The following is a 226956-nucleotide window of genomic DNA, read 5'->3' on the forward strand; positions in this document are numbered from 1 at the left end:
AGGTCCGGGCGGCCACCCGGACCTTGGCTCAATCGCTCTAATCCCACGAAATCTCTCTCGTGTAGATACAAGGTGGCGTCGCGAAGCGGCGACGGAGTGGGGGAAGGCGCTCATGAAACCCGTAGCCGTCGCAAAACGGGCACTACCCAGCGAGCCAGAAAACTCAGGCAAGGTGACAACCAGGCCGAAGCGCTGCTTTGGCTTGAGTTAAAGGCCCGCAAGCTTGGCGGCTACAAGTTCACGCGACAGTTCTCTATCGGACCATACTACGCGGACTTCGCTTGCCGCAAAAATTGGCTTGTCGTGGAAGTCGACGGACACCAACACGCCGGCAGCTCATATGACCGCCGCCGCGACGATTTCATGCGTGCCCAGGGCTATTCGATCCTGCGTGTTTGGAACCATGACGTCCTGAAACATCGTACTCCGGCCTGTGAAACCATCCTCGCCGCGCTTGATGGCAGCCTGGCCGAGAACACGGCCGCATCCGATCTCCGCTTTGTTTTCACACCCCGCTCACCCGATTCAATCTCTTCAAACACGGACCTATCCAGATGAAATCACACGTAAAAGCGGTTGTCATCGGCGGCGGCGTCGTCGGCTGCTCGGTTCTCTACCACCTGGCCAAAGCCGGCTGGACCGACATCATGCTGATCGAGCGCTCTGAACTCACATCCGGCTCGTCCTGGCACGCGGCGGGCGGCTTCCACACGCTGAACGGCGACCCCAACGTCGCCAAGCTGCAGGCCTATACGGTGCAGCTCTACAAGGAGATCGAGGAGATATCCGGCCAGTCCTGCTCGCTGCATTTGACCGGCGGCGTGATGATGGCCGATACGCCCGAGCGCATGGACTTCCTGCGCCTTGCCCACGCCAAGGGCCGCTATCTCGGCATGGACACAGAGCTGATCACCCCTTCCGAAGCCAAGGCGATGTTCCCGCTGATGGACGAGACCAATTTCGTCGGCGCCATGTGGGATCCGGTCGAAGGCCATCTCGACCCGTCCGGCACCACCATCGCCTATTCAAAGGCGGCGAAAAAACTCGGCGCCGAGATCGTGCTGCGCAACCGCGTCGTGGAATTGACGCAGGAGGTCGACGGCACCTGGAATGTCGTCACCGAACAGGGCACGGTGAAGGCCGAGCATGTCGTCAACTGCGGCGGCCTGTGGGCGCGCGAGATCGGCCGCATGGTCGGCGTCGAACTGCCGGTTCTGGCCATGGAACATATGTATCTGCTGACCGAGCCGATGCCGGAGGTCGAGGAATTCAACAAGTCGACCGGCCGCGAAATGATCGGCGTGCTCGACTTCAAGGGCGAGATCTACACCCGCCAGGAGCGCAACGGCATCCTGCTCGGCACCTACGAGAAGGCCTGCAAGCCGTGGTCGCCGGTCAACACGCCATGGGATTTCGGCCACGAATTGCTGCCGCCGGACCTCGACCGCATCGCGCCGTCGCTGGAAATAGGCTTCAAGCATTTCCCCGGCATCGAGAAGGCCGGCATCAAGCAGATCATCAACGGCCCCTTCACCTTCGCGCTGGACGGCAACCCGCTGGTCGGCCCGGTGCAGGGCCTGACCAATTTCTGGTGCGCCTGCGCCGTGATGGCCGGCTTCAGCCAAGGCGGCGGCGTCGGTCTGGCGCTGTCGAACTGGATGGTGCATGGCGATCCTGGCTTCGATGTCTGGGGCATGGATGTTACACGCTTCGGTGAATGGGCCGGCCTGCGCTACACCAACGCCAAGGTGCGGGAAAACTATTCGCGCCGCTTCTCCATCCGCTTCCCCAATGAGGAACTGCCGGCGGCACGTCCGGCGCAGACGACGCCGCTCTACGACACGATGCTGGCCAACAACGCCGTCATGGGCGACAGCTGGGGCCTCGAAACCCCGCTCTGGTTCGCACCTGAAGGCAAGGAACCCAGGGATATCGTCTCCTTCCATCGCTCCAACGATTTTGGGCCGATCGGCGAGGAAGTGCGCGCCACGCGTGAGCGCGTCGGCGTCACCGAGATCGCCAATTTTGCCAAATACGAAGTCTCGGGACCCGCGGCCGAGGATTTCCTCAACCGGCTGATGACCAACCGCATGCCGAAGACCCGCCGCATCGTGCTGACGCCGATGCTCAACGAGTTCGGCAAGCTGATCGGCGACTTCACCATCGCCAAGGCGGCAGAAGACCGCTTCATGATCTGGGGCTCTTCGGCGGCGCAGAAATACCACATGCGCTGGTTCGAGAAGCACCTGCCGAAGGACGGAACGGTGCGCATCCACCGCTTCGACCAGACGCTGGTCGGCCTGTCGATCGCCGGACCGAAATCACGGGACCTGCTGCAGAAACTGGTCGATGTCGACGTCTCGACAAAAGCCTTCCGTTTCATGGATTTCCGCGAGATGGCTGTTGGCGGGGCGCCCTGCATGGTCAACCGCATCACCTACACCGGCGACCTCGGCTATGAAATCTGGATGGCGCCGGCCTACGAGCGCCTGGTTTACAAAGCGATCAAGGACGCCGGGGAGGAGTTCGGCCTCGTCGATTTCGGCATGCGCGCTCTGCTCTCCATGCGCCTCGAAAAGAACTTTCCGACCTGGTTCCGCGAGTTGCGGCCGATCTATGGACCGTTCGAAGGCGCGATGGACCGCTTCATCAAGCTCGAGAAGAACGACTTCATCGGCCGCGAGGCCGCCGCCAAGGAACAGGCCGAGGGGCCAAAGCTGCGCCGCGTCTCCTTCATCGTCGATGCCGCCGACGCCGATGTCATGGGCGACGAGCCGATCTGGGCCAAGGTCAGCAAGGACTACGGCACGGTGGAAAAGCCGCATGGCTATGGCGCGCCGCGCTTCGACAAGGGCGGCAAGGAAATACGTGGCTCCAAGGCTGCCGAAGGCGCATCCGCCGTGCGCGGCATCGTCGACGGCGACTGGCGCGTGGTCGGCTGGGTCACGTCGGGCGGCTATGCGCATTATGTGCAGAAGTCGATGGCGCAGGGCTATATCCCCGCAGCGCTTGCCGAGGACGAAAGTGCCGGGCTGTTCGAGATCGAGATCCTCGGTCACCGGCGCCCGGCCCGCATCAATGTCGAAGCGCCCTTCGATCCGAGCGGCGAGAAGATGCGGACCTGAGGTTCGACGATGGACAGCGCGGGGCCGAAGGGCAGCTTTGGCCGCCACCGCAAGATCATGCCGTTCGAGCCGGGCTCGATCGAAGCTTTGCGCGACGCCTCCCGCCAGAAGGCGGGTTCGCTCAACCAGCATGTGCTGGGCTATGGCCCGCAGGCCGAGGCTGAGTGGGCGGCGGCAGGCATTGCCGCGCCCGACCTGGCGGCGATGCGAAAATACCGGCTGGAGCGTATCCGCGCCGAGCTGAAGCGGCGCGGCTATGCCGGCGCCCTGCTCTACGACCCCGTCAACATCCGCTACGCCACCGACAGCACCAACATGCAGCTTTGGGTGGCGCACAATCCGACGCGGCATTGCTTTGTCGCCACTGAAGGCCCGGTGGTGCTGTTCGATTATTTTTCCTGCGAGCACCTGTCCGACCATTCCGGCGTCGTCAACGAGGTGCGGCCGGCGGTGTCGTGGATGTATCTCTATGGCGGTGAGTTGACCGAGCAAAAGGTCCGCCGTTGGGCCGCCGGAATAGCCGATTTGGTCAGGGAATATGGTAGCGGCAACAGCCGCATCGCCGTCGACCACATCAATCCCGAAGGCGTCGAGGAGCTGGCTCGCCTCGGCATTTCCATCGGCAATGGCGAAGCCGTGATGGAGAACGCGCGGCTGATCAAATCGCCGGACGAAATCCTCGCCATGCGCCGGGCGATTGTCGCTTGCGAAGCGGCGATGGGCGAGATGGAACAGGCGCTAAAGCCGGGCATTTCCGAGAACGAGCTATGGGCGGAATTGCATCGTGGCAACATCGCGCGCGGCGGCGAGTGGATCGAGACGCGACTGCTGACGTCAGGCCCGCGCACCAATCCGTGGTTCCAGGAATGCTCTTCGCGAAAGATCGAGGCTGGCGATCTCGTCGCCTTCGACACCGACCTGATCGGCCCCTACGGCTTCTGCGCCGACCTGTCGCGCACCTGGCTGTGCGGCGATGCAAACCCGTCGAATGAACAGCGCGCCCTGTTCCGCATCGCCGCCGACCAGATCGAACACAACACGGCTCTGATGCAGCCAGGCATCTCGTTTCGCGACCTCGTCGAAGCCTCGGCGGTGCCGCCCGGTGACTGCTTCCCGACGCGCTACGGCGTGCTCTATCACGGCGTCGGTCTGGCCGATGAATACCCGACCTTGCCGCATGCCAGCGACTGGACATCGGACACGCCGGACGGCGTGCTGGAACCTGGCATGGTGCTGTGCGTGGAAAGCTATATCGGCCGGCTTGGCGGGCGCGAAGGCGTCAAGCTCGAAGAGCAGATCCTGATCACCGAGACCGGCAACGAACAGCTCTCAACCTACCCGCTGGATACGAGGCTGCTCGGATAGTCCGGCAAGCGCTTCTCGCATTGCCCTGACTGTCTTTTCCGGTGTTGCCCTCGCCGTGATGAACGGCAGGCCTTTGCGCCGTCCGGTCCAGCCGACGATCGCGACTTTCCGCGCTGCTGGCTCGAAGCGCTGCGCCAGCGCCCAGCTTTCGCAGTCGATCGCTGCAACATCGGCCCTGCCCTCGGCAATGGCGACGATTGAAGCGCGGTGACCGCCGCTCTCGCTACGCGACGAAAAGATGTCCAAGCCCTCGTCGGCCGCTCGCAGGTCGCGCGTCAGCGCAATGATGCCCGACATGGAATCGAGGCTGTTGAAGGTGAAGCGCTTGCCGCGGATCAGATCGAGCGGGATGAGAGCGCTGCCATCCGCAGGCGATCGAACTTCCGGTCCCTCGCCTATCCGCATCACCAGAGCGCTCGAATAGAGCTCGCCCTGCCCGCCTTCATAGGCGTCATAGCTCGGCTGGCCGACCACCTGCACATGCCTGGACAGGCCAAGTTCCATCGGCCCCCAGCAGGTCTGCGCGAACAGCAGCAACGGATGCAGCCACAATCCATGGAAATCGAGTTCATCCGGCGGCAATGTCGCGGGATCGGGTGCGATCAATGCACCGGCAGCATCGCGAATTCCGCCCGGCACCGGCGGCAGGTCGCCATTGCGCCGCACGATGGCTTCCGGCGCGTCGATCCCCTTTTGCCGAAACGCATCGCGCAGCAGCACCCATTGCGCGTCGACCTCATCGCGCACTTCGGGCCAATCATACATCGGCAACGCCGCAACCAATTCACTCATGCCGATATCAAATCATCATGTCTGGAAAAAGGATCGCGAAAACGCGGCGTCCAATCAGAATTGGCCGACACGGATTCCGGGTAGGCCGGAATTATTCCTTGGGCGGCTCGGCGGGAACCGGCGCACTGCCGAGCCCGCTGATGCTGCGCGCCCTGATGCGCGGCTTGAAGGCCCTGCCCGGCTCAGGCGCACGCCGCAGCACCGGGTGCACGATCGGCTCTTTCGCCTTGAACGCATAGGCTTTGACCAGCGCGAAATAATTCGGATAGGCATAGCCATTGTTCATCCGCAGCCATTCCTCACGGCGGTCGCGAAACAGCTTGGGCAGCTTGTACCAGGCCACGGTCGGGGTCTTGTGATGGACGAAATGCAGATTGTTGTTGAGGAACAGGAACGACAGCGGCGAGCGCTCGACGATCACCGTACGGCCTTCCGGATGGTCCGACCATTGATGCTCGGCGAACGTACGGATCGAGATCAGCGACTGGCCGAGCCAGACCGGCACCAGAATGTAAAGCCACAGCGGGATGCCGAAGCCGAACTGAACGATCGGCAGCACGACGGCCAGGCCGATCGCATGCAGCAGCCAAGCCTTGCGGATCGGCTTGTCGCCGGCGATCACCTGCTTGGCATCGTCGATGAAGAAGCCGACGCAGGACAGCCACGGGCCGAGCACGAAGCGGCCTGCCATGGTGTTGTTGATCTTGAGCAGGAATTTCATCGTCGGCGGCAGCTCGTCATGCTGCCAGAGCGCCTGATAATAGCTTTCCGGATCGTCCAGCGGGTCGGTCAGCCGCTCGTCGGCATGGTGACGCAGATGAATGGTCTTGAAGCGGCGGAACGGCCAGACCAGACCGATCGGCAGAAACACGAAGGCTTCGTTGACCCGCGCGTTGCGCGTCGGATGCCCGTGCAGCACTTCGTGCATGATCGACGACTGCAATGCGGCGGTGAAGGCGAGGACGGCGAGCGCCAGGACGGGATAGGAAGGCCAGAGCAGGAAACCGGTGGCGAGCCATGTTGCGTAGCAGAAGAAGGCGAGTACCACGGTTGGCCACTCAATGGCCCGTACGCTGTGTCGCCTGATGCTCTTGCTCGTCATGCTATCGACCACTGCCCCTCAGTCGCCGGAATCCCAATTGATTCCTGACAGCATTGTGTCAGGAGAAATGATTCCACTCAACGAGACAAAGTGCACAAACTGTTGCGATTGCGCATTTTTGACCGCATATGTTATACATTGTAAACAGACTTAGGGATTCATTTACGCCTGACGCCGCCCTCGGAGCGGTTCCGGCGCAAATTTTTCCTCAATCCAGGTGGAGCACGGACATGGACAAGCGCGACCTGTCGACGATCTTCCGCGAGCGACTGAAAATGCTCTTGACACGCTCCGACCTGAACCAGTCGGCCTTCGCAACCGCGGTCGGCATCGACCGCTCGGCGCTGTCGCAACTGCTGTCGGGCGCCTCGACGCGCCTGCCCCGCGCCGAAACACTGCTCAACATCGCCGCCGAGTTCAAGGTGTCGCTCGATTGGCTCCTCGGCCTCAGCCAGGACGAAGGTCTCACCGGCGAAATCCGCGAAAGCCTGGAGATCGAAGAGGCACCGGATGGTTTCGACCGCACGCTGTTGGCCAAATGGCATGCCGAGGCGGCAGGCACCAAGATCCGCTACGTGCCTGCCGGCATTCCCGATCTTCTGCGCACCGAAGCGCTGGTCGACTACGAAGCCGGCATCGCCAACAAGAGCCGCCTGGCGCAGGCCGGCGAAACGCAATACCGCATCGACTACAACAGGCGGCCTGAGACCGACATGGAAGTCTGCATGCCGCGCCACACGCTGGAGATATTTGCCCGCGGGCTGGGTGTCTGGGACCGTTTCCCCGAAGCCGACCGGCGCGCCCAGCTGCTGCACATGGCGACGCTGCTCGACGACCTCTACCCGACCTTCCGGCTGTTTCTCTATGACGGGCGGATGCGCTATTCGATCCCCTACACCATCTTCGGACCCTATCGCGCCGCCATCTATGTCGGCGACATGTATCTGGTGCTCAACGCCACTCAGCCGATCCAGACGCTGATCCAGCACTTCGACAATCTGATCCGGGCCGCCGACATCAATGCGCACGAGGCGTCCGGCTTCGCGCACAGACTGGCCGGCATGTCATTCTCAACAGGCACTGCCTGATCTTCGGCAACAATGATCCTTTGGACGGAAACCGGCCTCCGCATTGGTGGCCGCGTTGCCGCCATTCCATTGACTACACATAAAGACTTCTTTATATCCTTATTCGACTTCGAAACATGAAAGCCAATCCGATGACGACCACCAACCCGATCGATGCTCTGCTGGCCGAAAAGGGCGTGCTGCTGGCCGATGGCGCCACCGGCACAAACCTGTTCGCCATGGGGCTGGAGGCCGGCGAGGCGCCCGAGCTGCTCAACGAGACGGCGCCCGACACCATCACCAGCCTGCATCAGAATTTCGTCGATGCCGGGGCCGACATCATCCTCACCAACTCGTTCGGCGGCACCCGCCACCGGCTGAAGCTGCATCATGCGCAGGACCGTGTGCATGCGCTGAACAAGCGCGCCGCCGAGATCGCCCGTGCTGTCGCCGACAAGGCCGGCCGCAAGGTGATCGTCGCCGGTTCGGTCGGACCGACCGGCGAATTGCTGGTGCCGCTCGGCGCCATGACCTATGACGAGGCGGTCGACGCCTTCGCCGAGCAGATCGAGGGTCTCAAGGAAGGCGGCGCCGAAGTCGCCTGGATCGAGACGATGTCTGCTCCCGACGAGATCCGCGCCGCCGCCGAGGCTGCCATCCGCGTCGGCCTGCCTTACACCTATACCGGTTCCTTCGACACCGCCGGCCGCACCATGATGGGCCTGCTACCCAGGGATATCCACGGCGTCACCGACGGGCTGTCGCAGGCGCCGCTCGGTGTCGGCGCCAATTGCGGCGTCGGCGCGTCCGACATCCTGGCCTCGCTGCTCGACATGACCGAGGCGAAGCCGGAGGCAACGGTGATCGTCAAGGGCAATTGCGGCATTCCCGAATTCCGCGGCACCGAAATCCATTATTCCGGCACACCCGAACTGATGGCCGACTATGTCAGGCTCGCCGTCGATAGCGGCGCCAAAATTATCGGCGGCTGCTGCGGCACCTCGTTCCAGCACCTTGCCGCCATGCGCAAGGCGCTCGACGCGCACACCAAGGCGGATCGTCCGACGGTTGCCGCGATCGTCGAGCGCATCGGTCCGATGCGCAACAAGGTGGCGACGGAAAATACCGCCGAGACCAGCGAAGCCCGCCGCGAGCGCCGCCGCAGCCGGGCCTGAGCTTATCGGTTTCGATTATTCGCTATTGTCGGCGTAGCTCGACTGCGCCGACTTGAAGTCGACCACATTGTCGCTGTGCATCGTCATCAGCGCGCCGGATGAAACCGGATCGGTTATCTGCTCCAGCATGATGCGGAAGCGGTCATTGGTCAGCGCCGACATGGCGGTGTGGCGCGCCTGCGCGACATCGTCACTGATACGCCTGGATTCCGATGATGGGGCCGATGAAACCGCCGAAGCATCTCTTGCCGGCGGTGTCGAGTTGGCGATAGTCCTGATCTGCAATTTCGGCTCCCTCAAGCCCGGTACACCTGTCCTGCGTAACAAGCAGGGGGTTGCGATCCGCTACCGGAAATGCCGCGCAATTTAACGACCTGGAGATTCTCCGAAAAAAGGCCGGCAAGGGAATGAACCCCTCGCCGGCATGCCTCACCCGCCCGCGGTCGGTTTCCCCTGTCAGAACGATCCCATCTGAAAGAAACCGGCCGTCATCACCACTACCGATTACCGCCCAGCGCCGAGGCAAGGCGCACAAGCGAGAGGAACTCGGACCTGTACCCAAACGGGTCGGCTCCTCGAGCGGCAGTGGCGATCTCCATGATCTTGTCGTAACCGAACTTCGCGGTCGCATCCTCGTCGCGCAGCTTCTGGCCGAAGGCGGCGACCGCGACGGAGAAGCGCTGGTCGGTGCTGGCCTGGTCGAAAGACGAGATCTCGTTGGCCGAGGTCACCGGCGTGGTGATCAGCTTCGAGACGTCTTCATTCGGCAGCTTGTAGCGGATCTTGACGAAGGCATATTCGTCCGCATTGGCAACGCCGCCATTGTCCACCGACGCCTGGCCATAACGCAGCGCATCGATCTGTTCGCCGCCGCTGCCCTTTGGCGTGATTTCATAGATCGCGGTGACGGAATGGCCCGAGCCGATATCGCCGGCATCGACGCGGTCATTGTTGAAATCCTCGCGGTTCAAGGCGCGGGTCTCGTAGCCGATCAGGCGATATTCCGAGACCTTGTTCGGATTGAACTCGACCTGGATCTTGACGTCCTTGGCGATGGTGAACAGCGTCGACGATGCATCTTCGACCAGCACCTTCTCGGCTTCGGCCAGCGTGTCGATATAGGCGGCGGTGCCGTTGCCGTTCTGGGCGATGGTCTGCATCATCTGGTCGTTCAGATTGCCGCGGCCGAAGCCGAACACCGACAGGAAGACACCGGTCTTGCGCTCTTTTTCGATCAGCCGCTTCAGATCGTCGTCGTCGCTCTGGCCGACATTGAAGTCGCCGTCGGTGGCGAGCATCACCCGGTTGACGCCGTCCTTGACGAAGGATTTCTGCGCCAGCCTGTAGGCTTCCTTGATGCCCGCCTCGCCGGCCGTGCTGCCGCCGGGCGTCAGATTGTCGATGGCACTGAGGATCTTGTCCTTTTGGGACGCCTTGGTCGGCTCCAGGACCGTGCCGGCGTCACCCGCATAGGTTACGATCGAGATCGTGTCGTCGGCCTTCAGCTTGCTGACCAGCAGCCGAAAAGCCGATTTGAGCAGCGGCAGCTTGTCCGGCTCGTCCATCGAGCCCGAGACATCGATCAGGAAGACCAGATTGGCCTTCGGCTGCTCGGTCGGCTTGACGTCAAAACCCTTGATGGCGACATGCATCAGCCTGGTATGCGTGTTCCACGGCGTCGGCATGACGCTGACGGTCGAGTTGAATGGTGTCGAGGCCGACTCCGGACCCTTCCAGTCATAGGGGAAGTAGTTGATCATCTCCTCGACGCGAACAGTATCGACCTGCGGCAGGGTGCCCTGCTTCAGCGAGCTGCGCACGAAGGAATAGGAGGCTGTGTCGACGTCGATCGAGAAGGTCGAGACCGGATCCTCGAGTGCCGCATGCACCGGATTGGTCTTGAAATCCTCGATGCGGTCGCGGTTTTCCGGTTGCGGCTGCATCTGGTCGGCCGGCAAGGTCGACGGCTGCTGCGGCGCCATCAGCTTGGACTCGGCCGGCATGCGGGCCCGCGACGTACTGGGCGCACTTACGGCGCCATCCAATGCGAATTCGCCTGTCGGTGCCGGTGGCGCAGGCTCGGCCAGCACACCGCGCTCCAGTGCATTCTGTTGTGCCGCGCCGGAAGCAACGGTCGATTCGGATTTCTGCGGCGAGGCCGGCGCCACAAGCGCATCGGCCGCGTCGCGGCTTTCCACATCGGCGTCGGCCTTCTTGTCTTTCTCCAGCTCGCTGCGAGCCGGCTTCGGCTCGGCGGTCGTCGGCTTCACCGTCGCCGGCTTGTCGGCCAGCGTCTCGGTGATTTTCTCGTCGCCGCCGAATTTCGGCGGCTGTTCCCTCAGCATATCGAAGGTGGCGTATCCGGCGATCGGCAGGGCGACGAGCCCGGCAAGAACCGGCGTGGCAATGAGTTTCTTTTGCATGATCTCGCTCCGGAGCTTTTGTGCTCGCTCTGTGAGACGAAGCCCGCCAACCGATCCTTGGGTAACGGCAGAAATATTTTCCTGATCGTATGCGCGCAGGGCGGCTTCGAAAGCACGTGCCTTGGCATCCTTGGCGGGCGCCGGCGCTGCTATATCGCGCAGTCTGTTGAGTTCGTTGTCGTCAACCATGGTCACACTTCCCCGGCCGCGCGCATCAGCGTCTTCAGCCGTTTCTTCGCTTCATGGATGTGCCAGGAAACCGTCGTCTCCGAGATTGTCATCGCCTCGGCCGCGGCCGCATGGCTCAACCCTTCGCCATAGACCAGCAAAACTGCGTCGCGCTGCTTGTCCGGCAATCGCCGGACGGCCGCCCATAACGCTTCGGCAGGGTCTTCCGGTTCGACCGACGCCTCGCTCGAGATCAGTGCATGGACGCCATAGGCCTCGGTCTTGACGGTCTCGCGGGCGGACTTTCGCATCACGTCGCGCGCGGCGTTCATCGTCACGGAATAGAGCCATGTGGTGAAGGCGCCGCCGCCGCGATAGTCGCGGATCGCTTTGCCCAGCCTGACGCAGACTTCCTGGGCGATGTCTTCGGCATCGGCCTTCCTGCCGCACCAGCGATAGGCGGCGCGATAGACGAAGTCATAGTGCCTTTCCAGCAATGTGCTGAAGGCCCTCCTGTCTCCGCCCTTCGCCCGCCCGATCAGTTCGGCGTCGGAGGCTTCGCTCTCATCCAGCATCATTGCCATCATTTGCCTGTTGGACGAAGGCTAATGGCTAATCCTTGGGGCAATGGAAAGATTTTTTTGGAAACCGCCGGATCGGGACCGCCAACACCCCCGCTTGACATATCCATATCTCGAGAGTTATACGTAAATCAATAGCCACAGGGTTATCGATCGCGGATGACGAACGCTCACGATGTCCTCTTCAGAACGCTCTCCGATCCGACGCGTCGCGCGATCTTCGAGCGCCTGTGCCGGCAAGGCGAGCAGACGGTCGGCGCCCTGACGGCTCAGTCGGGGGTCTCTCAACCTGCGGTGTCGAAGCATCTCGGCGTGCTCAAGCAGGCCGGGCTGGTGCGCGATCGCCATCAAGGACGGCAGACCCATTATAGCGTCCAACTGGCAGCACTTTCCCCACTGACCGACTGGACGAACCAGATGAACGCGTTCTGGCAGAGCCGGTTCGACGATCTCGAAAATTTGCTCAAAAGAATGGACCAATGACCAACATTGCGACCGAAACGCGCTCTGTCATCGTCGAACGTGAGATCCCCTATCCGCCGGAAAAAATCTGGCGCGCGCTGACCCAACCGCATCTGATCGAGGAATGGCTGATGAAGAACGACTTCAAGCCGGTCGTGGACCACCGTTTCAAGCTGCGGAAGGAACCGCAACCTGACGTAAGCATCGTTGTGGACTGTCAGGTAACAGCCGTCGAGTTGAACAAGACACTGTCCTACACCTGGCAGGCCTATGGCCTTGAGAGTGTCGTCACCTGGACCCTCGTGCCGACCAGTACAGGCACCCGGTTGCGTATGGAACAGTCCGGCTTCCGGCCGGATCAGGAGCAGGCGTATCGGGGCGCGACGAGCGGGTGGCGGCAGTACTTTGCAAATCTGAGTCAGGTCCTGGCGCGGATAGATTGAAACCCGCAGGTGCGGATCGGTGGTCCGCACCGGCTGTTTTGACAGGAGGATCTATTGGACTGGAACAAGTGGGTTCGGCAAATGCATCGCTGGCTGTCGATCATCTTTGCGCTGACCGTCATCGCCAACTTCGCCACCATGGCATTCAGGCAGCCTCCCGCCTGGGTGGTCTACTCGCCGCTCCTGCCGCTCCTCCTGCTGCTGCTCAGCGGCCTGTACATGTTCGTGCTGCCCTATGCCGCCAAGGGACGCGGCGTGCAGCGTGCCGGCGGATAGGAGCGGGGCAGAGTGGCCAGGACGCAGGGACAATCGACCGAGGCCAAGGCTGCGCCAGTGCTGCTCTCCGGCGGCAACCCGCAAATCGCCAAGGGCGACGGCGACGCCCCGGTGCAGGCCTATATCGCTGCGATGCCGGACTGGAAGCGCGGCCTGGGCGAGCGCCTCGACGCGCTCATCGTGGGCAACGTGCCTGACGTCCGCAAGGCCGTGCGATGGAACTCACCCTTCTACGGCATCGAAGGCCAGGGCTGGTTCGCGAGTTTTTATGTCTTCACCCACTATGTGAAGATGACCTTTTTCAGTGGCATCTCATTGCAACCGATCCCACCAGGCGGCACGGCCAAGAGCAAGGATGTGCGCTGGATCGACATCCGCGAAGACCGGTTCGACGAGGCGCAAATGGCGGAATGGATCAAGCAGGCCGCCGCCCTGCCCGGCTGGACCCCGTAGCGGCCACAGACGCATGAATACGACAGAGGAGAAGAGCGATGAAGATCAAGCTGACCAGCGTGTATGTGGACAACCAGGAAAACGCACTGCGCTTCTACACCGACGTGCTGGGCTTCACCAAGAAGGCCGATTTCAGCAACGGGCCCTATCGCTGGCTGACAGTGACCTCGGCTGAAGAGCCTGATGGAACCGAACTGCAGCTCGCGCTCAACGACAACCCGGCCGCCAAGGCCTATCAGGAAGCCATCTTCCAGCAGGGTCAGCCTGCGGTCATGTTCTTCACCGACGACGTCAGGGGCGACTACGAGCGCATCAAGGCGAAGGGTGGCGCGTTCACCATGCCGCCGACCGAGGTGACCGGTTCAACCATCGCCCAGCTGAACGACAGCTGCGGCAACCTCGTTCAGATTACCCAACTGGCGCGCTGGTGACAGGCAGCGGTTGAACGCGTCGACGCACAGGAGACACCAAATGACCCCCTCGCAACAGATCGACCAGCTGATCGCCGGTCTCTCGGACTGGCGCGGCGAGACGCTCGCCGACATCCGCAAGACCATCCTTGCAGCCGACCCGGACATCATCGAGGAGTGGAAGTGGATGGGCAGCCCGGTATGGTGCCTCGACGGCAACATCGTGGTCGGCAACGCCCACAAGGACAAGGTGAAGCTGACCTTTTCCCATGGCGCCAGCCTGCCGGATCCCGACAGGCTGTTCAACAATGGTTTTGGCGGCAAGGTGTGGCGGGCTATCGATGTGTTCAAGGGCGACACGCTCAATGAGAGCGCTTTGAAAGAGCTCGTCCGTGCCGCCATCGATTACAACAAGGCCAAAAAGAAGAAAAAGGCGCCGGCAGCTACTGGGGCGAAGCCACGGAAGTAAGTCTATGCTGCCTGGCCTGCCACCCAGCCCGACGACCATGCCCACTGGAAATTATAACCGCCCAGCCAACCCGTGACATCGACGACTTCGCCGATGAAAAACAGGCCCGGCACGGATTTCGCCTGCATCGTCTTCTGGTCCAGCCCGTTGGTGTCGACCCCGCCCAGTGTCACTTCGGCGGTGCGGTAGCCCTCAGAACCGGCAGGCTTGATGCGCCAGTCATTGACTGCGGCAGCTATGGTTTTGATCTGGGCGTCCGCAAGATCGGCGAGGTTGCCGTCGATGCCGGTTCGTTCGGCGATCGACTGCGCCAGCCGCTTCGGCAGGTGATTTGCCAGCACGGTCTGCACCGCCTGCCGCCCATTACCGCGCTTGGCACTACGAATGAGGTCCGCCACATCAACTCCCGGCAGCATGGCGATGCGGATTTCGTCGCCCTCGCGCCAATAGGACGAGATCTGCAGGATGGATGGTCCGCTGACGCCGCGATGCGTGAACAGCATCGCTTCGGAGAACTGCGTCTTGCCGCAGGCGACTTCCGCGTCGACGGCGTTGCCGGCCAGCGGCGCCAGCCGTTCGAGCGTGTTTGCGTCGAAGGTCAGCGGCACCAGCGCCGGCCGCGTTTCGACGATGGCAAGCCCAAACCGTTCGGCAAGCTCGTAGCCGAAACCGGTCGCCCCCATATTGGGGATCGACTTGCCGCCGCAGGCCACGACCAGAGACTGGCACCTAATCGTGCCCGTGGAGAGAGTGAGCACAAACCCCTCCACGGTTTTGCGGACATCCTCAACGCTGGTCGACAGCACCAGTTCGGCGCCCTTGTCCTGCATTTCCGAGACCAGCATGTCGATGATCTGGCGTGCGGAGCCGTCGCAGAACAACTGCCCAAGCGTCTTTTCGTGATAGGCGATGCGGTGGCGTTCGACGAGGGCGATGAAATCGCGTTGCGTATAGCGGCTGAGCGCCGAAATGCAGAAATGCGGATTGCCCGACAGAAAATTCTTCGGGCTGGCATGGATGTTGGTGAAATTGCACCGGCCCCCGCCGGAGATGCGGATCTTCTCGCCAGGCGCCGCCGCATGATCGAGGATCAGCACAGAACGGCCGCGCTTGGCCGCCTCCACGGCGCACATCATTCCGGCGGCACCCGCGCCGATGATCACGACATCATAGGATTGCATCAGGCTGTTCGTTCCCGCTCGGCCCACTCATCCGGCGCAGCGCATTTGTGCTGCCTGATACCGCGAACGGGGCGGACAGCCAACAGGCAAGAACAGCCAATCAAAGGCTCAGATCAGCGTCTCTGCGAACAACGTCGTCAAGCGCTTCCAGTGGCGTTCCGCGCCCGCGGCATTGAAAACGCTGTGATCGGGCACGCACCAGCCATGCGCCATGCCGGCATAGTTCTCGATGACATGATCTACTTCCGCAACCCTGAGCGCCTCGACCAGCCGCGCCGACTGTTCCGGCGGGAAACTCCTGTCGACGCCGGATGTGCCGACATAGACGCGCGCCTTGATCGAGGCTGCCTTGCGATGCGGGCTGTCGGCGGCGTCGCTGGCGAGATTGCCGCCATGGAAGCTTGCGGCCGCTTTTATCCGTTCGGGATAGGTTGCAGCCGCATTCAATGATCGACCGCCGCCCATGCAATAGCCGATGGTGCCGATCGGCCCGGTAATGCCCTCGGCAGCAAGCGCATCGAGGAACGCACCGCTGTCGCTGATGGTCATGTCCTGCGTCGTGCCGGTGACCAGCGCCATCAGCGGGATTTTGGTCTTTTCCTCGGCGAAGGCGGTCTTGGCGTCGAACGGCCCGTAGGGTGCATTGCGGTAGAACAGGTCGGGCACCAGCACCGCATAGCCTTCATTCGCCAGCCGCTCGGCCATACTGTCGAGCGCCGGCCGCGGACCAAAGGCGTCCTGATAGAGAATGACGCCGGCCTTGGCAGGAGATGCGTTTGCCGAGCGGAAAAGCCCGGCATTGGCAACACCATCCCTGGTCTTGATCTGAAGGTCGTGTTTCGTCATCGCTCGCTCCGTTCGACAGATGCGCGATACATATTCGCGCAAGCCTATACGGCAAGGCGCTCCCTGAGCATGGCAGTCAAAATTTCGTGCGGGATTGCGTGACGCTATTGCTCGCCTTCTCGCACCGTCCGCGCACCGACATGCAGCGCGCGGCCGGCACCGAGCCCCATAATGGCTACACCAAGCCCGAGCGCGACGAACAGGAACGCCGTTCCCGAAAAACTGCCGGTCCAGTCGCGGATCAGGCCCACCAGCAGCGGGCCGAATGCCGCCAACACATAGCCGACGCCTTGCGCCATGCCTGAAAGATGCGCGGCGACATGCGAATCCGGCGAACGCAGCACGATTAGGCCCATGGCAGCCGCGATCAGGCCGCCCTGCCCGATGCCTTGCAGGATCGCCCAGAACAGCACGGTCGAGGTCGGTGCGAACAGAATGCCGAGGAGCGCGATCACCGCCGTGGCAACGAGCGCCACATTGATGCCGCGCTGGTCTTTCAGCCGCATCGCGAAGGACGGCACGGCGAGGCAGGTGATGACCTGCGCCATGACAGAGACCGAAACCATGGCGCCGGCGGTGGCCGCATCGAAGCCACGCTCGCGCAGGATCGGCGCCAGCCAACCGAAGATGCAATAGGCAAGTGCCGACTGCAGGCCCATGAACAGCGTCACCTGCCAAGCCAGGCGATCGCGCCAGAGACCAACGAAGCGAAAGCCCCGATGACTGACCTGCCGACGGCTGCCCAGCGCCTGCGGAATCCAGATCAAAAGCACGACCAGTGTAGGCACCGCCCAGGCAGCAAGTGCCCCGGACCACGAACCGGTGACAAAATGCTCGATCGGCAGTGTGAAGCCGGCGGCCGCCGCCGAGCCGGCACAGAGCGCCATGGTGTAGAGCCCGGTCATGACGGCGGCCTTGTCGGCGAAATCTCGCTTCACCAGGCCCGGCAGCAGCACATTGCCGATGGCAATGGCGCCGCCGGCAAGGAAGGTGGCGACAAACAGCAGGGGAACCGTACCGAACCAGCGCAGGCCGGTTCCCAGCACCAGCAAGGTGAGCGCCCCGAGCAAAGTGCGCTCGGCTCCATAGCGCTGGGCAAGTCTTGGCGCGAAGGGCGCGAACAGACCCAGGCACAGAACGGGCAGCGTCGTCAGCAGGCTGGCGCCCGTCGTCGACAGTCCGGTTGCCTGCATCACCTCGGGCAGCAGTACCGACAGGCTGGAAAACAGCGGCCGCAGGCTGAAGGCGATCAGCACAAGGCTCGCGCCAAGCACGATGCGCGCCGCACGGCTGCGCAGTTCAGACGGCTGCGGCGCGGGCAGGCTGTCGGCCTCGGCATCGATGAGTTCCAGACCCTCGATGGCGGCGGATTGCGCCGTCGGGTCAGGCTGACGAAAACTCTGGTTCATTGCGAAAGCAGTCTTTCAAGTTGGGCAAGCACCGGCGCCATGAAGGCGCGAACGGCGGCAACGGCGCGCTCGGGATTGCTCGCGGCAATGGCGTCGACGATTGCCGCATGCGCCTGGTGGTCCGGTTCGGGCAGATCGCCGTCGATGGTGCCATGGATGGTCTCGGTGATGGCGGCGGTGAAGAAGTCGTAGAGCTCCATCATCGCTTTGTTGCCGGACGCCGCGACAACCGATTTGTGGAAAGCGAGATCGCGCCGGATGAAGGCATCGCTTCCGCCGCCCGCGACGGTGCCGCGTTCGGCAAGCAGTTGCCGCATCGTCTCAAGATCGGCTGGCGTGTGGCGCATGGCGGCGAGCCGTGCCGCCTCCAGGTCGAGCGCCGCCCGCGCCTCCCACTGATCGCGCAGGCCGGTGCGCTTGACCCGGTCGAGCGCGGCAGAGGCATCGACGGTAGAGCGCACATATGTGCCCGAGCCCTGGCGCGTATCCAGCAATCCTTGCGAGACCAGCACCCGCACCGCCTCGCGCACCGTGCCGCGGCTGACCGACAGAAGGTCGGTCAGGGCTGCCTCATTGGGAATGCGCTCGCCGACGCCCCAGCGGCCGCTGACGATCTCCGCACGCAGGCTGCTGGTGGCGCTGTCGGTGAGATTGGTTCTGGTGGCGGGTTGCATAGGCCTATTCATAAGTCATCAGATGACTTGATGAATAGGCCTGCTTCTAGCTGCCGTCAAGATGCTCATCGAAGCCAACGAGCACCATGCAATGGGAACGGATCAGCTGGTGGCTCGTGCGAAGCTCGCCATGTGAAAGGCCTGGACCTCCGGCGGATAGCGATACCCCGTGCCATAGGGGCACGCATTGCGATCGAGGCAACCGCCGCTGCGGCAGGGTTCGCCATTCGCTCCCCCCACATGCGCCAGGCAGGATTGATAAGCGAATCCTTGCACGGAATAGGCGTCGACCGGGCAGGATTTCAGGCAGGGTTTCTCGGCGCAGCTATCGCAAAGGTGGGGCGCTGCCTCGGCAACTTGAACTGGAATTTCGTCGTCAAACAGCAGCGCACCGCGGTAGGCATGCCATAGCCCGTAGCGCGGATGCATGAGGATGCCGAGCGGCGACGGTTTCAGCCCCTCCGCCCGCATCGCCCATTGCTGGAACGGCAGATAGGGCTTGTCCGACGGAGAAATCGCCCGTGCGCCAAAATCCTGCGCCACGGCGCCGATCACTTCGCGCGACCATGTGTCGAGCGGATTGGCGATTGCCTGTGACTGTTGCTCCCACCAACGCAGGAAATGCGGCCAGGATGCCGCGCCCGCCTGCCCCACCAGCAGGGCGGCCGCTGCCGGCGCACCCGATGATCCCGTTGGCGGCGCATCGCTTGGCGTAAAATTGAAGCCGCCGCGAAGAACAAGGCCGTTGGCGAGAAGCGCCGCAGCAATGCGGTCAACGCTGCCGGCGGGCGTAATCATCCCTTCTTGTCCGGATCGGAGAACGCGCTCCGCCAGACTTCCTTGTGGATGATGTTGGCGACTTTAGCCCCGCCTGACTCGGGCTCCTTTCAAGTGAAGGCGTCGGGCATCGACCCCTTCTTCTTGGCGATGAAGTCCTTCAACGCTTCGTCGATGCTCGGATCGAGATGCGGCGCCTCATAGCTTTCCAGCCAGCGGCGGGCGAGTTCGTTGGCGCGCTGCGGCGCGGTCTTCTCGCCTTCGGCCAGCCACTGCTCGTAGGAATTGTTGTCGGCGATGTTGGAGCGGTAGAAGGCGGTCTGGAAATTGGCCTGGGTGTGGTCGCAGCCGAGATAGTGGCTGCCCGGCCCGACCTGGCGGATGGCGTCCATCGCCTGGCCGTTTTCCGACAGGTCGACGCCTTCGGAGAATTTCTGCGTCATGCCGAGCTGGTCGATGTCCATCATGAACTTTTCGTAGCAGGAGGCCAGCCCGCCCTCGAGCCAGCCGGCCGAGTGCAGCACGAAATTGGTGCCGGCCAGGATGGTCGAGTTCAGCGTGTTGGCGCTTTCATAAGCCGCTTGTGCATCCGGAACCTTGGACGCGCAGAGCGAGCCGCCGGTGCGGAACGGCAGGCCGAGACGGCGCGCCAGTTGTGCGGCGCCATAGGAAACCAGCGACGGCTCCGGCGTGCCGAAGGTCGGCGCCCCCGACTGCATCGAGATCGACGAGGCGAAGGTACCGAACAGCACCGGTGCGCCTGGCCGGATGAGCTGCGTGAACGAGGCGCCGGCCAGCACTTCGGCCAGAACCTGCGTCAGCGTGCCGGCAACCGTCACCGGGCTCATCGCGCCGGCGAGGATGAACGGCGTGACGATGCAGGCCTGGTTGTGGCGCGCATAGACCTTCAGCGCGCCGAGCATGGTCTCGTCGAACACCATCGGCGAGTTGGCGTTGATCAGGCTGGTCAGCACCGTGTTGTTCTCGACGAAATCGTCGCCGAACACGATCTTGGCCATGGCGACGGTGTCCTCGGCGCGTTCCGGCGCGGTCACCGAGCCCATAAACGGCTTATCGGAATATTTGATGTGGCTGTAGATCATGTCGAGGTGGCGCTTGTTGACCGGCACATCGACCGGCTCGCATACCGTGCCGCCCGAATGGTGGATCGACGGCGCCATATAGGCGAGCTTAACGAAATTCTGGAAATCCTCGATCGTCGCGTAGCGCCTGACACCGTCGAGGTCACGCACGAAGGGCGGGCCATAGACCGGCGCGAACACGGTGGCATTGCCACCGATCTGCACCGAACGCTCGGAATTGCGGGCGTGCTGGGTGTAGACGGACGGTGCGGTCTTGAGCAGCGAACGGCACAGCCCCTTCGGGAAATGCACGCGCTCGCCCTTGACGTCGGCGCCGGCCTCTTTCCACAGTTGCAGCGCTTCTGCATCGTCGCGGAAGATGATGCCGATCTCCTCGAGCACCGTGTCGGTGTTCTTCTCGATCAGCGCCAGGCCTTCCTCGTCCAGCACCTCGTAAACGTTGATCTTGCGCTTGATGTAGGTGAGCTGCGTGCCCGGGCCTCCGCCCGAACGCGCGGCCCGCCGGGCAGCAGCCCCGCCGCTGGCGCCGCGCCCACGTCGCGCGTTTGACGCTTCCTGATCGACTGCCGCGTGTTCGCTCATGGTGTTCTTCCCTGAATCTGTTCTTGTCTGGAATCCATAGCGGCTGCTCTCGCCGCTTCTTGCCAGATCGTAGCCATGCACCCTATTCGAAACGGCCCGCCAGCGCCAACGCCTGTCGCAAAATCGACAAGAATTCCAAGAGAGTTACGGTCGCTTTCCTTTTGCGGGAAGTCGCAAATCAGCTATGGATACATGCCCTCAGCGGGTTAGGTATGAACGCGAAGATATGTGCCTTGCGACATGGTCGCGATGCCGGCAGGAGCTCGATACAAATGTCCGACGACGAGATCATCCTTTCCGAACTTTCCGACGACGAGTTGGTGCAGCAGATGCACGACGATCTCTATGACGGGCTGAAGGAAGAGATCGAAGAAGGCACCAACATCCTGCTCGAGCGCGGCTGGGCGCCTTACAAGGTGCTGACCGAGGCGCTGGTCGAAGGCATGCGCATCGTCGGCGAGGATTTTCGCGACGGCATCCTGTTCGTGCCGGAAGTGCTGCTTTCCGCCAATGCGATGAAGGCGGGCATGTTCATCCTGCGCCCGCTGCTCGCCGCCACCGGCGCGCCCAAGCAGGGCAAGATGGTCATCGGCACCGTCAAGGGCGACATCCACGATATCGGCAAGAACCTTGTCGGCATGATGATGGAGGGCGCTGGCTTCGACGTCATCGATCTCGGCATCAACAATGCGGTCGAGAAATATCTCGATGCGATCGAACAGCACCAGCCCGACATCATCGGCATGTCCGCACTGCTGACCACGACCATGCCCTATATGAAGGTCGTCATCGACACGATGAAGGAAAAGGGCATCCGCGACGATTATGTCGTGCTGGTCGGCGGCGCACCGCTGAACGAGGAATTCGGCAAGGCCGTCGGCGCCGATGCCTATTGCCGCGACGCGGCGGTGGCGGTCGAGACCGCCAAGGACTTCATGAAGCGCAAGCACAATGTGCGCGCTTCGGCCTGATTGGCCAATTCGGCCTGGACGACAGGAGAAGCCGCGCCCTTGCAGCGCGGCTTTTTTGTTACCAGATGATGAGGTGGCCGCGTGCGGATCAGGGCTTGGTGACGGTGTCCTCGACCGCCTTGGCCGTCGATTTGACATCCCTGCCGACGCCACGGACGGTGTTCGCGCAGGCCGCAAGGGCCAAGGCGCAGGCCAGGATGGCAATCGGCGTGATGCGCAGCAGTTTCATGGACGGTGTCTCCCTCAACAGATAAATTAGCGCCACAACAACGAAGGCCGCTCGACTGGTTCCATGGCCAAGACGCAAAAAACGAAACCGAATCAAGACGACAGGCTGCTCGTCATCGCCTGCGGGATGATTGCGCGCGAAGTTCTGGCCGTCAAGGAACAGCTCGGGCTGGATCACCTCGACCTGACCTGCCTGCCGGCGGAATTCCATTTCTACCCGGACCGCATCGCACCGGCCATGGACAAGGCGATCGAAAAAGCCAAGACGGAAGGCTACAGCAACATCTTCGTCGGCTATGCCGATTGCGGCACCGGCGGTCTGCTCGACCGCATCTGCGAGAAGCATGGCGTCGAGCGCATGGCCGGCCCGCATTGCTTCGCCTTCTACCAGAGCATGGAGGCCTATGCGAAAGTCGCAGACGACGACATGATGTCGTTCTACATGACCGACTTCCTCTGCCGGCAGTTCGACGCTTTCTTCATGAAACCGCTCGGCCTCGACAAGCACCCGGAGTTGATCAAGGACTATTTCGGCAATTACGAGAAGCTGATCTACCTCGCCCAGACCAACGATCCGGAACTCGACAAGATCGCCGAAAAAGCCGCCAGAATGCTCGGTCTCGTCTATGAACGCCGCGCCACCGGTTATGGCGACCTGACGGCCGGAATGGCGCAGGCGGCTGCACGCGCCTGAAGCAATTCTTGCCCCGCGATGACCCGAGCCTGGATGACAGGCCGCCGTGGACGGGTAAGGTGTGCGCCACAAGCAAACAGACTGCCAGCCATGGAAACGTACTGATGACCCCTCGCCTCTTGATAGCTGCACTCGGCCTCCTCTGTTTGGCCCTGCCCGCCCATGCCGACGGCGAGATACAGAAACTCATCACCCCGGCCGACAAGACGCGGCTCGACAAATATGGCGAGACCCGCAAGGCAGCCCTTGCCGAGGCGAAGACAGGCAACCCGGCCGAGGTCAAGCAACTCGATGCCCTGTTGGCAAAGCCGCTGGTGGCCTTTTCCGACAAGGACCTGACCGGCAACTGGCAGTGCCGCACCATCAAGGCCGGCGGACCTTTGCCGCTCGTCATCTATGGCTGGTTCAAGTGCAAGGTGACCGATGACGGTTCCGGCTGGCGGCTGGAGAAGATCAGCGGCTCGCAGCGCACCAGGGGCCGTTTCTTCGACGATGGCGAGAAACGCGCGATCTATCTCGGCTCCTTCTATGTCAACAGCGATCCGGCAAAGCCCTATGGCAGCGGTCCGCAAACCGACCAGGTCGGCTACGCCTTCCGCAACAGCGCCAAGGAATGGCGCATCGAATTTCCGGCGCCCTACTATGAATCGAAGCTCGATATCATCGAATTCAAGCGCTGACCGTGTATCGAACAGCTGATCACCAAGGATTAACCCGGACACCCTAGCATCCCGTCTATTGTCGAGAACGGTTGCTTGGAGGGGGCAAGATCCATGGCAGCATCAGAATCCAATACGCGTCCGATCGTGGTCGTCACCGGAGGCGGCCAGCATGTCTGGGCTATGATCAATGCGATCGCCGACCGCGTAGGTCCTGTCAGCGTCGTCCTCGAAACGCCTGAATCCAAAAAGCAATTGCTGCGTGGCCGGGCTCGCCGCCAAGGCTGGATCTCCGCCATCGGCCAGCTTGGCACGATGGTACTGAGCAGGTTGGGCAAGCGATTCCTGGCCGGCCATAGCGCGCGACTGATTGCCGAGGAGAAGCTGGAGGTTGAGCCGCGACCAGGCCAGGAGATCATCCAGGTAGCCTCGGCCAATGGGCTTGAGTGCCTGCAGGCGATCCAGAAGATCCGGCCAGGCGTTGTGCTGCTCAACGGTTGCCGACTTATCTCGGCTGAGATGCTGAGCAAAATGCCCTGCCCGGTGCTCAACTACCATGCGGGCATCACCCCGAAATATCGCGGCATGAATGGCGGCTATTGGGCTCTGGTATCAGGCGATGCGCAGAATTTCGGCACGACTGTCCACCTCGTCGACGCTGGCGTCGACACTGGTGGCGTGCTGAAGCAGGCGCGCGGCAGATCGAAAAAAGGCGACACCATCTCAAGTCACGCGCTACGCCAGACGGCGTTCTCGCGCGACATCTGCGTCGAGGCTGTCAGCGATGCACTGGCTGGAAAACTCACGACGATCGATCCCGGCCTGCCTTCGAAACTCTGGTATCATCCGACGATCTGGTTCTACGTCTGGACGGGCCTCAGAACTGGCATCTGGTAGCGCGTTTTTCGTCCTGGACGGCATACTGCGCGCCAGCGTTTCCGACGCGCTGGACCGGGCGCCGGCACACGCCGCAAACGAATAAACCCACCTTTCATTTTACGACATCGATATGCGTCGCTTTTGAATGCGCGCGCGTCGTCCCATAACAAGCGGCACCACTGCGCTTGCGGCAATGCTCGATAGTTCGAGGAGTGAGAATTCATGGCCGATCTGATCGTCGTCTACTGGCGCGACATCCCTGCCCAGGTGATCGTCAAGAAGGGCCGGCAGAACGCCAAGCGCGAACTGCCGCTGCGCTTTACCGAGGCGATCGACATGTGCGCCATGCGCACCGGCGCCGGCGGTACAGACGACTATCTGGCCGAATGGCGCAAAGCCGATCCCATTCCGGTCGGCGACGACCTCGAAGCCGAAGTCGAGAAGGCATTCAACGACATCGACACGAGATATGACCGCGAGCGGCTGGTCGCTCTGGTCAAGGCGGGCGGCAAAGAAAATGTCTGAAACCATTCCTGCCAAGGAGAGGCCGGCTGTTACCCAGGCCACTCTGGTCAAGAAGGCAGCGCCGAAATCCGACTACAAGCCGGCCGACGTATCGCCGCAGCGGCGCGTGCAGCGTTCCTTCGCGGTCAGATTATGGTCGGTGCGGCACTCGCGATTACTCGAATGGTTCTACGCCAAATTCGCCGACATGTTCCTGCTCCTCCATCCCTTATGGAAAGGCATAGGCTATGGCCGTGTCGAAGGGCCGATCAAATTTGTCGAGAAGCGCGTCAAGGGCTTCATGTTCGACTGCCGCATGTGCGGCCAGTGCATCTTGTCCTCGACAGGCATGTCTTGCCCGATGAACTGCCCCAAGCAATTGCGCAACGGCCCTTGCGGCGGTGTCCGCGCCAACGGCAATTGCGAGGTCGAGCCCGATATGCCCTGCGTCTGGGTCAAGGCCTGGGAAGGCTCGCAGAACATGGTGCACAGCGACAGGATCCTGACCGTGCAGAAGCCGGTCGACCAGTCGCTGCGTGAAACCTCGGCCTGGCTGCGGGTGACCGCGCAGGCGGCCACCGCGCGCGAAGCCGCCGCTGCCGCCAAGAATGAGGCGGCCAGCACCGGGGCGTCGGCATGATCGGCCGCCAGCGCGACGAAAACCCGGCCGGCATCCACCTGCCGCTCGAACCACTGCCCGGCCACACCTCGCGCGGTCGGCTGGAGCGCGTACTGCGGCGCGGCGAGTTCGCTGTGACGACGGAGCTCAACCCGCCCGACAGCGCCGATCCGGAAGACGTCTACAACAGGGCGAAAATCTTCGACGGCTGGGTCGACGCCATCAACGCCGTCGATGCATCGGGCGCCAACTGCCACATGTCCTCGGTCGGCATCTGCGCACTTTTGACCCGCATGGGCTATGCGCCGATCATGCAGATCGCCTGCCGCGACAAGAACCGCATCGCCATCCAGGGCGACGTGCTGGGCGGGGCTGCGATGGGCGTCGCCAACATGCTGTGCCTGACAGGTGACGGCGTCCAGGCCGGAGACCAGCCCGGCGCCAAGCCGGTGTTCGACCTCGACTGCATGTCGCTCCTGGAAACCTGCCGCATCATGCGCGACAACGGCAAGTTCCTGTCCGGCCGCAAGCTGACGACGCCGCCACAGCTTTTCCTGGGTGCTGCGATCAATCCGTTCGCGCCGCCGATCGACTTCCGCCCGCACCGGCTGGGCAAGAAGATCGCCGCCGGCGCGCAATTCGTACAGAGCCAATATTGCTTCGACGTGCCCATGTTCCGCACCTACATGCAAAAGGTGCGCGACCTCGGTTACACCGAAAAATGCTTCATCCTGGTTGGTGTCGGACCGCTCGCCTCGGCCAAGACGGCAAAGTGGATCCGCTCGAACGTGCCGGGCATCCATATTCCCGATTCCGTCATCAAGCGGCTGGAAGGCGCCCAGGACCAGAAAAAGGAAGGCAAGCAGCTCTGCATCGACATCATCAACGAGGTGAAGGAAATATCAGGTGTTTCCGGCGTTCACGTGATGGCCTACCGGCAAGAGGAATATGTCGCCGAGATCGTCGATGAATCGGGCGTGCTGAAGGGCCGCCAGCCATGGAAACGCGAGATCCGCCGCGACGACCAGATGGTCGCCGATCGGCTCGAGCACATACTGCACGACGATATTACCGAAACGCAGGTGGATATGGTGAAGACCGCGCACTGACGGCGCGGACGGCCACCCATTCGCTTGAACGAAACCAGACAACGATATAAAGAAATCTTTATATCACGGCGGAGAGAATTTATGACCCGTACCATCGTCGCTTCGGCGACACGAGAAATCATCATCGGCTTCGACCAGCCGTTCTGCGTGATCGGCGAACGCATCAACCCGACCGGCCGCAAGAAGCTGGCCGCCGAGATGATCGCGGGCAATTTCGAGACCGTCATCAGGGACGCATTGGAGCAGGCAGCCTGTGGCGCCACCATGCTCGACGTCAACGCCGGCGTCACCTCGGTCAATCCGAACGAGACCGAACCCGGCCTTTTGGTGCAGACGCTGGAGATCGTGCAAGGGCTGGTCGACCTGCCGCTGTCGATCGACAGTTCCGTCACCGCCGCGATCGAAGCCGCACTCAAGGTTGCCAAGGGCCGCCCGCTGGTCAACTCCGTCACCGGCGAGGAAGAAAAGCTCGAAGCCATCCTGCCGCTGGTCAAGAAGTACAACGTGCCTGTCGTCGCCATCTCCAACGACGAAACCGGCATTTCGATGGACCCGGACGTGCGTTTCGCCGTCGCCAAGAAGATCGTCGAGCGCTGCGCCGATTTCGGCATTCCGGCGCATGACGTCGTCGTCGACCCGCTGGTGATGCCGATCGGCGCGCTGGGCGATGCCGGCCGCCAGGTCTTCGCGCTGCTGCGTCGCCTGCGTGAAGAACTCAAGGTCAACACCACCTGCGGCCTGTCCAACATCTCTTTCGGCCTGCCGCATCGCCACGGCATCAACGCCGCCTTCATCCCGATGGTGATCGGCGCCGGCATGACCTCGGCCATCATGAACCCGGTGCGGCCGCAGGAAATGGAAGCCGTGCGCGGCGCCAATGTGCTGAACGGCACCGACGAGAACTGCACCAACTGGATCCGCACCTACAAGGATTACAAGCCGGCCGAAGGCGGCCAGGCCGTTGCCGCCCCGACGCAAGTCAATGCGCCGGGCGACGGCGCCGGCAATGGCGGCCGCCGCCGTGGCGGTCGTGAGGCCCGGATGGGCCGAGGATAAGCGCGCAATCGTGAATTCACCTGCAAACATCACCGACCCGCTCGTGCTGTTCATGCCGTCGGGCAAGCGCGGGCGGTTTCCTGTCGGCACCCCGGTGCTCGATGCCGCGCGCCAGCTCGGCGTCTATGTCGAAAGTGTGTGCGGCGGACGCGCCACTTGCGGGCGTTGCCAGATCGAAGTGCAGGAAGGCAATTTCGCCAAGCACAAGATCACCTCCTCCAACGACCACATCACGCCCAAGGGCGCCAAGGAAGAGCGCTATGAGCGCGTCCGCGGCCTACCCGAACGGCGTCGCCTCTCCTGCTCGGCACAAATCCTCGGCGACCTCGTCATCGACGTGCCGCAGGATACGGTCATCAACGCGCAGACCATCCGCAAGGATGCCGACACCAGGGTCATCGCCCGCGATGCGGCGATCCGCATGTGCTATGTCGAGATCGAAGAACCCGACATGCACAAGCCGCTTGGTGATCTCGACCGGCTGAAGATCGCGCTGATGCACGATTGGGGTTTGAAAAGCCTCGATTTCGATTTTTATCTGCTGCCGCAGGTGCAAGGCATCCTGCGCAAGGGCAACTGGACCGCGACCGCCGCCATCTACAAGGATGCCGACTCTGAGACAGCGCGCGTCGTAGCACTTTGGCCCGGCCTCAAGAACGAAGCCTATGGGCTGGCCTGCGACATCGGCTCGACCACCATCGCCATGCATCTGGTGTCGCTGCTGTCGGGCCGCGTCGCCGCCTCGTCGGGCACCTCGAACCCGCAGATCCGCTTCGGCGAGGATCTGATGAGCCGCGTCTCTTATGTGATGATGAACCCGGACGGCCGCGAGGGCATGACGGTCGCCGTGCGTGAGGCCATCTCGGGTCTCGTTGACAAGGTCTGCGCCGAAGGCAATGTCCAGCGCAACGACATCCTGGACAGCGTCTTCGTTGGCAATCCGATCATGCACCATCTGTTCCTCGGCATCGATCCGACCGAGCTTGGCGGTGCCCCCTTCGCGCTCGCCGTTTCGGGCGCGGTGCACATCAAGGCATCCGACATCGGCCTCAAGCTCAACCAGGGCGCCAGGCTCTATATGCTGCCTTGCATCGCCGGCCATGTCGGTGCGGATGCGGCGGCGGTGACGCTGTCGGAAGGCCCGCATCGCCAGGACGAGATGATGCTGATCGTCGATGTCGGCACCAATGCCGAGATCGTGCTCGGCAATCGCCAGCGGGTGGTTGCGGCCTCCTCGCCCACCGGCCCTGCCTTCGAGGGCGCCGAAATCTCCGGCGGCCAGCGAGCAGCGCCCGGCGCCATCGAGCGCGTGCGCATCGATCCCGATACGCTTGAACCGAAATACCGCGTCATCGGCTCTGAACTGTGGTCCGACGAGCCGGGCTTCCTGGAAAGCGTCCAGGCGACCGGCGTCACCGGCATCTGCGGCTCCGGCATCATCGAAGTGGTGGCGGAGATGTATCTCGCCGGCATCATTTCCGAGGACGGCGTCATCGACGGCGGGCTTTCGGCGCGCTCGCCACGCGTTACGGCCAACGGCCGCACCTTCTCCTATGTGCTGAAGGACGGCTCCGCCGCATTGACGGAAGATGGGCCGAAGATCACCATCACCCAGACCGATGTGCGCGCCATCCAGCTTGCCAAGGCAGCGCTTTATGCCGGCACCAAGCTGTTGATGGAAAAGCAGAACACCGAGCATGTCGACCGCATCCATTTCGCCGGCGCCTTCGGCTCCTTCATCGATCCGAAATACGCCATGGTGCTGGGCCTGATCCCGGATTGCGACCTCGACAAGGTCTCGGCGGTCGGCAACGCCGCCGGTGCCGGCGCGCGCATGGCGCTGCTCAATCGCGGCTACCGCCGCGAGATCGAGGACACGGTCAGCAAGATCGAGAAGATCGAGACGGCGCTGGAACCGAAATTCCAGGAGCATTTCGTCTACGCCATGGCGCTGCCCAACAAGGTCGATCCGTTCCCGAAACTGTCGGCAGCGGTGAAACTGCCGCCGCGCAAGACGGTCAGCGAGGATGGCGTTGCCGGCGACGCCGCTCCGCGCCGGCGTTCGCGCGAAGGCCACGAGGGGCGGAGGCGTGGACGGGAATAAGCGGCCCGCCCCCGCCAACACCTTTCGAAACTCATTTGCATGCAAATGTTTCCGGATCGTCTGATCCGGAAACCAAAACGCTGTTTTCGTGAAATTCGCCAGATACATGGCAGGCGCATTCAACCGGAATCGAACGGCAGGCAGGAAATATCTTTCAGCCGCTGCAACGCTCCAGGGGAGACAACGATGTCAATGCTCGAAAGCCTGAGCCGCTATGGCACCGCCATCAGACAAGCCCATGACCGCAGCAAGGCGCGGCGCCTGCTGAACAGCCTGCCGCCCGAAATCCAGAAGGACATCGGCTGGCCGGTGTCGCCGCGATCCAGTGAAAGGGCATCCCTCAGCAGCGCTATCTGGAGCGCCGCGCGCTGATGACCTTCGCCGACAAATGCAAATTGCTCGGCATGCGCCGGGGACCTCGCATGTCTCCGGCGACCACCAGCAACCGGCTGCGAGCCGCACTTTTATCGCGTCGCTGACGACTGCGGCGCGGATCAAACCGCCGTGTAGACGCGGGCGCAAATCTTGACATTTTCAGCCACGGCACAATCTTTCGATTTAGGGGGTTCTCTTAGTCGGCTTTGGCCGAAGTTCGTGTATTCGCATGCCAAGTTTGAAAAGCCATGTCGTGTCTTTTGTCTTGCGGCATAGCCGTAAGCAGGCATTTGCCAGTCCGGAAAATCTGCAGCGCTGGATCGCGGCCGCGCGCAAGACCGAGAACCACCGGCCGCCCGCCTCGCTACACCAGCGTCTCGACATCGAGATGCATACGGTCGATGGCTTCCCCGTATACGAAATCCCACCCAAGTCCGGCGAACAGAAGCGGATTCTCTACTTGCACGGCGGCGCCTATGTCTTTGAAATCACGCCCTATCATTGGCACCTGATTGCCGACATGGCGGATCGGTTGGGCTACGCAATCACGGTGCCGATCTATCCAATCGCCCCCGAACATGATTTCCACGCCATGTTCGGAATGGTTGGCGATGTTTACCGGCAGATGCTCGCCGAGACGGAGGCCGAGGACATCGTCTTCATGGGCGATTCCGCCGGCGGCAACATGGCTGTGGTGCTGACCATGATGGCCGCCGAAGAAGGACTGTCCCTGCCGTCACGGCATGTGCTCATTTCGCCGGGTCTCGACGTGTCGCTCACCAATCCCGCAGTGTTCGAGGCGGAACGCAACGACCCTTGGCTGGGCATAGCTGGCGGACGAGAGGCGATTCGTCTGTACAGTGCCGGCATCGATCCCAGCGACTGGCATATCAGCCCGGTCTATGGAGACCTGTCAGTGCTGCCAAGAACACTGCTTTTGACTGGCTCGCGCGATCTTTTGACGCCCGACAATCTGATCTTCGCGGAAAAAGCCCGCGCCGCCGGCGTTGAAATCGATCTTGTCTATGAGGAAGGCATGTTCCACGTCTGGCCGCTGATCGACATGCCGGAGGCCCGGCGCGCCCGCGAGCGCATCGTCGAATTTCTCGGGGAGAGCCGGATCGTGCAAGACACGAGAGTAAGGCCTGAACAGCGCCCCGCCGAAGCGGCGGAGTAGCTCTATATTGTCGTCCTTACCAGCCGGTCAGAACTTGCCGGTTTCCCGGAACACTTCGAAGGTCGCGCGGATGTGGTCGGCGACGGCCTTGACCGGCGCGCTGGCGTCCGGCGCCACCACCATCGCCAGATTGTAGGTGCCGATGTCGGGCATGCCGTCCTTCGGGCAGAGTTCGACCATGTCGTTGCCGAGAAACGACTTCGGCAGCGGCGCCACGGCGAGATCGGACATGATCGCGGCGCGCTGGCCGGCCGTGTGCGCGCTCATATAGGCGATGCGGTAGTTGCGGCCCTCGCGGCCAAGCGCATCGAGCGCTCCGGCGCGCCAGGCGCAGCCCTCTTCCCAAAGCGACACCGGCAAGGGCTCGCGCAGATGCGCGCAGCCACCCTTGGCGCCGGCCCAGACAATCGGCTCGGTCAGCAGCACCTCGGCGCCGAGCGCGCTGGTCTTGTAGGAATTGGTCAGCAGCGTGATGTCGAGCGCCCGGTCGTCCATGCGCCGGCGCAGATTGCTACTCTGGTCGATGGTGACGTCGACGGCGATCGACGGATGCGACTGCGCGAAACGCTTCAGCACATGCGGCAGCACGCGCTCGCCGTAATCGTCCGGCGAACCAAGCCGCACGACACCGACAATCTCGGGAATGATGAACTTCGACACCACCTCGCGGTTGATCGACAGCAGCCGGCGGGCATAGCCGAGCAGCATCTCGCCGTCCGTGGTCAGCGACACCGAGCGGGCGTCGCGCGCGAACACGGAGCGGCCGAGAATGTCCTCCAGCTTCTTGATCTGCATGGAGACGGCCGACGGCGTGCGAAAGACGGCATTGGCGGCGGTGGTGAAGCTGCCGGTCTCGGCAATCGCCACGAAAGTGCGCAAAACGTCGAGATCGAGCAGTGGCAGCGGATGATTGAGCGGGGCGTTCATGGCAACCGACCTTCAATTTTTCTGATACAAAACATCATTCCATTTCGTTTGATTGAACATCAGATTGGGAGGATAGTCAACTCCATCGAATGAGGCAGCTGCCACAAGCAGCCATGAAACGACCCCGACACAGACCTGCATTCGACACGAAATGAAGTTGAAACAAACCCGACGTAACCAACGCGCTGTCTGGCACCCGCCAGCCACCAAAGGAGAAAGAAATGTCTATCCTGTCGTCTCTTGGTCGCATCGCGACCGAATTCAGCGCGGCACGCGCCCGCTACCAGACCGAGCGCGCCATCCGTTCCTTGCCGATCGAACTGCAGAAGGATATCGGCTGGCCTGAGGCTTCCGACACCAAGACCGGTACTCGCAATGGCATCGGATCCTGGGCTGGAGCAAAGTAGATCGTGTGTACTATGTGCTGAAGGCCTGCCGCGCGAACCGCCCGGCAGGCCTTCTCTATTTTATTTGTATTCAAATGAGTTTTGGAGCCATGTCGCCAACGCATGACGCATATGAGAAAGCCGCATAGCAGCTCCTGTTTTCACTTAATGCCTTGTAAATGATCGTAAATTTTGGGCACCTTGCCCAAATCTATCGCAATCGATGTCGCATTTCATATCAAGCGGTTCGCTTTTGCGATTTAGTTTCTGCTTACACAAGCCTATATCAGCGCCAGCAAACGAGCTGCCCCACTCCATCAAGCGAAGGCGACCCGTCTGAGCAACCGAATGGAGATGATTATGAAGCTTTTTGCCCGCCTCTTTGCCCGCCGCGAAATGAACCTGACCACCGCTCTCGAGCGTCAGCGTCTCGCCAACACCATGCCCGGCCAGACTGGCGCCATGAATGCGGCGCGCCTCGGCTTCGTCGCCTGAAGATTTTCCAGGCAGCGCATCCCTGCCGCTGCTTTAAAATTGCAACGCCGCCTGGCTCCAGCCAGAGCGGCGTTTTTGTTCTGCGCACAGGCTGTACGCTGCCTGTCCCTTGAACAGTTCGTGCCACTTCCGGGCCCCGCTGCACGCCGATTGCCCATTTGCGACCCATGTCGCAAATTTAATCTTGTCGTAGCGGCGTAGCCGATTGACAGACATGGTTTTTCCTGATGTCGCTATGCTATTCGCGACATCCTGTTCGCGCCATGGCTGTGTGAGGTTCCCTTGAACGCCGTAAAGCATCCGATCAAGCGGTCGTTTGTATTCTTCCTTATTCCCGATTTCACCATGATCGCCTTTGCGACCGCGCTCGACCCGCTGCGCTCGGCCAATCGCATGCTCGGCTACGAGGCCTATCGCTGGCGCCTCGCCAGCATCGACGGCAAGCCGGTGCGCGCCTCGAACGGAGTCGAGTGCGCGGTCAACACGTCGCTCGAGGATGAACGCAAGAAGATGGCAGGCCCCGATCGGCCGAACATGGCCATCGTCTGCAGCGGCATCAATGTCGAGCGCTACCAAAACAAGTCCGCCTTCGCCTGGCTGCGCGAGGAATACAATCGCGGCGTCGCCGTTGGCGGCCTGTGCACCGGCGCGCATATCCTCGCCGCCGCCGGCCTGTTGTCCAACAAGCGCTGTGCCATCCACTGGGAGAACCTGCCGGGCTTTTCCGAGGCGTTCCCGAAGGCCAATGTCTTTGCCGACCTCTTCGAGATCGACCAGAACATCTACACCTGCGCCGGTGGCACCGCCGCACTCGACATGATGCTGAAGCTGATCGGCGACGACTTTGACGAGAACCTCGTCAACCGCGTCTGCGAGCAGGTGCTGACCGACCGCGTGCGCAGCCCCACCGACCGCCAGCGCCTGCCGCTGCGCGCCCGCCTCGGCGTCCAGAACTCGAAAGTGCTGACCATCATCGAGTTGATGGAAGGCAATCTGTCGGAGCCGCTGTCACTGATCGAGATCGCCGATCACGTCGACCTGTCGCGCCGCCAGATCGAGCGGCTGTTCCGCACCGAGATGGGGCGCTCCCCCGCCCGCTATTATCTCGAAATCCGGCTCGACCGCGCTCGGCACCTGCTGATCCAGTCCTCGATGCCAGTGGTCGAGGTGGCGGTCGCCTGCGGCTTCGTCTCGGCCTCGCATTTCTCCAAATGCTACCGCGAACTCTACGCCCGCTCGCCGCAGCAGGAGCGCGTCGACCGCAAGCAGCTGCTGGCCGCCTGAGCAGAGGTGTCACGTGAGTACGAGAACGACTCGACCCGAAAGGCTGGCCGACCGGCGCATCTTTCCTCTCGATGTCGAAAAATGGGTAGCGTTCAAGGCGGCTCTGGACGCCCCGAAACGTGATCTTCCTCGCCTCAAGCGTCTGTTGAGCGAGCCAAGTATCTTTCCAGATGATCAGGCTGTGTCGGTCTGACTACGCCTGCGCCGTGCGCATCGCCTCGACCCGAATATCCTCGGTCAGCCGCGCTTTCAGCGCCGAGAATTCCGGGCTGGTCTTCAGCGTGTAATGGCGCGGATGCGGCAGGTCGATGGCGACATCCGACTTGATGCGGCCGGGCCGCGCCGTCATCACGATGACGCGCGAGGCCATGAAGATCGCCTCCTCGATGTCATGGGTGACGAACAGCACCGTCTTTTGGCGCCGTTCCCAGATGCCGAGCAGCAGTTCCTGCATCAGACCGCGCGTCTGGTTGTCGAGCGCGCCGAACGGCTCATCCAGCAACAGGATCTCCGGATCGTTAGCCAGCGCCCGGGCGATCGCCGTGCGCTGTTGCATGCCGCCGGAGAGCTGCTTCGGCCAATGGTTCTCGAACCCTTTCAGGCCGACGAGATTGACGTAGGAAGCGACGACCCCGTCCCGCTCCTTTTCGGGCATTCCGCGTTCGCGCAAGCCGAAAGCGATGTTCTGCGCCACAGTCCGCCAGGGAAACAGCGTGTAGGACTGAAAGACCATGCCGCGATCCGGCCCCGGCCGGGTCACCGCCTTGCCGTCGAGCAGCACACGGCCCTCGCTCGGTGCTTCCAGGCCCGCGACAATCCTGAGCAGTGTCGACTTCCCGCAGCCGGACGGCCCCAGAATAGTGATGAAGTCGTTGGCGGCGACCGCCAGGTCGATCGGCATCAGCGCCTTGACCGGCTGACCGCCGCGCACGCCGGCAAAGGTGCGCGAAACGCCCTCGATGAGAAGCTTGTTCACGCCAGGCTCCACGGAAAGAGCCAGCGGTTGAAGGCCTTGAAGGCGAAGTCGGACAACAGCCCGATCAGTCCGATGACGATGATGCCGAAGATGATCTGACCCGTCGCCAGCCGCGACTGACTGTTGATGATCATGTAGCCGATGCCGGATGACGAGCCGATCAGTTCCGCGACGATGACATAGGTCCAGGCCCAGCCGAGCACCAGCCGCAGCGTCTCGGCGATCTCCGGCGCATTGGCCGGCATGATCACCCGGTTGACGATGCCGCTGTTGGTGGAACCCAGCGTGTAGGCGGCCTCGACCAGATCGCGTCGTGTGCCGCCAACTTTGACCGCGATGATGAGGACGATCTGGAACACCGAGCCGACGAAGATGACCAGCAGTTTTTCCAGCTCGCCGATGCCGGCCCACAAGATGAGCAGTGGGATGAATGCCGACGCAGGCAAGTAGCGGGCGAAGGAGACAAAAGGCTCCAGAAACGCCTCCACCGGCTTCCAGGCGCCCATCGCGATGCCAAGCGGCACCGCGACGACCGAGGCAAGCAGGAAGCCGCCGAAGACGCGCCAGATGGTGATCAGAACGTCGAGCCAGAAACGGTCTTCGACCAAAAGCCGCCAGCCATCCCGCAGCATCGACAGCGGATCGGCGAGGAAGATGCGGTTGACGTGGCCGCCTAGCGTGATCCAAGCCCAGAAGGCCACGAAAAGCACGAAGAAGGAAATGCCGAGCACGGTTCGGATGCCCGGCGAGACTGGATGCAAGGGGCGCATCGTCAAATCGTCGCCATTTTTAAATGGTCCCCATGCTCAAATCGCGCTTTGTCCAAGAGAAGGCGGCAGCGCTAGGCGCCGCCGCTTGATGGTCAAAGGCCGAACGATCAGTTCGAAACCGCGCTGGTGTCAGCCAACGTGGTGACGTCGGGCGCTTCCTTGATCAGTCCCATCTGCAGCAGCAGTTCGCCGGCGGTCTTGGAAAAATCCTGGAATTCCTTGGTGAAGAACTGTTTGTTCTCCGCCCGGTCGGCCCATTTCAGGTATTTCGCCGAATCCTCGAATTCCTTGGCCGACTGTTTCACGTCGGCACCCATGGTCTCGTAGGATTTCTGCGGATCGCTCTTGATCAGGTCGAGTGCATCAAAATAGCTGTCGGCCAGCGCCTTGGCGGCATCCGGATTGGTTTTCAGGAATTCGGGTGTGCAGCCCACCGTGTCGAGCACCATCGGGTAGTCGAGCGTCGTCGCCAGGATATGGCCCTGGTCCGACTTGTCGCGCACCGCCGAGATGAACGGCTCGTAGGTGACGGCGGCGTCGTTCTGCCCGGCGAGGAAAGCTTGCGCCGCCGCATCAGGCTCCAGATTGACGACGGTGACGTCCTTCGTCGACATGCCGTTCTTGTTCAGCACCCAGGCGAGCATGAAATAGGGCGACGTGCCCGGCGCCGATGACGCGACGTTCTTGCCCTTGAGATCGGCGACGGTCTTGATGTTGTTGCGGGCGACGATGCCGTCGGCGCCGTAGGATTTGTCGAGCTGGAAGATCTGCTTGGTGGTGACGCCGCTGGCGTTCCACACCAGCCAGGTCTCCACCGTGGTGGCCGCGCATTGCAGGTCGCCGCTGGCGATGGCGAGCGGCCGGCTCGCTTGCGGCACCTTTTTCAAGGTCACGTCGAGTCCGTGTTTCTCGAAGATGCCCGCCTGCTTCGCAAGCGTCAGCGGCGCGAAGCCTGTCCAGCCGCTGATGCCGATAGTGACCGAGGTGGCAGCCATCGCCGGTGCGGACAGGCCGGCGGCAAGTGTCAGAGTTGCGGTAAGAACGGCGATCCTGTTCATGTCGGTTCCCCTTTTGTTTTTGCTGGGGAATTGTCTCACAGACGCCAATCGGCTTGTCAATGAACAGCTTGGTGAGGCAACCGGCAGGCCCGGCTCTGCTGTCGGCCAATGGCTACCACCACCAGAAATCCATCGTGGCTAATCCAAAATGGCCTCAATAATCGTCGCAGGTGCACTCCGCCGACGATATACGGTCATTCCAGTCGCTGCCGCCGAAATCGCGGATCCGGCGCCGGATCTCGATCGAGCGGCCACCCATCCGGGAGTCCTCATAGGCAATGAGTGTGCAACCGCGGCGCACGATCACCGACGACACACGGTCGTTCCAGAACTGGCCGCCGCGAAAGTTCACGGAATCGTCGGGGCCCATACCGATGGACCGACCGCGAAAATTCGCGTGCTCGAACATCATGCAGGCGGGCTCATCATTGTATTGGGCGCTGGCGGCGTCGGCAAAAAGCACGGACGCGACAGCAGTCAGGATGGCTAGACGTTTCATCTGATGTTTCCTCGGTTTTTGCCGCGGCCCCTCCGACTGGATAGCGCGGTCCGGCCAATTTGCCAATGCTTCGGTCGCCTAGCGGCTGTCAAACATCCAGCTGCGGTTGCGCCACATTTTCTCGCCGACCAGGCAGTCGGTGGCGGGCTTGTCCTGCGCCAATACCATCGGCGGATGCGTGGCTTCTTCTGCCGCCCATTGCGGCGAGGCCGGGCCGGCGAGTTCCAGCACCAGCTTGCGACGGATGGCTTCGGGAAACTGCGTCCAGTCGTTGACCGGAATCATGAAGGCTCCGGGTCCGCCGATGACGCAGTCGCTGTAGTAGCGATCGAGATTGCTGACGTCGTAGGCGCCGGAAAAACCGCCTCGCGTCATCAGCGGCAGGCCGTTGATGACGATGCCTTGCTTGATCAGATCGTCGCGGGTCAGGTTGACCGGCGCGCCTTGATTGTTGGGGCCATCGCCCGAAATGTCGATGACCCGCTTCGTGCCCTGGTAGCCGCTTTCGGCGAACAGGTCATTGCCGAACTCCAGCGCTCCGGAGATCGAGGTGCGCCGCGCGCTGTTGGGCGGCTGAGCGGATAGTTGCGCAACCACCCGCTCGGCGTCGGTGCGGCTGGCGATCACCGTCCACGGCACGATGACGCGCTGCCAGTTGGTGCCGGCCCATTCGACATAGGTGACGGCGATCTTGCCATAAGCGCCATCGGCAATGGCCTGCAGCACATTGTCGTGCGTCAGTGCCGCGGCGTAGCCGTGACGCTGGATCTCGAGTTCGTCCGGAGACATCGACAGCGAGACATCGACGGCCAGCACCAGCTCGACATCGACGGGCTCGTCAGCTTGGGCCGCGGGCGTCAACCAGAGCGTCAGTGCGAACGCGGCGCAGCCTGAAAGGAAATGTCTTGCGCAGGCAAAAGCAGACATGCCGCGAAGGTAAGCGAAAACCGTCGGCTTAAAAAGAGAAAAGCCCGGCCGATGGCCAGGCTTTTGCCTTCATGCCCTTTGCGCCGGCTAGCAATCAGCTGCGCGGCTTCAAATTCTCCGGATCGTAGAGCGGCTTGTAGCCGACAGCCGCCACTTCGACCGGATATGTCTCACCGAAATACTCGATCGTGAGCTTGCGGCCTTCCTGGGCGTACGCCCACGGCAGATAGGCAAGACCGATATTCTTGCCGATGGTCGGGCCATAGGCCATCGAGGTGGTGAAGGACCGCCGGCCGAGTTCGTCGACCAGCGTCTCGCCGGTCTTCGGATCCATCACCGGCATGGTGCCGACGGGATAGCGGGCAACGCCTTTGGAATCGACATTCTCGGTCATCACCAGCGTGCACAGCATGGCCGGTTGGTGCTCGCGGGCGCGGTATTCGACGTGCTTCGCCTTGCCGCAGAAATCGTTCTCCTTGACCTTTGGACGAGCGAGATCCGCTTCGAGCAGATTGTACTCGGTCAGAAGGTCGGCGTTCTGCAGGCGCAGGCTCTTTTCCATGCGGCGCGTGTTGGCATAGGTCTCCACACCGAAAGGCATCACGCCGGTCGAGCGCAGCGCATCCCACACAGCGAGACCGTCCTCGTAGCGCATATGCAGTTCCCAGCCCTGCTCGCCGACATAGGAGATGCGGAAAGCGGTGACGTCCTTGCCGCCGATCCGGACCGGCTTGATCGCCGCGAATGGGAAGTTCTCAACAGAGAGCCCGTCCGGGTTTTCGACCACTTTCTGCAAGGTCGCCCGGGCGTTCGGCCCCCAGATGCCGATGGTCACATAGTTCTCGGTCACGTCGGTGATGGTGACGTCGAAACCTTTGTCCTGTGCCGTGCGGCGCATGTACTGGAAATCGCGCGGGCCAGCATCCGCGCCGTCGATCAAACGACAGCGGTCGGCCATGCGAATGACGGTAAAGTCGGCCCGCACCATGCCTTCCTCGTCGAGGAAGTGGGTGTAGATGCCCTTGCCGATGTTGTTGTCGCCGCCAATCTTGGCTGCGCACAACCATTCCAGCAGCGCGACATGGTCTGGACCTTCGATGTCGTACATGGCGAAATGCGACAGGTTGACGATGCCGCAATCCTCGCTCATGGCGAGATGTTCGGCATTGGAGACGCGCCAGAAATGGCGGTTGTCCCATTCGTTCTCACGCACCGGCACCCGGTTGCCGTATTTCTCCAGGAGATGCTCGTTGGCGGCATAGCCGTGGGCGCGCTCCCAGCCGCCGAGTTCCATGAAATAGCCGCCGAGTTCCTTCTCGCGTTCCCAGAACGGCGAGCGCCGGATATTGCGGGCCTTGGAGAACGGCTCGCGCGGATGTACCGCCGGATTGTAGACCTTCATCGCCGTCTCGGTGCAGCGGTCCCAGATGAACTGCTCCTTGGTCTGGTGCGGATAGAACCGTGCATAGTCGATGGCATGGTGATCGATTGCGGTGCGGCCGTCGGTCATCCAGTCGGCGATCAGCTTGCCCATGCCGGGACCATCCTTGACCCAGATGGCAACGGCATACCACAGACCCCGCACCTTCTGGCTTTCGCCCATCGACGGGCCGCCGTCCGCGGTTACCTGGAGAAGTCCATTGAACGAATGACTCTCATTATAGCCGAGTTCGCCGAGGATCGGCGTCAGTTCCATGGCGCGTTCGAGCGGCGCCAGGATCTGTTCCATGTCGAGATCGCGTTGCGACGGCGAAAGCCGCGCCTGGTCCTTCTCCAGCAGGTCGCGCGGGTGGCAAAGGCGCGGATTGGTCTCTTCGTAATAACCCCATTCGATCTGCCCGCCCTCGGCGGTCTTGGGATCACCGGTGTCGCGCATATAGGCCGAGTTGCCCTGGTCGCGCAGCAGCGGCCAGCCGATCTCCTTGCCGGTGCCGGCGAACTCGTTGTAGGGGCCGAAGAAGGTCAGCGGATGGTCGATCGGCATGACCGGCAGGTCTTCGCCGACCATTTCCGCTATCAGCCGGCCCCAAATCCCGGCGCAGACGACGACATAGTCGGCCTCGATGGTGCCGCGGTCCGTCACCACGCCTGATATGCGGCCGTCCTTGACGACCAGCGACCGGGCCGATGTGTTGGCGAAGGATTTGAGCTTGCCCGACGCTTCCGCCTGGTCGACCAGCTTGCCGGCGACCGTCTGCGAACGCGGGATGACCAGACCGGCATCGGGATCCCAAAGACCACCTTGAACAATCGCTTCTTCGATGAGCGGAAATTTTTCCTTGATCTCGGCCGGCTCGATCAGGCGGGCGCGCGTGCCAAACGCCTTGGCGGAGGCGATCTTGCGCTTGATTTCTTCCATTCGGCTGTCGTCGCCGACACGCGCGACCTCGAGGCCGCCGATACGCGCATAATGACCCATCTTCTCGTAGAAATCGATGGAGTAGAGCGTCGTCCAGCACGACAGGAAATCGTGGCTGGTGGTGTAGCAGAAGTCGGAGGCGTGCGCCGTCGAGCCGATATCGGTCGGGATGCCTGATTTGTCGATGCCGACAATGTCATCCCAGCCGCGTTCGATCAGGTGATGGGCGATCGATGCGCCGACAATACCGCCCAGGCCGACGATGACGACCCTCGCCTTTTTCGGAAACTCTGCCATTGCCCGCGACTCCAAAGTGATAAAGCGGGCGGACTATAGGGCGGAGCGGCAGGGCGATTGAAGCCTGTTTGCGACATTGGCAAAAAGCCGAGCGACCAGACGGCAGAATGCTTCACATCGGGCGCCTGGGGCGGTTCGCTTTTCGGTGGCTAACTCAGGCGAAGGCCCAGATGTCTTCGGCCTGGAAGCCGACCTGATAGCCTGATGTCTTCAGCTTGACCACGACCTGGCCGATCTCGGCGGCCGGCAGCGCGCCAACCTCGACCTTGATCATGCCGGGGCGGTAGCGCTTGAGGTCGAGCTGTTCGAAGACGATCCAGTCGGCGCCCTCGCAATCGATGAGGAAGGCATCGATATGGATGATGCCGTTGCGGTCGAGCAGCGTCTGCAAGGTCTCGGATGGCACCTCGATATCCCTGAGGTGCGGGGCGAACTTGTTGAAGTTGGCGTCGGCCTCGCCCCAGGCATTCTTGCCCGACATCAGATTGGTGTCGGTGACCGACGAACAGCCGATGAATTCGATGGGCAGTGTGCCGGACTCGAGCGCGGCGGCATCGAAGGTGTGGACGGTGATCGTCCCCTTGGCCTTTGTCACCGCCACCGGCTCGATGATGAACCGGCCGGTGTCGGGATAATTGGCGCGCAGCCGTTTCTGATTGTACGGGATCGGCTCGACCAGCATCGCGCGTGCGCCAGCTATGCGGTGCAGCCACGGCGTCACATCGTCGAACAGCGCGCCGTCGCAGGCGCCGACATTGACCATCTGGAACGGCCGCCCTGCCCCACCGAACCGCGCCTTCAGCGCCGCCTTGGCCAGGAACTTCGTGCCGCGCAGCGATGGTCCGCGGTCGAGAACGCCACTGGGAAGACCGAGCGACAGGGCAACGCGCGCCAGGCTGGATAGCGAACTCATGACTTGTCTCCAGGAATGATTTGCATGGCAGCGCGATTCTGACCGCGAGCCGCGGCCGCCCACAACGCCATGAGCGGCGTCGCCAGCAGCAGGAATGGCGGGATCAGATGCGGGAAATAGATGCGCGTGTCGTGGATCGGGAAGACGGTGAACTTCGCCAGCGCGCCGAGCACCAGTGCCGCAAACAGGATGCCGGCGCGGCGGTCGAGGCGGAAGCCGGCGCGGGCGGCGGCAAACCAGCCGGCCAGTGCCAGCACCGACACCCCGACCCAGCTGTTCAGGCTGACGGCACGCAGCAGCGAGGTGGCAAATGCCCTGAGATAGGCAACGATGGAGAATGGCGGCTCGAACCCGTCCATATTGTAATGCTGCTCTATGCTGGAGAACCACAGATGCGGCCACCAGCCGGGATGATGCGCCCAGTGCGAGATGGCAAAATAGGCAACGAGGGAAGCGGCAAAGCCGGCCAGCGCGCCCCACGATTTCTGCCGGAAGGCGACCAGCAGCACGGTAAAAACAGCAAGGAAAACGATGTTGTCCGGGCGCACCATGAAGGCGAGGAAGAGCAGGATCGCGGTCGCCATCTCGCGCCCGCGGACATAGGCATAGAGCCCGCCGAGCAGCAGCGCTGACGTGAGCAGATCCGGCGTCGAAGCGCGCGCCGCATCGCCGAAATCGGCCATGATCAGCACCGCGCCGACCACAGGCGCCAAGGCCAGTGCCCCCTCGGAGCGCAGCCACATCAGGGCGATCGCGCCGAACAGCAGAACCGAGACCACTGAGACCAGGCGCATCGCCTCGACCGGCGACATCACCGCGCTCATCGTCGACAGGACCTCGGCGTAGAGGAACTTGATCCGGTACATGCCGAGCAGCGAATGGAAATCGGCGGCATTCTCCGCCATGTGGCTGCGGAAGCCGCCACCATCGTCGGTCAGCGCCTTGTAGTCGCCTGCGGACACGCCCGATTTGACAGTGTTGTAGGCATAGTCATGCAGCGCCTGTGCATCGGGATAGGTGCCTTCCTCTGATATAGCGAGATAGGGCAGCATGTCCCAGTTGGCGTCGGGCATCACCCATGCCGTGAACGCTGTAAAAAGGATGTAGAGCGCGAAGGCCGCAGCGCCGATCGGTGCCGCCAGCCGCGCATAAGTCCCCTCGCCCCACGCCAGGCCGGCTCCGGTGAGCCGGTCGAGTGGGTTTTGTGGAGCGGGCGACTTGGTCAGCATCGTTGTACCCAGCGAACTCGCTTAACGAACCTGGCTTTTGACGAAATCCTTCACGATCGACACGATGCCGCGCGACAGCAGGCTGTCGAAGGCATCGACGAAGCGGTCGACATGCTCGCGCTGGCAGATCAACGGCGGCTCCAGCCGGATGACGTTTCGGTTGTACTCGGTGAAGGCGACCAGCACGTCGTAGTCGCGCAGCAGCAGCGCGCCGACGAAGCCCGACAGCGAGCCCTTCAGCTTGTCGTCGAGCACGCTGACGATCGGCCGCAGCACCATCGGCAAGGTCTGCGAGAAGTCGTGGAACTCCAGGCCGACCATAAACCCCTTGCCGCGCACATCCTTGATGATCTTGGGGTACTTTTCCCTGAGCGCCTGCAGGCGCTGCAGCAAATAGTCGCCGGTGACGGCGGCATTGTCGATCAGGCCCTCGTCGTAGAGCACGTTGAGCCCTTCGATCGAGGTGACGCAGGCCTCGCCCATTCCGCCGAAGGTCGCCATGGCATGGATCATCGCCGTTTTCGGCGTGCCATAGGCCTTCATGTAGACCTCGCGCCGCGCAATCATCGCGCCGACCGCCGCCTTGCCGGCGCCGAGCGACTTGGCCAGCGCCGTCACATCGGGAACGACGCCGTAATGTTCGAAGGCGTAGAAGCGGCCCGAACGGCCGTAGCCGCACTGAACTTCGTCGGCGACCCACAGCACGCCATACTGGTCGCACAACGCGCGCAGCTTCTGCCAGTACTCGGCAGGCGCCTGGATGATGCCGCCGCCGCCCTGGATGGTTTCCAGCACGATGACGCCGACCTCCGGGTCGGAACGGAACAGGCGCTCGACCGCCTCGATGTCGGCAAACGGGATGCGGACCGTGTTTTCGGCCACCTTGAAGTCGGCGCGGTAGAGCTGGCCGTCGGTGATGCCGAGCACGCCCTTGGTCTTGCCATGGAAGGAATTCTCGGCATAGACGACCTTCGGCCGCTTCGGACCGGCGGCGCGCTCGGCGAGCTTAACCGCCGCTTCCATCGCTTCCGAGCCGGACGAACCCAGAAACACCATGTCGAGATCGCCGGGCGAGCATTTGGCGATGTTGTGCGCAAGTGCCGCCGCATATTGCGACATGAAGGCGATGGCGATTTCCTGGCGCTTCTCCTCCTGGAATTTCTTGCGTGCTTCCAGGATGCGCGGATGGTTGTGGCCAAAGGCCAGCGAACCGAAGCCGCCGAAGAAGTCGAGGATCTTGCGGCCGTTCTGGTCGATGTAGAACATGCCTTCGGCACGCTCGATCTTGATCTTGTGGAAGCCGAGCAGCTTCATGAAGTGCAGCTGGCCGGGGTTGAGATGCGCCTTGAACAGGTCGGTCATCTCTGCGACGTCCATCGCCTTGGCCTGCTCGACACTGATCAGGTCGGGCTTGGCGATGGTGGCGGGCGACAGCGCCGGCGCACTGACCATGGTGCGCGCATTCGTCTGTTCGGGCTTGGCCATGACGGTCATTTCAATCTCCTGTCTGCACGCACGACCGCAATCGTGCGCAACGAAAGCTGTTTTGCGAGCCGCTATTCGGCGGGCACATGTGTGGTGGCGACCGCGAGACCGGCTTTCTTGGCGCGGTACTCGCTATAGGCGGCGATCAGCATGTCCTCGTCGCGATATTGCGGCGCCCAGCCGAGCTGACGCCCGGCCTTGGACACGTCGAGCACGCATTCCTCGTCGGCGATCAGATACTGTTCTGGGTCCATGATCGGCATGTTCATCAGGTCGAGCAGGTCCAGCGTGCGCTTGACCGCCCAACCCGGTGTCGGGATCAGGATCGATTTCGAGCCGGCATGCCTGATCAGATCGCCGAGCAGCTTCTTGACCGGCGGTGGATTGAGTGAGCCCAGATTATAGGCCTCGTTTGGCACGCCGGCCTTCCAGGCCGCGCGGGCGGCTTCGGCGCAGTCGAACACCGAGATGAACTGATAAGGGTTCCTGCCCGAACCGATCATCGGCACCGGAAAATTCCAGTCGATCAGCTTGAACAGTTTTTCGAGAATGCCGAGCCGGCCGGGACCGATGATCAGACGCGGGCGAAACAGCGAGATCGACATGCCGCGCTTGCGCCACTCGGCCGCCAGCTCCTCGGTCTTCTGCTTCGACCAGCCATATTCGCCCAGCGGCGCCACCGGGTGCTCCTCGGTCATAGGCTGCGTGACCGTGTGGCCGTAGATCATGTCGGTCGTATAGTGGACGAGTTTTGACGCACCGGCTCCGTCCATGGCCTGCATGATGTGCTCGGTGCCATGGAAATTTACAGGGAAGAAGAAGTCATGCCGCTTGGCGCGCACCTGGATCGGCGACAGCATCTTGGCCGACAAATTGTAGACCATGTCGTCGGCCTTCAGCCCAATCGCGGCGACCGAGGCCGGATCGGTGACGTCGCATTGGATAAAGCGGACGCTGCGGTAATGCGGCAGGTCGCTCTTGACGATGTCGGCGACGACAACCTCTTCACCATCGGCCACAAGCTTCGGGGCAAGATGGCGGCCGACGAAACCGTCACCGCCGAAAATCATATGTCTCATCGAACGATCTCGTTTGCTTGGATCTTGTCGGGCGTGATGGAAGCGGCCTGGTCCTCATGCCCTTGCCCACCCAAATCCCGGCCACTTTGCGCGATCAGCACCGTGCCGACGCAGATGAAGGCGATGCCGGCGATCCGCCAGCCATTAAGGTCCTCGCGGAAGACGAAATAAGCGAAGATGGCGACGGCAACATAGGCGAGGCTGAGGAACGGATAAGCGAAGGAGAGCTCGACCTTGGACAGCACATAGAGGTGCGAGGCCATCGAGATGACGAAGGTACACAGGCCAAGGAACACCCAGGGGCTGAAGACGATCTGCAGCAGCTTGACGAGCGGATTGACGCCCTCGAACGAGATCGGTCCGAGCGACATCATGCCTTGCTTCAGCATCAGCTGCGCCGCGGCATTGGTCATGACTGTAAAGAGAATGAAGACGATGTATTTCATGAGTTCCAAGCCACCCCTTCACGCTTCCTACTACAAACCCGCAAACATTTGGTGAAGCCCCAACATTGTTTTGAGTGAATCGCGCTATTAACCATCTGTTAACCAATAATTATTCGGATTTTATCTATTCGGCTGCCTCGACCGAGCCTCGCCGCACATCCAATTTCTTCGCAGTGCGCGCCCAGAAGTCGGACATGAAGGCGTGGTCGCGGAGCGCTTCCAGCCGCTGCCATTCGGGAAAGGACGAAGCGAAGATTTCGGCCCCCATGCGGGCGTCCTTGTACGGATTGACCGCGCCGCCGGCCTCGACCGTGATGCGGTCGAGCTCCCGCAGCAGTGTCAGCGTCGCGGCGCCCCTCATGGGGAAATCCAGTGTCAGCGTGTAGCCGGGACGCGGAAACGACAGCAGCGCCGGCGAGCGGATGGAGCCGAAGCGTTTCAGCACCGTGAGGAACGAGCCCTGCCCGGCTTGCCTTGCAGCCGCCAGCAATGCCGGCACGGCCTCGCGCGCCGTCGGTTCCGGCACCACGCTCTGGTGCTGGAACAGCCCTTTCGGCCCATAAAGCCGGTTCCAATCGCGCACGCCGTCGAGCGGGAAGAAGAAGCGCTGGTAGCCGGCCTGGCGCGGCACCGTTGCCCGGCTCTTCCTCCACCTGTAGGCAGCGTTGAAGGCGGTCAGGAACGGCCGGTTGAGCACGTTGAACGGCGGCTGGACCGGCACCGAGAAATTGCCGCCGGCGCGCGAAGCGGCATGCGAGCCGTGCTCGGCGTGATTGCCAGTGAGCAGCAGGCCGCGACCGCTGTTGCGACCGCCGGCAAGCTGGTCGATCCAGGCGACCGCATATTCGTTGGCCTGATCGGCCGCCGCGGCCAGGTCGAAGAATTCGCAGAGGTCACGAAACGGCGTCGCCCTTTCGACGATGTCGAGGGAATGCACCCGCATCAGCCGGATCGAGGCCGACAGAATGAGGCCGGTCAGCCCCATCCCGCCGATCGTCGCCGCAAACAGCCGCGCATTGTCTGTCGCCGAGCAGCGATGGGTCTTTCCATCGGACCTGAGCAGCGTGAAGCTCTCGACATGGCAGCCGAAGGTGCCGCGCCGGTGATGGTTCTTGCCATGCACGTCATTGGCGATAGCCCCGCCGAGCGTGACGAATTGCGTGCCTGGCACAACGGCGGGGAAGAAGCCGTAGGGGGCAGCGTGGGCGATGATGTCGGACAACAGCACGCCGGCATCCGCCTTGAGAACACCGGTTTCGGCGTTGAAGGCGTGGATCCGGTTCAGCGATCGCATATCGACGACCGCTCCGGCCCCGTTCTGGCAGGAATCGCCGTAGGAGCGGCCATTGCCATAGGCAAGCAGCGACGCCGGCTTGGCCTGACCGCCCTTCAGCAGCGCGATCGCCTCGTCGGCACCGATGGCGCGCGGCGCCGGCGGCGTGGCAAGGCCAAAGCTTGGGAAACGTCCGGCGGCCATGCCTACCAGCCCCCGATGACCAGCATCACCGCACCGATCAGCACCACGATCTGGCTGCGCCAGTCGCGGATGATGAAGACGACCGGATCGTCATGCATCTCGTTGCGGCGCGCCAGGATCCAGACGCGCATGGTAAGATAGAGCACGATCGGCGCCAGCGGCCAGATCAGCCATGGATGCGGATAGAGTTCCCGCACCGCGACACTGTCCATGTAGAGCGCCAGCACCAGCGCCGAGGAGAAGGCCGAGGCCATGCCGGCCTGGGCGACGATCTCCTGGTCTTCGGTGCGATAGCCGCGACCGGCAATGCGCTCGCCGGGGGGAATGGCGGTGGTGCGCAGTTCGACGAAGCGCTTCACCAGCGCCAGCGACAGGAAGAAGAAGATGGAGAAGGCCAGCAGCCAAAACGAGACGTCGACGCCGGTCGCCGCCGCGCCGGCCAGGACGCGGATCGTGTAGAGGCCGGCGAGCGTCAGCACATCGACCAGCAGCATGCGCTTGAACGACAGCGAATAGGCAGTGGTGACGACCATGTAGCCGCCGAGCACAGCCATGAATTCGGGCGACAGGAACAGCCCGGTGCCGATGCCGATCGCCAGAAGCACCGCGATCGCGCCAAGTCCGAACGGGATCGACAGCGCACCGCTGGCGAACGGCCTGTTGCGCTTGGTGAGGTGTTTGCGGTCGAGCGCGAGGTCGAAGAAATCATTGAGGATGTAGATGGCCGATGCCACCGCGCTGAACGAGACGAATGCCAGCAGGCATTCCCAGATCATGTCGGTGTTGAAATATTCATGCGAGAGCACCATCGGCACTGCGATCAGCGAATTCTTCAGCCACTGATGCACGCGCAGCATCTTGACGATGGTCCGCAAAGTCGGCTTCGGCGCCGGCACCGTCTCGGCGCCATGTGCCGCCTGCCAGCGCGCGGCATGGCGGTCGGGCGCGACGACGATCGCGTTGCGTGCGGCATCGAAGACCTGGAGGTCATGGCGGCTGTTGCCGGCGTAGTCGAAACCGCCATCGCCATAGGCTGCGATCAGCGAGGCGCGCTTCCTGCCCGAGGTGAGATTGGCGAGACCATCGGTGGCCAGCACCTGGTCGAAAATGCCGAGATGGGCCGCGATGGCGTCGGCGAACTTGCGCGGCGTACCGGTCGCCAGCACGATCTTGCGGCCCTCGGCGTGCTCGGTCCGGAGGCGGCAAAGCAGCACCTCGCGATAGGGCAGCGATGCCGGATCGATGTCGATGCGCTGCGCGATCGCCTGCTTCAGCCGCGCCGGCCCGCCGGCGATCCAGAACGGTACGAGGAAGATATAGAGCGGGTTCTTCTTGAGAAGGATGAACAGCCCTTCCCACAACAGGTCGGTTGCGATCAGCGTGCCGTCGAGATCGACCGCAAGCGGTATTGCGTTCCTGTCCGATCGCGCATCCATGTCCGTCCTGCCCTGCCCGCGTAGAGTTGCGCGCCGCTTTTCGGCGTCTTGAGGCTGGTATAGCGGGCGATGGCGTAGCGAACGTTAAAACGCACGGTTGCAGACGGCTGCCATGGCGGTATTTCCGGTGTCATTGTTAAACAACCGCTACCGGAAACGATAAAAGGCCGGGCAAATGCCCGGCCTCTACAATCGTGACGCCAAGATTACTTGATGCGGGCGACACCGCCCGAGATCTCGACCGTTTCCGAACCGGTCAGGGCTTCGAGATCGCCATTGGGCAAGGTGACGAAGCAGCCGTTCGGGCAGAACTCAACCGTTTCGCCACCGGCCAGCGCAAGGTCGGTCTTGCTGCCGCCCTCCGTTACGACCAGCGTGCGGGTCTCGGCGTCCTTGTTGACCGCGCTCGCGGCATGGACCGAGCCGATGGCGGCGACCAGGGCGACTGCAGCGACGAGAGACTTCCACATGGTGCAATATCGGTGTTCCCACCGCCTCTGTTGCATTTGGCAAGGCATTTTCGCCTTTGCATGGAGCTTATATGAGATGGAAGCTGAACCGCAACTGAATGCCCCATTCATGCCGCAATCGATTCCGGGCAGGATTGAGGTCGACGGAGTCCGAGCCTAGTCCGGGTCCGGCTTCTTGGTTTTGCGAGACTTGACCAGTCGCTTCTTCTCCGCCTCGGCTTCGGCCCTTATCTGCTCCTGTTCGGCGAAGTCGGCCTCGATCTTGTCGTCGTCCGTCGGCCAGGCCTTGGGCTTGTGGGCCTCGACCACGGCGCGCGGCGTCGAGGGTATCTCGATGTGTTCGCTGCTGAATTTTTCGAGGACGGCAAAACGGATATCGTTCTGCGCGATGTTGCCGTTCATCACGTCGGCCAGGAACACGCGGATTTCGAATTCCAGGGCGGCAGGGCCGAAATTGGAAAACAGCACGAAGGGTTCGGGGTTCTTCAGCACCATCGGGTGGCTGCGGGCGATCTCCAGCAGGACGGCATGAACCTGCTTGACGTCGCTGCCATAGGCGACGCCGACCTTGATGTCGACGCGGCCGAGCTTGTTGCGGTGCGTCCAGTTGCCGACGGCGTTGTTGATCAGGTTCGAATTGGGCAGGATCACCGATTGCCGCTGGAAGGTTTCGATCTCGGTGGCGCGCACGCTGATCTTCTTGACCGTGCCGCTGACGTCGCCGGCAACGATCCAGTCGCCCACCTTGAACGGCCGCTCGGCCAGAAGGATCAGGCCGGAAACGAAATTGGACACCACGTTCTGCAGGCCAAAGCCGATACCGAGGGAAAGAGCGCCGGCGACCAGTGCCAGGCTGGACAGGTCGATGCCCGCCGCCGAGATGCCGACCAGTGCCGCCAGCGCGACGCCGGCATAGCCGACCGCCAGCCTGATCGAGTTGCGCACGCCGGTATCGACCTTGCCACGCGCCATGACCGAGCCGTCGAGCCAGCCCTGGAACCAGCGCGTCAGGAAATAGCCTATGACGAAGACGACGATGCCGGAGAGGATGCCGGTGACCGAGATCGTCACCGAGCCGATGTTGATCCCGGTTGCGAGCTTGTAGGCCCAAGCCTGGATATCGCCGGGCTGGAAACCCCACATCAGCAGGATCAGCGGCAGGAACACCAGCACGATCATCACATTGATGGCAACGCTGACGACAAGCCCGAGCTGGTCGAGGGCCGTATCCTCGTAGCTGGAATTGGCCGACAGCCAGCGCCCGACGGAGGTGTTGGCGAAAGCACCCTCCTCGCCGATCGCCTGCGCCGACAGGAAGCCGATATAGGCGGTGATCAAGGCTGTGCCAGTGACGACGACCTGCAGCGAAACGAACAGCGCAAGGCCGATATAGCCGAGCAAGGCGGCGATGATGGTGAATAGGCCAAGGCCCAGCGACAGGTAGCGCAGCCATGCCGGCCAGGGCCGCCAGCTTCCGTCGCGCGCCTTGAACGGCCTCAGCATCGCCATCAGGATCAGGATGATGCCGACGATGATGGTGGCGACAAAACTGCGGGCGATGGTCAGCGACAGCGGCGAACCCATCTTGTCGTTGATCACCGATAGGAAGGTGTTGACGCTGATGACCACGGCCATGGCGGTGGCCAGGCGCACCAGCCAGCGCGCCGGCCCGGTTTCGACCGGGATCAGGCGCCAGTTCGGCAGCCGCGGTTCCAGCGCCGCATTGGTCAGCCGGTTGACGCAGAACACCACGCCGATGACGGTCGCCAGCGCGTTGAGGAAGAGCCCAATGTCGCCGCGCAACACATTGTAATAATTGAAAAAGAAAATCGTCGATCCAAGAAAGGCGGCAACCGCCAGCGTCGGCAGCAAGGTCGACCAGAAGGCCACCGAAAGGCGGCTGAGATAGGATGGGTCCTCATTGGTGGGGTCGGCTTCGAACACCCGCCCGAACAGGCGCCTGCCGCCGACCAGCAGCACCAGCGCCAGCCCGAGCGCCACGAAGGTTGCCGCCAGGATCGCCTGGAACTTGAACTTGAAGGCAAAGCTCAACCAGGACGACACCGCCTTGTAGAGATTGCCGAACTCGTCGCGGGCGTCGGAAAACACCTGCGGGCTCAGCGCATCCGACAGCACGTAGCGCTTGGTCAAAAGATTGCGGAACAGCTCGCTGCGCATATTGCCGATCTTGTCGATCAGCCCGCTGATGCGGATCGACAGGTTCTGTGCGCTGGCAACGACCGCGTTGATCTCGGCCTTTTCCGATGCAAGCGCCTGACGCTCGCCCGTCACGATGTCGGGCTCCTGCGGCTGGCCCGCCGCCGGTGGAGGACCCAGCACCTCGATGCGATTGTTGATCTCGGTGAGCCGCGAGCGGAATACCAGCGCACTGGTGAGTGCCGCCCGCGACAGGTCCTCCAGCTGCAGACGGATCTCCACGAGTGAGGCATCGTCCTCACCGTCCTGCTGTATCTTCTTCTCGAGATCGTCCGTCTTGGCCGTTAGATCCTGGATGACCTTTTGCTGATCGGTGACCAAACCGGCCGAGCCCTGGCCGAGCGCTTGCGCCATCGCCTCAAACGAAAGCGGCGCCGAAACGACCAGCGTGAGTACCAGGATGAGACGAAGCAATCGGAAAAGCATGATTTGTTGGCGACTCATCGGCGGCAAAGGCAATTTGAAAGCCTGTCCTTGATAAAGACGGCCCTATCATGGGGCAAGCCGTCGTATCGCGAGCCCATCCGATCATTGGCCCCAACCGATCACTCACGCCGAGTGATCCCATCCCGGGCGTCGGCCAGTCGAAAGGCGATGGCGCAATATTGGCTTTGCGGATGCGGCCTGCTCTATAGTCTGCCGCATCGCCCGAACCGGATGACATCAATGGCAGAGTACTCGGCCTTTTCGCTGCTCGCGAACGCGCTCAAGGGAAACAAGGATTGGAAGCCGGCATGGCGCAAGCCTGACCCGAAGGCGTCCTATGACGTCATCATCATCGGTGGCGGCGGTCATGGGCTGGCGACCGCCTATTATCTTGCCAAGGAACACGGCATCACCAATGTCGCCGTTGTGGAAAAGGGCTGGCTCGGTTCCGGCAATGTCGGCCGCAACACCACGGCCGTGCGCTCGAATTATCTGCTGCCTGCCAACACCCGCTTCTACGAACACTCGATGAAGCTGTGGGAGAACCTGTCGCACGAGCTCAACTACAATGTCATGTTCTCGCAGCGCGGCTGCCTGAACCTGGCGCACACGCCGGCCCAATTCGACGACTATGCAAGGCGCGGCAACGCCATGCGCCATCTCGGCGTCGATGCCGAACTGATGACGAAGACTGAGATCAAACGCCTGATTCCGGCGCTCGATATCTCCGACAACGCGCGTTTCCCGGTGGTCGGCGGCTTGATGCAACGCCGCGCCGGCACCGCCCGCCACGATGCGGTGGCCTGGGGCTATGCGCGCGGCGCCGACAGGCGCGGCGTCGACATTATTGAAAATTGCGAGGTCACCGGCTTCCTGCGCGACGGCGACCGCATATCAGGCGTCACCACTTCGCGCGGCGACATCCGCGCCAGGAAGGTGGCCGTGGCGGTCGCCGGCAGCACCGGACGCGTCATGCAGATGGCCGGCATCGAGACGATGCCGATCGAGAGCCATGTGCTGCAGGCCTTCGTCACGGAATCGCTGAAGCCCTTCATCGACACGGTCGTCACCTTCGGCATGGGCCATTTCTACATGTCGCAGTCGGACAAGGGCGGCCTCATCTATGGCGGCGACATCGACGGCTACAACAGCTACGCCCAGCGCGGCAATCTGCCTGTCGTCGACGAGGTGATGAGTGAAATGCTGGCGTTGTTTCCGGGACTCGCGCGCGTGCGCATGCTGCGCTCCTGGGGCGGTGTTTGCGATATGTCGATGGACGGCTCGCCGATCATCACCGCCGGCCCCCTGCCCGGCATGTATCTCAACTGCGGCTGGTGCTATGGCGGCTTCAAGGCGACGCCGGCTTCCGGCTGGTGCTTCGCCTGGACCATCGCCAAGGACCAGCCGCACGACCTCAACGCGCCCTTCACGCTCGACCGCTTCCACCGCGGGCTGCTGATCGACGACAAGGGCCAGGGTGCAAACCCGCGGCTGCATTAGGCAATAGGTAGAGTCCAATGTTGATCACTTGCCCCTATTGCGGCCCGCGCGACGTCATCGAGTTCACCTATCAGGGTGACGGCAATCGTGAGCGTCCCGACCCCGCCTCGCAGAATTTCGAGGCGTGGAACGCCTATGTCTATGACCGGCTGAATCCGGCCGGCGATCACAATGAGATCTGGCAACATTCCGGCGGCTGCCGCGCGCATCTCAAGGTCGTGCGCAACACGCTGACGCATGAGATTTCCAGCGTTGCCTTTGCGCGGGGCGATCATGGGCCGGCCGCGCGCCGCAAGGCGGAGGACAAGGCATGAGCCCGCGCCGTGCCGACACCGGCGGCCGCATCGACCGGCTGAAAACCATCCGCTTCACCTTCGATGGCACGGCCTACACCGGCCATGCCGGCGACACGCTGGCGTCAGCCCTGCTGGCCAAGGGCGTCACGTTGTACGGGCGTTCGTTCAAATACCACCGCCCACGCGGCCTGCTCACCGCAGGCGTCGAGGAACCTAACGCGCTGGTGACGGTGCTGAAGGGCGAGGTTCGCGAGCCCAACATTCCAGCGACCATGGTCGAGATCCATGACGGGCTGGTTGCCATCAGCCAGAACCGCTTTCCCTCGCTTGCCTGGGACATCAACGCCGTCAACCAGCTCGGCGGCAAGATCCTGTCGGCCGGGTTCTACTACAAGACCTTCATGGGACCGGTGTTCGGCCCGCTCAAGGGCACGCGTTTCTGGATGTTCTGCGAACACTTCATCCGCCGCGCAGCCGGTCTCGGCAGTGCCGGATCGGCGAAAGACCCGGCCCGCTACGAACGCATGAACGCCTTTTGCGACGTGCTGGTCGTCGGCTCCGGCCCTGCCGGCCTGATGGCCACCAAGGCCGCCGCCGATCAGGGTGCGCGCGTCATGCTGGCCGATCTCGAGCCGCATTTCGGCGGTTCGGCCAACTGGTCCGAGGAAACGATCGATGGCGCGCCTGCCGCCGATTGGGCGCGGCGCACCGTCGCCCAGCTCGCAGGCCGCGACAATGTCCGGCTTCTGCCGCGCACCACGGTATGGGGTTACTACGACAACAACACGCTTGCCGCGCTCGAACGGGTCAGCGACCATAAGGAGCACCCCGGCAAGGGCGAGCCGCGCCATCGCTATTGGGCGATCCGCGCCAAATCCGTGGTCCTGGCCACTGGTGCGTTCGAGCGGCCGCTCATCTTCCCCGGCAATGACCGGCCAGGCGTGATGCTGGCGCATGCAGCCGAACGCTATGCCAACGAATTCGGCGTGCTGCCGGGCGAGCGGATCGCGTTGTTCACCAACAATGACAGCGCCTATCGGGCGGCTGTCGCCTTGAAGAAGGCCGGCGCCGCGGTCGTCGCCATCGCCGATGTCAGGCCGGAACTTTCGCCGGAGATGCGCAAGCTGGCCGCGGAAGCCGAGGCAGAGATCTTTGCCGGCCATGCCGTCGTCGCCACCGAAGGCGGCAAGGCGCTGTCCGGCCTCAAGCTGCAGCGCTTCGACCTGGCCAATGGGGCACTCATCGGTGATGCACGCAGTATCCATGCCGATTGCCTGCTGATGTCCGGCGGCTGGTCGCCGACCATCCATCTGGCCAGCCAGGCCGGCGCCAAGGCGGAATGGAACGCCGCGCGGCAAGCTTTCCTGCCGCCAAAGCCGACACAGAGCTGGATCGGCGCAGGCGCCTTCACCGGAAGCTTCTCGACGGCCGAAGCCATCGCCGAAGGCCGCGCCGCCGGCCTCGCCGCCGCAGGCGGGCAGAGCACACCGTCCATGCTGCCGACCGTCGAAGCAGTGCCTGGCGATCCCGACCCCGCCCCGGTGTTCGAGATCAGGGCCAAGGGCAAGAGCTTTGTCGATTTCCAGCACGACGTCACGGCCGAGGACGTGCGGCTGGCTCACCGGGAAGGCTTTGTCTCGGTCGAGCATCTCAAACGCTACACCACGCTCGGCATGGCGACCGACCAGGGCAAGAGCTCCAACGTGCCTGGCCTTGCCATCATGGCCGAGGCGCTGGGCAAGCCGATCCCCGAGGTCGGCACGACACGCTTCCGGCCGCCCTTTGCTCCGGTGTCGATCGGCTCGCTGGCTGCCGAGCGTTTTGGCGACCTGAAGCCAGAACGAATGACGCCGATGCATGACTGGCATCTGGCCAATGGCGCGACGATGTATTCCGCCGGCCTCTGGTACCGGCCGATGATCTATGGGCTTTCAGGCGAAACGGTCGAGCAGGCCTATGTGCGCGAAGCCAAGGCGACGCGCGAAAGCGCCGGCATCGTCGATGTCTCGACACTGGGTAAGATCGCGGTGCAAGGCCCTGATGCCGCCGCATTCCTCGACCGCGTCTACACCAACATGTTTTCGACGCTGGCCGTCGGCAAGGCCCGCTACGGGCTGATGCTGCGCGAGGACGGCCTCGCCTTCGACGATGGCACCACCTGGCGGCTCGGCGAGCAGGATTTTCTGATGACCACCACCACGGCCAACGCCGGCAAGGTGATGCAGCATCTGGAATATTTCCTCGACGTGATCTGGCCGGACCTGAAAGTCCACGTCACCTCGGTGACAGACGAATGGGCAGGTGCCGCGATCGGCGGCCCGAAGGCCAGGCAGATCCTCGCCGCCTGTGTCACCGGCACGTCGGTCGACAACGCCACCTTGCCCTTCATGGGCATCGTGCGCGGCGAAATATCAGGCGTGCCGGTGATGATCTGCCGGCTGTCCTTCTCCGGTGAAATGGCCTTCGAGGTCTATTCCGGCGCCGGCCATGGCACCCATGTCTGGAAAGCGCTTGTCGAAGCCGGCAAGCCGTTCGGGCTGGTCACCTACGGTCTTGAGGCATTGGGCACCATGCGCATCGAAAAGGGCCATGTCACCGGCGCCGAGATCGACGGCCGCACCACGGCACGCGACCTGCATCTCGACTGGATGCTGTCGAAGAAGAAGCCGTTCATCGGCTCGGCGATGATGGACCGCGAAGGCTTGATCGCATCGGACCGCCTCGAACTGGTCGGCCTGATCGCCCTCGATAACCGGCCGCTCAACGGTGGCGCCCACATCGTCGAGGAGGTTGACGAAGCCAATCCGCACGACTCCATCGGCCATATCACCGCCTGCTGCTATTCGCCGGCGCTCGGCAGACATATCGCGCTGGCGCTGATCGAGGGCGGCAAGGCACGGCACGGCACGCGCGCCCACGTCTCCGATCCCTTGCGCAACCGGTTCGGACCGGTCGAGATCGTCTCCAACCACTTCTTCGATCCGGACGGGAGCCGCATGCATGGTTGAGCACCAATCCCCGCTTGAGCCGGAATTTCACGTCGGCTCGCACGGCAATTTCGAGCATGGCGTCGAGATCATCCTGACCGAGACGAGGCCGGGCTCGATCGTGCAACTCGCCGCCTGGCCGGGCGAGGAGAAGAGGCTGATCGCAGCCATCCGCACCGTCACCGGGCTGGCGCTTCCCGATGGCGCCGGCGGCGGAGTGAGCGACGGGGTCAAGTCAGTGTTCGGCTTCGCGCCGGGGAAGTTCACCGTTGCCGACGAGGCCGAAGGGCTGGCCGCTGCCTTTGCCAAGGTGGTGACCTCGGCCATCGGCACGGTGACCGATCTCTCGCACGGCCGCACCGCCATCCGCATTGCCGGGCCGAAGGCCGAATGGGTGCTGGCGAAATTCTTCGCCATCGACTTTTCGCTGCCGGCCTTTCCCAATGGGGCCGGCCGCTCGACCGCTCATCACGACGTCTTCGCCCAGATCCAGCGCACCGGCGCCGACCAGTTCGACATCTATGTCTTCCGCTCGTTTGCACGCTCGTTCTGGAAGGCGCTCTGCCACGCCAGCGAGGAAGTCGGCTACGAGGTGCAATAGGCGGCGCCGAAAGGTCGCATCGCTCCTGCTTCTGGCATCAACGCCAGCCGTTTCTGCCGCTAGAGAATCAGGCCGCAGGCGCCCATGGTGCGAAAATGCGGCCGCCCAACCGGCCCAGGGATATGAAATCCCTTCTTCAAGAGTCGGCACATTCGTTTGGTTCGAACATCTCCATGACCGCAGAACTATCCGCCGGCGCCACGGATCGCGCCGATGTGCCGGCCAGAGCCTTGCTCCTGCTGCCGCTGACGGTCGCCTGCGGCGTGTTCATGACCAGCCTCGACCAGAATGTCGTGGTGACCGCGCTGCCGGGCATCAGCGAAAGCCTCGGCCGTCCGCCCAGCCAGCTCGGCCTGCTGATCACCGTCTATGTCGCCAGCCTGATCATCTCGATGCCGCTTGGCGGCTGGGCCGCCGACCGCTTCGGCCTGCGCAACGTCTACTGCTTTGCCTTGCTGGTGTTCGCCGCCTCGTCGGCGCTTTGCGGGCTGTCCGACAACATCTGGACGCTGGTTGGTGCGCGTGCGTTGCAAGGCTTCGGCGGCGCCTTGATGGGCACACTAGGCCAGGTCGTCATCCTGTCGACTTTTCCGCGCAGCCGAACGCTCAAGATCAACATGTACATCTCGCTGGCCGGCCAGTCCGGACCGTTGGTCGGTCCGCTCGTCGGCGGTGCGCTGACCACCTACATTTCCTGGCGCTGGATCTTCTTCATCAACGTGCCGTTCGCGCTGGCGGCGGCAATTCTTGCCGCCTCGCTGTTTCCGACGATGACCAAGCCCGTGCGCACGCCGTTCGATTTTCCGGGCTTCCTGCTGGTCGGCAGCGGCATGGTCCTGCTGGTCTTCGGCATGGATTCGCTTGCCGCCAAGGACGCCGCGGGCGGCATCATCGCCGGCGAACTGGCGCTGGCGCTCGTCATCCTGACCATCGCCTCGTTCTACTGCCTGCGCGTGCGCAATCCGCTGCTCGATCTCAAGCTGTTGCGCATCCGTACCTTCCGCATTTCGTTCCTCACCGGCGGCGGGCTGGACACGATCGGCCTTAGCTCGGTCGTCTTCCTGCTGCCGCTGATGTTCCAGCTCGGCTTCGGCATGAGCGCGGTGCAGGCGGGATCGCTGACCTTCGTCGCCGCGGTCGGCTCGGTGGCCATGCGGTTCTTCATGCCGCGTGTCCTCAACCGTTTCGGCTTTCGCCGCGTGCTGGTCTACAACACGCCCATCGTCGCCGCCCTGGTTACCGGCTTCGCGCTGATGCAGGCGACGACGCCGGTGTGGATCGTGCTCACTTACATCTTCGTCTTCGGCGTCTTCCGCTCCGCGCAATGGGCCTCGACCGGCAACCTCGCCTATTCCGACATCGCGCCCGAGCAGCTCGCCCGTTTCAGCGCGCTCTATTACATATTATGGCAGCTGGCGGTGGCGATCAGCGTCGGCCTGGCCGCCGCGGCATTGTCGTTTCTGGCGGGCGGCGGCCCCGCCGTCGCCGACGATTTCCGCATCCTGTTCGTGATCGAGGGCGTCATCACGCTCTGCGCGCTGCTCGCCTATCTCAAGCTGACGCCCCAGGACGGCGCCCATGTCAGCGGCCACGGCGCACAGATGAACACGGAATGAGGCTGGCTGGCTTATTCGCTGAACGTCACCCACTCTTGCAGCGGCACGCGGTCGGTGCGGAAGGCGTTTTCAGGTTTTGACGTATCTTCATAACCAAGCGCCATGCCGCAGACGACGATCTCCTCGTCCGGAATGTCGAGCACCGGCCTGATCTGCCGGTGATAGGGCGCGAACGCCGCTTGCGGGCAGGTATGCAAACCCCTGCCCCGCGCCGCCACCATGATGTTCTGCAGGAACATGCCATAGTCGATCCACGAGCCCTGGTTGAGCCGGCGATCGATGGTGAAGATCATGCCGACCGGGGCATCGAAGAAGACGAAGTTGCGGTCGTGCTGGGCGCGCATCTTGTCGACCTCGCGGCGACCGATCCCGAGCGCGCCATAGAGGCCGAAGCCGTTGGCGCGGCGGCGGGTCAGATACGGCTCGAAGAACTGCGTGGGATAATACCGGTACTCGTCCCAATCGGCTTTTTCGGCGCGAATGCCGGAATTGAGAATGGCGTCCGATATCCGCTGCTTGCTCTCGCCCTTGGTGACATAGACCTTCCATGGCTGCATGTTGGTGCCGGATGGGGCGCGCGCCGCAACCGCCAGAATGGCGCGGATGGTGTCGTCTTCGACCATGTCGGGCAGGAATGCGCGCACCGAACGGCGCGACAGGATCGCCTCGTCGACAATCTCGGCATCGCCCTCGATTCGGGGGTTATTTTCCAGCATGGGCCGTCCCTTACCCTTTGTCTCGATCGGACGTCCCCACTCGCCGCTCTCGGCGGAGCCTTTGCATGAACCGTCAAAATCGCGCAAGCAAATCTTGTGCATCCGTGAAAATCTGCTTGATTTTTTCATGAGCTTGATTTCTCATGAAATTTGTCGGTGATTTTTCATAAAGAGAGCGTTTTGCCTTCGACTACCGCAAGAACATTGCAGGGACCTGACGAACGCGTGCTGGCCGGCGACATCAGGGCCCTGCGCAAGGCGCGCGGGCTGACGCTCGCCGAGATCGGCCTGAAGCTAGGCCGTTCGGTCGGCTGGGTCAGCCAGGTCGAGCGTGGCCTGTCGACGCCGTCGCTCGGTGACCTCAGGGCCTTCGCCGAACTGTTCGGCGTGCCGATCAGCCTGTTCTTCAGCCATGACGTACCTGTCGAAAGCGAGCGCGGCGTGGTCGTGCGCGCCGGCAGGCGCCGCACGCTTGGCACAAGCGAATCCGGCCTGGTGGAGGAGCTTCTGTCGCCCGATCTCGGCGGTAGCTTCGAGATGGTGCGTTCGGTCTTCGCGCCGGGCGCGGAACTGAAGGCCGAGGCGCAGCGGCCGACCGAGGAAGCCGGATACGTCGCGTCCGGACTGTTCGACATCGAGATCGGAGGTGTCTGGCATCGGCTTGGCGAGGGCGACTCCTTTCGCTTCGAAGGCAAGCCCTACCGCTGGCGCAATCCGGGTGCCGAGCCGGCAATTGTCATCTGGGTGGTTTCACCACCCGTCTATTGAGTTCAAGTTTGGAGAAGAACATGGCGGGTTTGCCGAGCACGGCGCGCGTGGTGATCATCGGAGGCGGCGCCGTCGGCACCTCCGCGCTCTATCATCTCGCCAAGGCGGGCTGGACCGACTGCGTGCTGCTTGAGAAGAACGAGCTGACCTCCGGCTCGACCTGGCATGCCGCCGGCAACGTGCCGACCTTCTCCTCGTCCTGGTCGCTGATGAACATGCAGCGCTATTCGACCGAGCTTTATCGCGGGCTGGCCGACGCGGTCGACTACCCCATGAACTATCACGTCACCGGCTCGCTTCGCCTTGCCCACTCGCTCGAGCGCATGCAGGAATTCCAGCGCGCCAAGGGCATGGGCCTCTACCAGGGTATGGACATAGACATTGTCGGTGTCGACGAGATCCAGCGTCGCTATCCCTTCATCGAGACGCATGAGCTGAAAGGCGCGCTCTACGACCCGAGCGACGGCGACATCGATCCGGCGCAACTCACCCAGGCGCTGGCCAAGGGTGCGCGCGACATGGGCGCGAAGATCATCCGCTTCTGCCCGGTCACAGGCGTGCGCCGCGAGAACGACGAGTGGGTGGTCGAGACGGCACAGGGCGAGATCCGCTGCGAGATCGTCGTCAATGCCGCCGGCTACCGCGCCGCCGAAGTCGGCCGGATGTTCGGCCGCGACGTGCCGATGATGGTGATGAGCCATCAGTACATTCTGTTCGAGGAGATCCCCGAACTCGCGGCATGGTCGAAGGAACAAGGCAAGAAGCTGCCGCTGCTGCGCGACGTCGACACCTCCTACTATCTGCGCCAGGAGAAGAACGGCATGAATCTCGGCCCCTATGAGCGCAATTGCCGCGCGCATTGGGCCACCCACAATGACCCGATGCCGGAGGACTTTTCCTTCCAGCTGTTCCCCGACGATCTCGACCGGCTGGAACATTATCTGGCCGACGCCGTCGCCCGCGTGCCGATCCTTGGCACGGCCGGCCTGTCCAAGGTGATCAACGGGCCGATCCCCTACACGCCGGACGGCAATCCGCTGATCGGTCCGATGCCTGGCGTTCCCAATGCTTTCGAGGCCTGCGTCTTCACCTTCGGCATCGCCCAGGGTGGCGGCGCCGGCAAGGTGCTGGCCGAATGGGTGACCGAGGGCCGGACCGAATGGGACATGTGGTCGTGCGACCCGCGCCGCTTCACTTCCTATGCCGCGGCGCCGGACTATTGCGTCGCCAAGGGCATGGAGATCTACGGCAACGAATACGCCATCCAGTTCCCGCGCCATGCCTGGCCGGAAGGCCGCGACCGCAAGCTGTCGCCGATCCACGATCGCATCAAGGCGCTCGGTGGCCGCTTCGATGCCTATAATGGCTGGGAGCGCGCCACCTGGTACGCGCAGGACGGCGATGACATTTCCGAGGAAGCCACGCTGACCTTCCGCCGCGACGGGCCATGGCAGCATCGTGTGCGCGAAGAATGCCTGGCCGTGCGTGACGCTGCCGGCATTTTGGACCTGCCTGGGTTCTCGCGCTTCAATCTCGATGGTCCAGGTGCCGCCGAATGGCTGAGCCTGCAGGTCACCGGACTGGTGCCGAAGCCAGGCCGCATCGGTCTCGTCTATTTCGCCGACGACAAGGGCCGCATCGTCACTGAAATGTCCGTCGTGCGTCACGACGAGAACCTGATGACGCTGATCACCGCGGCGGTCGCGCAGTGGCATGATTTCGAATGGCTGAAGTCGCGCATGCCCAAGGACGCACCGTTCAAGCTGATCGACCGGACCGAGGAATTCTCGACCCAGATCCTGGCAGGCCCGAACTCGCGAAAAATCCTCGCCGATGTCTGCGAAGCCGACCTCACTCTGCCATGGCTGACGCATCAGGAGACGAAGATCGCCGGCCGCTGGGCCAAACTCGTGCGCGTCTCCTTCGCCGGCGAACTCGGCTGGGAAATCCACACCAGGATCGACGACACCGCCGCCATCTTCGATGCCGTCTGCGCCGCAGGCCAGCAGCACGGGCTGAAGCCTTTCGGCATGTACGCGCTGGATTCGCTCCGGCTTGAGAAAGGCTACCGCACCTGGAAGGGCGACCTGTCGACCGACTATTCGATCCTGCAGGGCGGGCTCGAACGCTTCGTCAAATGGGACAAGCCCGACTTCCGTGGCAAGGCGGCACTGCTGAACGAAAAGCAGCAAGGCGTGAAGAAGCGCTTCGTCACGCTGGTGGTGGAAAACCCCGGCGATTGCGACGCTCCGTCAGTTTCTACACTCTGGCATGACGGCAAGATCGTCGGCGAGACGACGTCCGGCGGCTGGGGCCATCGCATCGACAAGTCGATCGCGCTCGGCATGCTGCGCGCCGACCTGGCCGAACCAGGTACATCAGTCGAGGTCGAAATCTTCGGTGACCGCTTTCAGGCAATCGTGCAGAAGGATGAACCGCTGTGGGATCCGAAGAACGAAAGGCTGCGCGCATGAAGAAAATCATCCTCACCGATGGCGGCATGGGCCAGGAACTGGTCCGCCGCAGCCAATCCGAGCCGACGCCGCTATGGTCGGCCAGGGTGCTGATCGACAAACCGGATCTGGTGCGCGACCTGCACACGGAATTCATCCGTGCCGGCGCACGTGTCATCACCATCAACACCTATTCTGCGACACCCGAACGCCTGGCGCGCGAAGGTGCGGAAGACCTCTTCAAGCCATTGCAGAAGCGCGGCATCGAATTGGCCAGGCAGGCCCGCGACGAGGCCGGCGATGCATCCATCGCCGGTTGCCTGTCGCCGCTTTTCGGCAGCTATGCACCGGCACTGACCATTTCCTTCGAGGAGACGCTCGATATTTACCGCCGCATCGTTGCCGAGCAGGCCGATGGCGTCGACCTGTTCCTATGTGAAACCATGGCGTCGGCGGACGAAGCCCGCGCAGCGGTGACCGCTGCATCGGAAAGCGGCAAGCCGGTATGGGTATCGTGGACGCTGGCTGACCACGGCAAGCCGCGGCTGCGCAGCGGCGAAGCCATTGCCACCGCGGCAAGCGCGCTCGACGGCCTGGCAGTCGCAGCGCGGCTGGTCAATTGCTGCCGGCCGGAAGCAATCGCCGCGGCTTTGCCTGAACTGATCGGCCTCGGCGGCCCGGTCGGCGCATATGCCAATGGCTTCACGTCAACCGAAGCACTTAAGCACGGCGGCACCGTCGATGTGCTGCACGCTCGTCACGACCTTGGCCCGGATGCCTATGCAGACCAGGCGATCGGCTGGGTGGAGGCTGGCGCAAGCATCGTTGGCGGCTGCTGCGAAGTCGGACCACCGCACATCGCCGCCCTGCGCGACCGGCTCGAACAGGCCGGCTACGAAATTTCGGGAGTTTTGCATGCCTAGACCATCATCGCGCATTTCCGGCATCGTGCCTTCGGGCAAGGACGGCTGGGAAGTCCATTTCGCCGCCTGGACGCGCAAGGAGGCCGGCGAAGACATCATCATGCTGTCGGTTGGCGACCATGATTTCGACACGCCTTCGCAGACCATTGAAGCCTGTGTGACCGCGGTTCGCGGCAGCAATCATCACTACACCCCGCTTCCCGGCTTGCCGCGCCTGCGCAAGGCGATGGCCGCAGCCTCGAGCGCCTGCACCGGCGTCGAGACATCGCCGGATCAGGTGATCGCCACGCCGGGCGGCCAGGCCGCACTCTACGCGGCCGTGCAGGGCGTGCTCGACCAGGGCGATCACGCCATCGTCGTGGCGCCCTATTATGCCACCTATCCCAACACGTTCAGCGCCGCTGGCGCTGATTTCACCGTCGTCGAGACACCGGCCGAGGATGGCTTCCAGCCGCGAGCCGACATGATCCGCGCGGCAATCCGGCCGAACACGCGCGCCATCCTGATCAACACGCCGAACAATCCGACCGGTGCGGTCTATTCGCGCGAGCGGCTGGAACAATTGGCAGAAGTCTGCCGGGAGCACGACCTTTGGCTGCTGTCGGACGAAGTCTACTGGACGCTCGGCGGCGGCGAGCACGTCTCGCCGCGCTCGCTGCCAGGAATGGCCGAGCGCACGCTGGTCATCAATTCGATGTCCAAGAGCCACGGCATGACCGGCTGGCGCATGGGCTGGCTGACGGGACCGGAGCAGATGGTCACGCTCATGATCAATCTCAATCTGGTGACGACCTACGGGCTGCCGGCCTTCATCTCGATCGCTTGTTCCGAGGCGCTGGAGAACCGTTACGGCGTCAAGGAGATCGCCGAACGCTACGCGGCACGCCGCACCGTCTTGCTCGACGCTGTGCGGGGCATGAACGATATCACCGTGCGCGGTTCGGAGGGCGGCATGTATGTCATGCTCGACATCTCGGCCGTCGAGCCGGACGACGAGAAATTCGCCTGGGCCCTGCTCGACAAGGAAAAGGTTGGCGTGATGCCCGGCTCCAGCTTCGGCGAGGCGGCCGCCGGCCACATTCGCATCAGCCTCTGCCAACCCGAACCGGTGCTGCAGGAAGCTGCACTTCGTCTGCGCCGCTTTGCTTCCAGCTACCGTCGCGAGGCAGCATGACCGTCAAGGCAGTTCCCGCCAAAGCAAGAGCGGTCATCATCGGCGGCGGCGTTTCCGGCTGTTCGGTCGCCTATCACCTGGCCAAGCTTGGCTGGACCGACATCGTGCTTCTCGAACGCAAGCAGCTGACGTCGGGCACGACATGGCATGCTGCCGGCCTGATCGGCCAGCTGCGCGGTTCGCAGAACATGACGCGGCTGGCGAAATATTCCGCCGACCTCTACGTCAAGCTGGAAGCAGAGACCGAGGTCGGCACCGGCATGCGCCAGGTCGGTTCGATCACCGTGGCGCTGACCGAGGAGCGCAAGCACGAGATCTACAGGCAAGCGTCGCTGGCGCGTGCCTTCGATGTCGACGTGCGCGAGATTTCACCAAGGGAAGTCAGCGAGATGTACCCGCATCTCAATGTTTCCGATGTCGTCGGCGCCGTGCATCTGCCGCTCGACGGCCAGTGCGACCCCGCCAACATCGCCATGGCACTGGCCAAGGGCGCGCGCCAGCGCGGTGCGACCATCGTCGAGAACGTCAAGGTCACCAAGGTCCACAGCAAGGCCGGCCGCGTCACGGGCGTGTCCTGGACACAAGGCGAAGAGCAAGGCACGATCGAGGCCGACATCGTCGTCAACTGCGCCGGCATGTGGGCGCGCGAACTGGGAGCGCAGAACGGCGTCACCATCCCGCTGCACGCCTGCGAGCATTTTTACCTCGTCACCGAGCCGATCCCCGGCCTCACCCGCCTGCCGGTGCTGCGTGTGCCCGACGAGTGTGCCTACTACAAGGAGGACGCCGGCAAGATGATGCTGGGCGCTTTCGAGCCGGTGGCAAAGCCCTGGGGCATGGACGGCATCCGTGAAGATTTCTGCTTCGACCAACTGCCGGAGGATATGGAGCATTTCGAGCCGATCCTCGAAATGGGCGTCAACCGCATGCCGATGCTGGCGACCGCCGGCATCCACACCTTCTTCAATGGTCCTGAGAGTTTTACGCCCGACGACCGCTACTATCTCGGCGAGGCGCCGGAACTGTCCGGCTACTGGATGGCGACCGGCTACAATTCGATCGGCATCGTCTCCTCCGGTGGCGCCGGCATGGCGCTGGCGCAGTGGATCAATGACGGCGAAGCCCCCTTCGACCTGTGGGAAGTAGACATCCGCCGCGCCCAGCCGTTCCAGAAGAACCGCCGCTATTTGAAGGAGCGCGTCTCCGAAACGCTTGGCCTGCTCTATGCCGACCATTTCCCCTATCGTCAGATGGCGACGTCGCGCAATGTCAGGCGCTCGCCGCTGCACGAGCATCTGAAGGCGCGCGGCGCTGTCTTCGGCGAAGTCGCCGGCTGGGAGCGCGCCAACTGGTTCGCCCGCGAGGGCCAGGAGCGCGAATACCGCTATTCCTGGAAGCGCCAGAACTGGTTCGACAACCAGCGCGAGGAACACCTTGCGGTCAGGAATGGCGTCGGCCTGTTCGACATGACCTCGTTCGGCAAGATCCGTGTCGAGGGCCGCGACGCCTGTGCTTTCCTGCAAAGACTATGCGCCAACGACATGGATGTCGCGCCGGGCAAGATCGTCTACACCCAGATGCTCAACCAGCGCGGCGGCATCGAGAGTGACCTGACGGTCTCGCGGTTGTCCGAGACGGCGTTCTTTCTCGTCGTCCCAGGCGCCACGCTGCAGCGCGATCTGGCTTGGCTGCGCAAGCACGTCGCCGACGAGTTCGTCGTCGTCACCGACGTAACGGCGGCCGAAAGCGTGCTCTGCCTGATGGGCCCGGACGCGAGAAAGCTGATCCAGAAGGTCAGCCCGAACGATTTCTCCAATGAGAAAAATCCGTTCGGCACGTTCCAGGAGATCGAAATCGGCATGGGCCTGGCCCGCGCCCACCGCGTCACCTATGTCGGCGAACTCGGCTGGGAGCTCTATGTCTCGACCGACCAGGCGGCCCATGTCTTCGAGGTGGTCGAGGAGGCAGGTGTGGATGTCGGCCTGAAACTCTGCGGCCTGCACACGCTGGATTCCTGCCGCATCGAAAAAGCGTTCCGGCATTTCGGCCATGACATCACCGACGAGGACAATGTGCTGGAAGCCGGCCTCGGCTTCGCGGTTAAGACCGCCAAGGGCGACTTCATCGGCCGTGATGCGGTGCTGCGCAAGAAGGAAGCCGGCCTGTCACGCCGGCTTGTACAGTTCCGGCTGAAGGATCCAGAACCCCTGCTCTTCCATAACGAGGCGATCCTGCGCGACGGTAAGATCGTTGGTCCGATAACGTCTGGCAATTACGGCCATCACCTCGGCGGCGCAGTCGGGCTGGGCTATGTGCCTTGCGAGGGCGAGAGCGAGGCGGATGTGCTGGCGTCGTCCTATGAGATCGAAATCGCCGGCGAGCGTTTTGCGGCGGAAGCCTCGCTGAAGCCGATGTACGATCCGAAATCGGAGCGGACGAGGATGTAGTGCCTTCTCGCCTCCCCCTTTGTGGGGGAAGGAAGGGAAAGTCGCCCTCTCAAAACCTTTCCAGCTTCCCTCGCACCTTCGCCAGAAACGCCGCCCTTGTCGCCGGCGTCGAGGCATCCATCAAATAGTGCGCCAAGAAAAACGTCCGGCAGCGCGTCGCACACAGCGCCCGCATGCCACGCAAAAGGGTCTTGCGTCCCGGCTGGCCGACGACGACGCTCCACCAGGTCGGGGCGCCGCAGGTGGTGATGACGCCGACCTTGGTTACATGCGTCATCAGCGACTTGATCCGTCCCTTGCCGGCCGGCAGCTTGAAGGCGACGTCCGTTGCCCACACCCGGTCGAGCCAGCCCTTCAGCATCGCCGGCAGTCCGTACCACCAGGTCGGATAGACGAACAGGATCGCTTCGGCCCAGTTGAGCAGTTCGAAATGCGGCTTCAGTGCCGGGTCCTGCGGCGCCTGGTCATTGTAGGAGCGCCGCTCGCCGCAGCCCATCACCGGGTCGAATTTCTCCGCATAGAGGTCGAGCAGCCGCACCTCCCAGCCTCGTCGCATCAGCACGTCGATGGCAGTGTCGCGGATGGCGGCGCAAAAGCTCTCGGGTACCGGATGGCAGTAGACCACCAGCGCGCGCATCAGAAGGCATCCATGCTGGCCGCGACCTTGGTCGTGAAAGCCTTGCGCGAGCCGTCGGTAGACAGGTTCATCGCGTAGTGCGCGAGGTAGGTCACCGGCGCGCCCGGTTTGACGGTGGCGCGCAGCATCCGCTTGATCAGCCTGCGCGGCGGATCGCCCATCAGCAGGGCGCGGAACCGGCTGCCGCCATAGGTGGTCACCGCCGCAACCTTGCGAATGTTGTGCAGCGACGGCTGCGCCTTGCCGTCGACCAATTTGAACGACACGCCGGGCAAGAACACGCGATCGAAAAAGCCTTTCAGGATCGCTGGAAAGCCATAATTCCAGACGGGATAGGAAAGCACCAGCGCATCGGCGCGCAGCAGGCGCTCGACATAAGGCGCGACAGCGTCGGCGGGGCCACGTGGGTTGTGGTAGTCCAGCCGCTCCTGGCGCGTCAGTCGCGGATCGAAACCCTCGGCATAGAGATCGCAGTCGTCGACCGTATGGCCCGCCGCCGTCAGGCGCTCGACGATCATCCGGTGCAGGCCGGCATTGAAGCTGGTCTCGACCGGATGGGCGTAGAGGACGAGGATGTTCATCATCCTACCTTCTGCAGCCCCCTGAACAAAAAAGTCCGCCCGGAACGGTAGTCGTAGTCCGGGTTCTCCCAGGCGATCATCTTGCCGGGGTTGAGGAGCCCTTGCGGATCGGTCTCGCGCTTGAAGGCGAGTTGCACCGCGTCGGTCTGCTTCATGCCGCCCTCTTCCAGCGTGTAGCGATGCGGGTTGAAGATCGGGCAACCGTTCGCTTCATGCAGGCGCACGATCTCGTCGAGCCGCGCCTCGGTCGTGAACTTGACCAGCGGCAGGCCGAAGCAGGTAATGTTGCCGTCCAGCCGCACGAATTCGAGATGCGAGAAAACCTCGCCCGGAAACATCGCATCCATCTTCTCGACAAGCGCCAGCTGGTTGGGAAAGGGATAGAGCGACTGCAGATAGGTGATCGAAGGGTCGACGCGCAGCGCCCTCAGCGTGGTGTGGTTCCAAGCCAATTCATAGGCCGGCGGCAGGCCTTTTTTCTCATCCGGCGTCGCCGTGGCCGCATTGTAGATCACCTCGCCGCCGGCACGCCGGGTGAAGGCAAGAAAAGCGTCCAGCCCATGCTGCGCCACCATGACGACGCAAATGCTCTGCCCGTCGCTCAGGAATTTCTGGTGCCGCTTGAAATAGAGCTGCGGCACGGGTGCCGCTATCGGCGTGATCAGCTTGGTCAGGATGCCATCCTGACAGGCCAGCGCATTGCCATAGCGGGCCGCATCCATGAAAGCGTCGAAGCCGACAATGACGTCGATCCAGTCATAAGCCGCGGTCAGCGGCATCTCGACTTCCGATATGATGCCGTTGGTGCCGTAGGCATGGGTCACCTTGTGCAGATCCGCGCCGGTGAGCTCGAGCGCTTTCGGCTCGGCCTCCATGGTCACCACGCGCAGCCGAAGCACATTGCCGAAATCGCGCAACCCGCCGAAATTGATCGAGCCGACGCCGCCCGAACCGCCGGCGATGAAGCCGCCAATCGAGGCTGTGTTGTAGGTGGAGGGCGATAGCCGCAGTTCCTGCCCGGAATGCGCCCGCGTTGCCTTGTCGATATCGGCCAGGATCGCCCCCGGCCCGGTCACGACGCGACCCGGAGCGATCGACTTGATCTCGTCCATCTCGGCAAGGTTGAGCACGACGCCGCCGGAGAGCGGCATCGCCTGGCCGTAATTACCGGTGCCGCTGCCGCGCGGTGTCACCGGCACGCCATGACGATGACAGGCGGCAAGCACGCGGATCAGTTCGGCCTCGTTCTTCGGCGTCACGATCAGGTCGCCGGTGACATGGTCGAGCTGCTGCTTCAGCACCGGGCTGTACCAGTAGAAGTCACGGCTCTTCTGCTGGACGATGGCCGGATTGTCGTCGACCTTCAGGCCTTCGAGATCGCGTTTGAGCGCCGAAACATCCATCATTCCACCATCAGTTCGTCGAGTTCGGCATAATCTGGCAATTGGCGGTCGATCGCCTTGCCGCCGCGCACCACGATGCGATCCGATTCGGGCCGCGACAGCAATTCCGTCCAGCTTCGGCCTTTGAACACGATGAAATCGGCATCACCGCCGGCAGCCAGCGTGCCGAAGCCATCAAACCGCATCACCTTGGCCGGCGTCGCGGTGACCGCTTGCGGCCAGTCGGCGACCGGATGATCGAAATGCAGGATGCGCGTCGCCATGCGGTAGACCTCCAGCATGTCGAGATCGCCATAGGCATAGAAGGGATCACGCGTGTTGTCGGAAGCAACCGCCACCGGAATGCCCCTCGCCTTCATCTCGTGCAGCAGCGTCACGCCACGCCAGCGTGGCGTGGTGCCGTCGGCGCGCCGGTCCTGCAGATAGAGATTGCACATCGGCAGCGAGACGACGGCGAGCCCCGCTTTCGCCACCTTGTCCAGCGTGTCGAGCACGTCGAGATCCGGCTGGCGCGCCAGCGAGCAGCAATGGCCGACGAGGATCTTTCCTTCGAAACCGTTCCACAGAGCGGCCTCGGCGATCTTCTTCAGCGATATGGCGGAAATGTCGTTGGTCTCGTCGGCATGGAAATCGAGATCGAGGCCATGCTTGATGGCCTGCGCGAAGACGTGGTCGAGCAGCTCTTCGAGGTCCGGCGCCATATAGGTGACGACACCGAGCACGCCCTTTGCCGCGGCAACCCTCTTTGCCAGCCTGTCGAACCACTTTTTGTCGCGCACGCCTTCGATGCCGAGCAGGCAGGCGCCCTGCAACTCGATGCGGCCGCGCCATTCCTCGCGCATCGCCTCGAACGCCGGCCAGGAGATTTCCTCCTGCGGCGCGACGCTGTCGATGTGGGTGCGCAGCGCTCTTGTGCCATGGGCGTAGGCGCAGCGCAGCGAGAAATCCATCCGCCGCGCCAAATCCTCGGCGCTCCAGCGTGCCACACGATCGGCGCCGGCGGCATTCAGCGCACCCATGAACGTGCCGTCGGGATTGGGCTTTCGAGGCCAGATATGGCCCTTGTCGATATGCGTGTGGCAGTCGACGAAGCACGGCAGGATTATACGGCCGCCCAGGTCGACCGCATCAGCGGATCGGCCATGCGCGGTGATGCTGGAGATTTTGCCGTCGGCCACAGCGATGTCGGCAAGCCCGAAACCGTCAGCATCGAAGGGCTCGGAAAGGCCTGGCGTCAGTGAGCGATGAAGGCGAACATTGGCGAGATGGTAAGAGCCGGAGGTTGGTATCAAGCGTTGCCCCCCTCTGCCCTGCCGGGCATCTCCCCCTCAAGGGGGGAGATTGGCAGCGTCCGTGCCGGCTCATTTTTTTCAATGTTGGAGATTGGCGAAGATCGTGACAGCGGCCAATCTCCCCACTTGAGGGGGAGATGTCCGGCAGGACAGAGGGGGACGCCTCGCACCAACACATCAATCACGTCACACACCCTAGCGCTCCTGCTTCAGCGCGCTTTCATGCCAGCGCCGCAAGATGAGATGCGATATCAGCGACAGCACGAGGAAGATCAAAATGCCGGTCAGCGAGATCAGGAACAGCGCCGCGAACAGCCGCGGCGCGTTGAGCCGGTAGCCGGCCTCGATGATGCGCGAGGCAAGGCCGGACGACTGGCCGGTGGTACCGGCAACGAACTCGGCCACCACGGCGCCGATCAGCGACAGGCCGCCGGCGATCTTCAACCCGCCGAGGAAATAGGGCATCGCCGCCGGCAGCCTGAGATAGCGCAATTGCTGCCAGCGCGTCGCGCCGTTGAGCTTGAACATATCGCGCAGATTGCGGTCGACGGAGTTGAGGCCAAGCGTGGTGTTGGACAGGATCGGAAAGAAGGCGACGATCCAGGCGCACAGCAGAAGCTTGGTCGTCTGGTCGTTCACATAGATGTTGATCAGCGGAAAGATCGCCACGATCGGCGTCACCTGCAGCACGATGGCGAAGGGGAAGAACGACATCTCGACCCATTTCGACTGCGCGAACAGCACCGCCAGCCCGACCCCGCCTATGACCGCCAGAGCCAAGCTGAGAAAGGTGATGCGCAAGGTGACCAGCAGCGAGGAAAACAGCAGGCCGGCATCGTTGTAGAGCGTCCACAGCACCACGCCGGGACGCGGCAGGATGTATTGCGGGATCTCGTTCCACATGCAGATGCGATCCCACAGCCAGATCGCCAGGATCATGATCGCCAGCGGCAGCACCCAGCGGCCGATCCGTTCGAACCGCGCCTGGCGCACGCGGCGTGCTTCCTCGGGATCGAGTTGGAGCATCCGCTCGTCAATGACCGTCATAATGCGCGCCTGCGGTTGAGTTGATGGCCTTGACCAGCACGTCGGAGGCCTGACGGCACAGTGCCGCATAGTTTGGCGAGGTGCGAAACGCCTCGTCGCGCGGATAGGAGGCCTCGATGGCGAGTTCGTCGAACACCCTGCCCGGCCGCGCCGCCATGACGACGACGCGGTTGGACAGGAACACGCTTTCGAAGACACTGTGGGTGACGAAGACGACGGTGAACCGTTCGTCCTGCCACAGTTCCAGGAGATCGTTGTTGAGCTTGAAGCGGGTGATCTCGTCGAGTGCGGCGAACGGTTCGTCCATCAACAGCACGCGCGGTTTGGTCACCATGGCGCGTGCGATCGAGACGCGCATCTTCATGCCGCCGGACAGTTCGCGCGGCACCGCGTCTTCGAAACCGGTCAGATGCACCCGCGCCAGCATTTCCGTGATCGCCGGTGTCGCCTTGGCGCGCGAAATGCCTTTCAGCCGAAGCGGCAGCCAGACATTGTCGAAAACATTGGCCCAGGGCAGCAGCGTCGGCTCCTGGAAGACGAAGCCGATGTTCGAGCGGTCGAGCGAGCCGCCACCGCGCCAATCGAGCACGCCGGAAGTTGGCGTCGACAGGCCGGCGATCAGCCGCAGCGCCGTCGACTTGCCGCAACCCGACGGCCCGAGCAGGCTGACGAAATCGCCTTCCCGGATGGTCAGGTCGACGTCGCTGAGCGCCGTCACGCCGTTGGAGAACACCTTGCCGACGCCCTTCAGCGCCAGGAGCGTCGGGGCCGCACCCGACGCAGCCGGCGCTTGCGCCACTTTTTCCCTTATCATTCCGGGGCGGCCTATTTCTTCAGCTCGAGCCCGACGCCTTTGTTGATGAAGGTCAGCGTGTAGGCCTTCTTGATGTCGATGCCGGCTGGCGTGACCTTGGCCTTGACCATCTTGTCGTAGAAACTCTTGATCCGCGCGTCGGTCATGGCGCCGATGCCGAGCTTTTCGGTGTCGCCGGAATCGGCCAGGCCGAACTTCTTCATCTGCTCGATCGAGAACGCGATCTGCTCGTCGCTCATGTCGGGATTGTCTTTCTTGATCATGTCGTTGGCGGCTTTGTTGTCGCCGTAGAGATATTTGTACCAGCCCTTGGCCGAGCCATCGACGAAGCACTGGACCACCTCCGGCTTCTTGTCGATCGTGTCCTGCATCACCTCGATCGTCGTCGAATAAGTGTCCCAGCCATAGTCGGCGAGCAGGAACTGGTTCGGCACGAAGCCGCCTTCCTTCTGGACCGCGAACGGCTCTGAGGTGACGTAGCCCTGCTGGATCGACTTCTTGTTGGCGAGGAAGGGAGCGGTGTTGTAGGTGTAGGGCGCGCGTTTGGAGGCGTCGAAGCCGAGTTCGATGACCATCCACTGGAAGAAGGTCTGCACGCCCTCGTCGCCCAATATGTACTGGTCGGCGTTCTTCAGGTCCTCCCATTTGTCGAGCCCCTCGCCGGGGTGGGACATGATGACCTGCGGGTCCTTCTGGAAATCCGCCGCCACCACGCGCATCGGTATGCCTTGCTGGACCGCATCGAAGGCCGACAGCAGATTGCCGCCCATGTAGAAATCGATCTTGCCGGCCAGCAGCATCGGCCGGCCGCTGACTTGCGGACCGCCCTGCATGATGGTGACGTCGAGGCCGCAGGCGGCGTAGGTGCCGTCCGCCACGGACTGGTAATATCCGCCATGTTCCGGCTCGGCCAACCAGTTGGTGCCGAAGGTGACTTTCTCATTCGCAGCCGCACCCAGCGTGCTGGCTGCAAGCAGGGCCACAACCGCCACCGAGATCTTCTGTTTTCCGTACATCGACACCACCCTCTGTTTGCTCCGGCGCGCCACGCGCCAGGCTCGACACCAAAGATTCAAGAAGCAAGACACATGCCACCGGCGTCTGGCGCCGGGACCGCCCGCTTGAAAGACGTTGCCATGCCAAGCGCGAACGGGTCATGCTGTACGGAAGGCATCGTGCCTATTTTTTGAACGGCTGTCCACAATCGCCCGGGCAACATGCACCGCCATCTTGAAGGTGTAATGAGTCCGGCTTTAGGTGGCGGCATCCAGGAGATTGCCATGTTCAAATTCCTCACCCCGAAGTCCATCAAGCCGCCCTTTGCCCGCTACAGTCACGGCGTCGAGGTGCCGGCCGGCAAGCGGCTTGTGCTGTGCTCGGGCCAGGTCGCCATCACCGCTGACGACCTGATTCCCGAAGACGCCGGAGCGCAGGCCGAACTCTGCTTTCAAAACATCGCGGCGATTCTCGGCGAAGCCGGCCTGGGTCTCGGGGATATCGTGCGCATCAACGCCTATGTCACCGACCGCGCGCATCTGCGGCCCTATATGGACGTCCGCGACCGGCTGTTTTCGAGCCCCGCGCCAGCGTCGACATTGATGATCGTTTCCGGCTTTGCCCGGCCCGAATTCAAGGTCGAAATCGAGGCCATCGCGGCGGGGTGATCGACAGGCCGCCCGTCCCGCGCTAGGTCTGCCTGACCATTGAAGAGGCATGACATGACCGTACCCAAAAGACGCGTGTGGTGGGGCGACTACCGGACCACCGAATACGCCTCGATCGATCCCGAGGCGACCATCGCCGTGCTGCCAGTGGCGGCGATCGAGCAGCATGGGCCGCATCTGCCTGTTTCGACCGACACGTCGATCATGAACGGCATGCTCGACACGGTCATTTCGCGCCTGCCCGACGATCTCGACATCCGCATCCTGCCGGTGCAGGCCGTGGGCAAGTCCAACGAACACCTGCATGCGCCGGGCACCCTCACTCTGCCGGCAACCACGCTGATCGAAGCCTGGACCGAGCTTGGCCTGTCGATCGCGCGCGCCGGTGTGCGCAAGCTGATCGTGGTCAATTCGCATGGCGGCAACGAGGAGATCATGGGCATCGTCACGCGCGAATTGCGCGTGCGCGAAAAGATGCTGGCGATGAAGACCAGCTGGCAGCGTTTTGGCCGTCCGGCCGGCATGTATACCGAACTGGAGGACCGTCACGGCATCCATGGCGGCGATGTCGAGACCTCGCTGATGCTGCATTTCCGGCCGGACCTCGTGGACATGGGCAAATCAGACAATTTCGTTTCCAATGTCGCCAAGGCCGAAAAGGAATTCTCGCTGCTGCGCCACACCGGCACCCACGCCTTCGCCTGGATCGCCAGCGATCTCAACCCGAACGGCGTCGTCGGCGACGCCAGCATCGCGACGGCGGAGAAGGGCCGGTTGACGGCAGAATATCAGGCCGACGGCTTCATCAGCCTGCTGCAAGATGTGCGCAAGGCGAAGCTCGCGGAGTGGTTGACGTAGCCTCCAAACCAGTGGCAAGCGCTGTCATCGCTATTCCAGATCCTCTTGAACAAACGAGGCGATGGAGGAGGCGGATCAGACGAACAACGATATGGGGGCAAAGCTAGCTGTCGATCCTCAGCGCAAAGGGCGTGCCTTCAAAGGCGTCCGCGCCGCGCCCGATCGACTCGATCGCCTCGACCATGCGGCCGTTGCGCTCAAGCAACGCATCGGCCACGGCGATCAGTCGCGGATTGGGCGTTGCCGAAGGCGACAGCACCCGCAGCGTCCGCGCCAATTCGGCCTCGTCACGCTTCGGCGCCAGTGCTGCCGCGATGATATAGGCCGAAGCCGTCGAGCGGCTGATGCCGGCATAGCAATGCACGAGCATCGGCCTTGCCCGGTCCCACCGGCGCGCGAAATCGAGCAGATTGCGGACATGATCTTCGCCCGGCATGGTCATGCCGTCCTGCGCCACCGCGATGTCGTGCATGACCAGATGCAGGTGGTTTTCCCTCGAGATCGAGGCCGGCCGCACCACCTCCGTTCCGGCGGCGAGCAGCGAAAGCATGCGGTCGGCGCCGGTCCTGGCCACCGTTTCCTCGATCTTTGCCAGCGAGCAGACATGGATCATTGTTTTGAACCCTTCGATTGATGCTCGCGCCGCGACGCCCATTCGGCAAGTGCGGATTCGAGCCGCTGCCATTCCTCCTCACTGCCCGGCAGGCCGGCGCGCAGAACGTCAGGCCGGTCGGCAAAATGGCGAAGCAGGATGCCGCGCTCGCCGAGCGCTGCAAACAAATCGGCGGCATTGGTCAGACTGAGGAAACGATACAGTGTGGTTCCGCCCGCAACAGGAACGCCGAAGCGGCCGAAAAGCGCATCGAGACGCGCCGATTCACCGGCCAACGACGCCCGCATCACGTCCTGCCACCCGATGTCGGCAAGCGCGCGGATGCCATATTCCAGCGCCGGGCCGGCGACGGCCCATGGTCCGAACTGCGTATCCAGCCGGTCGACCGTCGCAGTATCGGAAAGTGCAAAGCCGAGCCGCAGCCCGGCCAGGCCAAAGAACTTGCCGAACGAGCGCAGCACGACGAGGCCGCCCCGACCGACATCGCCCGCGACGCTGTGCTGACGCGGGCCGACATCCATGAACGCCTCGTCGACGACCAGCAGTCCGCCCTTGGCTCGCAATCCGGCGGCCAGAGCCAGCAACCGGTCGCGCTCTATGACACGTCCATCCGGATTGTTCGGATTGACGATGATGACGAGGTCGGCGTCAGCCAACGCTTCGAAATTATCGACCTCCGCCGCCTGGTGCCCGGCGTTCGCGGCAGCGCGGGCATGTTCGGCGTAGGTCGGACCCAGCACCAACGCCTTGCCGGGCGAAATGAGCGACGCAACGCGCGGCAACAGGATCTGTGTGCCCGGCGCCGCCACGACGTTGGCTGGCGACGGCGCGCCGTAAGTACTGGCCGCGATCTCTGTCAGGTCGCGTGTGCGCGCGGCTTCCGGCAACCGCGACAGCGAGGTGGCGGGCAGGTCGAAAAGCGGGTAGGAGTGCGGATTGATACCGGTCGAGAGGTCGACGAAAGGCAGCAGGGCGTTGGGGAAAAGCACCCTCGCGCGGCCAAGACTTCCACCATGGTCCACAACCGCCCCATTAAGAAGCTTCATGTCAGTCCTGATCGCTTTCCTGTCATTGGTCGTCGAATTCGCCCTCGGTTACCCCGACTGGCTGTTTCGCGCCATCGGCCATCCGGTGACGTGGTTCGGCAGGCTGATATCCTTTCTCGACCGCAGGCTCAACCGCGCCACTGATCCCGACGCGCTGCGTCGCAAGCGCGGTGTCCAGGCGCTGCTGGTCATCGTGCTGGTGCCGGCGGTGATCGGCCTCAGCGTACAGATCCTGTTCTGGTTCGTTCCCATGGGCCTCGTCATCACGGCCCTTCTGGCAACGTCGCTGCTGTCGCAGAAGAGCCTCTATGAGCATGTCGAGGCGGTGGCTGACGCCCTCGACACCGGCGGCCTCGCCTTGGCCCGCCTTGCCGTTTCGCGGATCGTCGGTCGCGACCCTGAAACGCTCGACCGGGCCGGTGTCTGCCGCGCGGCGATCGAGAGCCTGGCCGAGAATTTTTCCGACGGCATCGTCGCCCCTGCCTTCTGGACCGGCGTCGGCGGCCTGGCCGGCGGCGCCGCCTACAAGGCCGCCAACACCGCCGATTCGATGATCGGCCACCGCACCCCGCGCCACGAGGCGTTCGGCTGGGCGGCGGCGCGCTTCGACGACTGGATCAACCTGCCGGCGTCGCGGCTGACGGCGCTTCTGATCGTGCTGGCGGCGTTCTTCGTCAAAGGCGCTGACGCGAAAAAAGCCTGGCATGCGGTGCGGCGCGACGCGAAAAAACACCGCTCGCCCAATGCCGGCTGGCCGGAAGCGGCGATGGCCGGTGCGCTCGGCCTGGCGCTCGCCGGCCCGCGCTTCTATGGCGGCGTGCTGGTCGACGACGTCTTCATGGGCGAAGGTGGGCGGCGTGAAGCCGACAGCCTCGACATCAGGCAGGCGCTGAAACTCTATCGCGTCGCCGACTATCTGCTGATCGCTCTGTTCGGGTTGGTTTCGGTCGTTGTCATCGTTGTGACCTAACCTCACCCTCCCCCGTCTGGGGAGGTTGAGGAACACTCAGAACTCGATCCCCTGCTGCGCTTTCACGCCGGCGGAAAAATGATGCTTGGTCACGCCCATTTCGGTGACGAGGTCTGCGGCCTCGACCAGCGCCGGCTTGGCGTTGCGGCCGGTGACAACGACATGCAGGCCCTCGCGCCGCGCTTTTAGCGCGCCAACCACTCTGTCGAGATCGAGATAGTCGTAGCGCAGCGCAATGTTCAATTCGTCGAGCACCAGCAGGCTGATCGACGGATCGGCCATCAGTTCGAGCACCTTGGCCCAGGCGGCTTCGGCGGCAGCGATGTCGCGCTTCAGATCCTGGGTTTCCCAGGTGAACCCCTCGCCCATCGCGTGCCACACGACACGGTCGCCGAAGGCGGCGAAGGCGTCCTTCTCGCCGGTGTGCCACTTGCCCTTGATGAACTGGACGACACCGACGCGCTTGCCGTAGCCGAGCATCCGCAGCGCCAGCCCGAAGGCGGCCGTGGTCTTGCCTTTGCCCGGGCCGGTGTTGACGATGAGCAATCCCTTCTCGACCGTCTTGCTCGCCACCTCGGCATCCTGCACCGCCTTGCGCTTGGCCATCTTGGCGCGGTGGCGCTCTTCGTCCTTATTGTCGATATCGGTCATATCATTTCACCTTGAGCGGCAGCCCCGCCACCATCAGCAGCACCGTATCGGCAATCGCCGCGACCTGCTGGTTGAGCCGGCCGGCGGCATCGCGAAAGCGGCGCGCCAGTGCATTGTCCGGCACGATGCCTTGGCCGACTTCATTGGACACCACGAACCAGGGTCCGCGCGGCCGCGACAACACCTCCGCCAATCGCCGGCATTCAAGGTCCAGATCGTGTTCGGCCAGCATATGGTTGGTCAGCCACAGCGTCAGGCAGTCGACAAGCACCGGCCGATCGTCCGGCAAGGCGGCAAGGGCGCCGGCGAGGTCGAGCGGTGCGTCGATGGTCGTCCAGCCTTCGCCGCGCCGCGACCGGTGCAACGCGATGCGCTCACGCATCTCGTCATCATAGGCTTGCGCCGTGGCGATATAGGTCCAGGGCGGCGGCAAGGCGGTCGCCAAAATTTCGGCGCGCGCGCTCTTGCCGGAGCGCGCACCGCCGATGAGGAAGGTCAGTGTCTTGCGATCAGGCAAAGCTGTCGCGCAGGCTGGTCGCGGTGCCGGTGAAGCGGCCGCGCACCACGCCGACAACCGCGCCGAGCACCAGCCAGAACACCAGATTGGTCACGGTCACCGCCACCACGAACTGGTGATGCAGCCCTTCCGGAATCGCCGTCTCGTAACTGTCGGGCTGCGGTGCCCCGACAACATGCGGTGCGACGATCAAAAGGACGGCAAGGATCGCCAGCGGCAGCGACTTGCGGAACGCGATCAGGCCGAGACCGGCAGCGGTTGCCGCCACCGTTGCCCACCACCAGATCTGGCGCTGGGTGAGATCGGCGGCCGGCATGGCCGGCAGTTCCGGCGGCAGGCCGAGGCCCGGCGCCAGCGTGAACACGGCAAAGCCGGCCAAGCCCCAGAACACGCCCTGGCGCCAACCACCGATACCGCCGGCGAATTCGGAAACCGCGACCAGGATCAACCCGAAGCCGATGCCGGTGACGATGTTGGCAAGCACGCTGAAGGCGAAACGCTCGAAACCGTCTGCCGGCGCCCAGCCCTCGTCTTCCGCCGCAGCAGTCGCTTCGGCAGGGGCCGGAGCGGCTGCGCTCATGGCATTGCTATCCGTTGCTGCCGGAGCGGCATGGTCATGGTGATGCCCGCCGCCCGCCTGTTCGTAGACTTCCGCCTTCAGGATCAGCGGCACGGTCGCATAGGCCTGCATGCAGGCAAGAACGACGCCGGCCACGAGCCCTGCGATCGCCGCGATGAACACGACGTTGCGAAACAGGTTCATGATGTCAGCCCCTCGTCAGTGGCAGGGAAATGCCATCGAATGGCGATAGTCGTGAGCCGCATTGTGGACCGCATCGATATGCGAGAAGCCGACAAAGCCCATCACGAAAATGCCGAGCAGCGCGGCGAGCGCGAGCTGCATGAAGCGCGACTGCGAGGAGACGGAAGCGCCGAGGGAGACGGAAGCGGTAGTCATGTCTTGTCCTTTCGCCCTCCACCCGAGGGCATCGAAGTCAGTTTCCTGTCGCCGGCAGGTCTCCTGGCTCACGGATCAGCGTCCTTCCCCACCTTCCCGAAGAAAAATCTTCAGTGGCATATGGAGAGGACTACCGCACACAGTTGCGGGGGCAGCCACGGCATTGGGCGAAATCCGCCCTTACCGCATTCCCTCTTGGCTCCAAAATGGAACCGGCGACACCGGCGACTATAGGCAGAATCCTCGCGTCCGGCAAACCAAATTCCGCCGGCGACCGTTGCGAATGCGCCATGAAGGTCAAAGCGATTTCGGCAGATAGCGCCACGTCACGAAGCCGCAGACCGCCGCCAGCAGGCCGAGCGTGACGAACACCGAGCCCAGGCCGAAGAAGGCCAGCACCACCGAATAGACCAGCGGCGGCGTCAGCTCGGAAAAGTCGAGATAGGTGCGATAGACCGCCGCCATCTGCGATCTTTCATAGGAGCGCACCGAGCGCATGAAGGCGGTCGAGCCGAGCGCGTCGAGTGCAATGGTGAAGAAGGCGCCGCAGAGCAGGAAGGCGCCGGTGAGCAGCGGCACGGTTTCGCCGACGAAGCCCGCCGCCAGAAGCGCGACCGACATGGCGAAATAGGCAAATGTCATGGTCCTGCGGCCGCCAAAGCGCTTTCCCGCCTTGCCCCAGAAAATCGCCATGAACAAAAGCGCGTTGCCGGCCGAAACCAGCAGGCCGCCGGCCAGCTTGCCCTCACCCGTAATGACCATGAACAGCGGCCCATAGACGAAGAACGTCGTCCAGAAACAGGAGCGCCCAAACGCGATCAGCCAGGCCAGCCTGAGCCTGGGCTGGGCGATGAAGCGGCCGATATTGGCGAGCGGATTGGCTGGTCGCGTCTTGCCGGGACGGATCGACGGGTTGTCGCCGAGCCGGTAGGTCCAGAACAATGCCAGCAGCGCTAACGCGAACACGGCCACCGCGCCATGCGCGGCATAGACGCCGAAGCGCGTGTAGAGGAAGATGCCGAGCGTCGGCCCACCGGTCCAGGCCAGCATCGACCACGCCATGCGCAGCGATTCGGCCTGCATGAAGTCGGTCTTGCGGATGTGGTCCATGATGTAGAGGTTGAGCGTGATCGACAGCGCGCTGGCTCCCATCACCCGGCACAGCATGCCGGCCAGTTGCCCGGCAAGCGTGTCGGTGACGAAGAACAGCGAGCCGATGGCCAGCAGGCAGGCGCCCGCCGTGTAGACCCAGCGCCGGGCGAAACGGCGGATCAGCATCGGCATGAACAATGTCACCGACAGGCCGAGCATCGCCACGACGGTGTAGAGGATCGAGACGATCTGCTCGTTGTGCAGGATCTCGTAAGCTTGGATCGGGATGACGCTCGACACCGTGGCGCGGGCGAAGGATTCGACCGCATAGAGCGAAGCGAAGGTGCGCGCGTCCGCGGCCTTGAGGGCCGGTAGCCAGATCGGATGGCGCACATGGGTGGACATTGCTTTCCCCGAAGCAGATTCACCGGGTCAAATCTGCCGTGGCGACCTCAGCGCCAATAAGAGGAAACCGACGTGCATCCGGCAAAAGCGAAGCCGGCCAAAGGCTTTCCGGCACTGGCCCAATGCCGCGGCTGATCCGGCGTTATCGGCAGGGTTGCCGGTCTTCTTTTGTCCTGGGCAACCGTGATAGTCCTCCAGCGGGGCTGAATCAGAATGCGAGACCATGAGCATCCAAACGCCGACCGCGCCCGTTCAGGATCGACCAAAGCGCATCGTCGCCATCGACATCGTGCGCGGCATCGCGCTGATCGCCATGGCAAGCTACCATTTCACCTGGGATCTGGAGTTCTTCGGCTACACCGATCCCGGCCTGACCGCCTTCGGCTGGTGGAAGATTTACGCGCGCTGCATCGCCTCGACCTTCCTGTTCCTGGTCGGCGTCAGCCTGTATCTCGCCCACGGCCGACAAATCCGCTGGAACGGCTTTTGGAAGCGGTTCGCCATGGTCGCCGGAGCCGCGATCGCGATTTCGGTCGTCACCCGCATAGCCACTCCGGACGGCTTCATCTTCTTCGGCATCTTGCACGAGATCGCGCTGGCCAGCCTGCTCGGTCTCGCCTTCCTGCGCCTGCCGGCGCTGCTGACGCTTGTCGTCGCCGCGCTCGTTATCGCCGCCCCCGTCTATCTGCGCTTCGAGGCCTTCGATCACCCATGGCTGTGGTGGGTCGGCCTGTCGGCGACCAATCCGCGCTCCAACGACTACGTTCCGCTGTTTCCGTGGTTCGGCGCCGTACTTGCGGGCATCGCGGTGACGAAACTCGCCGCAGGTGCCGGCCTGCTTGCCAGGCTTGCCAATCTGGCGCCCGGTCGCTTGGCCAACCCACTGGTCTTCATCGGCCGGCACAGCCTGGCTTTCTATTTGATCCACCAGCCGCTGCTCATCGGCTGCGTCTGGCTGTTCTCGCAAATCATGCCGGCGCAGGTCGAAACCCCGCAGGTGAATTTCCTCAAAACCTGTCAGCTGTCCTGCGAGCAGTCGCGCGACACCGAGTTCTGTACGAGCTACTGTGTCTGCATGCTCGATACGCTCGAGGGCGAGTCCACGCTTGATAGGCTCTACAACAACGATCAGACTGCGGAGTGGAAAGCGCATTTGTCCGATCTCGCCGGCATGTGCACCGCCAAGACCGACAGCAAGTTGATGGAGGGAGGGGCCGAATGACCGAGAACCAGCCGAAGCCGGGGCTCATACCGTGGCCGCCGCTGATCTACATCGCCGCCATCGCCGTCAGCATCGCACTGGGCCTGCTCTATCCCCTGCCCTGGATCGGCGACCTGCTGGGCGATATCCTGTTCGCGGCCGGCTGGGTGGCGCTGTTTGCCGTCGCCGCACTCTGGTTCACCGCGATCCGCACCATGATCCGGGCCAAGACCACGCTCAACCCCAACGCTGTACCCGATCACCTGGTCACCACGGGTCCCTTCGGCGTCACCCGCAATCCGATGTATCTGGCCAACACGCTGCTGTTGATCGGCGTCGCCTTTGTCTCGGGCATCGTGTGGTTCCTGCCGCTGGCGTTCATCGCCGCCTATGCCACGCAGAAGGTGGCGATCGAAGGCGAGGAAAAGGTGCTGGCGGCAAAATTCGGCAAGAAATACCGCGACTACGCCAAACGCGTGCGCCGCTGGATTTGAGCTGGCTTTCAAGCGGACATCTCCCCCTTCGTGGGGGAGATGTCCGGCAGGAGAGAGGGGGCGCTGTCCCTCAAACTCTCTGCCTACGTATTCACGCCAAGCTCCACCAGCCGCTCCACACAAGACTCCTCGGCCTGGTCGAGTTCAGCCAGCGTCTCCTCGAGGTCGCGGCGTTTCTGCCGGAGATCCTCGCGCTTTTCCTCGATGCGCTTGATCATCAGGTTGAGCTGGCCGACTTCGCCGGGCGGCTCCTTGTACATCTGGATGATTTCGCGAATCTCGTTGATCGAGAAGCCAAGCCTTTTGCCGCGCATGATCTGGCGAATGAGCTGCCGGTCAGAGGGGCGAAACAGCCGCGTGCGGCCGCGCCGCACCGGCTGCACCAGTCCTTCGTCCTCGTAAAAGCGCAGCGTCCGCGTCGACACGTCGAACTCGCGGGTCAACTCGGTGATCGAATAATATTCTCGCATTGCCACTCCCACACGCCGAAACACCGGGGCGATCGCCATGCCGGCGTCACCCTTCTGTCCCGAACCAAAACCCATGCCATGCCGGAATCGACATGGCGCCCCACGCGAGCCTCGCACGGCATTTACGTAAAAGTCAATTGAGCCAAAAGGCGTGCCTTCAGGGCACGCCGAACCACCACGTGGCAATGCCGAGAAATGCAAAGAAACCGACGACGTCGGTAACCGTGGTGACGAAGACCGCCGAAGCGACCGCCGGATCGACCTTGAAACGATCGAGCAGCAGCGGGATCAGGATGCCGGCCAGGGCGGCCACGAACATGTTGATGATCATCGCCGCCGCGATGATCCCGCCCAGATTGGGATCACGGAACCAGGCTGCCGCGACGATGCCGATCAGGATGGCGAAGACGATGCCGTTGATGAAGCCGACACCCATCTCGCGGCGAATGATGCGGCCGGCATTGTAGATGTCGAGATCCCTGGTCGCCAACGCCCGCACGGTGACGGTCATGGTTTGCGAGCCGGCATTGCCGCCCATGCCCGCGACGATCGGCATCAGCACCGCCAGTGCCACGATGTGTTCGATCGTGCGGTCGAACAGGCTGATCACCGACGCCGCCAGGAACGCGGTCAGAAGGTTGATCAGCAGCCACGGAACGCGTGAGCGCGAGGTCGAAAAGATGCTGTCGGAAAGCTCTTCGTCGCCGACGCCGCCCATGCGCATCAGATCTTCCTCGGCCTCCTGCTGGATGACGTCGACGACATCGTCGATGGTCAGAACGCCAACCAGCCGTTCGTTCTCGTCGACGACCGCGGCCGACAAAAGATCGTACTGCTCGAATTCCCGCGCCGCCTCTTCCTGGTCCATGGTGGCCGGAATGGCGTGCCGCGTCTCGTGCATCACCTCCTCGACCTTGACCGAACGCTTGGTGCGCAGGATCTGGTCGAGGTCGATGGCGCCGAGCAGCTTGAAGCTCGGATCGATGACGAAGATCTGGCTGAAGCGCTCGGGAAGATTGTTGTCCTCGCGCATGTAGTCGATGGTCTGGCCGATCGTCCAGAACGGCGGAACCGCGACGAACTCGGTCTGCATGCGGCGGCCGGCCGTCTCTTCGGGATAATCGAGCGAGCGGCGCAGCCTGATCCGCTCGGTGAACGGCAGTTGCGACAGGATCTCGTCCTGGTCTTCCTGGTCGAGATCCTCGAGAATGTAGACGGCGTCGTCGGAATCGAGCTCCTGCACCGCCTGCGCGATCTGCGCATTGGGCAGATTGTCGACGATCTCCATACGGATCGCCTCGTCGACCTCCGTCAGCGAGGAAAAGTCGAAATCGGCGCCCAGGAGTTCGACCAGCGCGCGGCGCTGTTCGGGATGCAGCGCCTCGAGCAGATCGCCGAGCTCCGACTGGTGCAGGTCGTCGACTTCATGCTTGAGGGTCAGCGTGTCGCGGTCGGCGATCGCCGCGCCGATCCGCGCCAAGAAGGACGAAAGCACGGCGCCGTCCTCGCCATAGATGTCGGCGTGGTTGTCCTCGGCGGCCCCGGCGCCGGTCGTCCGTTCGTGCTCGCCTTCCACCAGCGCCTCCCGCCACAAGAATCCCGGAAAAGGTGCAAATCAGGTCTAGAGCATCGGACCCAAAAGGGGAAACCGGTTTTGGAGAATCCGACGCTCAAAAAGAAAGTGGCGTAAAGTGCGGGAATATCAACGAAATGCGTCCGGCCCGCAGCGGGCGAGACCGGCACAAATCGGATTATGGGAAGAGAATGGTGCGGTCGAGAAGACTCGAACTTCCACGGGTTGCCCCACAGCGACCTCAACGCTGCGCGTCTACCAATTCCGCCACGACCGCACGTGGTAGAGCCGGAACCGACCGGCTCGCGGCGTGTAGCAAATCGTTTCCGGTGAAACAAGTGCACGGCAAGCAATAATGTCAGGCGATTGGCATAATGCTCCACAGGGCCCGAACGCAGCGCCGGAACTGGACGTTTGCGCCTGATATCGCCATATGGAAGGCAAGTTGATGTCGCCCAAAGGTGCGAGGCGTTTTTGGGCGCGCCATGGACAAACGAAAAGACGATACGCCATGACCGAACGCAGCCAGATCGCCACGTCGTTCCTGCCGCTTCCCGGCTCGGCACCGGTCGAATGGCTGATCGAGCCCGGCCTTACCGCCTATCCCGAGGCACTTGCCTTCATGGAGGCGCGCGCCGAGGCGATCCGCAGCGGCGCTGCCGGCGAAATGGTCTGGTTGGTCGAACACCCGCCGCTCTACACGGCCGGCACCAGCGCCCGTGGCGAGGATCTGATCGACGCCAGCCGCTTCCCGGTCTTCGCGGCCGGACGCGGCGGCGAATACACCTATCATGGGCCGGGCCAGCGGGTCGCTTACGTCATGCTCGACCTGAAGCGGCGGCGCGAGGATGTCCGCGCCTTCGTCGCGGCGCTCGAACAGTGGATCATCGGCACGCTTGCCGCTTTCAATGTGCGGGGCGAGCGCCGCGAGGACCGGGTCGGCGTCTGGGTCGTGCGGCCGGATCGCCCTGCTCTGCCGGACGGCTCGCCGGCGGAGGACAAGATCGCGGCCATAGGCATCCGGCTGCGGCGCTGGGTGAGTTTTCACGGCATCGCCATCAATGTCGAGCCCGATCTCGACCATTTCAGCGGCATCGTGCCTTGCGGCGTGCAGGACCACGGCGTCACCAGCCTCGTCGACCTAGGCCTTCCCCTGACCATGGCCGATCTTGACCTGGCGTTGAAATCCGCCTTCGAGGATGTGTTCGGTCCCGCCACGGCCTTGCCTGTCGAAGCGGCCCGCAAAGCCGGCTGATCCTTCCGGATCCGGTACGGCTCAAATCAGCTGGGCGGAGGCCCACAACACGCCATAGCCATGGATGGCGAACACCGCCAGCAACGCCGCCGCCATGGCCAGCCGGTCGATGGTGCGGATCGGCTTCAGCTCGTGACGCGGCTTCACCCCGCTGCTCATCGTCAGCAGGCTGAGGAGCGAAAACACCGCTCCCGTCGCGAGCAGGAAGGTGGCGGAAAAGCCGGCCTGCCAACCCACGGCCAGGAAAGCCGAGAGCAGGAAGAAGGAGGCCAGCGCCAGCGCGACCGGTCCCGGACAGATCTGGCGCAGCACCTGGCCGCCGTCGAACTTCCACACCGGCACCAGATTGGCGATGTTGAACAGTGCGGCGAAGCCCGCCAGGGTCGCCAGCAGGGCCGCCGCCAGCCGGTGACCTTCCGCGCCGGCAAAGGTGCTTGCGGCGATGGCGATCGGCACCAGGAAGGCCGAGAAGCCGGCGCCCATCAATGCCACGAAAGCCACTTCGAAACGGCTGTCATAGGGCCGCCCGCCAATGGCGATGCCGCCGAGCAGCGGAATGAAGATCATCCGTGCACGGTTGTGGCCCATAAGCCGGAACGCCGCCATATGGCCAAGCTCATGCAGGGCGACCACCGATGTGAGGATCGCGGCCAGTGCCAAACCGCCGAAGTGAAGGCCGAAGAATGGCCACAGGATCAGCGCCGAAAGCCCGGCAAAGCCGACCTGGCTGAGCGGATGCTCGAACCAGCCGCCCTTGCGATGCTTTCCGGTCCGCGCCCAGCGCTGCAGCTTGGAGAGTTCGCGGCGCAGGGCGAAATAGCGGAACACCAGGAAGGCAACGCCACGATAGCGATCGGTCTGGCTGAGCGTCACCCGCGTGCTGTTGCCTTCCGAAACGAGTTCGGCGGTTCGCGAAAATCCTTCCAGAACGAAGCGTCGAGTGCCGTATCCTCGATGACACGCATCGAGAAGCGGCTGCCTTCGACGACGTCTTCAAACCGCGACTTGCGTTCGATCGGCTTGCCGTCGCGACCTTCCCAGGACAGCGTAATGCGGGCCACGCCCTCGCCGTCCGGGGCCTCGGCGGACAGGATCTCACCGGACCAGCCGGCATCGCTGCCGAGCGGCCACAGCGCCTGCCAGAGGCGCTGCCGATCCATCGCCACCAGACGGGTCAGCCGGACCGTGCGCAAACCAAGCGGCACCGTCATCAACAGAAAGATCAGCCCGAGATTGCTGGCCACCAGAATGGCCGTGACGATGGGCGACACCTGGACGTTGCTCCCTGTCTTGCCGGGGCACTCTAACGTCGCTGCGGCAAGAAAAGCTTAACGGCGGAGCGGTCTTCGACCGCATGGGACCCACGGCGGCGAACGCCGCCAAATCACATGGCTCCAATCCAGATTGCCATGGAGACGAGAAAGGTGCTCATGCAAACCAGTGAGATGACATCCTGAACCAGATCGGTCATAACTCTCTCCTGTTGTTGATATGTTCGTATTTTGTTCTAATTTTGTTCAAATGTCAAGGCGCACAATCCGGCCGTGTCCGAATTTCCGGGCGATCAGATCGGCAGGGTTAAGAAAAGGTTGACGGGCGAACGACGGTTGCCCAGCGCCGACCAGGGCACGACGAGACTGGGGTCAGGCAGAGCCGAGAATGGTGGATTTCGAGAACCGGAGCGGAGCGTACTTTTGGGTACGCGAGCACCATTCTACCGCGACGGGGTAGAACGGGAAGCGCAGGAAGCCGCCTTTCGCAGGCCGGCCTCACCCCAGTATCGCCGTGCCCTAGAGCGGCACCACTTTGCCGTCGGCTAGCGTGACGCGCCGGTCCATGCGCGATGCCAGTTCGTGATTGTGGGTGGCGATCAGCGCCGCGAGGCCCGATTGCTTGACCAGCGCCGCCAGCGCCTCGAACACATAGGACGCGGTGACCGGGTCGAGATTGCCGGTCGGCTCGTCCGCCAGCAGTACCAGCGGCGCATTGGCGACCGCACGCGCAATGGCGACGCGCTGCTGTTCGCCGCCGGAGAGCTCGGACGGCCGGTGCGCCGCGCGTTTGCCGATCTGCATGTAATCGAGCAGCTGCGCCGCGCGCTCGGCCGCGTCCTTGCGGCTGAGCCCCTTGATGAGCTGCGGCATCATGATGTTTTCCAGCGCCGAGAATTCCGGCAGCAGATGATGGAACTGGTAGACGAAGCCGACATCGTTGCGGCGGATCGCCGTGCGCTCGTCGTCGGACAGCCGCCCGCAGGCGCGGCCGGCCAGGATGACGTCGCCGGCGTCGGGACGCTCCAGCAGGCCGGCGGTGTGCAGCAGCGTCGATTTGCCGGTGCCAGACGGCGCCACCAGCGCCACCATCTCGCCGCGCTTCAGCGAGAAGTCCGCACCATTGAGAATGGTGAGCTTTCGCGGTCCCTGGACGTAGTGCCGCTCGACGCTCTTCAGCTCGATAATGACCTCGGCCACTATTCGTACCTCAAGGCTTCGACCGGATCGAGACGCGCGGCGCGCCATGCCGGAAACACCGTTGCCAGGAAGGACAGGCCGAGCGCCATCAGGACGACATAGGTCGTCTCGCGCGGATCCATCTTCGCCGGCAACTGGCTGAGGAAATAGAGTTCAGGATTGAACAGCACCTTACCGGTCATCCACGAGAAGAACTGGCGGATCGATTCGATGTTGGTGCAGATCAGTACGCCGAGCAGCACACCGGCAAGCGTGCCGGTCACGCCGATCGCCGCACCCGTCATCAGGAAGATGCGCAGGATGGCGCCGCGCGACGCCCCCATGGTGCGCAGGATGGCGATGTCGTGGCCCTTGTCCTTCACCAGCATGATCAGGCCGGAGATGATGTTCAGCGCCGCCACCAGCACGATCAGCGTCAGGATCATGAACATGACGTTGCGTTCGACCTGCAGCGCGGAGAAGAAGGTCTCGTTGCGCTGGCGCCAATCGACCATGTCGATCGGCCGCTGCGCCGCCGCCTCCACTTTCGGTTTCAGCGCATCGACATCGTCTGGATTGTCGACATAAATCTCGATCGTTTGCGCCCGCCCGTCCATGTTGAAATAAAGCTGCGCTTCGGAAAACGGCATGTAGACGATGGACGTGTCATATTCGGACATGCCGACTTCGAAGATCGCCGCGATCTTGTAGCCCTTCATGCGCGGCGTGGTGCCGATCGGCGTCACGTCGCCGTCGGGCGAAATCAAGGTGATGGTATCGCCAAGCGTCAGGCCGAGATTCTCAGCCATGCGCTTGCCGATGGCAACGCCCTCGCCAGAATCGAAATCGGCGATCGAACCCTGCTTGATGTTGCTGGCAACGATGGCGATCTTGCTTAGATCCTCGCCGCGTATGCCGCGAACCAGCGCTCCGGTTCCGCCGCCGACATTGCCTTGCGCAAGCACCTGGCCATCGATCAGCGGGATGGCGTATTTGACGCCTGCTACACCGTTGATGCGGCTGGCGACCTGCGCATAGTCCTCCAGCGGCGAATCGAGCGGCTGCACGATCAGGTGGCCGTTGACGCCGAGGATGCGCGTCAAAAGCTCCGCCCTGAAACCGTTCATCACCGCCATGACCACGATCAGCGTGGCGACGCCCAGCATGATGCCGAGGAACGAGATCGAGGCGATCACCGAGATCACCGTCTCCTTGCGCCGCGAGCGCAGATAGCGCCAGGCGACCATGCGCTCGAAGATGGAAAAGGGTCCGGCGCCGACCGATCTTGCCGCCACCGCCTCGCTCATGCGGCGACACCGAAGCGCTTCTTCGCGTCCGCGATCGGCAGCGTCTCGCGCTCGCCGGTCTTGCGGTTCTTGATCTCGATCTCGCCGGCGGCGACACCGCGCGGTCCGACGATCACTTGCCAGGGAAGGCCTATCAGGTCGGCGGTGGCGAACTTGCCGCCGGGCCGCTGGTCGGTGTCGTCGTAGAGCACGTCCTTGCCGGCGGCGACGAAAGCGGCATGCAGTTCGTCGCAGACGCCGTCGCACTCGGCGTCGCCCGCCTTCATGTTGATCAGTCCGATGTCGAACGGCGCCACCGCCTCCGGCCAGATGATGCCGTTGTCGTCATGGCTGGCTTCGATGATCGCCGCGACCAGCCGCGACGGACCGATGCCGTAGGAGCCGCCGGAGACGAAATGATCCTTGCCGTCGGGTCCGGTCACCTTGGCGCCCATGGGCTTGGAATATTTGTCGCCGAAATGGAAGATGTGGCCGACCTCGATGCCGCGCGCCGAAACCTTGTCGCTCTCGCCGATCTTCTCCCACGCCGCCTCGTCATGCATCTCGTCGGTGGCGGCGTAGGGCGTCGTCCATGTCTTGACGATGTCGGCGATCTCGGCGTCGTTGGCAAAATCGGTGTTGGCGCCGGGCACATCGAGCGCAAGATAGTCGCGGTGGCAGTAGACCTGGCTCTCGCCGGTGTCGGCCAGGATGATGAATTCATGGCTGAGATCGCCGCCGATCGGCCCGGTGTCGGCCCGCATCGGTATTGCCTGCAGCCCCATGCGCGTAAAAGTCCGGAGATAGGACACGAACATCCTGTTGTAGGCCGCCCTGGCGCCTTCGAAGTCGAGGTCGAAGGAATAGGCGTCCTTCATCAGGAACTCGCGCGACCGCATGACGCCGAAGCGCGGCCGCACTTCGTCGCGGAACTTCCACTGGATGTGGTAGAGATTGAGCGGCAGGTCCTTGTAGGACTTCACATAGGCGCGGACGATCTCGGTGACCACTTCCTCATTGGTCGGGCCGTAGAGCATGTCGCGGTCCTGCCGGTCCTTGATGCGCAGCATCTCCTTGCCGTAGTCGTCATAGCGGCCGCTTTCGCGCCACAGATCGGCCGACTGGATGGTCGGCATCAGGATTTCCAGCGCACCGGCGCGATCCTGCTCCTCGCGGATGATGCGGCAGACCTTGTCCAGCACCCGCTTGCCGAGCGGCAGCCACGAGAAACTGCCCTGCCCCTGCTGGCGGATCATGCCGGCGCGCAGCATCAGCCGGTGCGAGACGATCTCGGCCTCGCGCGGATTTTCTTTGAGGATCGGCAGGAAATAGCGCGACAAACGCATGGACAGGTCCGTGAGTGAGGAGGGCCGCGTCAGAATCGGCGCGACTTTGGCTTGCTTGACCCGGCTTCATAGCCATTTCAAGGCGGAATGGGAACCCGGACGCTTCGGCCCGAAAAGCGGAATCGATTTCCAAAAAACATGGGTAGCCGGGATCAGAAGCGTCGCACCGCCGTTCGCCCGTCCAGAAGACCCATGGCGCTGCAAGGCCTCCCGGTCACTGTGCGCGTCTTGGTGATCGTTCGCCAAGCAACGCCTGCCACACTATTGTGCAGTGCAGCACGAGAATGCCCGTTTCAAGGCAAAATTCTTCGTGACATTTTCATTCGCCTTAGGCTAATGTACCTCGATAACCGAGAGGGCAGAAAAAAATCTGCTCTCCTACGCGGTCAAAGTCTTGGGAGGATGCGATCTAGGCGCGGTTACTCGCTGCCGCCGGAAACCGGAAACAGATCGGACGCGTTTAAATTGCAAGGCCTCGTGCCTTGCTTTTTTTTGTGCAATCATCTGCTTAGCGCAACGCGTTGCCAAACCACCTTACCCAGCGTCAGCGCTCGTCAGGCCGCAAAACGGCACGACATTCCCCGCCGAAACCCGCCCGGTTCCGACATATGAAAACGCCGTCGCTGGACAGTCTATTTAGCCGGCGTCTGGCTGAATTCCGGCACGATGTGCGGGATGTCGTTGAGGCTGTATCCCAGCCCATGCGTCAGGCCATAGAAAATGCCCATCAGGATCGCGGTGGCGATGGTGGTGCGGATCACGGCGCGCAACATGTGAGGCCCACGCGGCGCGCTCGGAACCGTGCCGAGCGTCACGTCGTGATCGTCGTCCTGCGTCCTCACGCTGAACGGCAGCACGGCGAACAGCACCACCCACCAGGTCGCGAAAAACAGGGCGGTGAACGAAACCCAGCTCATGATTGCTCCAGTTCGATCAGCGTGCCGAAGAAATCCTTCGGATGCAGGAACAGCACCGACTTGCCGTGCGCGCCGATCCTCGGGTTGCCGTCGCCCAGCACGCGGGCGCCGGCGGCCTTGAGCTGATCGCGCGCGGCCAGGATGTCGTCGACCTCATAGCAAAGGTGATGCATGCCGCCGGAGGGGTTCTTCTCCAGGAAGGCGGCGATCGGCGATCCCTCGCCCAAAGGCGCCAGAAGTTCGACCTTGGTGTTGCCGACATTGACGAACACCACCGTCACCCCGTGCTCCGGCAGTGCCTGCGGCGCCGTCACCTCCGCGCCGAGCGTGTTGCGGTAGGCCGCTACGGCAGCAGCCAGATCCGGCACGGCAAGCGCGACATGGTTCAGACGTCCGAGCATAGGCACTCCCAGCTAAGGGAGTAAGGGAATAGGGGAGTAAGGGAGTAGGGGAAAAGACAGATATGTCGGCTGTTTGCTCTTCCTACTCCCCTACTCCCTTATTCCCCTACTCCCTTTCGTCACCTTGTGACGAATACAGTCACCAGCGGCTTCTTGCCCCAGGCTTCGTTGGCGGCCCCGCGTACGGCGCGCCGCACTGCTTCCTGCACCAGGTCGAGGTCTTTTCGGCGCTGACGGGGGATCGAGTCCACCGCGCCGATTGCCGCATCGATCATCAGATCTTCCAGCGACTCGCCACGGCCATCGGCCTCGGCGACACCGATGGCGACCAAATCGGGGTCGCCGGCAAGCTCATATTTGTCGTCCAGCACGACATTGACCGCCACGTGGCCGGCAAAGGACAATTTGCGCCGGTCGCGGATGCCCATCGCCTGATCGGTGCCGATCAGTCTGCCATCCTTGTAGATACGGCCGAACGGCACCTGATCCATGATGGTGGCTGGGCCGGGAGCAAGCCTGAGCATGTCGCCGTCGCGCACCTGCGCCACCTGGCCGATGCCCGATGTCGACATCAGCGAGCCCTGCGCCACCAGATGTGCCGCCTCGCCATGCACGGGAACGCCGATCTGCGGGCGCACCCATTCATACATCTTGCGCAATTCGCTGCGCCGCGGATGGCCGGAGACATGCACCAGCGCATCGCCGTCCTCGATGATCTTGACGCCGAGGTCGATGAGACGGTTCTTGATCTCGAGGATCGCCTTCTCGTTGCCGGGAATCGTACGCGAGGAAAACACCACCGTGTCGCCTGCCGTCAGCGACACCGACTTCATCTCTTCGCGCGACAGCTTGGCCAGTGCGGCCAGCGGCTCGCCCTGGCTGCCGGTGCAGATGATGACCAGGTTTTCGCGCGGGATGAAACCAAAATCCTCCTCGGCGATGAACTCCGGCAGACCGTCCATGTAGCCAAGTTCGCCGGCCACATCGATGACCCGCTTCAGCGAACGGCCAAGCACCAGGCACTGGCGTCCGGCATCGCGGGCCGCTTTGGCGATCGAGACGATGCGTCCTACATTGGAGGAGAACGTGGTGACGGCGACACGGCCCTTGGCAGCCTGGATGACGCCCTTGAGGCCCTCGCCCACAGCCACTTCCGAAGGCGACTCGCCTTCGCGCAGCGCATTGGTCGAATCGCAGATCAGCGCCAGAACGCCCTTGTCGCCATAGGCGCGGAAACGCGCCTCGTCGGTCTTCGGCCCGATCGTCGGCTCCGGATCGATCTTCCAGTCACCGGTATGGATGACGGTGCCTGCCGGCGAGGTGATCGCCAGCGACATCGGCTCGGGAATCGAGTGCGCGACCGGAATGGCTTCGATCTCGAAGGGGCCGACGGTGAATTTCTCGCCCGCCCGGTAGATCGTGACCGGTATTTTCGGTGCGCCCTGCTCGCCTTGCCGCTTGGCTTCCAGCAGGCCGGCGCTGAACGGCGTCATCCAGACCGGCGCCTTCAGCTTCGGCCATGTGTCGAGCAGCGCGCCGTAATGGTCTTCATGCGCATGCGTGATGATGATGCCGCGCAGATTGGCGAGGTTCTCCTCGATGAAGCGCGTGTCGGGCAGCACCAGGTCGACGCCCGGCAGGCTGGCATCGGGGAAGGTCACTCCGACATCGATGACGATCCATTCGCGCGCGCTGGGCGGTCCGTAGCCGTAAAGAGCGAAGTTCATGCCGATCTCGCCGACGCCGCCGAGCGGCACGAAGACGAGTTCGGCGTTTTCCGCTTTCGCCATGATTTGTCCCTTCCTGGCCCTCAGGCCAAGCTCAAAAAGCAATTCCGGGAAAAGTGTGTAACGGTTTTCCCACCGGAGTTGCGCAAAAACAAACAGTTAGAACCGTTCATGAACGGCCCTATGCCCTGGCCGAAGCGACCGCGCCGAAATGCACATCGCCGGCGGCGATCGTCCGAACCGAACCTTCATCGTCGCGGATCACGAAACGGCAGTCCTCGTCAATGGTCTCAAACACCCCGCGCACCACATTACCGTCAATTCTGACGGCAACCTCGCCGCCGAGCCCCGCGGCACGATCAAGCCACCGTCGCCTGACGGCGGCAAGTCCGCGCCCCTCATCCCACAATCGGGCATTCTCGCTCCAGGCATCCGACAGCGCCAGGAACAGTGTTTCCGCATCGCATGCCGCGCCCAGCGCGCGCAAGGAAGTTGCGGGATACGGCAAATCCTCAGGGTACGCCACCACATTGACGCCGATGCCGACCGCCACTCCGAAACGGCCGCCCTCGAGGATTGCCGATTCCAGCAGGATGCCGGCCAGCTTGGCGCCGGAGGCAAGCACGTCGTTCGGCCATTTCAGCTCGAAACGGTTTTTTCCTTCGCTGCCACCGTCGAGGCCAATGGCGATCCGGCCCTTCGGCACCACGGCATCGAGTGCATCGGCCAGCGCCAGTCCTGCGACGAAGCCCAATGTCGCGGCAAGGCGAAGCTCTGCCTTGGTGATGACGAGCAGCGTCGCCGCCAGGTTGCCTTCCGGGGTCGCCCAGACGCGGCCGCGCCGGCCACGCCCGCTTTCCTGCTTCTTGGAAACGACCCACAATTTGCCGGCGTCGCCTGCCCTTGCGTGGTCCAGTGCCAGCGCATTGGTGGAGCCGACGCTCTCATGCGCCTCGAGCCGGAACCCTTCCGACGCCGAGGTTGGAGCCAGCCGAAATGCCATGCCGTCTAGAAAAACGTCTTGGCGGCGGCTTCGGCATAGGTGCCGATCGGCCCACCGATCAACACGTAGAACAGCACGAAGGCGCCGGAGACGCCGAGCACGACACGCAATTCCGTCGCCATCGGCACGAAGCCGCCGACCGGTTCGTCGAACCACATGATCTTGATGATGCGCAAATAGTAATAGGCGCCCACTACCGAGGCCAGCACGCCGATGATCGCCAGCACGTAGAGATTGGCGTTGATGGCGGCGAGGAAGACGTACCATTTCCCCCAGAAGCCGGCGAGCGGTGGAATGCCGGCGAGTGAGAACATCAGGATGGTCAGGATCGTCGCCATGACCGGATTGGTCGACGACAGGCCGGCCAGGTCGCTGATCTGCTCGACATTGCCTTCCTTGCGCCGCATGGCGAGGATGAAGGCGAAGGTGCCGAGCGTCATCACCAGATAGATCAGCATGTAGATGGCAACGCCGCGCACGCCGGCCTGGCTGTTGGCGGCAAGGCCGACCAGCGCGTAACCCATATGGCCAATCGAGGAATAGGCCATCAGGCGCTTGATGTTGGTCTGCCCGATTGCGGCGAAGGAGCCGAGTGCCATCGAGGCGATCGAGATGAAGACGATGATCTGCTGCCAGTCGGCGGCGATTGGCTTGAACGCGCCCATGGTGACGCGCACGATCAGTGCCATCGCCGCCATTTTCGGCGCCGCCGCCAGGAAGGCCGTCACCGGAGTCGGCGCGCCCTCATAGACGTCAGGCGTCCACATGTGGAACGGCACCGCGGAAATCTTGAAGGCAAGGCCGGCCAGCACGAAGACGAGGCCGAAAACGAGGCCAAGCTGGCGCTCGCCGCTGCCGAGTGCCGTGGCGATTTCCTGGAAGCCGGTGTTGCCGGTGTAGCCGTAGACCAGGCTGATGCCATAGAGCAGCATGCCCGACGACAGCGCACCGAGAACGAAATATTTGAGGCCCGCTTCGGTCGAGCGCAGATTGTCGCGGTTGATCGCGCACAGCACATAGATCGCCAGCGACTGCAGCTCGAGGCCGAGATAGAGGCCGATCATGCTGTTGGCCGAGATCATCAGCATCATGCCGAGCGTGCACAGCAGGATCAGCACCGGATATTCGAACTTGTCGAAGCGTTCAGCCTTGGCGAAGCGCATCGACATCACCAGCGTCACCGCCGAGCCGACCAGTGCCAGCACCTTCATGAAGCGGCCGAAGGAATCCTGGATGAAGGCATTGCCATAAGCGCTGCCCTGCCCGGTTCGGAAGATCAGCCAGGCGCCCGCGATCGCCAGCACGGCAACCGCGAGGCCGGTTACCGTGTTGGCCGTGTTGGCGCGCGAATAGGCTCCGACCATCAGCAGCGCCAGCGCGCCGACGGCAAGGATCAGCTCTGGCGTCGAGAGCGACAGGCTGGAGAGAAGGTCCGGCGTCATGGTTCGCAAAACCTCTGGTCAGTTCGCCGCCGCGGTCTGCGCGGCGCCGATGGATGCAGTGACATTGGTGACGAGCGACTTGACCGATTGGGCCGTCGCGTCGAAGACCGGGGCGGGATAGACGCCGAAGAAGATGACCAGCACGACCAGCGGGTAGATGATCACCTTCTCGCGCGGCGACAGGTCGAGCAGTCCCTTAAGGCTCTCCTTGGTCAGTGCGCCGAAGATCACCCGGCGGTAGAGCCAGAGCGCGTAGGCGGCCGACAGGATGACGCCGGTGGCGGCGAAGAACGCCACCCATGTGTTGACCCGGAACACGCCGAGCATGGTCAGGAACTCGCCGACGAAGCCGCTGGTACCGGGCAGGCCGACATTGGCCATGGTGAAGATCAGGAACACCGTGGCGTATTTCGGCATGTTGTTGACCAGCCCGCCATAGGCCGCGATCTCACGTGTGTGCATGCGGTCGTAGATGACGCCGACGCACAGGAACAGCGCGCCGGAGACGAGGCCGTGGCTGAGCATCTGGAAGATCGCGCCCTGCACGCCTTCCTGGTTCATGGCGAAGATGCCCATGGTGACGAAGCCCATATGAGCAACCGACGAATAGGCGATCAGCTTCTTCATGTCCTCCTGCATCAGCGCCACCAGCGAGGTGTAGATGATGGCGACGACGGACAGAGCGAAGACCAGCGGCGCGAACATTTCCGAAGCCAGCGGGAACATCGGCAAGGAGAAGCGCAGGAAGCCGTACCCGCCCATTTTCAACAGGATGCCGGCCAGGATGACGGAGCCCGCCGTCGGCGCCTCGACGTGCGCGTCGGGCAGCCAGGTGTGCACCGGCCACATCGGCATCTTCACCGCGAAGGAGGCGAAGAAGGCAAGCCATAGCCAGGTCTGCATGTTGGCCGGGAAGTTGTGGGTCAGCAGCGTCGGGATGTCGGTTGTTCCGGACTGGAAGAACATCGCCATGATGGCGAGCAGCATCAGCACCGAACCGGCGAGCGTGTAGAGGAAGAACTTGAACGAGGCGTAGACGCGCCGCTTGCCGCCCCAGACGCCGATGATGATGAACATCGGGATCAGGCCGGCTTCGAAGAAGACGTAGAACAGCACGATGTCCAGCGCGCAGAACACGCCGATCATCAGCGTTTCGAGCAGCAGGAAGGCAATCATGTAGGCCTTGACGCGCTTCTCGATCGATTCCCACGAGGCCAGAATGCAGAGCGGCATCAGGAAGGTCGTCAGGATGACGAACAGCATCGAGATGCCGTCGACGCCCATATGGTAGGAAATGCCGGAATCGAGCCAGGCGACCTTCTCGACGAACTGGAAGCCGGACTGCGAATTGTCGAATCCGGTCCAGATGAACAGCGAGATGATGAACGTGAACGTCGTCGTCAACAGCGCGATGGCGCGGATGTTGCGGCGTGCATTTTCGCTGTCGTCATTGATGAACAGGATAAGCAGCACACCAACCAGCGGCAGGAAGGTGACCAGCGAGAGGATTGGCCAGGCGGTCATCAGAGCATCATCCAGGTGACGAGTGCGGCAACGCCGATCAGCATGGCGAAGGCGTAGTGGTAGAGATAGCCGGTCTGCAGCTTGACGACGCGGTTGGTGACATCGACGACGCGCGCCGAAATACCGTCGGGGCCGAGGCCGTCGATGACGGTGCCGTCGCCGGTCTTCCACAGGAAGTGGCCGAGGCGCTTGGCGGGCCGCACGAACAGGAAGTCGTAGAGCTCGTCGAAATACCACTTGTTGAGCAGGAAGGCGTAGAGCCCGCGATGCTGCGCGGCCAGGTTGACCGGCATTTCCGGCGAGCGGATGTAGAATTTCCAGGCCAGCGCGAAGCCGATCAGCATGGCGATGAAGGGCGACAGTTCGACCCACAGCGGCAATTCATGGATGTCGTGCAGGATGTGATTGTCAGGCAATGTGAACAGCGATGCCTTCCAGAACTCGGCATAGCCCTCGCCGATGAAGGCGTTGTGGAAGATGACGCCGGCAAACAGCGCGCCGGCAGCCAGGATGAACAGCGGCACCAGCATCACCGGCGGCGATTCATGGACATGGTGCATCACCTCATGGCTCGCCCGCGGCTTGCCGTGGAAGGTCATGAAGATCAGCCGCCAGGAGTAGAAGGAGGTGAAGCAGGCGGCGATGACCAAAAGCACGAAGGCCATGCCGGCAACCGAATTGTGGCCGGCAAAGGCGCTCTCGATGATGGCGTCCTTGGAGAAGAAGCCGGCGGTGCCGATGACCGTCACCGGAATGCCGACGCCGGTCAGCGCCAGCGTGCCGATCACCATCATCCAGTAGGTGGTCGGGATCAGTTTCCTGAGGCCGCCCATCTTGCGCATGTCCTGCTCGTCGGACACGGCATGGATGACCGAGCCCGAGCCGAGGAACAGCAGCGCCTTGAAGAAGGCATGCGTGAACAGGTGGAAGATCGCCGCGCCATAGGCGCCGACGCCGAGCGCCACGAACATGTAGCCGAGCTGCGAGCAGGTCGAATAGGCGATGACGCGCTTGATGTCGTTCTGGACCAGACCGACGGTGGCCGCGAAGAAGGCCGTGAAGGCACCGATGAAGGTCACGACAGTCAGCGCCGAATGCGACAGTTCGAACAGCGGCGACAACCGCGCCAGCATGAACACGCCCGCCGTCACCATGGTGGCGGCATGGATCAGGGCCGAAACCGGCGTCGGGCCTTCCATGGCGTCCGGCAGCCAGGTGTGCAGCGGCACTTGCGCCGACTTGCCCATGGCACCCATGAACAGGAGCAGGCAGACGATCGTCATGGCCGCCTGCTTGTCCAGCGCATGGCCAAGGAAAGTCAGCACCGCGGCACCCTGCGGCGCGCCTTCAGCGGGGATGAACGTCGCCGCATTGGCGAAGATGGTGCCCAGATTGACCGAGCCGAACAGCACGAACACGCCGAAGATGCCGAGCGCGAAGCCGAAATCGCCGACACGGTTGACGACAAAGGCCTTGATTGCCGCGGCATTGGCCGACGGCTTCTTGTACCAGAAGCCGATCAGCAGATAGGACGCCAGCCCCACCCCTTCCCAGCCGAAAAACATCTGCACGAGGTTGTCCGCCGTCACCAGCATCAGCATGGCGAAGGTGAACAGCGACAGATAAGCGAAGAAGCGCGGCCGGTTCGGATCGTGGTGCATGTAGCCGATCGAATAGATGTGGACCAGCGCCGACACGGTGTTGACCACCACCAGCATGACCACCGTCAGCGTGTCGATCCGGAGCGCCCAGGACGCTTCCAGCCCACCCGACTGTATCCAGCGCAGCACGGGCACGGTGAACACCTCGCCATGGCCGAAACCGACGGTGAAGAACGCGACCCACGACAGCACGGCCGCGACCACCAGGAAACCCGAGGTGATGTATTCGGACGCCTTGGCGCCGAGCGACGTGCCGAACAGGCCGACGATCAGGAAGCCGAGCAGGGGAAGGAAGACGATGGCCTGATACATGGTGGTTCCGTCAACCCTTCATCATGTTCACGTCTTCGACCGCGATCGAGCCGCGGTTGCGGAAGAAGACGACGAGAATGGCAAGTCCGATGGCGGCTTCGGCCGCCGCGACCGTCAGCACGAACAGCGCGAACACCTGGCCGACCAGATCGCCGAGTGCTGCCGAAAAGGCGACGAAGTTGATGTTGACCGCCAGCAGGATCAGCTCGACCGACATCAGGATGACGATGACGTTCTTGCGGTTCAGGAAGATGCCGAACACGCCGAGCGTGAACAGAACAGCCGATACGGTCAGATAATGTGCGATGCCGACAACCATCTCAGAGTCCCTCGCCTGTCTTGACCTTGCGGATTTCCATGCCGGTCGCCGGTGTGCGGCCGACCTGGGCTGCGATCGACTGCCGCTTGACGCCTGGCTTGTGGCGCAGCGTCAGCACGATGGCGCCGATCATGGCGACCAGCAGCACGAGGCCCGAAATCTGGAAATAGTAGAGGTAGTCGGTATAGAGGATGTCGCCGAGCGCGGCGGTGTTGGTCCGCGTGGCAAGATCCGGAATGGGCTTGGAGACCGTCGAAGCGAGCTGCGGCGCGAAGGTGTAGCCGCCGAGAACCACGATCAGCTCCGCCGCCAGGATCAGCCCGACCAGCGCGCCGATCGGCGCATATTGCAGGGCGCCGCTCTTCAGTTCGGCGAAATCGACGTCGAGCATCATGACGACGAACAGGAACAGAACCATCACCGCGCCGACATAGACGACGAGCAGGATCATCGCCAGGAACTCGGCGCCGGTCAGCATGAACAGGCCGGCGGCGTTGAAGAAGGTCAGGATCAGGAACAGCACCGAATGCACGGGGTTGCGCGACGAAATGACCATGAACGCCGATGCCACCGCGACAAAGGCGAAGAGGTAGAAAAAGGCCGCCTCTAGTCCACTCAACATTGGGGATCCCCCGGGTTTCCTGTACAAACAGGACAACCGTCCTGTTTCGATGTTTGCCGCCTCAGGCCGCAAGTTTCGTTGTGTCCTTAGACGAGGCCCCTCGCCCCGTCCATGCGTCAAATATCAGCGGTAGGGCGAGTCCAGCGAGATGTTGCGCGCCAGCTCGCGCTCCCACCGGTCGCCATTCGCCAACAGTCTGTCCTTGTCGTAGTAGAGTTCCTCGCGCGTCTCCGTCGCGAACTCGAAATTCGGCCCCTCGACAATGGCGTCGACCGGGCAGGCTTCCTGGCAGAAGCCGCAATAGATGCACTTCACCATGTCGATGTCGTAGCGCACCGTGCGGCGGGTGCCGTCGTTGCGGCGCGGGCCGGCCTCGATGGTGATGGCCTGCGCCGGGCAGATCGCCTCGCACAATTTGCAGGCAATGCAGCGTTCCTCGCCGTTCGGGTAACGGCGCAACGCATGCTCGCCGCGGAAGCGCGGGCTGGTCGGCCCCTTCTCGTGCGGATAGTTGATCGTCTCCTTCGGCGCGAAGAACTGGCGCATCGACAGGAAGAAGGCGCTGACGAAATCCTGCAGCAGCAGCGATTTGGCGGCTTGGGAAAGAGCGGACATCACGCAAACCCCGTGATCTTGAGGAAGGCCGCGGTGGCGACCACCATGAACAGCGAGATCGGCAGGAACACTTTCCAGCCAAGCCGCATCAATTGGTCGTAGCGGTAGCGCGGCACGAAGGCCTTCACCATGGAGATGCCGAAGAACACGAAGCAGACTTTCAGCACGAACCAGATGACGCCCGGCACCCAGGTGAACGGCGCGAAGTCGAACGGAGGCAGCCAGCCGCCGAGGAACAGGATGGTGGCCAGCGCGCACATCAGCACGATGGCGACATACTCGCCGAGGAAGAACAAAAGGAACGGGGTCGACGAATATTCGACCATGTGGCCGGCGACCAGTTCCGATTCGGCTTCGACCAGATCGAAGGGCGGGCGGTTCGTCTCGGCCAGCGCCGAGATGAAGAAGATGATGAACATCGGGAACAGCGCCAGCCAGTTCCAGTCGAGGAAGGTGTTGGGCAGGCCAAGCCGCGTACCAATTCCATCATGCTGCGACAGCACGATATCGGTGAGGTTGAGCGAGCCGGCGGTGAGCAGAACGGTGACGATGACGAAGCCGATCGAGACTTCGTAGGACACCATCTGCGCGGCCGAGCGCAGCGCGCCGAGGAACGGATATTTCGAGTTCGACGCCCAGCCGCCCATGATCACGCCGTAGACCTCGAGCGAGGAGATGGCGAAGACATAGAGGATGCCGACATTGACGTTGGCGATCGCCCAGCCGTGGCTGACCGGGATGACCGCCCAGGCCGAGATCGCCAGCACGGCCGACACCAGCGGCGCCAGCAGAAACACGCCCTTGTTGGCGCCGGACGGGATGACCGGCTCCTTGAAGACGAACTTCAACAGATCGGCGAAAGCCTGCAGCGTGCCCCAGGGGCCGACGACGTTCGGGCCACGGCGCAATTGCACCGCCGCCCAGATCTTGCGGTCGGCGTAGAGGATGTAGGCGACGAAGATCAAAAGAACGACGATCAGCACGACTGACTTCAACAGGATCAGCAGCGCCGGCAGCACGTAGAAGGAGAAGAAAGTGTCCATGCTTATTCCGCCGCCTGCTTGAAGCCGCTCTTGGCCAGTGCCGAGCATTCCGCCATCACGGCCGATGCCCGCGCGATCGGGTTGGTCAGGTAGAAATCCTTCACCGGCGAGGTGAAGGTGCCCTTGTTCAGCCGTCCGCCGAGCTTCGCCACCTCGGCGATATCCTCGGCATTGCCGGCCGCGACCTGGTCGATACGGGCCAGATGCGGGTATTCGCCATAAAGCTTGGCGCGCAGCTGCGGCAGCGAATCGAACGGCAGTTTCTTGCCCAGCACATCCGACAGCGCCCGCAGGATCGCCCAGTCCTCGCGCGCCTCGCCCGGCGCGAAGCCGGCGCGGTTGGTCTGCTGCACACGCCCTTCGGTGTTGACATAGGTGGCCGATTTTTCCGTGTAGGCGGCCGCCGGCAGGATGACATTGGCGCGGTGCGCGCCCTGGTCGCCATGCGTGCCGATATAGACGACGAAGGCGCCGCCGGTCTTGGCCATGTCGATCTCGTCGGCGCCGAGCAGGAACAAGAGCTCCATTTCGCCCAGCATGCCGGCAACGTTTCTGCCGCCCTCGCCCGGCACGAAGCCGAGATCGAGACCGCCGACGCGCCCGGCCGCATTGTGCAGCACGGCAAAGCCGTTCCAGTCTGCGCGAGCAGCGTTGACGGCGGCCGCGAGCTTGGCCGCCTGACCGAGCACGGCCGCGCCATCGGCACGCGCCAGCGCGCCCTGTCCCACGATGATCAGCGGGTGTGTCGCCTTCTTCAGCGTCTGGAAGAACTTGCCATTGCCGTTGGCCAAATCCCCAAGCGAATCCGGCCCGGCGCCCAGCTGTTCGTAATCGTAGCGGGTATCGCCGACATCGCCGATGACGCCGACCGGCAGATTGCCGGTCCGCCAGCGCTTGCGGATGCGCGCATTGAGCACCGAGGCTTCATAACGTGGGTTGGCGCCGATGATCAGCACCGCATCGGCCTGCTCGATGCCTTCGATGGTCGGGTTGAAGATATAGCTCGCACGGCCCAGCGCCGGATCGAGTGCGGCGCCATCCTGGCGGCAATCGGTATTCTTCGAGCCGAGCGAAGCCATCAGCAGCTTGAGCGCATAGGTTTCTTCGACGGCGGCGAGATCGCCCGCGATAGCGCCGATCTTTTCGGGCGCCGTCTTCGACACCGCGTCCTTGATCGCGGCGAAGGCCTCGGCCCAGCTGGCAGCAACCAGCCTGCCGTCCTTGCGCACATAGGGGCGGTCAAGGCGCTGCGTGCGCAGGCCGTCCCAGATGAAGCGGGTCTTGTCGGAGATCCACTCCTCGTTCACCGCCTCGTTGACGCGCGGCAGGATGCGCATCACTTCGCGGCCCCGGCTATCGACGCGGATCGCCGAGCCGACCGCATCCATCACGTCGATGGATTCGGTCTTGGTCAGCTCCCACGGCCGCGCCTGGAAGGCGAATGGCTTCGAGGTCAGCGCGCCGACCGGGCAAAGGTCGATGACATTGCCCTGCAGCTCCGAGGTCATCGCCTGTTCGAGATAGGTGGTGATCTCGGCATCCTCGCCACGGCCGATCAGGCCCAGTTCGGAAATGCCGGCGACTTCGGTGGTGAAGCGGACGCAGCGCGTGCAGTGAATGCAGCGGTTCATCACCGTCTTCACCAGCGGTCCGATGTATTTGTCTTCGACCGCGCGCTTGTTCTCGTGATAGCGCGAGGAATCGACGCCGAAAGCCATCGCCTGGTCCTGCAGGTCGCATTCGCCGCCCTGGTCGCAGATCGGGCAATCCAGCGGATGGTTGATCAGCAGGAACTCCATCACGCCTTCCCTGGCCTTCTTGACCATCGGCGTGTTGGTGAAGATTTCCGGCGCCTCGCCATTCGGGCCGGGACGCAGGTCGCGCACGTTCATGGCGCAGGAAGCCTGCGGCTTGGGCGGCCCGCCCTTCACCTCGATCAGGCACATGCGGCAATTGCCGGCGATCGACAGCCGCTCATGGAAGCAGAAGCGCGGCACTTCCGCGCCAGCGTCTTCCGCCGCCTGCAGCAGCGTGTAGTGGTCGGGTACAGTGATCTCTTTCCCGTCGACCTTGAGCTTTGCCATTCGCCTCAAACCCCTGCGGAGTTCCCGCAATCTCTTTTTCCGGACGCGGTCGAGACCACGTCGGGCACTTCATTCACTTCTTGACGGCGAGCGCCGCCGCTTGAGCTGTCCAATCGTCGCGGCCGATGCGGCCGCCGAGCGACAGATAGTCCTCGACCCAGGCAACCTCTTGCGGCGTCCATGCCGCGATCTGGGCATACGTCCAGATGCCGAGGCCGTTGAGAACCTTTTCCAGCTTGGGCCCGATGCCCGATATCGCCTTGAGATCCGCCGGTTTCGCCGGCTTCTCCACGGCCTTGGGCTGCCTGAAATCCTCGGGCAACAGCGCATCGCCGACGCCGCTTGTTGCTGGAGCGGCGTTTGCGGCCGGCACGGCAGTTGCGGCTTCCTTGGCGGCAATATCGGTGACCTCCCTGGCGAAGGACTGCGCCTCGGCGATCATGGTTTTCGCCGTCGCCCGCGCCTTGGTGGAGGAAGAGTTCGGATCATCGAACTGCGCGACGCGCGCCTCGAAATCATCGACGATCGGCTGCAGCAGCCGTTGCGAGGCTTCTGCCGCACCTGAAAACGCGCCCAGCCAGACGCCGAAAGCATGATTGGCAAGCCCGAGGCCAAGCGCCGACATCGCCGCCGCACCCGCCACAGGATGCACGAAAAGGTTGACGGCACTGGCCATCTCCTTCGGCATCATCCTGGTCAAGTCCTGGTTCATCTTGTCGATCTGGTCCAAATTGGGCATCAGCGGGTTCGAATACGGCGCCATAGAGTTCTCCTGGTCGTTTCGTCGTTCGCCCCGCCCTTCGCTGCGGACTTTCGTCCGCGTAAAACGTTCTTCTATTCCGCCGCCACCATCACAGGCTCGGCCCGGTGCGCATTGCGCGAAAACTCGTCGATGCGCCGCTCCACTTCGCCGCGGAAATGCCGCATCAGGCCCTGGATCGGCCATGCCGCCGCGTCGCCCAGCGCGCAGATCGTATGGCCTTCGATCTGCTTGGTGACGTCGAGCAGCATATCGATCTCGCGCTTCTGCGCCTCGCCGCGCACCAGCCGTTCCATCACCCGCCACATCCAGCCGGTGCCTTCGCGGCATGGCGTGCACTGACCGCAGCTCTCGTGCTTGTAGAAGTAGGAAAGCCGCGCGATCGCCTTCACGACATCGGTCGACTTGTCCATGACGATGACAGCCGCGGTTCCAAGGCCGGATTTGAGATCGCGCAGCGCGTCGAAATCCATCGGCGCGTCGATGATCTGTTCGGCCGGCACCAGCGGCACCGAAGCGCCCCCCGGTATGACCGCCAAAAGATTGTCCCAGCCACCGCGAATGCCGCCGCAATGCGTCTCGATGAGTTCGCGGAACGGGATCGACATCGCCTCTTCGACCGTGCACGGATTGTTGACGTGGCCGGAGATGCAAAACAGCTTGGTGCCGACATTGTTCGGCCGGCCGAAGGACGAGAACCAGGCCGCACCGCGGCGCAGGATGGTCGGCGCAACCGCGATCGATTCGACATTGTTGACCGTGGTCGGGCAGCCATAGAGGCCGACATTGGCCGGGAATGGCGGCTTCAGCCGCGGCTGGCCCTTCTTGCCTTCGAGGCTTTCGAGAAGTGCTGTCTCCTCGCCGCAGATATAGGCGCCGGCGCCGTGGTGCATGTAGATGTCGAAATCGTAGCCGGAGGTGTTGTTCTTGCCGATCAGCTTGGCCTCATAGGCCTCCTCGATCGCGCGCTGCAGCGCCTCGCGCTCGCGGATGAACTCGCCGCGCACATAGATGTAGGCGGCAACCGCACCCATGGCGAAACCGGCAAGCAGCGCGCCCTCGACCAGCGTATGGGGGTCGTTGCGCAGGATGTCGCGGTCCTTGCAGGTGCCGGGCTCGGATTCGTCGGCGTTGATGACGAGATAGCTCGGCCGGCCATCGCTCTGCTTGGGCATGAACGACCATTTGAGGCCCGTCGGGAAGCCGGCGCCGCCACGGCCGCGCAGGCCCGACGCCTTCATCTCGTTGACGATCCACTCGCGGCCCTTGGCGACGATGCCGGGCGTGTTATCCCAGGCGCCGCGCGCCATCGCGCCGGCCAAGGACTTGTCGAACAGGCCGTAGATATTGGTGAAGATGCGGTCTTTATCCCCGAGCATTTTTCGTCCCTCAGACCGGCTTCTTGCCGAAGACGCGGATGTATTCGGCGACGCCACCCTTGGCGAGCGCCTTGGCCTGCTTGACCCAGTCGTCGCGATCGATGCGGCCCTGGAAAGAGAGATAGCCATCCACCCACTCGCGTTCGGCCTTCTTCCACGACGCGACCTGCGCGAAGGTAAAGATGCCCAGCCTATGCAGGATGCCCTCGATCTTGGGGCCGACGCCGGAGATCAGTTTGAGGTCATCGACCTGTGCCGGCCTGTCGATGCCGGCCGGGCGGTTCTTGTCCCCGAGCGACGGTTTGGCCGGCTTGGCGGCCGGTACCTTGACCTCTGGCGCCTTGAAGGCGGAGGCCGGCTCGGCCTTGGTGATGGGGCCACTGCGCTGCTTGGAAACCTGCTCGACTTTGGAGTCTGCCTTGTTGGCATTGGCGGCCGAATGCAGTGGAGCGGCAACACTCGCCGCCTTTTCAACCGCCGGCGCGACCTTGGTTTTTGAAGGCGTCTTCAACGCCGGGCTGGTTTCAGGGGCGTCGGTCTTCGGCTTGCTGGTGTTGGACGGTGCGACAGGGGCCGCGGCCGGCGCCGGCACCGGCGCTGCGACGATCGCGTCGGGTGCCGCCCTGGCGGCCTTGGCCGCCTCCCTGGCTTCCCTGTCGCGGGTCGACTTGAGGATCGCCTTTTCGCTCTTCAGCGTGGTGAGGCCGGAGGCCGGCTCCGAGCCGGTGCGGCCGTTCTGCGGCCCCGGTTCCACCGCAGCACCCTTGCCGGCGTCATAGAGATCGATGATTTCAGCCAGGCGTTCCGGCGTCAGATCCTCGAACGTGTCCTTGAAGATCATCACCATCGGCGCGTTGACGCAGGCACCGAGGCATTCCACCTCTTCCCAGGACAAGGTTCCCTTGTCGTTGGTGTGGAACTGGTCGTGATGGATTTTGGAGCGGCAGACATCCATCAGCGCTTCCGAACCGCGCAGCATGCAGGGCGTGGTGCCGCAGACCTGGATGTGCGCACGCGTGCCGACCGGATTCAACTGGTACTGCGTGTAGAAGGTCGCGACTTCCAGCCCGCGGATGCGCGGCATGCCGAGCATGTCGGAGATCGTCTCGATCGCCGCCTTCGTCACCCAACCTTCCTGCTCCTGTGCTATCATCAGAAGCGGGATGATGGCCGACTGTTCACGGCCCTTCGGGTACTTCTTGATCCATTGCTTCGCAGCCGCGGCATTCGCCCGGTTGAAGGCGAAGGATGCTGGCTGGACGCTGGCTTCTGCGAGACGGCGGACTGACATTTAGCGATCGACCTCACCAAACACGATGTCGAGGGAGCCGAGAACGGCGGTGACGTCGGCCAGCATGTGGCCGCGGCAGAGGAAATCCATCGCCTGCAGATGCGCGAAACCCGGCGCGCGCAGCTTGCAGCGGTAGGGCTTGTTGGAGCCGTCGGAAACCAGATAGACGCCGAATTCGCCCTTCGGCGCCTCGACAGCGGCGTAAACCTCGCCGGCCGGCACGCGATAACCCTCGGTGTAGAGCTTGAAGTGATGGATCAGCGCTTCCATCGAGCGCTTCATTGCCTGGCGCTTGGGCGGCACCACCTTGCCATCGAGGTTCGACACCGGGCCGGTGCTCTCCTTGCCGAGCAAAAGGTCGACGCACTGGCGCATAATCTTCGCCGACTGGCGCATTTCTTCCATGCGCACGAGGTAGCGGTCGAAGCAGTCGCCGTTCTTGCCGATCGGAATATCGAAATCCATCTCCGAATAGCATTCATAGGGTTGCGACTTGCGCAGATCCCAGGCTGCACCCGAGCCACGCACCATCACGCCCGAAAAACCCCAGGCCCAGGCATCCGCCAGCGAGACGATGCCAATATCGACATTGCGCTGCTTGAAGATGCGGTTGCCGGTCAGCAGCCGGTCGAGGTCGTCGATCGACTTCAGGAACGGGTCGATCCACTTGCCGATGTCCTCGACCAGTTGACGCGGCAGGTCCTGATGGACGCCGCCGGGCCGAAAATAAGCGGCATGCATGCGCGAACCGGAGGCGCGCTCATAGAACACCATCAGCTTTTCGCGTTCGACGAAGCCCCACAGCGGCGGCGTCAGCGCACCGACGTCCATCGCCTGCGTCGTCACATTGAGGATGTGCGACATGATGCGGCCGATCTCGCTGTAGAGAACGCGGATCACCTGGCCACGCTTCGGCACCTCGATGCCGAGCAGACGCTCGGCGGCCAGCGCAAAGGCATGTTCCTGGTTCATCGGCGCGCAATAGTCGAGCCGGTCGAGATAGGGTACCGCCTGCAGATAGGTTTTGGCTTCGATCAGCTTTTCGGTACCGCGATGCAGCAGTCCGATATGCGGATCGACGCGATCGACGACTTCGCCGTCCAGCTCCAGCACAAGGCGCAAAACGCCGTGCGCCGCGGGGTGTTGCGGGCCGAAATTGATGTTGAAGTTGCGGACGGAGGTTTCAGCCATTTACTGCTTTGCCTTCTCGTCACCCGGCAGCACGTAATCCGTACCTTCCCACGGGGACAGAAAATCGAAATTGCGGAATTCCTGCTTGAGCTCGACCGGCTCATAGATAACGCGCTTGGCCTCGTCGTCGTAGCGCACCTCGACGAAGCCGGTCAGCGGGAAATCCTTGCGCAAGGGATGGCCTTCGAAGCCATAGTCGGTCAGCAGGCGGCGCAGGTCGGGATGGCCGGAGAACAAAACGCCGTAGAGATCGTAGGTCTCGCGCTCGAACCAGTCGGCGCCGGGATAGACGCCGGTGATCGACGGCACCATGGTTTCCTCGTCGGCCTGCACCTTGACGCGGACGCGCACATTCTGCTTCGGCGACAACAGGTGATAGACGACGTCGAAACGCTTGGCCCGCGACGGATAGTCGGCGCCGCAGACATCGATGATCGAGATGAACTGGCAGCGCGCATCGTCGCGCAGGAAGGTCATCACCTCGACCAGATCGCGCGGCTCGACATGGATGGTGAGTTCGCCATAGGCGATATCAGCCTCGTTCACGCGGCCGATCAGCTTCTCGCCGAGATAGGTCGACAGTTCGCTCAGGGATGCGGTCATGGATTTACCGTTCGATCGTGCCGGTGCGGCGGATCTTCTTCTGCAAGAGAAGAATGCCGTAGAGCAGCGCTTCGGCGCTCGGCGGACAGCCGGGCACATAGATGTCGACCGGCACGATGCGGTCGCAGCCGCGCACCACCGAATAGGAATAGTGGTAATAGCCGCCGCCATTGGCGCAGGAGCCCATCGAGATGACGTAGCGCGGCTCCGGCATCTGGTCGTAGACCTTGCGCAGCGCCGGCGCCATCTTGTTGGTCAGCGTGCCGGCGACGATCATGATGTCGGACTGGCGCGGAGACGCGCGTGGCGCGACGCCGAACCGCTCCGAATCATAGCGCGGCATCGAGGTGTGGATCATCTCGACCGCGCAGCAGGCGAGGCCGAACGTCATGAACATCAGCGACCCGCTGCGCGCCCAGGTGATGAGCGCCTCGGTCGAAGTGACCAGAAAGCCCTTGTCGGCCAACTCGTTGTTGATCTCGAGGAAGAAGGGATCGTCCTCCCCCACCGGCCTGCCGGTGTTGGGATCGATGATGCCCTTGGGCTTCGGCGCGACGAGGGTGCCTGAACTGTCGTTCAATCCCATTCCAGCGCTCCTTTTTTCCATTCATAGGCAAAGCCGATGGTCAGCACCGCCAAAAAAACCATCATCGACCAGAAACCGAGCATGCCGATCTTCGAAAACGACACCGCCCACGGAAACAGGAAGGCTACTTCCAGGTCGAAGATGATGAACAGGATCGACACCAGGTAGAAACGGATGTCGAACCTCATGCGGGCGTCGTCGAACGAGTTGAAACCGCACTCGTAGGCGGAAAGCTTTTCGGGATCGGGATTGCGGTAGGCCACCAGGAAGGGCGCGGCCAGCAGCGCCAGGCCGACAACCAGCGCCACGCCTATGAACAGGACGATGGGCAGGTATGAGCTCAAGAGTGCGTTCATGCTCGGCTTTCCGTTGGCGCCAATCCACGTTGATTACAGCACCGGACCCTAATGCGGAAGCGTGACAGTTTAACCGCTGAACCGTTTTAAGGGCCTATGCTGCAACGCGGCGAGGGTTAGCGCAGCACTTCCAGCGAAGCAAGTCAAACCTTGTTCAAAACATCGACCTGGACGGCATATCGCGGCAAACTGGTCCGATCCGCTCCTGTTTGATTTCCTTCGCTTTTTACTCCACTTTTCTCTCCTGACATGGATGCCGCCAAAACCCTGCTAGCATGGGTTGGAATCAGCCATTCGACCCTCGGTCAAAACACGTCAAAGTGATACCTGCATGAAGGAAAAGATCTCGCTCCCGATGGCCCGGCGCATCGCCCTTGCCGCCCAGGGGTTCCTCGATCCTCGCCCGACCGGCACGCCCGACCGCCGGCATTTTGCCCGCACCCTCTCCCGCACCGGCCTGTTGCAGATCGATTCCGTCAGCGCGGTGGTGCGCGCTCATTATATGCCGCTCTATTCGCGCCTTGGCCCCTACCCGTTCTCGCTGCTCGACAACGCGGCCGTGACGCGCAAGCGCATGGTTTTCGAATATTGGGCGCACGAGGCCTCCTTCCTGCCGGTCGAGACATACCCGCTGATGCGCTGGCGCATGCAGCGCGCCGAGCGGGGCGAGGAAATGTATCTGGGTCTCGCCAAATGGGGCCGCGAGCACGCCGCCTACATCGAAGAGATCTACCGCGAGGTCGCCGAGCGCGGCCCGATCGCCGCTTCCGCGCTGGAGGGCCAGAAAGGTTCGGGCGGCTGGTGGGGCTGGAGCCATGCCAAACACGCCTTCGAATGGCTGTTCTGGGCCGGCCGCATCACCACGGCGCACCGCCGCGGTTTCGAGCGCTTCTATGACCTGCCCGAGCGCGTGCTGCCGCAGGCGATCCTCGATCTGCCGGTGCCGACGCCTGAGGACGCGCACCGCGAATTGCTGCGCATTTCCGCCCGCGCCCACGGCGTGGCGACTTCAGGCGATTTGCGCGACTATTTCCGCCTGTCGCCGGCCGATATGAAAGGCCGGTTGGAGGAACTGGTTCAAACGGGCGAGTTGCTGCCGGTGCGTGTCGAAGGCTGGGACAAGCCGGCGTATCTTCACCGGGACGCCCGTCTGCCGCGCAAAGTCGGGGCCCGCGCCTTGCTGGCACCCTTCGATCCGGTCGTCTTCGAGCGCTCGCGCACCGAGCGGCTGTTCGATTTCCACTACCGCATCGAGATCTACACACCGGCCGACAAGCGGCAGTATGGCTATTATGTCCTGCCGTTCCTGCTCGGCGACCGGATCGTGGCGCGCGTCGACCTCAAGGCCGATCGCCCGGCCAGCATACTGCGGGTCCATGCGGCCTATGCCGAGCCCGGTGCGCCGCCTGAAACCGCTGCGGAGCTGTTCGAGGAATTGAAGCAGATGCAAGGTTGGCTCGGGCTCGAACGCATCGAAGTGACGCCTGCCGGCGATTTGGGCGCGGCGCTGGCCGACATAGCCGTGTCGTAAGCTCGCGTTGACACCGCCGCCCGCAAAAGCCTAAATCCGGTTCCAGATGGTCCCTTGCCCGCAACGGCAAGGGCTAAGAGGGAATGCGGTGCCGGGCAAAATCCCAAATCCGCGGCTGTCCCCGCAACTGTAAGCGAAGAGCCAAGGCCGAAAACCACTGGGAATTCCCGGGAAGGCGGCTACCCAAGGCGATGACTCGCGAGCCAGGAGACCTGCCGTCTGCGACTGTAGAATCCGATCGCCCGGCGGGTTTCCGGGCAAGGAGCCCGATCTTTGGACCACGACAGCAGTTTTTCGGCTGGCACAGCGGATATTTCGTCCGGCCATGATGATGCCTTGGCCGGCGTCACCATCATCGTCTGCGGCTCCTGCCGCAATGAGACCGGCTCCGACGCTCATCCCCGCGCCGGCGAGTTGCTGACGGACGACACGCGCCGCGCCGCCGCTGGCGACGATATCCGCATCCGCAGCGTCGAATGCCTTGGCAATTGCAAGCGGCGCCTCAGCGCCGCGATCCTGCGCGACGGCTGCTGGAGCTATGTCTTCGGCGACCTGACCGCGACCAGCGGCGCCGACCTCGTGACAGGCGCAAAGCTCTTCGCCACCTCGAAAGATGGCCTGATCCCGTGGCGTGGCCGCCCCGATAGCCTCAAGCGCGGCCTCGTGGCCCGCATTCCACCCATCGACATGCTGAAGGATTGACCATGACCACTTCCGTATCCCGCGTTCCCTGCACCGTCGTCACCGGCTTCCTCGGCGCCGGCAAGACGACGCTGGTCCGCCATCTCCTGGAAAACGCCGGCGGCAAGCGCATCGCCATCATCGTCAACGAATTCGGCGACATCGGCATCGATGGCGAGATCCTCAAGGGATGCGGTATCGACACCTGCCCCGAGGAAAACATCGTAGAACTGGCCAATGGCTGTATCTGCTGCACTGTCGCCGATGATTTCGTCCCGGCGCTCGACCAAATCCTGTCGCTGACGCCGAAGGTCGACCATATCCTGATCGAAACCTCGGGCCTGGCACTGCCCAAGCCGCTGGTCCAGGCCTTTCAGTGGCCGAGCGTGAAAAGCCGGGTGACCGTCGATGGCGTCATCGCCGTGGTCGACGGACCGGCATTGGCCGAAGGCCGCGTCGCCAACGACATGGAGGCCCTCCAGGCGCAGCGCGCCGGGGACGAGACGCTCGACCACGACGATCCGGTGGAAGAACTGTTCGAGGACCAGATCGCCTGCGCCGACCTGATCATCCTGTCGAAGAGCGACCTGATGGACGCCGCCGGCACCGCCCGCGCCAATGCCATCATTGGCGAACACTCCGCCCGCGCGGTGAAGATTGTGCCGACCTCGCATGGCAAGGTCGATCCCTCGGTGCTGCTCGGGCTCGGTCTCGCCGTCGAGGACGACATCGAAAACCGCAAGTCCCATCATGACGGCGCATTCGACCACGAGCATGACGACTTCGACACGTTCATCGTCGACATTGCCTCGATCGCCAATCCGGACGAGCTGGCAAAGCGTGTCGCCACGGTCGCCGAAGAAGAGAACGTGCTGCGCGTAAAAGGCTTCGTCGAGGTCGGCGGCAAGCCGATGCGGCTCTTGCTGCAGGCCGTCGGGCCGCGCGTCAATCATTACTATGACCGCGCCTGGACCGCGCAGGACGACCGCCGTTCGCGCCTCGTCGTCATCGGCCTGAAGGGGCTGAACCGCCCGGCGATCGAGCGTATACTCGCCGGCTGATTTCGGACACGGATTGCGATGCACATCCTAACCACGACATCCGCCTCGCTCGACGACCTCGCCGAGCCGGTCGATCTGCGGCAGACGCCGGCGGATATCGTGGCCCTGTCCTTCACCGACAGCGACCTCGCCGGACTGGCGGCGGCGTGGAGGACCGATGCCGACCGCCTGCCCTCGATGCGGCTGGCCGCACTGCGCGACCTGCGCCATCCCATGTCCGTCGACCTCTGGGTCGACAGCGTCGCCCGCCATGCCAAGATCATCCTCGTGCGCATCCTCGGCGGCTACGACTGGTGGCGCTACGGCTGCGACCAGCTTGCCTCGACCGCCCGCGAACGCGGCATAAAACTGGCGCTGCTGCCCGGCGAATGCCGCGACGAGGATCTGCGCCTGATCGAAGCCTCGACGCTGCCGCGCGAGGAGTTGGACGGCCTGCTCGACTATTTCCGCGAGGGCGGCCCGGCGAATATGAGCGCACTGGTGCGGAAATTGGCGGGGTTGGCGGGACAGGATGCGGAAGTTATCGGCCCGGTGGTGGTGCCGAAAGCTGGTTCTTACGTGCCCGGATGTGGAGTTGTGGAGAAGCGGGACTTATCGAATGCTGGCGCTTACAACGTCAACGCTCCTATCATCCCCATCCTGTTCTATCGCTCGATGCTGCTGGCCGCCGATGTCGCGCCCATCGATGCGCTTGTTGAAGCGCTGCGGCAGCGCGGCATCGACCCAGTCCCGATCTTCGTCTCCAGCCTCAAGGACCCAACCTCCCTCGCCTTCGTGGAAACAGCACTGACGGCGCTGAAGCCCGCCGCCATCATCACCGCGACCGCTTTCGCCTCAGGCGCCGAACCCGGCATCGAAACGCTGTTCGACCGCGCCGGCGTGCCTGTCTTCCAGGTCATCGTCGCCACCACCCGCCGCGACATCTGGCAAAACAACCAGCGTGGCCTGGCACCCGCCGACCTCGCCATGCATGTCGTGCTGCCCGAACTCGACGGCCGCGTCCTCGCCGGCGCCATTTCCTTCAAGGGCGAGACCGAGACCGATCCCGCACTCGGCCACCGCGCCTTCGCCAACCGGCCGGAACCGGATCGCGTGGCGCAGGTCGCTGACCGCGTCGCGGCCTTCATCAAGTTGCAGGAGACACCCCGCGCCGGGCGCAAGCTGGCGATCCTGATCCCGGATTACCCTAGCGCTCCTGGTCGAACCGGCTATGCCGTCGGCCTCGACGTGCCGTCCAGCGTGCTCGCCATGCTGCATGACCTGAAGGAGCAGGGCTATGTGATTGAGGGGATTCCGCAGACGCCGCGTGGGTTGCTGGATTTGCTGGAAGCCAGCGATACTGGATTGGCCTTAGATAACTACATTGCCTTCTCGACGGAGTTGCCGACTGCGGCAATTACTGCGGTCGAAGCCGCTTGGGGCAAAGCGGAAGACGAAACAGGTTTGCGCGGAAGCTTCCCCTTCCGCGCCGCCACCTTCGGCAACGTCACCATCGCCCTCGCCCCCGACCGCGGCCGCTCCGTCGACCGCCGCGCCGACTACCACGACCCGACGCTGCCCCCGCGCCATGCGCTGATCGCCTTCGGCCTCTGGCTGCGCAAGTCGCTCGGCGTCCACGCGCTGGTCCATGTCGGCGCCCATGGCACGCTTGAATGGCTGCCGGGCAAAACCGTTGCTCTGTCGGAAAACTGCTTTCCGGAGATCGTCACCGGTCCCCTGCCCGTCATCTATCCCTTCATCGTCTCCAACCCGGGCGAAGCGGCGCAGGCCAAGCGGCGCATTGCCGCCGTCACCCTTGGCCATTTGCCGCCACCGCTGACCGGCGCCGGGCTGGACGAAAACCAGCACAAGCTCGAGCGGCTGGTCGACGAATATGCGCAGGCCGACGGGCTCGACCGTCGCCGCCGTGACCGACTGGCGAAACTGATCGTCGACACCGCGCAAAAAACCGGTCTCGCCTCCGAAGCCGGCGTCGCCACGACCGACGCGCCGGACGAGGCGCTGCGCCGCATCGACGCCTGGCTTTGCGATCTCAAGGATTTCGCCATCAAGGACGGGCTGCATATCTATGGCCGCGCTCCGGAGGATGAGCCCGACGCCATGCGCCGCCAGAGCGCTGAAGCCGAGAAGGCGGCGCTGCTTGCCGCGCTCGATGGCGGCCACGTCAAGGCCGGTCCGGCGGGCGCGCCTGCGCGCGGCCGCTCGGACGTCTTGCCCACCGGCCGCAATCTGTTCACCTCGGACCCGCGCACCATGCCGACGCCGACCGCCTATGATCTGGGCAAGGCCGCGGCGGAGGAAGTCGTGCGCGGCTACATGCAGTCGCATGGCGACTGGCCACGCTCGCTGGTCATCGATCTCTGGGGCTCGGCATCGCTGCGCACCGGCGGCGAGGAGATCGCTCAAGGCCTGGCGCTGATGGGCTGCCGGCCGCAATGGGATTTGGCCACCGGCCGCATCACCGGCATCGAAGTGCTGCCGCCGGCCACGCTCGGAAGGCCACGCGTCGATGTCACATGGCGCATATCGGGCCTGTTCCGCGACATGTTCCCGACCCAAATCGCGCTGATCGATGCCGCAGCCAACGCGGTTGCCGCGCGCGACGAGGAGGATTCGGAAAACCCACTCGCGGCCAAGACCCGCGCCGACGGCAAGATCAGCCCGCGCATTTTCGGCACCTCGCCGGGCACATACGGCGCCGGCGTCGAGGATCTCATGTCCTCCGGCGACTGGAGCGCGCGCGACGAAATCGGCCGCGCCTATCTCGACGCTACATCGCACGCCTATGGCGGCGCCGGGGGCGAAGGCATCTCCGCGCCCGGCGCCTTCGAGGGCCGCATCGCCGAAGCCGATCTTCTCGTCCACACCGGCGACGACCCCGGCCGCGACATCCTCGAGGGCTCCGCCGATGTCGCCTTCATCGGCGGCTTTTCCGCAGCAGTTGCGGCGCTCGGCAGGAATGCCGACGTCATCGTGCTCGACACCACGGACCCGCAAAAGCCGAAGCCACGCTCGATCAGTGAGGCCGTAGCGCGCGTCGTGCGTGCCCGCGCCGTCAATCCACGCTTCATATCAGGCCAGATGCGCCACGGCCCGCGCGGCGCCTCGGAATTCGCCGAAACCGTCGACCGGCTGATTGGCTTCGCCGAAACCACGCACGCCATTCCGGGAACGCTGATCGAGGCGGTTCATGATGCCTATCTAGGCGATCCCATGGTCCGCGCCTTCATCCTGCGCGAGAACCCCGCCGCGGCAAAAATCATTGCCGAACGCTTCCTGTCGGCGCGCCGGCGTAGTCTCTGGCACCCCTTGCGCAATTCCATCGACGACGATCTCGCAGCCCTGATCGCCGAGGCAGAAGCGCTTGGAGTGGCGGCATGAGCGCCTTCTCGCGCCGCGGCGCCTGTCCGGCTTTGTCGGCGCCGATGCAAACCGGCGACGGCCTGCTGGTGCGGCTCAACCCGGTCGCTGGGGGGATGTCGCCAGAGTCGTTGATCGGACTAGCCGAATCCGCTTTGCGGCACGGCAATGGCATCATGGAAGTCACCGCGCGCGGCAGCCTCCAGATACGCGGGCTGACGGCGCAAAGTGCTGCGCTGCTGGCGGCGGAGGTCGATGCGCTTGATATCGCGGTTCGCACCGGCGTGCCGGTCGAGACCGGGCCGCTGGCCGGCATTGATCCGCAAGAGATTGCCGATCCCCGGCCGCTGGCTGAACGTATCAGGGCTGCGATCGAAGAAGCTGGGCTCGTACAACGCCTAGGGCCGAAGGTGTCGGTCGTTGTGGACGGCTGCGGGCAACTCACCATGGATGCGGTCACGGCCGACGTGCGGCTTGCTGCAACGCGCACCGATGCGGGAGTTCGGTGGCGGGTGTCTGTCGCGGGTGACGGGAGGAATGCGAGGCCGCTGGCGTTTGCCGATCAAGGTGCGGCGCGCGATATTGCCGTTGCAGCTCTAAGGATGGTTGCAGAGAAAGGCCGCGAGGCTCACGCAAGGGATTTATCGGAGAGGCAATTAGTGTCTCTGGCGGGTTGGCTATGCTTGACGAGTTTGCGCGAGGCGCCCCCCTCTGTCCTGCCGGACATCTCCCCCTCAGGGGGGGAGATTGGCAGCTTCGACGCCGGCTTTTCCTTAACAGCACCGGAGATTGGCGAAACCATCGGTGACGGCGTAATCTCCCCCCTAGAGGGGGAGATGTCCGGCAGGACAGAGGGGGGCGCCTCGCGCAAACCTATCGGCCTTTTCCCCTTAGCCGGCCACGCCACCGCCCTCGGCATCGCCCTGCCCTACGGCAACATGCCGGCCGACAAGATCATCGCCCTCGCGCAAGCCGCCATCGCCCTCGGCACAACCGAAATCCGCCTCGCCCCCGGTCGTGCCTTGCTGTTCCTCGGGCAACCAACCGCCGCCAACCCATCGCTCCAACACACCGCCGCCATCCTCGGCTTCGTCACCGCCCCCGCCGACCCGCGCACGCGCATTGCCGCTTGCCCGGGCATGCCGGCCTGCGCCTCCGGCCGCATCGCCACACGCGACATCGCCGAGACGATAGCCGCTGAAACAGCCGACATCCTCGACTTCACCCTTCACATTTCCGGCTGTGCCAAAGGCTGCGCCCACCCCGGTCCGGCAGCGCTGACGATCGTCGGCGGCGAAAATGGAGCCGGACTTGTCGTGAACGCGACGGCAAAGGCCCTTCCTGCCGGCTACAGGCCGGGCTATGACGCCGCGCGCGGCATCGGCCGCGTCGCGGCGATGATCCGCAGCACACGATATCAAGGTGAAACCGCCGCCGCTTGCCTGACAAGGCTCGGGCCGGCCGGTATCGCCGAGGCCTACCGACAGGCCCAAACTGAAAAACGGAAATGAGCATGGCCGCCTACGACTACATCCATGACGGCACGGCGATCTACGAGCGCTCCTTCGCCATCATCCGCGCCGAGGCCGATCTGTCGCGCTTCTCCGAAGCTGAGGCCGATGTCGCCATTCGCATGATCCATGCCTGCGGCCAGGTCGAAGCTTCAAATCATTTTGTGTTCTCCACCGATTTCGTTGCCGCCGCCCGCACCGCTTTGGCGGCCGGCGCGCCGATCTTCTGCGACGCGGAAATGGTCTCACATGGCGTCACCCGCGCCAGGCTGCCGGCGGGCAACGAGGTGATCTGCACCTTGCGCGACCCGCGTACGCACGACATCGCCAGGGAGATCGGCAACACCCGCTCGGCCGCCGCCATCGACCTCTGGGGCGAGCGCATGGCCGGCTCTGTGGTTGCCATCGGCAATGCGCCGACCGCGCTATTCTATCTCCTGGAAAAACTGCGCGATGGCGCACCGAAGCCGGCGGCCATCATCGGCATGCCGGTCGGTTTCGTCGGTGCGGCCGAATCCAAGGATGCGCTGGCCGAGAATTCCCACGACGTTCCCTACGCCATCGTGCGTGGCCGGCTTGGCGGCAGTGCCATGACCGCCGCCGCGCTCAATTCATTGGCGAGGCCTGGCCTGTGAACGCCTTTCTCAAAGGCCGCCTCGTTGGCGTCGGCACCGGTCCTGGCGACCCCGAACTGCTGACCCTAAAAGCCGCCCGCATCCTGGCCGAGGCCGATGTCGTGGCCTATTTCGCCAAGCGCGGCAACAACAGCAACGCCCGCGCCATCGTCGAAGCGCAGTTCCGGCCCGAAATGACGGAATTGCCGCTGCTCTATCCCGTCACAACCGAAATCGCCAGGGATCACGACGACTACCGCTCGCAGATCACGGCTTTCTACGAGGAGTCGGCCGAGAAGGTCGCCGAGCACCTCGAAGCCGGCAGAATGGTTGCGGTGCTGTCGGAGGGCGATCCGCTGTTCTACGGCTCTTACATGCATCTGCATGTGCGCCTCGCCCATCGTTTTCCGACCGAAGTCATCCCCGGCGTCACCGCCATGTCCGGCTGCTGGTCGCAGACCGGTATTCCGATCGTCCAGGGCGACGACGTGCTCACCGTGCTGCCGGGCACGATGAGCGAATTCGAGCTCACCCGCCGGCTGGCCGACACCGATGCCGCCGTCATCATGAAGGTTGGCCGCAACCTGCCCAAGATCAGGCGGGCGCTGGAGGCTACGGCCAAGCTGTCGCGCGCCGTCTATGTAGAGCGCGGCACCATGGCCGGCAGCGTCTCGATGAAGCTTGCCGACAAAAAGGACGACAAGGCGCCCTACTTCGCCATCGTGCTGGTCGCCGGCTGGTCCGGCCGCCCCGGCGCCGTGGGAGCGCAGGCATGAGTGGCCATCTCACCGTCATCGGCCTTGGGCCCGGCAATGCCGATCAGGTCACCCCGGAGGCCAGCCGCGCTGTCGCCGAGGCGAAATTCTTTTACGGCTACAAGCCCTATCTCGACCGGCTGGACCTGCGCCCGGACCAGACCCGCGTCGCTTCCGACAACCGCGAGGAACTCGCCCGCTCCAAGGACGCATTGAGCAAGGCCGCAGAGGGCCATGACGTCGCCGTGGTCTCCGGCGGCGATCCCGGCGTGTTCGCCATGGCGGCGGCCGTCTGCGAGGCGATCGAGGCCGGTCCGGTCGAATGGCGCGCGGTCGATGTCGCCGTGGTGCCCGGCATCACCGCCATGCTGGCGGTTGCCGCCCGCATCGGCGCGCCGCTCGGCCATGATTTCTGCGCCATCTCGCTCTCCGACAACCTAAAGCCATGGGAGTTGATCGAACTGCGCCTGCTGGCGGCGGCCGGTGCCGGCTTCGTCATCGCGCTTTACAACCCGATCAGCAAGGCCCGCCCCTGGCAACTCGGCCGCGCCTTCGAGTGCCTGACCGCCATCCTGCCGGGCACCACGCCGGTAATCTTCGGCCGCGCCGCCGGTCGCCCGGACGAGCGTATCGAGGTCTACCTGCTGGCCGATGTCGAGGCTGAAAAGGCGGACATGGCGACCTGCATCATCGTCGGCTCGCCGGAAACCAGGATTATCAAGCGCACGGAGAAGCCGGCGCTGGTCTACACGCCGCGCTCGTCCACGGGACGGACAAAATGATCGATCCCAAATCGATCGACAATGGCGGCCAGCGCTTCGACGGTTTCAGCCGAGGGCACGTCCGGCAGATCAGGCCTGCGGATCATGACCACCTCGATGCCAAGCGCCCGCGCCGAGGCGATTTTGCCAAAGGTCGCCTCGCCGCCGCTGTTCTTGGACACCACGACATCGATGCGGTGCCTTTCGAGCAGCGCGCGTTCCTCCGCGTCGCGAAACGGGCCACGGGCCAACAGATATTCGGCGTCGGGCACGGCCAGCTTCGGCTCGACCGGATCGACACTGCGAATGAGATAGTGGTGCTGGGGCGCTGCTTCGAAAGCCGCAACCTCTTGCCGGCCCAGTGCCAGAAAAACGCGGCGCGGCGCCGGTCCAAGCGCTTGCGCGGCATCGCCGACCGTACCGACCAACGTCCAGCGGTCGCCTTCGACAGGCTCCCAGCCGGGACGCCGCAGGGCAAGGATCGGCACGCCGGCCATGCGCGCGGCTTGTGCGGCATTGGCGGAGATTTGCGCCGCATAGGGATGCGTGGCGTCGATCAGCAGATCGGTGGCCGTTTCCGTAAGGTAAGCGGCCAGCCCGTCGGCGCCGCCAAAGCCTCCGCTTCGCACCGGCACGCCTTGCGCGACCGCGCTTTCGGTGCGGCCGGCCAGCGACAGTGTGACCGAGGCACGCGCCGCCAGTTTTCCGGCCAGTTGCCGCGCTTCGGTGGTGCCGCCGAGGATCAGGATACGGTGGGTCATTATGCCTGCTGAGCGTCAATCGCGAGCCGCCTGGCTGACAGTCGTCGGCATCGGCGAGGACGGTTTAGCGGGTCTCGGCGACGAGGCCAAGCAGCGGATTGCCCAGGCTGAGATCATCTTCGGCGGCAAGCGGCACCTCGCCCTTGTCGCTTCCTTCGCCAAGGGCGAGGCGCACCCATGGCCGATTCCGTTCGATGCCGAGATGGCTGACGTGCTGGCGCTCGCCGGCAGGCGCGTCTGCGTGCTCGCCTCCGGCGATCCCTTCTTCCACGGCGTCGGCGCCACGCTCGCCCGCAAGGTCAAGGCACAAGAGATGCACGTTATCCCCGCGCCTTCAGCCGTTTCACTGGCGGCCGCCCGGCTCGGCTGGGCGCTGCAGGATATCGAAACCGTCTCGCTGCACGGCCGGCCGCTCGACCTGATCCGGCCGCTGCTGCAGCCAGGCGCGCGCATCCTGGCGCTGACCTCGGATGCAGAGGCCCCCGCGGCGATTGCCCGCCTGCTCGCGGAACTCGACTTCGGCGCATCGCGGCTGACGATCCTGGAGGCGTTGGGTGGGCCAAGCGAGACCCAGCGCTCGGTCCGCGCCGATGCCTTCGACCTCGAAAACCTCAATCCGCTCAACGTGCTGGCGGTCGAAGTTGAATCCGGTCCGGACGCGCGCGTGCTGCCGCTCACATCAGGCCTTGCCGATCACCTGTTCGACCATGACGGCCAGATCACCAAGCGCGAAATCCGCGCGATCACCCTGTCGGCGCTGGCGCCGCGGCGCGGCGAGTTGCTGTGGGACATCGGCGCCGGCTCCGGTTCCATCGGCATAGAATGGATGCTGGCCCACCCTTCCATGCGCACTTTTGCCATCGAGGCCGATCCGGTGCGCGCTGCCCGTATTGGTCGCAACGCCGCTGCCTGTGGCGTTCCCGGCCTTGTCGTGGTCGAAGGCAGCGCGCCCAAGGCGCTTGCCGGGTTGGACACGCCAGACGCGATCTTCATCGGCGGTGGTGGCAGCGATGCCGGTGTCTTGAAAGCTGCCATCAAGGCCCTGCACACTGGCGGCCGTCTCGTGGCAAACGCGGTGACGCTGGAGATGGAAGCCCTGCTTCTTGCCCAACATACGAAGCTCGGCGGCGATCTCACGCGGATAAACATCTCCCGGGCCTCGCCGGTTGGCTCGATGCAGGCCTGGCGGCCGGCCATGCCAGTGACGCAATGGAGCTGGATGAAGCCATGATGGTCGCAGGCATAGGCTGCCGAAAGGGCGTGGGCGTCGAAGAGGTGCTTGCGGCGATCGAAACGGCGCTGGAGGCGCATGGGTTGGCGATGACGGCGCTGTCGGCACTGGCGACTGCCGCGTTCAAGAAGGATGAAGAAGCGATCGCCGCCGCTGGCCGCACGCTGAGTCTTCCCGTCATCGTCGTCGACGACTCAGCACTTCAAGCTGCCTCGTCGGATACGCTCAGCCATTCCGATCTCTCGCAGGATGTTGCCGACACACCATCGGTCTCCGAGGCGTCCGCCCTCGCCGTGGCCGGCACAGGCGCAAAACTGCTTGGCCCCCGCACCGTGCTCGGCCCGGTCACCTGCGCCATCGCCATCAGCGGAGATGCGCCATGACCGTTCATTTCATCGGCGCCGGTCCAGGTGCGGCCGACCTCATCACGCTGCGCGGCGCAAGGCTTTTGGCAAACTGCCCGGTTTGCCTGCATGCCGGCTCGATCGTCGCGCCCGAATTGCTGCAGCACTGCGCGCCGGGGACAAAGCTGGTCGACACCGCGCCGATGTCGCTCGACGAGATCGAGGCCGCCTATCTCGAGGCGCACAAATCAGGCCAGGATGTCGCCCGGCTGCATTCCGGTGACCTGTCGGTATGGAGCGCGGTCGCCGAGCAGATCCGCCGGCTGGAAAAGCACGGCATCCCTTATACGCTGACGCCGGGCGTCCCCTCCTTCGCCGCTGCCGCCGCAGCATTGCGCCGCGAGCTGACCATTCCCGAAGTGGCGCAAAGCCTGGTGCTGACCCGCATTTCCGGCCGCGCGTCAAAGATGCCGCCCGGCGAAACGCTGGCCGGCTTCGGCCGCACCGGCGCCACGCTCGCTATTCATCTTGCCATCCACGCCATCGACCGTGTCGTCGCCGAACTGACGCCGCACTATGGCGGCGATTGCCCGGTGGCGGTCGTCTTCCGCGCTTCCTGGCCGGACGAGCGCGTGCTGACCGGCACGCTGGCGACCATCGAGGCACAGCTCGCCGCCGATCCGATGGAGCGCACGGCGATCATCTTCGTCGGCCGCTCGCTGGCGGCGCAAGGTTTTGGCGAGAGTTCATTATACGACGCCCATTATCAGCGGCGTTTTCGCGGACGGGACGGATTGTGAGCGGCAGCACCAAAAACACCGGCGAAAACGCCACGCTCGAAAAAGCCTTGTCCCGGCTGAACTTCAAGCCGCGCCGGCTCGAGCCGGGCCATGTCTGGCTGGCCGGCGCCGGCCCTGGCGACCCCGGCTGCCTGACGCTCGAAGTGTTGGCGGCTTTGGCCGAGGCGGATGCGCTGGTCTACGACGCACTGGTGTCCCCTGACATTGTCGCAGTTGCCGAAAACGCCGAGCTTTTCTTTGCCGGCAAGCGCGGCGGCAAACCGTCGATGAAACAGGACGACATCACCGCACTTTTGGTGCGGCTCGCGCGCGACGGCCGCCGCGTCGTCAGGCTGAAGGGCGGCGATCCCTATATTTTCGGCCGTGGCGGCGAAGAAGCTCTGGCGCTGGCGCGGGAAAACATCCCGTTCCGCGTCCTGCCCGGCCTGACCTCGGGCCTCAGTGCGCTGGCCGCGACCGGCATCCCCGCCACTATGCGCGGCATCAACAAGGCGGTGATCCTGGCGACCGGCCACGCCGCCGGCACCGATGACGATCTCGACTGGGCGGCGATCGCCCGCACCGGCCAGCCTGTCGTCGTCTATATGGGCATGGCCAATCTGCCCTTGATATCGGCCGCCCTTCTCGATGGCGGGCTGGCGCCGTCGACACCGGCGGCTGTAATCGTCGCCGCGACGACGCCGCAGGAGCGGACCGTCGTCGCCACGCTCGCCACCATTGCCGAGGAAGCTGCGGCCGCCGGTCTGGCCTCGCCGGCGCTGATCGTCGTTGGCGGCATCGTTGCCATGCGCGCGGCCCTGGCGGGGCAAGCATGACGGCCCGCGCCATCATCATCGGCGCGCCGCGCTCCGGCTCCGGCAAGACCAGCGTCACCATCGGCATCCTGCGGGCGCTGACCCGGCGCGGGCTGAAGGTGCGCGGCGCCAAATCCGGGCCCGACTATATCGACCCCGGCTTCCACACCGCCGCCACGGGCCTCTCCGGTGTCAATCTGGACAGCTGGGCGATGCCGCCATCGCTGCTCAACGCGCTTGCCGCGCAAGCCGCCGATGACACCGATTTCGTCATCCTGGAAAGCGCCATGGGCCTGTTCGACGGGATACCCGCGGCTCCCGGCCGAACCGGCTCGGCGGCCGACCTGGCGCGGCTCTATGGCCTGCCGGTGCTGCTTGTGCTCGACGTCTCCGGCCAGTCGACCACGGCGGCGGCTGTCGCCAAGGGTTTTGCCACCTATGATCCTGACGTGCGCATGGCCGGTGTCGCGCTCAATCGGCTGGGCAGCGAGCGGCACCGCAAGCTGTGCAGCGAGGCCATCGAGGCGATCGGCCTGCCGGTCGTCGGCGCCATCCTGCGCGATCCCACTCTGAACCTGCCCGAGCGGCATCTCGGCCTTGTCCAGGCTGGCGAATATGACGACCTGATGGCGCATCTCGACCGGCTGGCCGACATGGCGGAAAAGTCGCTCGATCTCGATGCGATCATGGCCCTGGCGACGCCCCTCACCCCCGCGCCCGGCGGTTTCGACGACGCGCTGGCGCCGCCCGGCCAACGCATCGCGCTGGCCGAGGATGCCGCCTTCACCTTCCTCTATCCGCATGTCGCCGCCTACTGGCGCAAGGCGGGTGCGGAAATCGTCCCGTTCTCGCCGCTCGTCGACGAAGCGCCCGACGGGACCTGCGACGTTTGCTGGTTGCCGGGCGGCTATCCCGAGCTTCACGCCGGCAAGCTCGCCGCCGCCGCGACTTTCCGCGCCGGCATGGCGCGTTTCGCCGCGACGAAGCCCATCCATGGCGAGTGCGGTGGCTTCATGGTGCTCGGCGAAGCTCTGGAGGACGCGTCGGGCGAAACGCATGCGATGCTCGGCCTGCTCGGCCACGCCACCAGCTTCGCCAGGCGCAAGATGAACCTCGGCTACCGCGAGGCGCGGCTGCGTGCCGATTGTCCGCTGGGTGCACAGGGCGCGCTTATCCGTGGCCACGAATTCCACTATGCGCAGATGACGGCGACAGGCAATGACGAGCCGCTGGCCGACCTTGCGGACGGCCAGGGCAATCCGATCGGCGCCTCGGGCTACCGGCGCGGCCATGTCAGCGGCACCTTCTTCCATGCGATTGCGAGGGGCTAGAGCATGAAATTCGGGAATCTGGCCCTCTCACCACGACAGGTCGTCGACGACATCGCGCTCTGCCTGGTCTTCTTCACCAGGCTGCCGCTGCCCGTCTTCGATTTTCGCGGCCGCAGCCTTGCCGCGGCGATCTGGGCCGCCCCCATCGCCGGTCTCGTCGTCGGCCTGATCGGCGCCATCGTTTTTGCCACGGCGGAACGGTTCGGCCTTGCCATGGGGCCGGCGGCCGCACTTGCCCTCGTGGCAACCCTGCTCACCACCGGCTGCCTGCATGAGGACGGCCTGTCCGACGTCGCCGACGGGTTTGGCGGCGGCAAATCGCGCGGCCGCAAACTTGAGATCATGCGCGACAGCCGCATCGGCGCCTATGGTGCGGCGGCGCTGGCTCTGTCGCTGCTGGTCCGCTGGAGCGCGCTGTCGGAGTTCGTCGATCCCACACAGGCCCTGTTTGCCGTCCTGGCCGCACACGCGGCCTCGCGCGGCCTGCTTGGCGCTTTCATGCATCTCTTGCCTCCAGCGCGCGTCGACGGCCTCTCGGTCGACGCCGGCACCGTGTCGCAGGAAACCGCCATGGCCGGCGCCTTGCTCGGCGCGATCCCGCTTCTCTTGCTCGGGCTGGGCGGCGCCGTCTTCGCGCTGATCCTGCTTGGCCTGCTGTTTGCCGCATTCCGCGCCCTTTGCTTCAACCAGATCGAGGGCCAGACCGGCGACACGATCGGCGCCTTGCAGCAGGCAAGCGAGATCGCGGTGCTGCTCGTCGCTTCCGTAGCGCTTTCCTGATCCCTTTGGCCTGATCCCCATGGCCTGATTCCTTTTCGGAGACTTTGCCCCCATGTCCTTCAAGTCCCTTAGTGAATTGCGCGCCGCCTGCCTCGACCTGCCGGCTGGCAGCGATGCCGCGGCCAATGCGGTCGCACGCCGCCAGGACACGCTGACCAAGCCGCAAGGCAGCCTCGGCCGGCTCGAGACCATCGCCGCGTGGCTGGCGCGCTGGCAGGGCCGCGACATGCCGAAACTCGACCGCGTCAAGGTTTTCGTCTTCGCCGGCAACCACGGCGTCACCGCGCAAGGTGTGTCGGCCTATCCCTCGGAAGTCACCGTGCAGATGGTGGCGAATTTCGCTGGCGGCGGTGCCGCCATCAACCAGCTTGCCCGCATAGCCGGCGCCGAACTCGACGTCATCCCGCTCGATCTCGACCATCCGACCGGCGACTTCACCCAAGGTCCGGCAATGGACGAAGCGCCCTTTCTGGCGGCGGTCTCGGCCGGCTATGATGCGGTGACGAAGGATCTTGACCTTATCTGCTTCGGCGAGATGGGCATCGGCAACACCACGCCGGCGGCTGCCATCTCAGCAGCCCTGTTCGGCGGCGGCGCGGAAAAGTGGACAGGGCGCGGCACCGGCGTCGATGACGCCGGCTTGAAGCGCAAGGTGGTCGCCATCGAAGCCGGCCTGAAGCGCCATGCCGCAGCCCTCGCCGACCCGCTTGCTATCGCTGCCGTGCTCGGCGGACGCGAACTGGCCGCCATCTTCGGCGCCACGCTCGCCGCCCGACATCTCGGCATACCCGTGCTGCTCGACGGCTTCGTCTGCACCGCCGCCGCAGCCCCGCTGTCGAAGCTGCACCCGACCGGCCTCGCCCACACCATCGCAGCCCATGTCTCCGCTGAGTCAGGCCATCGCGGCCTGCTCGAAGCGCTCGGCCTGCCGCCGCTGCTCGACCTCGGCATGCGGCTCGGCGAAGGCTCCGGCGCCTGCCTCGCCGTCAACATCGTCCGCTCGGCGCTGGAGTGCCATGCCCGCATGGCGAGTTTTGCAGAGGCTGGCGTGTCGGAGAAGTAGTTATTCATTCCCCGTATCGGCCGACAAAGATGCCGTTGTCACGACAAAGGGGGCATCTTACCGCAACGGCGATTCTCAAATAGATTTTCGTGGATGAATTTCATCCTGCCGCAGCTGCGGTGTTATCGCCGGGGCGGTCGCTGTTGTGTCCCGTCACAGCAGCTATTCAAGTCATGGCCCGATCGACACCGGCATTTTCGTTGTCTTCCTGGTCTTCTTCTGGTGGCTCGTCAGCGATTTCTCCGGGGGAAAAGACGGAACTGGCGCCAACGAAGCTGCAGCCGGGGAAAGGAGCCTTGCTTTTCGATTCGGCCGGTTTCTGAGCCGCATTTTTCAACGCGGCTAAATCGCCACAAGATCCGGATAGCGCGTTTGAAGAATCACGGTCGGACAGCCTTGCCCGAGATGCGCCAAACGCGTCTCGCTTTCAGGGTCTTTCCACCAACTCTTCTAGGAATTTGGTGGGTGCGCACAGGATTGAACTGTGGACCCGCTGATTAAGAGTCAGCTGCTCTACCAACTGAGCTACGCACCCACTCGGCCGGCAAAAACCGGCGTTGGCGGGCATATAGCCGCCACCATCGGTCCTGTCCAGCCCTGCCGGAATCATTTCCCGACAAATCGACCGAGCATGCGTTCGATCAAACGAACAGCTTGCCCTCCGCCACCTTGATTGCGTTGCCGCCGATGCGCGCCGAGGCCAGTTTTCCGCCTTGCACGGTCAGTTCGAGGCGGATGCGCGATGGCCGGCCCATCTCCAGCCCCTGCTCGATCCACAGCTGTGAAATGCCATCGGTCGGCGCGTCGAAATGCATGATGGCGCCGGCAAAGGCGGCTGCCGCCGAACCGGTCGCCGGATCCTCGTAGGAAGGCGTGCCGGGCACGATCATGCGCACATGGAAGGCGCTTTCGTGGTTCACCGTCTCGCGGCAGTAGACATAGGGGCTGGCGAAGGCCCATTCGCTCTTGCGCGGCGCCAGTTCCGACCAGGCCTGGTTGTCCAGCCGGATGCGACCCGCCGCCTCGAGATTGGCAACCGGGATGGTGACATAGGGCACGCCCGCCGACCAGAATGCGACGCGGTGATTCTCGAAGCCGATCTCATGCGGCGTCAACCCAAGCGCGGCACCGATCGCCTCCGGATCGGCATCGAGCTTCAGCGGCTCCGGCAGCTTCGCCAGATCGAACTCGGCAAAAGTGTTGCCGTCATGCTTGCTGACGGCGCACCGCACCGGACCGATGTTTTCCTCCAGCACGAAGATGCCGGCGCCGCCCTCCTCCGCAAGTTCGGCCAGCGCGATCGCGGCGCCGACCGTCGGATGGCCGGCGAACGGCATTTCATAGTCGGGCGTGAAGATGCGGATGCGGTTTTTGTGCTTGGGATTGTCCGGCGGCAGGACGAACACCGATTCGGACAGGTTGAATTCGCGCGCGATGGCCTGCATCGCGGCCGTGTCCAATCCCTTGCTGTCGAGCACGACGGCCAAAGGATTGCCGGCCAGTCGCTCGGTCGTAAACACATCGTAAAGCAAGTAATTCCGGGTTTTCATTCCTGCCTCAATCCCAACATGGGCGAAATTTAATTTGATATTTGAACCGGTAAGCCTGATCTGTGCACAGATAGGGACATTGCGCGTTATAGGGGTCCAGCGTGGACCAGATTGTCAATCTGCCAAAGACGGAATCGGATTCCGCCATCGAGACGGCGCTTGGGCTCGACCAGACAGGCCGGCGCAGATCGCGCGGTCGTGGGTGGCTCTATGCGCTGCTGGCGCTGATCGTGCTCGTCGCCGGGCTTGGCGTCTATCAATGGTATGCCGGCTCGCCGGCCAGGATTGACTACACCACCGTGCCTGCCGCCAAGGCCGACCTCACCGTCGCGGTGTCGGCGACCGGCACGCTGCAGCCACTCACCCAGGTCGATATTTCAAGCGAACTGTCCGGCATCATCCGCTCGGTCTCGGCCGAGGAGAACCAGCAGGTCAAGAAGGGTGACGTGCTGGCGACACTCGACACGGTGAAACTCGAAGTCCAGATCGAGCGCGCCGAAGCTTCGGCCAAGGCCGCCGCCGCCAATGTCGAGGACGCCGCGGTTACGCTGGCCGAAAACGAGAAGGCGCTTGTCCGCGCCGCAGCGCTCACCAAGCGCGGAATGGCGACCGACCAGTCGCTTGAAGCAGCAACCGCCACGCGCGACCGTTCCAAGGCAGCTCTCGACAGTGCGCAGGCCAACCTCGCCATCGCCCAGGCCGACCTCAAGGCGCAGCAGACCGACCTTGCCAAGAGCACCATCTATGCGCCGATCGACGGCATCGTTTTGACGCGCTCGGTCGATCCCGGCCAGACGGTCGCCTCCTCGCTGCAGGCGCCGGTGCTGTTCATCATCGCCGCCGATCTCAGGAACATGGAACTGGTGGCGGCGGTCGACGAGGCCGACATCGGCGCGGTCAAATCCGGCCAGCATGCCCGCTTCACCGTCGATGCCTTCCCCGAGCGGCCATTCGATGCCGAGATCCGCGACATCTCCTATGCCTCGGTCACCACCGACGGCGTCGTCACCTACAATGCGCGGCTCGAGGTCAACAACAACGAGCTGCTGCTGCGGCCCGGCATGACCGCCACCGTTTCGGTCGTCACCAAGCAGGCCAAGGACGTGCTCACCGTACCGGCCACCGCCTTCCGCTATCGTCCTGCCCAACAGGCCGCACGCGGCTGGAGCCTCAGCGACCTGTTCACCGGCCGCATGGGCCGCCCCGGCGGCAACCGCCAGCGCCAGGCCGCCACAGTGCCCACCGACGGCTCGCGCACGCTCTATGTGCTGGAGAACGGGCGTCCACACCCGGTCAACGTCAAGATCGGCTCCACCGACGGCGAACTGACCGAGATCATTTCTGGCCTCGACGAAGGCGCACAGGTCATCACCGCGTCGCAGCAGCGGAGCTGATGCCGTGGCCGCCGGTGCTGCCCTCATCACCTTCGACAAGGTCTGGAAGAGCTATGGCCAGGGCGAGGCCAAGGTGCATGCGCTGGCCGGCGTCGATCTTGCCATCCGGCGTGGCGAATTCGTCGCCATCATGGGGCCGTCCGGCTCCGGCAAGTCGACGGCGATGAACATCATCGGCTGCCTCGACACGCCGACGGCCGGAACCTATTCCTTCATGGGCATCGACGCTGGCCGCCTCGACCGCAACCGCCGCGCCATGCTGCGCAACCTCTATGTCGGCTTCGTCTTCCAGGGTTACAATCTGCTGGCCCGCACCACGGCGGCCGAAAATGTCGAACTGCCGCTGATCTATCGCGGCGTGGCCGCCCGCGAGCGCCGCGACCTTGCCATGCAGGCCCTGGCGGAGGTCGGCCTTGTCGGCCGCGAGCACCACACGCCGGCCGAACTGTCCGGCGGCCAGCAGCAGCGCGTGGCGATCGCGCGCGCCATCGTCACGCGGCCGACGCTGCTCGTCGCCGACGAGCCGACCGGCAATCTCGACACCGCCCGCACGCACGAGATCATGGAGTTGCTGACGCGGCTCAACAAGGAGCTTGGCCTAACCATCGCCATGGTCACCCACGAGGCCGATGTCGCCGACTATGCCGAACGCACCATCCGCTTCCTCGACGGCCACGTCGCCTCTGATTCCAGGAAGCTGGAGATCGCACAACCATGATCTGGGAAACCGTCCGCCTGTCGCTGCGCTCGATCCGCCGCAACGTGCTGCGCTCGTTCCTGACCTTGCTCGGCATAGTCATCGGCGTTGCCGCCGTCATTGCCATGCTCACCATCGGCTCGGGCACCACGCAGAAGGTCAAGGCCGACATCTCCAAGCTCGGCAGCAATCTGCTGGTCGTCCGCTCCGGTCGCCCGGCCGGTCCCGGTGGCCCGGGCGGGCTCGACCAGGTGGTGCGTCCGCTGGCCGAAAAGGAGCTGGCGGCGCTGGTTGCGCATCTGACTGGCGCCCGCGCCATTTCGCCGGCTTCGCAAAAGCAGGTCCGGGTCATCTTCGGCACCGAGAGCCTGACCTCGGGCGTCACCGGCACCGACAGCGCCTATCTCGATGCGCGCGACTGGAAACTGGTGTCGGGCCGCCCGTTCAGCGATTCCGAAACCCGCTCGGGCACCGGCGTGTGCCTGATCGGCGAGACGGTGCGCCAACAATTCTTCGGCGCTGGCGATCCCGAGGGCGAGATCATCCGCGTCAACCGCACCTCCTGCAAGATCATCGGCCTGCTCGAGCCCAAGGGCTATACCGGCTTCGGTCAGGATCAGGACAATGTCGTGCTGATGCCGCTGCACGCCTACCAGCGCCGCATCGCCGGCAACCGCGACATCGACAACATCTACATCGCCGCCGATGACCGCACGCCGACCAGCGAGCTGCAGCCGCGCGTCGAGGACATTCTGCGCGACGCCAGACGCATCACGCCCGATCGTGAAAGCGATTTCGCCATCCGCGACATGACCCAGATCGCCGACGCCATGGCCAGCGCCACAACCACCATGACCGGCATGCTGGGCGCCGTCGCCGGCGTCAGCCTGCTGGTCGGCGGCATCGGCATCATGAACATCATGCTGGTGTCGGTCACCGAACGCACCCGCGAGATCGGCATCAGGCTCGCCATCGGCGCGCATGAAAAGCACATCTTGATCCAGTTCCTGGTCGAGGCGACGGTGCTGTCGCTGCTCGGCGGCATTATCGGCATCCTGATCGGGCTGGCGCTGGCCGGGCTCGCCGCGGTGACGCTGACCATCCCGTTTGCGCCGAGCCCGGCGGTGATCCTGCTCGCCGTCGGCTTTTCCGCGCTGATCGGCATGGTGTTCGGCTTCTTCCCGGCGCTGCGCGGCGCCAGGCTCGATCCGATCGATGCGCTAAGGCACGAGTAGGGCAACCGGCCGAAACGCGGCCGGCGCTTCGACGGGTTTTTGCACAGTCTTCGACATTTCCACCCAGCCCCGCCACTGTCGTCGCGCCGTTCATGATGCTAGGGCAATTCACCCTTGGGTGGAGAAATAGCCAATGAGCAAGAAGGGGCGACTGATCCTGGCGATGGTCATCATCGAGGCCTTCCTTGCAGGCATCTGGTGGTATCTCGCCCGCTTCGGCATGGCCAATCCCGATCGCGTCACCCCTGACTTCCAGGCAGTCGTCGGCCAGACCATGGGAATGGCGATGGGCGGTTTGCTGGGCATCGGCTTCATCCTGTTCCTCGTCGCCGCCCGCAACGATCGCAACGCGGCACAGAACAAGACGCGCCCTTAACTCCCGTTTGCGAAATGCCACTCGATCAGCGGCTTCATGTGCGGTGACAGGCCGACCGGCAGGTCGGCGGCATGGCGGATGATCACTGGCCCGTCGATCTCCGGCTCGGTTTCGGTGGCGACGAAGGCTGAGATGCGCTGGGCGATCTCGTCTGCGGGCGCCGCCGCGTGGTAGCGGCGGAAGATCACCGTGCCGCTGTTGGTCGACATGGCGTGGTAGCGCTGGCCGCGTTCCGCACCTGACAGGTCGAGGCCGGTTTCCTCGCGCACTTCGCGGATCATGTTGAAATCGACATCGACCAGGCCATCGCGAAAATCGACCGGCTCGAATGAGCCGGCGGCAAAATAGACGCGGCCGGCGTTGACCGTGTGCGGACCCATGCGGATCGCCACCAGCGCATTGTCGGCTGCCACCAGCATGGCATGGGCATAGGCATGCTCGGCGCCCGAATTCTCGCGCCGCTTCCGCCACAGCATGAAAGTCGAATAGTTGACCGCATGGCAGCGGCCGGCGAGACGGTTGTCGCGGTAGGCAAGCTGCGACAGCAGCACCACCATGCCGTCGAACAGCGCCGGATTGGCAGCGATTTCGTGCTGCCAGTTCTCGGCGATCGCCTCTGCATTGTCCCTTGCGAACGGGTGCGGACCGGGATCGAGCCGGACGTCGATGGCGTCGACCGGCAGGATGACGTTGCGTGGCAGGTCGAAACTCATGCGTCAGGTCATGTCCAGCGTGATCGCCACCGGGCAATGGTCCGACGCCTTCGGCCGGTCCCAGCCGGCACGCGGAAAGCGGTCGACCTCCTGCCCCGGCGGAAAAATGGTGCGCCAGGGCTGGCCGTTGCGGATGATGTCGGGAACAGCCGTCGCGTTGCTGGCGGCGAGCCCCTTCGACAGCAGGATGTAGTCGAGCTGGCACAGATGCCGTTCTTCCGGTCCGCGCGTGTGGTAGAAACTCCAGCGGTTCATCTCCGGCCGCCGCTCGACGACGTTTTCGCAGAAGCCGCCGGCCGTCAGCACGTTGATGCAGGACAGGGCTTCGTCGACGACCTCGAAGCGATAGCCGTCGATCGCATCGCCGGCCACCTTCACACGCTGGCGGTAATCGTTCATATCGCCGCAGATTGCCCAGCGTTTGTCGGCGGCATAGTCCTTGCCGAAGCGCTCCTCGATGATGCGCCGCACGGCCTGCGCCTCCGCGATGCGCACCGGCATCGTCGCCTCGCGCCCGTCGAGCCCGTTGCGCGGCGAACCCATCGACTTGAAATGCACGAGATAGAGCGTCAGCGGCACGCCGCCCACGGTGACGTCGATCTCCAGGCAGTCGCGCCGGAAAATGCGCTCATTGGCCTGATTGCCCAGTGCCTCGAGTTCCGGCGTGTGCAGCCCGAACTGCTCGTAGGTGACATAGGCGTGGCTGGTCATGCGCACGAATTCGATCGGCTGGCCCTGGGCGGTCTCATTGCGCATCATCACGGCAACGTCGATGCCGCGTGAATCATTGCCCGATGTGGTGTATTTCTGCCGGTAGCCCTGCCCCACCATCTTGAACAGATAGCCATATTCGAAGGCCTTCAGCGCCTCGATGTTGTCGACCTCCTGCATGCAGATGATGTCGGCCCGGGTGGCAGCGATTGCCAGCGCCGTCAGCTGGCGCGTGTCGTCGGATTGGGCGATGGCGCGGGCCTGCTCCAGCATCCTGTATTCCGCCTCGCTCTGGATATCGAACAGCGCCAGCGTTCGATCCTCGTTGAGCTGGTTGCGATAGCCGGAATAATCGAACCTGTTCATCAGGTTCTCGACATTGAAGGTGGCAAGGCGCAGCGACATGCCATGACCTTTGCCCGCAAGTGCTTCGGAAAACAAGCGCGCAGGACCACCATCTGAGATCGATTGGTCCTGGGTGCGTTCGCGTCATGGTTGACGGAACCTTTCCGTTCATCCGCCGTTCAGATGCAAACATCCATTGTTGCCCCATTCCTCGGGTGGGCGTGGGGCCTGTAACTCTTGGAGAGTGCAATGAATTCGCTCTTTTCTTCCACGGTCAAATCGGGGCTGCTAGCCCTGGGTATCCTCTCCGGCGTCACGGCACCGTCCGCCGCCGGCCCGATCATGCAACCGGACCTGTCGATTCCCACCAGCACCGCGGCGCCGAATGTCACGCCGGTCCGCGACAGCTGGGCGGGCGGCAACAACAACCGTCAGTTCAACAACGACAATTGGAGATGGCGCCGGTCGGGCAATTGGGACGGCGGCCGTCGGCACTGGCACGGCGGCGGCGGTCACTGGAATGGTGGAGACAACTGGCGTTGGCGCCATGGTCGCCATCACTATCGCGGCGGCCGTTACTACGATGATGGCGCGAGTGCCGCGATCCTGGGCCTTGGCCTGGGGCTTGGCCTCGGCAGCATGTACAACAACTACGACTACTATGACCGGCCGGCGCCGCGCCGCTACTACCGCGCGGGACGGCTTTCGAGCGCCCATGTCCAATGGTGCTACAACCGCTACCGGTCGTACCGGGCCTATGACAACACGTTCCAGCCCTACAACGGCCCCCGCCAGCAGTGCTACTCACCCTATTGATGGGCTGGCCCTGTAGCTGAGCTGACCGACAGAATGAAAAAACGGCGCCACGTGGCGCCGTTTCTTGTTCATGGAAGCTGCTATTTTCGAGCGCTTGTGGATTTCGCTCAGTTCTTCGCCTTGTCGACCAGCTTGTTTTTGGAAATCCACGGCATCATCGCGCGCAGCTTGGCGCCGACTTCCTCGATCTGGTGGCTGTCATTGTTGCGGCGGATGCCCTTGAAGCGGGACATGCCGGCGCGGTACTCCTGCATCCACTCCGAGGTGAATTTGCCGGTCTGGATGTCCTTCAGCACGCGCTTCATCTCGGCCTTGGTCTCGGCGGTGATGATGCGCGGACCCGAGACATATTCGCCCCATTCGGCGGTGTTCGAAATCGAGTAGTTCATGTTGGCGATGCCGCCTTCATAGATCAGGTCGACGATCAGCTTGACCTCGTGCAGGCACTCGAAATAGGCCATCTCAGGCGCGTAGCCGGCTTCCACCAGCGTCTCGAAACCGGCCCGGATCAGTTCGACCAGGCCGCCGCACAGCACGACCTGCTCGCCGAACAAATCGGTCTCGCATTCCTCGCGGAAATTGGTCTCGATGATGCCCGAACGGCCGCCGCCGACGCCGCAGGCGTAGGACAGTGCCAGGTCGAGCGCATTGCCCGAGGCATCCTGGTTGACGGCGACCAGGCACGGCACGCCGCCGCCCTTCTGGTATTCGCCGCGCACCGTGTGGCCGGGACCTTTCGGCGCGATCATGACGACGTCGACCGTCGGCTTCGGCTCGATCAGGCCGAAATGCACGTTGAGGCCGTGCGCGAAGGCGATCGCGGCACCATCGCGGATGTTCGGGGCGATCTCGTTCTTGTAGATGTCGGCCTGCAGTTCGTCCGGCGTTGCCATCATCATCAAGTCGGCCCATTTGGCCGCGTCCGCCACGCTCATCACCTTGAGACCGTCGGCCTCGACCTTCTTGGCGGTTGCCGAGCCGGCCTTGAGGCCGATTGCGATCTCCTTGGCGCCGGAATCCTTGAGGTTGAGCGCATGCGCCCTGCCCTGGCTGCCATAGCCGATGATGGCGACCTTCTTGCCCTTGATCAGATTGAGATCGGCATCACGATCGTAATAGACGCGCATTTTGTCTTCCTTCCCGTTTATAAATCAGAGCATGATGCCGAAAAGTGCGAAGCGGTTTTCGGACGACATCATGCTCTATCTTCTTGATTTAGAGACGGATTCAGATTTCAGGTCGACTTGACCTGAAATCATCCGGCTCTAGGGCCTTGCGGCCGGTTGTTGCTCCATGAAGAGCGAGAAACTGCTGCGTCGCCCGTGCGGCATCGCCGCCGATCGCCGCCTCAGTCAATTCCAGCCGGTCGCCGAGCAGCAGACGGATCTGCACATCGCGGGCGACCAGCCCGAAAAAGGTGCGGAACGCCGTCTCGGCATCCGCGAAATCCAAAAGCCCGGTCCGTCGGCCGGCCTCGAGCACCGGCTTCAGCCGTTTGGCCAGCGCGAAGCGGCCGTTCTCCAGCACCACGGCGCCGAGATTGTCCTTGCCGGAACCGGCATGGCTGACCGCCACCCGATTGAGCGCGATCGACGTGTCGCTGGAAATCACCTTGAGCCAATCCGAGGCGAAGCGCTCGAGGCTCGCGGTCAGCGAGGCAAGATCGAGCCCCTTGCGGTCGACCGGTGCCACCCGCACTTTCGAGGCCTGCCATTGCACCGTCGCCGTCAGCAGCCCGTCGCGGTCGCCGAACCATTTGTAGAGCGTTTCCTTGGAACAGCTGGCGCGGCGCGCCACGGCGGTCATGGTCAGCTGGTCGCCTTCCTCGACCAGCTGCCGCAACGCCGCGTCGAGCACGGCCTTCTGCCGCTCTGTCAGCGCTTCGCTGGTGTCGATGTCAGGCACGATGTGCAACACGCTCTTCTCTCGAAAGGTCGGCATTCCCGATAAGCCGTACCGTACGTTACGGTTCGGCTTATTGCGCGATCCGAGGCCGTGCGCAAGAGGACGAGAGCAAAATATCTGCAAAATGGACAGGCGCTGGCGCGACAGGCTCGCTTAATCGCTGGCTGGCGGATGGCGCAACCGTCCAAGCAGTGCCGAGACCATGGTCAGCTCATCTGCCGACAGTTTGGCGCCAATCAGTTCGGCGATCGAGCGTCCGTACACAGCCCACATCTGGCGGCGTGTCTCTCGCCCCTTGGCCGCGATGCGGATGGTCTGGCCACGGCCGTCATCGGCCACCGGCAGTTTCTCGACGAGCCCATCGGCCTCGAGCCGGGCCAGCAGGCGCGAAATGTTGTATTGCGCGAACAGCGTGCGCTCGATGAGCTGGAACGGCCGCAACCCGCCCTCGCCCGCCTCGGCAAGCTCATGCAACACGTCGTACCAGGCAAGCGGCGGCAGACCGACGGCCTTCAATGCCTCTTCGGCGCTCTCCATCAACTGGCGCGATACGCGCATCAGGCGAGCCCAAGCCTTGATGGCTTCGGGCGAAGGCGTGGCTTTCTCGGTCATGGCGCACCTTAGACGATAGATGCAATTGCATCAAGCTTGACGATCAATGCATATGCATCTACATAGATGCAATTGCATTAATCAGGGAAAGCCAATCCGATGAAACACGAAATCTGCAAACGCGCCGACAAGCTCATTCTCGTCAGCCATCACCTCTGCCCCTATGTGCAACGCGCCGCGATTTCGCTCACCGAAAAGGGCGTGCCGTTCGAGCGCGTCGATATCGACCTCGCCAACAAGCCGGACTGGTTCAAGGCGATCTCGCCGCTCGGCAAGGTGCCGCTGCTGCGCGTGCAGCGAAATGGCGAGGAAACGGTGATCTTCGAATCGGCCGTCATCCTCGAATTCCTCGAAGAGACGCAAGCCAACCCCCTCCACCCTGCCGATCCCTATGCCCGCGCCCGGCATCGCGCCTGGATCGAGTTCGGTTCGGCAACCCTCAATGCCATCGGCCGGTTCTATTCAACATCGACCGAGGCCGGCTTCCTTGACGAATCCAGCGCGCTGTCCGCCATGTTCGACCGTCTCGAAGCCGAGCTGGCGGACGAGCCTGGCGGCCCCTGGTTCGCCAGCAAGCACTTCTCGCTGGTCGACGCCGTTTACGGTCCGGTCTTCCGCTATCTCGATGTCTTCGACCGGATCGGTGATTTCGGCATTCTTGACCGTAAGCCCCTCGTCCGCGCCTGGCGCCAGGCTTTGAGTGAACGCCCGTCGATCAGGCAAGCCGTGGCGCCGGACTACCCACAGCGCCTGCATACCTTCCTGCGGGCAAAGGGATCGTACCTTTCGAGCCTCATTGGCCAAAACGATCCGGCCACCGCGCTTCGACCAGTCCTATCCGCTTGAACGGATCGATTACGGTGCCGGCCACCATCGAGGCGAGAAACTGCGGCGCCGGCGGGATTTTTGCCACCGTCGCCACCAGCCTGTCGCGGATGAAGGGCAGCGCCACCGAATCCGACTGGTAGAACGGCGTGAACGCCAGCGACAGCGCCTGGAAGATGCGGACATGCCAGCGCCGCGCCCTCGCATAGGCTTCAAGTGCCGCTTCGACACTGTCCGTCCGCGCCAGCGCATGGCTGAGCGCCGCGGCGTCGAGCAGCGCCATATTGGCCCCTTGCCCGAGCTGCGGGCTGGTCGAGTGCGCCGCGTCGCCGATGATGGCCAGCCGCCGCCCAACCGGCCGCTTCATCGTGTGGTGGCCATAGCGCGCCAGCGAGAGCTGGTCGAAACTGTCGATCTGGCTGACATACGCCTCGCTCTGCGGCCACAGCCGGATCACCCTGTCCTTCCAGGCATCCAGGCCCCGGACGCGCACCTCATCGGCGTCCGACGGCTTCAGGCTCCAGAAGAAGGCCGCCATCTTTTCAGCGCCCGGCTGCGGCCGGCCGATCGGCAGCACGCCGATCATCACGCTCGCTCTGTCGTAGCGTTGCAGCAGCGCGCGCTCATCGAAACCGTCGCCGCGCCAGCCAAGCGAGGCCCAGAACGCGCCATAGGTGAGCGGTCGTGGCTCGCCTGCAGCGCTTGCGCCGCGCAGTTTCGAGCGCGAACCGCTGGCGTCGATGACGAGGTCGAACGGCCCCGTCCTTCGTCCGTTGCCGCAGATCAGCGTCGTCCGTTCGCCCGTCTCCAAGGCCTCGATCTCGACGCCGGTTTCGATGGCGATCGCTTTGCGTTGGGCGGCGCGGAAGAGCACGCCGAACAAGGCCGCCCGGTGCACCGCCAGCCCGAAGCGGCCACCGCGCTGCGCATCGTAGCGGACATCGAGCACGGTACGGCCTGTGGTGGCATCGGCGCCATGCAGGCGGTCGATGCGGCTGCCCAGCGCCAGCATGTCGTCGAGCAGGCCAAGATCGGCCAGCACCGTCAGCCCTGTCGGCTGCAGGATCAGCCCGGAGCCGACCGGCTTCGGCTCATCGAAGCGTTCAAAGACCGTGACCCGATGCCCGGCGCGCTTGAGATAGAGCGCCATGGCCAGTCCCGCCGGCCCGGCGCCTGCTATTGCGATGTCGTAGGAAATGCCAATGCCCCCAAAGCCGAACTGGCCGGGACAATCCTTCAGCAGCCCGGCGAAATCAAGCCGCACCCTGGGGCTTTAGCGGTCGTTCAAGCCAGGGCCTTGGCGGCCGTTCAAGCCTGGGACGCATCAAAATCGGCGCGCGCTGCGCGCACCGCATCATGGTTGAGTTCGGCCCACAGAATCAATTGATGAAAGGCGCCGAACATAGAGCGCCCGAGATCGGTCAGGCTGTATTCAACGCTTGGTGGTTTGGTCGGGAACACCTCACGATGCACATAGCCATCGCGCTGAAGATCGTACAGCGTCTGGGTCAGCATGCGCTGCGAAATGTCGGGCACAAGGCGCCGCAACTCGCCGAAGCGATAGGGTTTTTCAGCCAGCGCCATCATCAGCAGCGACCTCCATTTGCCGCTCACCCCCTGGATGACCTCGCGAACCGGACAATTGGCAATATTACCGCCGCCTGAGATGGCCTTGTAGACCTCCAACTTCGACTTCAGATTGATGACCTTGCCGTCCATGGCTGGTTCCCTGCGTGTGCCTACCTCCCGAAAAACTGCCTTCTTTACGGCACCAGGTCAATTCCTATTTTAGTGCTGGTCTCTTTTTGAGACTGCCACTCGAACCGCCTTAGCGGCGCAATGTCAGGACCTTCCATGAGCGAAACCCTTCTCGTCACCGGCGCTTCCGGCCAGCTCGGCCGCGGCGTCATCCAATATCTCCTGGACAAGCACAAAGTTCCACCGGCAAACATCATCGCCGCCACACGCAATCCGGAAAGCGTGGCCGATCTGGCGTTGCGCGGCGTCGTTGTCAGGGCCGCCGACTTCAACGACGCGGCGTCGCTGGAAACCGCATTCAAAGGCGCCGACAAGGTGCTGATCATTTCGACCGGCGATCTCGATCTCAAAAGCGGCAGGCGCCTGAAGCAGCACGAAAATGCCGTCGCCGCGGCCAAAAATGCCGGTATTTCGCATCTGCTCTACACCTCGATGCCCAATCCGGAGCCGGTATCGCCGGTCCTGTTTGCCGATGACCACTACAGCACCGAGCAGGCGATCAAGGCGAGCGGCATCCCCTACACGATCTTCCGCAACGGCTGGTACCAGGAGAACCTGTTCATGGCCCTGCCGCACGCGATCGCATCGGGAAAATGGTACACGTCGGCCGGCGACGGGCGCATTGCCCACGGTGCGCGCGACGACATGGCAGCGGCCATCGCCGCCAGCCTCGCTGGCGCTTCAAACGAAAGCAAGACCTACACCTTGACCGGTCCGCACGCCTACACCACGGCAGAGATTGCCGCCCTGGTAAGCGAGGTCACCGGCAAGTCGCTCGATGTCCTGCAGGTTCCGGATGAAGCGCTCACCGAAGGGGTAAAGGCATCAGGCGTTCCCGAGGATTTTGCTGAAGTCATCGTGTCCTTCGACGTCAACACGCGCTCCGGCCGCATCGCCATGGTGACCGACGCGATCGAGACGCTTTCCGGCCGCAAGCCAAAAACGCTGAAGCAGTTCCTCGAGGCGAACAAGGCCGCGCTGGCCGGTTGAAGCGGAGTGACATGGACTGTGCCGCAAGACACAGCTCATTCGCCAGGACATGTCGAGATTCAGGTCAGGCTGGACCGAGAATGTGGGTTCCGAGAACCGGAACGGAGCGGACACTTGGTCCGTGAGTACCGGAAGCGCAGGAACCTGCCGTTCGCAGGCCGGCCTCACCTGAATATCGGCATGTCCTAGATGGCCACCTGAGTGCCGATCTCCACCACGCGCCCGGTCGGGATCTGGAAATACTCCGTCGCGTCGGCCGCCGTGCGCGCCAGGCCGATGAACAGCCGGTCCTGCCACACCGGCATGCCGGAATTGGGCGAGGCCTTGAGCGAACGCCGCGACAGGAAGAACGAAGTCGTCATGATGTCGAATTTCCAGCCCTGCTTGCGGCAGATCGCCAGCGCGCGCGGGATGTTGGGCTGCTCCATGTAGCCGAAGGTCAGAGTCACGCGCATGAACAGCTCGTTGACCGTCTCCATCTTGACCCGGTCGCTGTCGGGCACCACCGGCTGCGGCGCGGTCACCACTGAAAGGATGACGTTCTGCTCATGCAGCACCTTGTAGTGCTTCAGGCTGTGCATCAGTGCGGTTGGCGCGCTGAGCGGATCGCTGGTCAGGAACACGGCGGTGCCTGACACCAGCTGCGGCTTCTTCTTCAACAGATTGCCGGCGAGGAAATCGAGCGGGATCTCGTTGCGGCGGGTCTTGTCGAACAGATAGCGGCTGCCGCGCACCCAGGTCCACATGGCCAGCACAATGGTGAAGGCAACGGCCAGCGATGCCCAGCCGCCCTCAAACACCTTGACGATGTTGGAGGCAAAGAAACCGACGTCGATGAAGCCGAACAGCGCCGTCAGCGAGACCGCCAGCCACAGCTTCCATTTCCAGATCCGCGTCATGACCACAAACAACAGCACCGTGGTCACCAGCATGTTGCCGGTCACCGAGATGCCGTAGGCCGATGCCAGCCTGCTGGACTCGCCGAAGCCCACCACCAGCATCATCACCACCAGCGCCAGCAGCAGGTTGACGCGCGGCATGTAGATCTGGCCGGACTGTTTCTCCGACGTATGCAGAATTTCCAGGCGCGGCAGCATGTTGAGCTGCACCGCCTGCCTGGTCAACGAGAAGGCGCCCGAGATCACCGCCTGGCTGGCGATGACCGTGGCGGCGGTCGCCAGCACGACCATCGGGATCAGCGTCCAGCCTTCATTCATTTCGAAGAACGGATGGCCGACGACGCCGTTCTTGGCCAGCACGAAAGCGCCCTGCCCGGCATAATTGAGCAGCAGGCACGGAAACACGACCCACAGCCAGGCGAGCACGATCGGCTTGCGGCCGAAATGGCCGAGATCGGCATAGAGCGCTTCCGCGCCGGTCACGGCGAGGAAGATGGCGCCGATGGTGACGAAAGCGACATCGGGCGAATTGATCAGGAAGGCGACGATGTAGTGCGGGCTGATCGCCCACAGGATTTCCGGATCGGCGATGATGTGGTTGAGGCCGGAAAGGCCGATCGCCAGGAACCACACCGCCGTCACGGGACCGAAGACCAATCCCACGCCGCCCGTGCCGAAACGTTGCACCGCGAATACCATGGCGAGAATGACCAGTGTCAGCGGCACGACATAAGGCTGGAAGGTCGGCGTGACGACGTTCATGCCTTCGACCGCCGACAGCACCGAAATCGCCGGCGTGATGACGGCGTCGCCGAAGAAAAGCGACGCCCCGACGATGCCGATGCCGAGCATCAGCGCCGAGCGCTTGGGGAAACTGCCGCGCGCCAGCGCCATCAGCGACAGCACGCCGCCCTCGCCGCGGTTGTTCGCCCGCAGCACGAACATGATGTATTTGATGGTGACGATGATGGTCAGCGACCAGATGATCAGCGACAAAACGCCCAGGATGTCACCGCGGTCGGCCACTTCTCCGCCGGAAGATGCCACCAGCGCCTCGCGAAAGGCGTAGATCGGGCTGGTGCCGATATCCCCATAGACGACACCGAGCGCGCCCAGCATCAGAACCTTGGTGCTGTGCTGTTCGACTTCCGAATGGCTCGATTGTTCGACGGGTTCTGCCTCACTACCATTATTGGTAAGGGCCATGGACGACACTCCGATAAGCGCGCGGTGCTCTACGCTTGCTGCAATGCAATATCAAGTGCCGTCGCGTAATGGCAGCCATGCCTGCCATGCGAGGCTGCCATTGCTACCACCCGCAGGCCTTGAGGAACCGACCCACCGTGCCGGCCATGCCATACTCCAACGCGTCGGCTGTCAACCCATGTCCGATCGACACTTCGGCCAATGCCGGAATGCGCCTGGCAAGTGCCGGCAGATTGCTGACCACCAGATCGTGCCCGGCATTGACCTGAAGCCCGGCGGCAAGCGCGGCGTCGGCTGTTTTTCCCAGCCTTTCCAGCTCTTTGGCCGCTTTGGCGGAATCTGTGTGATAGCTGCCATATGGACCCGTATAGAGCTCGATGCGGTCGGCGCCGGTGTCGCATGCGGCCGCCACCCAATCGGGGTCCGGATCGGAAAACAGCGACACGCGAAAGCCCCCCTTTTTCAGACGCTTGACGATCGGTGTGAGGAACGCGGCCTGGGTAGCGAAGTTCCAGCCATGGTCCGATGTCGCCTGAGCCGGATCGTCCGGCACCAAAGTCACCTGTTCGGGCTGATGCTTTTCCACAAGCAACAGGAAATCCTCGGTCGGATAGCCTTCGATGTTGAATTCCGCGCGCGGAAACTCGTCGTCGATCAGCGAGCGAATCTCGGGCAGATCGGAGTGTCTTGTATGCCGTTCGTCGGGGCGTGGATGCACCGTCAGCCCATGCGCTCCGGCCGCCAGCGCGATGCGGCCGATGCCGGTGACGCTGGGCCACGGCAGGTCGCGCCGGTTGCGCAGCATGGCGATGGCATTGAGGTTGACGGAGAGCTTTGCAGGCATGCGGGTGGCCTCGGAAATCGTTAGACGCGCCCACCTATAATGCCTTTGACGGGAACAGTAATGCCTTTGGTGGGAACAGACTGGGGGTTTCGGGTGTTCCAAGCCTGATGAACCAGCGGGGAAAGGTAGCGCCGATGAATTTTCTTGATGAGGTGCCGGCAATCCGCCGTATCGAGACCAGCCGTGACGACCTTTTCGCCATCGATGTCGTCGGGCACGTTTCCGCGGCCGACGGTGAAAATCTTTTCGGATTGCTGGAGGCAGCCTACGCCCTGCATCCGCGCGTCGATGTGCTGGTGCGCCTCGTCGACCACGACGGCGTCGACTGGGCCGACATCGCTGACGAGACCCTGAAGCAGGGCGCCATTCATGCATTGGAACATGTCGACCGTTGCGCGACGATCGGCGAACCGGACTGGATAGCGGACGCACAACGCTTTCTGCCGTCCTCACCACCCATCGAAATCAGGCATTTCAGGACGGAGGACGAGGCTGCCGCCTGGCAATGGCTTGCCGCACAGCCTATCGGGGCAACAGCATCCGGCGCCCCTACCTGACGATCGTCAGCCGCTCGGCCGCCCGCGTGATGGCGGTGTAGAGCCAGCGCTGGCGGGTTTCCTTGAAGGCCCAGCTTTCATCGAACAGCACGATCTCGTTCCACTGCGAGCCCTGCGCCTTGTGCACGGTCAGCGCGTAGCCATAGTCGAAATCGTCGAAGCGCTTCTTCTGCTGCCAGGGGATATCGGCGTCCGGATCCTCGAACGCCGCCTTGAGCAGCTTGATCTTGGCGACGCCGCGATCCGGATCGTCCTCTTCCGGCGACACCAGAAGGTTGATGCCGGGCTTCACCGTCTCGCGCGACGATGTCATCACCTTCCACAGCGAGCCGTTGAGCAGGCCCTTTGCCGGATCGTTGCGCAGGCAGACGAGCTTGTCGCCGGCCTGCGGATAGTCGGCGTTGAAGCCCTTGAGCTCGCGCAGCCGCTGATTGTAGCGGCGCCGCGTGCGATTGGTGCCGACCAGCACCTGGTCCGCCTTCAGCACCAGTTCCTGGGTAACGTCTTCCTTGCCGATCACCTGCGCCGTGCCATAGTCGCCACGCATGAACTCGCGGCCCTCGCGCACATCGAGCGCCAGCCGCAGGATCGGGTTGTCGCGCGCCTGCCGGTGGATTTCGGTGAGCAGAAAATCCGGCTCGTGGTCGGTGAAGAAGCCGCCGCCCGAGATCGGCGGCAACTGGCCGGGGTCGCCGAGCACCAGGATCGGCGTGCCGAAACTCATCAGGTCGCGGCCGAGTTGCTCGTCGACCATCGAACATTCGTCGATGACGACCAGCTTGGCCCGCGAGATCGGGCTCTGCCGATTGAGCGAAAAAGTCGGCGACATCGACGTCTTGCCGGTGATTTCGTCCGACACCGATTCCTCGCCTTTCGGCCGGTAGATCAGCGAATGGATGGTACGCGCATTGACCGCGCCCTTGGAGCGCAGCACCTGTGCGGCCTTGCCGGTAAAGGCGGCGAACTGCACCTGGCCATCGACATGCTCGGCGAAATAACGCGCCAGCGTCGTCTTGCCGGTGCCGGCATAACCGAACAGCCGGAACAGCTGCGGCTTGCCGGTCTTCAGCCAGCGAGCAACCGCTTGCAACGCCTCGTCCTGTTGGGGAGAGAATTCCATCAGCGCGAGAGACCGGATTCGCAAGGGAAAGACAAGACAGCCGCCATCACCATCGACGCGTCGGGGCGCTTCAACACCGCCGACAAGTCAGGCTATCAGGCGCGGACAAGAACGTAAAGGGAACAACCGACCACGTCGGCTGGAAGCGAAATTCAGGCAATGGCCATGGCGGCCCGCGGGTCGCGGTCGTCGGGTGGTAGCGGAACGGGAGCGTATCCGGCATAGCTGACGCTCAACCGTGCCTGCCCGTTCGAACAGGACCGGAGTGCATCCTCCAGCTTGGACATCTAAGCGGCACTGTCGCGTTGACGACGACGACCACGCCGCGGATTTCCCGACTCAGGATCTGGCCACGGCGGCTTTGCAGTTCGGCGATGACGTTGCCGACATGGGTTGCTGAAGTCATTACTTCGACCTTCATGATCGGCTCGAGCAACTGCACGCCGAGGCGTGGCGCGGCTTCGCGAAAGCAGGCGCGGCCGGCGATCTCGAAAGCCAGAGCCGAGGAATCGGTATCGTGAAAAGCGCCATCCATCAGCACCGCCTTGACGCCGATCATCGGGAAGCCCGCAAATGGACCTGAGGACAATATGCTGCGCAGCCCCTTTTCGACGCCCGCAATGTATTCGCCATGAAGCGCACCACCGACGATCCTGGACTCGAACACGGAGTCCGCGCTGTCCGCGTTCGGCTCGAACATGATCTTGACGCGGGCGAACTGACCGGTGCCGCCGGACTGCCTCTTGTGCGTGAAGTCCTGCTTGTGCGTACGGGTGATCGTCTCGCGATAGGCCACTTGTGGAGAACCAATATTCACATCGACCTGGGACTCGCGACGCAGGTGGTCAATGATGATGTCGAGGTGGAGTTCGTCCATGAAGGCGATAATGGTCTGGCCCGATTCCTCGTCTTGCATGACGCGGAAGAAAGCATCCTCGTCCGCCAGCTTCGCCAAGGCGATACGCAGCCGCTCCTGATCGGCCTTCGATTTCGGCTCGATCGCGATTTGCAGCAAAGGCCAGGGCGCGGCAGGCTTTTCCATCATGGGGATATGGTCGCTGGTGGCCCCAATATTTGCAACTGAGTGCAGGAGCGAAATCCGGACTGAGATAACGGAAGACTAAACTGATCTTTTTGGCCTGGCTGCTCGCAGCCTGCTGTCAGGGTCCAGGATCGTTCTCCAGCAGGATCGGCTTGCCGTGCGGGGTGGCATGCGCGGCGCGTTCCCATGCCTCTGCCATCGCATCGACATCGGACTTGGCGGCCAGACCTTTTGAGGCAAGCAGCTTTTCCAACGCAGCCAGCCAATGTTCGTAATAATCATGGCCGTCCGCTGCGGCGCCCGGTCTCTTCACTTCTGCCGACAGTGCCTGCGCCCACTCGCTCCACGAAAACAGGCCCTTGTCGTGCAGCGCAACCGTCATGGCGAAGGCTTCGGCTTGCCATGGCTCGGCGAAAACAGGCGCATCGGCGCCCGGCGGCAAATCGGCGGGGCCATCACGCCGGCTCAAGATAGCTCTCCCAGGCGTCGATCGACACAACAAGCGTCGGGTCGGCGCCCTCGCCCCAGATCTCCGATCCTTCGAAAACCACGGTGTACACCCATTGCGGATTTTCGCCGTGTCCATGCGCGTTGCTGTCGGGAAAAACAAAACCGTCGTGCACCGCCTCGACCACGCCGTGCTTGCCGCGTGCGTAGCGTGGCAGCCGCGTGTGGCCGGTCGGGTTGAAGTTCTTGGTCCGCACGGGGTCTCCGGCCTTGAACCGCGCCGCTTGCGCCACCGGCCGGTCGCAAGGGCTGCCCTTGGCCAGCACTGCGGGCACGTTTTCCGCCTTCAGCACCCTCTTGGGAGTCGCTACTGGATCGACTGCCTTGCCCGCTTCGAGATCGCGCTGGCTGACGAAGCCATGGCGCTTTAACAGCACCTCCAGCGCCTTGATCCATATCTCGTAGTAGCTCGATGAATAGTAGACAGCCGGATGCAGCGATTCCCGTGCATGCCGGCTCTCGTCGATGTTCCACGCGCCCATGGCGCCGGCAGTCAGCGTCACGCCGAGCGCCCGCCTTTCCCACGCGGCATGGAAATAGGGTTCGTCCTTTTCCGGCGCGACCGGGCCGAAACCCATCTGTCCGCCGAGATCCTGCGGCCCGTTCATGCCGGCTGCCCCTCTATTCCAGGTCTTTGGGCCAGGCCGGTGCCGATCATCGCATCGCGGCTCACCAGCTCCGCCAGCCGCTCCTCGCTCCAGCCCTCGGTACCCTCGGGCCGCATCGGCACGACGAGATAGCGCAGCTCGGCAGTGGAATCCCAGACGCGGATTTTCTTGTCCGCCGGCAGCGTCAGCCCGAACTCTTCCAGCACGCCGCGCGGATCGATCACCGCGCGCGAACGATAGGGCGGCGCCTTGTACCAGACCGGCGGCAGGCCAAGCACCGACCACGGATAGCAGGAGCACAGCGTGCAGACGACGAGATTATGGGTATCCTGCGTGTTGAACACCGCCTGCATGTGCTCGCCCTGGCGGCCGGTATAGCTCAGCGATGCGATCGCCGCCGTCGCGTCGCGCTTCAGCCAATCGGCAAAGGCAGGATCGCTCCAGGCCTTGGCCACCACCCTGGCGCCGTTGCGCGGCCCGATCTTGGTCTCGTAGGTATCGACGATGACGTCGATCGCCGCCGGATCGATCAGCCCCTTCTGGGTCAGGATGGTTTCCAGCGCACGCACGCGGGCGGCAAACGGATCGAGTTCGTTGTCGTGGTCATGATCGTGTGACATGGCTACAAACTACGTTTGCAGTGATGCCGCCGCAAGCGCGACGGCTTGGGCCAGCGGACCATGGCGCCAGCTCTACCCCCTATTCGGCGGCCGCCCGCTGCGGCTCGGGCAGCATGTCTTCCCTGGGCTTGAACAGCGAGGGCTGATCCCCCGCTTCGACCGAGCCCGGCTCGCCCTTGCGCTTCGACCAAAGCCCCACCAGCCAGCCCGAGAAATTCTCCATGTAGACATAGATCACCGGCGTCACGAACAGGGTCAGTGCCTGCGAGGCAAGCAGGCCGCCGACAACGGCAACGCCCAGCGGCTGGCGCAGTTCGGCGCTGGCGCCGGTGCCGAGCGCAATCGGGAATGTGCCCATGAGTGCCGCCAGCGTCGTCATCATGATCGGCCTGAACCGCATCAGGCAGGCCTTGTGGATCGACTCGGTCGCCGACATGCCTTCTCGTCGCAGTTCGAGCGCGACATCGACCATCATGATGCCGTTCTTCTTGACGATGCCGATCAGCATCAGGATGCCGATCACCGCGATGACCGACAGATCCATGCCGGCGAAGCGCAGCGCAACGACCGCTCCCAGTACGGCCGATGGCAGGCCGGTGAGGATGGTCAGCGGGTGGATGAAGCTTTCGTAGAGGATGCCGAGCACGATGTAGATGGTCAGGATTGCGCCGCCGACCAGAAAACCCTGGTTGGCCAGCGAATCCTGGAAGGTCTTGGCGGTGCCGGCAAAGGTCGTCGAGATCACCGTCGGCATGCCGATCTGCTCTTTCAGCGCATTGATGCGCGTCACGCTGTCGCCCAGCGCCACGCCCTGCGGCAGATTGTAGGAGATGGTCACGGCTGGAAGCTGGCCGAGCTGGTTGACGGTCAGGGCGCCGGCCGTGCGATCGACGCGGGCGAAGGCGCCGAGCGGAACAAGACTGCCGCTCGCCGTCCTCATCTGGATGGCCAGCATCCGCTCGGGCGACCACTCGATCTTGGGATCGAGCTCGGTGATGACTTCATAGCTGTCGGCCGAACCGAAGATGGTCGAAACCTGGTCGGTGCCGAACCCGCCATAGAGGGCGGAGCGCAACGTGTCGGTATCGATACCGAGTTGGGCGGCCTTGTCGCGATCCACCACCAGCGTCGCCTGCAGCGCATTGTTCTGCAGGTCGCTGGTGACGTCGGTGAAGTTCGCATGGTCGGCCGCCATCGCGTCGTTCAGTTTCTGCGCCCAAATATCGGTGAGGCCGGTATCAAGGCCCTGAACCACGAGCTGGTAGGCGCTTGCGGACGACCGCGAGCCCAGCCTCAAATTCTGCACCGGCTGCATGTAGGTCTCGATGCCAGCAACGCCGGCCAGTTGCTTGCGCAGATCCGAAAGCACCTTCTCGATATCGGGGCGCTGGTCCTTGCCCTTGAGCTGGACGAAGAGCTGCCCCTGGTTGAGCGCATTGTTGCCGCTGCCCGCCGACCACGCCACATGGTCGACATAGGGCGAATGCGAGAAGACGCTGGCGACCTGTCCTTGCAGCCTGGACATGGCGTCGAACGAGATGTCCTGGCGGGCGATGGTGGTCACCGATATCTGGCCGATGTCCTCCTGCGGGAAGAAACCCTTCGGCGAAGTCTGGATCAGCCACACCGACGCTGCCGCGGTGCCGACGAAGACGAGGAACACCAGGAAGGTGTGCCGCAGGCAGAAGCTCAAGACCCTGTCGTAGCCGCGCGTGACGAGGTCCTGCTTGTGACCGGGGCCATGCTTGTCGCGGTCGGCTTTGGTCACCGACAGCAGCCGCGAGCACAGCATCGGCGTCAGCGTCAGCGACACGAACATCGACGCCAGGATGGCGACCGTCACCACCACGGCGAACTCGTTGAAGATGCGCCCGATGACGCCGCCCATCAGCAGCACGGGGATGAAAACCGCCACCAGCGAGATCGAGATCGAGATGATGGTGAAGCCGATTTCGCGCGCGCCCTTCAGCGAGGCGTCGAAGGCCGACAGCCCGTCCTCCTCCATGTGGCGGAAGATGTTTTCAAGCATCACGATGGCGTCGTCGACGACGAGGCCGACCGCCAGCGTCAGGCCCATCAGCGAGATGTTGTCGATCGAAAAGCCGAACAGGAACATCGCGCCGAGCGTGGCGATCAGCGAGATCGGCACCGCCACGGCCGGGATGATTGTCGCCGTCACCCGGCGCAGGAACACGAAGATCACCATGATGACCAGGGCAATGGTGAGCAGCAGCGTGAACTGCACGTCGCTGACCGCCTGCCGGATCGAACTGGAGCGGTCGTTAAGTAGCTTGATGTCTGCGGCGGCCGGCATCTGGTCCTTGAAGGACGGCAGCATCGCCTTGACCTTGTCGACGACGTCGACAGTGTTGGCGTCGGGCTGGCGCTGCACGGCCATGATGATCGCGCGGGTGCCATCGTACCAACTCGCCGTCGTGGTCGTCTGCACCGAATCGACCACGCGGGTCACCTCGCCCAGCCGTACCGGGTGACCGTTTTTGGTGGCGATGATGATGTTGGAGAAACCGGCGGCGTCGGTCAGCTGCGTGTTGGCGGTGATGGTGAGCTGCTGCTTGTCGTTCTGGAGCACGCCGAGCGGCGTGTTGCTGTTGGCCGAGGCAACCGCCGCCTGCAGCTGATCGATCGAGATGCCGCGTGCGGCAAGCGCGGTCGGGTCGATCTGGATGCGCACCGCGTATTTCTGCTGGCCGAAGATCGAGACCTGCGCCACGCCGTCGATGGTCGACAGCGACGGCGAGATGACGTTTTCCGCGAACGCATCGAGGTCGGTCAGCGGAACCGTGTCGCTGACCAGCGACATCAAAAGGATCGGCGCGTCGGCCGGATTGACCTTGCGATAGCTCGGCGGCGCCGTCATCTGCGGCGGCAATGATTTCTGCGTGCGCGCGATCGCCGCCTGCACGTCGGCCGCCGCCGCATCGATGTCGCGGTTGAGCACGAACTGGATGGCGATCGAGGTCTGGCCAAGCGAGTTGGTGGTCGAGATCGAATCGATGCCGGCGATGGTGGCGAACTGCTTGATCAGCGGCGTCGCCACCGATGTCGCCATGGTTTCCGGCGAGGCGCCGGGCAGCGAGGCCGAGACGTTGACCACCGGGAATTCGGCGCTGGGCAGTGCCGCCACCGGCAGGAACTTGTAGGCGAACAGCCCGCCCAGCACGAGGGCGAACGACATCAGAAGGGTGGCGACGGGCCGGCGTATGCAGAATTCGGAGATCATTGGGCGGCCTCGCCGGCGCTGGTCGCCTCGGCCACCTTGGGCGCAGCGGCACCCGCCGTGGTCTTGCCTTCATGCACCGCGGCGCCGTCCTTCAGCCGTGTCTGGCCCTCGGTGACAACCTTCTCACCGCTTTTCAGCCCCTGGCTGATGGCGCTGTTGTCGCCTTCGGTCAGCGCCACCTGCACCGGCCGCATCTCGACCGTGTTGTCCGGCTTGACCACATAGACGAAAGGGCCCTTCTGGCTTGGCTGCACCGCGACAGTAGGAACCGATGTCATCTGCGGCATGATGCCGGCGTCGAGCACGACATTCACATACTGGCCGGGCCATAGCGAAAGGTCGGCATTGGGAATACTTGCCCGCGTCGCGATAGTGCCCGACGCGGTGTCGACGCTGGAGTCGACGAAATCGAGCGTGCCCTTGCCGATCGGCGTCGGGTCACCATCCTTGGTCAGTGTCACCGCGCCCTGCTGCGGATTGGCAAGCGCCTTGTGCAGCAGGGCGAGATTGCTTTCCGGCAGATTGAAGTTGACCTGCAGCGGGTCCATCTGGGTGATGGTCACCAGCGGGGTCGCCGTGCTGCTGTTGCCATTGCTGACGGTGACGAGATCGCCGACGGCGACGCTGACCGCACCCAGCCTGCCGGAAATCGGCGCCGTGATCGTGGCGAAGCCAAGCTGGACATTGTCGGCGTCGATTGTCGCCTTGTCGGCGTCAACGGTCGCAGCGGCAGCCTTCTGCGCGGCGACGGCCTGGTCGTAGGTCTGCTGCGTGCCGGCCTGCTTGGCAACCAGATCCTTGGCGCGCTGGAGATCGGACTGCGAGCTGGCGAGCATCGCCTGATCCTTGGCGAGCGCCGCTTGATCCTTGGCAAGCTGCGCCTTCAGCGCCCGGTCATCGAGCGAGAACAGAACGTCGCCGACCCTGACCATCTGCCCATCCTTGACGTCGATCGAGACGATCTGGCTGGACACCCGCGCGTTGATGTTGACGACGGCGGGAGACGAGACGAAGCCGATCGCATAACGCCGGATCGGGAAATCGGCTGTCGAGGCGACGGCCGAGAGGATGGAAGCCGAGCGGGCGGCACCGCCGCCACCTGCCGCCTTGTCGCCCGCTGCCGGCTTGCCGGTTGCCGATTTGTCCGCGGCAGCGACCTGCTTTGCGCCGATGAGCTGCTGAGCCTTGCTCAGCGCGTCCGGAGACACATAGAGCCAGGCCGCGCCCGCACAGGCGACGGCAAGCAACGAAAGAACGACTTTTCCACGCATGGTCAAAGGCCCTCTCCACCCGACACGTCGTGGTCCGATGGTTCTACTCTAGCGCAAATCACGGCCCGTTGCCGCGATTTCGCCGAATAGATAGGACGCGCCTTTGTCGGAAAAGGGCCAAAACACGGCATTACGAAGATTTAATGTGCACTGCACAATGGATGTGCAACACGGGCTGAATCCCCATCCGACGGCTTGCGAGCCATCGCCTTCCGGCCTGAGACGACCAGAATGTGCGCGTCTCGACCTATTTGAGCATCGGCCAAAGCGTCGCCGCCAGCAGCACGCCCATGGCGATGTTGAACCATTTCAGCCGTACCGGGTCCGACAGGAAACCGCGCAGCGCGGTGCCGAACCCAGCCCACACCGAGACGCTCGGCAAATTGACGATGGTGAAGGCCACAGCGATCAACACCACCGACAGGAACGGGTGCTCGGCATTGGCATAGACGGCCATGGCGGTGATCGCCATCACCCACGCCTTGGGATTGACCCACTGGAATGCAGCCGCCTCGATGAAGCGCATCGGCCGCGCCTTCGTCTCGCCCTTGCCGGTCAGCGTGCGCGACATGGCGATCTTCCAGGCGAGGTACAGAAGATAGGCGCCGCCGGCGATCTTGAGCGCGGTATGCAGCGCCGGAAACGCCGTCAACACAGCGCCAAGGCCAAGACCGACGGCAAGCAGCAGCACGAGGAAACCCATGCTGATGCCAAGCATGTGCGGAACGGTTCTGACGATGCCGAAATTCACGCCCGATGCCAGAAGCATGAGATTGTTCGGCCCCGGCGTGATCGAGGTCACCAAGGCGTAAACAAGCAGGGCAAGGAAAGCGTCAAGCGACATGGATATCCTCCCCGACAAGTCAGGATCGTTGTCTCTTCGCGGCAACCCGCAAAGGCCCACGGACGGCCCACAGCGGGGCCAGAAGCCTCACTGTGGAAGCTGGCTGGCGCGACCGGCGCCAGCACCGAAGGACTACATCGCCTGCGGGCCGCGGTTCAACGCCGCCACGCCGGTGCGGCAGATTTCGACCAGGCCGAGCGGCTTCATGATGGCGATGAATTGATCGATCTTGGAGCCCTTGCCGGTGATCTCGAAGATGAAATGCTCGGTGTTGGCGTCGATGACGCTGGCGCGGAACGCATCGGCCAGCCGCAGCGCCTCGACCCGGGCCTCGCCGATGCCGGCGACCTTGACCAGCGCCAGTTCGCGCTCCAGCGGCCGCTCCTGGCCGGATTCATGCGAACGCACGGTCAGGTCGACGACGCGGTGCACCGGCACGATGCGCTCCAGCTGGTGCTTGATCTGCTCCAGCACATGCGGCGTGCCGCGCGTCACGATGGTGATGCGCGACAGGTGTTTTTCATGCTCGGTCTCGGAGACGGTCAGGCTCTCGATGTTGTAGCCGCGCCCGGAAAATAGGCCGATGACCCGGGCAAGCACGCCCGGCTCATTGTCGACCAGCACGGAAAGCGTGTGGTTTTCCGGCTTTTCCGTTTCCTTGGCGATAAAATAGGCCGAACCGGTCGGTTGTAGCTGTGCGTTCATGACATGAATCTCGATTTCAAGCTCTTGAGCCAATTCTTTGTTTGCGCAGGGCTTTCTCGCGACAGCCCTGCCTTGGTTCTGCCGGCTACACCAGTTCCCTGCCCTTGGCGTCGATGGCATTGGCCACCGCCTCGTCGGTTGCCTCGTCGGGCAACAGCATCTCGTTATGCGCCTTGCCCGACGGGATCATCGGGAAGCAGTTGGCGAGCGTCGCCACGCGGCAATCGAACAGCACCGGCTTCCTGACCGAGATCATCTCCTTGATCGCGTCGTCCAGCTCGTCCGGCTTTTCGCAGCGAATGCCGTGGCCGCCATAGGCCTCGGCCAGCTTGACGAAGTCCGGCATCGCCTCGGTATAGGAATGCGACAGCCGGTTGCCGTGCAGCAACTGCTGCCACTGCCGCACCATGCCCATATACTGGTTGTTGAGGATGAAGATCTTGATCGGCGCATTGTGCTGCACCGCCGCGCTCATCTCCTGCATCGTCATCTGCACCGAGGCGTCGCCGGCAATGTCGATGACCAAAGCGTCGGGATGCGCGATCTGCACGCCGAGTGCTGCCGGCAGGCCATAACCCATCGTGCCCAGCCCGCCCGACGTCATCCAGCGGTTCGGCTTCTCGAAACGATAGTGCTGCGCCGCCCACATCTGGTGCTGGCCGACCTCGGTGGTGATGTAGGTGTCCATGCCCTTGGTCAGTTCGTAGAGCCGCTCGATGGCGTATTGCGGCATGATCACGTCGTTGTTCATCTTGTAGGCGAGCGAGTCGCGCGCACGCCATTTGGCGATCTGCTCCCACCAGGGGTAGAGCGCCTTCTTGTCGGCCTTGGCGCTCGCCCGCCACAGCCGCACCATATCCTCCAGCACCCGGCCGACATCGCCGATGATCGGCACCTCGGTGTGGACGTTCTTGTTGATCGACGACGGATCGATGTCGATGTGGATCTTCTTCGAGTTCGGCGAGAAGGCGGTCAGCCGACCGGTGATGCGGTCGTCGAAGCGCGCACCGATGCAGATCATCACGTCGCAATCATGCATGGCCATGTTGGCTTCATAGGTGCCGTGCATGCCGAGCATGCCCATCCAGTTCTTGCCCGATGCCGGATAGGCGCCGAGGCCCATCAGCGTCGAGGTGATCGGGAACCCGGTGAGATCGACCAGTTCGCGCAACAGATGGCTCGCTTCCGGGCCGGAGTTGATGACGCCGCCGCCGCTGTAGATGATCGGCTTCTTGGCGCCCGCCATCAACTCGACCGCCGCCTTGATCTTCTCCAGGTCGCCCTGGACCTTTGGCTGGTAGCTGGTGCGTGGCGCGATCTGCGGCGGGACATAGAATCCCTTGGCGAACTGCACATCCTTCGGGATGTCGACGACGACCGGACCGGGACGGCCGGTGGTCGCGACATGAAAGGCCTCGTGGATGGTGGCGGCGAGCTCGTTGACGTCCTTCACCAGCCAGTTGTGCTTGGTGCAGGGGCGCGTGATGCCGACCGTATCGCATTCCTGAAAAGCGTCCGAGCCGATCAGCGAGGTCGGCACCTGCCCGGTCAGGCAGACCAGCGGGATCGAATCCATCAACGCGTCCTGCAGCGGCGTCACCGCATTGGTGGCGCCCGGGCCGGAGGTCACCAGCATCACGCCGGCCTTACCGGTCGAACGCGCATAGCCTTCCGCCGCATGGCCGGCGCCCTGCTCATGGCGCACCAGTATGTGCTCGACCTCGTCTTGCTGAAAAATCTCGTCATAGATCGGAAGGACAGCGCCGCCGGGATAGCCGAAGACATGCTTGACGCCATTGTCCTTCAGCGCCTGCACCACCATTTCGGCGCCCGTCATCTCGCGCCGCTCGTTCTGTCCGTTGCTCATCGGTCTGGTCCCGTACTGTCGCCATTGGGCGTTTGCTGGTCGTTTAGTCGTGTTTCAGGCAATAAAAAAGGCCCCCGAGGGAGCCTGTGTCTTGCGCATGGGGGGTTTTCGCCCGGCGGTTACACCGCCTTGCCCACGCGCTTTCCTACGAGAATGAGTGCTGTTTTCATGGTGGCGGACACTAAGGGCGGGCAAGGCGACCTGTCAACGGGAAAAATCGCGCCGGCGCGCACAGCGTGCCGGCGCGATTGAGGCGATCAGCCCGGCGCCTTGCAGCGGGAAACGCGCGGATCGCAGTTGGACACCTTCCTCGCCTGCATCTTCGCTGGCGGATGGTGAGGTGCCACCCTTGCCGGGCCATGGTGCTGGGGCATGTGCATTGCCATCGCCTGCTGATGCGGCTTCTGTTGTCCGGCACCGCGTGCAGGACGCTGCCCCGAGACCGGCTTGGCCGAACCCGGTTTGGCCGACGATTTGACGACGATACGTCCATCGCCCGCGGTCCTGTCGGCATGCAGCTTGAGCGGATCGGCCTTCACGCCGTTGCCGGCGGCCATCCGCTTGCGCAGGGCGTCGCCAGGCTTCACGACGGCCGGATTGCTGGCAGCCACCGCGCCCGGGGAAATGGCCTTGCCGCCGATCGCAGTCTTGGGGCCCGCCACGATTTGCCCGTTCCCCATTGCATTGCCGGCAAGCTTCTTGATTTCGGCGCCCCTGGAAGCATCGAGACGTGCACTGGCAAACACGCCTTTGGGCGGAGGAACCAGTCTTGCCGCCTTGATCGAGTCGATGACTGGCTTCGGGAGTTGCTGCAGCCGGGGTCCGGCATTGATTGCAACCACCTGGTTGCCAAGCCACACGCGTGGCGCATTGTTGACCGCGACCGTCTGGTTGATGAATGTCGTGTTGCGCACGATGACGACGTTCTCCTGAACCGGCCGCACCACCCTGACCAGATCCACCGCGCCGATCGCCGCCACCGGCACGAAACACCACCAGGCGTCGTCGAAGGCGGCACCGACGTCCGGCGGCGCCGGAGCCCAGCCGACATCATTGCCGCCCTGACGCCAGACCACCCAGGCTGGCGCCCATTGACCGCCGGCGATCCACACCCAGCCGAAATCGGGATCATACGCCCAGCGGCCATAGTGATAGACGACATCGCCGAATGGCTCGGTGGACTGCCAGTACCAGCCATCGTCGGTCCAGACCCACCTGCCTTCGGTGTAGGGCCGCCATTCGGTACGCACCGAGGGAACCCAGACATCGCCGAAGCGGCTGGAGGTTCGCCATCCGCCATAGTTCGAAAGCCTTTCGCGGACGGTGACGGAAATTTCCGCCGCATGCGCCTGTGTTCCGGGCAGCACCAGCGGGCCGGTCACCGTCGCACTCAAGGCCATGACCGCGGCCATTGCTGCAGCACGTCCACGCCGGCCGAGAGAGTGGCGTGAAGACGCTTGGAAAAAGGATATGATAATCATAACGGGCTCCAGAGTTCCGCATCCAGAAAATCCCGGGAACCGCCCTGCTGCCCGCCACCGCTTCCCGGCTTCTCACCGATCGGTTGTCATAGTCCCCGGTGACCGCATTGCGGCATTTGACCATCAACTTCGCGCGACCGGCGCGGCATTCACAAATGGGACGGTCGTTTCCGGCGCCCGGGCGATTGCGAAACGCCGGGTGATCCCATTTTGCGAATAAACCATTGAAACCGCTGGAAACTATGGTGGGGCGTGACGAGGGCCGCCATCTCTGACGATACTTGATCGTCCGGCGGCAAGCCCGTCGGAGCCATCACCATGACGATCTGGATTTCACGGGAGGAAACCTGATGCTCGACAAGCCCTCTAGCAAGAAACTGTCTGACGTACTCGACCAGTTCGGCGCCGCGCTTGCTGCCAATGACATCGAGAAGGCGGTCGATTGCTTTCAAGAAGATTGCTACTGGCGCGATCTCGTTACCTTCACCTGGAACATCAAGACCATGGAAGGCCGCGACCAGGTCCGCGACATGCTGAAAAGCCAGTTGTCGAACACCAGGCCATCGCACTTCGCCATCGCCAAGGGCGAGGACGCGACCGAGAGCGGCGAACTGATCGAGGGCTGGATCAGCTTCGAGACGGAGGCGGCACGCGGCTTCGGCCATATCAGGCTGAAGAACGGCAAGATCTGGACGCTGCTGACCACCATGGCCGAACTGAAAGGCCATGAGGAGCCGGCAGGCTTCGCGCGGCCGATGGGCGCCAGGCACGGCTCGGGCAAGAACCGTCCGACATGGAAGGAAGAGCGCGAGAGGGAAGCCGCCGAGCTCGGCTTCAAGACGCAGCCCTATACGGTGATCATCGGTGGCGGCCAGGGCGGTATCGCGCTCGGCGCACGGCTGCGGCAGCTTGGCGTGCCGACCATCATCATCGAGAAGAACGAGCGTGCCGGCGACAGCTGGCGCAAGCGCTACAAGTCGCTCTGCCTGCATGACCCGGTCTGGTACGACCATCTGCCCTATATCGATTTCCCCAAGAACTGGCCGGTCTTCTCGCCCAAGGACAAGATCGGCGACTGGCTGGAAATGTACACCAAGGTAATGGAGCTGAATTACTGGTCCTCGACCGAGGCCAAAAGCGCTTCCTATGACGACAAGACGAAGGAATGGACAGTTGTCGTCCACCGTGACGGCAAGGACATCACGCTGAAGCCGAAGCAACTGGTGCTGGCGACCGGACAGTCCGGCAAAGCCAATCTGCCGAAATTCAAGGGCATGGAGACCTTCAGGGGCGATCAGCACCACTCGTCGAAGCATCCGGGTCCCGACGCCTATGCCGGCAAAAAGGCCGTTGTCATCGGATCCAACAATTCCGCCCATGACATCGCTGCCGCACTTTGGGAAGCCGGCGCCGACGTGACCATGGTGCAGCGCTCGAGTACCCATATCTCCAGGTCCGACACGTTGATGGAAATCGGACTGGGTTCGCTCTATTCGGAGCAGGCGCTGCAGAATGGCATCACCACCGCCAAGGCCGATCTCATCTTCGCTTCGCTGCCCTACAAGATCCTGCACGAGTTCCAGATCCCGGCCTATGCCGAGATGAAGAAACGCGATGCGGCATTCTACAAGGGACTGGAAAAGGCCGGTTTCATGCTCGACTGGGGCGACGACGAGTCCGGCCTGTTCATGAAGTACCTCAGGCGCGGCTCTGGCTATTACATCGATGTTGGCGCATCGCAGCTGGTCATCGATGGTTCGATCAAGCTGAAGAGCGGCGTCGACGTCGAAGAGATCAAGCAGCACTCGGTTCTGCTCAGCGACGGGTCGGAACTGCCTGCGGACCTCATCGTCTACGCCACCGGCTACGGCTCGATGAACGGCTGGGCCGCCGATCTGATATCGCGCGAAACCGCCGACAAGGTCGGCAAATGCTGGGGCCTCGGCTCGAACACCACCAAGGATCCCGGCCCCTGGGAAGGCGAGTTGCGCAACATGTGGAAGCCTACACAGCAGGAAGCGCTGTGGTTTCACGGCGGCAACCTGCACCAGTCACGCCACTATTCACAATTCCTGGCGCTGCAGCTGAAGGCCAGGCAGGCCGGCTTGGCGACGCCGGTCTACGGGCTGCAGCAGGTGCATCACAAGGGGTAGGCGAGCGCGATTCCGGCGAAGCCGGAAGAAAGGAGGCAGGGCTTGCACCCTGCCTCCTTCCTTTGAGGGAATTACGCCGGCTTACCCGCCGCGAACTGCGTCACCACCCGCTGCAACAGCGGCACGTAATCGCGAAACGTCCGCGTCTTCATGTTGGCAATCTTGCCGCTCTCGTCCCAGATGCGGACCCGGACCGCTTCCTCATGGAACGGGTTCTTGCGGAACTCGGCCACCTCCTCGGCATTCATCGGCCCACCCTGCAGCGACAGCGTGTGCACCGAGGCCTGCGACAGCTTGCCGAAATAAGTCGGATCGGTGGCGCAGAGATAGCGCTTGGCGGCGACATGCAGCCTGACGCATTCGACGATGACAGGTGGAAAGAACGGCGCCAGCACTTCGCCGCCGGCTTCGTCATGATGCTTGTCCTCGACATCCTCGGGCGAATAGGTGCCGAACTCGCTGGTGTAATGGCCAATGTCGTGCAGCAGCGCCGCCGCCACCAGCTCGTCCGGCGCGCCGTCCTTTTCGGCGAACCAGGCGCCCTGCAGCATGTGCTCCGACATGGTGACGGGTTCGCCGAGGTAGGATTCCGCACCCCGGCGCTCGAAGATGTCGGCAATGAATTCGACGATATTGTCCGCGTTCAAATCCTGGCTGCTCATTCCGCCGCCTCCTTGAACCCGTGTTCTATCGACGCGAGCGTCGACAGCAGGCCATCCTTGTCGGCGTAACAGCCCTGCAGCCAGCGCTTGCCGGTTCCGGAAAACGCCCTGCGGGCGTGCATGACGCGCGTGTTGTCGACGATGAAAGCCTGCCCCGCTTCGAGCTTGAACGTCACTTCGAAGGATGGATCCTCGATCAGTTCGGCGAACCGGCGGTAGGCCGCGTAGTACGCCTCCATATCGGCGAAGGGCACGTCGACCGTCGGCGCCAGCGAGCGGTTGTTGAAGCGGATGCAGATCAGCTCGCCATCGGGCCCGAGCTCGATCATCGGCCGCTTCGCCTGCAGCCGCACACCGGAAGAGCCGGCATATTCGAAGCGCGCCGGGCATGAGCTCAGCAGCCGGAAGCCTTCCGGGTTCTCAGCCTGCAGCGCAGCCGCGACGGCAAATCCGTCGACGACGCTGGATTCGCCGCCCTCAACCGTATTCTCGATGCAGGACAGGATCTGCAGCGTCGGCACGGGGTCGCGATAGGGATTGTCGGTATGCGCCTGGAGCCCGAGATTGGTGTAGGCGAGATTGCTCGGATTGACCTCGGCGCGCACTTCGAACCAGCGCCCGTAATTGGTCTCCCTGATATAGCCGAACAGATCGGACACCTTGCACAGCGCTCCGGATTCGGCCGGCAGATCGTCCATCACCGCAAAGCCATAGGTTTTCACCGCCGACAGCCATTGCCCCAGCACAGCGCGATCATGGCTGGCCGCAGCATAGCCGGCGCGCGGCACCGAATTCTGCATCGAGGCCTTGGTCCATCGCACGGTGGCCTCGTCTGTCCAGCCGGGCTGGCGGGCCGCGTCACGATCATAGGCATTGGCACTCAGCCATGCCGCCGGGAAACTCACTGTTTTCTGCTCCGGCACGAAGCTGACTTCCAGGGCGCCGCCCTTGAGCGATGCCGCGCCGATCCTGGTGTCGGCGGGAATGTCGAGGATGGTGATCAGCCGTTGGCCATTGCCGGCGCTGCGCGTCTTGTCGTCCAGCGCATTGTCGCGCAGCCACATGGCGTGAAAGCGGCTGCGCGACCCGTCCTTCCAGCCAAGTTCGATTGTTCTGCCTTCGTCGCCGATCAGCGCCTGGGTGAGCATGGAGATCCGTTCCTGTCCATTGCGTCCCCCGCAGCTGATCCGCGGGGTTTCGATTGCATGTTGATCGCGCGAGAGGCATAATTCAAATTATCATATTTTGGGCAATGACCACGATATACTAATGTCTCGAACCACACCCCTGCCGCCGCTCGACTGGCTGCGCAGTTTCGAGGCTGCGGCGCGGCTGTCGAATTTCACCGCGGCGGCAGCCGAGCTTGGCCTCACCCAGGCGGCCGTCAGCCAACACATCCGCTTTCTCGAGGAGCGGCTGAAGACACGTTTGTTTTCGCGGCTGGCGCGCGGCGTCGCCCTGTCGCCGGAGGGGGCAGCCTACCTCCCCCACATCCAGTCGGCCTTCGCCACCATCGGCAACAGCACCGCGGAACTGTTCGAGCCGCGCGCCGTCCAGACCGTGACCATCCGGGCGCCGATTTCCTTTGCCTTGCTGATGCTGGTTCCGGCGCTGCCCGATCTCGCGAAGGCACTGCCGCGCATCCAGCTCGACCTGGTGACGATCCATCGCCCTACCGATTACGACCTGCCGGGCTCGGTGCTCGATATCCGTTTCGGCAACGGATCCTTCCCCGGCCGCGAAGCCGACAGGCTGACCGCCGAGCGGCTTGTGCCGGTGGCGGCTCCGGGTCTGGTCGGCGACGCAGACTGGACCTCCTTGCCGCTGCTTCTGGTTGCCGGCGCGCGCGAGATGTGGGCGGAATGGTTCGCTGCCGCCAGGCTGGCCGGCCATCCCAGGCGATCGCACCGCTTCGACAGCTTCGTTGCCGCCATGGAAGCGGCCAAGGCCGGCGCCGGCGTGCTTTTGGGCTCGCGGCCGCTGGTCGATGCGGCGCTCGACAGCAAGACGCTGGTCAGGCTTTCCGACTTCGAACTCTCCAGCACATCGGGCCATTTTCTGACCAAGGCGTCGACAGCGCGCCTGACCGGCGCCGAGCAGGATTTCCGCCAGTGGTTGCTGTCGCGCCTCTCCGCGCCGGCTTGACCGGTTACGAGATTTGCCCGATTCGCTTCCAGTAGATCAGCGTGCCGGTCAGCCCGCCATGCGGCTTCAGGGCATAGTCCGGTATCTCACCGGCCAGCGTGAAGCCCAACCGCTCATAGAGGCCTGAGGCGCCCTCCTCGGTTGCCGTGTCCAGAACCAGCAGCGTGCGGCCCTTCTCCACCGCAAGCCTCTCGGCGGCCCGCATCAGGCGCGTTCCCACGCCCCTGCCCCGGTAGTCTGTGCGTGTCATCAGCTTGGCGATCTCGGCCCGGTGCGGCTGGTTGGGCGGACAGTCGAGCAGCAAGGTCACGGTGCCGACCAGGTTTTTGCCGTCCCAGGCGCCAAGCACCGCTCTTTCGCCCCTTGCCGCCGCGGCCAGCGATTTCTCCCAGAAACCCCTCGCCGCCTGCGGCGCCAAGGGATGCATGAAGCTGACCGAACCGCCTGCCGCCACCGTTGCGACCAGCAATTCGGCCAGCCCGTCCTGCGTCTCGGCAGCCGGGGTCAGGGTTGCGATCTCGATCGAGTTCATGTGCGGGATATCCTGTGATTGCGATAGAAGCGGGCGCATTGCCGTCACTCCAGATGGCGCGCGCGGCGACGCTTTCGCGCCGCCTTGATGGCGCTGATGCGGTCGGCATCTTCGTGCCCGAGGTGCCGCCCGCGCTCGAGAATCTCGAGCGTGTACTCCTCGTAGGTCAGGCCAAGCCGCTCGGCTCTGTCCATGCGCAACAGCATGACCTCGTGGCTCGGCGCCTTCCACGCCTTGGCGTGCGCTGCCTGCCAGGCCAGGAAGATATAGGGATCGCCCGTGCCCCATGGCGGGCCCTTGTACTCATCGAGAGGCGGCCCCCCATTGTGGGAGCGCTTTGGTCTCTTTGCCATTGTGTCAGCCTCTGACCAGGGCGACCAGATAGTCGGCGCCGGGCTCCAGGGCATGGAAGGTGCAGTCCGACGGCGCCCCAAGCGCCAGGCAGTCGCCGGGCTCGAGCTTGTGCGCCATATCGCCTTCGATGAATTCGAGCCGCCCGGAAATCAGCCATATCTGTTGCTTGATGAAGGCGTATGAAGCAGCCGGAAAACTGACCCTGGCGCCCGCCGGCAGATGCACCTTGATCAGTTCCAGCGGCATATCGCCAGCCGGCGAAAGATGCCGCCTGACATAGCCGGTATCGGGATCGCGCCATACCGGCTGGTCGGCCTCGCGCAGCAGCCCGCCGCCCTGCAGCTCGGCGCGCGCGATCAAGGTCGACAGCGTCATGCCGAAGGCCGACGCGATGCGCACCAGAAGCGCCGCCGTCGGGCTGGTCTTGCCTCGTTCGATCGTGCTGAGCATCGCCTTCGAGACGCCGGAACGCTCCGCCAGTTCAGCCAGGGACCAGTCACGCATGACCCTTTCGGCGTGTATCCTGCGGCCTATCGTCGAGGAAATTTCGTTCGCTATATCATCCATATGTCTATTATAGCGAAATATTGACGCCGGAGAAGAGCCGCCTTGCGACAATTTTCACAGGCCCCTTAATGCTCTCTACACCATCCGACCTCATCGGGCCTTAACCCCATTCGGGTAGGATCGACTCTCCAGGGAAATGGGGATTGGCCTGTCCATGTATGTCGAACGCGAAGCCTCCGTGGGGGAACCGACCTCGCAGGAGCGCCGCCAGACCGAGCAGAACGACAAGCGCATCCTCGGCAATGTCGTGCAATGCGACGGCGCTCGCGCCACCATCAGCGCCTATGCGGACGATGCCGACGGCGCGGTGACCGGCCTGTGGACAGTCGGGAAGATGATTTCCATCAATCTCGGATCGACGCGAACCGTCGGCCTTGTCTACGCGATCGGCAAGTCGGACCGCGCCTGGAGCAATGAGGGCCAGAACGCCATCGAGGTCAGCATCGAGCTGATCGGCGAAGTCCGTGACGGTGCGGAGCCCGGCGCCAGACCGGTCTTCGACCGCGGCATCACCACCTATCCGCATATCGGCGCCATTGCGCATCGCATCCGCACCCGCGACCTGCAGGCGGTCTATGACCTTGCCGGGCGTCATTCGATCACGATCGGCACGCTCGCGCAGGACGAGACGATCGCCGCCAACATCGCTATCGACGATACGCTGGCGCGTCACTTCGCCATTGTCGGCACGACCGGCGTCGGCAAATCCACCGCCGTTTCGCTGCTGCTGCGCAAGTCGATCGCGGCACGGCCGGATCTGCGCATCCTGATCCTCGACCCGCACAACGAGTTCGCGGCATCGCTGCCCGAATACTGCGTCAGGGTCGATTCCAAAACCTTGGATCTTCCGTTCTGGATGTTCACGCTGGAGGAATTCGCCGAGGTGCTGTTCCGGGGCCGCGAGACCGAGCCGGAAGAAATCGATGCCTTGCGCGACCTGATCCCGGCCGCCAAGAATCTCTACCGCAACCCGAATTCGGGCTCCTATATCAGGCGCGGCAGCGATGCGCTGACCGCCGATACGCCAGTGCCTTACCGCATCGCCGACCTGCTCAAGCAGATCGATGAGCGCATGGGCATGCTCGAAAGCAAGACCGATCGCCCGACGCTCAAATCGCTGAAGACGCGCATCGAATCGGCGGCGGCCGATCCACGTTATCGCTTCATGTTCAACTCGCGCCTGATCGAGGACACCATCCACGAGACGATCGGCAACATCTTCCGCGTGCCGCATCATGGCCGCCCCGTGACCTGCTTCGAGATGGCCGGCATGCCGTCCGAAGTGGTCAATTCCGTCTGTTCGGTGCTGGCGCGCCTTGCCTTCGATCTCGCTCTGTGGAGCGAAGGCAAGCTGCAGCTTCTGTTTTTGTGCGAAGAGGCGCACCGCTATATGCCGGCCGACCCGCGTCTCGGATTCGCGCCGACCAGGCATGCGCTGTCGCGCATTGCCAAGGAAGGCCGCAAATATGGCTGCTATCTCGGCGTCGTCACCCAGCGCCCCGGCGAGCTCGACCCGACCATCCTGTCGCAATGCTCGACCTTCTTCGCCATGCGGCTTGCCAATGAGCAGGACCAGGCGATCATCCGCTCGGCGATTGCCGACTCTTCCGCCTCGACGCTTGCCTTCCTGTCCTCGATGGGCCAGCGCGAAGCCATCGCCTTCGGCGAAGGCGTGGCGACGACCATGCGGCTGAAGTTCGAAAAACTGCCGAGCCACCTGCTCCCCGGCACCGCCAAACGCGAAGAGGCCACGTCGAAGCCGGGCGACGATGTCGATCTGGTGGCGATCGTGGAACGATTGCGCAACGTACCGAAATCAACGCAGCAGGCGATGGCCTTCGCCGAGGTCGTGGATTCAGGCCGCCAGGCCGGCGACCCCGACTACCGCAAGCCACCCGCCGCACGCCCGCCATCGGACGACGATTTCGACATGCGCTACGGCCTCAAGCCCGCAACCTTCGGCCTGCGCCCGCAAAACGATTGAGCTTGCGACCCGGCTGTTCTGCCGGCCGATTGAGAAGCCGCGCTAAGCTCGCGCCCTGCCTGGACCGCTTGGGTAAATCCCGTCAGGGAATTCGTCAGGCTGAGTCGGGTGGTGCTATTTTCGAGAACCGGAGCGGAGCGGACATTTGAGTCCGTGAGCATCGGAAGCGCAGAAAACGGCGCCAGACGGCCAGCCTCACGAATTCAGGGACGGGATTTTAGGCGCAGACGCGGTTGCGGCCTTGCCTCTTCGCCTCGTAAAGCTGGCGGTCGGCGCGGCGATAGAACTCTTCCGCTGTTTCCTTGCGGTCCCAGACGGCTAGCCCGACGCTGGTGGTGATCTTGAGGCGGACATTGCCCGACAGCACCGACATGTTGGCGATCGCCTTGCGGATGCGCTCGGCAAACTTGCCCAGAAGCTCGGCGTCCATGTTGGGCGTGACCACGGCGAACTCCTCGCCGCCCAATCGCGCCACCACATCGTGGTAGCGCGTCATATCCTTGAGACAGCTTGCGACGGCCTTGAGCACTTCGTCGCCGACGTCATGGCCGTGGGTGTCGTTGACCTGCTTGAAATGGTCGAGATCGAGGATCATCAGCCCGACGGGCTTTTCGATGCGCCGGAACTCCTCGAGATACTCCTTCAGCGCATCATCGAAATAGCGCCGGTTCTGCATGCCGGTCAGGCCGTCGGTCAGCGCCGCATGCTCGAGCGTTTCCGACCGCGCGCTGAGCGAGACCGTCATGGCGCGCAGCTTGCCCTCCTCCGTCGCCTGTTTTCGAATCAGCGGATAGATGAAGAAAATGCCGAAGAACAGCGCGGTGGCCAGGAGCACGCCGGTCGCGAACAAGAGCTTGTTGAGATAGATGACCTTGTCCAGACCCGAAGCCGTATGCAACTCGTCGGCGAAGGACTGCAGAAGTCCATAAGCATGCAGCGTCACCAGGCCGGCGGCCAGGATCACGAATATAAAGACGAAAAATGCTGATTCCGCCTTGTGAAAACGCATCTGCTCCCCGTTGGAAAAGTGCCCATCGACCTTATGGCATGGGCGGGCTTACGGAGGGTTAATTTGGACAACCACAACGGGAACCTTTCCTTGCAGGTAAACTTTTCAGGTTGCATCGGAAGCAAGCGCTGAGATCGTGGTTTCCAGATCATCACCGGGGTGCAACCTCAGCCATTCCGGCCCCAATTGATGCCTGAACCAGGTGGTTTGCCGCTTGGAATATTGCCTGGTCGCGATCTTGGCGCGTTCGATTGCCTCGGGAAAGCCAATCCCTCCGGCCATCGCCGCCTGCAGTTCGCGAACGCCGATCGCTTTCATCGCCGGCAATTCGGGATCGAGGCCAAGTGCCGCAAGCCGCTTGACCTCGTCCAGCGCGCCCTTGTCCAGCATTTGGTCGAAGCGTTTGTCGATGCGTCCGACCAACGCCGCCCGATCCGGCTCGATCACCAGGAAATGCGCGCTTTGCCTGTCGATGAGCGGCTGGCCGCGCTCTGCCTGCCATTCCAGGATCGAACGGCCAGACGCATCGAGAACCTCCAATGCCCGCACGATGCGCTGGCTGTCGGTTGGCTTGAGCATCATGGCGGCCGCCGAATCCTCGCGCAGCAGCAGGCTGTGCAGCTTGACGGCGCCCTGCTCCTTCAATTCGTAGCGCCAACGGTCGCGGACCCGTTGCGGAATGTCGGGCATTTCCGAAATGCCCTCGGCTAATGCGCGAAAATAGAGCCCGGTGCCGCCGACAAAAATCGCTGTCCGTTCGGAGAATGTGCCGTCGTCGATCAGTTTCATCACGTCGCGCAGCCAGGCGCCGGTGGAATAGGGTGTCGCCGGATGGACATGGCCGTAGAGGAAATGCGGTGCGCGGGCGAGGTCGGCCGCCTCCGGCCGGGCGGTCAGCACGTCGAGCACCGAATAGCCCTGCATGGAATCCGTATTGACGATCACGCCACCCCTGCGCTCGGCCAGATCGAGCGCAAGCGCCGACTTGCCGCTGGCGGTCGGCCCGGCTATCAGGATCGCGTTCTTCACGCGGCCCTTGCCCGCCTGCCCGCCGGAATGTTCCATGCCGCTCATCGCCACGCTTGTTTCCCGTCCCACTGAGCGCGCTTTGTCGCTGTCGCTTGCGAATATGGCCTCACGGTCGGTCGGCGCAAGCGCTGTTGTCTGGCTGGCTGAAGGTATCGCCTGCGATCTCGTCCTGCCTGAGGCAGCCGACGCCGCCGCTGCGAGTGCCGTCTTGCGCACGGCACTCGCCAGCGAGGCGGTCGACGTGATCGTCCAAGAAGCAGAAACCCGCCGCAAGAAAATCCTGATCGCCGACATGGATTCGACCATGATCGACCAGGAATGCATCGACGAGCTGGCCGACGAGATCGGCGTAAAGGATCATGTTGCCACGATTACCGCGCGATCCATGAATGGCGAGATCGCCTTCGAACCGGCTTTGCGCGAGCGGGTGGCGTTGCTGAAGGGCCTCGACGCCACCGTGGTCGATCGCATCGTCGCCAATCGCCTGACCCTGGCCTCGGGCGGCCGTGTTCTGGTCCGGACCATGCGCGCCAACGGTGCCTGGACGGCACTCGTGTCTGGCGGGTTCGAGGTGTTCACGACGCGCATCGCCGCAATGCTCGGCTTCCAGGAGAACCGCGCCAATCGCCTGCTCGAACAGGACGGCCGCTTCACCGGCCTGGTCGGCGAACCGATCCTCGGCCGCGCCGCCAAGGCCGACGCGCTGATCGAAATTTCAGCGCGCCTCGGCCTGACGCCCGCCGACGCCATTGCCGTCGGTGACGGCGCCAATGATCTCGACATGATCCGCCTTGCCGGTACCGGTGTCGCGCTTCACGCCAAGCCGACGGTGGCGGCACAGGCCAAGGTCCGCATCGATCATGGCGACCTGACCGCGCTGCTCTATATGCAGGGCTACAGGCAGGAGGACTTTGTGCAATGAAACCAATGCGTACCGAGCGCCTGATCCTGCGCAACTGGGAGGATCGCGACCGCGACCTGTTCCACCGCATCAACTCCGACGACCGGGTGATGGAGTTCTTTCCATTCCGCCGCGACCGCGCCCAGGCGGATGCCAAGATGGACGAGCTCCGGGCCTGGACCACGAAGGACGGATACGGTTTTGCTGCCGCCGAGATCACCGCCACCGGTGAATGCATCGGCTTCATCGGTCTCCTCGACACCGATCATGTGCCATCCCTGCCAGCCGGCACCATCGAGATCGGCTGGCGGCTGGCACCTGAGTTCTGGGGCAAAGGCTATGTCACCGAGGCAGCCGAAGCGTGGCTGGCCTACGGCTTCGAGACACTTGGCCTCGATGAAATCGTGTCATTCGCCGTCGCGGCCAACCGCCGCTCCACCGCCGTCATGCAACGCCTCGGCATGAGCGCGGATCCGTCCGGCGATTTCGACCACCCCAGCATTCCCGACAGCCATCCGCATCTCAAACGGCATGTCCTCTACAGACTGTCGCGCCAGGACTGGCAGGCAAGAAAAAGGGCAGCTCGCTAGCCGCCCTTTTTTCAGTGTTGTCGTGTTGTCGATCTTCCGGACCTCAGTCCATCCTGATCGTCACGAACCTGAGCTCGCCGGTCTTCGAGGCCAGCATCAGCAACGCATTCTTGCGCCCCTGTTCCTTCAAGGCGCCGATCCGGTCCATGACGTCCTTGGGGGTAGCAACCGATTCCTGTGCGATCTCGGTGATCACCTCGCCGGGCTGGATGCCGCGTTCGGCGGCGGCCGAGTCCTTGGTGACGTCGGTGATGACGACGCCCGAAACATCGGCCGCAATGCTGAACTTCTTGCGTGTCTCGTCGTTCAGTTCGCCGACCGTCATGCCGAGCACCGAAGCAGTGGAAACGGCCGGAGCCTTGTCGCCCTTGTCCTGATCGGTGTTGCCCTCCTCGGCGTTGGCGGCCTTCTCGCCATCCTCGAGCCGGCCGAGGGTCACTTTCACCGTCTGTTCAACGCCCTTGCGCACGATCAGCACGTCGACCGCCTTGCCGACAGGGCTTTCGGCGACGACACGTGGCAGGTCGCGCATCTCATGAATATCCTTGCCGTCGAACTTGATGATGACGTCGCCTGCCTGGATCGTGCCATTGTCGACCGGGCCGCCCTTGATCACGCCGGCAACCAGCGCACCCTTTGCGGTCGCCATGCCGAGGCTTTCGGCGATGTCGTCGGTCACCGGCTGGATGCGCACGCCGAGCCAGCCGCGCCGCGTCTCGCCGAACTGGCGCAACTGGTCGACGACACCGGACGCGAGCTGCGACGGGATGGAGAAGCCGATGCCGATCGAGCCGCCGGATGGCGAGATGATCGCCGTGTTGATGCCGATGACTTCGCCCGCGCTGTTGAACAGCGGTCCGCCGGAATTGCCGCGGTTGATCGCGGCATCGGTCTGGATGAAGTCGTCATAGGGGCCGGAATTGATGTCGCGGTTGCGGGCCGAGACGATGCCGACCGTCACCGTGCCGCCGAGGCCGAACGGATTGCCGATCGCCATCACCCAGTCGCCGACGCGCATCTTGGTGGAATCGCCGAACTTTACCGCCGTCAGCTTGTGGCCTTTCGGATCGACCTTGAGCACGGCGACATCGGTCTTGGTGTCGGTGCCGACCAGCGTCGCCTTCAAGGTGACACCATCGGAGAAATTGACCTCGATGTCGTCGGCATCGGCAATGACATGGTTGTTGGTGACGACGATGCCTTGCTCGGCATCGATGACGAAGCCGGAGCCCAGCGACTGCACCTTCTGCGAGCCGTTGTCCTTGTCACCGCCGCGGTTCTTGAAGAAATCGTCGAAGAAATCCTGGAAGGGCGAACCCTCGGGCAATTGCGGCATCGGCACCGCGCCCGGGCCTTCGGTACCCTTGACCGTCTGCGAGGTCGATATGTTGACCACCGCGCCGAGCAGGCCTTGCGCCAGATCGGCGACCGAAGCGGGCCCATCGGCGGCAAATGTCGGCGCCGTGAAGGACGGGACAGCGACGGCGCTGACAAGAAGTGCCGCCGCGCCGGCGATGAATGTCCGCCGCGCCGCGCGCAAAATTGTATTGGATGTCATCGAGAAGCCTCCCGGTATTCTTGAAAAGAAAAGCGCTTCGACGAAAACGCCGCGTCACGCCATGTTGGCAAAAAATACGGCACGTTTGCGGCTATGACTATCGGCAGAGGATAAATCATCGCCGCCCTCATGCGCCTCGTACCAGCCAGACGATGCCGACGCCGATCGCGATCGCCGCCAGCCCGGCAATCCGCAGCGCGTTCTCGGGCAGCGACAGCACTTCGGTGGCAAGCTTCCTGGCCAGGCCGGGAAAGCCGCCATAGACCAGACCCTCTATGACGAGGACGAGGCCCATGGCGGCAAGAAAATCCTGCACCGGCCGCTACTGGCCGGTGCTGGGCTGTGCCGCCGGCGCGGCGGGTGCCGTCGCCGGAGCGTTTGGCGCAGGCGAAGCCGGCTTTGCCGGTCCCTCGCTGCCGTCGGGATTGCGGAAGAAGCGGAAGAACTCCGAGTTCGGCGACAGCACCATCGTCGTTCCGGTGTTGTCCAGCGCCGTGCCATAGGCATTCATCGACCGGTAGAAGTCGAAGAAAGCCGGATCGCGCTGATAGGCTCCCGCGAAGGTGGCGCTGCGCTGGGCCTCGCCCTCGCCGCGCAGGATTTCCGACTCTTTTTGGGCTTCGGCGACGATCTCGACCACTTCGCGATCGGCGCGGGCGGTGATGCGCTGTGCCGCCTCATTGCCGCGCGCCCTCAGCCGGGCAGCTTCCGCCAGGCGTTCCGCCTTCATGCGGTCGAAGGTCTGCTGCGAGACTTCGGCCGTGAGATCGGTGCGGCGAATGCGGACATCCTCGATCTGCAGGCCGAGCGATGTGGCATCGGGCCTGAGCTGGTCGCGGACTTCGCGCATCATCACGCCGCGCTCTTCGGAGAGTGCTGCCTCGAAATCACGCAGACCATAGACACGGCGCAAGGCAGCGTCGAGACGCGTCCTGAGCCGGGCCTCGGCCAGTTCGATCTGACCGGACACCGCGGCGCGGAAGACCCGCGGATCCGAGATGCGATAGGCGATGAAGGCATCGACCTCATAGAACTTGCCGCCCGAGACCTGGACGCGAATGTTGTCGAGATCGAAGCGCAGCACCCGGTTCTCGATCAGCTGCACGGTGTCGGCGTCGAAGAACGAGAACGGCGCCTTGAAGTAGATGCCGGGTTCGCTCTTGACGTCGACGATCTCACCGAACCTGAGCACCAGCGCCTGCTGGCGCGCATTGACCACGAAGACCGACGAATAGAGCAGGAACAGGATAACCGCTGCTGCGACGACGATGATGGGAAGACGGTTGGCCATCACTGGTTACCTCCCGTAACGGGGGCGGCCGGTGCCGGCGCTTTCGGCTGCAATGCCGGCAGCGGCAGATAGGGAACGACCCCTTGCCCGTTGCCCTGCTCGACGATGACCTTGCTCGAATCCTTCAGAACCTTCTCCATGGTTTCCAGGTAGAGGCGCTTGCGCGTTACATCGGGCGCCTTGGCATATTCGTCATAGACCGAGATGAAGCGCTGCGCCTCACCCTCGGCTTCCTGCACGACCCGGTTCTTGTAGGCGGCCGCGTCTTCGCGGATCTGTGCGGCCTCGCCGCGCGCCTGCCCGAGCTTCTGATTGGAGTACTGGTTGGCCTGCTCGACGAACTTGTCCTCGTCCTGCTCGGCGCGCTGCACCTCGTCGAACGCATCGGCCACTTCGCGTGGCGGTGCCGCATCCTCGATCGAGACGGCGTTGACGTTGAGACCGGCCTTGTAGCCGTCCAGCGTCGTCTGGATGATCTCACGCACCGAGGCGGCAATGCCCTGGCGGTCGTCGCGGAAGATGTCCTGCGCCGGCCGGCGGCCGACGGCTTCACGCATGGCGCTTTCGGCAACCTGCCGCAGCATGCCGTCGGGATCGGACACATCGAACAGATACGCGCGCGGGTCGGAGACCTGATAGGCCACGGAGAACTGGACGTTGACGATGTTCTGGTCGCCGGTAAGCATCAGCCCGGACGTATTGCCACTTGTCGCGCCGCCGCCGCCGATATCGACGAGCTGCTCGGAAATCTTGGCCGTCTCGACGGTTTCGAGCGGCCACCAATGGAAATGCAGGCCAGGCTGCGACAGTTCGGTCTTCGGCTTGCCGAAGCGCAGTTCGACCGCGACCTCATCGGGCTGCACGGTGTAAACCGCCTTGAACGCCCACAGCACCACAAGTGCAGCCGCGATCAGCGCGAAGATAGCCGGGCTCGCGCCGCCGCCGCCCGGAAGAGCGCGCCGCAGCCGGTCCTGGCCGCGGCGGATGATGTCTTCTAGATCGGGAGGCGAGCCCTGCGGCCCGCTCGGTCCTTTTGGACCCTGCCCCCAGGGTCCCTGATTGTTGCCGCCGCCACCCCATGGGCCGCCGCCACCGCCGCTTTTGTCGTTCCAGGGCATGAATGTCCTTTCGCTTGGAATTCCCTCAAGCGCCGGCATTACGGCGCAAAATCCAGTATTGTTCTTCTATAGGCACGCCACGGGGCGCTTTCAACGCGATGCGCTTCCGACTTCGTCCGATTTGGTCCAGTCGCGACCCTTTGTCTTCCTTCAATGGCTCTTTTTTCGTTCAATGTCTCTCGCGACGCCGCTCGTAAACCGAATAGCGCGTCGGGTGGCTGTCCTTTTCCCCGGCTGGGACGTCCTGCGAGCTGACAATGCGCCAGGAATCGGGATCGATCGGCGGGAAATGCGCATCGCCGTCGACCGCTGCCAGCACATGGGTGACGTGCAGCCGGTCGGCCAGCAGCATGGCCTGGGCATAGATTTCGCCGCCGCCGATGACGCACACCTCGTCGACATCGGCCATGCCGCGCCCGCGCACCGTCGCCAGCTGGATCGCGGCTTCGAGCGAATGTGCCACCTCGACGCCCTCGGCGCGCCAGGTCTCGTCGCGGGTCACGACGATGTTCAACCTGCCCGGCAGCGGCCGACCGATGCCCTCATAGGTCTTGCGGCCCATGATGATAGGCTTGCCCATCGTATCGGCCTTGAAGCGCTTGAGGTCGGTGGAGAGCCGCCACGGGAGCCCGCCGTCCCGCCCGATCACGCCGTTCTCGGCAATGGCAACGTAGATTGCGACATGCATCAATTTTCGTCAGTCGGCTCGAGGATCAGGATGTCGATGTCGCGCTCGGGGTAGAAATCATCCGCCGTCATCTCGAAGGTCGTCGGTCCGGTCTTTTTGACATTGTCGCCGCAGAACGAGACCAGGGCTTTCGGATTGCCCTTGTCGATTGTGAGCTTGAACTTGCCGATCGTGCCGCTGGCCCAGTTGCCGCCGGTGGTCAGGATATAGGCGATGCGGCTCTCGAAATATTTGGGGTAGCCGTCAGGGTCGTCCTTGGCCGCCTTGCGCACCGCATTTTCGAATGTGCCGTCCATGCAATACCGGGTCTTGTAGGCCGCATACTGACCCTGGAATTTGCCGTCGTAGAAGAAGCTGACCGAAGACGTGCCGCCGACGCTCGGCCTGTAGTGGTGGGAAACATGGACGTCCTTGTTGGCCGGAAAGATCGAGCGCCACCAGTAGGTCGAACGCAATTGCCAGAACGGGGTGTAGACCTTGCTCGTCTCGGTGCCGTCGCTGCCGGTGTCCTCGATGATGATGCCGCGGTTGACCCAGTCATCGACAACCGCTTGCGGCAGCTTCGCCAGCGCCGCCTTCGCCGCATCGCCGAAAGGATAGAACGGCACGTTTTGCGCCTTCAGCTCAGCGCTGATGTCGATGCCGAGCGCCAACACCTTCTGCTCGAGCTGCGGCTTTGCGGCGACACCGTCGATCGTCACCTCGAAACCGAGGAAATTATCGCTCTGATTTTCAGGAATCGCCGGGATTTCTTCGGGATTGCCCGATATGTCGGGCATCGGGAAGGCGACGATGGCCTGGACATCCTGATCGGTGTTGTTGTGGAAGACATAGTCGACCGTGACCTTTTCCGGCGAGATGAAAAGGTCCTCGCTTTGCATCGCCACGGCATCGCTGCGCGACAGGATCAGGCCGCCGGTGCCAAGTTCGGCAACCGAATCATTGGCGAAAGCGGGTGCGGACGACAAGGCCAGCACGGCGGTCAGAACATATCGCAACATGGAAGCCCCCTCGGCTGGAATGCCTGCAGGACCCTAGCCGTTTCAATGTGGCGTTCAAAGCCCTTCCGTATCCGCGGACGCACCAAAGGGAGCTGGACTGCGGTCTGGACACGCGCCTGCGCGGTCTGGACACGCGCCTGCGCGGTCTGGACTAACGGGTTCCGATCGGGCAGGAGTTCGCCCATGCGCAAGCTTCTCGTCATCGGCATCGGCGCCGGCAATCCCGACCACATGACCGTTCAGGCCATATCAGGCCTGAACCAGGCGGATGTGCTGTTCATTCCCGACAAGGGCGCGAAAAAAAATGAATTGGCCGAACTGCGCCGTCAGATCTGCGACCGCTTCGTCACCAATCCGAAGTCGCGGCGCGTCGAATTCGACGTGCCGGTGCGCGACCTCCCGGTAGAAGATGGGCCGGCGCCCTCCTACCGCTCGACCGTCGATGACTGGCATCAAGCCATCGCCGCCATTTACGAAGGCCTGATCCGCGACGAGATTGCAGGCGACGGCTGCGGCGCCTTCCTGATCTGGGGCGACCCTTCGCTCTATGACAGCGCGTTGCGCATCCTTGAGCGCGTGCGCCTGCGAGGCGATGTGGCGTTCGAGCTTGAGGTCGTCCCCGGCATCACCGCCGTCCAGGCACTTGCCGCCAGCCACAAGATGGCGCTGAACCGCATCGGCGATTCCGTCCTCATTACCACCGGCCGCCGCCTGACCGAAGAAGGCATGCCGGACAATGCCGGCAGCGCGGTCGTCCTGCTGGACGGCAAATGCGCCTTCAACACGCTGGCCGACAAGGATGTCGTCATCCATTGGGGCGCCTATCTCGGAACGGAAGACGAGATCACTCTCTCCGGCAGAATCGGTGACATCGGCGCAACGATCGAAAAAGTTCGAGAGGAAGCCCGTCGGCGGAAGGGCTGGATCATGGACAGCTATTTGCTGCGCAAGCCCGAATAGGAAGGCAATAGGGGAGTAAGGCAATAGGGCAGTAGGTGAATGACGTTTTGTGTTGTTGGAAGACAGCACGCGAATGCCGCCCTACTGCCCTACTGCCCTACTGCCCTACTGCCCTACTGCCCTACTCCCTCATCCCGCATCAATCTCCGCCTGCAACGCCTCCATATGCGTCGCTGCCGCGGCCGTCGCCGCGCGCTCGATGGCGCGGAAGCGGCTGACCACTGCCAGGCCGACCGCCGTCAACTGTGCGCCGCCGCCCTTGCGGCCGCCGGTCTGTGCCGCCACCAGCGGCTTGCCGAATACCCGGTTCATGTCCTCGACCAGGTCCCAGGCGTGCTTATAGGACATCTCCATGCCGCGCGCGGCGGCCGAGATGGAGCCGAAGGCGGCGATCTGTTCCAGGAGTTCGATCTTGCCCGGCCCGACGCGCCCGTCGGGATCGAGATTTATCCGCAAGCTCAGCGACGGCATCTTTGCTCTCCGCGGTCACATCCCAACGTCATACTAGAAGCTCCCTGGCGAAACCGCTATTCCAAAAAGACATAGCGGGATCATCCATCCGTCTCGGCGGGCAGGCCGGCGCCGGTGTTCGCCCGATCGAAGCTCACCGTCTTGATCACCGCGAAAACCTTGCCGCCAAGATCAAGCTTCAGCGCCTGCCGCGACTGTTCGGTGATGCGGGCAAGCACGGTTGCGCCATTGCAGTCGATACCGACCTCGACCGCCGGTCCCTCGCCGGGGCTCATCGCGGTAATGGTTCCCGGCAGGATGTTGAGCGCGCTGAGACCCCTCGGCTTTTCGGTGGCGATCATCACATCGCGGGCGCGGATACGGATGCGCACCGGCGTACCTGTCTTCATCGCCAGCTGTGGCACCCGGAGCTCGCCCGCAGCCGAGCCGAGCACGGTCATGCCGAAACTCTCGTCGTGATGCAGCACCTTGGTGTCCAGCACGGCGCCGCCCTCGCCGCGCTCCTCCGCCGGCAACAGGTCGAGCCTTTGCATCACCGCCTCGGTCGGCCCGCTGGCAACGACATTGCCCTGCGCCAGCATCACCACGTCGCTGGCCAGCCGCGCCACTTCGGCGACCGAATGACTGACATAGACGATCGGGATTTTGATCTCGTCGCGCAGCCTTTCGACATAGGGCAGGATTTCGGCCTTGCGCGCCTCGTCGAGCGAGGCCAGCGGTTCGTCCATGAGCAGCAGTCTGGGGCTGGCAAGCAATGCCCGGCCGATCGCCACACGCTGTTTCTCGCCACCTGAGAGCTTTGCCGGCCGCCTGTTCATGAGCGGCCCGATGCCGAGCAGGTCGACGACGGCATCGATATCGGCGTAGCGCTCCGCCGGCGGCGTGAACCAGCGGCCGTAGCGAAGATTGCCGGCAACGCTCAAATGCGGAAACAGCCTTGCGTCCTGGAACACCATGCCGATGCGGCGCTTGTGCTTCGGCACGAAAATGCCGGCACCGGTATCGACCAGCACACGGCCGTCAACCTCGATGCGTCCCTTGTCGGGCCGGATCAGCCCGGCAATCATGCCGATCAGCGTCGTCTTGCCCGACCCAGACGCTCCGAACAGCGCCGTCAGCCGCCCGGCGCTTTCGAAGCGGGCGCCGATGGCGAAACCGCCCAGCCGATGGCTGATGTCGACGAGAACGCTCATTCGATGTCCAGCCGCCGGCCGACACGCCGCGCCAGCACCTCCGAAGCCACAAGTGCTGCCATGGAGATGACAATGGAAATCAGCGTCAGGCGGAGCGCCCCTTCATCGCCACCCGGCACCTGCGTGAAGGTGTAGATCGCCGACGGCAATGTCTGCGTCTCATTGGGAATGTTGGAAACGAAGGTGATGGTGGCGCCGAACTCGCCCATCGCCTTGGCGAAGGCCAGGATGGCGCCGGCGATCAGCCCGGGCAGGATCAACGGCAGCGTGATGGTGGCAAACACCCAGAGCGGATTGGCGCCGAGCGTTCCCGCCGCCGCTTCCATCCTACGGTCCACCGCCTCGATCGACAGCCGGATCGCCCGCACCATCAGGGGAAAGCCCATGACGCCGCAAGCCAGCGCCGCACCTGTCCAGCGGAAGGAGAAGACGATGCCGAAATGCTCGGCCAGGAAGGCACCGGCCGGACCGCGCCGGCCGAAGGTGAGCAGCAGCAGATAGCCGGTCACCACCGGCGGCAGGATCAGCGGCAGATGCACCAGCCCGTTGAGAACCGTCTTGCCCCAGAACTGTCCCCGGGCAAGCAGAAGCGCGATCAAGATGCCCGGCGGCAGGCTGGCGAGCATCGCCACCGTTGCCACCTTGATGGACAGCCGGACCGCATTCCATTCGTCGGGAGTGAGGTCCAGCAGCCAGTTCATAGTGCCCCTTGGAACTCAGTTGCTCGGCGCGAGCACGGTAAATCCCTGATCCTTGAACAGCGCGGCCGCCTTGGCCGACTGCAGGCATTTCAGGAAAGCCGGCGTATCCTTGTCCTTCGAATCGGCGGTCTGGGCAACCGGATAGATGATCGGCGGATGCGAATCCTCCGGGAAGGTGCCGATCACCTTGACCCCCTTTTCGGCATGCGCGTCGGTGGCATAGACAATGCCAAGGGCGGCTTCGCCCGTCGAAACCAGTTTCAGCGCCGCGCGCACGTTTTCGGCCTGCGCCACCTTGCCCTCGACCGAGGACCAGACGCCGAGCGATTCAAGCGCGGCCTTGCCGTATTTGCCGGCCGGCACCGCCTTGAAATCGCCCATGGCGAGCTTGCCGTCGCCGATCAGCTTGGCGAGGTCGAAACCCTTCTCGATCCTGGTGTCGACCGCCGAGTCCTTCGGCGCCACCAGCACGATCTGATTGCCGAGCAGCTTCACTTCGGTGTCCGGCTTGGTCAGCTTCTTGTCGGAGAGATATTTCATCCAGTCGAGATCGGCCGAGATGAAGACGTCGGCAGGCGCCCCGCCCTCGATCTGCTTGGCCAGCGCCGAGCTCGCGGCATAGGAGACAGTCGCCGCCTCGCCGACATCGGCCTCGCAGGCCTTGTTCACCGCGTCGAGCGCGTCCTTGAGGCTGGCTGCGGCAAACACCACCACCTTGTCTTCCGCATGCGCTGCCGGCACGACTGCCATCAGCGCCGCAGCCAAACCGCCAATGGCGATCGCCCTCGATCCAAAACCTTTGCGCGTCATGGAAAACTCTCCCTGGTTTGAAATCCGGCCGGCTCGAAGCCTGCTGACCGATATATCCGCATGAATATAACAAGGGAAGGCCCGGCGCCCCATGAAAGCGTCTGTGCGACACCAATTGTTCTGGTAAGACCGGGAAAAGAAACCTTGGAAAGGAAACTCCGGTGAAGATCAGCGCCCGCAACGTCCTCAAGGGAACGATCGCCGAGATCGTCAAGGGAGCCACCACCTCGCATGTCAGGATCGACATTGGCGGCGGCGCCATCGTCACCGCCTCGATCACCAACGAGGCCGTCGCCGATCTCAAGCTCGAAAAGGGCAAGCAGGCCTATGCCGTGGTCAAAGCCTCGGACGTGATGGTCGGCATCGACTGAAATTTGCGGCCTTAGACCGCGATCGGCGCCTTGATCGACGCGTCGGCGACGTAGTTTTCCAGCCGGAAATCCTCGAAACGGAAGGCGAAGAGGTCCTTCACCTCCGGATTGATCCACATCGTCGGCAGCGTCCTCGGCGTGCGCCGCAGCTGTTCGCGTGCTTGCTCGAAATGGTTCGAGTAGAGGTGCGCATCGCCAAGTGTGTGGACGAAATCGCCGGGTTTCAGCCCTGTCACCTGCGCCACCATCAAGGTCAGCAGGGCATAGGACGCGATGTTGAACGGCACGCCAAGGAAGATATCGGCGGAACGCTGGTAGAGTTGGCAGGAAAGCCGCCCTTCCGAAACATAGAACTGGAACAGGCAGTGGCAGGGCGGCAGCGCCATCGCTTCCACCTCGGCTGGGTTCCATGCCGAAACAATCAGCCGCCGCGATTGAGGATTTCTGCGTATTTCCTTGAGAAGATTCGCGATCTGGTCGATCGAGCCGCCATGGCCGTCCGGCCAGGAACGCCACTGCTTGCCGTAGACCGGGCCGAGATCGCCATTCTCGTCGGCCCATTCGTCCCAGATCGAGACGCCATGGTCGGTGAGATATTTGATGTTGGTGTCGCCGGCCAGGAACCACAGAAGCTCATGGATGATCGACTTGAGATGCAGCTTCTTGGTTGTGGTGACAGGAAAGCCGCGCGCCAGGTCGAAACGCATCTGGTAGCCGAAGACGGAGCGCGTTCCGGTGCCGGTGCGGTCGCCGCGGTCGGCGCCGTTGTCCAGCACGTGCTGCAGGAGGTCGAGATACTGGCGCATCGGTTCCGGCTCGATTCGGTTGTCCAGCCATCATAACTGACAGACGGGCGATCGAACACCACAAAGCAGCGCGCAAGCCATGCCCGAAGCCAGTCAGTCCCCAACAACATCACCGGCTGGCGCATGGACCGCGCCAGCCCGGCGAATTGAAGCGCGGCCGTCAGAGGGAGCCGAGCTTACCCAGGTCCTTGGCAACCAGGTAGTAGAAGGTAACCCGGTTCTTGGTATTGTCGGCGGCCATCGCCTTGCAGACCTTCTCGATCGAAGCGTCGGCCTTGCTGTCGTCCGATATGCCGAGCTTCTTGGCAACCCAGCCAGCCTTGACGCGCTCCAGTTCCTTCGGATCGGTGCAAGACACCAGCGAGGAATCGCGGTTCCGAAGCGCAATGCCAAGATGCTTCACGATTTTGTCGACCACGTCGGCACTCGCCGAGGCATCGTATTTCTTCACGTCTGCAAGATAGTCGGCCATCAAAATTCCCCTCGTCGGCGCCACGGATCCGATCGATGAGGGCTGTGGCGCTGCTGCAACTTGTGCGCTATGTCGATAACTCCTCACCGTGGCAAAGCTTCGGTTGAGACCGCGCTCAAGTCAACCCTTCGGACTTGCGGTTTTGACACGGGGACAAAGTGCCATTGCGGCCTTTCATTTCCTGCGATCGCCCCCTATATTCGGTTTGTCGGCTTGACCGACTATGGCGATAAATGGGCGATGAAATAAGCCGTTCGGACCCGGGGGCGGTACCCGGCGCCTCCACCAAAAGCCGCTGTTGACGACAGAGCGGTTTTTGCTGGGGGCGAAATAGGATCGACGAAGGTGTAAAGATCGTACTTTTGCCCGGCATGGTACCACCGTCATCGGGCTAAACCTGTAGTTGCAAATGACAACTATGCGGAAGCACGTCTCGCCGCGTAAGCGGTGCGATAGCTTCAAATCAAGCCCTAGAGGTTCGCACTTCTAGGCGGGGTTCGGAGGTACCTGGCAACAGAAACCTCCACTTCTCCCCTCCTCCGATATCCAGCATGCGCGACGGCAGTTCCGCCGCGAACGCGCCCTGCCGCGTGCTCCCTCGCCATGGACAAAACATGCAAAACGATTCCGATCGATTCTTCGTGCTGACCGGCGGTCCCGGATCCGGCAAGACCACCCTGATCGAAGCCCTGCGCCACGCAGGCTTTGCCGCCTCGGTGGAAGCCGGCCGCGGCATTATCCGCGACCAGTCCGCCATTGGCGGACCCGCTTTGCCTTGGCACGATCGCGCCCTGTACGCCGAGTTGATGCTGTCATGGGAGATGCGCTCGTATCAAATTGCGCAAGAACAGACCGGGCGTCCTGTTTTTTTCGATCGCGGCGTTCCGGACACGCTCGGCTATCTCAGCCTGAGCGGCCTGCCGATACCCGAACACGCCCACGCTGCCGCAGAGCGCTTCCGCTATCATCGGCGCGTCTTCGTCGCCCCGCTTTGGCCGGAGATCTTCGCGCAGGACAAAGAGCGCAAGCAGACGCTCGACGAGGCCGAGCGCACCCACCATGCGCTGGTCGGCGTCTACACGGAACTGGGCTATGAGATGGTTCCGTTGCCGCTGGCCCCCGTCGAGGCGCGGCTGCGCTTCGTGCTGGCGCAAACCGGGCTGTAGCCTTGAAGTCGGACGCAATCGAGCGGGATGCACGATTCAATTCGAATGCATCCCGCTCTGGGGTCTATACCAGTCCCTGGCCGATCTCATCGGTTGCACTGGCGAAGGTCTCGCCGGGCAAGAGCATCTCATTATGGGCTCTGCCCGTCCGGATCATCGGAAGGCAATTGGCGAGTTCGGCAACACGGCAGTCGAAGAGCACCGGCCGGTTTACATCGATCATTTCCTGAATCGCGTCATCGAGGTCGGCCGGCTTCTCACAACGTATGCCGACCGCACCGAACGCTTCAGCCAGTTTGACGAAATCGGGCAAAGTTTCGGAATAGGAATGCGCAAGCCGGTTTCCGTGAAGCATTTGCTGCCACTGGCGAACCATGCCCATGTAAGAGTTGTTCAAGATGAATATCTTGATAGGCGCATTGTACTGAACCGCCGCCGACATCTCTTTCATCGTCATCTGGACAGATGCGTCGCCGGCAATATCGATGACGAGGCTTTCCGGGTGCGCGATCTGCACGCCCAATGCCGCCGGCAAGCCATAGCCCATCGTACCAAGGCCGCCCGACGTCATCCAGCGACGCGGCTTTTCGAAACCGTAGAACTGGGCCGCCCACATCTGATGCTGGCCAACTTCGGTCGTAATGTAGGTGTCGCGATCCTTCGTCAGCGCGTAGAGACGCTCGACCGCATATTGCGGCATGATCACCTCGTTGCTCATCTCGTAAGAGAAGGAGTTGCGCCCGCGCCAGCGCGCGATCTTTTTCCACCATTCGTCGAGGCGCCTTCTGTCAGGGTTTTGCGGCAGCGCACGCCATGAGCGAACCAGGCTGTCCACCACCTTGCCGGCATCGCCGTGGATGCCGACGTCGGCACGGACGGTCTTGTTGATCGAGGAGGGATCGATATCGACATGGATCTTCCTTGAGCTCGGTGAAAAAGCCTCCACGCGCGAAGTCACGCGATCGTCAAAGCGGGCGCCGATGCAGAGCATAACGTCGCACTCATGCATGGCCATGTTCGCCTCGTACGATCCGTGCAGGCCGACCATTTTCAGCCAGTTCTTGCCGGATGCCGGATATGCGCCAAGCCCCATGAGGGTCGAAGTGATCGGGAAATCAGTCAGTTCGACAAGCTCCCGCAGCAGTCTCGATGCCTCCATGCCGGAATTGACGATGCCACCGCCGGTATAAATGACTGGACGACGGGCATTGGCCATCAACTCTATCGCCTTGCCGATCTCGTTGATGTCGCTCTCCACCGTCGGCCGACAGCTCTTCAGTGCAGCAGCATCCGAGGGCGGCGTGTACACGCCGGTGGCAAACAGGACGTCCTTTGGCATGTCGACGAGGACAGGTCCCGGTCGTCCGGACTTGGCGATGTGAAAAGCCCTGTGGATCGTTGACGCCAGTTCGTTGACGTCCTTGACCAACGAATTGTGCTTGGTGCAGGGCCGCGTAATGCCGACCGTGTCGCATTCCTGAAAGGCATCGGAGCCGATCAGCGTTGTCGGCACCTGTCCTGTCAGGCAGACGATCGGCACCGAATCCATAAGCGCATCCTGCAGTGGCGTTACCGCATTTGTCGTGCCTGGACCGGATGTGACGAGCATGACACCGACCTTGCCCGTAGACCGTGCATAGCCTTCGGCGGCATGGCCCGCACCTTGCTCATGGCGCACGAGGATATGCTTGATGCCATCCTGTTGGAATATCTCGTCGTAGATCGGCAGCAAGGCGGCGCCAGGATAGCCGAAGACATGCTCTACGCCATTGTCTCTGAGTGCATGGAGAACGATCTCCGCGCCTGTCATGCGCTTGCTCGCGGTTTGAATAGGGTTCTCGCCCGTCATGGTTCTGATCCGTGGTGTATTGCGTGATGAGGATGATTGACGGGGCATCGCCCGGATTTCGGGCATAAAAAAAGGCCCCGTCAGGAGCCTGTTTACCGCGCATGGGTGGCTATCGCCGGATGGTTACACCATCCTGCCCATGCGCTTTCCTACCACCACGAGAGCCGTTGCGATCATCATGACCATCGCTGCTACAGCCGAAACCGGGCGTCGTCAACGCCTTTCGGACGGAACTGTCCGCGCCCAATGGCAAAGAGGCCGGCATGAGCCGGCCCCTTCGTTCTCATCGAAAGTCTACTACTCGGCCGGCGCCTCGACGGCCTCGCGAGAGCGGCCGAGCGTGACCTTGGCCAGCGTGAAGGAAATCACCGCGCAGAGCGTGATGCCGGCCACCATCGGCAGCGGCGTACCGTCGAAGAACACGCCGGCAACACCCATGGCCAGTGCGCCGATGGCGAAATGCAGCGTGCCCATCAGCGCTGACGCCGTGCCGGCAATCTGGCCATGCTCTTCCATGGCCAGCACCGACGTGGTCGGAATGACCAGACCAAGGAAGCCGTAGCCGACGAACAGCAGCGCCGCCATCACGTCGAGCCGGTCGATGCCCGTCGCCATCACCGCGAACAGCACCACCATCGTCGTGGCATAGCCGGTCACCGCAACGCGCACCACGCGCCTCAGGCCGAAGCGCTCGGCCAGCAGCCCCGTCATCTGCGACATGCCGATGAAGGCGACCGCGTTGATCGAGAAGAACACGCTGTAGACCGAAGGCGACAGGCCGTAATGGTCGATCAGGATGAACGACGAGCTCGACAGATAGACGAAGAAGCTGGCAATGCCGAAGCCGGCAATCGCCGTCAGGCCGAGGAAGTTACGGTCGCCCATCAGGAAGCGGTAGGCCGACAGCGCGGTGCCGAAGGAGGACCCGGCGCGATCTTCCACCGGCCGCGTCTCCTTGAGCGAGGTCGCCAGAAGGATGGTGGCCAGCAGAGCCGCGCCCGTCACCGTCCAGAACACGGCACGCCAGCCGAAATTCTCGATGATCACGCTGCCGGTCAGCGGCGCCAGGATCGGCGACACCGAAAATACCAGCATCAGCAAGGACATCAGCTTGGCAGCCTCATTGCCGGTATGCAGGTCGCGCACGATGGCGCGCGGAACGGCCATGCCGGCGCTGGCGCCAAGCCCCTGCAGGAAGCGGAAAGCGATCAGCCATTCGATGGTCGGCGCCATTGCCGAACCGATGCCGCCGACCATGAACAGCGCAAGGCCGCCGTAGAGCGGCAGCTTGCGGCCGACCATGTCGGAGATCGGCCCGACGACGATCTGGCCAAAGCCCATCGACAGGAAGAAGATCAACAGGCTCATCTGCACGGCAGCGGTGCCGGCATGCAGATCGGCGCCGATCGACGGCAGCGCGGGCAGATACATGTCGATGGCGAACGGGCCGATGGCGGACAACAAGCCGAGCACGACCGCGATGCGGAGGAATTTGGGACTCATGATAGAGGCTTCTTTCAAATCTGGTTGCCGCCGCCAGGCGGCGTCTAACCTAGGACGTTCCATCCCGTGAGATTCCGACACATCGAGAGCGAGTTCTGTTCGTCTCTCTCATGCGAAATCTCTTAATCTTGTGTCCACAAATTTAGACACTCTTGTCTAAATCGTCAATCACCTCTATATAGTTTTTTATGAAGCTGCACGTTTCTCCTGACATTTTCCCGCCACGCGGTCATGAGGCCAAGCGCCTGTCGATCGTCGACTCCGCCGCCACCGTGTTTTGCCGCGAAGGTTTCGCCGGCGCCAATATCGACCTGATCGCCGCCGAAGCCGGCGTCTCGCGCCAGACCATCTACAACCATCACGGCGACAAGGAAAAACTGTTCGTCGCTGTGGTCCGTGATCTGACCGAACGTTGCAATGCCGGAATCTTCGCCACCATTGCCACCTTCCCCGATCAGCCGGGGGATCTCGAAGCCGACCTGATCGGCTTTGCGGTGCGCTTGAATCAGAATTGCATCTGCAACCGCGATGGAAAATTCCTGCGCAAGCTGATCCAGACCGAAGGCGAGCGCTATCCCGAACTGTTTGCCGAATGGCGCGAACAGGGACCGGGCAGGACATGGCCGGCAATCGCCGCCCGCTTCGCCCGCCTCGCCTATGGCGGCTATCTCACGATCGAGGACCCGGACGTGGCGGCACGCCAGTTCCTTGGCCTCGTCAATGCCGAACTGCAGACCACCTTCATGCTTGGCGGCTCGCCGCGCGAGGACGAGGTGCTGCAATCCGCGACCAATGGCGTGCGCACCTTCCTGCGCGCCTTCGGCAAGCGCCGCTCCGCGGCATCGTCCGAAAAGCAAAGCGCGCTCGCCAGCGCCTGAGCGATCAAATCGCTGGCAATAGTCTTCGCTTCCGCGCGAGGGTGATCTATATGCGGTTTACGCCGCGCTCAAGCTTGATTACAGCTATGCGGACGATTCAACGGAACCCGACCGCCACATGGCCGACGACCACATCCGCTACGACATTCTGGCCCAGGAGGCGTTGCGCGGCGTCATGCGCAAGGTCCTGGCCGAGGTCGCGCGCACCGGCCTCCCCGGCAACCACCACTTCTTCATCACCTTCCTGACCGGCGCGCCGGGCGTACGCGTGTCTTCGCGGCTGCGCGAGCGCTATCCCGAGCAGATGACCATCGTCATTCAGTTCCAGTATTGGGACCTGAAGGTGACCGATACCGGCTTCGAGGTTGGCCTGTCCTTCTCCGATGTGCCGGAAAAACTCGAAATCCCGTTCTCGGCCGTGCGCGGCTTCTATGATCCCTCGGTCAATTTCGAACTCGAATTCGACGTCAAGACGGATGGTGCGGCAGCCGATGAACCGGCTGCGCCAACTCCGGAGCCGTTGACCATCGTCTCCGAGAAAAAGCCGAAGGCCGAGAAGAAGGCCGCCGCGGAGGCGGAGAAGAAGCCCGCGGCCGCGGACGCCGCCACCAAGGGCGCCGAAGTGGTCTCGCTCGACGCCTTCCGCAAGAAATAGGCCGGCGACTTACGCCGTGGCCGAAATCGTCAATCTCCGCCAGGCCCGCAAGCAAAAGGCGCGGGATGAAAAGCTGCGCGCCGCCGAACAGAACCGCGCCCTGCACGGCCGCTCCAAGGCCGAAAAGGAACGCGATCGCGTCGCCGCCGACAAGAGCGAAAAATTCGTTGCCGGGCATCGTCGTGAAAAGCCCGGCGACCCCGGCCGTCAATGAGCCCGGTCGAAAAGCGTTCGGTGACCATTCGCGGCCACCGCACCAGCTACTCGCTTGAAAAGCCCTTTTATGACGACCTCGTCGCGATCGCGGCGACCAGAGAGCTGACGCTCGCTGCTCTTGTCGCCGAAGTCGACGAGACGCGGCCCCGCGACACCAACCTGTCCTCGGCGTTGAGGCTCCATGTGCTGGAGTGGGCGAAGCGAGGAGAGAGTATCTAAAGGCTTTCGACCGCGTCGTCCTTTTTCCTGCGTCTGGTGCCGAAGCCAAGCAAGGTCGAACGCTCGCGCTCCTCGGCCTGTTTCCTGGACCGCACGCGCATCAAATCCTTCCAGCCGACATAGCCGACCAGCAACGAGCCTTCGCGAGTGACGACGGGCAGATGGGAGACGTTGGCCATCAGCAGCTTGTCGGAGAGGCCTTCGAGATATTCGTCCGGATAGGCCAGCGTCACCTTGCTGCCGGCCAGCAACGCGCCAAGCGTGGTGGTGCGGTGCGTGCCGGCGCGTCTCCAGCGCAATATCGCCGGCGGATCGATGAGGCCCAGCACCTGACCGTTCTCGTCGACCACCGGGAAACTCGGATGCCGTGTTTCCGGCGCCGTCAGGAAGGCTGCTGCGCCATGCAGCGTCATCGTCGCCGGCACGCTTTCGACCTGCGACGTCATCACCTCGCGCACCCTGGTCAGGGCGAAAGGGTCGACACGGTATTCGCGAACCAGATGGTGTCCCCTTCTGGCGATCTTTTCGGTCAGGATCGAACGCTTCATCAGAAGCACGGTCACGGCATGCGCCGCGGCGCAGGCGGCAATCAGCGGCACCAGCATATGTGTGTTGCCGGTCAGTTCGACGGCGAAGAACGTGGCGGTCAGCGGCGCGCGCATCGTGCCGCCCATGGTGGCGGCCATTGCCAGCAGCGCCCAGAAACCCGGATCCGCGGCAGGCAGAACGCCGGCGAGCACAGCGCCCATAGCCCCGCCCATGATCAACAGCGGCGCCAGCACACCTCCCGACGTTCCCGAGCCGAGCGCTACCGACCAGATGATCGCCTTGACCACCAGCAGCAGGAGTGCCGCCGTCGCGACGGTGCGGCCATCCAGCATGTCGGTGATGTTGTCATAGCCGACACCGAGCGCGTGCGGTTCGATCAGCCCGCCTATGCCGACCACCAGGCCGCCAAGCATCGGCCACCACATCCAGTGGATCGGCAGCTTCTGAAAACCGTCCTCGCAGGCATAGACCATCTGCGTCAGCAGTCCCGACAGAAGTCCTGCACAAACGCCGATCGCCACCCAGCCGGCAAGGCCGACAAAAGACACCTCCATGCCGCCCTGAAACGGAAAGATCGGCCCGGGCAGATGCAGCATGGTGCGCTCGACCTCGGCGATAACAGCCGCGACCGCCACCGGAATGAAGCTGCGCGGGGTCCATTCGAATAGCAGCAGTTCGACCGCCAGCATGATGGCGGCGATCGGTGTTCCGAACACCGTGGTCATGCCCGCTGCCGCACCAGCCACCAGCAGGGTCTTGCGCTCGTTGTCGCTGACCGGCAGCATCTGCGCGATCAGCGAGCCGATCGCGCCGCCTGTCATGATGATCGGTCCTTCCGCGCCGAACGGTCCGCCGGAACCGATCGAGATCGCCGACGACAGCGGCTTCAGGATCGCCACCTTGGCGTCGAGTTTCGAGCGCCCGAGCAGGATCGCCTCGATGGCTTCGGGAATGCCGTGGCCGCGGATCTTCTCGCTGCCATAGCGCGCCATCAGGCCGATGATCAGCGCACCGATCACCGGAACGAGGACGGCGGCAAGCCCAAGCGGCGTGTTCTCGAGCTTCAGGTCGGCAAGCGAGAACTGGCCGAAATAGGCAATGTTGGTGGCAAGCCGGATCAGCTTCAAAAGCGCGATGCCGGCAAACAGCCCGGCTGTCGCCACCACCACGGCAATGGCGGCGACGAGCAGCACCCTGGGATCCGTGGTGAAATCGCGCAGGTGCTCCGGGTTCGAATGATGGGTCTTCATGGCAGTTGCTTCCTGGCGGCGGCCGTATGTCTGGGATGCGGCACGGTCGAAGCGGCCAGCCGGGTTTGTCGGTGGCTATGTATCGTAACACGATATAAATATTCAAGCCGGTTTCGCCCGAAATCCGTTTGAGCTTTCGCCGGAAAACGAACACATGTCTGATATGTCGCAGCCACGAGAACAACGTCCCGCCATCAGCCAGGCCGATTACCAGCGGCTGTCGGAGTTTCGCTACCTGATCCGCCGGTTCCTCGAATTCAGCCAGGTCCAGGCGGAAGACGCCGGCCTGACCCCGCGCCAGCATCAGGCGCTGCTGGCGATCAAGGGATTCCCCGGCGGCGGCCCGGTGACGGTTGGCGATCTCGCGGAACGCCTGCGCATCCGCCACCACAGCGCCGTCGAACTGGTCAACCGTCTCGGCGAGGCAGGGCTGGTCACAAGGGATCAGGACAAGGACGACCATCGCCGCGTGCTGCTGCAACTGACCGAGCGCGCCGACGATTGCCTGGCCGAGCTGTCGGCGGCGCATCTCGACGAACTGTCACGTATCGAACCGATGCTGCGGCGGCTGCTCGATCGAGACCACGGGTAATCGACTACTACTGCAGCGACTTCAGCAGATTGTCGATCGTGAACGGATTGGACTTCGGCTTGGCCGGCGGCGGATTGTCGTTGGCCTGCGGCAGCGGCGCCCGTTCCACCTTCGGAGGCTGCGCGGCCTTGCGTTCGGCTTCGAGCCTTGCCTTTTCCTGCGAGGCAATACGCATCGCCTCTTCCGCCTTCTGCCGCTCCTGCTCGGTCTGCGCCTTGGCGGCCTCGTCGGCGGCCTGCTTTTCGGCAGCCGCCTTCGCATCGGCCTTGGCTTTGGCATCTGCGTCCGCCTTGGCTTTCGCCTCCGCATCGGCCTGAGCCTTTGCGTCCGCCTCAGCCTGAGCCTGTGCATCCGCTTCGGCCTTGGCCTTGGCGTCAGCTTCGGCTTTGAGCCGCGCTGCTTCCTCCTGCCGGCGCAATTCCTCGGCCGCCTTGTCGCGAGCATCCTGCAGCGCAGCGTAATAGCGCACTTCGCGCCGCAGCCGCTGCTTCTCGAGCAGCGCGGCCTGCATCGCCTCGACGCGCTGCTGCTCCTTCTCCAGCGCGCGCTGGGTCAGGAACTGCGCCAGCGGCTCACTGTCGAATGCTCGTTTGACCGCGCCGAACGGCCCCTCGGCGGTGAAATTCACAACCGGCTCGGAGCCGACCAGCGCCTCGTCGCCAGGCTGATAAGTGATCGCACCCTTGGCCGACACCGTGGCCGCGTTGAGATCCGCCGTGATGTCGGCGGACAAGGTCGCCGCTGGATTTTCCAGGCTGACCGGCGGCGCCCGCAGCGTGCCGCCGGCAACCGTGAAGGCTATGTCGGCATCGCCAGCGGCAAAACTGCCATCAGCGGCGATCTCGGGCGCGAAGCCGGCGGTCTTGGCCGCATCGATGTCGCGCCCGATCGCATCCGCCTTGGCGAGGAACGCACTGAACGCATCTGGATTGAGGCCAGCAACTTTCACGCCCTTCAACGCCGCAGTTCCGGAGCCTGACAAGGCAGCCACCATCCCTTCGACCGATTTGCCGCTGCTTGACAGCGCCGTCGAGAAATCGCCGATGCCGCTGATGCCGGCATCCGGCAGCACGGTCGCCAGATCGGCGCCCGCCAGTTTCATCTGGCCAGAGAACAGCCCGGTGCCGTTGTTGTTCTTCAACTCGAATAGGCCGGTCAGCGCTCCGCCCAGCAACTTCGCCTTGAGATCCGAAACGCGGATGCCTTCCTGGTCGAGCTTGAGCGAAAAGGCGGCGTCATAGGCGGTGGCGAACCGGCCGGCGGCCAGTGCTGCCGTCGTCAGGTCGAGGTCGGCGGTGAATGGCAGGCTGGATTTCTGGCTGAACGGCGTCGCCGGCCACACGCCACCCTTGCCTGCCCGGTCTTTGGCTGCGCCCTCCTTGTCGGCAAGAAAGGCGGAGTCGCCGAACAGCGCCACCGCCAGGGGATCGAGGTCGAGTTCGTCGAGCGCCAGCGCCCCGGCCAGATGTGGCACGCCGTCCTTTACATCGATATTGACGTCGCCGGACACCGCCGCTTCGTTGATGGCGCCGCTGAGTTCGTCCAGCACCAGCAGGCCGTTGCCGTAGTCGCCCTGCGCGGCGAGCGACGTCGACATGCCCGCCCCCATGCCTGGCAGGCCGATGCCCGACGTCATCAGCCATGGCTCGATGTCGGCGGCATCGAGGCTGAGCTTGCCCTTGGCGGCGAGGCCTTGCTGCGTGTCGGCGATCGTTCCCTCGAAACCGGCCTTGAAGTCATTGCCGGCAAGGCTGAAATTCGTCGCCAGGCCGCCGCCAAACGTGCCCTTGGCCTGAATATCGGTGTTTGCCTCGCCCAGCATGCCGAGCGGCAGCGCCGGCAGGCCATAGAGCGCCAGCAGCGCGGTGGCATCGGGATTCTTGGCGTTGAAGGTCAGCGCCACCGGCGCTTCGAGAAGCTTGTCCACCGCCCCCTTCCCCGACAGCGACGCCGAAAAGGCCGAGCCGCCCGCCTTGCCTTGCCCGCTCACCGCCAGGCCTGTGGTGCCGTCGCCATTGTCGGCTGCACTCGCCACCAGGTCGATGCGCGCATCCTGGAACAGCTCGGGATAGGCAGCAGCACGGCTCGACAGTCCCCTGAGCACGGCACTGTCGGGATAGTGCTGGGCGGCGACATCGATCAGCGGCTTCAGATCGACGGCAACCACCGACGCATCGAGCTTGCCGGTCGGGCTCGCGGGGAAATCCTTGATCCGGCCCGTGGCGCTGATCGAGGCGCCGGCCAGCCCGCCCACCGAAAGCCGGTCGATTTCGAGCAGCCCGTCGCGCAGCCTGAGCGCCGTGTCGACCGTGTCGGCGGTCAACCCGCCGGCGTTGACCGGCCCGGCCTTGATCTGGAAATCGAGGTCGCGGTCGGCAAAGCGATTGGCGCCCTTGTCGCTGACGAAGATCGAGGCGAAGGCCGCCAGCCCGTCGACATCGAGATCACCGCCTTCAAGCCGCATCAGCACCGAGGGCTTGGCATCGTCGGGCTGGCTGGAATCGATGCGGCCGGAAAACTTCGCCTTGCCCAGGATCAGTTCGAGATCGCTGAAGGCCTGGCGCTTCTGCGAGAGGTCGACCTTGGCCTTGAAGCCGGCGGCCGGCAGGCGGCGGATCGCCTCGTCGACATCCTTCGACAGCCAGGCGGCAAAGCCGGAAGGTTGGGCCACGGCCAGCAGCAGCGAGCCGTTGAAGCCGAAATGACCCTCCAAATTGAGCACGAGCATGCCATCCGCTTCCAGCGTGGTGCGGCCGGGCAAGGTCGCGGCAAGCGATTTCACCGACCAGCCGCCATCGACCGGCTCGGCGGAAAGATGCACGTCGCGCACCGTGGTGTCGCCGACCACCACCGCCGGCAGCTTGACCTCGACCGTGCCGGGGATGGTCGGCTTCGGCATATCGAGCAGCGCTTGCTCGAACGCCGCGATGCGCTGGTCCAGCGTCAGGCCGGCGCCGGCTTCGGCGCCCACCGCCTCGTCGAACTGCACCTGCGCGCCATTGGCCTCGATGGCGAAACTCGGTTTCAGCCCGAGATCGACAGAAGCCTTGCCATCGGCGGTGTAGGGGTTGTCGAGCGGCCCGGTCTCGAAGCGGAATTCGTCGACCCCGAGTTTCTGGTGGTCGAGCGAAAATTTGCCGTTCAGCCGAAAGCCCGGATCGGGCTTACCGGCCGAGACTTTCACCGTCTCGCCATCGGTGCCGCGCAGCTCGGCGCTGTTCTTGTCGGCACCGGAAATCTTGAACTGGCCGGAGTAGACGGCGGCTCCATTGACGATGCCGGCATTGCCGTCGGTCTCGATGACCAGCGGATACGCGTCCGGATCGGCCTTCAGCCGAAACCGCATCTGTCCTGAGCCTTCGGCCTTGCCGGTGGACGCGGTGACCGCGGTGCGCAACCCGTCCAGCCGCAGCGTGCCGTCCATGCGCCATGGGCCGGCCAGCGACTTGGCCGAGACGGTCGAATTGATCTCGGAAAACAGATGGCTGCGCCCGCCAGCGGCATGGCGAACTTCGATCTGACCCTCCGTCACCGTCAGCTTCTCGATCGAGATCTGGCTGGGGTCGAAGGGCGAGGACGGCCGCATCGCCCAGTCGACCGTGCCGTCATTGGCGATATTGATGGTCGCTTTCGGCCGCACCAGCCGCATGTCGAAGATCAGCACTTCACCGCGCAGGAAGGGCGCCAGTTCCGCGTCCATTGAAAACGTCTCGACCGTCATGGCCGGCTGGCCGTTGGGGCCGCCGGCGACGGCGACATTCGAGAAGGTCACCGAGGGAAACGGCAACAGCCTTGCCGTGGCGTCGCCCTGCACGGTCACCTTACGGCCGAGAATGGCGCTCGCCTCGCGCTCGAAGTCGGCGCGGTAGCCGGTCCAGTCGATAAAATACGGCACCACCAGCGCCGCACACAGCACCAGCACGAACAGGCCACCGAAGATCACGAACAGGCGTGCGAGCATCAGCTCCGAACAGGTTGGTTGAATTTCCGCCGCACTCTACCCGCATCCGCGTGTCGATAAAGAGGCAATTCATCCAGTTGCGCGATCTCCGGTGATCTGAAACAAATCCCGGCGAAGCGGAGAAATCGGATGTCGGGCAAGAACTGGGATCGCGTGCCGATCGATGCGCAAAGTGTCGACGCTCCGCTGTCGCTTTCGGCGGTCTTTCTTGTCGTCGCCGTCGCCAGTGGGCAGAGCGCGCTCGCCAAGGTTGCCTCCGTGCTCGGCGGGCTCGACGATCTCGTCAAAAATGTCGGATTCCGCGACCTTTCCGGGCGGCTGTCGTGCATCGCCGGCATCGGCCGCGATCTCTGGGATCGTCTCTCTCCAGACCGGCGGCCGCTGGAACTGAAACCGTTCGCGCCGATCAAGGGTGCCGTTCATTCGGCGCCTTCGACCGCCGGCGATCTTCTCTTCCACATCCGCTCCGAGCGACCCGACATGTGCTTCGAGTTCGAGCGCATCCTGCTCGACAATCTCGGTGACGGCGTAAGCGTCATCGATGAGGTTTCCGGCTTTCGCTATTTCGATGCGCGCGACCTGCTCGGCTTCGTCGACGGGACCGCCAACCCGACCGGCCTCGACTTGCCCGCCTCTGCGCTTGTCGGCGATGAAGACGCCGACTTCGCCGGCGGCAGCTATGTCGTCGTCCAGAAATATCTCCACGACATGCAGGCCTGGGCGCGCATTCCGACGCCCGAGCAGGAAGCGATCATCGGCCGCACCAAGATCGACAACATCGAAATCGACGATGACGATGCGCCGCGCAAATCGCACAAGTCGCTGGCCACCATCGAGGATGCCGCCGGCAACGAGTACGACATTTTGCGCGACAACATGCCGTTCGGCAGGCCGGGGCAGAACGAGTTCGGCACCTACTTCATCGGCTATTCCAGATATCTTTGGGTCACCGAAAAAATGCTGCAGCGCATGTATGTCGGCGAGCCGCCGGGCGCCTACGACCGCCTGCTCGATTTCTCCACGCCGCACACCGGCACGACATTTTTCGCGCCAACCCGCCCCATGCTGCAGACGCTTGTCGAGGGCGGACAGGCGAAGCCTGCCGCACGGTAGGCAGGCGTCCTCAACGATTTCAGCCCGCGATCACCGCGAATTCAGCGTGCGTCGCGCTTTGCCTGTGCCACCTTGGCCGCCCTGCGCTGCCGGCCGAGTTCCATTGGCCGGACCAGATCCGGCGCCCTCTGGTTCGCCACCGGCCGCATACCCCTGCGCGCGGTGCGCGAGTTGAAGGCGGGGCCGTCCGATGCCGCCCCTTGCTTCATCACCAATGCCTTGCGCGCATTCTCGATCAGCGAAACGCTGGCGGCCAGTTGCCGGCGCCGCTCGGCCTCGCCATTCAGGCGCCGCATGGCCATGGCCAGCACCGCAAGCTTGAGCTGCGACCCGCCATCAGCCTTCGAAGGCGTAGCGCCCTTCGCCGCGCCCTTGCCCCGGATCTCACGCCGGCGGCGGTGTGCTTCGGTCTGCGCCTTGTCGCGCCGCTCCCGCAACAGCTTGACCAGGCCGGCAAGATCGGCGTCGGAGAGCTCCTGCACCGCCGGATGGTGAGACTTCTCCACCAGATCGTGTTCGTCGGCACTCAGCGCGCGCGCTTCTTCCTTGCGTGAAATCGCCATGGCATCCTCCTCCGCTGGCACGCCTGTTGGCTTCAGGCCCTGCTACCGGCCAAGCCTCGGCCCGAATGGTGGCGCGGTCAAGACTGGCCGCCTACGAACCTTGCGTCGGAAAATCGGTTAGTTTCCCGGCAAGATCTTGCCCGGGTTCATGATATCAAGCGGATCCAGCGCCTGCTTGATGGTGCGCATGATGTCGACGCCGTGGCCGAGCTCGTGGCGCAGGAAGCCGATCTTGCCCTGGCCGATGCCGTGCTCGCCGGTGCAGGTGCCGTCCATGGCGATGGCCCGCATGTTGAGCCGCGCGACGAATTTTTCCGACAGCGCGATCTCCTTGGGATCGTTCACATCCATCAGCACAAGCACGTGGAAATTGCCGTCGCCGGCATGGCCGACGATCGGCGCGATCAGGCCCATCTCGGCGATATCGGCCTCGGTTTCCATGACGCATTCGGCAAAGCGCGAGATCGGCACGCAGACATCGGTCGACAGCCCCTTGGCGCCGGGCCGCAGGGTCAGCGACGACCAGTAGGCGTCGTGCCTCGCCTTCCACAATTTGGTGCGCTCCTCGGCGACGCTGGTCCACAGGAACGGCCCGCCGCCATTCTCCTCCGCGATCATGCCGAAGGTCTCGGCCTGTTCGGCAACACCGGCATCGCTGCCATGGAACTCGACGAACAGGCACGGGCTTTCGGGATAGTCGAGCTTGGAATAATTCTTCATCGCCCGCATCTGCAAGGCGTTGACCAGTTCGATGCGCGCCACCGGGATGCCCATCTGGATCGTCGCGATAACCGCGTTGCAGGCCGCCTCGACGCTCGGAAACGGGCAGACGCCACCCGAAATCGCCTGCGGGATGCCTTGCAGCTTCAAGGTCAGCGACGTGATGATGCCGAGCGTGCCTTCCGAGCCGACCAGCAGCCGCGTCAGATCATAGCCGGCCGAGCTCTTTTTCGCCCGCTTGCCGGTCGTCACCGTTTCGCCGTCGGCCATGACGGCGGTCAGCGACAGCACGTTCTCGCGCATCGTGCCGTAGCGCACCGCGTTGGTGCCGGAGGCCCGCGTTGCGGCCATGCCGCCCAGCGAGGCATTGGCGCCGGGATCGATCGGAAAGAACAGGCCGGTGTCGCGCAGGTGCCGGTTCAAATCCTCGCGGGTGACGCCGGGTTCGACCGTGCAGTCGAGATCCTGTGGATTGACGGCCAGGATACGGTTCATGCGCGAGGTGTCGACCGATATGCCGCCGCCGGGTGCGTTGGTGTGACCCTCCAGCGAGGAACCGACGCCGAAGGCGATCACCGGCACGCGGTGCGCCGCACAGGCGCGCACGATCTCCTGCACCTCGGCCGTCGTCTCGGGGAACGCAACGCCATCCGGTGCCTGCGTCGGAATGTAGGTGGTGGTATGTGCATGCTGCGAGCGGATCGCCTGGCCGGTCTGGAATCGCTCGCCGAGCTGCTGCTTGAGGATGCCGAGCACCGCAGCGATGCCTTCCTCGTTGCGTTCGACCGGGTTGAGGTCGCTCAGAGCCATGAATTCCTCCGCGAATGGACCAGTGTCCACGCTTGTTATGCGATTATGGATGCGTAGTCTTACCCGCCACGCTCTGTCCAGCACCAGAACAAGGAAGTTTCGATGCCCATCCCCACTCCCTTCGTCTCGAAACCCATGGACATCGAGAAGGACTGGATCGACTACAACGGCCATCTCAACATGGCCTATTACAACGTGCTGTTCGACCGCTGCTCGGACGACGCCTTCGAGGCAATGGGCATGGGACCGAACTATGCCAGGGATCGCCGCCTCACCATCTACACCGCCGAAGTCCATGTCTGCTACGTGCAGGAGCTGCATCTCGAGCACAAGGTCACGGTCTCTTTCCAGCTCATCGACCATGACGACAAGCGGCTGCGGGCCTATCAGGAAATCCGCCATGTCGACGGCTGGCTGGCCGCGACTTCCGAATCGCTGTCGCTGCATGTCGACATGTCCGGGCCGAAGGTGGCGCCCTTCCCCGCCGATGTGCTGGCCAGGGTCGAAGACATGCGCGCCGCCCATTCGGCCCTGCCGATGCCGGAACGGGCCGGCCGCTCGATCGGCATCAAACGCAAATAGGGCGATGCCGACACGTCTCGTTTCCGGCTTCAAAGCCACACCGGCGATCTAAAATCGCAGAACCTTGCCATCGACCGGCGGCGGCGCTTGAAGCGGCGCGGCGCCCTCGTTAACCTTACCAAGGTTTTAACGGGAACAAGCCATTTGAGCCGTTGCGCGACTCAGCGGGCCGGTCGAAAACGATCTGCATCGAGGTAGCGACACGGGCGGCGCGGCGCCGGTTCGAGGAAAGTGCATGAAAACCGACATCAAGGTCGAGGTGGACAGGTTGGCTGCCGATCCGCGCATCACCGACTACGATTTCTGGCGCTCGCTCAAGAACGTCAACAATGAGATCTTCCACATCGCCAACAACAACGAGCCGATCCCGTTCGACATGATCCGCTGGCGCGCCATCCTGAAACAGGCGCGCATGAAGCGCGGCCACGCATAAGGTCCTCGAACGGAACAATCCCCGCAGGTCAAGCCTGGCGCCTCAACGCCGCCAGGGCCGAACGCGCCACCACCGGCGAGGACTGGATGATCGCCGTGTTGGTCATCGCGTAGGGAATGATGCGGTCGATCACCCGCTCGAGGTCGACCACCGACCCGACATGCGCCAGCGCGATGAAACAATCCTCTCCGGTTACGCGGTCGCATTGCACGATCTCCGGCAGTTCGCGGATGATCTCGGCCACGACGGCCAACTGCCCCGGCACTGGCCGGATGCGCAGCCATGCCGACAGCGGCAGGCCGAGTGCCGTCGGGTTGATCCTGACCGAATAGGCCTCGATGACGCCGCTTTCCTGCAGCCGCTTGATGCGCTCAGCCACACTCGGTGCCGACAGGCCCACCGAGCGTGCCAGCTCCGCCGTGCTGGTGCGCGCGTCCTTTTCCAGCAGGCGCAGGATCTTCATGTCGGCGGCATCGAGATCGGCGCTTTCAGTTCGAAGGCGCTTCATGGAAAACTCCTTTATTCCGGGAGAAAGATAGCCGAAAGAGCTAATCATCATCTATATAAATAGGCAAATCTGCCTGCGATACTGATCCGATGGATGATCAAACGCAAGCTCTCGCGGCGACCCCTGCCCCGGGCAACTTCACCCTGGGCAAGCTAACGGAAAAACTGCCGCCGCATGTCTGGTTCGGCGTCAGCGCCGTCTTCCACTATCTCGGGCCGGCCTTCGCCGTGCTGCTTTTCCCGCATGTCGGCGTGCTCGGCATGGCGTGGCTGCGCATCGCCACGGCAGCACTCATCTTCGCACCCCTGACCCGTCCATGGCGAAGCTTCGCACGCGCCGATGGCACGACGCGGCTGCTGTTGCTGGCCTTCGGCGCCTGTCTGGCGGTGATGAACTGTTCGTTCTACCTGGCGCTCGACCGACTGCCGATCTCGCTGGTGGCGGCGATCGAATTCGTCGGCATCATCGGCGTCGCGGCGATCGGCCTCAGGAGCACGCGCAATCTCGCCGCCCTTGCCATCGCCGTCGCCGGCACCTTGCTGCTCATCGATGTCAGATGGTCCGACGATCCCATCGGGCTGTTCTGGGCCATCCTCAACGGGGCGCTGTTTGTCGGTTACATCGTACTCGGCCATCGCGTCGCCGCTTCAGGCGCCGGCAGCGGCATCGCCGGCCTGGGTGCTGCCATGGCGATCGCCTTCATCGTCGTGCTGCCGATCGGCTTCACCGATGCGCTGCCGGCCTTTTTCTCACTGCCGCTGCTGCTCGCCGCCATCGGCGTCGGCATCTGCTCGTCGGTCATTCCTTACATCTGCGACCAGCTCGCCATGTCGCGGCTGCCACGCGCGAGCTTCGCGCTGATGCTGTCGCTGCTGCCGGTCACCGCGACGCTGATCGGCGTCGTCGTGCTGCGCCAGATTCCGGGTTTTATCGATTGCCTCGGCATTGCGCTGGTGGTCGCCGGCGTCGCCTTCCACAAGCCGGCATCGGCCGGCTAACTCCGGAGGCCTGATTCTCGGTACGAACTGCGACAGGAAGGCTCAAGATTGAACCAAATCGGCGTCTGATCCGTTGTCACCCGCGAAAATGGCTTGGAGTGACAGAATGGAATGGAAACGGACCAGGGAGCCTGCCGACGCATGGCACATGACGGACGATCTGCATGTCGAGCACGGCAAGGGCGATCCGTTCGCGGCGGCTATCCGCGCCACCCGCATGTCGATGATCATTACCGATCCCCGACAGCAGGACAATCCTATCGTGTTCGCCAATGACGCTTTCCTGCGACTGACCGGATATGAGCGTCATGAGGTTCTGGGCAGGAACTGCCGCTTCCTGCAGGGACCGAAGACCGACAAGGCCGCTGTCGAACAGATACGCGCGGCGATCGTGATTCCCGCCCCTCATCGCCCAGTCGGGCACTTTTCCCCGTCACTATGCGGGGAAAGGACACCGGTGAGGGGCGGCGCGACCTCTGAAAGATCGCGTTACCCTGTCGCCCCTACTTCGGCAGCGCGTAGGCCATCACATAGTCACCCGGCTTGGTGCCGACCGAACCGTGGCCGCCGGCGACGATGACCACGAACTGGCGGCCGTCGGCGACCGTATAGGTCATCGGCGTCGATTGCCCGCCGGCCGGCAGCCGCGCCTGCCACAGCTGCTTGCCCGATGTCAGGTCGTAGGCGCGCAGGTAGTCGTCGACTGCGGCCCCCAGGAAGGCGACGCCGCCAGCGGTGATCATCGGCCCGCCGATGCCCGGCACCCCGACTTTCAGCGGCAGCGGCAGCGGCGTCATGTCGTAGACGGTGCCATTGCGGTGCTTGTAGGCGATCTTGCCGGTCCTGAGATCGGCACCGGCGACATAGCCCCAGGGCGGCGCCTGGCAAGGAATGCCGAGCGGCGACAGGAACGGTCCCATCACCACCGCATAGGGCGCGCCCTCGTTGCGGTTCAGCCCCTGTTCGCTGCCCCGCCCTTCGTCCGGCGGCGGCACCTGATCGCGCGGGATCAACTGCGACTTGAACGCCAGATAGGTCGGCATGCCGAACAGCACCTGCCGGACCGGGTCGACGGCGACGCCACCCCAGTTGAAGGTGCCGAAATTGCCGGGGTAGATCAGCGAGCCCTGGACGGAAGGCGGCGTATAGCGACCCTCATAGCGCAGGCCCTGGAATTCGATCCGGCAGGCCAACTGGTCGAACATGGTGAGGCCCCACATGTCGGCGCCGGTCAGCGGCTTCGGCATGAAGGTGAGGTCGGAGACCGGCTGCGTCGGCGATGTGTGGTCGCCTTCGATCGCGCCGCCGGGCGCCGGCACTTCGCTGACCGCGATGACCGGCTCACCGGTGCGGCGGTCGAGCACATACAGATCGCCCTGCTTGGTCGGTCCGACCAGCGCCGGCACCACCGTGCCGTCGGGTTTGGTGATGTCGATCAGGCTCGGCTGCGCCGGTACGTCCATGTCCCAGAGATCGTGGTGCACGGTCTGCCGCACCCATCGGACCTGTCCGGTGTTGAGGTCGAGCGCGGTGATCGACGACGAGAACTTCTCGACATTGGCACTGCGCCCGGCGCCGAGCTGATCCGGCGTCTGGTTGCCGAGCGGCACGTAGAGCAGGCCGAGCTTCTCGTCGGCGCTCGGCGTCGACCACATATTGGGCGAGTTGGCGGTATAGGTCTGGCCGGCCGGCAGCGGCATCGTCTGGTCCGGATTGCCGGAATCCCAGTTCCACACCAGCCCGCCGGTGGCAGCGTCGTAGGCGCGGATGACGCCGGACGGCTCCTGTGTCGAATAATTGTCGTTGACCGCGCCGCCGACAATGATCTTGCCGCCTGAGATCAGCGGTGCCGAGGTCGAGTAATAATAGCCCGACTTCGGATAGGGCATGTTGGTCAGAAGGTTCAGCGTGCCGCCCTCGTCGAAAGCCGGACAGATCTGCCCGTTGGCGGCGTCGAGCGCGATCAGCCGCGCGTCCGAGGTCGGCAGGTAGACGCGGGTCGCACAGGGCTGCCCGGCGGCGCCGGCGGCATCGGCGTAATAGGCCACGCCGCGGCAGGTCTGGTGCTGGCGGTCCTTGTCGAGCTTGACCTTGGGATCGAAGCGCCATTTCTCCTTGCCGCTCGCGGCATCGATGGCGATGGCGAAATTATGCGGCGTGCAGATGTAGAGCGTGTCGCCGATCTTCAGCGGCGTCACCTGATAGGTGGTCTCGCCGACATCGTCCGGTCCCTTCACGTCCCCGGTCTGGTAGGTCCAGGCAGGCTGCAGCTTGGCGACATTGTCCGGTGTGATCTGGTCGAGCGGCGAGTAGCGCTGGCCGAACTGCGTGCGGCCGTAATAATGCCACTCGCCGGCCGGCACGTCATTGCCGAGATTGGCGTTGGCGACCACCTTGTCGGTGCCGAGTTCGCCGGCAATGTCCTTCGGATCTGAAGTCATCGAATAACCGGCGACGGCCAGTGATGCCAGCACGGCAAGGATCAGCGGCGCGCGTGCGTCAGGGCCGACAAGACCCCGTCTCGCCCACGGCGTCAGCAGCCACAAAGCGAGAAGCACGATGACGCCGCCGCGAGGCCCGAGTTCCCACCAGTCGAAGCCGGTTTCCCAGACCGCCCAGGCCAGCGTGCCGAGCACGATCGCCGCGTAGAGCCACAGTGCGGTGGACCGGCGCCGGTAGAGCAGCCAGGCGGCGATCAGGAAGGCAAGGCCAGCAACGACATAGTACCAGCTGCCGCCCAGCATCGCCAGGCGGATGCCGCCGCCGCCGAGTGCCAGGCCGATGAGGAAAAGAATGAGGGAGGTGATGGTGACAGCCAAGATGATACTCCTTCGACTGTTGCGCTTTGCCACGCCAAGGACAGCCCGATGTCCCGTTCCTGCCCTGCGCACAGCTTTCTCCTGCCCGCCCCGCCTGTCAAGCTGGCCCACACGCCAAGGTGGCAATTCATCTTGCCTGCGGTCGGCTTATCGAGCAGTCTCCGTCGCAGCATCACCGTGGAGTAGACCGAGTCATGCCCTTCGTCTTTCCGCCATGGATGCGCATTGCCGGCGCGCTGTTCGGCTTCGTCGTGCTTATGGCTGGCAGTCAACCCGCGCCGGCACAAACGCTCGAGGAGATCAACAAGGCAAGCGGCTTCCACGAGATGCTGGCCGGCCTCGGCCCAAGCATAGTCGCCGGCATCAAATCCGTGCCGGGGCCAGAAAAAGTCAAGGAAGCCTTGTCCGCCGCCGCTGAAGGCGCTTTTGACGCTGACAGGATGGAGAAAGCCGTAGAGGCGCGGATGACGGGCCGATTGCAGCCCGTCGATCTCACCGATCTGGCTGCTTTCTTCGATTCACCATTGGGCAGGCGGGTCACAGCCCTGGAGATCCAAGCGTCCGATCCGCAAGCCGTGGGGCGCAAGAAGATCGAAGGTCCGAAAATCCTTGGAGGACTTCAGGCGGGAGATCCGGCACGGCTCGCGTTGTACCGGAAAATCGTCGACGATACCAGCGCCGTGGACATGGCTGAAGCGATCGCATTGAACATGGGCTATGCGATGGTTTCGGGAATGCTCGCGGCAGCCGGGCAGCCTTTATCGGATCAGCAGATAATGGTGCTGGTGCATAAGCAGGCCGGCAACCTTCGTGAAAAAGCCGAAAAGGGGATCATGGAAGGAAATGCTTTCGCCTATCGTGACTTGTCGCTCGACGATCTCAGGCTTTACGCGGCATTTCTCGCGTCCCCTGCGGGCAGCCATTACTACGACCGGATGCAGACGGCACTCGGCGCCGTGATGACCGATGAGGCGCGTTCGTTAGGGCAGCGATTTTTCGTCGCTCTCGGCTACCGCAAGGCCTGAACAGCCCATACATCCTTGCCGCTAGCACTTTAGCGGAACAAAACGTAGACAGTTCTGGTCTTTCGCCACCGAATCACTACATTCGGGGGCGATGTCCGGCTTTTCCGAAGACATGCCCTTTTTCGACGAACCCAATGCGCGGCCCTCGGCCCCGTCGGGTATCGCCGCGCGCGCCATGGCTGCCCGCAGCGGACACAACAACGCACCCGACTATCTGAAGGGCCTCAACCCGGAGCAGCGGCTAGCTGTTGAAACAACGGAGGGCCCGGTTCTGGTGTTGGCCGGCGCCGGCACCGGCAAGACCCGCGTGCTCACCACCCGCATCGCCCACATCCTCGCCACCGGCAAGGCGTTTCCGTCGCAGATCCTCGCGGTGACCTTCACCAACAAGGCCGCGCGCGAGATGAAGATCCGCATCGGTATCCTGATCGGCGAAGGCAATGTAGAGGGCATGCCGTGGCTCGGCACCTTCCATTCGATTGGAGTGAAGCTGCTTCGCAGACATGCCGAACTCGCCGGTTTGCGCTCCGACTTCACCATCCTCGACACCGACGACGTCGTGCGGCTGATCAAGCAGTTGATCCAGGCCGAGGGGCTGGACGACAAGCGCTGGCCGGCCAAGCAGTTCGCCCAGATGGTCGACGGCTGGAAGAACAAGGGGCAAGGCCCCGCCGACATCGCCGAGGGCGACGCGCGCGCCTTCGCCAACGGCAAGGGCCGCGAACTCTACAAGGCCTATCAGGAGCGGCTGAAGACGCTGAACGCCTGCGATTTCGGCGACCTGCTCTGCCACCCGATCCGCATCTTCCGCGCCAATCCGGACGTGCTGAAGGAATACCATAAGCGCTTCAAGTACATCCTTGTCGACGAGTACCAGGACACCAACACCGCCCAGTACATGTGGCTGCGGCTGTTGGCGCAAAGGCCTCAAGGCAAGCCGATCTCCCCCCTTGAGGGGGAGATTGGGCGCTCTTCGGCCGAAACCCGCGCCACCGTAAACATCTGCTGCGTCGGCGATGACGACCAATCCATCTATGGCTGGCGCGGCGCCGAGGTCGACAACATCCTGCGTTTCGACAAGGATTTCCCCGGCGCCACCATCATCCGGCTGGAGCGCAACTACCGCTCGACCGCGCACATCCTTGGTGCCGCCTCCCACCTCATCGCTCACAATGAGGGCCGCTTCGGCAAGACGCTGTTCACGGATCGCAACGATCCCGAGGATGGCAAGGTCAATGTCCACGCCGCCTGGGATTCCGAAGAAGAAGCCCGCGCCATCGGTGAGACCATCGAGGCCTATCAGCGCCAGAAGCACAATCTCAACGACATGGCTATTCTTGTCCGTGCATCCTTCCAGATGCGGGCCTTCGAGGATCGCTTCATCACACTCGGCCTCAACTACCGCGTCATCGGTGGCCCGCGCTTCTACGAGCGCCTGGAAATCCGCGACGCCATGGCTTTCTTCCGTGTCGTCGCGCAAGGCGCCGACGACCTCGCTTTCGAACGCATCGTCAATGTGCCCAAGCGCGGCTTGGGCGAAGCCACCATCCGCCAGATCCACGACACCGCCCGTGCGCTGCGCATCCCTATGCTGGAGGCCGCCGCCAAGCTCGCCGAAAGCGACGAGTTGAAGCCGAAGCCGCGCGCCGCCTTGCGCGAAGTGGCGGCCAATTTCGAGCGCTGGCAGAAGGCGCTGGAAACCACGCCGCACACCGAACTCGCCGAGACCATTCTCGAAGAGAGCGGCTACACGGACATGTGGAAGAACGACCGCTCGGTGGAAGCCCCCGGCCGGCTGGAGAACCTGAAAGAGCTGATCCGCTCGATGGAGGAGTACGAATCGCTGCGCTCCTTCCTCGAGCACGTCGCGCTGGTCATGGACGCCGAACAGAATGCCGGGCTCGACGCCGTCTCGATCATGACGCTGCATTCGGCCAAGGGCCTCGAATTCGAGACCGTGTTCCTGCCCGGCTGGGAGGAAGGCCTGTTCCCGCATCAGCGCGCGCTCGACGAAGGCGGCCGCTCCGGGCTGGAGGAAGAGCGCCGCCTCGCCTATGTCGGCCTGACGCGGGCCAAGAAGAACCTGCATATCTGGTTTGTCTCCAACCGCCAGATCCATGGCCTATGGCAGTCGACGATCCCGTCGCGTTTCCTCGAGGAATTGCCGAACGCCCATGTCGAGGTCGCTGAAAGCGGCAACTCCTACGGCGGCTACGGCAATTCCTATGGCGGCGGTTCCTTTGCCTCCGGCCGCGGCGGCCAGGGCGCAGGACGGCAGAACCCCTATGGCGCCTCGCGCTTCGACAATGTCGGCGCCGACAGCGAAAAATCCGGCGCCTTCTCCAACACCTATGCGACGCCGGGCTGGCAGCGGGCGCAGGCCAACCGCACCGAGGCGACCGACCGCAACTGGGGCTCGCGCTCGGGCCATCAGGTCGAGCGCATCGGCTACGGCGAGACGGACAGCGGCTACGGCGCCGGCCGCACCTCGGTCAAGGGCCGCACCATCGACGGCGAGCTGGTCGCCAAATCCGTCTCCGACAAGCCGTCCGCCTTCAACGTCGGCGACCGTGTCTTCCACCAGAAATTCGGCAACGGCAACATCTCGGCCATCGAAGGCAACAAGCTGACCATCGACTTCGACAAAGCCGGCCAGAAACGCGTGCTGGATGGATTTGTGGCTGCGGTGTGAAGATGGCGTTTTCCCCGCGGAAGCCTCACCTTCGTCATCCACGGGCGAAGCAAGGAGGGTAGCGACGCGGCGCAGACCCGTGGATGACGAAGTGATTGATGTCTACGCCGATCGTCAAGGCATGCGGTCCGCCAACGAAACAGCCCCTCACCGATACCGCGCCTGATTCCACTTATGACCGAGCAGCGACAGGATGATGATCAGCCCGTTGAAGAACTGCACATAGAAACCGCTCAATCCCGCCGCCACGACGCCGGTCTGGATGAAGGACACGGTAACCGCGCCGATGGCGCCGCCGACGACAGTGCCGATGCCGCCCCAGGTCGGCGTGCCGCCGACGAACACCGAGGCCAGCACCGGCAGGAGATAGCCGTCACCGGCGGTCGGCCACCAGGTGAAGTTGATCATCACCGAGAAGGTGCCGGCGATCGCCGCACCGATGCCGACGAAGACGAACACTTTCACCCGCACGCGCTTGACGTCGATGCCCATCTGCTGGGCGCTGTCGGGATTGTCACCCACCACCCTCACCTGCGCGCCGAAACGATGGCGGTTATAGAGCATCGCCGACAGCACGACGAAGCCGATGGCCCAGAAGATCTGCACCGGAATGCCCAGGAGCTGGCTGGAGAAGATCGTGTAGGCCCAGCTGTCGCTGAGGCTGGTCAGCGCCATCGACTTGCCCTCGTTGATGATCTGGATCAGGCCGCGCAACAGGAAATTCATGCCCAGCGTGGCGATCAACGACGACAGCCCGCCATAGACGACCAGCGAGCCTACGAGGAAGCCGAGCAGCATGCCGGTGACGAGTGCCGCGGCGATGCCGAGAAACGGATCGTAACCGGCCTGCACGACCAGCGCGAAGACCCATGAGGCGAAGCCCATCGTTGCCGGAAACGACAGGTCGATCTCGCCGCAGGTGACGACGAAGACCAGCGGCACCACCACGAACAGCGCAACGGGGAGCGTCGTCAGCACCGAACGGTAGAGATACCAGGTGGTGAAAACGGTCGGGTTGGCGATCAGGAACACCGTCATCATGACGATGAACACGGCGAGCGTGCCGAGCGCGGCACGGTTGTCGAGGATGAAGCCGCGCATCCAGTGATCGGATGGGTGTTTCCACTCTTTCTGGGCACTGGGGCGTGGAATGCCGGCGGACGGCTCGTGCAGGTCGGGCTCCATGGTCTTGCTCATCGTGCTCTCTGCTCCGCGTCGCCGGCATCGTGCAGCCCGGCCAATCCGCCGGGATGCGCAACCTCTTCCATGAAGTTGATGAGATCTTCGGCCGACTTGACCTCGCTGCGGTCGGTCGTCAGTGCGATCCTGCCGCGATCCAGCACCACGAAGCGGTCGGCGATGTCGAAGACATGATGGATGTTGTGGCCGATGAACAGGATCGAGCGGCCGCTCGCCCGCACCTGGCGCACGAAATGGAATACCTTGGCGGTTTCGGTCAGCGACAGCGCCGTCGTCGGTTCGTCGAGGACGATCAGCTCGGCCTGCTTGTAGATGGCGCGGGCGATCGCCACGCCCTGGCGTTCGCCGCCCGAAAGCTGGCCGACGATCGACTGCGGCGTGAACACTTTCGAGGTGAAGCCGATCTCGCGCATCAGCCGGCTTGCCTCCTCGATCTCCTTGTTGACCCTGAGAAAGCCCAAGAAGCCGGTCAGCTCGCGGCCCATGAAGATGTTGCGAACGATGGTCTGCTGCACGGCCAGCGCCCGGTCCTGGAACACCGTCTCGATGCCGGCTTCGCGGGAACGCGCCGCGCTCCACCCGGTCACCGGCTTGCCACGCACGAGGATTTCGCCGCTGGTCGGCTTGACCACGCCCGAGAGGATCTTGATCAGCGTCGACTTGCCGGCGCCATTGTCACCGAGCAGGCCGACCACCTCGCCGCGGTCGACGCTGAGATTGACCCCACCCAGCGCATAGACCTGGCCATAGGACTTGCTGATGTCGCGCAGTTCGATGAGGCGTTCGGCCATCGGATCCTCGCTTTCATTGTCTCGTGCCGGCGGCGTCGCCAGCGGTCCCGCCGGCCGGGGCCTGAGATCCCGGCCGGCGGCTTGGGAGGTCAGCGCAGCGCCTGCTTGGCGAGCTCGGCGACGATCTCGTAATTTTCGGGCGTGACGAAGCCGGCGCCGGTGTCGACATTCATCGGCGCCAGCCCCAGCACAACCTGCTGGCAGAGGCTGAGGATCGGCAGATAGCCCTGCAGGAACGGCTGCTGGTCGGCGGTCAATTGCACCCAGCCACCCTTGAAACCCTCGACGATCTGCGGGCTGGTGTCGAAGCCGAAATTGAAGATCTCGCCCGCCTTGCGTCCGGCCGCCTGCATATAGGTCGAGACATTGCCGAGCATCTGCCCGCCGGGATAGCCGACCGCCTTGACGTCGGGATTGTTGAGCAGCGCCGCGGTGATCACCGGAATAGCCAGATTGGGATCGGACGCCCATTCGCCGCTCGGCGGTGAGGACAACTGGATGACCTCGACGCCGGCTTCCTTGAGCGCCGCCACCGTGCCACGTTCGCGCGCGCCGCGACTTTCGTTTTCGAACGGACCGATCATGATCGCCTTGTCGCCGGCCTTCAGCTTGCCCAGTTTGAACGCCTCGGCGCCGAGCGCGCGGCCCTGCTGTTCCTGCTGGGCGCCGACATAGCCGCCGCCGAACGCTTCCACCACCTTCGGCACAGGCACGTTCTGGTACATCATCTTGATGCCATCCTTGTGCGCCTGTTCGGCGAGCGGCATGATCGATGCGTCGCCCGGATGGCCCATCATGGCGATGCCGTTGGGCTTGACCGCGACGGCCTCGCGCAGTTGCTGAACCATCTTTTCGATGTCCCACTGGGAGAAGATGTAGTCGACCTTCGGCCCCAGATCGGCCTCTGCCTGCTTGGCGCCATTGTAGACGATGGTGCCGAAAGCATCGCCCTCGGCGCCGCCGACGAAGAAACGGATGTGGACGTCCTTGCACCATTTGGCGTCGAGCGCCTGCGCGGGCAAGGTGGAGATCGCAGCGGCAAGCACCGTGGCGGCGGCCACGACGGTCGAGCGCAGAACTGTCCTTCTCATCGTCATGCTCATGCACTTATCCTCCCTTTTTGTCCTCGCAAGCGAGGGGTTTCGACATTCGCTTCGGCAATGTGCGTTGCAGACATCCCGGCCGGCTCCTCCCGCCGGCCGATCCTCACATCGGGTTCGGCAGGTAGCTGGCCCCTCCCCGGCATTGCTTGAGATATTCCAGCGCCCGCACCTGCCCGGTGATTTCGAGATCGCCGCGATAGACAGGGTCGTGCCAGCCTTCGATGTCGATGGCGCCCTTGTATCCGGCCAGCCGCAATTCGCTGATCACCCGCGTCCAGTCGCTGTCGCCGAAGCCCGGCGTTCGCATCTGCACGAAGGGCAGCCGGCCGAACACGCCATGCTCGCGGATGACATCCCAGCGCACCGTCGCGTCCTTGCCGTGGACATGGAAGATGCGCGGCGCCCATTTGCGGATCTGCGGCATCGGATCGATCAGATAGACGAGCTGGTGGCAGGGCTCCCATTCCAGCCCGAGATTGTCGTCCGGCACTTCGTTGAACATCAGCTCCCAGGCGTCCGGATTGTGGGCGATGTTCCAGTCGCCGGCGGCCCAGTTGCCGTCCATCGCGCAGTTCTCGAAGGCGATGCGCACGCCCTTGTCGGCGGCGCGTCTGGCCAGCGGTCCCCAGACCTCCTTGAAGCGCGGCAGGCTGTCGGTCAGCTTCTTGCCGCGCAGGCGGCCGGTGAAGCCGCTGACCATCGAGGTGCCGAACAGATGCGCATTGTCGATGACCGTCTCCCAGGCCTTGAGCACGCCGCGATCGACCTCGCCGTCTTCCAGCGGATTGCCGAACACGCCGAGCGAGGACACGGTGACGTCGGCATCGCCGATCGCCTCGCGGATCTGGCCGGCCAGCCGCGGCAAATCCTTGCCGCCCAGCGTCTGCCAGAAGAAGGGCTGAATGCTCTCGAAGCCGAGCGGCAGGATCTGCTTGATGTAAGCCGCCGGGTCGTCGAGATTGGCCCGCACCATGGTGCCGATCCGGATGTCGAGAAGCGGGTTCGGCGTCATTGTGCTTCCTCTGCGATTGTCACGCGGCGGCCGGTCTCGGCGCTTTCGATGGCGCCAAAAACCATGGCCAGGCTCTTGATGTTGTCGCCGCCGCGCGTTTCCGGCTCGGTGCCGGTCTCGATGGCGTGCATGAAATCCTGGAGAATGCCGAGATGGCCGCCGACGCGATCGGACGCATCGAGCGGCGGCACCTCGATCGGCTGGGTTTTGTCGAACATTCCCTCGCGGCCCGGCATCACTGCTTCTGCCCTCAAATCGTCATGACCGTCCCAGATGAGGCTGCCGCGCTCGGCAACGATGCGCCATGCACTTTCCCAACTGGTGCGGAAGCCGGCCGCGCACCAGCTGCCGGCGTAGGTGAAGACCTTGCCGTCGCCGAGATCGAAGACGGCGCTGGCCGAAGATCCCTGCCTGTACCAGGAACTGGCCGGCTCCCATTCCTGGCAATAGACGCCGGCCGGCTCGCCATTCACCATGTAGCGAGCGGCGTCGAAGGTGTGGATCGCCATGTCGAGCAGCAGCACATGGGCCATCTCCTCGCGAAAACCGCCGAAATGCGGCGCGACGAAGAAGTCGGCGTGGATGCTGGTCGGCGCACCGATGGCGCCGGAGTCCAGGAACCTCCGGATGCGCCTGACATTGGCGACATAGCGGCGGTTCTGCACGACCGCATGGATGCGCCCGGCGCGACGCGCGGCCTCGACGATGGCGCGCGCATTTTCCGGACTGTCGGCGAGCGGCTTTTCCGTCAGCAGATGGCAATTGTGCGCAAAGGCGGACAGCGCGACCGCGCGCCGGGCGGCGGGAACCACGACATCGAACACCGCTTGCGGTTTGATCTGATCGAGGACGGTATCGAGGCTGCTGCCGATGACGGCATTGGTGAGGCCGTATTCGTGCGCCCGCGCCCGTGCCCTGTCGGCATCGAGATCCACAAGGCCGACAATGGCGAGCCCGTCGACTTGCTGCGCGGCATCGAGCCAGGCCTTGCTCATCGCTCCGCAGCCGACCAGGACGGCATTGATCATCCGGCGCTCCTCCTCCGCTCGGTCCCTCCAGACCGATCGTCACGGCATCCACGGCATGACCGTAAACGTTTTTCCGTAAACGTTTACGAGAACACACCCGAAGGCGTAGAATGTCAATTGGCCGCTCGTGAAAATCGTCCTGTCGCCTTGGCCTGAGCGGCTACCGGTGCTAGCCAAGCAAGGGGAGTACAGTCACTTGGCATCCAGCATTCATGACCTTGCCCGTCACCTGAACATTTCGATCGGCACGGTGTCGCGGGCGCTGAACGGCCGCGCCGACGTCAATGCCGACACGCGCCAGCGCGTGCTCGAGGCGGCCAGGACGCTCAACTATTCGCCGAACCAGTCCGGCCGCAGTCTGCGGCAAGGCGCCACCCATTCGATCGCCTTCATGCTGCAGCCGCATCCGGGCGACCAGCAATATGGCGAGCCGTTCTTCATTCCGTTCCTGATCGGGCTGCAGGCCAGGCTTGCGGAAAGCGGGCTCGACCTGACCGTGGTCATGGGCGCGCCGGGCGACTACCAGCAGGAGCGCCTGCGCCGCGTCGTCGAGACGCGCCGCGCCGATGCGGTGCTGCTGGCCTGGACGCGGCGCGAGGATGAACGCATCGACTATCTCACCCAGGCCGGCTTTCCCTTCGCCACGCTCGGCCGCAGCCGCTCCGGAACCAAGTCCTACCCTTCCCTCGACCTCGATTTCGAGAAGGCCGGCGCCGACGCGGTCGACCGCCTCGTGGCGCGCGGCCACCGCCGCATCGCCGCCGTCCGCCCGTCGCTCGACCTCAATTTCGGCTATCTGTTTTTGGCCGGCTATCGCAAGGCCTTGCGGCGGCACGGCATCGAGGTCGACCCCGAGCTGATCGCGTCCGGCTTCATCAACGAGGCCGGCGGCTACGGGGTGACGCCGCAGGTGATGCGCTCCAAGGCTCCGCCGACCGCCATCATCTTCAACAATGACGCGATGGCGCTGGGCGGCTGCAAGGCGCTGGCAGAGATGGGCATCAGGCCGGGCCACGACATGGCAGTGACTGTCATTGTCGACACGCCGCTTTGCCGCTATTTCTCGCCAGCCCTGACCGCCTTCCGCCCGGCGCTGGAGCCGATGGGACAACGGCTCGCGGAAATGCTGCTGGCGTCGCTTCCCGCCTTCGCCGGCCCGGAGGGTCCGCGGATCATCCGCGAGGTCTGGCCGCTGGAGCTGGTCGCGCGCGACAGCGATTAATCGCAGCAGCAGGACCTGGCGAATTTGTCAAACGCTGAGCCAGGGTGTGTTGAGATTCAGGTTCAGGCCGAGCCGAAAATGATGGCTTTTGAGAACCGGAGCGGAGCGGACATTCGGGTCCGTGAGCACCGGAAGCGCAGAAAGCCGTCGTTTGCAGGCCGGCCTCACCTGAATATCGACATACCCTAGTCCACCTTCTTCTCGCCTCGCTCCCCGGCCTTGACGATGTCGCCCGTGGTGAACAGGATTTCCTTCAGTTCCGCTCGCCAGTCCTTCTTCTGGCGCAGCAGGAATTCGAGATCCATGCCGAAATGCTTGAACTCCTCGCCCTGCGCGTTCTTCATGATGGCGCGCGCCTGCGGGTCCTTCTCCACCGACATGCGCTGTTCGTACCAGCTGATCGCTTCCGCCTCCTCGATCAGCGAGGTGATCATGCGGGCAAAGGTCCGCACCTCCTGCGACAGTTCTTCAGGCGGTTCGTGATACTGGTCGAAACCCATGTCGTCCTCCCCTCAAACAGCACACCGGTGCGCAGTGCACCGGCCGCAGCCTTGAATGCGCGGGAGGCGCTATAGGTTCCGGATCACGCCACAACCAGGGCGATCAGCGGGAGCCAGCCTCAAGACACCGGCGCCGCTCCGCCCTCTGCCGTGCGCCGCGCGATGAACTCGTCCAGCACGCCTGATGTGGCGACGGCCGAGGTCGGTGGCGCGAAATCGGCAAGCACCCGCCTCCAGACGCCGGTGGCGCGCTCGCTCGCCGTCTTCGAGCCGCTTTGCGTCCAGTTGCCGAAATTCGACCAGTCGGCCACCAGCGGTTCATAGAAGGCGGTGCGATAGCGGGCCATGGTGTGGCCGGCCGAGAAGAAATGCCCGCCCGGCTGCACCTCGGCGATAGCTTCGAAACCAATCGTGTCGGTGTCGCCGGGCGTCGCAGCACAAAGTTCAGCCACCGTCTGCAGCGCCTCGATGTCGGTGATCAGTTTCTCGAAGGAGACACTGAGGCCGCCCTCCAGCCAGCCGGCAGCATGGATGCACATCGTCGCCCCGGCCAGCACCGAGCCCCACAGCGCGAACTGCGTCTCGTGCGCGGCCTGCGCGTCGGAGATGTTGGCCGCACTGCCGCCGCCGGACCGCCAAGGCAGCCCGGTGAAGCGCGCCAGTTGGCCGGCGCCCAGCGTCGCCTTGACGTGCTCGGGCGTGCCGAAGGCGGGCGCGCCGGATTTCATGTCGACATTGGAGGAGAACGAGCCGTAGACGACCGGCGCACCCGGCCTCACGATCTGCGCCAGCGTCAGCCCGGCCAGCGCTTCGGCATGCTGCAGCGTCAGCGCGCCGGCGACCGTTATCGGCGCCATGGCGCCCGCCAGGCAGAACGGCGTGATGACGGAGACCTGCCCCGCGCGAGCGAAATCGATGATGCCTTGCGCCATCGGAATGTCGAGCTGACGCGGCGAGTTGGTGTTGATGACGGTGTAGCAATGCGCGCTTGCCAGAAACTCCTCTTCCGACAAGCCGCGCGCCAGCCGCAGCATCTCGAACCCGTCCTCGACTTGCGGCGTTCCGCGCGCGAAGACGAACGGGAGCTTGTCCGACAGCGTCAACTGCGCGCGGTTGACGGCATAGTGCCGAAAGCGGTTGTCGACATCCTGCGGTTCGATGCAGGGCCCCAGCATATGCAGCACATCGAAATGCTGCACCAGCCGCATCAGATCCTCGAAATCCGCCAGTGTTCCCGGCCGCCGGCCGCGCTCGAGATCGGTGACGTTCGGCGCCCCGCACCCGGCCAGGAAGGTCATCGAGCCGAGCTCCAGCGTCAGATCGCGGGCGCGCGAACCGGCGTAAGCGTGGATCGACTTCGGCGCCGAGGCGAGTGCCGCCGTCACCATGTCACGGCCGATGCGCACCATGTCGGTGTCTGGATCGACCAGGGCGCCGGCATTGGCAAAATGCTCACGCGCTTGCGGCAGCAGCACCTTGATGCCGAGCTCTTCCAGCACCCGCAGCGCCGTGTCGTGGATCGAAGCCACCTGGTCGTCCGAAAAGATCGGCTGCGGCAGGAACGGGTTCTTCAGCGAATGGTAATTGGGACGGCGGCTGCTTTCGCTGCCGGCCTCGCCCGTGCGTCCACGCCGGCGCTCGCGCCTGCCGTCCCGTGCCGCGTCATCGACCATCGGAAATCCTCCTCATTGCCGCATTGCCTTGCCCAGGGGATCGTAGGGCGAGGCCGCGACGACACGCGCCGGCCGTTCCTCACCCACGACATGCACGGAGAGCGCGGTGCCCTCGCCCGCGAAATCGCGGTCGACCAGAGCCAGCGCCAGGCTCTTGCCGACCGTATAGCCATAGCCGCCCGAGGTGACGAAGCCGACGCGTCGGCCCTGATGCCAGACAGGCTCAAAACCGCTGGCATCGGCGTCGAGCGCATCGATTTCCAGCGTCACCAGGCATTGGCCGCTGCCGGCCTCCCGCTGTTTCAACGCTGCTTCGCGGCCGATGAAGTCGCTCTTGCCGAAAGCGATGAAGCGGTCGAGACCGGTCTGGCCCGGCGTATAGCCTTGCGTGAATTCACGCGACCAGATGCCAAAGCTCTTCTCCAGCCGCAGCGCATTGAGCGCATAGTAGCCGATTTCAGCAAGGCCCAGATCCTCGCCCGCAGCCAGCAGCGTGTCGCGCAGAGTGGCGTGCATGGTCACGGGGCAACTGATTTCGAAGCCGAGTTCGCCCGCGATCGACAGCCGCGCCACACGTGCCTGCACCATACCGATGTCGAATGCGCCACAGGCCATGAACGGCAATGCTGCGCTGGAAACATCCTGATGCGTCGTGCGCTCCAGAATCTCCCGCGCATTCGGCCCCGTGAGCAGGAAGCCGCTCATCGTGTCGGAGAGGTCGGCGATGGTGACGCCCTCCGCCGCATGGCTCTCGAACCAGCGCATGTGGAATTCCCGGAGATAGTAGGAGCCCATCAGCCAATAAGAGCCGCCGCCCCAGTTGAAGACGGTGAGGTCGCCCTTCAGCCGTCCGTCATGGCCGAGCATCGGCGCCAGGCCGGCCCGCCCCGGCTTCGGCAATCGGCAGGCGAGCAGCCGGTCGAGCCACGCCTCCGCACCCAGCCCCGACACCGCATAGCGCGCATAGGCCGAGATATCGACGAGGCCGGCGGCGCGCCGCACCTGCAGCGCCTCCTCGCCGACGATGTCGAAGGCGTTGGAGCGCCGCAGCGTCGTGCTCTCGGCAAATCCCATCGGCGCGAAATAGGCCGGGATTTCCAGCCCCCAGGAAGCCGTCCATTCGCATCCCGCCGCGCTCATGCCGTCATAGGCGCCGGGGCGTTTCAGCGGCCGGCCGGCGGGCAGCCGTTCATTGGGAAAGGTCATGACGAACCGGCGCGAATAGAACTGGCGCGTCGTCTGCCTGAGATATTCGCGGTTGGCGGCGAAGGCACCGTAGCGAGCGATATCCATGCCGAAGATGTCGGCCTGCGGTTCGCCGAAAATCATCCATTCGGCCAGCGACTTGCCGACGCCGCCGCCCTGGCTGAAACCGGCCATGACGCCGCAGGCAACCCAGTAGTTCTTCAGACCACGCACCGGCCCGACAATCGGATTGCCGTCCGGCGTGAAGGTGAAGGCGCCGTTGACCCATTTGCGGATACCGGCCGTCGCCAGGCAAGGGAAGCGCTCATGCGCCTTGGCGAGTTCCGGGCTGATGCGGTCGATGTCTTCCGGGATCAGCTCTATGCCGTAATCCCACGGCGCTCCGTCCATGTTCCAGTGCTTTGGGTTCTGCTCATAGACGCCAAGCAGCACACCCTTGCGCTCCTGCCGCAGGTATGAAAAGCCGTCGAGATCGACGGCGATGCCGATTTCCCTGTCAAGTGCTGCGATCTCCGGAATGTCATCGGTGATGAAATAGTGGTGCTCCATCGGCGTCACCGGCAGGTCGACGCCGGCCATGCGGCCGAGCTGCTTCGCCCACAGCCCGCCGGCATTGACGACATGCTCGGCGATGAGGGTGCCCTGCTCGGTGATGACGTCCCAGCGCCCGTCGGCACGTGCTTTCAGCTCGACGACCCGGTTGCGCAAGATGATGTCGGCGCCGCGCTTCTTCGCAGCACCCGCATAGGCATGCGTGGTACCGTACGGGTCGAGATGGCCTTCGTTGGAATCATGCAGGCCGCCAAGAACACCGTTGACGTCGACGATCGGGCAGATCGCCTTGATCTCGTCGGGCGTGACCAGGCGCGCGGTCTCGATGCCGACCGACTGGAACACGGCCCAGGCTGATTTCAACCACTCCCAGCGCGCGGGATCGCTGGCGATGTTGACGCCGCCCGTCATGTGCAGGCCGATATCCCAGCCGGATTCGGCCTCGATCTCCCGGTAGAGATTGATGGTGTAGTCCTGCAGCGCCGCCACGTTGGGATCGGCGTTGAGCGCATGGAAGCCTGCCGCCGCGTGCCAGGTCGAACCGGCCGTCAGTTCTGCGCGCTCGATCAGCGCCACATCGCTCCAGCCGAACCGCGTCAGGTGATAGAGCACCGAGGCTCCGACCACGCCACCTCCGATGACGACTGCGCGGTAGTGCGACTTCAAGGCTTCCCCTCCACGGTTGGTCCGAAGACTGGAGCATATATCTACTAGACATAAGTGTCCAGCGCCGGCGCGCGCATCGTTTTTCGTCGACCGCCAGCATGCACTGCGCGCTGTCACGCAAGCATCATGTTCGCGCCGTAGACCGCATTTCGGGGAGGCTTGCGCAGCATCATCGATGTCGCACCTCTTTCAGTTTTTCGTCCCGCGGCCGCTCCGGCACATCCGTCACAAAGAGGATTATCCATGAAGCACCTGTATCGACCCGCGTCGCTTGGCGTCGCGCTGGCCTTGTTCACCGCCTTGGCGCCGGCGCTCGCCGACAGCACCGCGACCGTCGGCGGCCTCGTCAACAAGGGGCTGGTCGGCGTCGGCCGCATCCCGGCCGCTCAGCGCGACAAGTTCGGCGAGACCTTCGGCTCGGGTTCCGGCATGGCGATCGACGCATCAGGCTGGACGCATGACACCGCCGGCTACAGGGGTTCGCTCTGGCTGTTGCCGGACCGTGGCTACAATGTCGTCGGCACCACCGACTACCGGCCGCGCCTCAACACGATCGCCATCGAATTTGCTCCGGTCGCACCGGGCGCGGCACCTGCTGCCGGCCAGGAGCAGACGGGCGTCAAGGCAACGCTCGCCGACACCATGCTTCTCACCGACAACAAGGGGGCTGATGCCACAGGCCTCGACCCACTCAACGGCGTGCGCGCGGCAAGCGGCGACATGCCGATCCTGCCGCAAGCCGACAATGGCAAGCTGGCGCTCGACAACGAGGCGATCGTGCGGCTGCCCGATGGTTCGATGTTCATCTCCGACGAATACGGCCCGAACATCTATCGGTTTTCCGCCGACGGGCATCTGCTGTCGGCAACCCAGCCACCGGCCGCCTTCGTGCCGATGCGCCACGGCACGCCGAACTTCGCCTCGGACAATCCGGGACCCGGTGCCGCCGAGCCCGATCCGAAGGACCCCGAGACCGGCCGCCAGAACAACCAGGGCCTGGAGGGAATGGCGATGACGCCGGACGGCAAGTTCCTGATCGCGGTGCTGCAATCGGCGCCCCGGCAGGATGGCGGCGATTCGCCCGCGACGCGCCAGAACACGCGTGCGCTGGTCTATGACGCGTCCGACCTCGCCCACCTCAAACTGGCGCATGAGTATGTCGTGCCGTTGCCGGTGTTCAAGGATGCCAAGGGCAAGACCAAGATCGCCGCGCAGAGCGAGATCGTGGCGCTCTCCGACAAGACCTTCCTGATGCTGGCGCGCGACAGCGGCAACGGCCAGGGGCTGAAGGGCGACACCTCGCTGGTGCGCCAGATCTTCGTCGTCGACGTCTCGGCCGCGACCGACATCGCCGGCGGCGCCTTCGATGCCGCCGACAAGCCGCTGGCGCCCAAGGGCGTGCTCGACCCGTCGGTGATGCCGGCCAAGCTGACGCCGTTCATCGACATCAACGACAAGGGCGAACTCGGCCGCTTCGGCCTGCACAATGGCGCGCCGAACGACAAGAACAACCTGTCGGAGAAGTGGGAGGCGATGTCGGTGGTCAGCGTTCTCGATCCGAAGCTGCCCGACGACTACTTCCTGTTCGTCGCCAACGACAACGACTTCCTCGCCCAGGACGGTTTTCAGGTCGGCGCACCCTACAAGGCGGAAGACGGCGCCGATGTCGACACCATGTTCCTAGTCTATCAGGTCACGCTGCCGGGTCTCGCCGGGAAGTAACCACCACTGCCCAGGCGGGCGCGCTTGGCGCGTCCGCTGGGGCTCGCGGCTGGGCATGAACGAAGCAGCGGCTTTCAGTGCGGCGCGTTCGCAAGGGTGCATCTCGGTCCCGCCTGCGATATCATCGTGGACTGGATCCAAATCACCATCCGCCGAGCTACCCGCCATGGACGAAAAAATGCCCGCGCGCCGGCGCACCGGCGACCTGACCAGCGGCCCTATCCCGCGCACGCTTCTGCTGTTCGCCCTGCCGGTGCTCGGCTCCAACGTGCTGCAGTCGCTCAACGGCTCGATCAACGCCGTCTGGGTCGGCCGTTTCCTCGGCGAATCGGCGCTGACCGCCACCTCTAACGCCAACCTCGTCCTGTTCCTGATCCTCGGCACTGTGTTCGGCATCGGCATGGCGGCCACCATCCTGGTGGCCCAGTCGGTCGGTGCCCGCGACCTGCCCGAGGCGCGCCGCATCGTCGGCACCAGCGCGACGTTCTTCTTCCTCGTCTCGGTTGTCTTCGCGGTCTGCGGCTGGATCTGGGTCGACGCCATTCTCAACACGCTCGGCACACCGGCCGACGCCTTGCCGCTGGCGCGCTCCTATCTGCGCATCATCTTCGTCGCCGTGCCGATGATGAACCTTCTGTCCTTCGTCATGACCGTGCTGCGCGGTGCCGGCGATTCACGCACCCCCTTCTTCTTCATGGCGCTGGCCGTCGTCCTCGACATCGTGCTCAACCCATTGCTCATCGCCGGCATCGGACCGTTTCCCGAACTCGGCATCGCGGGCTCCGCCACGTCCACGCTGATCGGCCAGACGGTAAGCGTGATCGCCATCCTGATCGTTCTCTATGTGCGCAAGCATCCGCTGCGGCTGGCCGGCGCCAATCTCGCTCTGTTGCGGCCCGATCCCACCTTGCTGCGCATCGTCGTCTTCAAGGGCGTGCCGATGGGCCTGCAGATGATCGTCATTTCGGCGGCGGCACTGACGGTGATGGGCATCGTCAATTCCTACGGCTCACAGGTCGCCGCCGCCTACGGCATCGCCGCCCAGCTGTGGACCTACATCCAGATGCCGGCGCTCGCCATCGGCGCCGCCGTTTCCTCGATGGCGGCGCAGAATGTCGGCGCCGGGCGCTGGGACCGGATCGGCCGCATCGCCGCCTCCGGCGTCGGCTTCAACCTGGTCCTGACCGGCGCGCTGGTTGCCGTGCTGTCGGTTTTCGACCGTTCGGTGCTGAGCCTGTTCCTGAGCCGCGACAGCGCGGCGATCGACATCGCCGTCCACATCAACAATGTCGCCTCGTGGTCGTTCATCCTGTTCGGCATAACCATCGTGCTGTTTGCCACCGTACGAGCCACGGGTGCCGTGATGCCGCCGCTGATCATCCTGGTCATCTCGGTGCTGGTCGTGCGCACCGGCTTTGCCTATTTCATGCGTGGCGTGATCGGCGAGGAAGCGCTGTGGTGGAGCTTCCCGGCGGGTTCGATCAGCTCGCTTGTACTGGCGGCGGCCTACTATCGTTTCGGCCGCTGGCGCACCACGCACATGATCGAGGACAGGCCGGCCGCCGGCGAGCCGCCGGACACCGGTCTTGGCGTGCCGCGCGAACGCGCGCATCTTTCGCCTGAAACACCGAACGGCTGAAGCCCGGTTCCGCTGGACCGCTCCAGGCCCTCAACGCCGTTGTTGTTTCAGCCCAAAAGCCAGCGCCACCAACGCAAACACCACGATCATGCCGGCGAACGCCAGGCTGGCAGCGACGGGACTGGCATAGTTCGAAACGATGCCGATGCCGATGACGGGCAAGGCGTTGCCGACAAAGCAGCAGATGAAGAAGCTGGACACCACTTCGGCGCGACGATCCTTGGGCGCGATCTCGTTCACCACTTGCAGGCCGCCACGGTAACCAAGCGCCGCCGCAACGCCGCAACAGGCCGTCGCAGCAACCATCAGTGCCATCGAGGCCAATATCTGCGCCGCCATCACCAACGAGACGCTTGGGATCATCAATGCCAGCGCAGCCAGCATCGCCTTGTTGCTCTTCATGTGCATCAGAACGACAATGCTGATCGCGGTGACGATCGCCAGCTCGAAGAACAGCGCGCCGGCGACGGCATGGTTGGTCTCATGCAGCTGCTGCGCCAGGATGCTCGGCGCCAACGCGGCGTAGAACCCGACCAGCGCCATCGCGCCGAAGCCGGTCACCGCCGGCGCGACGAAGCGCGCACGGATTTCCTCCGGGACGGAAAGTCGCGGCCGCAAGGAGATCCCCCCGAGGCCGTCCGGCTTCGCCACCGTTTCGCGAATGCGCCAGACCAGGATCGTCACCACCACAAGTGCTGCCAGATAGACGATGAAGATCAGCCGCAACGGCCATGGCTCGTATTCAGCCAGAAATCCCGAAATCAGTGCGCCGAGGCCGAGGCCGAGGAAATTGGTGCTGGTGGCAATCACACTGGCGCGCGACTTGTCCGCGCCGGGAAGAAGCTCGGCAATCCACGCGGTTCCGGTCCCCGCGCCGACGCCGATGCCAAGCCCGCTCAGGATGCGGGCGACGTCGAGCGAGACGACGTTTACGGCAAACAGGAAGACAAGCGCACTGACGATGGCGACGAGCATGGCCGCCAGGCTCGCGGGCCGGCGTCCGACAATATCGGAGACGCTGCCCAACATCAGAAGTGCCGCCAGATTGCCGACGACATACACGGCGTAGATCAGCGTCAGGGTGATTTGTGAAAAGCCGAATTGCTGCTTGTAGACGATGTAGAGCGGCGTCAGCACCGTGCTGCCGGCAAACAGCACCGCAATCATCGCGGCGACGGTGGGGATTGCGAGAGCATCGCCACCTGCCCCTTCGTGCGTATGCGCAAAATCGCGAATGGCCATGGCCAACCTCGTCACCAATTTCGGGGATCGAGGATCTAACGCGGTTTCATCCACGACGTTCCAGCCGACAGGCAGGCTCCTGACAGCACGGTGGGCATTGCTTGAGCGGGATGTCCGCCGGCTGAACAGGCTCGGATCGGGGCCAGCGGCTCCGATCCGTCATCTATCGTTCAATCGGTCGGCGTTACCTGCAAGCAAAGCCGGGCGCGATCTTGCACTTGCCAGGACGCGGCCTGTGCGGCGGCCGATGGTGCGGAGGACGGTGCGGCTTGTGCCAGTGTGGCGGCCGATGCGGCGGACGCACGATGATGATTGGCGGGCGAACGATCTGGGAGCGTTCAAGATAACCGGCGCTGGCCCAGCCGCTCACGCCGCCGCCATGGATTCTACACCAGCCCGGCTGGCAGCCGGTGACATTGACTCTGAAGCCGGCGGGCAGCGTTCCCACTTTGGCGTATCCCGCTCCCGGCCCGCTGCGGACGTTGAGGTTGGTCGAGGTGTGAGCGCTGTAGGCGAAGGCCGCGGCGGACGTCCCGAACACCGCGGCCAGGATGGTCGCGGCCACAAGCAGAAAACGAAATCTCATCAGTCCCCTCCATTCGAATCCCGGCCGTTCACCTGCTCCGGCCAAGATTGCCCTGCAAGAGGAGCGGCCAAGCCAAGAAAAGTCAACAGGTGGGCGGCCGTAACCGTCCTGGCCAACGGGACTGATGCCGGATTTTCCTTGGACATGGTTGAGGAATTTCACGGTTGCCATTTATTGGCTCCTCAACATCCGCTAGCGTTTACTCTCTTTCGGCAATTCATCGCGGGCAAAGGTGGAATCCATGGGCAAAGGCAGGGTCGAGGCATTCACCGATGGCGTCGTGGCTATCATCATCACCATCATGGTGCTTGAGTTGAAAGTGCCGCATGGCGAGGATTTCTCCGCCTTGGTGCCGTTGTGGCCGATCTTCTTCTGCTACGTGCTGTCCTTCATCAATGTCGGCATCTACTGGAACAATCTGCACAACATGTTCCACACCGTTCAGCGGGTCGACGGGCGCGTGCTGTGGGCGAACCTCAATCTGCTGTTCTGGCTGTCGCTGATGCCGGTGACCACAGCCTTCATGGGCGAGAACCACTTTGCGCCGGTGCCGGTAGCAGTCTATGGCACCGACCTCGCGCTATGCGCCATCGCCTACACCATACTCGCCGCCGCGCTGCATCGCCTGCACGGCAATGATACCGCCTTTGCCAAGGCGCTGGGTAATGACCGCAAGGGGAAGCTCTCGCTGGCTGTCTATATCGTGGCCGTCGTGCTGACCTTCGTCAGCCAGTGGATCGGCGTCGCGCTCTATGTGCTGGTCGCGATGATATGGCTCGTACCGGATAGGCGCTTTGCGCGGGTGATCGAAAAGTAGTTGTCTTCACACATTTTCAAGGTAGAGCGCTGCACGGCTTTCCCAAATTGCCCTACTTGCGCATCGCTTTCAGTTTTTCCGCCACCGATGCAGCGAGGTCGGCATAGAGCTCCTCCAGCCGTTCCGCGGCCTTGATGATCGAGAAATCATGGCCGAATTTTTCCAGCGCCATGCGCAGTTTCTCAACGAACTCGGCTTGTTTCTCCAGCGCAGAAAAGAGTGTCTTCACCTGCGCTTCGCTGATGTCGGGATTGGCCATCATCTGCGGCACCTCGCGGCCCATCTGGTCGCCAATGGCGGTCTGCTCCTTCAGAATTGCAACCCAGTCCGTCAATCAGGAACCTCCGTTTGTCCCCAGGCCTAAATCTCTGTTGCGGGGACAAAGGGCAACATGCGCAGCCTCGGCCGGACTGGTCAACCCGACAAGACGAGCAGAGGCTTGCACCGGCCCGTTCCGGCGTTAAGTTCGGCGCCATCGAACAAGGAATCCATCGCCCATGATCACCGACGCCGAGATCCAGACCGCCCCGCCCGCGCTTGCTCCAGGCAATGCCGCCGTGATCACCGGCGCTGCCAGCGGCATCGGTCTGGCGGCCGCCAAGCGGCTTGCATTGCTAGGCATGAAGATCGTGCTGGCCGACATTGGCGGCGCGCGGCTTGACGACGCCTCGCGCGCCGTTTCCGCGATTGCCGGCGACGATGCCGTGCTTGCCGTCGCCGCCGACGTTTCGAAGGCGGATGAGGTGGACCGCCTCGCCGAGAGGGCGTTCGGCGCCTTCGGCGGCGTGTCGCTGCTGATGAACAATGCCGGCGTGGGCGACAACCCCGGAAAGCCGTGGGAAAACCGCGATGCCTGGAAACGGCTGCTGGACATCAATTTCTGGGGCGTTGTGCATGGCGTGGAGGCCTTCGCGCCGCGCATGCTGGCCTCGGCCAGGCCGGGTCTGATCGTCAACACCGGCTCCAAGCAAGGCATCACCACACCGCCCGGCAATCTTGCCTACAATGTCTCCAAGGCAGGAGTGAAAACCTTCACGGAAGGCCTGGCGCACGCGTTGC

At 63.5% G+C, this 226956-nt stretch carries 217 protein-coding genes, 2 tRNA genes, 1 other RNA gene, 2 pseudogenes and 2 riboswitches (1 of these 224 only partly in view); of the genes and pseudogenes, 91 read left to right on the plus strand and 131 right to left on the minus strand.

Annotated features, from left to right (window positions below; translation table 11 throughout):
- Nucleotides 1–96 precede the first annotated feature (96 nt).
- The 3 genes from LB559_RS20030 to LB559_RS20040 are packed head-to-tail and all read left to right on the plus strand — an operon-like array spanning nucleotide 97 to nucleotide 4490.
- A complete protein-coding gene (locus LB559_RS20030; RefSeq protein WP_063170257.1) occupies nucleotides 97–558 on the plus strand; it encodes an endonuclease domain-containing protein in 462 nt (153 codons plus the stop codon).
- Entirely contained in the window at nucleotides 555–3125 is a 2571-nt protein-coding gene (locus tag LB559_RS20035) for an FAD-dependent oxidoreductase (protein ID WP_064993713.1), read from the plus strand. The genes LB559_RS20030 and LB559_RS20035 overlap by 4 nt, the downstream gene beginning before the upstream one ends.
- A gap of 9 nt (nucleotides 3126–3134) precedes the next feature.
- Entirely contained in the window at nucleotides 3135–4490 is a 1356-nt protein-coding gene (locus LB559_RS20040; RefSeq protein WP_224674826.1) for a M24 family metallopeptidase, read from the plus strand.
- Here the strand turns inward: LB559_RS20040 and LB559_RS20045 are convergent.
- Complete coding sequence (locus tag LB559_RS20045) at nucleotides 4455–5282, minus strand: phosphate/phosphite/phosphonate ABC transporter substrate-binding protein (protein WP_224674827.1); 828 nt, start codon at nucleotides 5280–5282, stop codon at nucleotides 4455–4457. The genes LB559_RS20040 and LB559_RS20045 overlap by 36 nt on opposite strands.
- A gap of 91 nt (nucleotides 5283–5373) precedes the next feature.
- Nucleotides 5374–6384: a fatty acid desaturase gene (locus LB559_RS20050; RefSeq protein ID WP_224674828.1), complete on the minus strand. Its 1011-nt coding sequence runs from the start codon at nucleotides 6382–6384 to the stop codon at nucleotides 5374–5376.
- A 230-nt stretch (nucleotides 6385–6614) separates the two neighbouring features.
- Here LB559_RS20050 and LB559_RS20055 point away from each other — a divergent pair, with 230 nt between their 5' ends.
- Both LB559_RS20055 and bmt read left to right on the plus strand, forming a co-directional pair.
- Nucleotides 6615–7472, plus strand: a complete 858-nt coding sequence (locus LB559_RS20055; RefSeq protein WP_024501298.1) for a helix-turn-helix domain-containing protein — start codon at nucleotides 6615–6617, stop codon at nucleotides 7470–7472.
- A 131-nt stretch (nucleotides 7473–7603) separates the two neighbouring features.
- The gene (gene bmt / locus LB559_RS20060) at nucleotides 7604–8626 is read left to right on the plus strand and encodes a betaine--homocysteine S-methyltransferase (protein WP_224674829.1); all 1023 of its coding nucleotides are present in this window, start codon (nucleotides 7604–7606) and stop codon (nucleotides 8624–8626) included.
- 15 nt (nucleotides 8627–8641) lie between these two features.
- Here the strand turns inward: bmt and LB559_RS20065 are convergent, their stop codons facing one another.
- The 3 genes from LB559_RS20065 to LB559_RS20075 form a co-directional block, all read right to left on the minus strand.
- Complete coding sequence (locus tag LB559_RS20065; RefSeq protein ID WP_024501300.1) at nucleotides 8642–8911, minus strand: hypothetical protein; 270 nt, start codon at nucleotides 8909–8911, stop codon at nucleotides 8642–8644.
- Nucleotides 8912–9123: 212 nt separating this feature from the next.
- Nucleotides 9124–11238, minus strand: coding sequence for a vWA domain-containing protein (locus tag LB559_RS20070; protein ID WP_224674830.1), 2115 nt, complete (start codon nucleotides 11236–11238; stop codon nucleotides 9124–9126).
- Between the two features lie 2 nt (nucleotides 11239–11240).
- A complete protein-coding gene (locus tag LB559_RS20075) occupies nucleotides 11241–11801 on the minus strand; it encodes an RNA polymerase sigma factor (RefSeq protein WP_027160496.1) in 561 nt (186 codons plus the stop codon).
- Between the two features lie 156 nt (nucleotides 11802–11957).
- Here LB559_RS20075 and LB559_RS20080 point away from each other — a divergent pair, with 156 nt between their 5' ends.
- From LB559_RS20080 to LB559_RS20105, 6 genes are read left to right on the plus strand one after another with little or no spacing between them, the layout of a single operon-like run.
- Nucleotides 11958–12281 (plus strand): ArsR/SmtB family transcription factor, encoded by a 324-nt coding sequence (locus LB559_RS20080; RefSeq protein ID WP_224674831.1) that lies wholly within the window; start codon nucleotides 11958–11960, stop codon nucleotides 12279–12281.
- Nucleotides 12278–12703: an SRPBCC domain-containing protein gene (locus LB559_RS20085; protein ID WP_013531186.1), complete on the plus strand. Its 426-nt coding sequence runs from the start codon at nucleotides 12278–12280 to the stop codon at nucleotides 12701–12703. Before LB559_RS20080 ends, LB559_RS20085 begins: the two co-directional genes overlap by 4 nt.
- Nucleotides 12704–12757: 54 nt before the next feature.
- A complete protein-coding gene (locus LB559_RS20090) occupies nucleotides 12758–12979 on the plus strand; it encodes a hypothetical protein (RefSeq protein ID WP_013531185.1) in 222 nt (73 codons plus the stop codon).
- Between the two features lie 12 nt (nucleotides 12980–12991).
- Nucleotides 12992–13432 carry a DUF1801 domain-containing protein gene (locus LB559_RS20095; protein ID WP_224674832.1) on the plus strand — a complete coding sequence of 147 codons (441 nt, stop codon included), beginning with the start codon at nucleotides 12992–12994 and terminating at the stop codon, nucleotides 13430–13432.
- A 38-nt stretch (nucleotides 13433–13470) separates the two neighbouring features.
- Nucleotides 13471–13863: a VOC family protein gene (locus LB559_RS20100; RefSeq protein WP_224674833.1), complete on the plus strand. Its 393-nt coding sequence runs from the start codon at nucleotides 13471–13473 to the stop codon at nucleotides 13861–13863.
- A 40-nt stretch (nucleotides 13864–13903) separates the two neighbouring features.
- Nucleotides 13904–14311 (plus strand): DUF1801 domain-containing protein, encoded by a 408-nt coding sequence (locus tag LB559_RS20105; RefSeq protein WP_024501305.1) that lies wholly within the window; start codon nucleotides 13904–13906, stop codon nucleotides 14309–14311.
- A gap of 2 nt (nucleotides 14312–14313) precedes the next feature.
- Here the strand turns inward: LB559_RS20105 and LB559_RS20110 are convergent, their stop codons facing one another.
- The 6 genes from LB559_RS20110 to LB559_RS20135 form a co-directional block, all read right to left on the minus strand.
- Nucleotides 14314–15492 carry an NAD(P)/FAD-dependent oxidoreductase gene (locus LB559_RS20110; protein ID WP_224674834.1) on the minus strand — a complete coding sequence of 393 codons (1179 nt, stop codon included), beginning with the start codon at nucleotides 15490–15492 and terminating at the stop codon, nucleotides 14314–14316.
- Nucleotides 15493–15600: 108 nt separating this feature from the next.
- Nucleotides 15601–16338, minus strand: coding sequence for a dienelactone hydrolase family protein (locus LB559_RS20115; RefSeq protein ID WP_224674835.1), 738 nt, complete (start codon nucleotides 16336–16338; stop codon nucleotides 15601–15603).
- Between the two features lie 104 nt (nucleotides 16339–16442).
- Nucleotides 16443–17747 carry a CynX/NimT family MFS transporter gene (locus LB559_RS20120; RefSeq protein ID WP_224674836.1) on the minus strand — a complete coding sequence of 435 codons (1305 nt, stop codon included), beginning with the start codon at nucleotides 17745–17747 and terminating at the stop codon, nucleotides 16443–16445.
- Nucleotides 17744–18421, minus strand: coding sequence for a FadR/GntR family transcriptional regulator (locus tag LB559_RS20125; protein ID WP_224674837.1), 678 nt, complete (start codon nucleotides 18419–18421; stop codon nucleotides 17744–17746). Before LB559_RS20125 ends, LB559_RS20120 begins: the two co-directional genes overlap by 4 nt.
- A gap of 102 nt (nucleotides 18422–18523) precedes the next feature.
- Nucleotides 18524–19219, minus strand: a complete 696-nt coding sequence (locus LB559_RS20130) for a 4Fe-4S dicluster domain-containing protein (RefSeq protein WP_224674838.1) — start codon at nucleotides 19217–19219, stop codon at nucleotides 18524–18526.
- A gap of 89 nt (nucleotides 19220–19308) precedes the next feature.
- Nucleotides 19309–20883: a trimethylamine methyltransferase family protein gene (locus tag LB559_RS20135; protein WP_024501311.1), complete on the minus strand. Its 1575-nt coding sequence runs from the start codon at nucleotides 20881–20883 to the stop codon at nucleotides 19309–19311.
- Between the two features lie 272 nt (nucleotides 20884–21155).
- Between LB559_RS20135 and LB559_RS20140 the strand changes: the two genes are divergently transcribed.
- Nucleotides 21156–21854 (plus strand): corrinoid protein, encoded by a 699-nt coding sequence (locus LB559_RS20140; RefSeq protein WP_013531175.1) that lies wholly within the window; start codon nucleotides 21156–21158, stop codon nucleotides 21852–21854.
- Between the two features lie 88 nt (nucleotides 21855–21942).
- Here LB559_RS20140 and LB559_RS33190 read toward each other — a convergent pair whose 3' ends face one another.
- Nucleotides 21943–22083 carry an entericidin A/B family lipoprotein gene (locus LB559_RS33190; RefSeq protein WP_013531174.1) on the minus strand — a complete coding sequence of 47 codons (141 nt, stop codon included), beginning with the start codon at nucleotides 22081–22083 and terminating at the stop codon, nucleotides 21943–21945.
- A gap of 63 nt (nucleotides 22084–22146) precedes the next feature.
- On the opposite strand from LB559_RS33190, the gene LB559_RS20150 reads away from it, so the two are divergent.
- The 10 genes from LB559_RS20150 to LB559_RS20195 all read left to right on the plus strand — a co-directional run bounded on the left by LB559_RS20150 (nucleotide 22147) and on the right by LB559_RS20195 (nucleotide 31258).
- Nucleotides 22147–22776 (plus strand): DUF1638 domain-containing protein, encoded by a 630-nt coding sequence (locus LB559_RS20150; RefSeq protein ID WP_224674839.1) that lies wholly within the window; start codon nucleotides 22147–22149, stop codon nucleotides 22774–22776.
- A gap of 104 nt (nucleotides 22777–22880) precedes the next feature.
- Nucleotides 22881–23456 (plus strand): DUF4893 domain-containing protein, encoded by a 576-nt coding sequence (locus LB559_RS20155; protein WP_013531172.1) that lies wholly within the window; start codon nucleotides 22881–22883, stop codon nucleotides 23454–23456.
- Nucleotides 23457–23549: 93 nt separating this feature from the next.
- Nucleotides 23550–24332: a formyl transferase gene (locus tag LB559_RS20160; protein WP_224674840.1), complete on the plus strand. Its 783-nt coding sequence runs from the start codon at nucleotides 23550–23552 to the stop codon at nucleotides 24330–24332.
- 204 nt (nucleotides 24333–24536) lie between these two features.
- The gene (locus LB559_RS20165) at nucleotides 24537–24839 is read left to right on the plus strand and encodes a virulence factor (protein WP_013531170.1); all 303 of its coding nucleotides are present in this window, start codon (nucleotides 24537–24539) and stop codon (nucleotides 24837–24839) included.
- Complete coding sequence (locus tag LB559_RS20170; protein WP_013531169.1) at nucleotides 24832–25458, plus strand: methylenetetrahydrofolate reductase C-terminal domain-containing protein; 627 nt, start codon at nucleotides 24832–24834, stop codon at nucleotides 25456–25458. Before LB559_RS20165 ends, LB559_RS20170 begins: the two co-directional genes overlap by 8 nt.
- Nucleotides 25455–26546, plus strand: a complete 1092-nt coding sequence (locus LB559_RS20175) for a methylenetetrahydrofolate reductase (protein WP_063168204.1) — start codon at nucleotides 25455–25457, stop codon at nucleotides 26544–26546. The genes LB559_RS20170 and LB559_RS20175 overlap by 4 nt, the downstream gene beginning before the upstream one ends.
- A gap of 81 nt (nucleotides 26547–26627) precedes the next feature.
- Nucleotides 26628–27602: a methyltetrahydrofolate cobalamin methyltransferase gene (locus tag LB559_RS20180; protein WP_013531167.1), complete on the plus strand. Its 975-nt coding sequence runs from the start codon at nucleotides 26628–26630 to the stop codon at nucleotides 27600–27602.
- Nucleotides 27553–29706, plus strand: a complete 2154-nt coding sequence (locus LB559_RS20185; protein ID WP_224674841.1) for an ASKHA domain-containing protein — start codon at nucleotides 27553–27555, stop codon at nucleotides 29704–29706. Before LB559_RS20180 ends, LB559_RS20185 begins: the two co-directional genes overlap by 50 nt.
- 186 nt (nucleotides 29707–29892) lie before the next feature.
- A complete protein-coding gene (locus LB559_RS20190; protein WP_013531165.1) occupies nucleotides 29893–30078 on the plus strand; it encodes a hypothetical protein in 186 nt (61 codons plus the stop codon).
- A 232-nt stretch (nucleotides 30079–30310) separates the two neighbouring features.
- The gene (locus tag LB559_RS20195; RefSeq protein WP_127370350.1) at nucleotides 30311–31258 is read left to right on the plus strand and encodes an alpha/beta hydrolase; all 948 of its coding nucleotides are present in this window, start codon (nucleotides 30311–30313) and stop codon (nucleotides 31256–31258) included.
- Nucleotides 31259–31285: 27 nt separating this feature from the next.
- Here the strand turns inward: LB559_RS20195 and LB559_RS20200 are convergent, their stop codons facing one another.
- Entirely contained in the window at nucleotides 31286–32185 is a 900-nt protein-coding gene (locus LB559_RS20200) for a LysR substrate-binding domain-containing protein (protein WP_013531163.1), read from the minus strand.
- Nucleotides 32186–32406: 221 nt separating this feature from the next.
- Between LB559_RS20200 and LB559_RS20205 the strand changes: the two genes are divergently transcribed.
- From LB559_RS20205 to LB559_RS20215, 4 genes are all read left to right on the plus strand, one after another.
- The gene (locus LB559_RS20205; protein ID WP_013531162.1) at nucleotides 32407–32592 is read left to right on the plus strand and encodes a hypothetical protein; all 186 of its coding nucleotides are present in this window, start codon (nucleotides 32407–32409) and stop codon (nucleotides 32590–32592) included.
- 339 nt (nucleotides 32593–32931) lie between these two features.
- The gene (locus tag LB559_RS32910; RefSeq protein ID WP_013531161.1) at nucleotides 32932–33066 is read left to right on the plus strand and encodes a hypothetical protein; all 135 of its coding nucleotides are present in this window, start codon (nucleotides 32932–32934) and stop codon (nucleotides 33064–33066) included.
- 345 nt (nucleotides 33067–33411) lie between these two features.
- Nucleotides 33412–34350 (plus strand): GlxA family transcriptional regulator, encoded by a 939-nt coding sequence (locus tag LB559_RS20210; protein ID WP_348625597.1) that lies wholly within the window; start codon nucleotides 33412–33414, stop codon nucleotides 34348–34350.
- Between the two features lie 13 nt (nucleotides 34351–34363).
- Nucleotides 34364–34543, plus strand: coding sequence for a DUF1778 domain-containing protein (locus LB559_RS20215; RefSeq protein ID WP_224674842.1), 180 nt, complete (start codon nucleotides 34364–34366; stop codon nucleotides 34541–34543).
- Here the strand turns inward: LB559_RS20215 and LB559_RS20220 are convergent, their stop codons facing one another.
- From LB559_RS20220 to LB559_RS20290, 15 genes are all read right to left on the minus strand, one after another.
- Entirely contained in the window at nucleotides 34544–35326 is a 783-nt protein-coding gene (locus tag LB559_RS20220; protein WP_224674843.1) for an ABC transporter ATP-binding protein, read from the minus strand.
- Nucleotides 35323–36096 (minus strand): ABC transporter permease, encoded by a 774-nt coding sequence (locus LB559_RS20225; protein ID WP_013531157.1) that lies wholly within the window; start codon nucleotides 36094–36096, stop codon nucleotides 35323–35325. Before LB559_RS20225 ends, LB559_RS20220 begins: the two co-directional genes overlap by 4 nt.
- Before the next feature lie 107 nt (nucleotides 36097–36203).
- Nucleotides 36204–37154 (minus strand): ABC transporter substrate-binding protein, encoded by a 951-nt coding sequence (locus LB559_RS20230; RefSeq protein ID WP_024501319.1) that lies wholly within the window; start codon nucleotides 37152–37154, stop codon nucleotides 36204–36206.
- Between the two features lie 154 nt (nucleotides 37155–37308).
- Nucleotides 37309–37653, minus strand: coding sequence for a peptidase inhibitor family I36 protein (locus LB559_RS20235; RefSeq protein WP_024501320.1), 345 nt, complete (start codon nucleotides 37651–37653; stop codon nucleotides 37309–37311).
- A 78-nt stretch (nucleotides 37654–37731) separates the two neighbouring features.
- Nucleotides 37732–38580 carry a DUF1194 domain-containing protein gene (locus tag LB559_RS20240; RefSeq protein WP_024501321.1) on the minus strand — a complete coding sequence of 283 codons (849 nt, stop codon included), beginning with the start codon at nucleotides 38578–38580 and terminating at the stop codon, nucleotides 37732–37734.
- 94 nt (nucleotides 38581–38674) lie between these two features.
- Entirely contained in the window at nucleotides 38675–41236 is a 2562-nt protein-coding gene (locus LB559_RS20245; RefSeq protein ID WP_013531153.1) for an FAD-dependent oxidoreductase, read from the minus strand.
- Between the two features lie 154 nt (nucleotides 41237–41390).
- Entirely contained in the window at nucleotides 41391–42149 is a 759-nt protein-coding gene (locus tag LB559_RS20250) for an FkbM family methyltransferase (protein WP_027160515.1), read from the minus strand.
- Nucleotides 42146–43378: a hypothetical protein gene (locus LB559_RS20255; RefSeq protein WP_224674844.1), complete on the minus strand. Its 1233-nt coding sequence runs from the start codon at nucleotides 43376–43378 to the stop codon at nucleotides 42146–42148. Before LB559_RS20255 ends, LB559_RS20250 begins: the two co-directional genes overlap by 4 nt.
- Before the next feature lie 21 nt (nucleotides 43379–43399).
- Nucleotides 43400–44830, minus strand: coding sequence for an aspartate aminotransferase family protein (locus LB559_RS20260; protein ID WP_224674913.1), 1431 nt, complete (start codon nucleotides 44828–44830; stop codon nucleotides 43400–43402).
- Between the two features lie 104 nt (nucleotides 44831–44934).
- Nucleotides 44935–45942, minus strand: a complete 1008-nt coding sequence (locus tag LB559_RS20265) for an NAD-dependent epimerase/dehydratase family protein (RefSeq protein WP_027160518.1) — start codon at nucleotides 45940–45942, stop codon at nucleotides 44935–44937.
- Entirely contained in the window at nucleotides 45939–46388 is a 450-nt protein-coding gene (locus LB559_RS20270; protein WP_024501326.1) for an EamA family transporter, read from the minus strand. Before LB559_RS20270 ends, LB559_RS20265 begins: the two co-directional genes overlap by 4 nt.
- Before the next feature lie 124 nt (nucleotides 46389–46512).
- Complete coding sequence (locus LB559_RS20275; RefSeq protein WP_224674845.1) at nucleotides 46513–47865, minus strand: FAD-dependent oxidoreductase; 1353 nt, start codon at nucleotides 47863–47865, stop codon at nucleotides 46513–46515.
- 2 nt (nucleotides 47866–47867) lie between these two features.
- Nucleotides 47868–49301, minus strand: coding sequence for a UbiA family prenyltransferase (locus LB559_RS20280; protein ID WP_013531146.1), 1434 nt, complete (start codon nucleotides 49299–49301; stop codon nucleotides 47868–47870).
- A 206-nt stretch (nucleotides 49302–49507) separates the two neighbouring features.
- Entirely contained in the window at nucleotides 49508–49771 is a 264-nt protein-coding gene (locus LB559_RS20285; RefSeq protein WP_023812335.1) for a hypothetical protein, read from the minus strand.
- A 156-nt stretch (nucleotides 49772–49927) separates the two neighbouring features.
- Nucleotides 49928–52414, minus strand: a complete 2487-nt coding sequence (locus LB559_RS20290; RefSeq protein WP_027160520.1) for a mechanosensitive ion channel family protein — start codon at nucleotides 52412–52414, stop codon at nucleotides 49928–49930.
- Between the two features lie 240 nt (nucleotides 52415–52654).
- Here LB559_RS20290 and LB559_RS20295 point away from each other — a divergent pair, with 240 nt between their 5' ends.
- From LB559_RS20295 to LB559_RS20315, 5 genes are all read left to right on the plus strand, one after another.
- Entirely contained in the window at nucleotides 52655–53914 is a 1260-nt protein-coding gene (locus tag LB559_RS20295) for a sarcosine oxidase subunit beta (protein ID WP_063172397.1), read from the plus strand.
- Nucleotides 53915–53931: 17 nt separating this feature from the next.
- A complete protein-coding gene (locus tag LB559_RS20300) occupies nucleotides 53932–54228 on the plus strand; it encodes a sarcosine oxidase subunit delta (protein ID WP_027160522.1) in 297 nt (98 codons plus the stop codon).
- Nucleotides 54225–57218 (plus strand): sarcosine oxidase subunit alpha, encoded by a 2994-nt coding sequence (locus tag LB559_RS20305; RefSeq protein WP_224674846.1) that lies wholly within the window; start codon nucleotides 54225–54227, stop codon nucleotides 57216–57218. Before LB559_RS20300 ends, LB559_RS20305 begins: the two co-directional genes overlap by 4 nt.
- Nucleotides 57211–57798 (plus strand): sarcosine oxidase subunit gamma family protein, encoded by a 588-nt coding sequence (gene soxG, locus LB559_RS20310; RefSeq protein WP_013531140.1) that lies wholly within the window; start codon nucleotides 57211–57213, stop codon nucleotides 57796–57798. Before LB559_RS20305 ends, soxG begins: the two co-directional genes overlap by 8 nt.
- Nucleotides 57799–57971: 173 nt before the next feature.
- Nucleotides 57972–59414 carry an MFS transporter gene (locus LB559_RS20315; RefSeq protein ID WP_224674847.1) on the plus strand — a complete coding sequence of 481 codons (1443 nt, stop codon included), beginning with the start codon at nucleotides 57972–57974 and terminating at the stop codon, nucleotides 59412–59414.
- An 11-nt stretch (nucleotides 59415–59425) separates the two neighbouring features.
- On the opposite strand, the gene LB559_RS20320 is transcribed toward LB559_RS20315, so the two are convergent.
- A complete protein-coding gene (locus tag LB559_RS20320; RefSeq protein ID WP_063170259.1) occupies nucleotides 59426–60130 on the minus strand; it encodes a nitroreductase in 705 nt (234 codons plus the stop codon).
- Nucleotides 60131–60310: 180 nt separating this feature from the next.
- On the opposite strand from LB559_RS20320, the gene LB559_RS20325 reads away from it, so the two are divergent.
- Genes LB559_RS20325 through LB559_RS20345 form a run of 5 tightly spaced genes read left to right on the plus strand, consistent with a single transcriptional unit; the run spans nucleotide 60311 to nucleotide 67895 of the window.
- Nucleotides 60311–60898 (plus strand): XRE family transcriptional regulator, encoded by a 588-nt coding sequence (locus tag LB559_RS20325; protein WP_263485021.1) that lies wholly within the window; start codon nucleotides 60311–60313, stop codon nucleotides 60896–60898.
- Nucleotides 60899–60918: 20 nt separating this feature from the next.
- Nucleotides 60919–63372, plus strand: a complete 2454-nt coding sequence (locus tag LB559_RS20330) for an FAD-dependent oxidoreductase (RefSeq protein WP_064994037.1) — start codon at nucleotides 60919–60921, stop codon at nucleotides 63370–63372.
- Nucleotides 63369–64274, plus strand: coding sequence for a homocysteine S-methyltransferase family protein (locus LB559_RS20335; RefSeq protein WP_224674848.1), 906 nt, complete (start codon nucleotides 63369–63371; stop codon nucleotides 64272–64274). The genes LB559_RS20330 and LB559_RS20335 overlap by 4 nt, the downstream gene beginning before the upstream one ends.
- A complete protein-coding gene (locus LB559_RS20340) occupies nucleotides 64267–65448 on the plus strand; it encodes a pyridoxal phosphate-dependent aminotransferase (RefSeq protein ID WP_224674849.1) in 1182 nt (393 codons plus the stop codon). The genes LB559_RS20335 and LB559_RS20340 overlap by 8 nt, the downstream gene beginning before the upstream one ends.
- Nucleotides 65445–67895, plus strand: a complete 2451-nt coding sequence (locus LB559_RS20345; protein WP_224674850.1) for an FAD-dependent oxidoreductase — start codon at nucleotides 65445–65447, stop codon at nucleotides 67893–67895. Before LB559_RS20340 ends, LB559_RS20345 begins: the two co-directional genes overlap by 4 nt.
- A gap of 49 nt (nucleotides 67896–67944) precedes the next feature.
- On the opposite strand, the gene LB559_RS20350 is transcribed toward LB559_RS20345, so the two are convergent.
- From LB559_RS20350 to LB559_RS20380, 7 genes are all read right to left on the minus strand, one after another.
- Nucleotides 67945–68532 (minus strand): NAD(P)H-dependent oxidoreductase, encoded by a 588-nt coding sequence (locus LB559_RS20350; protein ID WP_064993738.1) that lies wholly within the window; start codon nucleotides 68530–68532, stop codon nucleotides 67945–67947.
- Nucleotides 68532–69113 carry an NAD(P)H-dependent oxidoreductase gene (locus tag LB559_RS20355; protein ID WP_224621741.1) on the minus strand — a complete coding sequence of 194 codons (582 nt, stop codon included), beginning with the start codon at nucleotides 69111–69113 and terminating at the stop codon, nucleotides 68532–68534. The genes LB559_RS20350 and LB559_RS20355 overlap by 1 nt, the downstream gene beginning before the upstream one ends.
- Entirely contained in the window at nucleotides 69113–70516 is a 1404-nt protein-coding gene (locus tag LB559_RS20360; protein ID WP_224674914.1) for an FAD-binding oxidoreductase, read from the minus strand. Before LB559_RS20360 ends, LB559_RS20355 begins: the two co-directional genes overlap by 1 nt.
- Nucleotides 70516–71808 carry a cytosine deaminase gene (locus LB559_RS20365; RefSeq protein ID WP_224674851.1) on the minus strand — a complete coding sequence of 431 codons (1293 nt, stop codon included), beginning with the start codon at nucleotides 71806–71808 and terminating at the stop codon, nucleotides 70516–70518. The genes LB559_RS20360 and LB559_RS20365 overlap by 1 nt, the downstream gene beginning before the upstream one ends.
- 195 nt (nucleotides 71809–72003) lie before the next feature.
- On the minus strand, nucleotides 72004–72855 hold the full coding sequence (locus LB559_RS20370; protein WP_224674852.1) for an ABC transporter permease: 852 nt from the start codon (nucleotides 72853–72855) through the stop codon (nucleotides 72004–72006).
- The gene (locus tag LB559_RS20375; protein ID WP_224674853.1) at nucleotides 72842–73669 is read right to left on the minus strand and encodes an ABC transporter ATP-binding protein; all 828 of its coding nucleotides are present in this window, start codon (nucleotides 73667–73669) and stop codon (nucleotides 72842–72844) included. Before LB559_RS20375 ends, LB559_RS20370 begins: the two co-directional genes overlap by 14 nt.
- A gap of 11 nt (nucleotides 73670–73680) precedes the next feature.
- Nucleotides 73681–74685 (minus strand): ABC transporter substrate-binding protein, encoded by a 1005-nt coding sequence (locus LB559_RS20380; RefSeq protein WP_013531126.1) that lies wholly within the window; start codon nucleotides 74683–74685, stop codon nucleotides 73681–73683.
- 264 nt (nucleotides 74686–74949) lie between these two features.
- Here LB559_RS20380 and LB559_RS20385 point away from each other — a divergent pair, with 264 nt between their 5' ends.
- Complete coding sequence (locus LB559_RS20385; protein WP_224621744.1) at nucleotides 74950–75333, plus strand: RidA family protein; 384 nt, start codon at nucleotides 74950–74952, stop codon at nucleotides 75331–75333.
- Nucleotides 75334–75387: 54 nt separating this feature from the next.
- Nucleotides 75388–76191 carry a creatininase family protein gene (locus LB559_RS20390; protein WP_224674854.1) on the plus strand — a complete coding sequence of 268 codons (804 nt, stop codon included), beginning with the start codon at nucleotides 75388–75390 and terminating at the stop codon, nucleotides 76189–76191.
- A 103-nt stretch (nucleotides 76192–76294) separates the two neighbouring features.
- Here the strand turns inward: LB559_RS20390 and LB559_RS20395 are convergent, their stop codons facing one another.
- Together LB559_RS20395 and cobD are read right to left on the minus strand one after the other, a co-directional pair.
- The gene (locus LB559_RS20395; protein ID WP_224674855.1) at nucleotides 76295–76804 is read right to left on the minus strand and encodes a tyrosine phosphatase family protein; all 510 of its coding nucleotides are present in this window, start codon (nucleotides 76802–76804) and stop codon (nucleotides 76295–76297) included.
- A complete protein-coding gene (cobD, locus tag LB559_RS20400) occupies nucleotides 76801–77850 on the minus strand; it encodes a threonine-phosphate decarboxylase CobD (protein WP_224674856.1) in 1050 nt (349 codons plus the stop codon). The genes LB559_RS20395 and cobD overlap by 4 nt, the downstream gene beginning before the upstream one ends.
- Here cobD and cbiB point away from each other — a divergent pair.
- Complete coding sequence (cbiB, locus tag LB559_RS20405) at nucleotides 77849–78820, plus strand: adenosylcobinamide-phosphate synthase CbiB (protein ID WP_024501347.1); 972 nt, start codon at nucleotides 77849–77851, stop codon at nucleotides 78818–78820. The two genes, cobD and cbiB, sit on opposite strands and share 2 nt — an antisense overlap.
- A 36-nt stretch (nucleotides 78821–78856) precedes the next feature.
- On the opposite strand, the gene cobO is transcribed toward cbiB, so the two are convergent.
- From cobO to LB559_RS20430, 5 genes are all read right to left on the minus strand, one after another.
- On the minus strand, nucleotides 78857–79471 hold the full coding sequence (gene cobO, locus LB559_RS20410) for a cob(I)yrinic acid a,c-diamide adenosyltransferase (protein WP_063172410.1): 615 nt from the start codon (nucleotides 79469–79471) through the stop codon (nucleotides 78857–78859).
- Nucleotide 79472: 1 nt separating this feature from the next.
- Nucleotides 79473–79988 carry a bifunctional adenosylcobinamide kinase/adenosylcobinamide-phosphate guanylyltransferase gene (gene cobU, locus LB559_RS20415; RefSeq protein ID WP_127368368.1) on the minus strand — a complete coding sequence of 172 codons (516 nt, stop codon included), beginning with the start codon at nucleotides 79986–79988 and terminating at the stop codon, nucleotides 79473–79475.
- Nucleotides 79981–80751 (minus strand): CbtA family protein, encoded by a 771-nt coding sequence (locus tag LB559_RS20420; protein WP_027160539.1) that lies wholly within the window; start codon nucleotides 80749–80751, stop codon nucleotides 79981–79983. Before LB559_RS20420 ends, cobU begins: the two co-directional genes overlap by 8 nt.
- Nucleotides 80752–80766: 15 nt before the next feature.
- Nucleotides 80767–80946: a CbtB domain-containing protein gene (locus tag LB559_RS20425; protein WP_013531117.1), complete on the minus strand. Its 180-nt coding sequence runs from the start codon at nucleotides 80944–80946 to the stop codon at nucleotides 80767–80769.
- 35 nt (nucleotides 80947–80981) lie between these two features.
- Nucleotides 80982–81178, minus strand: a riboswitch (cobalamin riboswitch).
- Between the two features lie 65 nt (nucleotides 81179–81243).
- Nucleotides 81244–82443 carry an MFS transporter gene (locus tag LB559_RS20430; RefSeq protein ID WP_013531116.1) on the minus strand — a complete coding sequence of 400 codons (1200 nt, stop codon included), beginning with the start codon at nucleotides 82441–82443 and terminating at the stop codon, nucleotides 81244–81246.
- 223 nt (nucleotides 82444–82666) lie between these two features.
- Here LB559_RS20430 and LB559_RS20435 point away from each other — a divergent pair, with 223 nt between their 5' ends.
- Entirely contained in the window at nucleotides 82667–83665 is a 999-nt protein-coding gene (locus tag LB559_RS20435) for a heparan-alpha-glucosaminide N-acetyltransferase (protein ID WP_063168230.1), read from the plus strand.
- Entirely contained in the window at nucleotides 83662–84138 is a 477-nt protein-coding gene (locus tag LB559_RS20440) for a methyltransferase family protein (protein WP_024501351.1), read from the plus strand. Before LB559_RS20435 ends, LB559_RS20440 begins: the two co-directional genes overlap by 4 nt.
- A gap of 83 nt (nucleotides 84139–84221) precedes the next feature.
- Here LB559_RS20440 and LB559_RS20445 read toward each other — a convergent pair whose 3' ends face one another.
- The 3 genes from LB559_RS20445 to LB559_RS20455 form a co-directional block, all read right to left on the minus strand.
- A complete protein-coding gene (locus tag LB559_RS20445) occupies nucleotides 84222–84608 on the minus strand; it encodes a MerR family transcriptional regulator (protein ID WP_013531113.1) in 387 nt (128 codons plus the stop codon).
- 157 nt (nucleotides 84609–84765) lie between these two features.
- Nucleotides 84766–86184, minus strand: a complete 1419-nt coding sequence (gene mgtE, locus LB559_RS20450; RefSeq protein WP_013531112.1) for a magnesium transporter — start codon at nucleotides 86182–86184, stop codon at nucleotides 84766–84768.
- Between the two features lie 189 nt (nucleotides 86185–86373).
- Nucleotides 86374–86458 (minus strand) — tRNA-Leu (locus LB559_RS20455).
- Between the two features lie 234 nt (nucleotides 86459–86692).
- Here LB559_RS20455 and lipB point away from each other — a divergent pair.
- Nucleotides 86693–87436, plus strand: a complete 744-nt coding sequence (gene lipB, locus LB559_RS20460) for a lipoyl(octanoyl) transferase LipB (protein ID WP_013531111.1) — start codon at nucleotides 86693–86695, stop codon at nucleotides 87434–87436.
- Between the two features lie 21 nt (nucleotides 87437–87457).
- Here the strand turns inward: lipB and LB559_RS20465 are convergent, their stop codons facing one another.
- From LB559_RS20465 to LB559_RS20580, 24 genes are all read right to left on the minus strand, one after another.
- Nucleotides 87458–88309, minus strand: coding sequence for a hypothetical protein (locus LB559_RS20465; protein WP_224674857.1), 852 nt, complete (start codon nucleotides 88307–88309; stop codon nucleotides 87458–87460).
- Nucleotides 88306–88707 carry a hypothetical protein gene (locus LB559_RS20470; protein WP_224674858.1) on the minus strand — a complete coding sequence of 134 codons (402 nt, stop codon included), beginning with the start codon at nucleotides 88705–88707 and terminating at the stop codon, nucleotides 88306–88308. Before LB559_RS20470 ends, LB559_RS20465 begins: the two co-directional genes overlap by 4 nt.
- A gap of 519 nt (nucleotides 88708–89226) precedes the next feature.
- The gene (locus LB559_RS20475) at nucleotides 89227–89910 is read right to left on the minus strand and encodes an ABC transporter ATP-binding protein (RefSeq protein WP_027160544.1); all 684 of its coding nucleotides are present in this window, start codon (nucleotides 89908–89910) and stop codon (nucleotides 89227–89229) included.
- Nucleotides 89907–91193: a lipoprotein-releasing ABC transporter permease subunit gene (locus tag LB559_RS20480; RefSeq protein WP_013531108.1), complete on the minus strand. Its 1287-nt coding sequence runs from the start codon at nucleotides 91191–91193 to the stop codon at nucleotides 89907–89909. The genes LB559_RS20475 and LB559_RS20480 overlap by 4 nt, the downstream gene beginning before the upstream one ends.
- Nucleotides 91190–92518: a proline--tRNA ligase gene (gene proS / locus LB559_RS20485; protein ID WP_013531107.1), complete on the minus strand. Its 1329-nt coding sequence runs from the start codon at nucleotides 92516–92518 to the stop codon at nucleotides 91190–91192. Before proS ends, LB559_RS20480 begins: the two co-directional genes overlap by 4 nt.
- Before the next feature lie 632 nt (nucleotides 92519–93150).
- A complete protein-coding gene (locus tag LB559_RS20490) occupies nucleotides 93151–93435 on the minus strand; it encodes a DUF1467 family protein (RefSeq protein WP_013531106.1) in 285 nt (94 codons plus the stop codon).
- The gene (gene mce / locus LB559_RS20495; RefSeq protein ID WP_224674859.1) at nucleotides 93432–93836 is read right to left on the minus strand and encodes a methylmalonyl-CoA epimerase; all 405 of its coding nucleotides are present in this window, start codon (nucleotides 93834–93836) and stop codon (nucleotides 93432–93434) included. Before mce ends, LB559_RS20490 begins: the two co-directional genes overlap by 4 nt.
- A 119-nt stretch (nucleotides 93837–93955) precedes the next feature.
- Nucleotides 93956–95626, minus strand: a complete 1671-nt coding sequence (locus LB559_RS20500; protein WP_013531104.1) for a ribonuclease J — start codon at nucleotides 95624–95626, stop codon at nucleotides 93956–93958.
- Between the two features lie 118 nt (nucleotides 95627–95744).
- Nucleotides 95745–96566 (minus strand): biotin--[acetyl-CoA-carboxylase] ligase, encoded by an 822-nt coding sequence (locus LB559_RS20505; RefSeq protein WP_063168233.1) that lies wholly within the window; start codon nucleotides 96564–96566, stop codon nucleotides 95745–95747.
- 5 nt (nucleotides 96567–96571) lie between these two features.
- Nucleotides 96572–98008 carry an NADH-quinone oxidoreductase subunit NuoN gene (gene nuoN, locus LB559_RS20510; RefSeq protein WP_224674860.1) on the minus strand — a complete coding sequence of 479 codons (1437 nt, stop codon included), beginning with the start codon at nucleotides 98006–98008 and terminating at the stop codon, nucleotides 96572–96574.
- A gap of 18 nt (nucleotides 98009–98026) precedes the next feature.
- On the minus strand, nucleotides 98027–99532 hold the full coding sequence (locus LB559_RS20515; RefSeq protein WP_024501357.1) for an NADH-quinone oxidoreductase subunit M: 1506 nt from the start codon (nucleotides 99530–99532) through the stop codon (nucleotides 98027–98029).
- Entirely contained in the window at nucleotides 99532–101505 is a 1974-nt protein-coding gene (nuoL, locus tag LB559_RS20520) for an NADH-quinone oxidoreductase subunit L (RefSeq protein ID WP_013531100.1), read from the minus strand. Before nuoL ends, LB559_RS20515 begins: the two co-directional genes overlap by 1 nt.
- A 10-nt stretch (nucleotides 101506–101515) precedes the next feature.
- A complete protein-coding gene (nuoK, locus tag LB559_RS20525) occupies nucleotides 101516–101824 on the minus strand; it encodes an NADH-quinone oxidoreductase subunit NuoK (RefSeq protein WP_010910101.1) in 309 nt (102 codons plus the stop codon).
- Between the two features lies 1 nt (nucleotide 101825).
- Nucleotides 101826–102446: an NADH-quinone oxidoreductase subunit J gene (locus LB559_RS20530; RefSeq protein WP_013531099.1), complete on the minus strand. Its 621-nt coding sequence runs from the start codon at nucleotides 102444–102446 to the stop codon at nucleotides 101826–101828.
- A 123-nt stretch (nucleotides 102447–102569) separates the two neighbouring features.
- Nucleotides 102570–103061, minus strand: coding sequence for an NADH-quinone oxidoreductase subunit NuoI (gene nuoI, locus LB559_RS20535; protein ID WP_013531098.1), 492 nt, complete (start codon nucleotides 103059–103061; stop codon nucleotides 102570–102572).
- The gene (gene nuoH, locus LB559_RS20540; protein WP_013531097.1) at nucleotides 103061–104104 is read right to left on the minus strand and encodes an NADH-quinone oxidoreductase subunit NuoH; all 1044 of its coding nucleotides are present in this window, start codon (nucleotides 104102–104104) and stop codon (nucleotides 103061–103063) included. Before nuoH ends, nuoI begins: the two co-directional genes overlap by 1 nt.
- Before the next feature lie 2 nt (nucleotides 104105–104106).
- A complete protein-coding gene (nuoG, locus tag LB559_RS20545; protein ID WP_013531096.1) occupies nucleotides 104107–106188 on the minus strand; it encodes an NADH-quinone oxidoreductase subunit NuoG in 2082 nt (693 codons plus the stop codon).
- A 73-nt stretch (nucleotides 106189–106261) separates the two neighbouring features.
- Nucleotides 106262–106951 (minus strand): NADH-ubiquinone dehydrogenase, encoded by a 690-nt coding sequence (locus LB559_RS20550; protein WP_027160548.1) that lies wholly within the window; start codon nucleotides 106949–106951, stop codon nucleotides 106262–106264.
- A 71-nt stretch (nucleotides 106952–107022) separates the two neighbouring features.
- Nucleotides 107023–108327: an NADH-quinone oxidoreductase subunit NuoF gene (gene nuoF, locus LB559_RS20555; protein ID WP_013531094.1), complete on the minus strand. Its 1305-nt coding sequence runs from the start codon at nucleotides 108325–108327 to the stop codon at nucleotides 107023–107025.
- Nucleotides 108328–108337: 10 nt separating this feature from the next.
- Nucleotides 108338–109618, minus strand: a complete 1281-nt coding sequence (locus LB559_RS20560; RefSeq protein WP_224674861.1) for an NADH-quinone oxidoreductase subunit E — start codon at nucleotides 109616–109618, stop codon at nucleotides 108338–108340.
- Nucleotides 109619–110809 (minus strand): NADH-quinone oxidoreductase subunit D, encoded by a 1191-nt coding sequence (locus tag LB559_RS20565; RefSeq protein WP_024501361.1) that lies wholly within the window; start codon nucleotides 110807–110809, stop codon nucleotides 109619–109621.
- Nucleotides 110810–111412 (minus strand): NADH-quinone oxidoreductase subunit C, encoded by a 603-nt coding sequence (locus tag LB559_RS20570; protein WP_013531091.1) that lies wholly within the window; start codon nucleotides 111410–111412, stop codon nucleotides 110810–110812.
- Nucleotides 111413–111416: 4 nt separating this feature from the next.
- Entirely contained in the window at nucleotides 111417–111998 is a 582-nt protein-coding gene (locus LB559_RS20575; RefSeq protein ID WP_013531090.1) for a NuoB/complex I 20 kDa subunit family protein, read from the minus strand.
- Entirely contained in the window at nucleotides 111989–112354 is a 366-nt protein-coding gene (locus LB559_RS20580) for an NADH-quinone oxidoreductase subunit A (protein ID WP_224674862.1), read from the minus strand. The genes LB559_RS20575 and LB559_RS20580 overlap by 10 nt, the downstream gene beginning before the upstream one ends.
- Nucleotides 112355–112685: 331 nt before the next feature.
- Here LB559_RS20580 and LB559_RS20585 point away from each other — a divergent pair, with 331 nt between their 5' ends.
- From LB559_RS20585 to LB559_RS20620, 8 genes are all read left to right on the plus strand, one after another.
- A complete protein-coding gene (locus tag LB559_RS20585; RefSeq protein WP_224674863.1) occupies nucleotides 112686–113885 on the plus strand; it encodes a winged helix-turn-helix domain-containing protein in 1200 nt (399 codons plus the stop codon).
- A gap of 30 nt (nucleotides 113886–113915) precedes the next feature.
- Nucleotides 113916–114120: riboswitch (cobalamin riboswitch) on the plus strand.
- A gap of 38 nt (nucleotides 114121–114158) precedes the next feature.
- Nucleotides 114159–114587: a DUF1636 family protein gene (locus LB559_RS20590; protein WP_013531088.1), complete on the plus strand. Its 429-nt coding sequence runs from the start codon at nucleotides 114159–114161 to the stop codon at nucleotides 114585–114587.
- Nucleotides 114588–114589: 2 nt separating this feature from the next.
- On the plus strand, nucleotides 114590–115627 hold the full coding sequence (gene cobW, locus LB559_RS20595; RefSeq protein ID WP_013531087.1) for a cobalamin biosynthesis protein CobW: 1038 nt from the start codon (nucleotides 114590–114592) through the stop codon (nucleotides 115625–115627).
- Between the two features lie 18 nt (nucleotides 115628–115645).
- Nucleotides 115646–119008: a cobaltochelatase subunit CobN gene (gene cobN / locus LB559_RS20600; RefSeq protein WP_224674864.1), complete on the plus strand. Its 3363-nt coding sequence runs from the start codon at nucleotides 115646–115648 to the stop codon at nucleotides 119006–119008.
- The gene (gene cobG, locus LB559_RS20605; RefSeq protein ID WP_224674865.1) at nucleotides 119005–120498 is read left to right on the plus strand and encodes a precorrin-3B synthase; all 1494 of its coding nucleotides are present in this window, start codon (nucleotides 119005–119007) and stop codon (nucleotides 120496–120498) included. The genes cobN and cobG overlap by 4 nt, the downstream gene beginning before the upstream one ends.
- 2 nt (nucleotides 120499–120500) lie before the next feature.
- On the plus strand, nucleotides 120501–121133 hold the full coding sequence (locus LB559_RS20610; protein WP_224674866.1) for a precorrin-8X methylmutase: 633 nt from the start codon (nucleotides 120501–120503) through the stop codon (nucleotides 121131–121133).
- Entirely contained in the window at nucleotides 121130–121888 is a 759-nt protein-coding gene (locus tag LB559_RS20615; protein WP_063172428.1) for a precorrin-2 C(20)-methyltransferase, read from the plus strand. The genes LB559_RS20610 and LB559_RS20615 overlap by 4 nt, the downstream gene beginning before the upstream one ends.
- Nucleotides 121885–122649, plus strand: coding sequence for a precorrin-3B C(17)-methyltransferase (locus tag LB559_RS20620; RefSeq protein ID WP_224674867.1), 765 nt, complete (start codon nucleotides 121885–121887; stop codon nucleotides 122647–122649). The genes LB559_RS20615 and LB559_RS20620 overlap by 4 nt, the downstream gene beginning before the upstream one ends.
- Here LB559_RS20620 and LB559_RS20625 read toward each other — a convergent pair.
- Complete coding sequence (locus LB559_RS20625; protein ID WP_224674868.1) at nucleotides 122613–123389, minus strand: cobalt-precorrin-6A reductase; 777 nt, start codon at nucleotides 123387–123389, stop codon at nucleotides 122613–122615. The two genes, LB559_RS20620 and LB559_RS20625, sit on opposite strands and share 37 nt — an antisense overlap.
- A gap of 1 nt (nucleotide 123390) precedes the next feature.
- On the opposite strand from LB559_RS20625, the gene cbiE reads away from it, so the two are divergent.
- The 7 genes from cbiE to cobT are packed head-to-tail and all read left to right on the plus strand — an operon-like array spanning nucleotide 123391 to nucleotide 129732.
- A complete protein-coding gene (cbiE, locus tag LB559_RS20630) occupies nucleotides 123391–124620 on the plus strand; it encodes a precorrin-6y C5,15-methyltransferase (decarboxylating) subunit CbiE (RefSeq protein WP_224674869.1) in 1230 nt (409 codons plus the stop codon).
- Nucleotides 124617–125003 (plus strand): cobalamin biosynthesis protein, encoded by a 387-nt coding sequence (locus LB559_RS20635; RefSeq protein WP_224674870.1) that lies wholly within the window; start codon nucleotides 124617–124619, stop codon nucleotides 125001–125003. The genes cbiE and LB559_RS20635 overlap by 4 nt, the downstream gene beginning before the upstream one ends.
- On the plus strand, nucleotides 125000–125764 hold the full coding sequence (cobM, locus tag LB559_RS20640) for a precorrin-4 C(11)-methyltransferase (RefSeq protein WP_224621251.1): 765 nt from the start codon (nucleotides 125000–125002) through the stop codon (nucleotides 125762–125764). Before LB559_RS20635 ends, cobM begins: the two co-directional genes overlap by 4 nt.
- A complete protein-coding gene (gene cobA / locus LB559_RS20645) occupies nucleotides 125761–126579 on the plus strand; it encodes a uroporphyrinogen-III C-methyltransferase (protein WP_224674871.1) in 819 nt (272 codons plus the stop codon). Before cobM ends, cobA begins: the two co-directional genes overlap by 4 nt.
- The gene (locus tag LB559_RS20650) at nucleotides 126576–127889 is read left to right on the plus strand and encodes a cobyrinate a,c-diamide synthase (RefSeq protein ID WP_024501376.1); all 1314 of its coding nucleotides are present in this window, start codon (nucleotides 126576–126578) and stop codon (nucleotides 127887–127889) included. Before cobA ends, LB559_RS20650 begins: the two co-directional genes overlap by 4 nt.
- Nucleotides 127890–127892: 3 nt before the next feature.
- Nucleotides 127893–128669 (plus strand): adenosylcobinamide-GDP ribazoletransferase, encoded by a 777-nt coding sequence (gene cobS, locus LB559_RS20655; protein WP_064993763.1) that lies wholly within the window; start codon nucleotides 127893–127895, stop codon nucleotides 128667–128669.
- A gap of 52 nt (nucleotides 128670–128721) precedes the next feature.
- Nucleotides 128722–129732: a nicotinate-nucleotide--dimethylbenzimidazole phosphoribosyltransferase gene (gene cobT, locus LB559_RS20660; protein ID WP_064993764.1), complete on the plus strand. Its 1011-nt coding sequence runs from the start codon at nucleotides 128722–128724 to the stop codon at nucleotides 129730–129732.
- 459 nt (nucleotides 129733–130191) lie between these two features.
- Here cobT and LB559_RS20665 read toward each other — a convergent pair.
- Together LB559_RS20665 and LB559_RS20670 are read right to left on the minus strand one after the other, a co-directional pair.
- Nucleotides 130192–130267 (minus strand) — tRNA-Lys (locus LB559_RS20665).
- Nucleotides 130268–130373: 106 nt separating this feature from the next.
- Nucleotides 130374–131282 (minus strand): PhzF family phenazine biosynthesis protein, encoded by a 909-nt coding sequence (locus LB559_RS20670; protein ID WP_027160563.1) that lies wholly within the window; start codon nucleotides 131280–131282, stop codon nucleotides 130374–130376.
- A gap of 101 nt (nucleotides 131283–131383) precedes the next feature.
- Between LB559_RS20670 and LB559_RS20675 the strand changes: the two genes are divergently transcribed.
- The 4 genes from LB559_RS20675 to LB559_RS20690 all read left to right on the plus strand — a co-directional run bounded on the left by LB559_RS20675 (nucleotide 131384) and on the right by LB559_RS20690 (nucleotide 134984).
- Nucleotides 131384–132676, plus strand: a complete 1293-nt coding sequence (locus tag LB559_RS20675; protein WP_224674872.1) for an efflux RND transporter periplasmic adaptor subunit — start codon at nucleotides 131384–131386, stop codon at nucleotides 132674–132676.
- A gap of 4 nt (nucleotides 132677–132680) precedes the next feature.
- Complete coding sequence (locus tag LB559_RS20680; RefSeq protein ID WP_013531071.1) at nucleotides 132681–133394, plus strand: ABC transporter ATP-binding protein; 714 nt, start codon at nucleotides 132681–132683, stop codon at nucleotides 133392–133394.
- A complete protein-coding gene (locus LB559_RS20685) occupies nucleotides 133391–134608 on the plus strand; it encodes an ABC transporter permease (protein ID WP_063168255.1) in 1218 nt (405 codons plus the stop codon). The genes LB559_RS20680 and LB559_RS20685 overlap by 4 nt, the downstream gene beginning before the upstream one ends.
- Before the next feature lie 133 nt (nucleotides 134609–134741).
- Nucleotides 134742–134984, plus strand: coding sequence for a hypothetical protein (locus LB559_RS20690; protein WP_224674873.1), 243 nt, complete (start codon nucleotides 134742–134744; stop codon nucleotides 134982–134984).
- Here the strand turns inward: LB559_RS20690 and LB559_RS20695 are convergent.
- Nucleotides 134981–135697, minus strand: coding sequence for a hypothetical protein (locus LB559_RS20695; RefSeq protein ID WP_224674874.1), 717 nt, complete (start codon nucleotides 135695–135697; stop codon nucleotides 134981–134983). The two genes, LB559_RS20690 and LB559_RS20695, sit on opposite strands and share 4 nt — an antisense overlap.
- A gap of 3 nt (nucleotides 135698–135700) precedes the next feature.
- The gene (locus tag LB559_RS20700; RefSeq protein ID WP_013531067.1) at nucleotides 135701–136813 is read right to left on the minus strand and encodes an endonuclease/exonuclease/phosphatase family protein; all 1113 of its coding nucleotides are present in this window, start codon (nucleotides 136811–136813) and stop codon (nucleotides 135701–135703) included.
- Nucleotides 136814–137002: 189 nt separating this feature from the next.
- Between LB559_RS20700 and LB559_RS20705 the strand changes: the two genes are divergently transcribed.
- Nucleotides 137003–137569, plus strand: coding sequence for a BA14K family protein (locus tag LB559_RS20705; RefSeq protein ID WP_013531066.1), 567 nt, complete (start codon nucleotides 137003–137005; stop codon nucleotides 137567–137569).
- 107 nt (nucleotides 137570–137676) lie between these two features.
- Here the strand turns inward: LB559_RS20705 and ilvC are convergent, their stop codons facing one another.
- From ilvC to LB559_RS20720, 3 genes are all read right to left on the minus strand, one after another.
- Nucleotides 137677–138696: a ketol-acid reductoisomerase gene (gene ilvC / locus LB559_RS20710; protein WP_224621262.1), complete on the minus strand. Its 1020-nt coding sequence runs from the start codon at nucleotides 138694–138696 to the stop codon at nucleotides 137677–137679.
- A gap of 100 nt (nucleotides 138697–138796) precedes the next feature.
- Complete coding sequence (locus LB559_RS20715; protein ID WP_224621263.1) at nucleotides 138797–139510, minus strand: TetR/AcrR family transcriptional regulator; 714 nt, start codon at nucleotides 139508–139510, stop codon at nucleotides 138797–138799.
- A gap of 117 nt (nucleotides 139511–139627) precedes the next feature.
- A complete protein-coding gene (locus LB559_RS20720; RefSeq protein ID WP_063172435.1) occupies nucleotides 139628–140086 on the minus strand; it encodes a MarR family winged helix-turn-helix transcriptional regulator in 459 nt (152 codons plus the stop codon).
- Between the two features lie 99 nt (nucleotides 140087–140185).
- On the opposite strand from LB559_RS20720, the gene LB559_RS20725 reads away from it, so the two are divergent.
- On the plus strand, nucleotides 140186–140932 hold the full coding sequence (locus LB559_RS20725) for a glutathione S-transferase family protein (RefSeq protein ID WP_027160572.1): 747 nt from the start codon (nucleotides 140186–140188) through the stop codon (nucleotides 140930–140932).
- Here the strand turns inward: LB559_RS20725 and LB559_RS20730 are convergent.
- Both LB559_RS20730 and LB559_RS20735 read right to left on the minus strand, forming a co-directional pair.
- On the minus strand, nucleotides 140880–142175 hold the full coding sequence (locus LB559_RS20730) for an FAD-dependent oxidoreductase (protein WP_224621264.1): 1296 nt from the start codon (nucleotides 142173–142175) through the stop codon (nucleotides 140880–140882). The two genes, LB559_RS20725 and LB559_RS20730, sit on opposite strands and share 53 nt — an antisense overlap.
- 44 nt (nucleotides 142176–142219) lie before the next feature.
- Nucleotides 142220–142630, minus strand: a complete 411-nt coding sequence (locus LB559_RS20735) for a winged helix-turn-helix transcriptional regulator (RefSeq protein ID WP_013531060.1) — start codon at nucleotides 142628–142630, stop codon at nucleotides 142220–142222.
- A 135-nt stretch (nucleotides 142631–142765) separates the two neighbouring features.
- On the opposite strand from LB559_RS20735, the gene LB559_RS20740 reads away from it, so the two are divergent.
- Entirely contained in the window at nucleotides 142766–143659 is an 894-nt protein-coding gene (locus LB559_RS20740; RefSeq protein ID WP_127385428.1) for an SDR family oxidoreductase, read from the plus strand.
- 185 nt (nucleotides 143660–143844) lie between these two features.
- Here LB559_RS20740 and LB559_RS20745 read toward each other — a convergent pair whose 3' ends face one another.
- Nucleotides 143845–145764, minus strand: coding sequence for a potassium transporter Kup (locus tag LB559_RS20745; RefSeq protein ID WP_013531058.1), 1920 nt, complete (start codon nucleotides 145762–145764; stop codon nucleotides 143845–143847).
- 103 nt (nucleotides 145765–145867) lie between these two features.
- A complete protein-coding gene (locus tag LB559_RS20750) occupies nucleotides 145868–146608 on the minus strand; it encodes a pyridoxine 5'-phosphate synthase (RefSeq protein ID WP_224621265.1) in 741 nt (246 codons plus the stop codon).
- A gap of 134 nt (nucleotides 146609–146742) precedes the next feature.
- On the opposite strand from LB559_RS20750, the gene LB559_RS20755 reads away from it, so the two are divergent.
- Nucleotides 146743–147165, plus strand: a complete 423-nt coding sequence (locus LB559_RS20755) for an STAS/SEC14 domain-containing protein (protein WP_013531056.1) — start codon at nucleotides 146743–146745, stop codon at nucleotides 147163–147165.
- On the opposite strand, the gene LB559_RS20760 is transcribed toward LB559_RS20755, so the two are convergent.
- The 11 genes and pseudogenes from LB559_RS20760 to LB559_RS20810 form a co-directional block, all read right to left on the minus strand.
- Entirely contained in the window at nucleotides 147158–148285 is a 1128-nt protein-coding gene (locus tag LB559_RS20760; RefSeq protein WP_111547600.1) for an ATP-dependent RecD-like DNA helicase, read from the minus strand. The two genes, LB559_RS20755 and LB559_RS20760, sit on opposite strands and share 8 nt — an antisense overlap.
- A 152-nt stretch (nucleotides 148286–148437) precedes the next feature.
- A pseudogene (fusA, locus tag LB559_RS20765) lies at nucleotides 148438–149330 on the minus strand (elongation factor G); the annotation flags it as partial.
- A 115-nt stretch (nucleotides 149331–149445) separates the two neighbouring features.
- Nucleotides 149446–149796, minus strand: a complete 351-nt coding sequence (locus LB559_RS20770; RefSeq protein ID WP_027160577.1) for a nitrile hydratase accessory protein — start codon at nucleotides 149794–149796, stop codon at nucleotides 149446–149448.
- Nucleotides 149783–150442 (minus strand): nitrile hydratase subunit beta, encoded by a 660-nt coding sequence (nthB, locus tag LB559_RS20775; RefSeq protein WP_224674875.1) that lies wholly within the window; start codon nucleotides 150440–150442, stop codon nucleotides 149783–149785. The genes LB559_RS20770 and nthB overlap by 14 nt, the downstream gene beginning before the upstream one ends.
- The gene (gene nthA, locus LB559_RS20780; protein ID WP_064993775.1) at nucleotides 150439–151062 is read right to left on the minus strand and encodes a nitrile hydratase subunit alpha; all 624 of its coding nucleotides are present in this window, start codon (nucleotides 151060–151062) and stop codon (nucleotides 150439–150441) included. Before nthA ends, nthB begins: the two co-directional genes overlap by 4 nt.
- A gap of 79 nt (nucleotides 151063–151141) precedes the next feature.
- Complete coding sequence (locus LB559_RS20785; protein ID WP_224674876.1) at nucleotides 151142–154303, minus strand: efflux RND transporter permease subunit; 3162 nt, start codon at nucleotides 154301–154303, stop codon at nucleotides 151142–151144.
- A complete protein-coding gene (locus LB559_RS20790; protein WP_064993777.1) occupies nucleotides 154300–155574 on the minus strand; it encodes an efflux RND transporter periplasmic adaptor subunit in 1275 nt (424 codons plus the stop codon). Before LB559_RS20790 ends, LB559_RS20785 begins: the two co-directional genes overlap by 4 nt.
- 247 nt (nucleotides 155575–155821) lie before the next feature.
- Nucleotides 155822–156418 carry a LysE family translocator gene (locus tag LB559_RS20795; protein ID WP_024501399.1) on the minus strand — a complete coding sequence of 199 codons (597 nt, stop codon included), beginning with the start codon at nucleotides 156416–156418 and terminating at the stop codon, nucleotides 155822–155824.
- Between the two features lie 132 nt (nucleotides 156419–156550).
- Nucleotides 156551–157123: an acetolactate synthase small subunit gene (ilvN, locus tag LB559_RS20800; RefSeq protein ID WP_013531048.1), complete on the minus strand. Its 573-nt coding sequence runs from the start codon at nucleotides 157121–157123 to the stop codon at nucleotides 156551–156553.
- 85 nt (nucleotides 157124–157208) lie between these two features.
- The gene (locus LB559_RS20805) at nucleotides 157209–158990 is read right to left on the minus strand and encodes an acetolactate synthase 3 large subunit (RefSeq protein ID WP_082826477.1); all 1782 of its coding nucleotides are present in this window, start codon (nucleotides 158988–158990) and stop codon (nucleotides 157209–157211) included.
- 257 nt (nucleotides 158991–159247) lie between these two features.
- Complete coding sequence (locus tag LB559_RS20810; RefSeq protein WP_224674877.1) at nucleotides 159248–160402, minus strand: DUF6600 domain-containing protein; 1155 nt, start codon at nucleotides 160400–160402, stop codon at nucleotides 159248–159250.
- A 419-nt stretch (nucleotides 160403–160821) separates the two neighbouring features.
- Here LB559_RS20810 and LB559_RS20815 point away from each other — a divergent pair, with 419 nt between their 5' ends.
- Entirely contained in the window at nucleotides 160822–162624 is a 1803-nt protein-coding gene (locus LB559_RS20815) for an NAD(P)/FAD-dependent oxidoreductase (RefSeq protein ID WP_064993779.1), read from the plus strand.
- 71 nt (nucleotides 162625–162695) lie between these two features.
- Here LB559_RS20815 and LB559_RS20820 read toward each other — a convergent pair whose 3' ends face one another.
- Together LB559_RS20820 and LB559_RS20825 are read right to left on the minus strand one after the other, a co-directional pair.
- Entirely contained in the window at nucleotides 162696–163286 is a 591-nt protein-coding gene (locus LB559_RS20820; protein ID WP_013531044.1) for an HD domain-containing protein, read from the minus strand.
- Complete coding sequence (locus LB559_RS20825) at nucleotides 163283–164434, minus strand: gamma-butyrobetaine dioxygenase (protein ID WP_224674878.1); 1152 nt, start codon at nucleotides 164432–164434, stop codon at nucleotides 163283–163285. Before LB559_RS20825 ends, LB559_RS20820 begins: the two co-directional genes overlap by 4 nt.
- A 121-nt stretch (nucleotides 164435–164555) precedes the next feature.
- On the opposite strand from LB559_RS20825, the gene LB559_RS20830 reads away from it, so the two are divergent.
- The gene (locus tag LB559_RS20830) at nucleotides 164556–165431 is read left to right on the plus strand and encodes a LysR family transcriptional regulator (protein ID WP_024501405.1); all 876 of its coding nucleotides are present in this window, start codon (nucleotides 164556–164558) and stop codon (nucleotides 165429–165431) included.
- A 4-nt stretch (nucleotides 165432–165435) separates the two neighbouring features.
- Here LB559_RS20830 and LB559_RS20835 read toward each other — a convergent pair whose 3' ends face one another.
- From LB559_RS20835 to LB559_RS20845, 3 genes are read right to left on the minus strand one after another with little or no spacing between them, the layout of a single operon-like run.
- The gene (locus LB559_RS20835; protein WP_224674915.1) at nucleotides 165436–165963 is read right to left on the minus strand and encodes a GNAT family N-acetyltransferase; all 528 of its coding nucleotides are present in this window, start codon (nucleotides 165961–165963) and stop codon (nucleotides 165436–165438) included.
- 44 nt (nucleotides 165964–166007) lie between these two features.
- On the minus strand, nucleotides 166008–166316 hold the full coding sequence (locus LB559_RS20840; protein WP_013531040.1) for a hypothetical protein: 309 nt from the start codon (nucleotides 166314–166316) through the stop codon (nucleotides 166008–166010).
- A gap of 4 nt (nucleotides 166317–166320) precedes the next feature.
- Nucleotides 166321–166884, minus strand: coding sequence for an XRE family transcriptional regulator (locus tag LB559_RS20845; protein ID WP_224674879.1), 564 nt, complete (start codon nucleotides 166882–166884; stop codon nucleotides 166321–166323).
- 154 nt (nucleotides 166885–167038) lie between these two features.
- On the opposite strand from LB559_RS20845, the gene LB559_RS20850 reads away from it, so the two are divergent.
- The gene (locus LB559_RS20850) at nucleotides 167039–168868 is read left to right on the plus strand and encodes an ATP-binding protein (protein WP_224674880.1); all 1830 of its coding nucleotides are present in this window, start codon (nucleotides 167039–167041) and stop codon (nucleotides 168866–168868) included.
- Nucleotides 168869–169085: 217 nt separating this feature from the next.
- Here LB559_RS20850 and LB559_RS20855 read toward each other — a convergent pair whose 3' ends face one another.
- Both LB559_RS20855 and miaA read right to left on the minus strand, forming a co-directional pair.
- Nucleotides 169086–169877 carry a GGDEF domain-containing protein gene (locus LB559_RS20855; protein ID WP_013531037.1) on the minus strand — a complete coding sequence of 264 codons (792 nt, stop codon included), beginning with the start codon at nucleotides 169875–169877 and terminating at the stop codon, nucleotides 169086–169088.
- A 105-nt stretch (nucleotides 169878–169982) separates the two neighbouring features.
- A complete protein-coding gene (gene miaA / locus LB559_RS20860; RefSeq protein ID WP_013531036.1) occupies nucleotides 169983–170951 on the minus strand; it encodes a tRNA (adenosine(37)-N6)-dimethylallyltransferase MiaA in 969 nt (322 codons plus the stop codon).
- Here miaA and serB point away from each other — a divergent pair.
- Both serB and LB559_RS20870 read left to right on the plus strand, forming a co-directional pair.
- The gene (gene serB, locus LB559_RS20865) at nucleotides 170941–171828 is read left to right on the plus strand and encodes a phosphoserine phosphatase SerB (RefSeq protein ID WP_024501411.1); all 888 of its coding nucleotides are present in this window, start codon (nucleotides 170941–170943) and stop codon (nucleotides 171826–171828) included. The two genes, miaA and serB, sit on opposite strands and share 11 nt — an antisense overlap.
- Complete coding sequence (locus LB559_RS20870) at nucleotides 171825–172397, plus strand: GNAT family N-acetyltransferase (protein ID WP_013531034.1); 573 nt, start codon at nucleotides 171825–171827, stop codon at nucleotides 172395–172397. The genes serB and LB559_RS20870 overlap by 4 nt, the downstream gene beginning before the upstream one ends.
- A gap of 43 nt (nucleotides 172398–172440) precedes the next feature.
- On the opposite strand, the gene LB559_RS20875 is transcribed toward LB559_RS20870, so the two are convergent.
- The 6 genes from LB559_RS20875 to LB559_RS20900 form a co-directional block, all read right to left on the minus strand.
- Nucleotides 172441–173955: a DegQ family serine endoprotease gene (locus LB559_RS20875; protein ID WP_013531033.1), complete on the minus strand. Its 1515-nt coding sequence runs from the start codon at nucleotides 173953–173955 to the stop codon at nucleotides 172441–172443.
- Nucleotides 173956–174082: 127 nt separating this feature from the next.
- Nucleotides 174083–174271, minus strand: coding sequence for a DUF2065 domain-containing protein (locus LB559_RS20880; RefSeq protein ID WP_013531032.1), 189 nt, complete (start codon nucleotides 174269–174271; stop codon nucleotides 174083–174085).
- Nucleotides 174272–174277: 6 nt separating this feature from the next.
- Nucleotides 174278–175246: a protease modulator HflC gene (gene hflC / locus LB559_RS20885; protein WP_013531031.1), complete on the minus strand. Its 969-nt coding sequence runs from the start codon at nucleotides 175244–175246 to the stop codon at nucleotides 174278–174280.
- On the minus strand, nucleotides 175246–176364 hold the full coding sequence (hflK, locus tag LB559_RS20890; protein ID WP_013531030.1) for an FtsH protease activity modulator HflK: 1119 nt from the start codon (nucleotides 176362–176364) through the stop codon (nucleotides 175246–175248). The genes hflC and hflK overlap by 1 nt, the downstream gene beginning before the upstream one ends.
- 169 nt (nucleotides 176365–176533) lie before the next feature.
- A complete protein-coding gene (locus tag LB559_RS20895; RefSeq protein ID WP_013531029.1) occupies nucleotides 176534–177052 on the minus strand; it encodes a dihydrofolate reductase in 519 nt (172 codons plus the stop codon).
- Complete coding sequence (locus LB559_RS20900) at nucleotides 177052–178053, minus strand: DUF4424 domain-containing protein (RefSeq protein ID WP_224674881.1); 1002 nt, start codon at nucleotides 178051–178053, stop codon at nucleotides 177052–177054. The genes LB559_RS20895 and LB559_RS20900 overlap by 1 nt, the downstream gene beginning before the upstream one ends.
- A 183-nt stretch (nucleotides 178054–178236) precedes the next feature.
- Between LB559_RS20900 and cobF the strand changes: the two genes are divergently transcribed.
- Complete coding sequence (gene cobF / locus LB559_RS20905; protein WP_224674882.1) at nucleotides 178237–179013, plus strand: precorrin-6A synthase (deacetylating); 777 nt, start codon at nucleotides 178237–178239, stop codon at nucleotides 179011–179013.
- A 129-nt stretch (nucleotides 179014–179142) separates the two neighbouring features.
- On the opposite strand, the gene LB559_RS20910 is transcribed toward cobF, so the two are convergent.
- The 4 genes from LB559_RS20910 to modA form a co-directional block, all read right to left on the minus strand.
- Nucleotides 179143–179484 (minus strand): winged helix-turn-helix domain-containing protein, encoded by a 342-nt coding sequence (locus LB559_RS20910; RefSeq protein ID WP_224674883.1) that lies wholly within the window; start codon nucleotides 179482–179484, stop codon nucleotides 179143–179145.
- Nucleotides 179485–179564: 80 nt separating this feature from the next.
- Nucleotides 179565–180677 carry a molybdenum ABC transporter ATP-binding protein gene (gene modC / locus LB559_RS20915; protein WP_224674884.1) on the minus strand — a complete coding sequence of 371 codons (1113 nt, stop codon included), beginning with the start codon at nucleotides 180675–180677 and terminating at the stop codon, nucleotides 179565–179567.
- Nucleotides 180674–181378: a molybdate ABC transporter permease subunit gene (gene modB, locus LB559_RS20920; RefSeq protein WP_063168280.1), complete on the minus strand. Its 705-nt coding sequence runs from the start codon at nucleotides 181376–181378 to the stop codon at nucleotides 180674–180676. Before modB ends, modC begins: the two co-directional genes overlap by 4 nt.
- A gap of 15 nt (nucleotides 181379–181393) precedes the next feature.
- Nucleotides 181394–182188, minus strand: coding sequence for a molybdate ABC transporter substrate-binding protein (gene modA, locus LB559_RS20925; protein ID WP_064993786.1), 795 nt, complete (start codon nucleotides 182186–182188; stop codon nucleotides 181394–181396).
- A gap of 161 nt (nucleotides 182189–182349) precedes the next feature.
- Here modA and LB559_RS20930 point away from each other — a divergent pair, with 161 nt between their 5' ends.
- Nucleotides 182350–182559 carry a molybdopterin-binding protein gene (locus tag LB559_RS20930; RefSeq protein WP_024501417.1) on the plus strand — a complete coding sequence of 70 codons (210 nt, stop codon included), beginning with the start codon at nucleotides 182350–182352 and terminating at the stop codon, nucleotides 182557–182559.
- Nucleotides 182560–182570: 11 nt separating this feature from the next.
- Here LB559_RS20930 and LB559_RS20935 read toward each other — a convergent pair whose 3' ends face one another.
- Together LB559_RS20935 and LB559_RS20940 are read right to left on the minus strand one after the other, a co-directional pair.
- Complete coding sequence (locus LB559_RS20935; protein ID WP_024501420.1) at nucleotides 182571–183365, minus strand: thymidylate synthase; 795 nt, start codon at nucleotides 183363–183365, stop codon at nucleotides 182571–182573.
- Between the two features lie 160 nt (nucleotides 183366–183525).
- Nucleotides 183526–183837 carry a DUF2853 family protein gene (locus LB559_RS20940; protein WP_013531020.1) on the minus strand — a complete coding sequence of 104 codons (312 nt, stop codon included), beginning with the start codon at nucleotides 183835–183837 and terminating at the stop codon, nucleotides 183526–183528.
- A gap of 168 nt (nucleotides 183838–184005) precedes the next feature.
- Between LB559_RS20940 and ssrA the strand changes: the two genes are divergently transcribed.
- Nucleotides 184006–184365: a transfer-messenger RNA gene (gene ssrA, locus LB559_RS20945) on the plus strand.
- 86 nt (nucleotides 184366–184451) lie between these two features.
- Nucleotides 184452–185003 carry an AAA family ATPase gene (locus tag LB559_RS20950; protein WP_224674916.1) on the plus strand — a complete coding sequence of 184 codons (552 nt, stop codon included), beginning with the start codon at nucleotides 184452–184454 and terminating at the stop codon, nucleotides 185001–185003.
- Nucleotides 185004–185067: 64 nt separating this feature from the next.
- On the opposite strand, the gene LB559_RS20955 is transcribed toward LB559_RS20950, so the two are convergent.
- Together LB559_RS20955 and LB559_RS20960 are read right to left on the minus strand one after the other, a co-directional pair.
- Nucleotides 185068–186852, minus strand: coding sequence for an acetolactate synthase 3 large subunit (locus LB559_RS20955; protein ID WP_224674885.1), 1785 nt, complete (start codon nucleotides 186850–186852; stop codon nucleotides 185068–185070).
- A 297-nt stretch (nucleotides 186853–187149) separates the two neighbouring features.
- Nucleotides 187150–188355 (minus strand): multidrug effflux MFS transporter, encoded by a 1206-nt coding sequence (locus tag LB559_RS20960; RefSeq protein ID WP_063168284.1) that lies wholly within the window; start codon nucleotides 188353–188355, stop codon nucleotides 187150–187152.
- Between the two features lie 188 nt (nucleotides 188356–188543).
- Between LB559_RS20960 and LB559_RS20965 the strand changes: the two genes are divergently transcribed.
- The 4 genes from LB559_RS20965 to LB559_RS20980 all read left to right on the plus strand — a co-directional run bounded on the left by LB559_RS20965 (nucleotide 188544) and on the right by LB559_RS20980 (nucleotide 190323).
- Nucleotides 188544–189233: a TetR/AcrR family transcriptional regulator gene (locus tag LB559_RS20965; protein WP_013531017.1), complete on the plus strand. Its 690-nt coding sequence runs from the start codon at nucleotides 188544–188546 to the stop codon at nucleotides 189231–189233.
- Nucleotides 189234–189351: 118 nt separating this feature from the next.
- Entirely contained in the window at nucleotides 189352–189888 is a 537-nt protein-coding gene (locus tag LB559_RS20970; protein WP_013531016.1) for an SspB family protein, read from the plus strand.
- A gap of 16 nt (nucleotides 189889–189904) precedes the next feature.
- Complete coding sequence (locus tag LB559_RS20975; protein WP_024501426.1) at nucleotides 189905–190102, plus strand: DUF4169 family protein; 198 nt, start codon at nucleotides 189905–189907, stop codon at nucleotides 190100–190102.
- On the plus strand, nucleotides 190099–190323 hold the full coding sequence (locus LB559_RS20980; RefSeq protein WP_013531014.1) for a ribbon-helix-helix domain-containing protein: 225 nt from the start codon (nucleotides 190099–190101) through the stop codon (nucleotides 190321–190323). The genes LB559_RS20975 and LB559_RS20980 overlap by 4 nt, the downstream gene beginning before the upstream one ends.
- On the opposite strand, the gene LB559_RS20985 is transcribed toward LB559_RS20980, so the two are convergent.
- A complete protein-coding gene (locus LB559_RS20985) occupies nucleotides 190320–192122 on the minus strand; it encodes a chloride channel protein (RefSeq protein ID WP_013531013.1) in 1803 nt (600 codons plus the stop codon). The two genes, LB559_RS20980 and LB559_RS20985, sit on opposite strands and share 4 nt — an antisense overlap.
- Nucleotides 192123–192276: 154 nt before the next feature.
- On the opposite strand from LB559_RS20985, the gene LB559_RS20990 reads away from it, so the two are divergent.
- Nucleotides 192277–192714: a MarR family winged helix-turn-helix transcriptional regulator gene (locus LB559_RS20990; protein ID WP_224674886.1), complete on the plus strand. Its 438-nt coding sequence runs from the start codon at nucleotides 192277–192279 to the stop codon at nucleotides 192712–192714.
- Nucleotides 192715–192721: 7 nt separating this feature from the next.
- Here the strand turns inward: LB559_RS20990 and LB559_RS20995 are convergent, their stop codons facing one another.
- Nucleotides 192722–196675, minus strand: a complete 3954-nt coding sequence (locus LB559_RS20995) for an AsmA family protein (protein WP_224674887.1) — start codon at nucleotides 196673–196675, stop codon at nucleotides 192722–192724.
- 129 nt (nucleotides 196676–196804) lie between these two features.
- On the opposite strand from LB559_RS20995, the gene LB559_RS21000 reads away from it, so the two are divergent.
- Nucleotides 196805–197788, plus strand: a complete 984-nt coding sequence (locus LB559_RS21000; protein ID WP_224674888.1) for a Dyp-type peroxidase — start codon at nucleotides 196805–196807, stop codon at nucleotides 197786–197788.
- A 41-nt stretch (nucleotides 197789–197829) separates the two neighbouring features.
- On the opposite strand, the gene LB559_RS21005 is transcribed toward LB559_RS21000, so the two are convergent.
- On the minus strand, nucleotides 197830–198351 hold the full coding sequence (locus LB559_RS21005; RefSeq protein ID WP_013531009.1) for a hypothetical protein: 522 nt from the start codon (nucleotides 198349–198351) through the stop codon (nucleotides 197830–197832).
- 117 nt (nucleotides 198352–198468) lie between these two features.
- Nucleotides 198469–199881: an FAD-binding oxidoreductase gene (locus LB559_RS21010; protein WP_013531008.1), complete on the minus strand. Its 1413-nt coding sequence runs from the start codon at nucleotides 199879–199881 to the stop codon at nucleotides 198469–198471.
- 102 nt (nucleotides 199882–199983) lie between these two features.
- On the opposite strand from LB559_RS21010, the gene LB559_RS21015 reads away from it, so the two are divergent.
- Nucleotides 199984–200463, plus strand: coding sequence for a thioesterase family protein (locus LB559_RS21015; protein ID WP_013531007.1), 480 nt, complete (start codon nucleotides 199984–199986; stop codon nucleotides 200461–200463).
- 235 nt (nucleotides 200464–200698) lie between these two features.
- Nucleotides 200699–200896 (plus strand): hypothetical protein, encoded by a 198-nt coding sequence (locus LB559_RS21020; protein ID WP_013531006.1) that lies wholly within the window; start codon nucleotides 200699–200701, stop codon nucleotides 200894–200896.
- Nucleotides 200897–200924: 28 nt separating this feature from the next.
- On the opposite strand, the gene LB559_RS21025 is transcribed toward LB559_RS21020, so the two are convergent.
- Nucleotides 200925–201404 (minus strand): Lrp/AsnC family transcriptional regulator, encoded by a 480-nt coding sequence (locus LB559_RS21025; protein ID WP_013531005.1) that lies wholly within the window; start codon nucleotides 201402–201404, stop codon nucleotides 200925–200927.
- A gap of 89 nt (nucleotides 201405–201493) precedes the next feature.
- On the opposite strand from LB559_RS21025, the gene LB559_RS21030 reads away from it, so the two are divergent.
- Nucleotides 201494–202402, plus strand: a complete 909-nt coding sequence (locus tag LB559_RS21030; protein ID WP_013531004.1) for an EamA family transporter — start codon at nucleotides 201494–201496, stop codon at nucleotides 202400–202402.
- A 106-nt stretch (nucleotides 202403–202508) separates the two neighbouring features.
- Nucleotides 202509–202793, plus strand: a pseudogene (locus LB559_RS21035) (PAS domain-containing protein); the annotation flags it as partial.
- Between the two features lie 112 nt (nucleotides 202794–202905).
- On the opposite strand, the gene LB559_RS21040 reads toward LB559_RS21035, so the two are convergent.
- Nucleotides 202906–205221 carry a glucose/quinate/shikimate family membrane-bound PQQ-dependent dehydrogenase gene (locus LB559_RS21040; protein ID WP_224674889.1) on the minus strand — a complete coding sequence of 772 codons (2316 nt, stop codon included), beginning with the start codon at nucleotides 205219–205221 and terminating at the stop codon, nucleotides 202906–202908.
- Nucleotides 205222–205415: 194 nt separating this feature from the next.
- Here LB559_RS21040 and LB559_RS21045 point away from each other — a divergent pair, with 194 nt between their 5' ends.
- Complete coding sequence (locus LB559_RS21045; RefSeq protein ID WP_224674890.1) at nucleotides 205416–206246, plus strand: hypothetical protein; 831 nt, start codon at nucleotides 205416–205418, stop codon at nucleotides 206244–206246.
- A gap of 91 nt (nucleotides 206247–206337) precedes the next feature.
- Nucleotides 206338–208938 (plus strand): ATP-dependent helicase, encoded by a 2601-nt coding sequence (locus LB559_RS21050; protein WP_224674891.1) that lies wholly within the window; start codon nucleotides 206338–206340, stop codon nucleotides 208936–208938.
- 147 nt (nucleotides 208939–209085) lie between these two features.
- On the opposite strand, the gene LB559_RS21055 is transcribed toward LB559_RS21050, so the two are convergent.
- The 5 genes from LB559_RS21055 to LB559_RS21075 all read right to left on the minus strand — a co-directional run bounded on the left by LB559_RS21055 (nucleotide 209086) and on the right by LB559_RS21075 (nucleotide 214072).
- Nucleotides 209086–210135 carry an ABC transporter permease gene (locus LB559_RS21055; protein WP_024501438.1) on the minus strand — a complete coding sequence of 350 codons (1050 nt, stop codon included), beginning with the start codon at nucleotides 210133–210135 and terminating at the stop codon, nucleotides 209086–209088.
- Nucleotides 210132–210929 carry an ATP-binding cassette domain-containing protein gene (locus tag LB559_RS21060; protein WP_127369457.1) on the minus strand — a complete coding sequence of 266 codons (798 nt, stop codon included), beginning with the start codon at nucleotides 210927–210929 and terminating at the stop codon, nucleotides 210132–210134. The genes LB559_RS21055 and LB559_RS21060 overlap by 4 nt, the downstream gene beginning before the upstream one ends.
- 89 nt (nucleotides 210930–211018) lie before the next feature.
- Nucleotides 211019–212032 (minus strand): substrate-binding domain-containing protein, encoded by a 1014-nt coding sequence (locus LB559_RS21065; protein ID WP_013530992.1) that lies wholly within the window; start codon nucleotides 212030–212032, stop codon nucleotides 211019–211021.
- Nucleotides 212033–212135: 103 nt separating this feature from the next.
- A complete protein-coding gene (locus LB559_RS21070) occupies nucleotides 212136–213044 on the minus strand; it encodes a sugar phosphate isomerase/epimerase family protein (RefSeq protein ID WP_013530991.1) in 909 nt (302 codons plus the stop codon).
- Nucleotides 213041–214072 (minus strand): Gfo/Idh/MocA family protein, encoded by a 1032-nt coding sequence (locus LB559_RS21075; protein ID WP_027160620.1) that lies wholly within the window; start codon nucleotides 214070–214072, stop codon nucleotides 213041–213043. Before LB559_RS21075 ends, LB559_RS21070 begins: the two co-directional genes overlap by 4 nt.
- Before the next feature lie 196 nt (nucleotides 214073–214268).
- Here LB559_RS21075 and LB559_RS21080 point away from each other — a divergent pair, with 196 nt between their 5' ends.
- Nucleotides 214269–215294, plus strand: a complete 1026-nt coding sequence (locus LB559_RS21080; RefSeq protein ID WP_024501441.1) for a LacI family DNA-binding transcriptional regulator — start codon at nucleotides 214269–214271, stop codon at nucleotides 215292–215294.
- Between the two features lie 185 nt (nucleotides 215295–215479).
- On the opposite strand, the gene LB559_RS21085 is transcribed toward LB559_RS21080, so the two are convergent.
- The 3 genes from LB559_RS21085 to LB559_RS21095 form a co-directional block, all read right to left on the minus strand.
- Entirely contained in the window at nucleotides 215480–215794 is a 315-nt protein-coding gene (locus tag LB559_RS21085) for a hypothetical protein (RefSeq protein WP_013530988.1), read from the minus strand.
- A gap of 119 nt (nucleotides 215795–215913) precedes the next feature.
- Entirely contained in the window at nucleotides 215914–217467 is a 1554-nt protein-coding gene (locus LB559_RS21090) for a trimethylamine methyltransferase family protein (RefSeq protein ID WP_224621286.1), read from the minus strand.
- A 12-nt stretch (nucleotides 217468–217479) separates the two neighbouring features.
- Nucleotides 217480–219891 carry an FAD-dependent oxidoreductase gene (locus LB559_RS21095; RefSeq protein ID WP_224674892.1) on the minus strand — a complete coding sequence of 804 codons (2412 nt, stop codon included), beginning with the start codon at nucleotides 219889–219891 and terminating at the stop codon, nucleotides 217480–217482.
- A gap of 243 nt (nucleotides 219892–220134) precedes the next feature.
- Here LB559_RS21095 and LB559_RS21100 point away from each other — a divergent pair, with 243 nt between their 5' ends.
- Together LB559_RS21100 and LB559_RS21105 are read left to right on the plus strand one after the other, a co-directional pair.
- A complete protein-coding gene (locus tag LB559_RS21100) occupies nucleotides 220135–221613 on the plus strand; it encodes an esterase-like activity of phytase family protein (RefSeq protein WP_224674893.1) in 1479 nt (492 codons plus the stop codon).
- A gap of 166 nt (nucleotides 221614–221779) precedes the next feature.
- Nucleotides 221780–223252 carry an MATE family efflux transporter gene (locus LB559_RS21105; protein ID WP_411970097.1) on the plus strand — a complete coding sequence of 491 codons (1473 nt, stop codon included), beginning with the start codon at nucleotides 221780–221782 and terminating at the stop codon, nucleotides 223250–223252.
- A gap of 30 nt (nucleotides 223253–223282) precedes the next feature.
- On the opposite strand, the gene LB559_RS21110 is transcribed toward LB559_RS21105, so the two are convergent.
- Together LB559_RS21110 and LB559_RS21115 are read right to left on the minus strand one after the other, a co-directional pair.
- Nucleotides 223283–224494 (minus strand): MFS transporter, encoded by a 1212-nt coding sequence (locus tag LB559_RS21110; RefSeq protein WP_224674895.1) that lies wholly within the window; start codon nucleotides 224492–224494, stop codon nucleotides 223283–223285.
- A gap of 184 nt (nucleotides 224495–224678) precedes the next feature.
- Nucleotides 224679–225251 carry an SH3 domain-containing protein gene (locus LB559_RS21115; protein ID WP_224674896.1) on the minus strand — a complete coding sequence of 191 codons (573 nt, stop codon included), beginning with the start codon at nucleotides 225249–225251 and terminating at the stop codon, nucleotides 224679–224681.
- Nucleotides 225252–225321: 70 nt separating this feature from the next.
- On the opposite strand from LB559_RS21115, the gene LB559_RS21120 reads away from it, so the two are divergent.
- Complete coding sequence (locus tag LB559_RS21120; protein WP_013530981.1) at nucleotides 225322–225897, plus strand: TMEM175 family protein; 576 nt, start codon at nucleotides 225322–225324, stop codon at nucleotides 225895–225897.
- Between the two features lie 52 nt (nucleotides 225898–225949).
- Here LB559_RS21120 and LB559_RS21125 read toward each other — a convergent pair whose 3' ends face one another.
- Entirely contained in the window at nucleotides 225950–226231 is a 282-nt protein-coding gene (locus LB559_RS21125; protein WP_064993811.1) for a hypothetical protein, read from the minus strand.
- A 163-nt stretch (nucleotides 226232–226394) separates the two neighbouring features.
- On the opposite strand from LB559_RS21125, the gene LB559_RS21130 reads away from it, so the two are divergent.
- Nucleotides 226395–226956, plus strand: the 5' portion of a protein-coding gene (locus tag LB559_RS21130; RefSeq protein WP_224674897.1) for an SDR family NAD(P)-dependent oxidoreductase. The gene runs 305 nt beyond the window's last position; the window shows 562 of its 867 coding nt (coding positions 1–562); it begins with the start codon at nucleotides 226395–226397; the stop codon falls past the right edge of the window.

Source organism: Mesorhizobium sp. BR1-1-3 (genome assembly GCF_020165455.1).
GTDB classification, from domain to species: domain Bacteria; phylum Pseudomonadota; class Alphaproteobacteria; order Rhizobiales; family Rhizobiaceae; genus Mesorhizobium; species Mesorhizobium ciceri.

Excerpts from the sequence above, each read along its gene's own strand:
- LB559_RS21120 (WP_013530981.1), top strand. The coding sequence starts at position 225,322 with ATGGGCAAAGGCAGGGTCGAGGCATTCACCGATGGCGTCGTGGCTATC.
- LB559_RS20350 (WP_064993738.1), bottom strand. The coding sequence starts at position 68,532 with ATGCGCGCGCTGGTGGTCTACTGCCATCCGGTACCCGAGAGCTTTTGC.
- bmt (WP_224674829.1), top strand. The coding sequence starts at position 7,604 with ATGACGACCACCAACCCGATCGATGCTCTGCTGGCCGAAAAGGGCGTG.
- LB559_RS21060 (WP_127369457.1), bottom strand. The coding sequence starts at position 210,929 with ATGGCCGAACGCCTCATCGAACTGCGCGACATCAGCAAGTCCTATGGC.
- LB559_RS20235 (WP_024501320.1), bottom strand. The coding sequence starts at position 37,653 with ATGAAACGTCTAGCCATCCTGACTGCTGTCGCGTCCGTGCTTTTTGCC.
- LB559_RS20275 (WP_224674845.1), bottom strand. The coding sequence starts at position 47,865 with ATGGCCGCCGGACGTTTCCCAAGCTTTGGCCTTGCCACGCCGCCGGCG.
- LB559_RS20445 (WP_013531113.1), bottom strand. The coding sequence starts at position 84,608 with ATGCGAGAATATTATTCGATCACCGAGTTGACCCGCGAGTTCGACGTG.
- LB559_RS20610 (WP_224674866.1), top strand. The coding sequence starts at position 120,501 with ATGGCCGCCTACGACTACATCCATGACGGCACGGCGATCTACGAGCGC.
- LB559_RS21110 (WP_224674895.1), bottom strand. The coding sequence starts at position 224,494 with ATGGCCATTCGCGATTTTGCGCATACGCACGAAGGGGCAGGTGGCGAT.
- LB559_RS20620 (WP_224674867.1), top strand. The coding sequence starts at position 121,885 with ATGAGTGGCCATCTCACCGTCATCGGCCTTGGGCCCGGCAATGCCGAT.
- LB559_RS21115 (WP_224674896.1), bottom strand. The coding sequence starts at position 225,251 with ATGGCAACCGTGAAATTCCTCAACCATGTCCAAGGAAAATCCGGCATC.
- cobD (WP_224674856.1), bottom strand. The coding sequence starts at position 77,850 with ATGAAGCTTCTTAATGGGGCGGTTGTGGACCATGGTGGAAGTCTTGGC.
- LB559_RS20585 (WP_224674863.1), top strand. The coding sequence starts at position 112,686 with ATGAAGGAAAAGATCTCGCTCCCGATGGCCCGGCGCATCGCCCTTGCC.
- LB559_RS21000 (WP_224674888.1), top strand. The coding sequence starts at position 196,805 with ATGTCGGGCAAGAACTGGGATCGCGTGCCGATCGATGCGCAAAGTGTC.
- LB559_RS20815 (WP_064993779.1), top strand. The coding sequence starts at position 160,822 with ATGCTCGACAAGCCCTCTAGCAAGAAACTGTCTGACGTACTCGACCAG.
- cobG (WP_224674865.1), top strand. The coding sequence starts at position 119,005 with ATGAGCGCCTTCTCGCGCCGCGGCGCCTGTCCGGCTTTGTCGGCGCCG.
- LB559_RS20370 (WP_224674852.1), bottom strand. The coding sequence starts at position 72,855 with ATGACGGTCATTGACGAGCGGATGCTCCAACTCGATCCCGAGGAAGCA.
- LB559_RS21010 (WP_013531008.1), bottom strand. The coding sequence starts at position 199,881 with ATGGCTCTGAGCGACCTCAACCCGGTCGAACGCAACGAGGAAGGCATC.
- LB559_RS20240 (WP_024501321.1), bottom strand. The coding sequence starts at position 38,580 with ATGTCTGCTTTTGCCTGCGCAAGACATTTCCTTTCAGGCTGCGCCGCG.
- hflK (WP_013531030.1), bottom strand. The coding sequence starts at position 176,364 with ATGCCCTGGAACGACAAAAGCGGCGGTGGCGGCGGCCCATGGGGTGGC.
- nuoH (WP_013531097.1), bottom strand. The coding sequence starts at position 104,104 with ATGGACACTTTCTTCTCCTTCTACGTGCTGCCGGCGCTGCTGATCCTG.
- LB559_RS20175 (WP_063168204.1), top strand. The coding sequence starts at position 25,455 with ATGATCGGCCGCCAGCGCGACGAAAACCCGGCCGGCATCCACCTGCCG.
- LB559_RS20735 (WP_013531060.1), bottom strand. The coding sequence starts at position 142,630 with ATGGACGGCAAGGTCATCAATCTGAAGTCGAAGTTGGAGGTCTACAAG.
- LB559_RS20290 (WP_027160520.1), bottom strand. The coding sequence starts at position 52,414 with ATGCTTTTCCGATTGCTTCGTCTCATCCTGGTACTCACGCTGGTCGTT.
- nthA (WP_064993775.1), bottom strand. The coding sequence starts at position 151,062 with ATGTCACACGATCATGACCACGACAACGAACTCGATCCGTTTGCCGCC.
- LB559_RS20105 (WP_024501305.1), top strand. The coding sequence starts at position 13,904 with ATGACCCCCTCGCAACAGATCGACCAGCTGATCGCCGGTCTCTCGGAC.
- LB559_RS20530 (WP_013531099.1), bottom strand. The coding sequence starts at position 102,446 with ATGTTGAGTGGACTAGAGGCGGCCTTTTTCTACCTCTTCGCCTTTGTC.
- LB559_RS20825 (WP_224674878.1), bottom strand. The coding sequence starts at position 164,434 with ATGCTCACCCAGGCGCTGATCGGCGACGAAGGCAGAACAATCGAACTT.
- LB559_RS20035 (WP_064993713.1), top strand. The coding sequence starts at position 555 with ATGAAATCACACGTAAAAGCGGTTGTCATCGGCGGCGGCGTCGTCGGC.
- LB559_RS20990 (WP_224674886.1), top strand. The coding sequence starts at position 192,277 with ATGTCTGATATGTCGCAGCCACGAGAACAACGTCCCGCCATCAGCCAG.
- LB559_RS20250 (WP_027160515.1), bottom strand. The coding sequence starts at position 42,149 with ATGAGTTCGCTATCCAGCCTGGCGCGCGTTGCCCTGTCGCTCGGTCTT.
- cobW (WP_013531087.1), top strand. The coding sequence starts at position 114,590 with ATGACCACTTCCGTATCCCGCGTTCCCTGCACCGTCGTCACCGGCTTC.
- LB559_RS20260 (WP_224674913.1), bottom strand. The coding sequence starts at position 44,830 with ATGGTCAGTGCGCCGGCGCTGTCGCCCGCCACCATCGCCAAGCCCGAC.
- LB559_RS20705 (WP_013531066.1), top strand. The coding sequence starts at position 137,003 with ATGAATTCGCTCTTTTCTTCCACGGTCAAATCGGGGCTGCTAGCCCTG.
- LB559_RS20900 (WP_224674881.1), bottom strand. The coding sequence starts at position 178,053 with ATGTTGCGATATGTTCTGACCGCCGTGCTGGCCTTGTCGTCCGCACCC.
- LB559_RS20390 (WP_224674854.1), top strand. The coding sequence starts at position 75,388 with ATGACCGTACCCAAAAGACGCGTGTGGTGGGGCGACTACCGGACCACC.
- LB559_RS21065 (WP_013530992.1), bottom strand. The coding sequence starts at position 212,032 with ATGAGCATGACGATGAGAAGGACAGTTCTGCGCTCGACCGTCGTGGCC.
- nuoI (WP_013531098.1), bottom strand. The coding sequence starts at position 103,061 with ATGTCCGCTCTTTCCCAAGCCGCCAAATCGCTGCTGCTGCAGGATTTC.
- LB559_RS20315 (WP_224674847.1), top strand. The coding sequence starts at position 57,972 with ATGACCGCAGAACTATCCGCCGGCGCCACGGATCGCGCCGATGTGCCG.
- LB559_RS21100 (WP_224674893.1), top strand. The coding sequence starts at position 220,135 with ATGAAGCACCTGTATCGACCCGCGTCGCTTGGCGTCGCGCTGGCCTTG.
- LB559_RS20805 (WP_082826477.1), bottom strand. The coding sequence starts at position 158,990 with ATGAGCAACGGACAGAACGAGCGGCGCGAGATGACGGGCGCCGAAATG.
- LB559_RS20245 (WP_013531153.1), bottom strand. The coding sequence starts at position 41,236 with ATGGCAGAGTTTCCGAAAAAGGCGAGGGTCGTCATCGTCGGCCTGGGC.
- ilvN (WP_013531048.1), bottom strand. The coding sequence starts at position 157,123 with ATGAACGCACAGCTACAACCGACCGGTTCGGCCTATTTTATCGCCAAG.
- LB559_RS20265 (WP_027160518.1), bottom strand. The coding sequence starts at position 45,942 with ATGAGACATATGATTTTCGGCGGTGACGGTTTCGTCGGCCGCCATCTT.
- LB559_RS20670 (WP_027160563.1), bottom strand. The coding sequence starts at position 131,282 with ATGAAAACCCGGAATTACTTGCTTTACGATGTGTTTACGACCGAGCGA.
- LB559_RS20960 (WP_063168284.1), bottom strand. The coding sequence starts at position 188,355 with ATGAGTCCCAAATTCCTCCGCATCGCGGTCGTGCTCGGCTTGTTGTCC.
- lipB (WP_013531111.1), top strand. The coding sequence starts at position 86,693 with ATGACCGAACGCAGCCAGATCGCCACGTCGTTCCTGCCGCTTCCCGGC.
- LB559_RS20380 (WP_013531126.1), bottom strand. The coding sequence starts at position 74,685 with ATGTACGGAAAACAGAAGATCTCGGTGGCGGTTGTGGCCCTGCTTGCA.
- modB (WP_063168280.1), bottom strand. The coding sequence starts at position 181,378 with ATGAACTGGCTGCTGGACCTCACTCCCGACGAATGGAATGCGGTCCGG.
- LB559_RS20740 (WP_127385428.1), top strand. The coding sequence starts at position 142,766 with ATGAGCGAAACCCTTCTCGTCACCGGCGCTTCCGGCCAGCTCGGCCGC.
- LB559_RS20045 (WP_224674827.1), bottom strand. The coding sequence starts at position 5,282 with ATGAGTGAATTGGTTGCGGCGTTGCCGATGTATGATTGGCCCGAAGTG.
- LB559_RS20625 (WP_224674868.1), bottom strand. The coding sequence starts at position 123,389 with ATGACCCACCGTATCCTGATCCTCGGCGGCACCACCGAAGCGCGGCAA.
- LB559_RS20910 (WP_224674883.1), bottom strand. The coding sequence starts at position 179,484 with ATGCCGTCGCTGAGCTTGCGGATAAATCTCGATCCCGACGGGCGCGTC.
- LB559_RS20580 (WP_224674862.1), bottom strand. The coding sequence starts at position 112,354 with ATGAACGCACTCTTGAGCTCATACCTGCCCATCGTCCTGTTCATAGGC.
- LB559_RS20070 (WP_224674830.1), bottom strand. The coding sequence starts at position 11,238 with ATGGTTGACGACAACGAACTCAACAGACTGCGCGATATAGCAGCGCCG.
- mce (WP_224674859.1), bottom strand. The coding sequence starts at position 93,836 with ATGCTCGGACGTCTGAACCATGTCGCGCTTGCCGTGCCGGATCTGGCT.
- LB559_RS20820 (WP_013531044.1), bottom strand. The coding sequence starts at position 163,286 with ATGAGCAGCCAGGATTTGAACGCGGACAATATCGTCGAATTCATTGCC.
- LB559_RS20050 (WP_224674828.1), bottom strand. The coding sequence starts at position 6,384 with ATGACGAGCAAGAGCATCAGGCGACACAGCGTACGGGCCATTGAGTGG.
- LB559_RS20830 (WP_024501405.1), top strand. The coding sequence starts at position 164,556 with ATGTCTCGAACCACACCCCTGCCGCCGCTCGACTGGCTGCGCAGTTTC.
- LB559_RS20125 (WP_224674837.1), bottom strand. The coding sequence starts at position 18,421 with ATGCAACCCGCCACCAGAACCAATCTCACCGACAGCGCCACCAGCAGC.
- LB559_RS20255 (WP_224674844.1), bottom strand. The coding sequence starts at position 43,378 with ATGCTGACCAAGTCGCCCGCTCCACAAAACCCACTCGACCGGCTCACC.
- LB559_RS20515 (WP_024501357.1), bottom strand. The coding sequence starts at position 99,532 with ATGACCGCCTGGCCAATCCTCTCGCTGGTCACCTTCCTGCCGCTGGTT.
- LB559_RS20225 (WP_013531157.1), bottom strand. The coding sequence starts at position 36,096 with ATGCGCCCCTTGCATCCAGTCTCGCCGGGCATCCGAACCGTGCTCGGC.
- LB559_RS20955 (WP_224674885.1), bottom strand. The coding sequence starts at position 186,852 with ATGACGGGCGAGAACCCTATTCAAACCGCGAGCAAGCGCATGACAGGC.
- LB559_RS21075 (WP_027160620.1), bottom strand. The coding sequence starts at position 214,072 with ATGATCAATGCCGTCCTGGTCGGCTGCGGAGCGATGAGCAAGGCCTGG.
- LB559_RS20565 (WP_024501361.1), bottom strand. The coding sequence starts at position 110,809 with ATGGCTGAAACCTCCGTCCGCAACTTCAACATCAATTTCGGCCCGCAA.
- LB559_RS20115 (WP_224674835.1), bottom strand. The coding sequence starts at position 16,338 with ATGACGAAACACGACCTTCAGATCAAGACCAGGGATGGTGTTGCCAAT.
- LB559_RS20500 (WP_013531104.1), bottom strand. The coding sequence starts at position 95,626 with ATGGCGAAAGCGGAAAACGCCGAACTCGTCTTCGTGCCGCTCGGCGGC.
- miaA (WP_013531036.1), bottom strand. The coding sequence starts at position 170,951 with ATGAGCGGCATGGAACATTCCGGCGGGCAGGCGGGCAAGGGCCGCGTG.
- cbiB (WP_024501347.1), top strand. The coding sequence starts at position 77,849 with ATGTCAGTCCTGATCGCTTTCCTGTCATTGGTCGTCGAATTCGCCCTC.
- LB559_RS20720 (WP_063172435.1), bottom strand. The coding sequence starts at position 140,086 with ATGACCGAGAAAGCCACGCCTTCGCCCGAAGCCATCAAGGCTTGGGCT.
- LB559_RS20850 (WP_224674880.1), top strand. The coding sequence starts at position 167,039 with ATGTATGTCGAACGCGAAGCCTCCGTGGGGGAACCGACCTCGCAGGAG.
- LB559_RS20395 (WP_224674855.1), bottom strand. The coding sequence starts at position 76,804 with ATGATCCATGTCTGCTCGCTGGCAAAGATCGAGGAAACGGTGGCCAGG.
- soxG (WP_013531140.1), top strand. The coding sequence starts at position 57,211 with ATGGTTGAGCACCAATCCCCGCTTGAGCCGGAATTTCACGTCGGCTCG.
- cobM (WP_224621251.1), top strand. The coding sequence starts at position 125,000 with ATGACCGTTCATTTCATCGGCGCCGGTCCAGGTGCGGCCGACCTCATC.
- LB559_RS20300 (WP_027160522.1), top strand. The coding sequence starts at position 53,932 with ATGTTGATCACTTGCCCCTATTGCGGCCCGCGCGACGTCATCGAGTTC.
- LB559_RS20700 (WP_013531067.1), bottom strand. The coding sequence starts at position 136,813 with ATGTCGCTGCGCCTTGCCACCTTCAATGTCGAGAACCTGATGAACAGG.
- LB559_RS20855 (WP_013531037.1), bottom strand. The coding sequence starts at position 169,877 with ATGCGTTTTCACAAGGCGGAATCAGCATTTTTCGTCTTTATATTCGTG.
- LB559_RS20335 (WP_224674848.1), top strand. The coding sequence starts at position 63,369 with ATGAAGAAAATCATCCTCACCGATGGCGGCATGGGCCAGGAACTGGTC.
- cobS (WP_064993763.1), top strand. The coding sequence starts at position 127,893 with ATGAAATTCGGGAATCTGGCCCTCTCACCACGACAGGTCGTCGACGAC.
- nuoN (WP_224674860.1), bottom strand. The coding sequence starts at position 98,008 with ATGACGCCGGACCTTCTCTCCAGCCTGTCGCTCTCGACGCCAGAGCTG.
- LB559_RS20135 (WP_024501311.1), bottom strand. The coding sequence starts at position 20,883 with ATGAGCGAACACGCGGCAGTCGATCAGGAAGCGTCAAACGCGCGACGT.
- LB559_RS20575 (WP_013531090.1), bottom strand. The coding sequence starts at position 111,998 with ATGGGATTGAACGACAGTTCAGGCACCCTCGTCGCGCCGAAGCCCAAG.
- nuoK (WP_010910101.1), bottom strand. The coding sequence starts at position 101,824 with ATGGTTGTCGGCATCGCACATTATCTGACCGTATCGGCTGTTCTGTTC.
- LB559_RS20745 (WP_013531058.1), bottom strand. The coding sequence starts at position 145,764 with ATGGCCCTTACCAATAATGGTAGTGAGGCAGAACCCGTCGAACAATCG.
- LB559_RS20340 (WP_224674849.1), top strand. The coding sequence starts at position 64,267 with ATGCCTAGACCATCATCGCGCATTTCCGGCATCGTGCCTTCGGGCAAG.
- LB559_RS20190 (WP_013531165.1), top strand. The coding sequence starts at position 29,893 with ATGTCAATGCTCGAAAGCCTGAGCCGCTATGGCACCGCCATCAGACAA.
- LB559_RS20505 (WP_063168233.1), bottom strand. The coding sequence starts at position 96,566 with ATGGCATTTCGGCTGGCTCCAACCTCGGCGTCGGAAGGGTTCCGGCTC.
- LB559_RS20040 (WP_224674826.1), top strand. The coding sequence starts at position 3,135 with ATGGACAGCGCGGGGCCGAAGGGCAGCTTTGGCCGCCACCGCAAGATC.
- LB559_RS20080 (WP_224674831.1), top strand. The coding sequence starts at position 11,958 with ATGACGAACGCTCACGATGTCCTCTTCAGAACGCTCTCCGATCCGACG.
- LB559_RS20755 (WP_013531056.1), top strand. The coding sequence starts at position 146,743 with ATGAATTTTCTTGATGAGGTGCCGGCAATCCGCCGTATCGAGACCAGC.
- LB559_RS20895 (WP_013531029.1), bottom strand. The coding sequence starts at position 177,052 with ATGCATGTCGCAATCTACGTTGCCATTGCCGAGAACGGCGTGATCGGG.
- LB559_RS21030 (WP_013531004.1), top strand. The coding sequence starts at position 201,494 with ATGGATGATCAAACGCAAGCTCTCGCGGCGACCCCTGCCCCGGGCAAC.
- nuoF (WP_013531094.1), bottom strand. The coding sequence starts at position 108,327 with ATGCTCGGGGATAAAGACCGCATCTTCACCAATATCTACGGCCTGTTC.
- LB559_RS20685 (WP_063168255.1), top strand. The coding sequence starts at position 133,391 with ATGATCTGGGAAACCGTCCGCCTGTCGCTGCGCTCGATCCGCCGCAAC.
- nthB (WP_224674875.1), bottom strand. The coding sequence starts at position 150,442 with ATGAACGGGCCGCAGGATCTCGGCGGACAGATGGGTTTCGGCCCGGTC.
- LB559_RS20185 (WP_224674841.1), top strand. The coding sequence starts at position 27,553 with ATGGCGGCCGCCGCCGTGGCGGTCGTGAGGCCCGGATGGGCCGAGGAT.
- LB559_RS20835 (WP_224674915.1), bottom strand. The coding sequence starts at position 165,963 with ATGAACTCGATCGAGATCGCAACCCTGACCCCGGCTGCCGAGACGCAG.
- LB559_RS33190 (WP_013531174.1), bottom strand. The coding sequence starts at position 22,083 with ATGAAACTGCTGCGCATCACGCCGATTGCCATCCTGGCCTGCGCCTTG.
- LB559_RS20055 (WP_024501298.1), top strand. The coding sequence starts at position 6,615 with ATGGACAAGCGCGACCTGTCGACGATCTTCCGCGAGCGACTGAAAATG.
- LB559_RS20750 (WP_224621265.1), bottom strand. The coding sequence starts at position 146,608 with ATGCCTGCAAAGCTCTCCGTCAACCTCAATGCCATCGCCATGCTGCGC.
- LB559_RS20490 (WP_013531106.1), bottom strand. The coding sequence starts at position 93,435 with ATGAGCTGGGTTTCGTTCACCGCCCTGTTTTTCGCGACCTGGTGGGTG.
- LB559_RS20950 (WP_224674916.1), top strand. The coding sequence starts at position 184,452 with ATGCAAAACGATTCCGATCGATTCTTCGTGCTGACCGGCGGTCCCGGA.
- LB559_RS20440 (WP_024501351.1), top strand. The coding sequence starts at position 83,662 with ATGACCGAGAACCAGCCGAAGCCGGGGCTCATACCGTGGCCGCCGCTG.
- LB559_RS20360 (WP_224674914.1), bottom strand. The coding sequence starts at position 70,516 with ATGGATGTTTCGGCGCTCAAACGCGATCTCGAAGGCCTGAAGGTCGAC.
- LB559_RS20570 (WP_013531091.1), bottom strand. The coding sequence starts at position 111,412 with ATGACCGCATCCCTGAGCGAACTGTCGACCTATCTCGGCGAGAAGCTG.
- LB559_RS20100 (WP_224674833.1), top strand. The coding sequence starts at position 13,471 with ATGAAGATCAAGCTGACCAGCGTGTATGTGGACAACCAGGAAAACGCA.
- LB559_RS20305 (WP_224674846.1), top strand. The coding sequence starts at position 54,225 with ATGAGCCCGCGCCGTGCCGACACCGGCGGCCGCATCGACCGGCTGAAA.
- LB559_RS20940 (WP_013531020.1), bottom strand. The coding sequence starts at position 183,837 with ATGGCCGACTATCTTGCAGACGTGAAGAAATACGATGCCTCGGCGAGT.
- cobO (WP_063172410.1), bottom strand. The coding sequence starts at position 79,471 with ATGACCGATATCGACAATAAGGACGAAGAGCGCCACCGCGCCAAGATG.
- LB559_RS20980 (WP_013531014.1), top strand. The coding sequence starts at position 190,099 with ATGAGCCCGGTCGAAAAGCGTTCGGTGACCATTCGCGGCCACCGCACC.
- LB559_RS20870 (WP_013531034.1), top strand. The coding sequence starts at position 171,825 with ATGAAACCAATGCGTACCGAGCGCCTGATCCTGCGCAACTGGGAGGAT.
- LB559_RS20210 (WP_348625597.1), top strand. The coding sequence starts at position 33,412 with ATGATCGCCTTTGCGACCGCGCTCGACCCGCTGCGCTCGGCCAATCGC.
- LB559_RS20270 (WP_024501326.1), bottom strand. The coding sequence starts at position 46,388 with ATGAAATACATCGTCTTCATTCTCTTTACAGTCATGACCAATGCCGCG.
- LB559_RS20180 (WP_013531167.1), top strand. The coding sequence starts at position 26,628 with ATGACCCGTACCATCGTCGCTTCGGCGACACGAGAAATCATCATCGGC.
- LB559_RS20970 (WP_013531016.1), top strand. The coding sequence starts at position 189,352 with ATGGCCGACGACCACATCCGCTACGACATTCTGGCCCAGGAGGCGTTG.
- LB559_RS20480 (WP_013531108.1), bottom strand. The coding sequence starts at position 91,193 with ATGAGCGAGGCGGTGGCGGCAAGATCGGTCGGCGCCGGACCCTTTTCC.
- LB559_RS20140 (WP_013531175.1), top strand. The coding sequence starts at position 21,156 with ATGTCCGACGACGAGATCATCCTTTCCGAACTTTCCGACGACGAGTTG.
- LB559_RS20845 (WP_224674879.1), bottom strand. The coding sequence starts at position 166,884 with ATGGATGATATAGCGAACGAAATTTCCTCGACGATAGGCCGCAGGATA.
- LB559_RS20760 (WP_111547600.1), bottom strand. The coding sequence starts at position 148,285 with ATGGAATTCTCTCCCCAACAGGACGAGGCGTTGCAAGCGGTTGCTCGC.
- LB559_RS20200 (WP_013531163.1), bottom strand. The coding sequence starts at position 32,185 with ATGAACGCCCCGCTCAATCATCCGCTGCCACTGCTCGATCTCGACGTT.
- hflC (WP_013531031.1), bottom strand. The coding sequence starts at position 175,246 with ATGGCCAACCGTCTTCCCATCATCGTCGTCGCAGCAGCGGTTATCCTG.
- LB559_RS20695 (WP_224674874.1), bottom strand. The coding sequence starts at position 135,697 with ATGAGTTTCGACCTGCCACGCAACGTCATCCTGCCGGTCGACGCCATC.
- LB559_RS20690 (WP_224674873.1), top strand. The coding sequence starts at position 134,742 with ATGAGCAAGAAGGGGCGACTGATCCTGGCGATGGTCATCATCGAGGCC.
- LB559_RS20355 (WP_224621741.1), bottom strand. The coding sequence starts at position 69,113 with ATGAACATCCTCGTCCTCTACGCCCATCCGGTCGAGACCAGCTTCAAT.
- LB559_RS21050 (WP_224674891.1), top strand. The coding sequence starts at position 206,338 with ATGTCCGGCTTTTCCGAAGACATGCCCTTTTTCGACGAACCCAATGCG.
- LB559_RS32910 (WP_013531161.1), top strand. The coding sequence starts at position 32,932 with ATGAAGCTTTTTGCCCGCCTCTTTGCCCGCCGCGAAATGAACCTGACC.
- LB559_RS20320 (WP_063170259.1), bottom strand. The coding sequence starts at position 60,130 with ATGCTGGAAAATAACCCCCGAATCGAGGGCGATGCCGAGATTGTCGAC.
- modC (WP_224674884.1), bottom strand. The coding sequence starts at position 180,677 with ATGAGCGTTCTCGTCGACATCAGCCATCGGCTGGGCGGTTTCGCCATC.
- LB559_RS20840 (WP_013531040.1), bottom strand. The coding sequence starts at position 166,316 with ATGGCAAAGAGACCAAAGCGCTCCCACAATGGGGGGCCGCCTCTCGAT.
- LB559_RS20875 (WP_013531033.1), bottom strand. The coding sequence starts at position 173,955 with ATGACATCCAATACAATTTTGCGCGCGGCGCGGCGGACATTCATCGCC.
- LB559_RS20280 (WP_013531146.1), bottom strand. The coding sequence starts at position 49,301 with ATGGATGCGCGATCGGACAGGAACGCAATACCGCTTGCGGTCGATCTC.
- nuoL (WP_013531100.1), bottom strand. The coding sequence starts at position 101,505 with ATGTATCAGGCCATCGTCTTCCTTCCCCTGCTCGGCTTCCTGATCGTC.
- LB559_RS20810 (WP_224674877.1), bottom strand. The coding sequence starts at position 160,402 with ATGGCCGCGGTCATGGCCTTGAGTGCGACGGTGACCGGCCCGCTGGTG.
- LB559_RS20635 (WP_224674870.1), top strand. The coding sequence starts at position 124,617 with ATGATGGTCGCAGGCATAGGCTGCCGAAAGGGCGTGGGCGTCGAAGAG.
- LB559_RS20790 (WP_064993777.1), bottom strand. The coding sequence starts at position 155,574 with ATGCGTGGAAAAGTCGTTCTTTCGTTGCTTGCCGTCGCCTGTGCGGGC.
- LB559_RS20385 (WP_224621744.1), top strand. The coding sequence starts at position 74,950 with ATGTTCAAATTCCTCACCCCGAAGTCCATCAAGCCGCCCTTTGCCCGC.
- LB559_RS20345 (WP_224674850.1), top strand. The coding sequence starts at position 65,445 with ATGACCGTCAAGGCAGTTCCCGCCAAAGCAAGAGCGGTCATCATCGGC.
- LB559_RS20195 (WP_127370350.1), top strand. The coding sequence starts at position 30,311 with ATGCCAAGTTTGAAAAGCCATGTCGTGTCTTTTGTCTTGCGGCATAGC.
- LB559_RS21045 (WP_224674890.1), top strand. The coding sequence starts at position 205,416 with ATGCCCTTCGTCTTTCCGCCATGGATGCGCATTGCCGGCGCGCTGTTC.
- LB559_RS20785 (WP_224674876.1), bottom strand. The coding sequence starts at position 154,303 with ATGATCTCCGAATTCTGCATACGCCGGCCCGTCGCCACCCTTCTGATG.
- LB559_RS20435 (WP_063168230.1), top strand. The coding sequence starts at position 82,667 with ATGAGCATCCAAACGCCGACCGCGCCCGTTCAGGATCGACCAAAGCGC.
- LB559_RS20965 (WP_013531017.1), top strand. The coding sequence starts at position 188,544 with ATGAAGCTGCACGTTTCTCCTGACATTTTCCCGCCACGCGGTCATGAG.
- LB559_RS20170 (WP_013531169.1), top strand. The coding sequence starts at position 24,832 with ATGTCTGAAACCATTCCTGCCAAGGAGAGGCCGGCTGTTACCCAGGCC.
- LB559_RS21020 (WP_013531006.1), top strand. The coding sequence starts at position 200,699 with ATGAAAACCGACATCAAGGTCGAGGTGGACAGGTTGGCTGCCGATCCG.
- nuoG (WP_013531096.1), bottom strand. The coding sequence starts at position 106,188 with ATGGCAAAGCTCAAGGTCGACGGGAAAGAGATCACTGTACCCGACCAC.
- LB559_RS20420 (WP_027160539.1), bottom strand. The coding sequence starts at position 80,751 with ATGAACCTGTTTCGCAACGTCGTGTTCATCGCGGCGATCGCAGGGCTC.
- LB559_RS20160 (WP_224674840.1), top strand. The coding sequence starts at position 23,550 with ATGGCAGCATCAGAATCCAATACGCGTCCGATCGTGGTCGTCACCGGA.
- LB559_RS20985 (WP_013531013.1), bottom strand. The coding sequence starts at position 192,122 with ATGAAGACCCATCATTCGAACCCGGAGCACCTGCGCGATTTCACCACG.
- serB (WP_024501411.1), top strand. The coding sequence starts at position 170,941 with ATGCCGCTCATCGCCACGCTTGTTTCCCGTCCCACTGAGCGCGCTTTG.
- LB559_RS21085 (WP_013530988.1), bottom strand. The coding sequence starts at position 215,794 with ATGGGTTTCGACCAGTATCACGAACCGCCTGAAGAACTGTCGCAGGAG.
- LB559_RS20120 (WP_224674836.1), bottom strand. The coding sequence starts at position 17,747 with ATGAACCAGAGTTTTCGTCAGCCTGACCCGACGGCGCAATCCGCCGCC.
- LB559_RS20995 (WP_224674887.1), bottom strand. The coding sequence starts at position 196,675 with ATGCTCGCACGCCTGTTCGTGATCTTCGGTGGCCTGTTCGTGCTGGTG.
- cobN (WP_224674864.1), top strand. The coding sequence starts at position 115,646 with ATGCACATCCTAACCACGACATCCGCCTCGCTCGACGACCTCGCCGAG.
- cobT (WP_064993764.1), top strand. The coding sequence starts at position 128,722 with ATGTCCTTCAAGTCCCTTAGTGAATTGCGCGCCGCCTGCCTCGACCTG.
- cbiE (WP_224674869.1), top strand. The coding sequence starts at position 123,391 with ATGCCTGCTGAGCGTCAATCGCGAGCCGCCTGGCTGACAGTCGTCGGC.
- LB559_RS20560 (WP_224674861.1), bottom strand. The coding sequence starts at position 109,618 with ATGTCAGTCCGCCGTCTCGCAGAAGCCAGCGTCCAGCCAGCATCCTTC.
- ilvC (WP_224621262.1), bottom strand. The coding sequence starts at position 138,696 with ATGCGCGTCTATTACGATCGTGATGCCGATCTCAATCTGATCAAGGGC.
- LB559_RS20430 (WP_013531116.1), bottom strand. The coding sequence starts at position 82,443 with ATGTCCACCCATGTGCGCCATCCGATCTGGCTACCGGCCCTCAAGGCC.
- LB559_RS21055 (WP_024501438.1), bottom strand. The coding sequence starts at position 210,135 with ATGAGCAAGACCATGGAGCCCGACCTGCACGAGCCGTCCGCCGGCATT.
- LB559_RS20725 (WP_027160572.1), top strand. The coding sequence starts at position 140,186 with ATGAAACACGAAATCTGCAAACGCGCCGACAAGCTCATTCTCGTCAGC.
- LB559_RS21090 (WP_224621286.1), bottom strand. The coding sequence starts at position 217,467 with ATGGTCGATGACGCGGCACGGGACGGCAGGCGCGAGCGCCGGCGTGGA.
- LB559_RS21025 (WP_013531005.1), bottom strand. The coding sequence starts at position 201,404 with ATGAAGCGCCTTCGAACTGAAAGCGCCGATCTCGATGCCGCCGACATG.
- LB559_RS21005 (WP_013531009.1), bottom strand. The coding sequence starts at position 198,351 with ATGGCGATTTCACGCAAGGAAGAAGCGCGCGCGCTGAGTGCCGACGAA.
- LB559_RS21015 (WP_013531007.1), top strand. The coding sequence starts at position 199,984 with ATGCCCATCCCCACTCCCTTCGTCTCGAAACCCATGGACATCGAGAAG.
- LB559_RS20230 (WP_024501319.1), bottom strand. The coding sequence starts at position 37,154 with ATGAACAGGATCGCCGTTCTTACCGCAACTCTGACACTTGCCGCCGGC.
- LB559_RS20550 (WP_027160548.1), bottom strand. The coding sequence starts at position 106,951 with ATGGCGCCGTATTCGAACCCGCTGATGCCCAATTTGGACCAGATCGAC.
- LB559_RS20375 (WP_224674853.1), bottom strand. The coding sequence starts at position 73,669 with ATGATAAGGGAAAAAGTGGCGCAAGCGCCGGCTGCGTCGGGTGCGGCC.
- LB559_RS20165 (WP_013531170.1), top strand. The coding sequence starts at position 24,537 with ATGGCCGATCTGATCGTCGTCTACTGGCGCGACATCCCTGCCCAGGTG.
- LB559_RS20150 (WP_224674839.1), top strand. The coding sequence starts at position 22,147 with ATGGCCAAGACGCAAAAAACGAAACCGAATCAAGACGACAGGCTGCTC.
- modA (WP_064993786.1), bottom strand. The coding sequence starts at position 182,188 with ATGACGCGCAAAGGTTTTGGATCGAGGGCGATCGCCATTGGCGGTTTG.
- LB559_RS20110 (WP_224674834.1), bottom strand. The coding sequence starts at position 15,492 with ATGCAATCCTATGATGTCGTGATCATCGGCGCGGGTGCCGCCGGAATG.
- proS (WP_013531107.1), bottom strand. The coding sequence starts at position 92,518 with ATGCGTTTGTCGCGCTATTTCCTGCCGATCCTCAAAGAAAATCCGCGC.
- LB559_RS21070 (WP_013530991.1), bottom strand. The coding sequence starts at position 213,044 with ATGACGCCGAACCCGCTTCTCGACATCCGGATCGGCACCATGGTGCGG.
- LB559_RS20650 (WP_024501376.1), top strand. The coding sequence starts at position 126,576 with ATGACGGCCCGCGCCATCATCATCGGCGCGCCGCGCTCCGGCTCCGGC.
- LB559_RS21105 (WP_411970097.1), top strand. The coding sequence starts at position 221,780 with ATGGACGAAAAAATGCCCGCGCGCCGGCGCACCGGCGACCTGACCAGC.
- LB559_RS20330 (WP_064994037.1), top strand. The coding sequence starts at position 60,919 with ATGGCGGGTTTGCCGAGCACGGCGCGCGTGGTGATCATCGGAGGCGGC.
- LB559_RS20715 (WP_224621263.1), bottom strand. The coding sequence starts at position 139,510 with ATGCCGACCTTTCGAGAGAAGAGCGTGTTGCACATCGTGCCTGACATC.
- LB559_RS20295 (WP_063172397.1), top strand. The coding sequence starts at position 52,655 with ATGGCAGAGTACTCGGCCTTTTCGCTGCTCGCGAACGCGCTCAAGGGA.
- cobF (WP_224674882.1), top strand. The coding sequence starts at position 178,237 with ATGCGCAAGCTTCTCGTCATCGGCATCGGCGCCGGCAATCCCGACCAC.
- LB559_RS20085 (WP_013531186.1), top strand. The coding sequence starts at position 12,278 with ATGACCAACATTGCGACCGAAACGCGCTCTGTCATCGTCGAACGTGAG.
- LB559_RS20935 (WP_024501420.1), bottom strand. The coding sequence starts at position 183,365 with ATGCGCCAGTATCTCGACCTCCTGCAGCACGTGCTGGACAACGGCGCC.
- LB559_RS20205 (WP_013531162.1), top strand. The coding sequence starts at position 32,407 with ATGTCTATCCTGTCGTCTCTTGGTCGCATCGCGACCGAATTCAGCGCG.
- LB559_RS20155 (WP_013531172.1), top strand. The coding sequence starts at position 22,881 with ATGACCCCTCGCCTCTTGATAGCTGCACTCGGCCTCCTCTGTTTGGCC.
- LB559_RS20425 (WP_013531117.1), bottom strand. The coding sequence starts at position 80,946 with ATGACTACCGCTTCCGTCTCCCTCGGCGCTTCCGTCTCCTCGCAGTCG.
- LB559_RS20075 (WP_027160496.1), bottom strand. The coding sequence starts at position 11,801 with ATGGCAATGATGCTGGATGAGAGCGAAGCCTCCGACGCCGAACTGATC.
- LB559_RS20795 (WP_024501399.1), bottom strand. The coding sequence starts at position 156,418 with ATGTCGCTTGACGCTTTCCTTGCCCTGCTTGTTTACGCCTTGGTGACC.
- LB559_RS20130 (WP_224674838.1), bottom strand. The coding sequence starts at position 19,219 with ATGATTACGCCCGCCGGCAGCGTTGACCGCATTGCTGCGGCGCTTCTC.
- LB559_RS20285 (WP_023812335.1), bottom strand. The coding sequence starts at position 49,771 with ATGTGGAAGTCTCTCGTCGCTGCAGTCGCCCTGGTCGCCGCCATCGGC.